The sequence below is a fragment of the Kitasatospora sp. NBC_01246 genome, assembly GCF_036226505.1.
In the GTDB taxonomy this organism is placed as follows: Bacteria; Actinomycetota; Actinomycetes; order Streptomycetales; family Streptomycetaceae; genus Kitasatospora.
On the sequence record NZ_CP108484.1, the window covers coordinates 572631 to 799113 of the forward strand.

Below are 226483 nucleotides of genomic sequence, written 5' to 3' on the forward strand. Positions count from 1 at the left end.
CACCAGAGGTCATATTCCACCCGGTTCGGTCAATATTTACTTTCCCGGATTCCCTCTGCATAGTGGCGCCTCGAAACAGTGGTGGATCGAGCCGAGAGGGCTTTCTTGTCTCAGATCAACGAGGTTGCCGCCCGCGAGGTGGAGCTTGAGCGGGTGCACGTCTCCGCCCTGGGCGACCTGTTCGACCAGCGGCTGGCCGGGGTGCGGGAGCAGCTGGCGCGCGTCCTCGCGGCGCCGTCCGACGGGGCGGGCGAGGTGTACGAGAGGGACTTGGCGGCCGGACAACTGGCGCGCGAGGTACGACGGTTGGAAGGGGCCGAGGACGGGCTGGCCTTCGGCCGGATCGACCTGGCGGACGGGACCGTCCTGCGGATCGGGCGGCTGGGGCTGCAACGGGACTCCGACGAGCTGCCGGTACTGGTGGACTGGCGGGCCGAGGCCGCACGGCCGTTCTACGAGGCGACGCCGGTGCACCCGATGGGGCTGCGGCGACGGCGCCATCTGCGGCTGACGGGCCGGACAGTGGTGGGGGTGAGCGACGAACTGCTCGACGGCTCCGCACCGACCGAGCAGGACGTGGTCGGTGACGGTCCGTTGGCGGCGGCGCTCCAGGCCAGGCGGACCGGCCGGATGGGGGCGGCGGTCGCCACGCTCCAGGTCGAGCAGGACGCGATCGTCCGGTCGCCGCACCGCGGGGTGACGGTGGTGCAGGGCGGTCCGGGCACCGGGAAGACGGTGGTGGCGCTGCACCGGGCCGCGTACGTGCTGTACGCGTTCCCGAGGGCGGCCGAGCGCGGTGTGCTCGTGCTGGGGCCGAACGCGCGGTTCCTCGACTACATCTCCCAGGTGCTGCCCTCGCTCGGCGAGAACGACGTCGTCCTGGCGACGTGCGAGGAACTGGCGGGCGTCGCACCGGGCGCGGCGGACCCCTTCGAGGTGGCGCGCCTCAAGGGGAGTTCCGTACTCGCCGACGCGCTGGCCGCCGTGGTCCGGTCCCGGCAGGCCCCGGGCGGCGACTTCGAGGTCCGGGTCGGCCGGGAGTGGATCCGGCTCCCGGAGGCGGAGGTCGTCCGGGCCCGGGAGTCGGCGCGGAGCAACGGTATCGCGCACAACCCGGCGCGCCGGCTGTTCAAGGAGCTGCTGGTCGACGCCCTCGTCGACGAGCTGGCCCGCAGCGGCGCCGAGGTGCTGGAGGAGATCGACGCCCAGGTCGCCGAGCTGACCGGACTCGACCTCGACCGGGCCGCCGCGGCGGACCTGCGCCGCCTCGGTCTCGACGACGCGCCGGCCACCGGGGCCGACGAGTTCGACGCCGACGCCGTCCGCGCCGACCTGCTGGACGACGCCTCGCTCGACCGGGCCGTCGAAGACCTGTGGCCCCGGCTCACGCCGGGCCAGGTGGTCCACGCCCTGCTGGCGGAGGGCGACGATCCGGCCGGGCACCTGCAGGGGTTCACGGACGGGCAGTTGGCCCTGCTGCGGCGCACGCCGGAGGCGCCCTGGACGGACGGCGACGTGCCGCTCCTCGACGAGGCGGCCGGCCTGGTCGACGGCCCGCCGGAGCAGACGTTCGGGCACGTCGTCGTCGACGAGGCGCAGGAACTCACCGCCATGCAGTGGCGGATGATCGTGCGCCGCTGCCCGGGCCGGTCGATGACCCTGGTCGGGGACTTCGCCCAGGCGGGCCCGGCGACGGTGGCCCGGGACTGGAAGGAGGCGCTCGGCCCGGACCTCGGACGGCGCTACGACCTGCGCACCCTGACCGTCAGCTACCGGACCACCCAGGAGATCCTCGCCGTCACCGAGGACCTGCTCGCCCGGATCGCCCCGGACCGCACACCGATCCGCTCGATCCGGCACGGCGAGGTGCCGCGCACCCTCGCCGCGGACCGCGCGTCGCTCGTCACCGCCCTCCTGCGGGAGCTGCGCGAGCAAGGCGCCGCGCACCCCGGCGAGTTGATCGGGGTGATCTGCGCCGACGACCGGACGGCGCAGCTCGCGGCCGCGGGCGTCGAACGGCACGCCCGGCTGGTGCCGGCCTCACAGGCGCGCGGGCTGGAGTTCGACACCGCCGTCGTGTTCGACCCGGACGGCATCACCGCCGCCCGCCCCGGCGGCGAACGCGACCTGTACGTCGCCCTCACCCGCGCCACCAAGCGCCTGTGCACCCTCGCCGCGGAGGCCACCGGCTGACACGGCCCGGCCCCGGCCGTCACCCGACGGCCGGGGCCCGCCACCGCAGCCGTCAGACCACCCGACCGGAATCGTCGAGCCAGGACGGGGCAGGTCCGGGCAGGGAGCACGGGCCCCCGCTGGTCCCTGCCGTCGGACCGATCAGCGGGCGAAGGTGGCGGCCCTGGCGGCGCGTTGGGCGAAGACGGTCTCGCGGCGGTCCGCCGTCTGTCGGAGTGCATCCCTGCGGTCCCGCTTCGAAAGCCGGTCCAGGTACGTGTGGCCGTCGAGGTGGTCGCTCTCGTGCTGCAGGCACCGGGCGAAGTAGCCGGTCCCCTCGATGACGAGCGGCTTGCCGTCCTGGTCGAACCCGCGCACGACGGCGTGGTCGGTGCGGGGGACGGCCATGGCGGCACCGGGCACGGAGAGGCAGCCCTCCACGTCGTCGACCAGTCGGCGGTCGCCCGGCTCCGGCAACTCCAGGACCGGGTTGAGGATGTGGCCGACGTGCCGGATCCCGTCGTCGTCCGGGCAGTCGTAGACGAAGAGCCGCAGGTCGACGTCGACCTGGTTGGCGGCCAGGCCGGCGCCTTCGGCCACGTGCATGGTGAGGAACATGTCGTCGATCAGTGCCGACAGTTCGGGCGTGCCGAACTCGGTGACCTCCCGGCACGGGCGGTGCAGGATCTCCTCGCCCGCCTCCGTGACCCGGCGGACCGAGCCGCGTTCCGCCTCGGGTGACAGCGCCGGGTAGGAGTCCACCGGTCTGCCCTGGACCCGGACCCGCCGGTCGACGGGACCGGGCCGCTCGTGACGAACGGACATGCTGTCTCCCCCACTCACCCTCCGGCCCACCCTGCGATGGACCGCTTGCCAATCACTTTGCAAAGTAGCAGACTTTGCAAAGTGACTGAAGAAGACGTCAAGACCCCACCCGGTCGGTCCCGGCAGGCCGAGGACCGGCTGCCCGCGCACGAGGTCCGCACGGCGCTGCTGGAGCTGCTCGCCGAAGTCGGCACCGTCACGGCGACCGAGGCGGCGACGCTGCTGGGGCACAGCTCCGGGCTCTGCTCGTTCCACCTGCGGCAGCTCGCCCGGCACGGACTCATCGAGGAAGCGCCGCACACCGGGGGCCGCGCACGGCCCTGGCGTCTGCGGCAGGAGGCTCCGGAGGCCGGTGCTCCCCCGGCGGAGGAATTCGGCGACCTGGCCCGGGGACTGGAGGACGAGAGCTGGCGACGATGGCTCGGCCAACGCGAGCTGGCGCCCGCCGCATGGCGGCACGACGAGGCGTTCAGTGCCGTCGCCTACCTGACGCCCGAGGAGATGAGCGGGGTCGCGGCCGCGGTCCGGCAGGCGCTCGCCCCCTACCAGCACCGCGAACAGCGCCCCTTGGCCCGGCCCGAGGGCGCCCGGCCGGTGGCCCTCATCACCCGGCTGTTCCCCCTGCTCCCCGATCAGCCGGGCGACGAGGACCGGCGGGGCTGAGCGGCCGGCAACCGCCGGGCTCGGCATACTTGGCCAGACCCCGGAAGCACCCGCCCTCCCCCGCGGTGCGTGGGGGCCGCCGGTGCGGATCGCCGACCCCCGAGGAGAGCCGTGTCCACCACCCCGCAGCCGGCGCCGGACGGCACGCCGGAGGTGACCCCGGCCGCGAGCCGGGCCCGCTGGCGGCAGGTGCGCGACCACCTGAACCGCCACCGCTTCGAGCTGACCCGGGCGGCCGCGGCCGAGCACGCCGCCCGGCAGTTCGCTCCGGGCGGGCGGCTGCTGGCGCGCGAGCACTGGATTCCCGAGGCGCCCGTACCCCTGGAGCGGGTGCGGCTCCGGTGGCAGGAGCGGACCCCGGCCGCCCCCGTCGACGGCCGCGGCCCGGAACTGGACGCCACCCGCGCCCGGCGCGACGACGGCACCCCGTACCCCTGCTACGCCGACGCCGTCCGCGACCTGGCCAGGCCGAAACTGTTCGAGGACCGGAGTTGCTACCGGCTCCTGGCGGTGGCGCCGGACGCGGCCGCGCCCACGCTGACCTTCGGCCGCGGCACCTACTTCGACGTCATCAACGTCTGCGAGGCCGCCGCTCACGAGTACGCCGCCGCCGCGCTGGCCGCGCCCGGCCGGCCCGTGCCGGCCGGCGGCGCCACACCGCTGCGGGCCGCCCTCGGTGATCCCACCGATCTCGACCGGCGGCCGGTCATGACCGCCGTGAGCACCCTGGTCATCCGCCACGACCGGCGGACCGGCGCGGCCGAGTTCGTCCTGCACTGGCGCGACCCGGCCAAGGTCGCCAGCGGCGGCGGCCTCTTCCAGGTCATGCCCGTGGGCATGTTCCAGGCCTCCCACGACGCGCCGTGGAACGAGGCCAACGACTTCGACCTGTGGCGCGCGGTCGTGCGCGAGCTCAGCGAGGAACTGCTCGGCGGCAGCGAGGACTACGGCAGCGGCGCGGCCCCTCTCGACTACGACGCGTGGCCGTTCAACCGGACCCTGACCGAGGCCCGCGCGGCCGGCACGCTCCGGGTCTCCTGGCTGGGCCTGGGCATGGACCCGCTCACCTTCGTCACCGACCTGCTGACCGTCGCGGTGTTCGACGCCGAGCTGTTCGACACGGTGTTCGCGCGGATCGTCTCCACCAACGACGAGGGGCACCGCGTACGGCTGGACGACGGCACCGGGCACGCGATGGGGATCCCGTTCACCGCCCAACAGGTCGAGCGCCTCACCACCGGCGAGCCGATGCAGCCGGCGGGTGCGGAACTGCTCCACCTCGCCTGGCTGCACCGGAAGACGCTCCTGAACGAGCCCGCGTGACCCCGTGACCCGCGACCCCGTGACCTCATGACCCCCTGGCCGCGTGATCGAGGGGCCCGGTTCCGTCGGCGGTGAGACGGGCCGTCGCAGCGGCCCGAGGCCCCCGGTTGCCCTGCGGGCGATCGTGGGCTTTAATAAATGAACAGGCATTTATTAATGAGGGGGTAGCGATGGCCGGACGTCCCCGAGGCGTGGACGACGTGGTGATCCTGCGCGCGACGGCCGAGGTGATCGGCCGGGTGGGCCCCGCCGGGCTGACGCTGGCCGCCGTGGCCCGCGAGGTCGGGCTGGTGCCCGGCACCCTCGTGCAGCGGTTCGGCTCCAAGCACGGCCTGCTGGTGGCGCTCGCCGAGCAGTCCGTCAAGGACGCGGACGCGTTGCACGGCCGGGTGCGGGAGGCGCACCCATCGGTCCTCGGGGCGCTGGCCGCGCTGGTCGTCGAGTCGATGGCTCCGATGGCCACGCCGGAGAGCTTCGCCAACCACCTGGCTTTCCTGTGCACGGATCTCACGGACCCGCAGCTCTACGAGCCCGCCCTGGCCGCCCACCGGGCCCAGGAACGGGTGATCCGGGCACTGCTGGCGGAGGCCGTCGCCGCCGGCGAACTCCGGGCCGGGACGGACGTCGCGGCGGTGGCCGGGTCCGTCCAGGCGGTCACCGCCGGCGTGGGCCTCGTCTGGGCGCTCGACCGCCGGGGCACCCTCGCGCAGCGGCTGCGCCGGGAGCTCGACGCCCTCCTGGCCCCGCACCACCCACCCCGGCACCGCCACGACCTGGAGGAAGCATGACGAACGACACCCGGCCGCTGGCGGGGAAGGTGGCGCTGGTCGCCGGCGGGACCAGGGGCGGCGGACGGGGCATCGCCGTCGAGCTCGGGGCGGCCGGCGCGACGGTGTACGTCACCGGCCGCAGCAGCACGGCCGGGCGCTCCGACCTGGACCGTCCGGAGACCGTCGAGGAGACCGCCGAGCGGATCACCGCCGCCGGCGGCGTCGGAGTCCCCGTCCGCACCGACCACAGCCGCCCAGAGGAGGTCCGCGCCCTGGTCGACCGGATCGCGGCCGAACAGGACGGCCGGCTCGACGTCCTGGTCAACTCCGTATGGGGCGGGGACCAGCTGACGGACTGGACGCACCCGCTGTGGGAGCAGGACCTCGACACCGGCCTCCGGCTGCTGCGGCGGGCGGTGGAGACCCATGTGATCACCAGCCGCTTCGCACTGCCGCTGATGGTCGCGCGCCGGAGCGGTCTGGTCGTGGAGGTCACCGACGGCAACACCGCCCGCTACCGCGGCTCGTTCTTCTACGACCTCGCGAAGTCCGCGGTGATCCGCCTCGCCGTCGCGCAGGCCGCCGAGCTGAAGGCGCACGACGTCGCGGCCGTCGCGATCACGCCGGGCTTCCTGCGCTCGGAGGCCGTGCTGGAGCACTTCGGGGTCACCGAGGCCAACTGGCGCGACGGCGTCGCCCAGGACCCGAACTTCGCCCACTCGGAAACCCCCGCCTACCTGGGACGGGCAGTCGCCGCGCTGGCCGCCGACCCCGCCGTCATGGCCAAGACCGGCCGGGCGCTCGCCACCTGGGGCCTCTACCGGGAGTACGGGTTCACCGACGCCGACGGCACGCGACCGGACTTCGCCGCCCACTGGGCCGACTCCCTGGAGGCGGAGTTCGGGCCGCTGGGAGATCCGCTCTGACCGTCGCTCCGACCGGCCCGCCCTCCCGACCCGCCGCTGGGCGCCCGCTCGAACCGAGCGGGCGCCCTTCGGCGTCCCCGGGGCGGACACGGCGCCCGCGCGCCCGCCCGGCACCACGGCACGCCCCCAGTTGAACATGTTCAAACCCGTGCGCCATGATGATCCCGAGCGGGAGCCCCCGACCCCGACCGAGGGGTTCGGGCCACCCCGCCGTGCCCCGCCCTGCCCCGGCGCACCCGCGCTCGCCGGCAGCGGAAGAAAGGACCGTCCACCGTGCCGACTCCTTGGCAGACCCGGCTGAGCGCCTCCGCGGTCGCCCTGATGTGGGGCTACGAGGGCCTCTGGTGCAAGATCTTCCCCGGCCGCGCCGACCAGCGCGCCATCGTGGCGGGCCTGCCGCTCCTGCCCGGGAGCGCCGTGACGCCGCTGCTGATCATCATCGGCCTGGCCGAGCTGGCCCTCGGCGCCTGGGTGCTCAGCGGACGCCGGGCCAGGCCGGCCGCGATCGTCCAGACCCTGCTGGTCGTCGGGTTCAACACCGGCGGCCTGCTGTTCGGCGCCGACCGCATCCCCGAACCGGGCCGCCTCGTCGTCCAGGACATCGCCTTCCTGGCCCTCGTCTGGACCCTCCCCGCCGCCCGGCGCGACCGCATCCGCCCGATCGCGGTCGCCGCATGAGCACCGCCACGCCCTGGACCGAAGGCCGACTGCTCAGCCTCCAGACCCGCCGCCCGCGCGTCCTGTTCGGCCGGATGTACGAGGACCCGGCCGTCGAACTCGGCGCGTTCCCGGCACCGGGCGCCCGCGTGCTCTGCATCGCCTCGGCCGGCGACACCGCCGCCGCACTGGCCGCCGCCGGGCACGAGGTCACCGCCATCGACCTCAACCCCGCCCAGCTCGCCTACGCCCGCGGCCGGCTCACCACCGGCGCGCCCGCGACCACCGGCTCCGCGGAACACCTGCTCGCCGCGGGCCGGGCGGCGGCCGCCGCCGTCCTCCCGGCCTGGCGACCCGCCGCCCTGGAACGCTTCCTGCGCCTGGACGACCCCGCCGCCCAGGCCCGCCACTGGCGCCACCGGCTCGACGGACCCGGCCTGCGCCTGCTGCTCGCCGCCGCCCTGCGCCCCGCCGGCACGCTCGCCACCGCCGTGCGGCCCGCCTTCCGGGACGTCCTGCCCCACCGCTTCGACACCGCCCTGCGGGCCCGGCTGGCCCGCGGGGTCGCCCGCCACCCCAACGCCGACAACCCCTACGCCTGGCGCCTGCTCCTCGGCCGCGAACTGCCCGGGCCGCCCGTCACCCCCGCCGAACCGGCCGCGGCCCCCGTCCGGCTGCTCGCCGGCGACGTCCTCGACCACCTCGAACGCTCCCCCGCCGGCCACTACGACGCCGTCACCCTCTCCAACGTCCTGGACGGCCCCGGCCCGGCCTTCACCCGGCGCCTGCGCGCCGCCGTCCAGCACGCCGTCCGCCCCGGTGGAACCGCCGTCCTGCGCAGCATCCGCGAACCGGGCCCCGCCGGCCCGGGCGCCGCCGCCGAGGACCGCTCCCTGCTCTGGGGCGTCATCCGGGTGCTCCGGCTCTGAGGGCCCCCGGTTCCGAGGACCACTCAGCTCCGAAGACCACCCGGCTCCGAAGGCCACCCGGCTCTCAAGGCCCCGGCCCTGAAAGCCCCGGCTCAGAAAGCCCCGGCCCTCAAGGCCGCCGGTTCCGAGGACCACCCACCGCTTCGCGCCCACCACCGGAGTCGACCGTGCGACACCTGCTCCAACGCCACCCCTTCCCGATGCGCACCCACTTCGCGCACTCCCTCGTCCTCACCTACGCCCTCCCGCCGCACCTCCTCGTGCCCCTCGTGCCGCCCGGCCTCGCCCTCGACACCTACACCGACCCCACCGGCACCGAACACGGCTTCGTCGCCGCCGCCGTCGTCGACACCCGCGCGCTGCGCCCGGCCGGCCTGCCCGCCCGCCTCGGCCGCGACTTCATCCTCACCGGCTACCGGATCTTCACCCGGTTCCCCACCCCGGGCGGGCGCACCATGCGCGGACTGCGGATCCTGCGCTCCGACACCGACAACCGGCTGATGGCCGCCGGCGGCAACCTCTTCTCCCGCTACCACTACCGTTCCGCCAGGATCGGCGCCCGGGTACTCGGCGACACCCTGGAGTTCAAGGTCCTCAGCACCGACGGCCGCGCCGACCTGCATGTGCGCGCCGACCTCGCGAGCAGCCCCGCACTCCTACCGCCCGGCAGTCCGTTCGCCGACGCCCGGGCCGCGCGCCGGTTCGCCGGACCGCTGCCCTACACCTTCGAGTACGAGCCGGAAACCCGCTCCATGATCGTCGTCAAGGCCACCCGCACCCACTGGGACCCCGTCCCGGTGGCGGTCGAGGTCCCCCGGCTGACCTTCTTCGACCACGGCCCCTTCACCGGCAGCCGCCCCGTCCTCGCCAACGCCTTCCACGTCGCCGACGTCGACTACGGCTGGGAGGCCGGCCACCGCCGTGCCCTCGACGGAGCCCGCCGATGAACGCCCGGCCCGCCCGGCCCGCCGGGCCCGCGCGGCGCCCCTCGGGTGTCCGCGAGGTGATCCGCTACAACTGGCCGATGTACGCCGCCGGCGCCGTCACCGCCGCCACCGGCTGGGCGCTGGCCCGTCACCTCCCCGCCCGGCCCGCCGCCCTCGCCCGCGCCGCCTCGGCCGGCGCCGCCGCGCTCCTCACCACCAGCACCCTGGCCACCTGGCACGTCTACGACCGCTCCGAACTCCACTCCTACGACTGGCTGTCCGACCTGCTCCCCGACGGCCCGGGCGACCACCTGGTCGTCTGCACCGGACTCGACGAGGCCAGCCGCCCGGTCGCCGCCCGGTACCCCACCGCCCGCCAGCTCGTCGCCGACCTCTACGACCCGGCCCTGACCACCGAGGGCTCGATCCGGCGCGCCCGTCGCCACGCCCCGCCCGCCCCCGGCACCGTCTCCGCCCGCCCCGACGCCCTGCCCGCCGCCACCGGCTCCCTCGACACCGTACTCACCGTCCTCGCCGCCCACGAACTGCGTCGGCCCGCCGACCGCACGGCACTGTTCACCGAGGCCGTCCGCACCCTGCGGCCCGGCGGCACCCTGCTGCTGGTGGAGCACCTGCGCGACCTCGCCAACACCGCCGCCTACGGCCCGGGCGCCTGGCACTTCCAGCCGCGCGCCACCTGGCTGCGGCACGCCGCCGAGGCCGGACTGCACCCGGCCGCCGAACGCCGGATCGCCACACTGATCACCGCCTTCGCCTTCCGGAGTCCCGCCGCATGACCGAACTGTTCACCCTGGAAGCCCAGTTGAGGTTGGTCGGCGCGGCCCTGGTCGGCATGGGCCTGTTCCACGCCGTCCTGCCGCGCATCGTGCAGTGGCCGGCCGACCTGTCCGGCGCCAGCCTGCTGACCCGCCAGGTCTCCTACGTCCACCTCTTCTTCATCGCGCTGACCTGCGCGCTGCTCGGCCTGATGCCGCTCTGCCTGGCCCCCGACCTCCTCGCCGGCACCCGCCTGGGCACCGCCCTGCTGGCCGGGCAGACGCTCTTCTGGGGCCTGCGCTGGCTGTTCGAGTTCGCCGTCTTCTCCCCCAGGCTCTGGCGCGGCGACCCCCTGCGGACCGCCGCGCACATCGGCCTCTCGGTCCTCTGGACCTGGGTCGCCGCGGTCTTCGCGCTCGCCCTCTGGAGGGTCCTCTAGGGTCCGTGCCGAAGCCCCGGCGGGCGGTTCCCGCGCCGACGACCGCCCGGCGGAACCGCCTGTGACGGGACCGTCGTCCGGTCCCGCCCGAGTCGCGCGCGGAACGGGCCGGCCCCGGGCCCATTACCTGCGACCGCGCCTCGTAGGCCGATCCGCGGTGGAGCACTCGCCCGTCGCGCTATTCCTTGACGGCTCCTCCGGTGAGGCCGCGGACGAAGAGGCGTTGGAGGAGGACGAAGCCGATGACGACGGGGACGGCGGCGAGGACGGAGCCGGCCATCAGGAGGTCCCAGCGGGGGTCGAACCGGTTCTGGAAGCGGGCGAGTCCGACGGGCAGGGTGCGGAGTACGCCGGGCGGAAGGGCCCGCCGCGGCGGCGTCCGGGCGGGCCGGTGGTGGCCGGTCCGGCGGTGCCGGCTCGCGGGGCACGGGATGAAGGTATTCGATATACGAAACCACCCCACGGCGCCTTCGGACGCCAACCGCGACACAGTGCCACCGGGCCGTTCGTCACCGGAGAGATATCGCATACGATGAACGAATGAGTCAGAAGAGCTGGGCTGAGCCGATACCGCCCGTGAAGAGCAAGGCCGACCTCGTCTACGGCAGCCTGCACGACGCCATCGCCCGGGGCGACCTGCGCCCCGGCCAGCGCATTAACATGGACGAGCTGGCCCGCAACCTCGGCGTGAGCAAGATCCCCATCCGCGAGGCCGTCAAGCGCCTGGAGGCCGACGGCCTGGTCGTCTCCCGCGTGCACGCCGGTGTCACCGTCGCCGAGATCGACAAGACCGAGATGCGCGGGGTCTTCCTCGCCCGGGAGGCGATCGAGGGGCTGGTCGCCCGGCTGGCGGCCGAGCGGGTCACCGACGCCCTGCTGGCCGACCTCGACGCAGCCCAGCACGCTATGCGCGCCGCCCTGGCCACCGGGGCGGTCGACCGGCTGCCCGAGCACAACTCCGAGTTCCACCGCGCACTGGCCCGGGCCGGCGGCTACCGCGTCCTCGGCGAGCTCACCGAGCAGCTCCTGCTGACCATCCGCCGGCACCGGATCACCGCCCCGATGGACCTCCACAACTGGAAGGCCGTCATCGAGGAGCACGACACGATCATCGCCGCGCTGCGCAGCGGGGACCCGGAGGCGGCCGAGCGGGCCGCGCGGGCCCACATCGGCTCGCAGGCCGACCACGAGGTGGCCGAGGAGGACTGAACGGCCCCGGACGGACGGCGGCGCCGCCCTGCCACCCCGCCGCGCTCGGCGGGGTGGCAGGGCGGGGCCGGGTCGTCGTCGGTCAGCGGGCGCTGCCGAGGTCGCGGTCCTCCTCGCCGCCCCGGAGCATCAGGGTGGTCTCCTCCAAGCGGCGGAACCGGCCGTCGGGGGCGAACTCGGCGAACACGTACACCTCCATGCGCACGGTGGAGCCGTCGGTCTTGGTGACGTCGACCACGTGGCGGTCGGCGTAGCGGTCCCCCTGGACCAGCTCGTCGAGGACCTCGACGCGGCCGCTCGCGACGACCTCGCGCAGGTGGGCGATGTGGGCGGTGAACTCCGCCCGGTCCGCCCAGCTGCCGTCGGTGCGCTGGCGGTAGTCCGGGGCGAAGTGCCGGTCGACGGCCTCGGCCAGGTCGAGCCCGGGGGTGAAGAGCAGGTCGGTGAGCGCGGTGGCGATGTCGGTCCGCGTGGCGGTGGTCATGACGGGTCCCCTTGGGCGTCGGAGTTACGCGTGAGCGTCGGAGTGAAGAGACTTTGCGTGCGTCGAGCACGCATCTGAACAGTACCCCATGGTGCGTGCGTTGCGCACGCTATTCTTGGACGCATGCCGAACGACGTGGGACACGAGATCGCCGACGCACTTGCCGTCGTCCTCCGACGCAGCTCTCGCACACACCTCTACGAGCTCCTGACCAGCGGCCTGGACGGGGCGCTGGACGCCGTCACCTACCCCGTCCTCAGCGCGCTCGCCCGCACCGGGCCGTGCAGCGCCGCCAGACTCGCCGAGGAGATCGGCCTCGACCGCTCGGGCGTCACCCGCCGCGCCAGCCGCCTCGAAGAGGCCGGCCTGCTGCGCCGCGTCCCCGACCCCGACGACGGGCGCGCGACGCTGCTGACCCTCACCGACGCCGGAGAGCGCGTCATCCGGACCACGCGCGAGCGCCTCGCCGCCCACATCGAGGCCTCGCTGGCCGACTGGCCCGCCGACGAGGCCCGGGCCTTCGCCCGCGGCTTCCACCGCTTCGTCACGGGCAGCCTGCTCCGACCGGCGTGACGCGGCCGCGACGAGGACGTGGCCCGGCCAGCCGGCCGGCCGGAGTCCGCCGACCGGCCGGGGCACGGGCCGAGGTGCGGCTAGCGCCGCATCAGACAACCTTCGCCCTGTTCAGACCGACAGTCACGCGACTACGACTTTTGTTAGGACCTCTTACCCCGGTCAACCGGCGAGCGACCGGTCCTTTTGCCGCTGGACGGGGCCTTGGTGATGCACCCGTCCACCGAGATCTCGCCGAGCCCGAGGCCGATCATGCGGTCGTAGGCTTCCAGGGCGAGGGCGTGCACGGCCTGCGAAATCCCATGCTCGGCCCACTCTTTGACGCGTCGGCGGATGGTGCGGCCGGAGCATCCGGGGGTGGAGATGCGCTCGTAGCCCGAGCCGTGGACCAGAGCGAGGACCACATGCTCGAAGACCGTACGGTCAGGCACCCTGCGCCTGTGGCAGCCCAACGGATGGCCGGCCGCGAACTCTTCCCGTGCAGGCAGAAGGGCGGCGAACTGAGCCCACAACGGTTCGAGCAGGCTGGATGGCAGCGCGGGCACAGCCCGTCTCTTCCTGATCACTGCGGCTGTCGTGATGACGCCGGGATCGTGTTGAGGATGAGTGCGGCGGACGCGCGGGTCTCGCGGCAGGGGCGGTCAGCGCACCGGGGCCTCGTTCTTACAGCCCGAGTGCCCGCGCGGCATGGTTACGGCACCTCGTGCGGAGCGCCGGGAGCGCCGCCACCAGAGCGTGGTGGCGAGGGCGGTCAGCGCGACCACGGCGAGGGCCGGACCGCCGACGGTGAGAATCTGCTGGAGAGAGGTTGCTGCGCTGTAGCCGATGCCGGCTTCGGCGGCGGCCCACAGGACCGCTGCGGTGGCGCTGTAGGGGGCGATGCGGCGGTAGGGCAGGCGGGCGGCGCCGGCCAGGTGGGGGGTGAGGGTACGGACCATGGGCAGGAAGCGGCCGAGGAAGACGGACCGGCCGGCGTGGCGGGTCATGAGCGTCTCGGCCTGCTGCCAGGCTCCCGCGGGGATACGGCGGCCGAGGCCGCCGGTGCGCAGGCGCTCGCCCAGAAGATGGCCGCTCCAGTGGGCAAGGCGGTCGCCCGCGACGGCCGCGGCGGTGGCGGCCACGATCACCGGCAGGAGGTGCACGGCGCCGGTGCGGGCCATGGCCCCGGCCGTCAGCAGCAGGGCGAGGGTGGGGGCGAACGTGCCCAGCAGAAGCACGGATTCGGCGAAGACAACCAGGGCCAGGATCGTGTAGACGGCGGCCGGCGGCAGGTGGGCGACGGCGTCGGTGAGGTGGTTCACTGCTCGGCGCCTGGCAGGAGGGGCAGCGGGTGCGACGGCGCGGCGGCCTCCACAGTGGGGCGGCGCAGCTCCCAGACGTGGGCGGGTGGCAGGTTGGCGAAGACCGTCCACCGGCCGGTGGCGTAGCGGCGCTGGTAGGCACCCACGACCTGGTCGACGGCGGCGTGGCGGCGGGCTTCGTCGCGGGGGGCGAGCAGGGTGCGGGCGCGGCGGGTGCCGAGATAGGCGAAGTAGGTGAGGGTGCCACCGGGGTGCAGCAGGTCCAGGTAGCGGGCCATGACGCGGTCGACCAGGTCGGGGGTGAAGTTGGTCAGCGGCAGGCCGGAGACGATGACGTCGTAGCGCCGGCCGGTGTCGAGTTCTTCGACGTACGCCTGGTGGACTTCCGCGCGGACGTGCCGGACGACCGGGGCCGGGTGGTGGTCGACGAGGCGGCGCAGGCGTTCGGTGAAGCGCGGGTTGGCTTCGACCACGTCGAGGTGGCTGCCGCGCGGGAGGCGGGAGAGCAGGGCGCGGGTGACGGCCCCGGTGCCGGCGCCCGCCTCCAGGACGGACAGCGGGCGGGAGCCGCAGGTGGCCACCGGGTCGGTCAGGGTACGGGCCAGGGCCCGGCTGCTGGGCGCGACGGCGCCGGTGGTGCGCAGGTCCCGGGCGGCTTCGCGCAGGAACGTCCAGCTTTCGGCGGCCTGCCGGGCGGCGTTCCGGGGGATCTGGGGAGAGGGGGTCCTGTGGTCCATGCTTTCGACGGTAGGAATCCGGGACGCCCTTCGGACCTGCCGTTGTGCGACGGTCCTCCCCGACGAAAGTAGGGGGTGGGCGTCGCATTTCGTACCGCCCCCGCGGGCGGCGGGCTGCCTACCATGGCGAGGGTGAAGTGGTGGAGGAGCCCGCGATGGGCCGCGGTGGGCCGGGCGGCGTTCCTGGCGTTCCTGGTGTGGACGGCCTACCAGAACGGCACCGCGACGGCCGGGACCCGGTTCGGGGTTCCGGTGCTGGTCGCGGCTGCGGTGTGCGCGGTCGTCCTGGCGGTGCCCCGGTGGCGCCTGTCGGTGGCGCCGGTGGTCGTCACGGTCGCCACCGCCTGGTGGGGATGGGTCGTCGACCCGTTCCTGGCCGTCGTCCTGTTCGACCTGGCGGTGGCCCGTCGTACCCGCACCGCCCTGGTGTGTGCGGCGCTCGCGCTGGCGGGCAACCTGCTCGGGGTGCAGGCCGGGTCGATCTGGACGGACCGGCGGTGGGCGGCGACGCTGACGGCGCTGCTGTTCGGCCTGGTGGTCGGGCTGTGGCAGGGCAACCGCCGCCGCCTGCTGCGGACCCTGGCCGACCAGGTCGACCACCTGCGGGTGGAGGCCCGGCTGCGCGAGGACGCCGCCCGTGCCGCCGAACGCTCGCGGATCGCCGCCGAGATGCACGACGTCCTCGCCCACCGCCTGAGCCTGATCGCCCTGCACACCGGCGTCCTGGCCACCCGCTCCCCCGATCTGCCGCCCCGGGTCGCCGAGCGCCTCGCCCTGCTGCGCTCCACTTCCGTCGAGGCCCTGTCCGACCTGCGCGAGGTGCTCGGCGCGCTGCGCGGGCCCGCTTCCGAGGACGGCCCCGACCCGCTGGAGCCCGCGCTCAAGGACGTCCGTGACCTGGTCGACCAGGCACGTGCCGCCGGGCAGGACGTCACCCTGACCGTGGACGGCGACCCGTCGCAGGCGCCGACCACGCACCGCCTGGCCGCGTACCGGATCGTCCGGGAGGGGCTGACCAACGCCCGCAAGCACGCGGACGGCGGGCGGGTGGCCGTCCGGGTCGGCTACCGGCCGCCCGCGACCCTTGTCGAGGTCACCAACGACACCGGTTTCCCGGGCCCCGGTGCCTCGACCGGCTCCGGCTACGGCCTGGTCGGCCTGCGCGAGCGTGTCACCGCGCTCGGCGGCCACCTCGACGCCGGCCCGGCGGGCGCGGGAGCCTGGCGCCTGGTGGCCCGGCTGCCCCACCCCACCTCCTCCGACCGGAACGGGAAGCGCCCGTGATCCACGCGATGATCGTCGACGACGACGCCCTGGTCCGCCTGGGCCTGACCGACCTGCTCGACGGTGACCTCGGCATCGAGGTCGTCGCTCAGGCCGCCGACGGGCTCCAGGCCATCGAGAAGGCCACCGCGCACCGCGTCGACGTGGCGCTGGTAGACGTCCGGATGCCCCGGATGGACGGCATCACCGCCACCGCCCGGCTGCGCGCTCTGCCCCACCCGCCCAGGGTGATCACCCTGACCACCTTCGACCTCGACGAGTACGTCTACAACGCCCTCGCCGCCGGGGCCGACGGCTTCCTGCTCAAGGACACCGACCCCGCCGAGATCCTGCGCGCCGTCCACCTCGTCGCCGCCGGTTCCGCGATGCTCCACCCCAACGCGGCCCGGCGCCTGATCGACCGCTACCACGCCACCAACCGACCCCACACCATCGCCGCACGGGCCCAACTCGACAAACTCACCCCCCGCGAACGCGACGTCCTGGCCCTGCTCGCCGAGGGCGCCCCCAACGCCGACATCGCCACCCGCCTCGCCATGCGTGAGAGCACCGTCAAAGCCCACGTCAGCCGCATCCTCGCCGCGCTGGAGGTCACCAACCGCGTCCAGGCCGCCCTCCTGGCCCGAGACGCCGGACTCACTTCCTGACCAAGCCGGAGGCAGGAACCACCGAGCGTGAGGACGGCCGAGCCGACGCCGAGTGGTGCCCGCTCCAGCCATCGCCGCCTATCGCCGGTCGGTCTTGGTGGTCTCGGCGGAAGACCTCCGGGGGTAGACGCAAAGTCAGGTCATGTGCGGGGGCTGGGTCACAGGTCCGGGCCAGTGAGGTGGAGGCCCTACTTGGCGCTGGGGCGGTGAACGGGCCGGGCGGCTACTTCGGTGACTGCCTGGACACCTTGACGACTGCCTGCGTGGCACCTTCGGCTACGCAGCCCCCGCGACTCTGCTCAGGCGAGACGCCGCGACCGCGCGCGAGTATCAATCCGCTATCCCGCGCCCTGACGACGGATGGCCTAGCCGTACGACCCGTTCGCCGAGGCCCTCGACGTCCTGGCGGAGGGCGGCATGCACGTCACCCTGGCGTGATCCGGGATTCCGCGAAAGGCGCCTTTGCGATAGAGGTGCGCCTCACTCCCTGAACAGCGGGAGAGTTCACCGAGACAGTGTCGGCGACCAGAGCCCGACGGCTGTCCCGCCGCGAAGATGCTGCTCGTAGGTCACGACCTTGCCGTGGATGACGTCGAGGCTCGCGATCAGGGCGTCGATCCTGGCGCGTACGGCGCGCTCGTGTTCGCGCAGCAGGGCGAGGCGGTCCGGCTCGTTGCCGGGGCCCGACCGGACCAGTTCCGCGAACCTCTTGATCGTGGCGATGGGCATGTCCGAGTCGCGGAGCCGACGGCACAGTACGAGCCAGTCCACGTCCGCCTGTTCGTAGATCCGCTGCCCGCCGCCGGTGCGCGGGATCTCGCGCAGGAACAGGCCTTCGCGCTCGAAGAACCGCAGCGCGTGCACGCTCATTCCGGTCAGCTCGGCGACTCTTCCGATGGGCAGGCCACCCGCGTCTTCTCTCATCGCAGCACCGTACCTTGACCTAGCGCGCGGTCTAGGTCTTAGCGTCCTGAGCATGATCACAAAGCAGCTCGGGACCGGTACCGGATTCGGTGCCCACAGCACGGCCGGCGATGTTCTCGCCGGGATCGACCTGACCGGCACGACCGCGCTGGTCACGGGTGGCTACTCGGGCCTCGGTCTGGAGGCCACGCGGGCGCTCGCCCGGGCCGGAGCACACGTCGTCGTCCCCGCCCGCCGCCCCACCACCGCAGAACGCGCTCTGCGCGACATCCCCGGGACGGAGGTGCACGCACTCGATCTGGCCGACCTGGAGAGCGTCCGGGTCTTCTGCGACGGCTTCCTGGAGACCGGCCGTCCGCTCGGCATCCTCATCAACGGCGCGGGCGTGATGGCCTGCCCGGAGACACGGGTCGGCCCGGAGTGGGAGGCACACTTCGCGGTCAACCACCTCGGCCACTTCGCGCTGGCCCAGCGTCTTCGCCCGGCCCTGGTCGCCGGAGGGGCCCGGGTGGTGTCCGTCGCCTCGTCCGGGCACTTCCTGTCCGACATCCGCTGGGACGACCTGCACTTCCGCACCGGCTACGACCGCTGGCTGGCCTACGCCCAGTCCAAGACCGCCAACGCGCTGTTCGCCCTGCACCTCGACCGCCTCGGTACGGATGTGGGCGTGCACGCCTTCGCGGTGCACCCCGGAAGCATCCTCACGCCATTGCAGCGTCACATCCCTCGCGAGGAATGGCTCACGCAGGGGTGGGTGACCCCGGACGGCGAGCCGGCCGACGGTTTCAAAACCCCGGAGCAAGGCGCGGCGACAGCCGTATGGGCGGCAACGTCACCTCTGCTCGACGACCACGGAGGGGCCTACTGCCAGGACTGCGATATCGCGGAACCGGCTGCCACCGACGACATGCTCATCGGCGGAGTCAAACCCTGGGCCACCGACCCCGACGCGGCATTCCGGCTCTGGGAACTCTCCAGCAGGCTCACCGGGCTGAACGCATTCCGATGAAAGCGAACCGCCTCCGATGAGGTCTCGGCACTGAAGCCTCAAGAGGAGCTCCGCACAGACTCGGCAGCGGGCACTGGTCCGCCCGTCAGCAAAGGCAGGCATGGGCCGGCCCGAGAGCGAGAGAGAACCTCTCGCCGCCGAGCAGCTCGCCGTCCACGGAGACGAGCGTGCCGCGGCAACGGACGTGGACGGCTGTGAGCTGGGGCCAGGCGGTGCGGGCGCGGGCGGAGCGCCGTCGGCCGGCATGGCGGCTCGGGTGGCACCGGGAGGGAGTGGACCCGGGCGAGGAGGGCCGCCGCGCCCGGGTCCACTGCCGACGACCCGGCCGGGGACCGGCGGTGTCGACCGGGCCCGACCGGGCGAGTCGTACCGGGCCGGAGCGGCCCGCGCCCGTAGGGTCCCGAACGATGGCCGGCAACGAACCCGACTTCGACGCGATCGCGGACGAGCTCCACACCCTCGCCCCGCAGGACTTCACAACGGCCCGGAACCGGCACGCGGACGCCCTGAAGAAGACCGACCCGCAGCTCGCCAAGCAGGTCCGTGCGCTGCGCCGCCCCACCCAGGCCGCCTGGGCCGCCAACCTCCTCGCTCACCGGCACGGCGACCTGGTCGGGCAGCTGCTGGACCTCGGGCAGGCGCTGCGCGACGCCCAGGAGCACCTCGCCGGGGAGCAGTTGCGCACGCTCACCGAGCAGCGGCGGCAGCTGGTGCGGGCGCTGACGGGGCAGGCCGAGCGCGACGCGGCGGAGGCCGGACACCCGCTCGGCGCCGACGCCGTCGCCGAGGTGGACCGGACGCTGGGCGCCGCGCTGGCGGACCCGGACGCCGCCCGCGCCCTCGCGGCGGGGCGGCTGACGGCTCCGCTGGACCCGGTGCTGTGGCCGGGCGCCGGGAAGCCGGGGAGCCGGAAGCCGGGGACCGGGGCCGCGACGAAGAAGGCCGCCGGGACGTCCCCCGCGTCGGCGCGCGACTCGCGCCCCACGAAGGCACAGGCCGCGGCCGAACGGCGGCGCCGGCGCGAACAGGAACAGGCCCGCAAGGCCTTGGCCGGCGCGGAACAGGCCGCGGACAAAGCCGACACCCGGGCCGCGGAGGCCTCTCGGGCCCTCGACGAGGCGGAGTCGGCCCGCCGACGGGCGGAGACCGAAGCCGAGCAGGCCCGGGCCGCGCTCGCCGAGGCGCAGGACCGCGAAGCCCTCGCCCGGGAGCGCCTCACGCGCGCCGAGAAGCAGGCGCGATCCGCCGAAGACGCGGCGCGCACCGCCGACGACCGGGCCGCCAAGGCCCACGAAGGCGTCCAGGAGGCGGCCGAGCGCCTGCGGGTGTCGCAGAGCGACGACGACCAACAGCCGGGCTGAGCGCCGCCGGTCACCCTGCGCCCCACAGGCGGGCACCCGGCGGAGCCGGTCCTCCCGGAGCGGGGCCGCGAACGGATCAGCGGCAGATCCGGTAGCCGTCGCCCCCCGGGGCCGCTGCCGCCCACCGCCGGGGCGGGTGACCACGACGTCGCCCTCCTCGTACGAGAGCCGATCGCCCGCCGCGACCAACACCGGCCGGTCCGGTCCGACCCGGAAGCCGGAGTATGGAAGTCGGAGTGCGGCAGCATCCGGGAGACGGGCGTGGCACCGTCGAGCAGCATTCGCAGGTGCGGAGCGTCCCGCCGGGGGCCGCTGCCGCCGCGACGGGGTCGGAGACCGCCCGACCGTCGGCGGTGCCCCACCACGCGGGAACTCGGTGGCAGGTCGATCAGTGGTCGTGTTGACTTCCGGCGTGAGTCACGTGGCCAACATCATGATCTCCGTCGAGTTCACCGACCGGCCGGCCGTCGAAGCGCTGAGCCAGTGGTTGCGGACGTCCGCCCCACGACGCGGCTACGAACCGGGCGCCGTCGGGTGGGTCGGGTCGCTGAACGAGACGACCGGGAGCGACACGCGCTGGGGCGGCGGCAAGTACCCGGAGTGCGAGGTCTTCGCCGGTGCGCTCAACCACGCGGACCTCGCCGGACTGGTCGCCCGTGTCGAGCGCGTCCCGTGGGTCCACCCGGAGTCGGTGCAGCTGTTCGTGATGGACCAGGAGCAGTCCTACTTCCGGGTCTGGATGTTCCACGGCCCGAGGCTGCGGCAGATCGCCCCCGAAGGCAGGGAGGACGACATCTACCCCGACGGGGGGCCGTCCGACATCCACACGCGGTTCGCGCTCGCCGACGACGCCGAGTTCCTCCGCGACCTGGTGGTCGCCGCCGTCAACTGGGCACCCGGCCGGGATGTCTCGCGCGAGGCGGTGCTCTCCGACCCGCGCAACGCCCACTACGTGGACGGCTGGCCCGGTCGGGGCGACCTGGGCATCGTGGCACTCTCGACCGGGGAGGCCACCGGGTGGCAGCCGCTCCCGGTCGGCGCCGCGTGGCTGCGGTACCTCCCGGCGGAGGACCCCGGCTACGGCTTCGTCGACCCGGCCGTGCCGGAGCTGAGCATCGGCATCACCGCCGCCCAGCGTGGCCGGGGCATCGGAACCCTGCTGATCAGGCGTCTGCTGCGGACCGCCGCCGAGGCCGGCGTCGAACGCGTCTCGCTGAGCGTCGAGCGGGACAACCCCGCCCTCCGGCTGTACGAGCGCGAGGGCTTCCGCGTGCACGACCCGCGCGAGGGCGAGGACGCGCTGACCATGGTCACCCGCCTCCGCCGGGACTCCTGACCGGGTGGCCGCCCGGCCGTCGGGGCACGGGAGGCGGGCCGGACGGCCAGGAGTCCCGGCCGACGGCCGGTGCTCCTGCCCGAAAGGGAAGGCGGCGGAGGGGGCTGTCCCCCGGGCGGGTCCGGGGGTGTGCTGTCGTGATCTTCGGCCGCCGGGTTCCTAGCGTGGTCACATGACAGCTCATCACCTTCCCTTCGGTCCGGCCGCCGTGGCACCGCCGGTCGCCCGCCGGGCCACGGCGGCGGGCCTCGCCCTCGCCGCCTGCCTGACGGTGGCGTCCGCCGTGACCGCCCCCGCCGCCGGGGCGGCGTCCGCCTCCGCCGACAGCGCCGCCTCCACCCCCCGGGGCCTGGAGCGCTACTACCACCAGCCCCTCGACTGGAGCAGCTGCGTCCAGGGCCCGGACGACCAGGTCGGCGCGGGCCTGGAGGAGGCGGGCGCGACCTGCGCCGACGTCACCGTGCCACTCGACTACGCCGACCCCCGGGGCCGTACGATCACCGTCGCGATCTCCCGGATCAAGGCCACCGACACCCGCCACCGGATCGGCCCACTGCTGCTCAACGACGGCGGCCCGGGCGGCCAGACCCTCGGGAGCCCGCCGCGCGTCCACACGGCGCTCAAGGAGACCGCCGGCCGCTACGACATCATCGGCATGGACCCGCGCTTCGTCGGCCGCAGCACCCCGCTGGACTGCGGCTGGCCGGTCGGCACCAACCTCGTCTCGGCCGGGCTCGGCCGGGCGAGCTTCGACCGGCAGGTCGCCCTCCAGAAGGACCTCGCCGCCAAGTGCCGGGCGGCGGCCGGACCGCTGCTGCCGCACGCCGGCACGCGCAACACGGCCCGCGACATGGACGTCATCCGCGGTGCGCTCGGCGAGCGGAGGATCTCCTACCTGGGGGTCTCGTACGGGACGTACCTGGGCACGGTCTACACCCAGATGTTCCCCGGCCGCTACGACCGGGTGGTACTCGACGGGGCGCTCGACCCGCGCACCTACGGGCCGGTGCTGCTCCCCCACCTGCTGGCGGAGAACGAGCAGGCGCTCGCCGACTGGGCGGCCTGGACGGCGGACCGCCACGACACCTACCGGCTCGGCCGGACCGCCGACGAGGTGACGGCGGGCATCCGGCGGCTCGTCGAGGCGTCGGCGCGCGCCCCGCTGACCGTCGGCAGCGGCACCGACACCTTCCGACTGGACGACACCCGGGTGCCGTTCCTGCTGTTCGCCGGACTCGCGGACGACACCGACGCCGCACGCGCGAGCCTGGCCGAGCAGATCGCGGTGCTCGCCGAGGCGGCGGCGGGGCGGCCGGCCCTGCCGTCGGCGGCCTTCACCGCCATCCTGCGGTTCGCGTTCACCGGGGAGGCGTCGCCCACCGGCAGCTCCCAGCAGGCGGTCATGTGCGCGGACGCCTCGGCGCCGCGCGACCCCGAGGCGTACTGGCGGGAGATCGAGCGCAGCCGGGTCGAGCACCCGCTGTTCGGCCCGCTGGTCCACAACATCAACCCGTGCGCCTTCTGGGACCGCCCGCGCGAGGCCCGCACCGAGGTGCGACGCGACGCCGAGGTGCTGATAGTCGCCGCCACCGGCGACCCGCGCACCACCTACCGGGACAGCGTCGCGCTGCACGGGCTGCTGCCCGCCTCCCGGCTGCTGACCTTGGAGGGTGCCAACCGGCACGCCCTGTACGGCCTGTACGGCAACGCCTGCGTGGACGACACGGTCAACGCCTACCTGGCGGGGGGCCGGCTGCCGAAGGGCGACCGGACCTGCGCGAAGTAGCGCTCCGCTCCGGCCGTCCCCGCCCCGGGACGGCCGGAGCCGGGCGCGGGTCGGCCCCGCTCCGCGGCGCCCTCACTCCTCGCCGAGGACCATCCACTTCTCCGGCTTCTCCATCGGCACGAACCCGGCCTTGGCGTAGACCTCGTGGGCGTCCGCCGTGGCCAGCATGACGCGGCGCAGCCCGTACGGGGCGAGGTGGTCGCGGACGGCGGCGGCCAGGGCCGTCCCGAGCCCTCTGCCGCGGGCCGAGGGCTCGATGTACACGTCGCAGAGCCAGGCGAAGGTGGTCCGGTCGGTGACCACCCGCGCGTAGCCGAGCTGGGTGCCCGCAGCCCGGTCGTAGACGCCGAAGTTGAGGGAGGCGGCGATCGCGGAGTCCTGCTTCTCCCGGGGGCGGCCGCGTGCCCAGTAGGCGTCCTGGGACAGCCACCGGTGGATCAGTTCGGTATCGAGGCGTGCCGGGTCCGTCGAGATCTCGTAGCCGTCGGAGAGGTCATTCGTCATACCGGAATCCAACCAGGCCGGGCCCCCACCGATCCAGGTGCGGGCCCGGTGGCCGGGCGTCCGGCCACCGCTGCGCGGGCGCGCGTCAGAGGGTGATGGTCTTGTACTCGGTGTAGGTGCCGAGGCCGACGGCGCCGAACTCGCGGCCGATGCCGCTGGCCTTGAAGCCGCCGAAGGGGCCGTCGAAGCCGACACCGGCCCCGTTCACGGTCACCGTGCCGGTCCGGATCCGGCGGGCGACCGCCAGGGCGTGCTCCTCGTCGGCGGACCAGACGCCGCCCGACAGGCCGTACTCGGAGTCGTTGGCGATGCGGACGGCGTCGTCCTCGTCCTCGTAGGGGATGACCACCAGGACGGGGCCGAAGATCTCCTCCTGGGCGATGCGCATGGCGTTGTCCACGTCGGCGAAGAGGGTGGGGGTCACGTAGTTGCCGCCCTCCAGCCCCGCCGGGACCTCGGGGCCGCCGGTGACGAGGCGGGCGCCCTCCTCGATGCCGATCGCGATGTACCGGCGGACGCGCTCCTGCTGGTCGGGGCGGATCATCGGTCCGATGAAGGTGTCCGGGTCCGCCGGGTCACCGACCTTCAGGGACTCGACGAGCACCTTGAGTTCCGCGACCACCTCCTCGTAGCGGCTGCGCGGGGCCAGGACGCGGGTCTGGGCGATGCAGGACTCGCCGTTGTTGAGCAGGGAGGAGAACTTCAGCCCCTGCACCGCCCGGTGGATGTCGGCGTCGGCCAGGATGACGGCCGCGGACTTGCCGCCCAGCTCCAGGCTGACCCGCTTGAGCTGCTCCCCCGCGATCGCGGCGATGCGCCGGCCGGCCGGGGTCGAGCCGGTGAAGGCGATCTTGTCGACCTCGGGGTGGGAGATCAGGTACTCGCTGGTCTCGCGGTCGGCGGGCAGCACGCTGATCACCCCGGCGGGCAGCCCCACCTGGGCCAGCAGGTCGGCGAGGAGGCCCATGCTGAGCGAGTTCTCCGGCGAGACCTTCAGGACCACCGAGTTGCCGGCGAGCAGCGCCGGGATGATCTTCGTGGTCGCGGAGGAGAAGGGCGAGTTCCACGGGATCACGGCGGCCACCACGCCGACGGCCTCACGACGGACCACGCTTCGCACCGGCGAGGCCGGGTCGGAGGGCGGCAGGGTCTCCTCCCACCCGAACTCCTCCGCCGCCTTCAGGTAGGCGTTGGCCTGGCGGGTCAGGCCCGGCTGGCCGGCCCGGGTGAACCAGCCCGCGGAGCCGTTCTCGGCGGCGATCAGGGCAGCGATCCGCTCCGCCTGCCGCTCGCGCAGCGCGTTGAAGCGCCGCAGCACCGCCACGCGCTCCAGCGGCGGGGTGTCGCGCCAGGTGCCCTCGACGAACGCGGCCCGGGCCGCCGCCACCGCACGGTCGACGTCCGCCCGCCGGGCCTGCGCGGCGCGGCCGATCACCGTCCGGTCGTGCGGGGACCGGATGTCGAGCAGGGCGGCCTCACTCGGCTCGGTCCAGGCGCCTGCGATGAAGAGCCGGTCATAGACGATCACGCTTCCACTCCTTCGATATCTGTCACTCGACAGTAGCATTTACTCGCTGATTCAACTCGCTGTCGTTGCATTTGATGGCGGGGTGGCGCCGCGGTCCGTCCGATCGCCGAGGTCCGATGCCGCGCGGACCGGGGGCCTCGCCCCGTCACGACGGTTGCGCACGGCGTCGGCGCGCGGCATCAGTCATTCGACTGCGGACCCGGAGACGCCCGGAGGGGCGCGGCGCGGCCGCCGCCCCGACCGTCAACTGACTGATGTGCCGGCCCGCCGGGAACGGAAGAGTGCGGTGTGCCGGGCAGGACGGACACCCGCCCCGTCCGGGGACACATCCGCGTCACACGGAAGGCTCGACATGATCGACAGGCGTAGCTTCAACAGGGCCCTGGGACTGGGTGCCGGTGCGGCCGCGGTCTCGATGGCCAACCTGCCGGGCACGGCCACCGCCGCGCCCGTCCCCGGCGGCCCCGGCGCGGCCCCGGTCGTGCCCACGATCACCCCGGGCACGCACACGTCCTTCCCGCGGCTGAAGCAGGCCGAGGCCGGGCTGCTGAACGTGGGATACGCCGAACTCGGCCCCGCGCACGGACCGGTGGTGCTCTGCCTGCACGGCTGGCCGTACGACATCCACAGCTACGTCGACGTCGCCCCGCTCCTGGCCGGCCTCGGGTACCGCGTGATCGTCCCCTTTCTGCGCGGGCACGGCACCACCCGGTTCCTGTCGCCCCGGACCTTCCGCAACGGCCAGCAGTCCGCCATCGCGATGGACGTCATCGCCCTGCTGGACACCCTCCGGATCGACCGCGCCGTGGTGGCCGGGTTCGACTGGGGGTCCCGGACCGGGGACGTCCTCGCGGCCCTGTGGCCCGAACGGGTCAAGGCCCTGGTGTCGGTGAGCGGCTACCTCATCACCAACCGCCAGGCGCAGCTGGACCCGATCGCGCCGGCCGGCGAGCACACCTGGTGGTACCAGTACTACTTCGCCACCGAACGCGGCAGGAAGGCCATGGAGGACAAGGGCCTGCGCCACGATCTGACCCGCTTCGTCTGGCAGCAGGTCTCCCCCACCTGGAAGTTCGACGACGCGACCTTCGAGCGCACGGAGGCCGCCTTCGAGAACCCCGACTACGCCGCGGTCGTGATCCACAACTACCGCTGGCGGCTCAGCGTCGCCGACGGCGAGCGCCGCTACGACCGCTACGAGGACCGGCTGGCCCTGAAGCCGACCATCGGGGTGCCGACGATCACCCTCGACCCCGCGCTGGACCCGTTCACCGCTCCCGGCGACGGCGCCTCGTACCGGGCCATGTTCACCGGGAAGTACGAGCACCGGACGCTCGGCGGCATCGGCCACAACCTGCCCCAGGAGGCGCCGACCGCGTTCGCCCAGGCCGTCGTGGACGTGGACCACTTCTGACGGCGCGCCGCCGGGAGGGGGCCGGCCCCCTCCCGGCGCAGGTCCCCGCGCTACTGACACAGCGACGAGGTGGTTGCGAGCCGAAGCTGCACACCGCCGCTAGACTCCCCCCCGTGAGAGCTGACGCCGCGCGGAACATCGAAGCCGTCCTGACGACGGGAGCGCGGATGCTGGCCGCCGACCCGGGCGCGAGCATCGCGAGCATCGCCGCCGAGGCCGGGGTGGACCGGCGGACCGTCTACCGGCGCTTCAGCTCCCGCGAGGAACTCCTCACCGCGATCCACTCCGCCCGCCTGGACGCCGTCGAGCGGGCCATCGCCGACGCCCGTCTGCGCGAGGCCCCCGTCGCCGTGGCCCTGCACCGCTACGTGGAGAACGTCATCGAGGTCAACCGCGCCTGGCCGGTGGACCTGGCCCGGATGCTCGCCGACGAGGAGACCCGCAGGCGCCGCGACAGCTCCGTCGCCGAGGTCGGGGACTTCCTCCGACGCGCCGTCACCGAAGGGCTGCTGCGCCCCGGCCTCCCCGAGGGCTGGGTCGCCGCCCTGCTGCCCCAGCTCGTGCACCTGGTGACACGTCAGGCGCCCGACCTGGCCGCCGGACCGGCGGCCGACCTGGTGGTCGACACCCTGCTGCGGGGGGCCGGCGCGCCGTGACGCGCCCGGCCCGGCGCGGCGGCCCGCCCCCCGCGACCGGCCCCGACCGATCGCCCACACACGGTGCTATGCTCGACGGCGGAAAACCCATCTGACGGAAAGCGTGGAGCAGACATGGCGGGTGACGACGACATCTCCGGGTGAGACCCGGTCCTGAAGCCGTCGGCGGGCATCGGTGCCCCGGGCCAACGGCTTCGTTCGTCGTTCCCTTCCCCCTGTCTGCTCGCAGGCCGAGGTGTCTCCGCCTGCCCATCCTCCGGGTTGTCCTCATGTCCGATGCGTCCATCGTCTGCTCCCAGCTCTCCTTCTCCTGGCCCGACGACACCCCCGTCTTCCAGGACCTCTCCTTCGCCCTCGGCACCGGCCGCACCGGCCTGGTCGCTCCCAACGGCGCGGGCAAGAGCACGCTGCTCAAGCTCATCGCCGGTCAACTGACGCCCACCACAGGATCGTTGACCGTCAGCGGCACACCCGGCTACCTGCCGCAGGACCTCCCGCTGACGGCGGACCTCGCGGTCGCCGACGTCCTCGGCGTCGCCGGGGTGATCCGCGCCATCGACGCGGTGGAGTCCGGTGACGTGGCCGAGGAGCACTTCACCGCCATCGGCGACGACTGGGACGTCGAGGAGCGCAGCCTCGCCCAGCTCGAACGTCTCGGCCTGGCCGGCGTCGGCCTGGACCGGCGGCTCGGCACCCTCAGCGGCGGCCAGATCGTCCAGCTCGGCCTCGCGGCGCAACTGCTCAAGCGGCCCGACGTGCTGCTGCTCGACGAACCCACCAACAACCTCGACCTCGCCGCCCGCCACCGGCTCCACGGCGTCCTGGAGGACTTCTCCGGCTGCCTGCTGCTGGTCAGCCACGACCGTGCGCTGCTCGACCGGATGGACCGGATCGCCGAGCTCGACTCCGGCGAACTGCGGCTGTTCGGCGGCAACTTCACCACCTACGAGCAGGCCGCGGAGGCCGGGCGCGAGGTCGCGGCCAAGAACATCCGCAATGCCGAACAGGAACTCAAGCGGGAGAAGCGGGAGTTGCAGCAGGCCCGGGAGCGCGCCGACCGCCGGGCGAGCAACGCCGGCCGCAACCTCAAGAACGCCGGTCTGCCCCGCATCTTCGCCGGGACCATGAAGCGCGGCGCCCAGGAGTCCGCAGGACGCGCCGGCCAGGTCCACGCGGCCCGCCTCGGCGAGGCCAGGGCCCGGCTCGACGAGGCCGAGCGCGCCCTGCGCGACGACCAGCGCCTGACCCTGGACCTGTCCGGCACCCGGGTGCCGAGCGGGCGCGACCTCTTCGTCGGCGAGAACCTCCAGATGCTGCGCGGCGGCACGCCCCTGTTCGCTGGTGGCGGCGTCGATCTGACCGTCCGCGGGCCCGAGCGGATCGCCCTGCTCGGACAGAACGGAACCGGCAAGACCACCCTCCTGCGCCTGCTGGTCGGGGACCTCGCCCCCGACGGCGGACGGCTCAGGCGCTCGGACGGCCGGGTCGCCTACCTCTCCCAGCGGCTGGACCTGTTGGACCCGGACCGCAGTGTGGCGGACAACTTCGCGGTGGCCGCGCCGGAGCTGCCGGCGCCCGAGCGGATGAACGTGCTCGCCCGCTTCCTCTTCCGCGGCGCCCGCGCCCACCTCCCGGTCGGGGTGCTCTCGGGCGGCGAGCGGCTGCGCGCCACCCTGGCCTGTGTGCTGTGCGGCGACCCCGCGCCCCAGTTGCTCCTCCTCGACGAGCCGACCAACAACCTCGACCTGGTGAGCGTCGGACAGCTCGAAAGCGCCCTCACCTCCTACCAGGGCGCCTTCGTCGTGGTCAGCCACGACGAGCGCTTCCTGGCCGGCATCGGGGTGGACCGGTGGCTGCGGCTGGCCGGCGGCACGCTGGAGGAGGTGGCCGCGCCCGAGGCGTGAGCCCCGTTCAGGTCCGGCCGGCGCGGAGGGACGGCGCCGGCCGGACCCGCGAGGGCCGCACGGCTGCGCCGCGCCCGCCCGGTCGCTGCCCCTGATTTCGCCCTCGCCCCCGTGATGGCGTACAGTCGGGTTCACCGACGCGGGGTGGAGCAGCTCGGTAGCTCGCTGGGCTCATAACCCAGAGGTCGCAGGTTCAAATCCTGTCCCCGCTACGACGAAGGCCCGGGGTCGGCGCACACTGTGCGCCGACCCCGGGCCTTGTTCGTTCACCCGGCCTGCCGGTCCGACCGGCAGGCCGCTCCGGCTTCCCGCCCGCCCCCGGCGACCGGCCGGCGCCTCACCCCACCGGTCGGTGCGGGCGGCTGCCGGCCGGCCGCGGGCCGGGGTCGTCGTCCGTGGCGAGTTCGGGTTCCAGGCCCTCCGGGAGCCTCGGCGTGCGGAGGCCGCTCTCCCGCCGCCAGGCCTCGAACGCCCAGGCGGTCGAAGCGACCAGCGCGAACCCGAGCAGCCAGCCGCCGAGGACGTCGCTGACCCAGTGCACGCCGAGGGCGATCCTGGTCAGACCCGTCCCGAGCACGGTCACCACGGCGATCGCCCAGGCCGCCGGGCGGGCCCGCCGGGGCACGACCGGCAGGAGCACCAGCAGCAGGATCGCGCACGAGGCCATGGCGGTCATGGCGTGCCCCGACGGGAAGGAGAAGCCCGGCGCGTGGGCGACGGGATCGGGCAGCCGGGGCCGGACCCGGGCCACCGTGACCTTGACCAGCAGGCCGGTCAGACCGGCGGCCAGCTCGGTGAGGGCCGCCCACAGGGCCAGCCGCCAGGCCCGCCGCCACAGCAGCCAGCCGACGGTGGCCGCCACCAGCAGGCGCATCGTGACCGGGTCCCAGACCCAGTTGCTCAGTACCCGCGTGCTCTCCAGCAGGAGCGGGTGGTGCCGGACGGCTTCGTTCAGGTGCACCGCCGCGCCGGCGTCCAGCTCGCGCAGCGGTTCCCAGCCGGCCTCGATCAGCACCAGCAGGACGGCGGTCGGCACCGCCGCCACGGCGAACGCCAGGACGGCCCCGAGCAGGCGCTCCCCGAAGCGCCGGTCGGCCCGGCGCTGGGAGAAGCGGCGCCGGGTGAGCCAGCGCCGGGAGAGCCGGCGCAGCGCGGGGACCCGGGTACGGGCGGGGCTTCGGTGCGGCCTCCGGTCAGCTGTCATCGTGGCTCGTCTACCCACGACCTGCGGAATCATCCTCGGGGTCGGGCAGCACCGGCTCCTCGACGCCCGCCCGGTCGGCCTCCAGCTGCGCGGCGAAGGCGATCCCGAGGAAGAGCGCGATCGCGGTCAGGTAGGCCCACATCAGGAGCGAGATGATCACGCTCAGCGGCCCGTACACCGCGTCGATCGAGTTGCTCAGCCGCAGGTACAGGCCGAGCAGGGCGGTCAGGCCGACCCACAGCACCAGGTACACGGCGGCGCCGAAGGCGAGCCAGGTGTGGCCGGGCTGTCGGCGGCGCGGTGCCCGGTGGAAGATGACGCTCGCGGACAGCAGGGCGAGCACGATGCCGGCCGGCCACCGCAGGACCGCCCAGACGAGAGCCTCCCGATGGGTCCCCGGCCCGCCCGCCTCGACGACCGCCGCGGCGATCTCCCGGCCCGCCACCAGCAGGACGAAGCCGAGGCCGAGCGGTAGACCGGCCAGCACGGCCATCAGCAGTCCGCGCGCGTACTTGCGGTGGAAGGGCCGGTCGCGTTCGATGCCGTAGATCCGGTTGGCCCCGCGCTCGATCTGGCACATCGCGGTGGCGACGTTGACGAGGGAGAACACGGCGCCGCCCCACAGGGCGACGCTCCCGCCGTCCCCCGCGCGCTCGCGGCCGCTCCGCAGGACCTGGTCGACCAGGTCGGAACTCGGGCCCGCGGTGAGCCGGGCGATGGTCAGCTCGGTCACCCGGCCGAGCCACTGGGTGTGCAGGACGGACGAGAGGCCGACCACCGCGATCGCGAACGGGACGAGGGCGAGCACGGTCTGGAAGGCGAGGGCCCGGGCGTGGCTGAAGCCGTCGGCGTAGCGGAAGCGCAGGAAGGCGTCCCTGAGCAGCTGCCACCGGCCGTACGCGCGCAGTGTCGTGACGGCCTCGTCGGCGGAGAGCTCCTCGGGCTCGCGGCCGCGGTGGCCGACGCGGGTGGCGGTTCCCACTCAGCTGCTCCGTTCGGCCGGGACGGGATCGGCTCCGACCTGGTGGGACCCGTCGACCGCAGCCCCGTCGACCGCAGCCCCGTCACCCGCGGCTCCGTCGCCCGGGGGCCCGCCCGCCGCAGCTCCGCCGACCCCAGCCCCGCCGACCGCAGCTCCGTTGACCGGGGGCCCGCCGGCCGTCGGCGTGTGGACCAGCAGGGCGCCGGGCCGGACGGCCAGCCGCAGGGTGCGGCCGGCCGGCAGGCACTCCCCGTCGAGCTCCCGCGGCTGGTCCCGGTCGGCGGTGAGGTGGATCCGGCGCGCCTGGAAGTGTTCGAACGGCGCCGAACCGCCCCCCGCGCCGGTCCGCCCGGTGAGCAGCCGCGCTGCCGCCGCCGGCCAGCCGGCGAGGCCGCGCGGGTGGACCAGGACGAGGTCGAGCAGGCCGTCGTCCGGCCGGGCGCCCGGCAGCAGCCGGATCCCGCCCTGGAGCGCACCGACGTTGCCGATCACGGCCATCGCGGCCCGCCGGTGGAGCGGGCGCGCGTCGTCCAGGGTGACGGTGAGCCGCATCCGGCGGTCGCCGAGGTGGCGGAGCAGCGGGGGAAGGTAGGCGGGCCAGCCCCAGCGGCTCTTCGCGCGGCGGCTGGTGCCGGCCATCGCCGCGGCGTCCAGGCCGATGCCCGCCATGGCGCTGACCACCGTGGCGGTGATGCCGTCGCCGTCGGCCAGAGCGAGGTCGATCCGGCGGGGCCCGCCGGCGAGGGCGTCCGCCAGCGCCCGCGCCGGGTCCGCCGGCAGGCCGAGGTTGCGGGCGAGCAGGTTCCCGGTGCCGCAGGGGGCGATGGCCAGCGCGACGCCCGTACCGGCGAGGGCGTGCGAGCACGCCGTCACGGTGCCGTCGCCGCCGCAGGCCACCACCAGGTCGGCCCCGGCGGCGACCGCGGCCGCCGCGGCGCCCCGGCCGGGGTCGGCCTCGCTGGTGGCGGTTCTGGTCGGCGCCGCCCAGCCGTGGCCGGCGAGGACGCGGTCGATCCGGTCGAGGGTGTCCTCGTCGACCAGGACGGGGTTGAAGACCACCACCGCCCGGCCGGCGGACGGGTGATCGGGTACGGCTGCCACGGTGGTCTCCCTGGGGTCGGAGAGGAAAGCCCGCCACATGATCCAGAGCACGGCGCCGCCGTTCACCAGCCCGGCCAGCACGTCGGTCGGGTGGTGCATGCCGCGGTACAGCCGGCTGAACCCGACCAGCACCGGCAGCAGCGCCGCCAGGGCGCACAGCGGCAGCCGGAGCGGCCCCCGCAGGCGCAGGACGGCGAGGACGGCCAGTGCGCCGTACAGCGCGACCGCCGCGCCGACGTGGCCGGACGGGAAGCTGGAGGTCGGCGGTGCGCCGTCGAGACGGGGCGCGGTCGGCCGGGGCCGGTCCACGCACAGGGTGACCAGCAGGAAGACCGCGGACTGGGCGGCGACGGAGCCGCCGAGGAAGGCAGCCTCGCGCCACCGCCGGGCGCCCAGCAGCAGCGCGAGCACGGCGGCGCCCGCCACGGCGATCACGGCCCCGGTGCTCGCGAGGACCGAGAGCCACGCGGTGACGGTGTCGAGGACGGGTACCCGGCCGGCGGCGAGCCGGTCGGTCAGCGCGTTCTCCCCCGGCCGCCAGAGGTGCAGCGGCGGGTGGGTGATCGTGAGACCGGCCAGCACCATGAGCACCGTCTGGGCGAGCAGAGCCGGTGCGATCGTTCGGAGCGGACGCCTTACCCCTGTGGTCACGCCCCTCGTCTGCCCGGACACCGCCGTTTCATGGCCGGGCCGGCGCATCCCGTCCGGACGGCGCCCTCCGGACGCCCGCGCCGCCTGCCGGTCCGGGCCCGCCGTCAGAGGTCGAGCACGGTCCGCCCGTCCCGGCGCCGCCGTCAGAGGTCGAGGTCGAGCAGGGCGTTGGCGACGACCTCGGTGAGGGCGGGGTGGATCCAGTACGGGGTGCCGGCCAGGGTGGGGACGTCGATGCCGAGGCTCATCGCGACGACCAGGGGCTGGATCAGGGTGGACGCCTGCGGGCCGAGGATGTGGGCGCCCAGCAGGCGGCCGGTCCCCGGGTCCGCGATCACCTTGCAGAAGCCCGCGGTGTCCTCCAGCGCCCATCCGTAGGCGACGTCCGCGTACCGGCGGGTGGCGGTCGTGTAGTCGAGGCCGGCGTCGCGGCACTCCCGCTCGGTCCGGCCCACCTGGGCGATCTGGGGGCGGGTGAATACCGCGGCGGGGACGGCGTCGTAGCTGGTGGCGATCAGGTCGTCGGGGTGCAGCAGATTGTGCGCGACCACCTGCGCCTCCCGGTTGGCGACGTGCTTGAGCGGCACGGGGGTGCACACGTCACCGAGGGCGAAGACGCCCGGCGCGGTGGTCCGCTGGTGGGCGTCCACCACCACGCGGCCGTCCTCCCGCAGGGCGATGCCGGCCCGGTCGGCGTCGATGGTGTCGCTGTTGGGCGTCCGGCCGACCGCCACCAGCAGGGCGTCGGCCTCGACCGCGGAGCCGTCGTCCAGGCGCAGCCGCAGCCGGCCCGGTTCACCCTCCAGTCCGGTCAGCTCGACACCGGTGCGCACGTCGAACGCGGAGCGGGCCAGTCGGGTGTAGGCGCGGGACACCGACTCGTCCTGCGGGGCGAGCAGGGTCTCCTGCTTCTCGATGATCGTGATCCGGCTGCCGGCCGCGTGGAAGACGTGCGCCAGCTCGGCGGCGATGTAGCCGCCGCCGAGGACGGCCAGGTGCCGCGGCGGCGTCGGGCGCCGCATGATCGTGTCGGAGGTCTCGTAGGGCAGCCCGCTGTCGCGTACCGGCGGCGGGACCACCGGGCGGCTGCCGACCGCCACCACGACCCGGTCCGCGGTGATGTGCACCTCTCTCCCGTCGCCCTCCACCACCAGCGTCCGTTCGCCGGTGAAGCGCGCCCGGCCGCGGTGGACGGTGACGAAGTCGGAGCCGCGCCGGCCCTGCTCCCCCTCCGCGGCCTGCCCGTCGAGGCGCCCGAAGACGCGGTCGCGTACCCGTGGCCACCGCAGGACGCCCGGTGCGGCGTCCACGTCGAAGCGGCCGGCCTCCCGCACGGTGTCCGCGACGTCGGCCGTGTGGGCGAGCATCTTGCTGGGGATGCAGCCCCGGTTCAGACAGGTCCCGCCGAACGGCCCCTCCTCGACGACGGCGACGTCGAGGCCGCCGAAGCGGTCGTCGATCACCGTGTTGCCGGAGCCCGCGCCCAGGACGACAAGATCGTGGTGTGGCATGTCCGGAGGCTACCCCCGCGCGCCGCCCCGACACCGGAGTGCGGAGGGACCGCCCTTCGGGTCGCGGACGGGGCAGCCGCGCGCCGGCCGGACCGGGCGGGTGAATCCCGGACCGGATCGGGCCATGCGGGTCCGGTCACCGGGTAGGCGCTGGAGGCCGCGCGGACGCGCCGAACCGTCCCCGGCGACCTCACCGACCCCGACCGGCCCCCTGGGAGGACACCCGTGACACCCCCCGACAAGCACCCCGCGACCCGCCACCAGTCGCTGGCCGACCCCGTCGCCGCACGGGCGGGCTGGGACGCCGTGGACGTCCGGGCCGTGGACACCGCCCGGCTGCTCGCGGCCGACGCCGTGCAGCGCACCGGGAACGGCCACCCCGGGACGGCGATGAGCCTGGCGCCACTGGCCCACCTGCTGTTCCAGAACGTCCTGCGCCACGACCCTGGTGACGACCAGTGGCTGGGCCGCGACCGCTTCGTACTGTCCTGCGGACACACCAGCCTCACCCTGTACGTCCAGCTGTACCTCACCGGCTACGGCCTGGAGCTCTCCGACCTGGAAGCCCTGCGGACCTGGGGTTCCGCCACCCCCGGCCACCCCGAGTACCGGCACACCCGGGGCGTGGAGATCACCACCGGCCCGCTCGGCCAGGGGCTGGGCGCGGCCGTCGGCATGGCGATGGCGGCCCGCCGGGAACGCGGCCTGCTCGACCCGGACGCCCCGGACGGCGAGAGCCCCTTCGACCACCACGTCTACGTCCTCGCCTCGGACGGCGACCTCATGGAGGGCGTCACCGCGGAGGCGAGTTCGCTGGCCGGCCACCAGCGGCTGGGCAACCTGACCATGGTGTACGACCAGAACCACATCTCGATCGAGGACGACACCGACGTCTCGTTCAGCGAGGACGTCGCCGCCCGCTACCGCGCCTACGGCTGGCACGTGCAGACCGTCGACTGGACCCGCACCGGCCGCTACGTCGAGGACGTCGACGCCGTCCTCGACGCGCTCCGGGCCGCCCGCGCGGAGACCACCCGGCCCTCGCTGCTGGTGCTGCGGACGGTCATCGGCTGGCCCGCCCCCAACCTCCAGAACTCCGGCAAGGCCCACGGTTCCGCGCTCGGCGACGAGGAGGTCGCCGCCACCAAGGAACTGCTCGGCTTCGACCCCGCGCGCAGCTTCACCGTCGAGGACGACGTCCTCACCCGCACCCGCCGGGCACGCGAGCGCGGCCGTGAACTCCACGAGGCCTGGACCCCGCGCTACGAGCGCTGGCGCGACGAGCACCCCGAGCGCGCGGCACTGCTGGACCGGCTGACGGAGCGCCGGCTGCCGGACGGCTGGGCCGACCACCTGCCGGCCTTCCCCGCGGACCGGGAGGGGCTGGCCACCCGCGCCGCCTCGGGCCGGGTGCTCACCGCGCTCGCACCGGTCCTGCCCGAGCTGTGGGGCGGCTCGGCCGACCTCGCCGGGAGCAACAACACCACCATGGACGGCGAGCCCTCCTTCCTGCCCGAGGGCGTGGAGACCGCGGAGTGGAAGGGCGGCCCGTACGGCCGCACCCTGCACTTCGGGATCCGGGAGCACGCCATGGGGGCCATCCTCAACGGGATCGCCCTGCAGAGCCTGACCCGCCCCTACGGCGGCACCTTCCTGACCTTCAGCGACTACATGCGGCCCGCGGTGCGACTGGCCGCGCTGATGGAGCTCCCGACCGTCTACGTCTGGACGCACGACTCGATCGGCCTCGGCGAGGACGGCCCCACCCACCAGCCGGTGGAGCACCTCGCGGCGCTGCGCGCGATCCCCGGCCTCGACGTGGTGCGCCCCTGCGACGCCAACGAGACGGCCGCCTGCTGGCACGCGCTGCTGGAGCACCACGACCGGCCGACCGGCCTCGTCCTCACCCGGCAGAAGGTGCCCGTCCTCGACCGCGGGACCGGCGGGTGCGCACCGGCGGACGGCGCCGCCCGCGGCGGCTACGTGCTCCGCGACCCGGCCGACGGCGCCCCGCCCCGGGTCCTGCTGCTGGCCACCGGCTCCGAGGTGCACCTCGCGCTGGCGGCGCAGGAGCAGCTCGCCGGTGAGGGCGTGGCGAGCCGGGTGGTGTCGCTGCCGTGCCTGGAGTGGTTCGCCGCGCAGCCGCGCGAGTACCGCGACGGCGTCCTGCCGCCCGCGGTGGCGGCGCGGGTGAGCGTGGAGGCGGGCGTGGCGCTCGGCTGGCGCGAGCTGGTCGGCCCGCACGGCCGGATCGTCAGCCTCGACCACTTCGGCGCCTCCGCCGACTACCGGCGCCTGTACAGCGAGTTCGGGCTCACCGCCGAGGCCGTGGCCGGGGCCGCGCGGGAGAGCCTCGCGGCGGCCGGCTGACGCCGGGTCCGCCCCGGTGCGCCCGCCCGCCGTGGGCGGCCGCACCGGGAGCGGGGGCGTCAGCCGGTCCACCGCCGGTGCCGGGCGCGCCAGGCCAGCGACGGCCCCGCTCCGGTGTCCGCCGCCGTGATCAGCAGCCCGCCGCACATCGACAGGTTCTTCAGGAAGTGGATGCGCTGCCGGGCACGCTCCTCCTCGTCCTTGACCTCCCAGAACCGGTGGCCGGCCAGGGTGACCGGGACGAGGGTCGCCGCCAGCGCGAGCGCGGCGGGCCGGGTGAGACGGCCGGACGCCAGCAGCGCGCCGGCCACCACCTGGACCCCGGCGTTGAGCCGGATCGCCGTTTCGGGCCGGCGCGGAACGGCCGGGACGTGCTCGGCGAGCGGGTCGACCACCGGTTCGGCGGCGGCCTCCAGCCGGGCGGGGTTCAGTAGGGCGTCGGCGCCTCCGTAGAGGAACATCGACGCCAGCATCGGTCGTGCACAGGCTCGCAAGATGGACATACCCGGCGTCTTTCCGGTCCCCCGCCGGCCAATCCCCGTAGCGCGGGCGTTCCCGACGGGCGGCCCGGGGCTCGGCGGGGGCACCTCGGGCTCGTTCGGGTGGGCCGGCCCGTCCGGGCGACAACAAACCGGCGAGGGCCGGTTGACCCGTCGGCAATCGGGCAGACGCACGGCGCGGGGGAAGAGCTCACAGAGCCCAAGGAGCGCGGCATGATCGTCCTCGGAATCATCCTTCTCGTCATCGGTCTCCTCACCGGCCTCGGCATCCTGTGGACGATCGGAGCGGTCCTCGTCGTCGTGGGACTGATCCTGTGGATCCTGGGAGCGGTCGGGCACGCCGTCGGCGGACGCAAGCACTACTGGTGACGGAGCCCGTCGACCGACCGGGCACAGCGCCGTCCCGGGGCCGCCGGAGGTGCCGGCCGCCTCCCCGGCCCCAGGGCAGTCACGGGGCGGGCAGCCGAGCACCCTGCCCGCCCCATCCTCGACGCCGCCACCGGCATGGTCGCCCAGCGCAACGCGCTGCGCGGCCTGGCCGCCACCGGCGCCGGCCCCGCCCAGCTCCTCGCCTGGCTGAACAGCGTGACGCACCACCTGACCGACAACGTGACCGCCACCGCCGTCTGCGCGCTCTACAAGCCGCCCACGTGCTGCGCCGGGCGAGGGCGGGCCACCTGCCGCCGCTCCTGCTGCGTGACGGCCAGGCCCGCAAACTGCCCGCGGTCGCCGGCATCCTGCTCGGTGCGACCAGGCCGAGTACGAGGAGGGCGAGATCCAGCTGAAGACCGGCGACCCCCTCATGCTGTACACCGACGGCCTGATCGAACGGCGGGACCGCTCGCTCCAGGCTCCCTCGACGACCTGCACACCGGCGCCGAGGCGCCGGAGCGCTCGGACGACCCGGCCGAGCTGGAGCGGCGGCTCGACCACCTGCTGCGGTACAGCAACGCGGACACCGACGACGACACCTGCCTGATCGGCATCAAGGTCCGCTGAGCGGCGGTCCGTGACGTAAGCCGACAGCGACATCGGCGGGCGGGCCCCGGCGGACCCTCAGGCCGGGCCGCACAGCCGCCCGGCGGTGTCGCGCGGGTGCGGGTCCCGCTCGCCCGGCGGGTGGAAACAGGCGATCACCGTCTTCCCCTCCTGCTGGCGGCGGATCTCCCACTCGTCGGCGAGGGCGTCCACGATCGCCATCCCCCGCCCGTTGAGCGCGTCGGTGCCCGCGCTGCGCGGCTCCGGCACCGCGGTGCTCCCGTCGTGGACGGACACGTGCAGGCACCGGCCGTCCCACACCAGCACCAGCTCGGCGCTGCTGTGGGCATGGATGTGGGCGTTGGTCAGCAGCTCTGAGACGGTGAGCAGGACGGCGTCCACGGTCTCGGGCGCGTCCCGCGTCCACGCGAGCGAGCGCAGGTGGTTCCGAGTCCACCGCCGCCCCGCCCGGACACCGCCCGCTATGGGGAATGAACGGGCCCATCCCGTGGCCCTCACCAACGCGTCGCCCATGGCCCGATCCTCCGTCCCTCTTCAGTCCGTATCCAGCGCCTGCCCCCAAAACCCGCCCCCACGCACCCGAGGCACGGACCCGCGGCCCGGCGGTGATCCTGCCCGGGGGCTGTCGGCGCCGGGCGCCCTCCTGCGCCGCGGCGGGGCGCAGGAGGGCGCCCGGCCGGACCGGCACGCCCGGCCGCCGCCGACGACGACGACGGACGAACGGCTTCCGGCCGCGGACAATGGCCATTGTCCGCGGCCGAACTGCGGTTCCGCCCGTTCCTGTTGTGGACAACGTGAGCTCTCGCGAAGGTGGAGAGCCCGGCGGGACACCTCGACCGGGAACGAGCCCCGGAGATCGCGCACGGCTCCGGCGGCATGAGTGGAGGAAGCATGATGCGAAAGACTCTCGGCCGCTTCGCCGTGGTCACCGCGGCGATGGCCCTCGGCCTGGGCAGCGTCGTCACGACGGCCACCGCCCGCCCCGCGACACCTGCCTGCGGGAGCGCCCTCAACACCATCGACGACATCGCCGCCCAGGCCGAGCAGGCCATCAGCTACCGGGACAAGGGCAACGCCGCCGTCGGCCTCACGGACGCCGCCCAGCTGTCCTACGCGGCTCCGTGCTTCACCGAGGAGCTGCAGGACCTCCTCCGGGGGGCCGCGTCGCGGTTCAACGATGCGGCCGACACCCTGTACTACGACAACTGGGACGACGCCTACGCCAGTGCGGCCGCCGGGCGGGGACTGATCTGGCAGGCCCAGGACGCGAACCACTGACTGCGCGCCGTGGGAGCGGTAGCCGACGACGACTGACCTCCGCCAGGACGGGCCGGAAGGCTGCCCGCTCGGCCGACCGCGGCACCGTCGTCGGCCGGTTGAGCGGGCCCCGGAAGAGGCTGGACAGCGGGACAGCGGGCCCGCCGGAGGCTCGGGGAGGGCGGGTCGGCCCACGCCGTGACCGTCCGGTGGGCTGTCGCCGCCGGCCGTGTGCCGACGTGGTCGGGGGTCAGCGCGCGTCGGGCTCCGGCGTCGACGTGGCGCGGAGTTCCTCGTCGACGTCGCCCGCCTGGCGAAGGCCCGCCTGGTAGGCCGGCTCCCAGGCCGCCAGGTCGCCCAGGTCCGGGCCGAAAGCGCTGACCGAGGCCGGATCGGGACCGATGGTCACGACGCGCGCCGCTCCCACGGCCGCCAGCTGCTGGTCGAGCAGCTCCCGGGGGAACAGGTGGGCCATCGGCTCGACCACGACCAGCGTGCGGGCTCCCACGGCGAGGTCGGCGTTGGGCCCCGCGCGCAGCGCACCGTCCATGTACCGCCGGCCGTCGACGGCGACGGGCGGCGCGACCCCGGGGAAGGCGCTGCTCGCCGCCACCGCGTGCACCAGCGGCACACCGCTGTCGCGGTCCCACACCACGGGCTCACCGGAGGTCGTGTCCACGGCGGTGATCAGCAGTCGGCGCTCGGGCCAGGTGTCCGCGCCGATCAGCGCGGCGCGTCCTGCTATCAGCGCCTCCTCGGCGTGGGGGTCGGCGCCGTCGAGCGCGAGGCGGCCGACGCGGCGGCGGGCCTCGTCGGGCTCCAGGCCGCGGTCGCCGAGCACGGCGAACACCTCGCCCGTCCGCCCGGGGTCCGCCGTGACCCGGTGCTCCGGCCGGCGGGCCGCCGTCGCGAGCCGCTCCAGGTCCTGGCCGGTGGCGAGCAGCGCCGCGACGATCGCGCCGGACGATGTCCCGACGATCACGTCGGCTCCGCCCAGTTCCACACCGCGCAGGCGCAGCCCGTGGGCCAGCCCTGCCATCCAGGCGGTGCCGACGTGGCCCCCGGGACCCAGGACGAGTGCTCGGTCGAAGGTGTGCAAGGTGATCTCCCCTCATTAGTGAAACAGTCGTACCATATACTCGCTGATGCTGTCTCAACTTCGAGAAACCGAGCGGAGATCCACTGTGGGGCGACCCGCCGACCCCGCCCGTCGGGAGCGCACGCTGGCACGGGCGACCGACTACGTGCTGGCGCACGGCCTGACCGGACTCAGCCTGCGGCCGATGGCCGCGGCCCTCGACACCAGCCCGCGGATGCTGCTCTACGACTTCGGCAGCAAACAGGAGTTGGTCGCGGCGGTCCTCGCCGAGGCGCGGCGCCGAGGTGCCGCGCGCCTGACCGGGCACGTTCCGCCGACGACGGGCACCGCCCAGGAGCGGCTGCGCGGCATCTGGGCGTGGATCAGCGCGGAGGAACGTGCCCCGTTCGTCCGGCTGTTCTTCGAGGTGCACGCCGACGGGCTGGTTCACCCCGAGGCCTACCCCGAGCAGGGCGAGGCGATCACGGACTGGTTCGACACGCTCGGCGCCACCTTCCGTGACGTCTCCAGCGGCCCCGACGACACCGTGACGCCCACGTTGATCATGGCCGTCGTCCGGGGCCTGCTGTTCGACCTCACCACCACCGGCGACCGCGACCGCACGAATCGCGCGCTGGACCGCTTCGCGGAACTGCTGGACCGCTGAACGGCCCTGGCGGGCCTTCGGTCCTGGCCGGTGTCGGAGCGTGCCTCCCTGTCGGAGGGCCGTGGCACACTGCGGCACATGTCTCTCAGCGCCCTCAGCCTCGACCAGTGGCGGTCGTTCGACCTGCCGACCGCACGCCGCGTCGCCCACGGGGCGGCGGAGCTGGTGGGCGGCCGGGTGACCGCGCTGGGGACCGTCGAGCACCTCGGCGCCCCGCTGCACCGCGTCCGGATCGAACGGGATGACCAGGAGTTCGCGCTGATCCCCGGCGGCCGGGTGACGCTCGGGTTCGACCTCGACGCCTGGCGGCCGACGCCCGAGCAGACCGCCGACTACGCGGCGAGCCTGGAGCACGGCTTCGGCTACGGCGCCGACCTCCGGGAGCACCTCGCCCAGGTGCTCAGCCCGCGTCGGACCGTCACCCTGGCCACCGTGCTGATGGCCGTGGAGGACGAGGAGCTGGCCGAGGCCTACGGCGACCTGCCGGCCGTCCTCGCGGCCCGCGGGCTGCGGATGCCGAGCCCGGACGAGTGGGAGCACGCCTGCGGGGCCGGCGCCACCACGCTCTTCCGCTGGGGCGACGACTGCCCGCTCGACCGCCTCCCCCACGGAGACCCGGACGGGCCGCAGAGCCGGCCGAACGCCTTCGGGCTGCGCATCGCCTACGACACCTACCGCACCGAGGTGAGCAGCAACACCGCGTCCGTCCACGGCGGGGACGGCGGCGAGTCGGTGTGCGGCGGGTACGGCTTCCTGCTGGGGTGGCTCCCGCTGGCCACGGCCAACCGGAACCCCTTCATGGCCGAGTTCGTGCACGGCCCGGACGGCGACGGTCTCTGCGAGGACTTCTCGACCCGTCCCGTCCTCCCGCTCTGAGGGCCGGATTGCCCGGGGTCCGGTGCCGAAGCTTCTTCGGCACCGGACCCGACACCAACCTCAGGCACACACCTCAGGCACGACAGCGCAGGCACGCACCTCAGGCACGACAGCGCAGCATCACCAGCGGCGGCTTGGCCAGGAGGTCCGCCCAGAACTCCGCGCCGAACTCGCGGAGGCCGGCTTCGGACACCTGGATCGGCACCCACTCCAGGTCACGGAATCCGGCCGCCCGCAGGCACTCCTCGTAGACCTCGCGACGCGGAACGGTGCTGACGATGCTGATCGGCCGCGGGTCGAGGAGCGCCGTGACCCGCACCCGCGGACCGGTCCCGGCCTCCTCACCGATCGGCTCGCAGCGGAACCCGTACCGCTCCAGGGACGGACAGTCGAACGCGTAGTCGGGCCGCTGGGCGAACACGAAGAACTCGCCGCCGGGCACCAGGTTCCGGTGGATGTTGCGGCACATCCGCTCCAGCTGCTCCACGGATTCCGCGTAGTTGAGACACTGCACGGCCAGCGCGAGGTCGAACCGCCGGTCCAGCGGCGCCAGCTCGGCGACGTCGCCGACCTCGTAGCGCACGTCCAGCGGCTCACGCCGTTCCATGTCCCGCGCGGCGGCGATCATCTCGACGGAGATGTCGACGCCGAACACCTCGGAGGCGCCGCGCCGCTTGAACTCCCTGCTGTAGAAGCCGGTGCCGCACGCCAGGTCGAGGACCGACCTGCCCTTCACGTCCCCGACCATGCCGAGGAAGCTCGGCACCTCCCCGTAACGCATCAGCGGCAGGGACTTGAAACCCTCGAACGCCTCGCCGATCCCGTCGTACTGCTGCACGCTCACGTGCCGCCCCCTTTATGTCCTTCGCCCGTGCTTCGTCCGGTACGCGGCCACTCCGGCTCGCCGGACGCGGCGGGTGGAGGCCCGCCCGGGCCGTGGCGACGAGTCTCCTCCGCGCGGTGCGACGGCCGTACTGGCGGATGACACAAAGAAGTCGGCCGGGTGACGCGCGGGCACCGGCGTCCCGACACGACGTCACAGCTCGTTCAGGGGCGGCCGTTCGGGGCCGCCGTGCCCCCGTAGCCGGCCCGGACCCGTTCGAGGTACCGGTCGGCGCTCCCGTGGGGGTGGTCCTCGGCGCCGTGGCGGCGCAGGTAGATCCGACCGCCGGCGTGCAGGCGCAGCGTGGTGGTCGCCCAGCGGGGTGGCCCGGCCGGGTCGCGGCCGGCGCCGGTGAGGGAGGTGGCGCCGAGCACGGGCACGGTGTCGGGGAACATCGCGGTGGCGTCGGCGGCCGAGGCGGCGGGTGGGTGGCCGGTGCGGTTGGCGCTGCTGACGTAGCGGATCGGGTGGTCCTCCAGGACGGGCAGCAGGGGTGTCCAGCGGGCGCCGAACAGCAGGGTCCAGCCGTCCCGACTGGCCGGGGGCAGCCAGTCGGGGAGCGTGGCGCCGGGGCGGAGCGGCACGAGCAGGGTGACGCGTTCCTCGGTGAGCAGGCGGCGGGCCGCCCACCGCGCACCCCGATCCCCGCCCGGCCGGACCGCGCGGCGTTCGTACCCTCGTCGGCTGGGAGCAGCCGGCGACCCACTCTGGCGAGCCGGTCGGGCGGCGAGGGGCCGGCCGAGGCGACCGGGGTTCCGCCCGGCCCGCATCGAATCTCTCAACTCCCTTGCGACACAGTCTCCTTCGCGCGGCGGACGCGGGTACCTCCGGAGACCGCGGACCGGATCCTCAGTCAGGACGACGCGGGACGGCTCTCCGACCCCCGCCGCCCCGCCCGGACGGACCCCCGGCGGCCGCGGTACGACCGACGGAGTGCGACGGGGCACGATGGGGGCGCGTGGAAGCAGTGGGCGGGCGTCGCTCTGGTCAGCGGTCCCGACGCGCCTGCACCCTGGTGCGGGAGACGGGCACCGGGCCGTCGGAGGAGGGGTCCATGGGAACGCGGGCGCACGAGTCGGACCGTCGCTGGGAGAGGGCCGTGGTCATCGGCGGCGGGTACGCCGGTCTCGTCACGGCGCGGGTGCTGACCGACTGCTTCCGCGAGGTCGTCCTCCTGGAGCGGGACGAGGTGGACGAGCACACCGGCGTCCACCCGCACGCCCCGCAGGGCCACCACGCGCACGCCATGCTGGCCAGGGGCGCGGAGGTGCTGGAGACGCTCTTCCCGGGCCTGCGCGAGGAACTGCGCGAACTCGGCGCCCCGGTCTACGACTACGGGGAGCGGATGAGCTTCCTGCAACCGGCCGGCTTCGCCCCGCGGCACCCGACGGGCGTGCTGATCCAGTCGTTCACCCGGGACGAGCTGGAACGCCGGCTGCGGCGCCGGGTGCTGGCCCTGCCCGGTGTGAGGCTGCTGGCCCCGGCACGCTGCGAGGGCCTGCTCGCGGAGCGTCCCGGGGCCGTGACCGGGGTGGTGTACCGGGTGGCCGGCGCCGAGGAGCCGGCCACCCTGGCGGCGGACCTGGTGGTCGACGCCTCCGGGCGCGCCGGCGGGCTGGACGGCCGGCTCGACGCCCTGGGCGTGCGGGTGCCCGCGCCGCGTGTGGTGAAGGCGAAGATCACCTACACCTCGATGGTCTTCGCCAGGCCGGAGCGGGACCGCCCGGACTTCGACGCCGCCTACCAGATGACCTTCGCGCCGGGCATCCCGCGCGGCGGCGTCATCCTGGCCGTCGAGCGGAACCGCTGGACGTGCTCGCTGTTCGGCTTCGACGACCAGGTGCCGCCGACCGACGACCAGGGGTACCTCGACTTCGCCCGGAGCCTGGCGAACCCCCTGCTGGCCGAGCTGATCGAGCGCCGCACCCGTCCGGGGCCGACCCGCCGGTACGTCAATCCCAACAACCAGTGGAGCCAGTACCACCGGGTCAGGGACTGGCCCGAGCGCCTGCTCGCCGTCGGCGACTCGGTCTGCGTGTTCAACCCGGTGTACGGGCAGGGGCTCACCGTGGCGGCGCTGGAGGCCCGGCTCCTGCAGCGGATGCTGGCCGCCCGCCGGGCCGGGGGCGAGGGACTGGACGGACTGGGCCGCCGGTTCCAGCGCCGGCTGGCCCGCGTGCTGCTGGTGCCCTGGACGCTGTCGAGCAACTCGGACCTGATGTGGAACCCGGACGAGCGGCCGCTGCCGGCCCGGGTGGCCCACTGGTACAACTCCCAGGTCTTCACGGTGGCGGTGCACGACCCGGAGGTGTGGTCCCGGTTCGTCCGGGTCGCCAACATGGTCGCGCCGCCCACCCTGCTCTTCCAGCCCTCCGTCCTGCGGAAGGTCGTCGGCGCGGCGCTGCGTCGCCGCCGTGCCGCGCCGCCGGCCCCCACCACGCCGACGGCCCGCACGGCCCGCACCGACGGCCACCCGGTGCCCGGGCCGGCGACGGAAGCGCCGTCCTCGACCATGCCATCGCGGTAGGGCTTCACCCCAGGGAGGGACGCATGACCGACACCACGGATCGGAACAGCGGCGTGGAAGGGGGCGTCGGGGTCACCGCGCTGCTGGTCGCCGCCGCACGGGCGATCGAGACCCACCGCCGGGACAGCCTGGCCCAGGACGCCTTCGCGGAGCACTTCGTGCGCGCCGCCCCGGCCTCCGCGGGCTGGCCGGTCCGGGGGCGGGAGGCCCCGGGCGGGGACGCGAACCCGCTCTGGGGGCGGTTCGCCCGCTACTTCGGTCTGCGAACGAGGGTCCTCGACGACTTCCTGCTCCGCTCGGTCCGCGCCGACGCCCGCCAAGTGGTGCTGCTCGGAGCCGGGTTGGACGCACGGGCGTTCCGGCTGGACTGGCCGCCCGGCTGCGTGGTCTTCGAGATCGACCGGCCCGGGGTGCTGGCGTTCAAGCACCGGGTCCTCGACGGGCTGTCCGCCGTCCCGAGGGCGGCGCGCGTACCCGTCCCGGCCGATCTGCGCGCCGACTGGGTCGGGGCGCTGACCGGCGCGGGCTTCGACCCGGCCGCCCCGAGCGTCTGGCTGGCCGAGGGGCTGCTGTTCTACCTGCCCAGCGCCGTCGAGTCGCACCTCGTCGGCGCGGTGGACCGGTTGAGCACCGGCGGCAGCGCCCTGGCGTACGAGGCCAAGCTCGAACCGGACCTGCTGCGGTACCGAGACAGCCCGCTCTACACCGCGACGAGGGAGCAGATCGGGATCGACCTGCTCACCCTGTTCAACCTCGAACCCCGGCCCGACTCGGCGGGCGCCCTGGCGGACCGGGGCTGGACCACCTCCGTCAGCACCCCCTTCGAGTTCACCCACCGGCACGGCCGCGGCCCGCTGCCCGAGCAGAACGACGCGCTGGCGGGCAACCGCTGGGTGTTCGCGCACAAGCCCCGGCGCTGACCTGCCCACCGGGCCGGGCCTCCGGGCCGGTGCTCGGACCGGAGCACCGGCCCCGGGCACCGGGCCCGACCGCGGGTCACGCGCCCGGGCCCGGGCCCGGCTCCCGCTCCTCTCGCGCCGGTCGACGAGGACGGTCCGGACCGCGGGCCCGACGAGGCGGTCGCCCACCCGCGCGCCGAGCGTGCCCGGCCGCCAGGTCGCACCGACTCCCAGCCCGCGCAGCGGCTCCTGGGCGGCCGACAGGACGACGACGGTGGACAGGGCCCGGAAGAGCACGTCCTGCCACGGGCCCGGGGGCGCCCTCGGGCAGGGGCCAGGAGACAGCTGCGGACCACACTCGGCACTCCCCCGGGGTGGGTGACCACTCGTCCGTCCAGGATCGGGCCTGCCGGGGGATCCGGACAGCCTTCCGCGAGATGTCCCGAATAGAGGGCTCATCACACCAAGGCCGGTCAGCGTCGGTTCCCGGCACCCGCTGAACGGCTGCCGCGCCCGAGCGGGCCCCGGGCACCGGCGACCCCCCGGGGCGACGGGGCGGCGACCGCCGCCGGTGCGTCGCGGGCGGGTGCGGGCCGCGCCCCTGGCATGCTGCTGAGCGCGGCTTCGGCTTCGTCCGGCCCCACCCGACCGGGCCTCACGACCGGCCTCCCGACCGGTGAGCCGGCCGGTGGGCCTCCCGGTGGGCAGCGGCAGCGGGCGCCCTGGGGCCTGGGAGACCGGAACGGCGGAGAGGAACGGAAGGGGTGCGCGCATGGACCCGGTGACGAAGGCGCTCAACGAACTGCACCGGCGGATCAGCGGGCTGACGGACGGCGAAGTCGCCTCCTACATCCCGCAGCTCGCCCAGGCCGACCCCGACGACTTCGGGATCGCCCTCACCAGCATGGGCGGCCGCCGCTACCAGGCGGGCAAGGCCGACACCGAGTTCACCATCCAGTCGGTCTCCAAGCCCTTCGTCTACGCACTGGCCCTCACCGACCTCGGGCCCGACGAGATGCTCCGACGGGTCGGCGCCGAGCCCAGCGGCGAGGCCTTCAACGCCATCAGCCTGGAGCCGGTCACCGGGCGCCCGGCCAACCCGATGGTCAACGCCGGCGCGATCGCCACCACCGCCCTGGTCGCGGCGGCCGACCCCGAGGCGCGGTCCGCCCGGATCCTGGACTGCCTGTCCGCGTTCGCCGGCCGCCGACTGGGCTACGACGAGGAGGTGTACGCCTCCGAGGCCGCCAGCGGCGACCGCAACCGCGCGCTCGCCTACCTGATGCGCTCGGCCGGCTCGTTGACCGACGACCCGTACGCCGTGACGGCCACCTACTTCCGCCAGTGCTCCGTCCTGGTCACCGCGGCCGACCTCGCGGTGATGGCCGCGACCCTGGCCAACGGCGGCCGCAACCCGGTCACCGGCGAGCGGGTCGTGGAGCGGAGCGTGGCGGTGCGGACCCTGGCCGTCATGGCCACCTGCGGGATGTACGACGGCGCCGGGGAGTGGCTGCTGAACGTCGGGCTGCCGGCCAAGAGCGGGGTGGCCGGCGGGCTGATCGCGGCCAGCCCGGGCCGGTTCGGGGTCGCGGTCTACAGCCCGCCGCTGGACCGGGAGGGCAACTCCGTGCGGGGCGTGGCCGCGCTCACCGCGATGTCCGAGCGGCTCACCCTCCACCTCATGCACGCACCGGTGCACCTGACGGCCACCGTCACCGACACCGGGCACGGCGCGCGCTCCTCCCGCACCCGCAGCCCGGAGCAGACCGCGCTGCTCAACCGCAGCCGGCAGCGCATCATCGCCGTCGGCGCCCAGGGCGAGCTGGAGTTCACCGAGACCGAGCAGCTGCTGGGCGCCGTCGAGGGGGCCGTCCCCGCGACACCCGGCTGGCTGGTGCTGGACCTGATGGCCGTCACCGGCATCCGCCCCGGCTCCGCCGCGATGCTCGCCGCCGGTCTGGCGGACATCGCCCAGCGGGGCCACCGGATCGTCGTCGCCGCCCAGGAGCCGTTCCTGGCCGCGGCCGACGGGCACCCCGACTGGCAGGCCTTCACCAGCCGCGACGACGCGGTGGCCTGGTGCGAGGACCGGCTCCTGGCCGGCGAAGCGCCCCTCGCACCGTCCGCCCCGAGCTGACCTCGTCGGGGCGTGCTGCCGGGCTGCCCGGTGCGACCAGAACGCACGGAGCCCGGTCACCGCCGACGACGATCGGGGCGACCGGGCTCCATCGGGCCCGCCGGGGGGACCGGCCCGCGGTCAGGACTCCTTGACCACCACGGTCTTGGCCGCTTTGTCGTGGAAGCACTGCTGGAGCGGCTTGTCCCAGAGCAGCGACAACACGTTCACCAGCGAGAACACCGAGCCGACGCAGTAGACCGCCTGGGGCAGGCCGTAGACCGCGCTGCGGGTCCACAGCTCGTTGTCGCTCGGGCGGCCGCCGTGCGTCGCCGAGACCACCCGCAGCTTCATCGCCTTCTTGCCGACGGTCTGCTGGCCCTGGCTGAGCATCATCGCCGCCTCGTAGGCGAAGACGATCAGCGCGCCGATGACGGCGGCCAGGATCGAACCCGCCACGGTCGTGAAGGCCAGCTGGAGCACGATCAACGGGATCAGCAGCACGCCCAGGTCGATCAGACGGGCCAGGAAGCGGTCGGCCGGGGTGGCCAGGGTCCGGCTCCCGGGCGGCGGCGGTCCGTACGGACCCGCCGGGCCGACCCACGGCGGGAGCTGGCCGCCGCCCTGCGGGTAGCCCTGCGCGGGCGGCGGGTAGCCGGGAGCGCCCTGGGCGTAGCCGGGCGGCGGGTAGGCGGCGCCGGGCTGCGGGTCGTAGGGGCCCTGCGGGGCCCCGTAGCCCGGCTGCGCCGGCGGCGGCTGCTTGCCGTACGGGTTCTCGTCCGACGGGTAGCCGTAGCCGGGGGGTGGGTTCGTCATCGTCCTGCTCGTTTCGTCGTGGCTTGTCCTTCGGGTCTAGTGGCTCCGACGATCGTTTAGGAAGACCCTGGGGCCAACCGTTACGTGAATACCCCGGACCTGCCCCCTCGTCACCCGCCGACCGGCACCCTCGTTCCCGGCCGGACACGTCCGCCGGTACCGGGTCCCGGGCGATGGGGAGTTCGGCGTCTCGCCACCCCCCGGCTACGCGGAGTGGTGCCCGGCGGCCTCCGCGCCGGCCGGGTGACGGGGTGGGCGCAGGTCCTGGGCGAGCAGGGCCGCGCCCAGTGCCGCGGCCCGGCGGCCGAGGGCGGAGGCGACGACGCGGGGTGGGTCCGGGGAGGTCAGGCGCTCGGACAGGGCTTTCCGGAGCGGGTCGAGGTAGGTCCGCCCGGCGAGGGACAGGGGGCCGCCGATGACGATCCGTTCGGGGGCGCTGTCGCCGACCGCGGCGGTCAGGACCTCGGCGAGGCCTTCGACGGCCTCCTGCCAGATGGCGGCGGCCGTCCCGTCGCCCGCCGCGGCCCGGGCCTGGACGTCTCTGGCGGTCACGCGCGCCTCGCCGGTGGCGAGGCGGTAGCGGCGGGCGATCGCGGCGGCCGAGGCGATCGTCTCCAGACAGCCGCTCCCGCCGCAGGGGCAGGGGTCGCCGCCCGGGCGGACCACGACGTGGCCGAGTTCGCCGTCGCCGCCCGGCGCGTACCCGTCGAGCACCATCGAGGCGGCGATGCCGGTGCCGACCGGGACGTAGAGGAAGGAGCGGCACGAGCGGCCGGCGCCGAGCCGGGCCTCGGCCAGGCCACCGGTGCGGACGTCGTGGCCGAAGGCCACCGGAACGTCGAGTTCCTCGGCCAGCCAGCGCCGGACGGGGATCTCGCGCCAGCCGAGGTGGGCGGCGAAGACGGAGGTGCCGGTCGCCTCACCGACCAGGCCGGGCACCGCGATGCCGGCCGCCGACGGCGCGTGGTGCCGGGCGAGGTCGGCGGCGTACTCCAGGACGGTCTCCAGCACGGCGTCCGGTCCGCGGTCGGCACGGGTCGGCCGCCGGCCGCTGTGCACGAGCGAGCCGTCCGGCGCCATCGCGACGGCCCGGATCTGCGCGACGCCGACCTCCAGCCCGATCACCACGGCGCTCGGGACCTCGGCGCGGTGGGTCACGGGATTCTCCGCAGCCGTGATCTCCACCTGCTCTCCGTGATCGAATATGATAACTGCCTAGCCAATCCAATCACAGAGATGCACGATCTCTGGCGGTTCGGTCACTGCGCCCGCGATAGGCTTCACCTGCCGACACGACATGTAAGGGAGAGACCATGGGGACGCACGAGAGGTGGACGCGTCTGCTGGAGATCCTGGGCGACCGGGGCCGGCTGGAGGTCGGCGAGGCCGTCGAGCTGCTGAGCGTCTCCGCGGCGACCGTGCGTCGTGACATGGACGAGCTCGCGAACCAGCAGCTGCTGGTGCGCACCCGCGGCGGCGCGGTGCTGAGCGGTGTCGCGTACGACCTGCCGCTGCGCTACAAGACCGCCCGGCAGGCGAACGAGAAGCTCAGGATCGCCAAGGCCGCGGCCGCGCTCATCCCGCCGGGGGCGGTGGTCGGCCTCAACGGCGGCACCACCACGTCGGAGGTCGCCCGGGAGCTCGCGACCCGGCCCGACTTCGCCGAACACAGCAACGGAACCGCGCTGACCGTCGTCACCAACGCGATCAACATCGCCAACGAGCTGGCCGTGCGCCCGTACGTGAAGACGGTGGTCACCGGCGGAGTGGCCCGCCCGAACTCCTACGAGCTGACCGGGCCGCTGGCCACCATGGTGCTCCAGGGCCTCGCGCTCGACTACGCCATCCTCGGCGTCAACGCCGTGGACGCCAAGAACGGCGCCGCCACCCACGACGAGGGCGAGGCCAGCGCCAACCGCGCCATGGCCGAGCGGGCGGACAAGGTGATCATCGTCGCGGACGCCACCAAGATCGGCCGCCGCGCCTTCGCGCAGGTCTGCGCGGTCAGCGAGTTCACGGTGCTGATCACCGACAAGGACGCCCCGGAGGAGATCGTCGAGCAGCTGATCGCCCAGGGCGTGGACGTGCACTCGGTCTGACCTCCCCGGCACCGCGACGTTCGAAGGGGCCCGGCAGCTGCCGGGCCCCTTCGCGTGCGACCGCCTCAGGACTTCGCGCGGAGCGTCGGCAGATGGCCCGCCCCGGCGACCCAGACGCCCTTCTGCATCACGGCGACGACGTCGTGGGCGGCGTCCAGCACCACCAGGTCGGCCTGCTTGCCGCTCTCCAGCGAGCCGACGGAGTCGCCCAGCCCCAGCAGTCGGGCGGGCACCGCGGAGAGCGACCGCGAGGCCTGCTCGGGAGTGAACCCGTCGACCGTCACCGCCCGCTTGAACGCCCGGTCGAGGGTCAGCGTGGAGCCGGCGATGGAGCTGCCGTCGGCGAGTTCCGCGACACCGGCACGGACCCGGATGTCCAGCGGGCCCAGCCGGTAGGCGCCGTCGCCCATGCCCGCGGCGCTCATCGCGTCGGTGACCAGCGCGATCCGCCCGGCGCCGACCGCGCGGTGGACGAGGCCGACCACCGCGGGGTGCACGTGCACGCCGTCGTTGATGAGCTCGACGGTGACCCGGTCGTCCTCCAGCAGCGCGCCGACCGGCCCCGGGTCCCGGTGGCCGAGGGCGGGCATGCCGTTGAAGAGGTGGGTGGCCACGGTGGCCCCGGCGTCGATGGCGGCGCGGACCGTGCGGTAGTCCGCGGCCGAGTGGCCGACCGCCGCGACGACCCCCGCGTCCACCAGGGTCCGGACGGCGTCGAGTCCCCCGGGCAGCTCCGGCGCGAGGGTGACCATGCGGGCGTGGCCCTTGGCGGCGTCCAGCAGCCGGCGCAGCGGTTCGGGGGCGGGGTCGCGCAGCAGGGCGGGGGCGTGGGCGCCGCACCGGCCGCGGGCGATGAACGGACCCTCGAAGTGGACCCCGGCCAGTACGCCGTCCTGGGTGAGTTCGGCGAGTACGGCGGCCTGGTGGCAGAGCTCGTCCAGCTCGGCGGTGACGGTGCTGGCGACGGTGGTGGTGGTCCCGTGCAGGCGGTGGAACCGCGCGGCGGCCATCACCTCCTCGCCGTCGGCGGAGGTGTACGAGGCGCCGCCGCCGCCGTGGACGTGCAGGTCGACGAAGCCGGGCACGACCAGGTGGCCGGTCAGATCCACGTCACCGGGTTCGGGAGTGCCCCCGAACCCGGTGATCAGGGCTCCTTCGACCGTGAGGCGTCCGCCGTCGACGGTGCCGGTGGCGGTCACCAGGCGAGCCCCGGACAGGGAGGTGCGGGTGGCGGTCATGCGGTGCCCGCCGGGCCGTGGGCAGCGTTCGCGTGGTCCATGGAGCCTCTCTTGCGGCGAGGAGCAGGGCGGCCCCGGGAGGGCGCTGGGCGCGGCAGATCTGCACTCTTGTGCAGCACTCGCGGGCTCTGCGATCAGATCACATCATTGTGGATGAGCCGAAAGTTGCACGCAAGGGCTCCCGGGGGACGGGACGGGCGGACTGCCGACGGGCAGCGCAGTCGCCGGCGGTCCACCCGGAGGCGTCCGCAGGTCCCGGGTGGCGGGCCTGGTCTGCGAGGTGTCCGACGGGAGCAGCGCCGCGCCGCACCTCCGCTGGGCCGCCGCCACCGACGAGGGCGGCCGGGGCATCTTCCTGATCGCCCAGCTCGCCCACCGCTGGGGCACCCGGTACACGCCGAGCGGCAAGGTCATCTGGTCCGAGCAGCCGCTCCCCGGCGACGGCTCCCCGGCGGCGGGCTGACGCCGCCCGCGCGCCCGACGGCGGCGGGCCCACGGACCACACCCCGCCGCCGCGGGAGCGACGGGGGCCCGAGGGCGACGGGGCCGACGGGGGCGCGCAGCGTCCGGCAGTCAGGGCCGACGGGGGCGCGCAGCGTCCGGCGGTCAGGGCCGGCAGGATCCGCACCGGGGCGGCTCCGTCCGCGGGGCGGGGACGAACAGGCCGAACACCGTGTCGGCGACCACCCCGAAGTCGCCTACCCCCAAGGCTTTCCGGTCGCCGCCGGGCGCCCGCGGACCGACGGCGGGGTCCAGCAGGGCGGGGGCGGGCGCTTCGACGACCGGCGACGGATGGACGTCGGTCACGGCCGGCCCCCCTCGCCCGTGCGGACGCCGGAGGACCGGGCCGCTCCCCCGGGCTCGCTCCACTCCGCGAGCTGGACGTCGATGCCGTTGGGGTCGAGCACCCCGAACGTCCACGCGCCCCACGGCTGCAGGGTCAGCGGCGCGGTCACCTTCACCCCTGCCGCTACCAGGCGGGCCGCCTCCTCCGCGATGCCGGTGACGGTGAACGACACGTAGCCGTCGAGCGGCGGGTTCGGTGCCACCGCGAAGTCCGACAGGACCAGGGTGATGTCGGTGGCGGCGTCGTCCCGTTCGAGCTGGACGAAGCCGTCCGTGCGCAGGACTTCACGGAATCCGAGGTGCTCGGTGAAGAAACGGCTGGAGGCGGCCGGGTCACCGACCACCAGCGCCACGGTGGTGGACGTGATGTTCATGCCGTCCAGCCTGGTCGCCGTGCCGGGAGCGAACAACGGCGATTCTCGCAACGATCGTTAACCCCCGGCTTCACGATCCGGTCGGGCCGAGCGGCCCCGCCGCGGAAGGCGTGCCGCGGACGGCGTGAGGCGGACGGCGTGACGCGGAAGGCGTGCCGCGGACCCCAGGAAGGCGTCCCGCCGTTCGCCGAGTACGTCGCCCGGTTCTCGGCGCCCCGAGGCGCTCCGGGCATCCGGCGGACCACCCGCCCGACCGGTCCGCCGGGCGGACCCTAGAAGGCGAACACGCCGAGGTCGCGGACGGTGGCGGCGAGGGCGCGGATGGCGTCGTCCTCCGCCTCCGTGCGCCACACGAGGGCGAAGGAGAGCGGGGCGAGGTCGGTGATCGGCAGCCAGCGGACGTCGGGCATGCCCCAGTACCGGGTGACGTGGCTGGGGAAGGGCTGGACGATGTCGCCCATGGCGACCAGGTCGATCAGTTCGGAGGAGTGCGTCACCTGGTACGCGCGCTCGATCGGGCGGCCCTTGGGGGTGGTGAAGGGCAGGTACCCCTCCTCCCAGTAGTCCAGTCCGATCCGGCCGCTGCCCTGCGGGAAGTCGGCGAGGTTTTCGAGCCGGACCGACGACCGGCCGCCGAGCGGGTGGTCCGCCGCCACGGCGAGGATGCGCGGGTCGGTGAACAGGGTGGGGCCGACGGTCAGATCGGGCTCCTCGACGGGGAGCCAGGCGACGAAGACGTCGCATTCGCCGTCGCGCAGCTTGCCGAACGGGTCGTCCAGGACCGATAGCCGGACCTGCAGCTCCCACTGGGGGTGGCGCTTGCGGAACGTCTTCCAGTACACGTGCAGGTCGCCGACGTTGAACGGCATCATCAGGACCCGCAGCCGCCCGCTCACCCCCTGGGCGGCCATCCGCGCGCGCTCCAGCGAGTCCTGGAGGCCCTGGTAGCACGGCCGCAGGTCGTCCCGCAGCTGCCGGCCGACCTCGGTCAGCCGCACCGTCCGGCTGGTGCGCTCGAACAGCATCGCCCCGACGCTGCGCTCCTGCTTCCTGATCGCCTGGCTGACCCGGGCCGGGGAGATGTGCAGCCGCTCGGCGGTCCGGCCGAAGTGCAGTTCCTCGGCCAGCGCCAGAAAGATCTCGATGTCCCGCAGCTCCACCAGCGTCCCCCGATGTTCCCCGTGCCGATCTTCCGATCGCCGCGAAGTCTACGGCGCCCGCCCCCTGGCCGGTATGACGGGCGGTCGCCGCCGGGGGGCCTCGGACCGACGGTTCCGGCACCGGGCGGACGCGCCGTCGCGGCCCCGCCCGGCGACGACGACGCGGGGCCGCTTGGCGTGATTGATTGTGATTCGTCAGGCCGATTTCCGAGCATGGGCGCGCAGTGCAGCTGACTCGTCACGGGGTGTATCGCAATGACACGTCAAGGGTCGATAGTGGGTGTCGCATTGACAACGGTCTGGCAACAGGGCTGGACCGGCTCGAACGGCTGATGAACACTGAGCCATCAGAAGACGCCACAAGATGATTCGTTCCTGCTAGATTTGCGCATATTCGCGCAGCAAGTCGCAGTCTCTCCGTCGGTCGAGCAGGTCTGACGACGGTCCTCCCAGAAGCCCGGATGCGACGTTCCGTGGCTCGAAGAACACGTCCGGCACCCGGCATCGCCCCCGGGGCCAGAGGAGGTCTCCCATGAAGAACCGCGCGCTCACGCTCCTGTCCGCCTGTACGGTCGGCGCGCTCGCCCTCACCGCCTGCGGCAGCAGCGGCGGCGACAGCGCGTCAGCGGACGGCACGGTCACCCTCAAGCTGGTGGCGGCCGACTACGGGGACAAGGCGAGCAACAGCTCCAAGGCCTACTGGGACGACGTCGCCCAGCGCTTCCAGGCCGCCAACCCCAAGATCAGGATCGATGTCCAGGTCGTGAACTGGAACGACATCGACAAGCAGGTCAAGACGATGATCCAGAGCGGCAACGAGCCCGACATCCTGCAGACCGGCGGGTACGCCGACAAGGTCACGGACGACCTGCTCTACAAGGCCGACGACGTCATCTCGATGGCCACCAAGGCCAACCTCATCTCCACCTTCGCCTCGGCCGGCGAGGTCAACGGCGTCCAGTACGGCATACCGTTCGTCTCCTCGGCCCGCGCGTTCTTCTACAACAAGGCCCTGTTCACCCAGGCCGGCATCACCGAGGCCCCCAAGAGCTGGGACGACGTCAAGAAGGACGCCGAGCTGATCAAGGCCAAGGTCCCCGGCGTCACCCCGTACGCGCTCCCCCTCGGCCCGGAGGAGGCCCAGGGCGAGAGCGCGATGTGGGAGTTCGGCAACGGCGGTGCCATCACTGACGATTCGGGCAACTACACGCTCAACAGCGCGGCCAACGTCGACACCTTCAAGTGGCTGAGGACCAACCTGGTCGACCCCGGCCTGACCTACGCCAACCCGGCCACCACCGACCGCAAGACCGCCTTCGCGGACTTCGCCGCGGGCAAGGCCGCCATGCTCAACGGCCACCCGTCCCTGATCCAGATGGCCGCCGACGGCAAGGTCGACTACGGCGTCGCACCGATCCCCGGCAAGGGCGGCGCGCTCAAGTCCACCCTCGGCGTGGCCGACTGGACGATGGCCTTCAAGAAGAACGGCCACAAGGAGCAGATCAAGCAGTTCCTGGACTTCGCGTACTCCAAGGAGAACACGCTGAAGTTCGACGAGCTCTACAACCTCATGCCCGTCACCCAGGACACCCTGACCGAGATGACGGCCAGCGGCAAGCACAAGGACCTGGAGCCGTTCTTCGCGCTGCTCCCGCAGGCCAAGTTCTACCCGCTCGGCAAGACCAGCTGGGACACCGTCTCCGCCGAGATGAAGAAGACCATCGGCACCGCCGTCAAGGAGGACCCGGCCAAGGTGCTGGGCGACCTGCAGAAGAAGGCCGAAGCCGCGGCCGCCGACACCAAGTAGGCGCCCCGGCCCCCCGACCGCGGGGGCGGCGGACCGCCCTGACTCAGCGCCGCCGCCCCCGCACCACCACCGTCCCGCTCCGTGCGGCACCCAGGCCGCACGCGCACGGAAGGCGCCTCCGGTGTCCCTCAACCCCTCCCGCACCAAGGCGGCCGGGCCGGCCCCCAGCCCGAAGGCCTCCCGCCGACGCGGCCTCGACCGCCTCGGCCCGCTCCCCTGGATCGGCCCCGCCGTCCTGCTGATCATCGCCGTCGTCCTGTGGCCCGTCTACGAGATGGTCCACACCTCGTTCCAGCGGATCAGCACCAGCGGCTTCGTCCGCGGCTCGGCCGGCTTCGACAAGTACCGCAAGCTCTTCGACGAGACCGATCTCGGACACGTCCTGACCGCCACCGTCGTCTGGACCGTGGTCGTCGTCAGCATCACCATGGTCGCCTCACTGGCCCTCGCCCAGCTGTTCAACCAGCAGTTCCCCGGCCGCCGCCTCACCCGCTGGGCGCTGATCGCGCCCTGGGCGGCGTCCGTCCTGATGACCGCCATCGGCTTCAAGTGGATGCTCAACCAGACCGCCGGCGTCCTCAACACCGCGATGGTCGACCTCGGGATCATCGACGGCCCCAAGGACTGGCTCGGCGACCCGTCCACCGCCTGGCCGTGGATGATGTTCGTGGCGATCTTCGTCTCGCTCCCCTTCACCACCTACACCCTGCTCGCCGGTCTGCAGACCGTGCCCGCGGAGCTCTACGAGGCGGCGGAGGTCGACGGCGCCGGCACCTGGCGCACCTACCGCCTGATCACCCTGCCGCTGCTGCGCCCGGCCTTCCTCGTCGGTGTCGTCATCAACCTGATCAACGTCTTCAACTCCTTCCCCATCATCTGGGGCATGACGCAGGGCGGGCCGAGCAGCGACACCGCCACCACCACCGTCTTCATGTACCAGCTGAAGAACACCGACATCGGCGAGAGCGCGGCCATGTCCGTCGTCAACTTCGCCCTGGTCGTCGTCATGGTGCTGCTCTTCCTCAAGGTCAGCCGCTGGAACGAGGAGGAGAACCGATGACCCAGCAGACCCTCACCGAGCCCCGTACCGCGCAGCGCCGGCGCCGGCCCGCCGCCCCGGCCGCGCCGCCGGCCGGCCGGCGCTTGCGCCCCCGGACCATGGTCGTCGCGGCCACCGCCTGGCTGCTGGCCGCCGTCTTCCTGCTGCCCTACGCGCAGATGGTGATCACCGCGCTGCGCCCGGCCGACGAGCTGCGCGACAACACCTACCTCCCGGAGCACTTCGCCTGGTCCAACTTCGTCGACGTCTGGCGCGAGTCCAACCTCGGCTCGAACCTGCGCGTCACCCTGCTCGTGGCCGGCGGGTCCACCGTGCTGGTCCTGCTGGTGGCGCTGCCCGCCGCGTACTACACGGCCCGGATGACCTTCCGCGGACGCAAGCTCTTCCTGCTGCTCGTGCTGGTCACCCAGATGTTCCAGCCGACGTCGCTCCTGGTGGGCCTCTACCGCGAGTTCTACCAGCTGGACATGCTCAACTCGGTCTGGACGCTGATCCTCTGCAACGCCGCCTTCAACCTGGCGTTCGCGATCTGGATCCTCAGCGCCTACATCGGCTCCATCCCGGTGGCGCTGGAGGAGGCGGCCATGATCGACGGTCTGAGCCGGTTCAGGGCGCTCCTGCGCGTCACGCTCCCGCTCGCGCTGCCCGGGGTCGTCACCGCCGTGATCTTCACCTTCATCGCGGCCTGGAACGAGTTCGTCATGGGCCTGACCCTGTCCACCGTGCCCGACAGCCAGCCGCTCACCGTCGGCATCAACAGCTTCGTCGGCAACTACACCGTGCAGTGGAACTTCCTGTTCGCCGGGTCGATCGTCGCCATCCTCCCGGTCGTGGTGCTATTCGCCTTCATCGAGCGCCAGGTCGTCTCCGGATTGACCGCCGGATCCGTGAAGTAGCCCGCCGGCCCGCACCCGCCGACCGTCGAGGACCGGCGGTCGGCAGGCCGCTGTGACCACCCCCCGAGCACCAGGGAGCCCACCGTGCCCGAGAGCAGTACGAGAGCCCGTCACCCCGTCGCATCGGAGGCGCGCGATGGCTGAGCACGCCCGGCCCGACGAGTGCGTCATCGCCCTGGACGTGGGCGGCACCGGGATGAAGGGGGCGCTGGTCGACCGGCGGTCGGGCGTCCTGCTCACCGAGCGGCGCCGCACGCCCCGGGCGGCCGGGCCCGAGGCCGTCGTCGACGCCGTCACGGCGGCCCTGCGGTCCCTCGCCGGCCAGGCCGCGGACCTCGGACTCACCGTCCGCCAGGCCGGGGTGGTCGTCCCCGGCATCGTCGACGCCGAGCGGGCCGTGGCCGTCTACGCCGCCAACCTCGGCTGGCGCGACCTGCCGCTGGCCGCCCTGCTCGAAGAACGCACCGGACTGCCGGTCACGCTGGGCCACGACGTACGGGCCGGCGGCCTGGCGGAGGTCCGGCTGGGCGCCGCGCGGGGCGCCCGGGACGCGCTGTTCGTCGCGATCGGCACCGGCATCTCGGCCGCGATCGTCCACGACGGCCGGCTGCTGACCGCCGGCGGCTACGCGGGCGAGCTCGGCCACCTCGTCGTCGAACCGGACGGCCGGCCGTGCCCCTGCGGCGCCCGGGGCTGCCTGGAGACCATCGCCTCCGCGGCGGGCATCGCCGCGGCCTACAGCGCCCGCACCGGCCGGCCCGTCCACGGCGCCGCCGAGGTCGCCGCCCTGCTCGCCGAGGGGGACGAGGCCGCACTGGCCGTCTGGCAGCGCGCCGTCCACGGGCTGGCGACCGCGCTCACCACCGCCGTGACGCTGCTCGCCCCCGAGGTCGTCGTCCTCGGCGGCGGGCTCGCCGAGTCGGACGGCCTGCTGCTGGACCCGCTGCGGGCCGGCCTCGACCGGAGACTGACGTTCCACCGGCGCCCCCGCCTGGTGGCCGCCGCGCTGGGCGACGAGGCGGGCTGCCTCGGCGCCGGGCTGCACGCCTGGGACACGGTGGACCGGCTGGGAACAGCGCTGGGCGCTCCCGACCGTCACTGACCGGGCCGCCGTACCGGCACCCCTCCGACCCCCCGCCCCGCCCCTGCCCGCGCCGCTCGTCCGGCAGGACCCGGCGCGGCCTCGCGGGGTCCGCGGGCGCGCGCCCGGACCTCAGGTGAATCTGCGATCAATACTGTCGCAAAACCTCACTCTTGACTCATGGACAATCACGCCCTCCGAGGCGGCGAACGGCATCGTTCGGCGATCGCTCCCCGCTCCACGCCCGGGCGATCGCCCCAGCTCACGCGCCATGCAACGGTGTTGATCCGATGGACGGGCGGTCGAGAGCGGATCGCGAGAGAACTTCAGCATGCGCACTTCAAAGTCGGCATCAGGCCGCACCACCCTGGTATCAAATGCTTGAAGATGCTTAAATGTGCATCATCTAGCTCAGCTTTCATCAGATGATCTTGAAAGGGGTCAGCAATGACGCACGTAGAGGCAGAGATCGCCGACCAGCCGCAGTGCTGGGCGCGCGCGGCGGCACTGGCCGCGGCCGGCCACCCCGCCCTGCCCGGCGCGGGCGAGCGGGTCGCCGTCGTCGGGTGCGGGACGTCGTACTTCATGGGCCAGGCGTACGCCGCCCTGCGCGAGTCCGGCGGCCAGGGCGTGACCGACGCGTTCGCCGCGTCCGAGTTCCCGACCGGCCGCTCCTACGACCGCGTGATCGCACTCACCCGCTCCGGCACCACGACCGAGGTACTGGAACTGCTCGACGGCCTGCGCGGAAAGGTCCGGACCAGTGCGATCACGGCGGATCCGAACACGCCCGTCATGTCGGCCGCGGACGACGTCGTCGTCCTGGACTTCGCCGACGAGCGGTCCGTCGTGCAGACGCGCTTCGCCACCACCGCGCTGACGTTCCTGCGCGCGCACCTGGGCCTGCACACCGAGGCGGTGGAGGAGGACGCCCGCCGCGCCCTGGCGGAGCCCCTGCCGGCCGGCCTGGTCGAGTGCGGCCAGTTCACCTTCCTGGGGCGCGGCTGGACGGTCGGCCTGGCCAACGAGGCCGCGCTGAAGATGCGCGAGGCGGCCCTCGCCTGGACCGAGTCGTACCCGGCCATGGAGTACCGCCACGGCCCGATCAGCATCGCCGCGCCGTCCACCGCCACCTGGATGCTCGGCGACGCCCCGGTCGGCCTCGCCGAGCAGGTCGACTCGACCGGTGCCCGCTGGATCGAGGGCCGGCTCGACCCGCTGGCCGAGCTGGTCCGCGTGCACCGCCTCGCCGTCGCCGTCGCGGCGGCCAAGGGCCTCGACCCCGACCAGCCGCGCAACCTGACGCGCTCCGTGATCCTCGCCGACGCGTGACCCCCACCGTCCAGGTCACCGCTTCCGGGCGCACCGCAGCGGCAGGGAGGCAGCCGTCGTGATCGTGACCGTCACGCCCAACCCGGCGCTCGACATCACCTACACCCTCGCCGCGCTGCGGCCGCACGAGAGCCACCGCGTGGAGACCGTCCACGAGCAGGCCGGTGGCAAGGGCGTCAACGTGGCCCGGGTGCTGCACGCCCTGGGGCGGCGGACCACGGCGGTCCTGCCGCTCGGCGGGGCCGCGGGCAACGCCGTCAAGGCCGACCTCGACCGGTCGGGGATCGTCCATCTGACGATCCCGCTCACCGGCGCGGCGACCCGGCGGACGATCGCCGTCGTGCACGACGGCGACGCCACGATGCTCAACGAACCCGGGCCGGAACTGTCCGCGCTCCAGTGGACCGCGCTCCGCGCGGGGGTGGCGAGCCTGGTGCCGGCCGCCCGGGCCCTGGTGCTGTCAGGCAGCCTGCCCCGGGGCGTTCCGCCGGGCGGCTACGCCGAGTTGGTGCGGCTCGCCCGCGACCGGGGCGTCCCGGTGATCCTCGACGCCGCCGGCCCGGCGCTCACCGAAGCCCTCGACGCCCGGCCGACGATCATCAAACCGAACGTCGCCGAACTGCGGGAGGTCACCGGGACGGACGATCCGCCGACGGCCGCCCGGGCGCTCGTGCGGGCGGGCGCCGGAACGGTCGTCGCCTCCCTCGGACCGGACGGGCTGCTGGCCGTCGACCCGGCCGGAGCCTGGCGGGCCTTCCTCCCGGCGGACGCCGGCATCAGCGGCAACCCCACCGGAGCCGGGGACTCCGTGGTGGCCGCCCTCGCCGTCGGCCTCGCCGAACGCGCCCCGCTGCCGGTCGCGCTGACCCGGGCCGTCGCGCTGTCGGCCGCCACCGTCCAGGCCCGCTACGCCGGCATGTTCGACCGCGACGGCTACCGGCGTCTGCTCCCCCAGGTCCAGGTCGTCCCGGCCTGACCACCCACCCTCACCCCGAGAAGAGTCCGCCATGCCTCTCAGCACCACGGGCGAACTGGTCGCCGAAGCCGCCGCGCGGCGCGGCGCCGTCGCCGCGTTCAACGTCATCACCCTGGAACACATCGAGGCCGTCGTCGCCGCCGCCGAGGCCACCGGGGAGCCGGTCATCCTCCAGGTGAGCGAGAACGCCGTGAAGTTCCACGGCGGCCGCCCGCACCCGATAGCCGCGGCCGCCGTCAGCGCCGCGCGCCGCAGCGGCGCCCGGGTGGCACTGCACCTCGACCACGTGAAGAGCGAGGCGCTGCTGCGCGAGGCCGCGGACTGCGGATTCAGCTCCGCCATGTTCGACGCCGCGCACCTGTCCTACGGGGAGAACGTCGCCGCCACCCGCCGGGCCGCCGACTGGGCCCACGCCAACGGCCTCTGGCTGGAGGCCGAACTCGGCGAGGTGGGCGGCAAGGACGGCACCGGGCCGCTGAGCGCCCACGCCCCCGGGGCCCGCACCGATCCCGACGAGGCCCGGCGCTTCGTGGCCGAGACCGGCATCGACGCGCTCGCCGTCGCCGTCGGCAGCTCGCACGCCATGACCACCCGCGACGCGACGATCGACCACACCCTGCTCGCCGCGCTGCACCACGCCCTGGACCTCCCCCTCGTCCTGCACGGCTCCTCCGGCGTCAGCGACCCGGAACTCCAGCGCGCGATCCGGGTCGGCATCAGCAAGGTCAACATCGGCACCGCCCTGAGCATCGCCATGACCGGCGCGATCCGGTCCCACCTGCACGGCGACCCCAACGGCGTGGACCCGCGCCACTACCTCGCGGCCGGCCGCGAGGCCGTCACCGACACCACCGCCCAGCTCCTGACGACCGTCGGCGCGGCGGACCGGGGCGGCGTCCCGGTCTCCAGCGGCTGACGGACGGCGGCCGGCCCGGCCCGTGGACGGCGGGAGGGCGCGGGAGGGCGCACCGGACAGGGCCGCGACGGCCGGACAGGCCGTCGCGGCCCCTCGGCGTGCTTCCCCGCCCCGGCCTCCTCAGGCGCCCGCGTCCACCCGGCGCTCCGGCGCGCTCGTCGGGTCGAGGAAGATGCCCTCCAGGGTCAGATACGCCCCGCCCTGGGCCGCGTTGGAGAGCCCGAGGGTGGAGGCGGCCACCACGACGCGCTCGGCGGTGGGCCTGATCCGGCGCTCGTCGAGCACCCGCTGCACGGCGTCGACCAGATAGCGGCCGAAGACCGCGAAGTACCCGCCGAGGACGATCCTCGGCGGGTTCAGCACGTCCACCAGGATGCCCAGCCCGAGGGCCAGGTCGTCCGCGATCAGGGCCAGCGCAGCCAGCGTCCGCTGCTCGCCCCGGTCCGCCCGCGCCAGCAGCTCGTCCAGGCGCTGCGCGAGGTCGACCGACCGGTCGTGCACCCGGTCGGTGCGATCGGCAGCCGCGTCCAGGAAGGCCTGCAGGCCCACCGCGGTCTCCCAGCAGCCCGTCCGGCCGCAGGCGCAGGGGCGCTCCCGGCGGTCGACGTGCATGTGCCCGATCTCGGAGCCGCGCAGCAGCTTGCCGCCGGAGAGGCTGGCGCCGCCGACGCCGATCCCGCCGGTGACGTAGACCAGTTCACGGACGTCGTCGGCGGCCGCGCGGAGGTACTCGGCCAGCGCCCCGGACTCGGCGTCGTTCGCGAGCAGGACGGGCGGGGCGGCCGGGCCGAGCCGCGCGCGCAGTTCGGCGGCGGCCGGCACGTCGCGCCAGCCGAAGTTGGTGGCCACCAGGACGGTGCCCGAGCCGGCGTCGACCTCGCCCTGGGTGACCAGGGTGACGCCCGCCGCGCTCATCCCCCGGGCGCCGATCTCGCGCAGACAGGCGCGGACCATCCCCGCGACCTCGTGCAGCGTCTCCTGCGGGCTCAGCTCCGGCAGGTCGATCCCGCGCCGCCGCTCGTGGACGACGGTGCCGCTCAGATCCACCGCCAGCACGGTGATGTGATCGACGCCCAGCTCGGCGCCGACCCCGCAGACCCAGCGCCCGTCGAGCGTGACCATGCGGTGCGGGCGGCCCACCGCGCCCGCCCGGTCCAGCTCGCCCTCGCGGGCCAGGCCGCGCTGGATCAGCTCGGTGACCAGCACCGAGACGGTGGCCTTCGGCAGCCCGGCGACGGCGGCGATCCGGGTGCGCGACTGCTCGCCGCTCTCCCTCAGCAGGCGCAGCACCAGGCCCAGGTTGTTGCGGCGCATGGACCCCTTGTCGGCGGCGTCGGGGTAGCCCGCCATGATGCCGGCGGCCCCGGTGGTGCCACTGCCCCGTGCTTCCTGCACTGTCTCTCCTGTTCCCGAGGGTGCCGACGGCGCCCATGGTAGTTGTCGCGGCGATCGGAATAACGGCCTTGCCGGCGCTGGACCTTGACAATACCCACCTTAGTTCAGACACTAGCCGAACTAACAAGCCCGAGGGTGCGGCCTTCCCCCCAGGCCCCCTCCACCGCTTGTCCCCTGGAGAGGAATCACACGATGGGCAGAACCTCGACCACCACCCGGGTCCTCGGCACCGCCACCGTGGCGGTGCTGGCCCTGACCGCCACCGCCTGCGGCAGCGGCTCCGAGAGCACGGCCGGCGGCTCGTCCGGCAGCTTCGCCTACTGGTCGATGTGGCGGGCCGACGAGGCCCAGGCCAAGGTGATCAAGGCGGCGATCGACCAGTTCCAGACCGACACCGGCATCAAGGTCGACATCACCTGGGCCGGACGCGACGTCAAGAAGAAGATCGGCCCGGCGATCGCCACCAACCAGGCCCCCGACCTGTGGGACCAGGGCGCCGACGGCGTCTACGGGGCGACCGCCCAGGCCGGCCAGGCGCTCGACCTGTCCGACGTCCTCGGCATGGAGGTGCCCGGCGAGGGCAGGAAGGTGTCCGACGTCGTCCCCGCGAAGTACCTGGACGCCCTGCCCAAGGACCCGGACGGCAGGAACCACTACGTGATCCCGTACGAGATCTCCTCGGGCGCCCTCTTCTACAACACGGCCGACCCCGACATCGCCGCCGCCATGCCGAGCCCGCCGGCGAGCTGGGCCGACTTCCTCAAGGTCTGCGACGCGCTCAAGGCCAAGGGCCGGGCCTGTCTGGCCTCCGACGGCGAACTCGCCTGGGAGAACGGCCTGATCCTGGACTACCTGCTGTCCGCCGGCGGGGTCGGCTTCAGCGCGCTGAGCTCCGACCCGTCCGGCGCGAGCTGGGACGCCCCGGCCGTGCTCACCGCCGCCAGGCAGACCGAGCAACTGGTGAGGGGCGGCCACCTGATCAGCGGCTACGACGCCACCAAGTTCCCCGCCCAGGAGACCAATTGGGCCGCCGGCAAGGCCGCGTTCTACCCGGACGGCAGCTGGGTCACCGACGAGGTGGCCAAGCAGCTCCCCGCGGACTGGGAGATGGGCGCGATGCTGCCGCCCGGCGCCGTCAACGCGGACTCGATGATGTTCGGCTTCGCGATACCGAAGAAGGCCAAGCACTCCGCCGCGGCCAAGAGGTTCATCGCCTACTTCCTGCAGAAGAAGACCCTCGCCGGGATCTCCACCGAGGCCGGGAACATCACGCCGCGCTCCGACATCCCCGCCCCGGCCGCGCTCACCGACATCCAGAAGGCGCTGGACGCCGCGCCCGTCCGCCTCACCTACGACGGCGTGGCCGGCGACTACCCCACCAAGGTCTTCAACCAGAACTTCCTCGACCTCTGGCACGGCAAGACCTCCGCCGAGCAGTTCGTCGCGAAGATGAAGTCCGACCAGGCCTCCTTCTGGAAGAGCCAGGGCTGAGGCGACGATGGCCACCGCACTCCAGGACCCGCCCGCCGTGCGCGGCGGCGGGCGCGCGCAGCCGGTGAACGCCGGCACCTCACCGCTGGAACGCCAGCACCGGCGCATCTTCTGGCCGTTCGTCGGCCCCGCGCTGCTCGTCTACGGCGTGCTGTTCCTGGTCCCGATCGGCTACGCCGCCTGGACCAGCCTCTACAAGTGGGACGGCATGGGCGCCAAGCACTGGCGCGGCCTGCGGAACTACCGGATCCTCTTCGAGGACGCGGCGTTCCGGACCTCCCTGGTCAACACGCTGGAGATCCTCTTCGTCGGCGGCGCGATCACCTTCGCGATCAGCCTGGCGCTCACCCTGGTCCTGCGCGAGATGCGGGCCCGGCTGTTCGCCCGCTCGGTGCTCTTCTTCCCGTGCCTGGTGAACGCGATGGTGTTCGGCATCGCGGCCGGCTTCCTGTTCTCCCCCGACGGCCCGGTCAACACCGTGCTGCACTGGCTCGGCGCCGCGACCCCGCCCAAGTGGCTCGCCACCGACAACCTCTTCCCGATGATCGTCGCCACCCTGGTCTGGACGGCCACCGGCTACTACACCGCGATCATCATGGCGGCGGTCGACCAGATCCCCGAATACCTCTACGAGGCGGCCGAGTTGGACGGCGCCAGCGCCTTCCGCCGGTTCCGGCACATCACCCTGCCGCTCGCCTGGGACGTGATCTCGGTCTGCGCCGTGCTCTGGACGGTCAGCTCGGTGAAGATCTTCGAACTGATCCTGATGTACGGCGGCAGCAACTCCAGCCAGCCCCCGGTCGACACCTGGAACACCGCGATGTACGTCTACGCCGAGGCGTTCCCGCAGACCTCGGCGCCGCAGCTCGGCATGGCCACCGCCGCCGCCCTGGTCAGCCTGGTGATGGTCGGGGTGATCACGCTGGCGCTGCGCCGGCTGATGCGCCGCGCCGCCGTCGAATACTGACCCCCTCAGAAAGGCAACTCCCGTGCGTACCAAGCACAGAGCCGCGGGGCCTGCGATGCGGATCGCCAGAGGCGTGGTGTGGGTCGTCGTCGCCGTCGACCTGCTGCTCATCCTGTGGGTCTTCCTGACCTCGCTGCGCGGCAGCACCGACATCTTCGCCCACCCCTTCGGCCTGCCCACCGACCCGCACCCGGACAACTACGGGCGCGCGCTGGACGACGGCGGCTTCGGCCGGGCCGCGCTCAACAGCGTGCTCGTCGCCGCGCTCTCCTCGGTGGCCGCCGTCGCCCTGGCCGCACCCGCCGCCTACATGCTGGCGCGGCGCCGCACCCGCACCTCCTCGGTGCTGACCATGACCTTCGCCATGGGACTCGGCGTCCCCGGGCAGGTCCTGGTCGTGCCGCTCTTCATCGGCCTGGCCCAGGTGAACCTGACGGACAGCCTGCTCGGCCTCGGCCTGGTCTACGTGGGCCTGGCGATGCCGTTCACCGTCTACCTGCTGACCGGCTTCTTCAGCGGGGTCCCGGCCGTCCTGGAGGAGGCCGCCACCCTCGACGGGGCCGGGCCGCTGCGGACCTTCCTCCAGGTGATCGTCCCGGTCGCCCGGGGCGGACTCATCACCGCCTTCCTGCTCCAGGTCATCGGGGCCTGGAACGAGACCCTCTTCGCCCTGGTGCTCAACCACGGCGAGGACAAGATCACGCTGCCGGTCGCGCTGGCGAACTTCGTCGCCACCGAGCAGCTCAACGGAATGGACTGGGGGACCATGTTCGCCGGCGTCTGCCTCATCCTCGCACCGATGCTCGCCCTCTTCTCCTGGCTGGGCACCCGGATCATCCAGGGCATGACGGTGGGGATCGGCAAATGACCTCCACCCTGCGCACCGGCCTGCTGCGGATCGAGGGCGCGGCCGACCCGGCCGCCGGCTGCCTCCCGATCCTGCGCGGACTGCCCGCCCGCACCGCCGACGACGCCGGGGCCACCGACCCCGAGATGCGCCGCAACCTCGGCTACGGCCGCCCGCACACCCTGCTGCCCTACACCCGGCAGGACCGCTACGACCGCTCCCGCACCACGCGTGAACTGCCCACCGTCGTCCTGGAGAACGAGCACCTCACCGCCACCTTCCTGCCCGGCTACGGCGGCCGGCTCTGGTCCCTGGTGCACCGCCCCTCCGGCCGCGAACTGCTGCACCGCAACCCCGTCCTGCAGCCCGCCAACCTCGCCCTGCGGGACGCCTGGATCGCCGGCGGGGTGGAGTGGAACCTCGGCACCACCGGGCACTGGCCGCTCACCTGCGAGCCGCTGCACGCCGTCCGGACCACCACCGCGGACGGCACGCCGGTGCTGCGGATGTACGAGTTCGAACGGCTGCGGCGGCTGGTGCTGCAGATCGACGCCTGGCTGCCGGCCGGCTCGCCGGTGCTGTACGTCCACGTCTGCGTCCAGAACCCGAACGACGCCGAGGTCCCGGTCTACTGGTGGTCCAACATCGCCGTCCCCGAGACCGGGCAAACCAGGGTGGTCGGCCCCGCCGACCACGCCTTCCACTTCGACTACACCGCCGACCTGCGGCACGTCCCGTTCCCCGAGTACGACGGGGCCGACCGCAGCTACCCCGGCCGGCTGCCCCGCGCGGCGGACTACTTCCTGGACATCCCGGACGCCGAGCGCCGGTGGATCACCGCCCTGGACGGCACCGGCGCCGGCCTGGTGCAGGCCTCGACCGACCGGCTGCGCGGCCGCAAGCTCTTCCACTGGGGCACCGCCACCGGCGGCGCGCACTGGCAGGAGTGGCTCTCCGGTCCCGACGCGCCCTACCTGGAGATCCAGGCCGGCCTGGCCAGGACCCAGCTGGAGCACCTGCCGATGCCGGCCGGCGAGAGCTGGTCCTGGGTCGAGGCCTACGGGCTGCTGGAAGTCGACCCGGCCGCCGCGCACGGCGACTGGGGGACGGCCCGCTCGGCGGCCGCGGCCGCGCTGGCCACCCTCGTCCCGCCCGGCCGCCTGGAGGACGCGCTGTCCCGGGTGGCGGAGTTCGGCGAACCGACGGAACTGCTCGGCGAGGGGTCCGGCTGGGGAGCGCTGGAGATCGCGGCCGGCGCCCTGCCCGCCTCGGCCGCCCGGCCGTTCGGTGACGCGCAGGCCGAACAGCGGCCGTGGGCCGAGCTGCTGGCCACCGGCCGGCTGCCGCTCTGCGACCCGCCGGCCGCCCCGGTCACCGGAGGCCACTGGCGCGAACGGCTGGAGGCCGCCGAGCCGGACTGGCACGTGCTCCACCAGCTCGCTCTCGTGTACCTGTCCGAGGGCGAGGACGACGCCGCCCGCACCGCCTGGAAGCGCTCCGTCGCCGAACGGCCGACCCCGTGGGCGCTGCGCGCCCTGGCGTTCCTCACCGAGGCCCCCGAGGAGTCGGCCGACCTGCTGGCCCACGCGGTCCGGCTGCGCCCGGACCTCCTGGAGCTCACCGTCGAGTTCCTCGACGCCCTGGCCGCGGCCGGCCGCCACCGGCAGGCCCTGGCCGTCGTCGAAGGCCTGACCGGGAGCGCCCGCCGGCACGGCCGGATCCGCCTCGCCGAGGCGAGGGCGGCGCACGCCCTGGGCGACCAGGACCGGGTGCGCCGGCTGCTCGCCGAGGGCATCCAGGTCGACAACATGCGCGAGGGCGAGGACTCGTTGGACACCCTCTGGCTCGCCGTCCACCCCGGGACGCCGGTCCCGCCGGTCTACGACTTCCGGATGTCGCAGACCTGACCCCCCGACCTCCGCCCCGCCCCGGCGGGGCGGAGCCGCGGCGGCCCTCCCTCCGCCGCCGCGGCCGCGGACCGACCCCGGGTCCGCGCACCGCAGTACGCCCCCACCCCCGAAGGAGTGCTCGTGCCATCCCTTCCCAGAACCCTCGTGGCCACCCTCACGGCCGCCACCCTCACCCTGGCCGGCGGCGCCCTCACGGCCCCACCCGCGTCGGCGGCCCCCGCCGTCACCGGCTACACCGTCAGCGTCGGCTCCACCGGCCGCTACCCCACCCCGACCGACACCACGGCGGCCCCGTACACCGACAAGGACGGCACCTTCTACTTCCAGCAGTCCGCGGCGCTGTACGGGGCCACCGACCCGCGTGAGTGGGAGTTCTTCACCGGCGCGGACTTCGACTCCGCCACCAGGTCCGCCGCGATCAGCGACGCGGTGAACCCCGCCAACCCGCAGGACGCGAACAACAACACGACCTGGCGCTGCAACAACAGCCCCACCGGCCGGGAGTCGAGCTTCGCGCCGAGCGGCTCCGGCTACGCCCAGAAGAACTACTGCGACCTCACCGGGGTCTGGGTCGACCCGGACACCGGTGACTGGTACGGCCTGGTGCACAACGAGTTCACCCCGCAGCCCTTCGGGGACGGCCTGCACTTCGACGCGATCGACTACACGGTCTCGACCGACCAGGGCCGGACGTGGACCATCAGGAACCACGTCATCACCTCGCCGTACAGCACCGTACGCGGTGACACCGCCGCCTTCCCGAACCAGACCTACGACTACGGCGACGGCGACCCGCGGCTCTTCGTGGACACCGCCTCCGGCTACTTCTACGTCTACTACGGCTCGCGGATCGTCGACAAGGGCGGCAGCTGGAAGGCGTTCTACGAACACGTCGCCCGGGCACCGATGTCCGCCAAGATGGCGCCCGACTCCTGGCAGAAGTGGTACGACGGCGCGTGGTCGCAGCCCGGCGTCGGCGGCCGGGAGAGCAACATGGTCCCGGTCGACGCGGCCAGCAGCACGGGGTACACCCCCGTCGCCAAGGAGTACGACCCGGCGAACACCGGCACCGCGGCCCAGCAGATCGCCGCCGGGAAGATGCCGCCGACCTCGCCGCTCTTCGTCATGGACATCACCTACAACGCCTACCTCGGCCTGTACATCGGTGAGCCCCAGGCGGTCAACCAGGACGGCACCTCGCCGCAGTACCTCTACGCGACCGACGACCTCGCGACCCAGAAGTGGTTCCCGATCGGCGACACCGGCAGCTACCACACCGCCTCGTGGTACCGCTGGTTCGTCGACAGCGCGAACCGGACGAACTCGACGATCGTCGGCAAGAACTTCCGTGCCTACTGCGCGTTCGGCTGCTCGGCGGGCGCCTCCGGCGAGTACGTCAACCTCGGCATCACCTCCTCGGCCCCCGCGCCCGCGCCCGTCGACCCGGCCAAGACCTACCGGATCGCCAACGGAACCGGCCGGGTGCTCGCCCAGGTCTCCGGCAGCCAGGCGACCACCTCGACGGCCGCCGCCGGCGGATCGGGCCTGGAGTCGTGGAGCTTCGCCCCCACCGGCGACGGCGCCTACCGGGTCGTCAACTCCGCCACCGGCGGCCTGCTGGGTGTCGGCTCCACCGGCAAGGCCGACCGCGCCTGGGGGACGGCGCCGACCGTCACCGCGGCCGGACCGGGCGGGCCCGCCGTCGGCCAGCAGTGGTTCGTCATCCCCGGCAAGACCGCCGCGGGTGCATCGACCGGCGCCTTCCGGCTGGTCAACCGCTACAGCGGACTGGTGCTCGGCATGACGTCCGCCGCCGGCGCGCTGACCGGCACCACGCCCACCCGCAGCTGGACCGACACCACCGGCAACCCCGTCGGCGGCGGCGCCACCGCGGCCGACCAGGTGCTGACCCTGACCGCCACCGGTGACGCCGGCGGCTCACTCGACGGGATCCACACGCTCACCACCGGAGGCAAGGCGCTCGACGTCCCCGACCACTCCAAGACCCAGGGCACCCAGCTCGTCACCTGGACCGCCAACGGCGGCACCAACCAGAGCTGGACCTTCGCCCGGCAGTCCGACGGCAGCTACCGGCTCACCAACCGCGAGTCCGCGCTCTGCCTGGACGACAGCGGCGGCTCCACCGCGGCCGGCAACCCGATCATCCAGTGGGCCTGCACGGGCGCGACCAACCAGCGCTGGATCCTCACCGCGGTGAGCGGCGGCTACACCGTCGCCTCGAAGGCGAGCGGCCTGCTCCTCACCACCGCCGGCACCGCCAACGGCGCCCTGGTGACCCAGCAGCCGGACACCGGGTCGGCCCGGCAGATCTGGTCCGTCAACTAGGACTGGTCCGCCGGGGCTCCGGCCCCGCGGGCGGCAGCCTGCGGGGCCGGAGCCGGACCGGCGTCCGCACACCGGCGAGGACGACGGCGGTGCCCACCCCCACGCGTGCACCAGGAGGCCCACGACATGATTCAGGACACCCGGCCGCCGGCGGCCCTCCTGGCGGAACAGCGCCGCCGGCTGATCCACACCAGTGTGCGGGAGCACGGCACCGCCGTCACCGACCAGCTCGCCCACGAGTTCGGCGTCTCCGCCGCCACCGTCCGGCGTGACCTGTGCGCGCTCGCCGAGCAGGGCCTGCTGCACCGGACCCGCGGTGGAGCCGTCCGCTCCGAGGCCGCCCGGGGCGGGGACGGACGCCGGGTTCCGCCGGACACCGGCCCGCTGCCGAACCTCGACGTGATCGCCCGGGCCGCCGCCGCGCTGGTCCGGCCGGGCGACGTCGTCGGCCTCGGCGCCGGCCCGGCGACCTACGCCGTCGCCCGGCACCTGACCACCGTGGACCACCTGGCGGTCGTCACCAACTCCCTCCGGATCGCCCGGGTCTTCACCCACCCCGCCGGTCCGCCCGGGGTGGCCCCGACCGCCGCCGTCACGCTCACCGGCGGCCTCCGGACGGCCTCCGGCGCCCTGGTGGGCCCGATCGCCGACCAGGCCGTCCGCTCGACCCGGCTGGACCTGCTCCTCCTCGACTGCCGCGGGATCACCCGCCGGGGCGACCTGACCCTCGCCGACCTCACCGAGGCGGCCACCCAGCGGGCCTTCCTGCACGCCGCCCGCCGGGTGGTGCTGGTCGCCGACCGCTCCAGGTGGAGCAGCGGCGGGCTGGCCGTCTTCGGCACCCTGGACCAGGTCGACGTCCTGGTCACCGGCACCGACCTGCCCGCCGCCCAGCGGGCGGCCGCCGCCAGACGGGTGGGCACGCTGCTCGTGGTCGACGCCGCCGGAGGCGCGTCCGCCGTCCGGCGCTGAGCGGAAGGCACCGGGGCGCGGAACGCGGGGCACCGGCCCGGCTCCCCCCTCGGGAGCCGGGCCGGTGCCGCCGGGTCGGGGCGGTCGGGACACTCAGGCGACGAGCTTGATCACCGCCTCGGCCGCGGCCTTGCCCGCCGCGGAGACGATCGCCTTCACCAGGTCGCCCAGGGCTCCCGTGACGCCGGCCGCGAGGGTGTCGGTGCCGTCCAGGGTGGCCTTGAAGGTGCCGTTGAGGATGCCGTCCCACTTGGCGGTGATCTGGGGGTTGTTGCCGACGAAGGTGAAGTCGTCGTTGCGGTCCGGGGTGCCGAAGGGCAGTCCGGCGACGGTCCCCTCGGTGTGGCCGGAGCGCTGGAAGGTGAACACCGTGCCGTCCGGCGTCATGACGGCGGCCGAGATGGTGTAGTCGATGTTGTCGAAGCCGCTGTCATGGGCGTGCGTCGTGAACGAGTAGAACCCGTCCTGCCGCATCACGACGTGCGCCGAGCCTCCGACGGCGATGTCGGTCGTGACGTCCTGGTCGAAGTTCTTGCTCGAGGTGTCGTACCAGAAGTGGTCCCGGACGGAGGCGTCGCCGCCGACGAACCACAGCTCCATGCTCCCGGGGATCCGCGAGACGGCCGCGACCCCACTGGTGATCGAGGCGCTGCCGGCCGGGGCCAGTTCGAAGCCCTGCCAGGCGCCGCCCTCGTACCAGTACCGGTCCTGCACCGACCCGTTGGGCCCGACGAAGAAGACCTCCATGCTCCCGGGGATCCGCGAGACCGCCGCGACGCCGGTGTGGGTGGAGGCGCTGCCGGCCGGGGCCAGCTCGAAGCCCTGCCAGGCGCCGCCCTCGTACCAGTACCGGTCCTGCACCGACCCGTTGGGCCCGACGAAGAAGACCTCCATGCTCCCGGGGATCCGGGAGACGGCCGCGATGCCACCGGTGGGGGCGGCGCTGCCGGGGCCCGAGAGTTCGAAGCCCTGCCAGGCGGCGCCCTCGTACCAGTACCGGTCCTGGACGGAGCCGTTGGCGCCGACGAAGAAGACCTCCATGCTGCCCGGGATCCGCGAGACGGCCGCGATGCCACCGGTGGGCGCGGCGCTGCCGGGGCCCGAGAGCTCGAAGCCCTGCCAGGCGGCGCCCTCGTACCAGTACCGGTCCTGGACGGAGCCGTTGGCGCCGACGAAGAAGACCTCCATGCTGCCCGGGATCCGCGAGACGGCCGCGATGCCACCGGTGGGCGCGGCGCTGCCGGGGCCCGAGAGCTCGAAGCCCTGCCAGGCGGCGCCCTCGTACCAGTACCGGTCCTGGACGGAGCCGTTGGCGCCGACGAAGAAGACCTCCATGCTGCCCGGGATCCGCGAGACCGCCGCGATGCCACCGGTGGGCGCGGCGCTGCCGGGGCCCGACAGCTCGAAGCCCTGCCAGGCGCCGCCCTCGTACCAGTACCGGTCCTGCACCGACCCGTTGGCGCCGACGAAGAAGACCTCCATGCTGCCCGGGATACGCGAGACCGCCGCGATGCCACCGTTGACGGAGGCGCTGCCGGCCGGCGCCAGCTCGTAGCGCCGCCACGGCGACCCGTCGTACCAGTACGCGCCCTGGACCGAGCCGTCCTGGGCGACCCACCAGAGCTCCATGCTCCCGGGGATCCGGGAGACCGCGGCGACCCTGCTCGACACCGACGCGCTGCCGGCCGAGGAGAGCGTGAATTGGTTCCAACTCATCTGGGACCTCCCGTAGTTCGCTGCAGAAGCGACGGACCGGAAGGCTCCCGGCCCGCTCCGAGCGGGGCGCTCTCCGGTCTCCCGGGCCGAGCACCCCACCGCGTGCTCCCACGGTAGGAATCCGCCGGGGCGAGGGCATGAGGCCGTGGTCCTGCCTGTGTCCCGGGACCAGTGCACCACCCGGGCCCGCACCGCCCTGGGACACCGGCCCGGGCCCACCAGGGCCGCCGGGCCGCGGTCCTGACGGTCAGTGGTAGTAGCCCGCGACCACCGCCCGCACCTCGTCGTACAGGGCCGGGCCCTCCTGCGGGACGGGCGGCCGGCCGCTGCCCGGCCGGATGCCCAGGAGCTGATCGTTCGACAGGGCGAACACGACCCGCCGCAGCCCCGCCTGCTGGACGGCCGCCTCGCACATGGAACACGGCTGGCAGCTGGTGTACATCGTGGTCGCCGCCGCCGTGGCCGCGTCCAACTCCCGTGCGGCCCAGCGCGCCAGCTTCAGTTCGGGGTGCGCGGTGATGTCCCGCTCGGTGCGGGTCGTGTTCCGCTCCTCCGCGAGCACCGCGCCGTCCGGGCCGGCCAGCAGCGATCCGAACGGCGGGTTGCCGCTCGCGCGGGCCTCGGCCGCGAGCGCGATCGCCCGCCGGAGAAGGGTGTGGTCGTCGGGGACGGTCATGACTGCTCCGTAGGGGTGAGAGGGGGCTGGATGTGCGCGGCCACGGCGGCGAGTGCCTGCCAGGCCGCCTGCGGACGGCGGGTCTCGCGCGGGTCGCCGTGGTAGGGGTCGAGGACGACGGTGTCGGCGCCCAGCAGCCGGAGCCGGTCGAGGTCGGCCATGACCTGCTCGATCGTGCCCTCGCCGGCGAGCCGCTCCGGTCCGGTGACCGGCTCCGCGGTGAGCCGGAGCGCGATCCGGGGCGCGAAGGCGGGGACGGGGCGCCGCTCTTCGGCGGCGAGCTCCCCCAGCCGGGCCACGGATCCGCGCAGCATCGGCAGGGTGCAGCGCAGCGGGTGCCAGGCGTCCGCGAACCGCACCGCGCGGCGCAGGCCCGCCTCGCTGTTGCCGCCGACCCAGAGCGGGATGCGCGCGGTCCCGTAGGAGGCGGTGTCCGCCCAGGCCGCCCTGAGGTCCACCAGGTGGGCGTCGGTCAGCCGCCCCCGCCGCTCGAACGGGACCCCGAGGGCGGCGAACTCCTGCCGGGCCCAGCCCACCCCCACGCCGAGGACCAGCCGGCCGCCGCTCAGATCGTTCAGGTTGGCCGCCATCCGGGCGACGAGCAGCGGGTGCCGGTACGGGGCGATGAGGACGGTCGTGCCGAGCCGGACCCGGCCGGTGACACCGGCCAGCCAGGACAGCGTGGTGAACGGCTCGTAGAAGGGGGCGGGGTAGCGCTCGGCGACATCGGGCGTGACGGCCACGTGGTCCGAGACCATCAGCAGGTCGAAGCCCAGGTCTTCCACCGTCCGGGCCCAGTCGCGCAGGACTCCCGGGTCGGTGCCCGGGCCGAAGTTGGGGACGTTGATTCCGATCTTCACACCGCACAGGCTAGCCAGGCCGGACCGGCCGTCAGAAGGGATTCCTGCCTGTTCAGGGGGGCTCCAGCCGTGGATTCACCGGTAATCTGAGGAGATGACCGAGACTCTCGACGCGACGGACTGGGCCATCCTGACCGAGCTCCAGCAGGACGGCCGGCTGCCCTTCACGGAGCTGGCCCGCCGGGTGAACCTGAGCGCGTCGGCGACGACGGAACGGGTCCGGCGACTGGAGACGGCCGGGGTGATCACCGGTTACCGCGCCGAGGTGGACCTGGAGCGGACGGGGCATCCGGTGCTGGCGGTCGTCCGGCTGAAGTACCCGGGGCCGGGGACGCGGCACGAGCCGCTGCGCCGGCTGGTCGGCGAGCGTCCGGAGATCCTGGAGTGCCTGCGCACCACCGGGGACGACTGCTACGTCCTGAAGGTGGCGACCACGTCGATGGGCCATCTGGAGGAGGTCGTTGACGCGCTGGCCCAGCTGGGGAGCACGACCACCAACCTCGTCCTGAGCCGGACGCTGCCGTTCCGCGGCCCGCGCGTACCGCGCGCGGACGGCGGGCCGCTCTGAGTGGTCACGGCCGAGGGGGCGCGGTGGACGGCGCCGAGCACCGTCCACCGCGCCCGCGGGGCTCGGGTGGCACGGGTCAGGGCTCGTAGCGCCTTGCCCAGGTGTCAGCCGTTGACGAAGATCTCGGCCCGGTACCGGCGGGACGGGTCGTCGGTGAGGGTCAGGCCGAGCGAGGTGTCCTGCCCGGCGGGCAGGTCGAGCGGCACCGTGGTGGTGTACCAGGAGACCCCCGGGGTGGTGTCGGTGGCGGGCAGCCGGGTGGGGGTCCAGTCATCGGTCGGGTAGCCCGGCAGCTGTAGCCCCGCCCGCTCGCCGTGCAGCCCGCCGACGGCCAGCGGGCCCCGTACGGGGTCGACGGGGGTCTCGCCGCCGAGGTTCCCCTGGAGCCGCCAGGTCACGGCGCCGGGCGGGATCACGCATCCGAACCTCCAGGTTCTCGACCGGCCGGAACATCCCCACCGAGCGGGCGGCGCCCGTAGCAGTCCGGTGACACGGAATGATCCATTCCGTCGACTGTTCGTACTACCTTCGATCATGCACAGCACCGCCGCAGCCCGGCCCCCACCAGGGAGGGAGCGGACAACGTGCCCGTCCTCACCCTTACTTGCACGGGAGAACCCGCATGTCCCTCAAGACGACCCGCCGCGCGTCCGCCGTCCGCTCGCTGGCCGGCACGGTCCTGACCACCGCCCTGCTGGTGTCCGCCGCGACGGCCTGCTCCTCCTCCCCCGGCACCGCCGCCGGCACCGCCGCGCCGACCACCGCCGCGACGGGGGCGCCCGGCGCGACCGGGACGCCCGCACCGACCGGTACCCCCGGCTCGACCGGCACCGCCGCGCCGAGCACCGCACCGAGCACCGCGCCCGGCACCGCGAAGCCGACCACCACGCCCACCGCGCGCCCGACCACCCCGCCGGCCGTACCGCCCAAGGCGACGTCGCCCGGCCACACCCAGACCCTGGTGGACGGCAGCACCGCCGAGATCCAGGACCTCGGCAACCAGAACTACCGCGCCAAGATCGTCAGCCGCGGCTCGGTCCTGGCCACGCTGGAGACGAACAACAGCGACACCGGGCTGGACGCCAACGACATGTTCGTCGTGCTCTCGATGGACGGCCAGGTCCACTCCTGGATGGGCGGCGCGCAGCAGGGGCCGGGCACCTTCAAGCTCGCGGGCGGCTGGACGGCGAAGGTCACCAAGGTCGGCGAGCTGCACTACCGCGCGCAGATCCTCGGCATGGGGAACGAGGAGGTCGGCACCCTGGAGGCCAACCAGCAGGACGACGGCGCCGTCGCCAACGGCGTGTACATCGTGCTCAGCACCGGCGGCCGGATCAGCGCCCACATGTGAGCCGCGCCCGGGCCGGCCCGCCGTCGGCGCCCGGCCCTACCCGAGGTCCCGGCCGCAGCGCAGGTTCCACCGCCCCGCGCGCCCGGACAGTTCGGTGACCGACAGCGGACGGACGTCGAGCCGCCAGAAGGCCGCCGGGGGCAGGCCGAGCGCGTGCACCACCGCGGCCCGGACCACCGCGGGCTCGGCCACCACCAGCACCCGGCCGGCGTCCCCGGCCCGCCCGTCCAACCAACCGCCGACCCGGGTGACCAGGGCGGCGACCGACTCCCCGCCGTGCGGCGCCGCGGCCGGGTCCGACATCCAGACGGCGAGCGCCGCCGGGTCGGTGGCGGCGACCTCGTCGAGGCTCCGGCCCCGCCAGGCCCCGACGTCCAGGTCGGCCAGGTGCGGAGTCGGCTCGGCGCCGAGGCCGAGCGCCTCGGCCGTCCGGCGGCAGCGCGGCGCGGGCGAGGTGAAGGCCCGGGCCGGTGCCGGCAGGGCGCAGGCCGCGGTACGGGCGGCGGCCAGGGCCGCCTCGTCCGGCGGGCCGTCGTCGCCGAAGCGGGCCGAGCGCAGCTCGGACCCGATCACCGGTGCGACCAACATCACCCGTACCGTCACCCGACGTCCTCCCTGCCCGGAACCGCACTGTTGCACGCATACGGACGGAAGCTCGCTAGCGCGCTCGCGCCGGTCCGCGCGCCCATCACCCCCGCAACGCCCTTGGCGGCGCTCCCGCGACACGGTACCGTCCCTGCGACAACTGAAGACGACGGTGTGTGGAAGACCGGTGAGAAGCCGGCACGGTCGCGCCACTGTGAATCCGGAGCCTGGAGTACGTACGGGCCCCGGCGAGTCAGACCCGCCCCCGTCGTCCGTGCTCCACCGAACGGGACGCGTGTTCCCAAAGGAGGTCGGCCATGGCTCACCCCATCGCCCCCGCTGCCAGTGCCACACCGGCCATCACCCCCATCTCGGTCAGGGCGATCCTGCCCTGGGCCGTCTTCTTCGGCATCCTGCTGATGGCACTGCTCTACTTCGTCGGCGCCGAACAGGGTGCCACCTCCCTCATCTCCGGCGAGGACGTGCACGAATGGGTGCACGACGGTCGCCACCTGCTCGGTTTCCCCTGCCACTGACCGAGGGGAACCGAACCGTGAACTCAGCGACCGTCAGATCCCTGCTCGTCCGCGGCATGCTGGCCGGCCTCGCCGCCGGTCTGCTCGCCCTGCTCGTCGCCTACCTGCTCGGCGAGCCCCGGGTGGACGCCGCCATCGCCTACGAGGAGGCGCACGCCGCCCACGGCGCCGACCACGGCATGGAGGTGGAGATCGTCAGCCGTGCCCTGCAGTCCACCGCCGGGCTGGCGACCGGTGTCCTCGTCTACGGCGTGTCCTTCGGCGGGACAGCCGCCCTCGCCTACAGCTTCGCCCTCGGCCGGGTCGGCCGCTTCACCCCGCGGGCGACCGCGGCCCTGCTGTCCGGGGTCGCGCTGCTCGCCGTGTACGTGGTGCCGTTCCTCAAGTACCCGGCCAACCCGCCGTCGGTGGGCGACCCGGAGACGATCGGCCAACGCACCACGCTGTACTTCCTGATGATGGCGCTCAGTGTGCTGTTGGCGGTCGCCGCGGTGATCGTCGGCAAGCGGCTCGCACCGCGCCTGGGCAACTGGTACGCCACCGTCGTCGGCGTGCTGGGCTTCGGGGTGGCCGTCGGCCTCGCCTACGTCCTCCTGCCCGGGATCAACGAGGTGCCCGAGGACTTCTCGGCCACCCTGCTCTGGCAGTTCCGGATCTCGGCGCTCGCCATCCAGCTCACCCTCTGGGCCACCTTCGGCCTGGTCTTCGGCCACCTCGCCGAACGGCTCCTCGCCCCGAAGCCCGCGACCACCGCGGCGCCCCGGGAGACCGCGCAGAAGGCCGCCGCGTCCGCGCTCTGACCAGCACCGGCACGGCGACCCGCACGACCGGGGCCGGCGGGGACGACCTTCCGTCGTCCCTGCCGGCCCGGTTCGCATTCGATGGCAATGCGCCCGTCCCACCACTGAGTTGACGCGCCGAGGGCTTCAGTCGGGGGGCCGGTCATGACCGCGGGCGGGTGAGGTCCGGTTCGTCGTCCCACCGCACCGGTGTGGCGGTGCCCGCGAGCCAGTCACGGCGCAGGACGGCGTACCCGACGCTGTCGTGAGCCGGGCCGTCGCCCGCGGGCCAGGCCTCCCGGTAGTGCGCCTCCTTGACGTAGCCGCAGCGCAGGAACGTGCGACGCATGGCCAGGTTGTCCCGGCGGGTGGTTCCCTCGACACGGCTCACCTGCGGGAACTCGTCGAACAGATAGCGCGTCAGCCAGTCCAGTGCCCGGCTGCCGAGACCCTGGCCGCGGTGCGGTGCGGCGAGCCTCAGGTCGAACACCGGGGTCTCGTCGCCCAGGTCCTCCAGGCGGATCAGGCCGACGTCCCGGCCGTCGGCGGTGATCCAGAACGTCCGGGTCCGCGGGCCGTCGAACAGGCCGTCCGCCACCCACCGGCGAGCCTGGTCGGCGTGGACCCGGGCGGTGCTGTGGAACGGCCACTCGTGGCCGCCGAGGAAGGCGACCAGCGCGTCCGTCTCGGCGGGCCGGTCGGGCAGGGAACGTCGGTAGGTGATCTCCACCGGGGCACCCTACGCGCGGGAGGCGCCGGGCTCCCAGGCGTTTTCGACGGGACAGCGGCCCGTCCGGCCTCACCGGCGGCCGGACTCCGGTCCGACAGCCGGGCGGGCGGTCAGCACGCGGGTGGTGCTGCCGTCGTCCTCCTGGATGTCCCGGACGTGTGCGAAGCCGATCCTGGTCAGCAGGGTCAGCGAGGCGCTGTTCGGCGCGGCCACCGTGGCGTGCACCTCGGGCAGCCCGAGGGTGCCGAAGCCGTGGCCCACGAGGGCCCGGGCCAACTCCGTGCCCAGGCCGGACCCCCACGCCGCCGGAGCCAGCGCGTAGACGATCTCGTGGCCCCCGACCGCGTCGGTCGGCTTGATCTCGGCGTGCCCGATCAACGCGCCGTCCCGGCGGACGGCCCAGACGTCGAAGAGGTCCTGCGCGTAGACCTTGGTGAAGATCCGCCCGAACAGGGCCCGGTCCTCCTCCTCGGAGGCGGGGCCGTCGCCCATCCACCGCGACACCCGCGCGTCCTGGAACAGGGCCACGAAGGCCTCCTCGTCCTCGGGGACGTAGCGGTCCAGGAGCAGCCGCTCGGTGCGCAGGATCGGGGTCTGCCTCATGGACGGCGACGCTACCCACCGGACGCCGCACCCGACAAACCACTTTCCCGGGCAGGTGAACCGGTGGGCGGGTCGGGCCGTAGGCCGTGCTGACCCTGCCTTCCCCCGGGGCGGACCCACCGCCGTGGACCACGCGGCCTGACGGGCCCTCCGGGGCTTCCGGGGCCTCCAGGCGGTCAGAACGGGGCCGGCAATCGGCGTGAGGGGCTCACCAGGATCTTGCGTCCCCGTCCGGCCTCGAAGCCGGCGGCTTAGGCGCACCCCGGCTTCCGCGCCGTAGCGGGCCGCTCGCTGCCGCGGGCCCCGGGTGCACCCTCTAGGCTCGGTGGGTCGGAGATCAAGGAAGAGGGCGACACGTGGGCGGCTGGGACAGGGCACTGGACGCGGCCGGGGTGGCCGACCCCGGGCTGCGCGACGACTACGGCCGGCAGCGCCGGCAGGTGACGCGGTACAAGCCGGAGGCCGTCCTGGCCGCCCGGCTCCTGCTGCCCGCCCGGCTCGTGCCGCACGTCATCGCGGCCACCGCCTACATGCACCGCACCGACACCCTGCTCGACAGCGGCCCGCTGGACGGCCGGAAGGCGGCGTACGCGCGCTGGGAACGGGAGGTCGCCGACAGCCTCGCCGCCGGCCGGACCGACGACCCCGAGCTGCGGCCGCTGCTGAACACCGTCGCCGCGCACCCAGCCCTGCGCGACCGCGCGCTGGAGCACCTCGCCGGAGCCGTCGCCGACCTCGACTTCACCGGCTTCGCCACCGAGGCCGACTACCAGCGCTACCTGGACGCCTACTCGTTGCCCGCGTTCATGGTCGTCGCCACCCTGCTCGGCCCGGACGGCGACCAGAGCGCCTACCGCAGCGCCTGCCGCACCTTCATCGACGCCAGCCAGCGGCTGGACTTCGTCAGCGACCTCGCCGAGGACCTCGCCGACGGCCGTCTGACGATCCCCGAGCAGACCCTGGCCCGGCACGGGGTGACCCGCGCCGATCTGGAGCGGGGCGAGAGCCTCCCGGCCGTCCGGACGCTGGTCACCGAACAGCTCGACCTGGTCGACCGCACCCTCGCCGAGGGCCCCGCCCTGATCGCCCTCGTCCCGCCAGCCCACCGGCCGATGGTCCGCTGCACGATCGGCCTGGACGAACTGACCAGCGCCGCCGCCCGCGCCGACGTCCCGGCCCTGCTGCGCCGTTCGGCCGGACCGCCCAGGCCCGCCGCCCTCCGCCTGCTCGGCCGCGAGTACCTCCGGGCCCGCCGAGTGCGCGGCTGAGCGGTACCCGACCTGCCCACCACGCCAGCGGGCATTACTGCTTGACAGGGTGCGTAATACTGTAACGCGCACGGGCCCGAGCGCCGGCGGCGCCGGACCGACGGGCCCCTCCCAGCGAGCTCGGAGCACGACATGCACCCCTTCCTCGACCAGCCGGGGCCGCTGGCCTTCGCACACCGGGGCGGTGACCTCGGCCGTCCGGAGAACTCGCTCGCGGCCTTCGAGGCCGCCGTGGCCCTCGGGTACCGCTACCTCGAAACGGATGTGCACGCCACCGCCGACGGCGTCCTGGTGGCCTTCCACGACTCCCGCCTGGACCGCGTCACCGACCGCACCGGCGCGGTGGCCGACCTGCCCTGGGAGACCGTCAGGCAGGCCCGGATCGGCGGCACCGAACCGGTACCGCTGCTGGAGGACCTGCTCGGCGCGTTCCCGGAGGCCCGCTTCAACGTCGACGTCAAGGCGATGCCGGCCGTCGGACCGCTGGTCGGGGCGGTCCGCCGGACGAACTCCTGGGACCGGGTCTGCGTCGGCGGCTTCTCCGACAGCCGCCTCTCGGCCGTCCGCGCCGCCGCCGGCCCCCGGCTGGCCACCTCGCTCGGCCCCCGCGAGGTGGCCCGGCTGCGGCTGCGCTCGCTGGCCGGGCCGCTGCTGCGGGGCCCCGGGGCGCCGTTCGCCGGGGTGTGCGCGCAGGTGCCGGAGCGGCACCGGGGCGTGCCGGTCGTCGACCGCGCCTTCGTCCGCGCCGCCCACCGGCTCGGCCTGCCGGTGCACGTCTGGACGGTGGACGACCCCACACGGATCGGGGCTCTCCTCGACCTCGGGGTGGATGGCATCATGGCCGATCGCATCGACGTCCTGCGGGACGTCCTCGGCGAGCGCGGCTGCTGGACCGACGGCAGCACCGGCTCCAGCACGGTGACAGGAGCCTCATGAGCACCACGGCCCACCTTCCGGACCGCCAGGCGGTCACCACCGACGACCGGGCCCTGCGCCGGATGCAGTTCGGCTGGTACATCAACGACTGGGCGAACGCCGCCTTCTCGGCCACCGTCCTGACGGTGTTCCTCGGGCCGTACCTGACCTCGGTGGCCAAGAACGCCGCCGACGCGGCCGGCGACGTGCACCCGCTCGGCCTCTCGATCCGCGCCGGATCGTTCTTCCCCTACACGGTCTCCTTCTCCGTGCTGATCTCGGTGGCGGCGATGCTGCTGACCGGGACGGTCGCGGACCGCACCGGGCGGCACAAGGAGCTGATGTGCGGCGCCGCCTACGTCGGCGCGGTCGCCACGATGGGGATGTTCTTCCTCGACGGCGACCGCTACCTGCTCGGCGGCGCGCTGCTGGTGGTCGCCAACATCGCGTACGCGGTGTCGGTCGCGCTCTCCTACGCCTACCTGCCGGCCCTGGCCACCCCCGACGAACGCGACACCGTCTCCTCCAAGGGCTGGGCGTACGGCTACGCCGGCGGCGGCCTGCTGCTGGTCGCCAACCTCGCGCTGTTCGAGGGCCACGACGCGCTCGGCCTGTCCTCCGGCACCGCCGTGCGGATCTGCCTGGCCTCGGCCGGCCTGTGGTGGGCGCTGTTCACCATCGTCCCGATGCTGCGGCTGCCGTCCCGGGCCGGCGCGGCGCCCGAGCGCGCCGCGGCCGCACCCGACAACCGGCCCACCGCCGGGAGCCTGCGCGAACTCGCCCGCACGCTGCGCGGCATGCGCGAGCACCCGCTCACCCTGCTCTACCTGGGCGCCTTCCTCTGCTACAACGACGGCATCCAGACCGTCGTCTCCCAGGCCTCGCTCTACGGCAGCGAGGAGCTCGGCATGGACCAGACCTCATTGGTCGCCGCCGTGCTCCTGGTCCAGATCGTCGCGATCGGCGGTGCGCTGCTGCTCGGCCGGATCGCCCGCCGGTACGGTGCCAAGCGGACCGTCCTCGGCTCGCTGGTCGGCTGGGTGGTCACCCTCGCCCTCGGATACGTCATGCCCGCCCACCAGCCCGCCTGGTTCTTCGTCCTGGCGTGCATGATCGGCCTGGTGCTCGGCGGCAGCCAGGCACTCTCCCGCTCGCTGTTCTCCCACCTCATACCGGCGGGCCGGGAGGCGGAGTACTTCAGCCTCTACAAGGTCAGCGACCGCGGCACCAGCTGGATGGGCCCGCTGGTCTTCGGCCTCGCCTACCAGATCACCGGCAGCTACCGCTCGGCGATCATCTCGCTGCTGGTGTTCTTCGTGATCGGCTTCGCCCTGCTGACGAAGGTCCCGCTCCGCCGCGCCATCGAGGCGGTCGGCAACCCCGTCCCCGAGCGGCTGTGACGGTCCGGACCCGGGCGGCAGGCCTGCTGCCGCCCGGGTCCGGACCACCGGGTCCTCACGAACCCGCGGTGGCCGCCTCCAGCGTGGTCGCCATGACCGGGCTGGTGAAGGTGTTCGTGGCGTCCCCCGAGGACGGGTGGTAGGAGCCCCACTTCAGGTAGTTGCGGGTGCCGTCCCAGGTGGTGCCCTTGAAGGTGCCCGAGCCGGTGGTGAACGTCTGCTTCACGCCGTCGAACCAGAAGTCGATGGTGCCGTCGGTGCGGCCGAGACGGATCTTCAGCGCGTAGGAGTGCCACTGGTCGTTGGCGGTCGGCGCGGTCCACAGCTGGTGCGCGACGTGCTCGGTGTCCCACTCCTGGAGGCGGATCCGCCCGGTCGTCGCGTCGATCTCGATCGGGTGGTTCGCCGTGCCGGTGCTCGGCGAGCACTTCAGCTGGAAGACGTACCGGCTGTTCGCGTCCTTGATGTCCACCTTGGACGACCAGCCGAGGTAGAAGGTGTCCCCCTCCTTCAGGTCGGGGCCGAGCGTCTCGCAGCGCTCTTCGCCCGCGGCCTGGAAGGCCCGCCACACACTGCCCTTCGCCGCGTCCTTGACGACGCCGAAGTTGCCCGCCGCGCACTGGACTCCGGTGAACGAGGACGGGCCCTTGGCGGTGCTCGGGGTCCAGAGGACCTTGCCCGCCGCGGCGGCCGGGCTGCTGGCGGCGGCCGAGCCGCAGGAGAGCGCGAGCACGGTGAGGGCCGCAGCGCCGACGGCGGTCTTGCGGTGCTGGGACAGAAGGGACATGCCTCTCCCGGGTGGATGAGTGGCGGAGAACGGAGGCCGTCCGGCCGTGGGGGCGGCCCGGACGCATGGAGCGATCCGACCATCTGACCACCTGACGGACCGTTGTCCAAGCGGTCCGGCCGGTCGTGGCCCTTTCGGGCAGGTCCGCCGCCTGCCGGGGCCACTGCGGCGCGCCCGTCCGCGCGGGCGCGCCGCAGTGGCCCGCCCGCTACCGGGCGTGCGGCGGTGCCCCGCCCCCGTCCCCGGCGCCCGCGTCGTAGGACGAGGTGCCCTCGTCCAGCAGCGGCTCCTGGGTCTTCAGGTGCGCGGGGGCCAGGGCCCGCAGCACGTGGTAGCCGGTGATGACGACCAGGGTGCCCAGCGCGATGCCGCTCAGGCTGAAGGTGTCGGTGAACTTCATGGTGACGTTGCCGATGCCGATGATGATGCCCGCGGCGGCCGGCACCAGGTTCAGCGGATTCCGCAGGTCCACCCCCGCGTTGGTCCAGATCTGCGCGCCGAGCAGCCCGATCATGCCGTACAGGATGACGGTGATGCCGCCGAGCACCCCACCGGGGATCGCGGCCACCACGGCGCCGAACTTCGGGCAGATGCCGAACAGCAGCGCGAAGCCGGCCGCGGCCCAGTAGGCGGCGGTGGAGTAGACGCGGGTGGCGGCCATGACGCCGATGTTCTCCGAGTACGTGGTGTTCGGCGGGCCGCCGAGCACGGTGGAGAGCATCGAGCCGACGCCGTCCGCGGAGATCGCGGTACCCAGCTTGTCGTCCAGGTTCCGGCCGGTCATCTCGCCCACCGCCTTGACGTGCCCCGCGTTCTCCGCGACCAGCGCGATCACCACGGGCAGCGCCACCAGGATCGCCGACCACTGGAAGGTCGGGCCGTGGAAGTCGGGCAGGCCGACCCAGTCCGCCCGGCCGACGCCAGAGAGGTCCAGGCGCCAGTGGTCCGTCAGGTGCCCGCTCGCGTCCGCCGAGTGGATCCGCCCGAAGACCCGGTCGAACAGCCAGGAGATCCCGTACCCGAAGACCAGCCCGAGGAAGATCGCCACGCGCGACCAGAACCCGCGCAGGCAGACCACGGCCAGCCCGGTGAACAGCATCACCAGCAGCGCCGTCCACTGGTCCTGGGGCCAGTACGTCGAGGCGGTGACGGGCGCGAGGTTGAAGCCGATCAGCATGACGACGGCGCCGGTGACGATCGGCGGCATCGCGGCGTGGATGATCCGCGCCCCGAACCGCTGGACGGCGAGGCCCACCAGGAACAGCGCCCCGCCCACCACGAACACCGCGCCGGTGACCGTCGCGCTGGTGCCGCCCTGCGCCCGGATCACCGCGGCCACGCCGACGAAGGACAGCGAGCAGCCGAGGTAGCTGGGCACCCGACCGCGGGTCGCCAGCAGGAAGATGACGGTAGAGACGCCGGACATCATGATCGCCAGATTGGGGTCGAGCCCCATCAGCACGGGGGCCACGAAGCTCGCACCGAACATGGCCACCACGTGCTGGGCGCCGAGCCCCGCCGTCCGGGGCCAGGAGAGCCGTTCGTCCGGAGCGACGACCGCTCCCGGTGCGGGCGTACGCCCGTCACCGTGCAGCTTCCAGCGCACGCCGAGATCCATGTGGGGGGTTCGCTTTCTCTGTACTTCCGGGGGATTGTCGCCACCATTGTCCCGGCCACCGCCCGCCCCGGCCGTCACCGCCCCTCCCCCCGACCTGCGCCCCCGCCCCCGCCCCCGCGGCGTGGCGGCCCTACCCGGAGGTGATCCGGCGGCCGCTGGTCTCGTCCGGGCGGACGCGCACCCACAGGTCGCGGCCGCCGCCGGCCCAGGGGGTGCTCCCCGGCAGCTCCTTGAGCCGGGCGATCTCGTCGGGGTCCTCGACGTACTGGGCCCGGCCGAGGATCAGCACGCTCCAGCCCCGGCTGAGGCTCTCGTCGATGTGGTCCACCTGGAACGAGACGGGCGAGCCGTCGGCCGGGGCCGAAGTGCCGTGCGCGGACGTGTGGTAGACGATCGTGCGGGCGTCCACGGTGTAGTTGACCGGGAAGACCGCCGGCGCCGGCCGGGTGGGCAGGCCGATCCGGCCGATGCCGTGGGTGCCGACGCGGTCCCAGCACTCGGGTTCGGTCAGGTGCAGGAGCAGCGGGCGCGTGCCGGCGCCGCCCTGCCCCGGCGGGGCGTCGGCGCGGCCGGACAGCAGCTCGCCGTAGGTGGTGCGCAGCACGGCGGCGATCCTGACGAAGGCGGCCGGGTCGAAGGCGGGGCCGGCCTCCATCAGGTGCCGGAGGTAGGGGGGCGCCATCGCGGTCTGCCGGGCCAGCGCCTCCTCGGTCAGCCCGAGCTGGCGACGGCGGTCATCGATCCGCCGGGCGACGAGGGCCGGATCCACCCGCTGGGCGGCGTCAGGTCCGGGGTTCTGGTCCACATCGACTCCTCGGTGCCAGGGGTCACGCTCCGTGGTCATCAGCGACCTGGTCGCCCCCTCGGGCGTGGGTGCCGGGCGGTTCCCCGCCCGGCCTTCCCCTCCAGCGTTGCCCCGACGGCGGGTGGCCGCCATAGGGGCCGCCCGGCCCGGCTGGCGTGGCGCGCCCGAATCACTGATGGTGGCAGGGGGAGTGCGACAGCTGTCGGAGGCGTGCGATGGACCAGGAGCTCGACCGGCGGAGCCGGCCCGTCACGGGCTGCCACGGCCGCGGCGGGTCCGTCGGAGCCCTCCTCGGACGGGTGGGCCGGGGGGCGGATGGCTCCGCACCCGGCCCCCGTGCGGAGCCATGAGCCTCCCGGCCGTCGACTACCGCGCGGTGTTCCAGGCCCTGCCCGGCATGGTCGCCCTCCTCACCCCGGACCTGGTGTACGTCGATGTCAACGAGGACTTCGTACGGATGTCCGGCCGTACCCGCGAGCAGCTCGTCGGCCGGTACCTCTTCGACGTCTTCCCCGACAATCCGAACGATCCGGACGCCACCGGCAGCCGCAACCTAGGGGTCTCCCTGCAGCGGGTCCTGGCGAGCGGCGAACGCGACACCATGGCCCTCCAGCGCTACGACGTCCAGTCCGCCGGCAGCGCCGGCGAGTGGGAGGAGCGCTACTGGAGCCCGGTCAACGCTCCCGTCCTGACCCCGGGCGGCGACGTGGTGCTGCTCGTCCACCGGGTGGAGGAGATCACCGAACTCATCCGGGCCCACGGTCTGCCCGAGGGCAACCGCGCCCGCGTCCTGGAGGCGGAGCTCTACACCCGCGCGCGCGAACTGCAGGAGGTCAACGAACGCCTGCGCGAGGCCCACGACCGCGAACGTGAGGTCGCGCTCGCGCTCCAGGAGGCCATGCTCCCGGGCCCCCGACCGCTTGAGCACCACCTCGCCGCGGTCCGCTACCGGCCCGCCGTCGGGGCGCTGAACGTGTGCGGCGACTGGTACGACCTCGTCGAGCTGCCGGGCAACCGCGTGGCGGTCGCCGTCGGCGACGTGGTGGGCCACGGCCTCACCGCGGCGGGCGTCATGGGCCAGCTCCGCAGCGCCCTCAGCGCGGCCTCCCGGGTCGCCGTCGGGCCCGCCCAGGCGCTGGAGGTCCTGGGCCTCTACGCCCGCTTCGTCGACGGCGCCGAATCCACCACCGTCGCCACGGCCTTCATCGACTGCGACGCCCACACCGTCACCTACAGCAGCGCGGGCCACCCGCCGCCCGTCCTGCTGCACGGCGAGGGCACCGTCGAGTTCCTCGACCGGGCCACCGACCCGCCGCTCGGCGCCCGCCCCGAGCACCAGGCCCGGCCCCAGGCCGTCGCCGGCTTCACCCACGGCGACACGCTCGTCCTCTACACCGACGGCCTCGTCGAACGGCGGCGCGAGGACATCGACACCGGCCTGAACCGGCTCGCCGACGCGCTCATCCGCCACCGCCGGTTCGATCCCGACGCCCTCGCCGACCTCGTCCTCACCGAGCTGCTCCCGCCCGGCGGCGCGACCGACGACACAGCGCTCGTCATCGTCCGCCTCTGACCCCCGGCCGGCGGGGTGGCGGCCTGTTCGGCCATCGGCCCGGTGAACTCCCCGCCCCGGTGGCCACCCTGGGCGACACCCTGACCACCTGGAAGACCACCACCCATGTCGCGGGCCAGTACAACGCCGCCTACGACCTCTGGTACGCGGACACGGCCGGCGGGTGCGGTCCGACCACCTCGCACGAGCTGATGATCTGGCTCGACCGGCAGGGCGGCCCCGTCCCGCTCGGCACCGCCACCCAGCAGGTCACCCTCGGCGGCCGGACGTACCAGGTCTACCAGTACCAGAACGCCACCAACGGCAAGCAGGTCATCAGCTACCTGCTCCCCGGTTCGAGCAACTACGCCTACGCCCTGGACCTGCGCGCGATCACCGCCGACGCCGTGGTGCGCGGCTACGTCCCCGCCGACGGGCAGCTCTGCTCCGTACAGGCGGGCTTCGAGATCTGGAACGGCGGCGCCGGGCTGGCCACCAAGTCTGACCCGGCCGGGCCACGCTCGGCCCGGGGCGGCTCACCGCGAGCCGGATCGGCCCGGGGCGGCCATGATCGGAGCAGGGCCGCCGACGCCTGCTTCCCTCCCCCGGGGAGCGGGCCGGCGCTCCTCCGCAGGTGGGCGGCCGGGAGCGCGGCCGCGGTCGGACAGGAGGACCGGATGGGCCAGGACCAGGCGCGTCCCGTGCGGCGCGCGACCCCCGAGGAGCGGGCGGCGGCCGGTCGGGCGGCACGCCGGACGACACCGCGTTCCGCCCACGCCGAGTACCGGCCGGGCCCGGAGCGGCCCGACCCGCTCACGATCCTGGCGGCCCAGTCGGCGCTGCGCGTGCCGGAGCTGGTGCCGATCCGGTACGCCCGGATGGCCGAGTCCCCGTTCCGTTTCTACCGGGGCGCGGCCGCGGTCATGGCGTCCGACCTCGCGGGCACCCCCGACTCGGGCATCCGGGTCCAGCTCTGCGGCGACGCCCACATGCTGAACTTCCGGCTGCTCGCCTCGCCGGAGCGGCGGCTGGTCTTCGACATCAACGACTTCGACGAGACGCTGCCCGGCCCGTGGGAATGGGACGTGAAGCGGCTGGCGTCGAGCCTGGTGATCGCGGGCCGGGCGAACGGCTTCGACGGGGCGCAGCGCGCGGACATCGTCGCCACGGCGGTCCGCTCGTACCGGGAGGCGATGCGGCGGTTCGCGGGGATGCGCAACCTGGACGTCTGGTACGCCCAGCTGGACTCGCAGCGGCTGCGGGAGCTGGCGGTGGGCCGGGTCTCCAAACGGGCCCGCCGGGGGCTCGACGAGGCGATGTCGAAGGCCCGCACCCGCGACAGCCTCCAGGCCTTCGGCAGGCTCACCGAGGTGACGGACGGCCTGGTCCGCATCGCCGCCGACCCGCCGCTGCTCGTCCCGATCGCCGACCTCCTGCCGGAGGTGGAGCGGACCGCGCTGATGGAGCTGTTCCACGGCCTGGTGCGGCGTTACGCGAGCACCATGCCCGCCGACCGGCGCACCCTGCTCTCGGCTTTCCGGCTGGTGGACGCGGCCCGCAAGGTCGTCGGTGTCGGCAGCGTCGGCACGCGGTGCTGGATCTTCCTGCTGCTCGGCCGGGACGGCGAGGACCCGCTGTTCCTCCAGGCCAAGGAGGCCGGCGAATCGGTGCTGGCGCCGTACGTCGGCGCGAGCCGGTACGACAACCAGGGCGAGCGGGTGGTCTCCGGTCAGCGGCTGATGCAGGCCACCAGCGACATCTTCCTGGGCTGGGAGCGGGTCGAGGGCATCGACGGCAGGCGGCGGGACTTCTACATCCGTCAGCTCCGCGACTGGAAGGGCATCGTCGTGGCCGAGCGGATGGTGCCGCGCGGCATGCGGGCCTTCGGCGAACTGTGCGGCGCCACGCTGGCCCGGGCGCACGCCCGGTCGGGCGACCGCATCGCCATCGCCGCCTACCTGGGGAAGCGGGACGCCTTCGACCGGGCCCTGGTGGAGTTCGCCGAGGCGTACGCGGACCGGAACGAGCGGGACCACCGGGCGCTGGTCGAGGCGGTCGCGGCGGGCCGGCTCCCGGCCGAGGCCGGCTGAGCCGTCGCGGGCCGCCGGGTCGCGCCGCCCGGGGCCCGCTGATCAGCCCTCGGCCGACCGCGAACGGCCCTCGGCCCGGAGCCCCTCCCCGATGACGCGCAGGAGCGCCTCCCGGTCCACCGCGACCGGTTCGGGGCCCGGCCGGGCGGGATCACCGACCCGGTGGACCGGCATCCGGGCCCGGACGAGGGTCCGGCCGTCACCCGTCGGGGGGAGCTGGACGATCTCCAGCTCGGCCGCGACGACCTCCTCTCCCTCCCGCCCGGGCCGTAGTCCGACACAGAGGTGGAAATCGAGCGACTCGTCGTCGGCGATGTCGACGGGGTACTCGGTGACCCCGGGCCCGACGGGCTGCCCGCGCTCCGACAGGTCCTCGAACTGCGGGGAGACCTGCTTGAGGTAACGCACCCCGCCACCGTCGTACGTGGTGATCCGCAGGGCGAGGTCGCGCAGCCCGGCCCGGCGGGTCCGGTCCACCAGGGAGGCCAGCTCCCGGTGGAGGCCCGGTGTCCCCGTGGGCGACGCGGGGGCGGGCACGATGTCGAGGGTGCCTCCCAACGCGGAGGTGACGGACCGGACCTGGGCCACCGACCACCGCTCGCCGATGCCCCGGGCGTGGCACGGGAAGCGGCCCGCGCAGGAGGCGAGGGCGGCGGCCAGGTCGTCGGCGCTCTCGGCCGCCGCCTCCAGGTCGGTCAGCAGGATCGCGGTGCGCGCCGCGTCGGCGTGGCCGGCGAACAGGCGGTCGGCCAGCCGGATCCAGCGGCCGAACGCCGCCGCGCCGACCGGCTCCAGCCCGGCCAGCGCCGCCCGCGCCCCGGCCTTGGCGGCCGCGGTCGCCCGGACCAGCCGCTGGGTGTCGGGGTAGAGCATCCGCGCGTACGCCGACCCCGCGACGACGGCGAAGGAGGCGTCCTCGTCCAGGCCGTCGATGACGGCCGCGACCGCCGCCCCGACCGCCCGGAAGTCCGCCTCGGGCAGCTCCGGCGACAGTCCGACCAGGAGGACGAGCGCGCGGGGCACGCCGGCCGCCGCACGGTCGGCGGCCCCGCTCGGGCCGGTCACCGTCAGGATCGTGTGCGCCTCCGTGGCGCCCGGGGCGAGGAACTCGTTGCGGTGCAGCTCCAGCCCGAGACCGCCGGAGTGCACCACGGCGGGAACAGCGGCCGGAACGGCGGGCGTCCGCGGCTCCGGCGCGGACGGGCGGCGGCCGACCGCCCGGAGCCGCGCCACGACGGCTCCCGCATCGGCCGGGCGGTCCGCCGGATCCTTGGCGAGCAGCTCCGCGACCAGCTCGTCGAGCTCGTCGGGGACCTCCGGCCGCAGCGGGGCGATACGCGGGGCCGGGGTCTGGAGGTGCTGGACCATCAGGGTCCAGAGGCCGCCGCGCGCCGGGAACGGCGGCCGTCCGGTGAGCAGCGCGAAGAGCACACAGCCCAGCGCGTAGAGATCGGCCCGTCCGTCGACCCGGGGACTGCGCCACTGCTCGGGGGCCATGTACTCGGGCGTGCCCATCACGCTGCCCTCCCGGGTGAGACCCGAGTCGGCCCGGACGTACCCGGCGAGTCCGAAGTCGCACACCTTGAGCGTGCCGTCGGGGAGCAGCATGAGGTTGGCGGGTTTGACGTCCCGGTGGACGATGCCCAGCCGGTGCGCGTAGGACAGGGCGCCCGCGAGTTGCGCGGTCAGCTCCACCGCCTCGTCGACGGGCAGCCCCGACGGCCGCCCGTGCAGGACCTCCCCGAGGTCGCGGCCCCGGAGCAGTTCCATCACCAGGTAGAGCCGGCCGCCCTGTTCGCCGCTGTCGAAGATCTGGGTGATGCCCGGGTGCTGGAACCGCGCGGTGACCTGCGCCTCGCGATGGAACCGCTGCGCGGCCACCGCGCCGACCGCCGACTGCGGGGCGAGGAACTTGATCGCGACCCCGCGGTCCAGCCGGGGATCGTGGGCCCGCCAGACCTCGCCCATCCCGCCGCGCCCGAGCAGTACCTCCAACCGGTACCGGTCGGCGATCCGCGTCCCCACAGCGTTCAAGGCGCCTCGCAATCCCCCGTGTCGCACGGCCCCCGCCGCTTCCGCCACTCTACGAGACCGGTCCGACGGCTGTGCATTCCACGGGGCCCCGCGTCCGGGCCGTCCCGACCGGCGGCCGACCGGCGGCGGCGCCCGCGCGGGTAGCATCCGAGCCGAGGCCGTCCGGCCACGACCGGTAGCCCAGCAGTGCGCCACCTCCGACACCGTCCGCTCCGTCGCCGCCGCCCGGCGGCGCCCCGCTCGACACCGCCCAGGGACCGACATGGCCTCCCCCTTCGCCGATCCGGCGTTCTACCGCGACCGCTACCCCGCCTACGCCGCCCTGCGCGAGGCCGCACCGGTCCTGCGCATCCCGATGGAGGGCGGCGGCCCCGGCACCGCGACCGTCGTCACCGGCTACCACGCGGCCCGCCAGGCCCTCACCGCCCCGCTGTCGAAGGACACCGGCGCGTACTTCGCCGACAAGCCGTCCAAGCGGTCCCTGCACCCGGCCGTCGCCCGCACCATGCTCGCCACCGATCCCCCGGAGCACACCCGGCTCCGCCGCCTGGTCACCAGGGCGTTCACCACCGCCGTGGTCGACGGACTCCGCCCGTACGTCCGCTCACTCGCCGAGGAACTCGTCGACCGCTGGGCACCCGGTAGCGAGGTCGACCTCGTCGAGGACCTCGCCGGGCCCCTCCCGGTCACCGTCATCTGCCAACTCCTGGGCGTCCCGCCGGAGGACCGCCCGGCCGTCCGCGGCTGGTCCACCGACCTGTTCGCCACCGGCGACCACGAGCGGATCGACTCGGCCTCGCACGCGCTGGCCGACTACCTGGCGGAGCTGATCGCTACCAAGCGGTCCGGGCCGGACGGTTCGCTGCTCTCCGAACTGATCGCGGTCCGCGACAGCGACGCCGGCCGCCTCGGCGAGGAGGAGTTGCTGTCGCTGGCCGTGCTGCTGCTGGTGGCCGGGCACGAGACCACCACCGCGGCGATCGGCAACGCCGTCCTCGCGCTGCTCCGGCACCCGGACGACCTGCGACGCCTCGTGGCCGACCCGCACCGCATCCCGGCCGCGGTCGACGAACTGCTGCGCTACGACGCGCCGGTGAGCATCGCGACCTGGCGCTGGGCCCCCGAGGCGGTGCGCCTGGGCGACAGCGAGGTCCCCGCCGGCTCCCCGGTGTTCGTCTGCCCCGGCGCGGCCAACCGCGACCCCGCGCGGTTCGCCGACCCCGACCGGCTCGACCTCGACCGGCCCGACGCGGCCGGCCACCTGGCCTTCGGGCACGGGATCCACCGCTGCGTCGGCGCACCGCTCGCCCACGCCGAGATCGAGGTCGTCCTGCGGGTCCTCCTGGAGCGATTCCCGACCCTGCGGCTGGCCGTCCCGCCCGACCGACTCACCTGGCGCCACTCCCGGCTGGTGCGCGGCCTCGTCGCCCTGCCGGTCCGCCTGTAGGCGCCGCCGCCGCGCTGTCCGCCGCTGCGGTGTCCCGGGGCGCACGGCACCGCGCACGCCGGGGCACCGGCGCGGGGCCGGGAAGTCGCGAACGCTCTGTGTTCATCCCAAGGTGGGGTTTGGCTCAACTCCCCTGCCCGGTAGGACCGATAGCCCTGGTGGCGAAGGTTCCGCCGCCGGCGGGCCCGCCACCACCGAAGGGGAGACGACCATGGTGCGTAGGACGCACGTGCTGGGAGCCGGACTGCTGGCGGTCGCGCTGGCGGCGGGCACGGGGTGGGTCGCGCAGGCGAACGACGACGGCGCCGCCGGGCAGGAGCGCCAGGCATCGGTGAAGGCCGTCGACGCCATCGACGGCTACCAGGTGGTCAAGCTGGGCAACGCCAACGTCGGCAACTTCCAGCGCCGGACGGTCAATTGCCCCGCCGGCAAGCGGGCGATCGGCGGTGGCGCGGAGGCCCAGGGCAACGAGGCGGTCCTGGTCGGCAGCTTCCCGACGGACGGCGCCAACGGCTGGGTAGGCATCGGCCGCCAGCCCGGCAGCAGCAGCGTGGGCATCAGCGTCTACGTGATCTGCGCGAACGGCTGACCTGCGGCACCCGACAGCTGGACCGGCCGACCGGCCGGTCCGCTGCGGCACGTGGCTCCGGCCCCCGGGAATCGTCCCGGGGGCCGGAGCCTCGTCGTCGGTGCCGGCCGGTACACCGGCGGGCGTCAGCCACGGGGCACCCGTCCGTCGGACCGCCGGGGATGAACCCCGTTGCGAGCCCGGGGCGTTGGGAGTTCGCCGTCAGTCGCCGGACGGCGGAGCCGGGGCCGCCTTCAGTCCGTCCAGGGTGAGGTCGAGGAGGCGTTCGGCCTGCTCGCGCTGGTCCGGTCCGGCGGAGGTGAGGGCGATCCCGGCGAGCGCGGCGAACATGTCGCTCGCGCTGATGTCGGACCGGATCGTTCCGGCCGCGCGGGCGGCGTCCATCAGGGCAACGAGGGCGCCCTGGATCAGCTCGCGGCTGTCGGCATAGGGATTGCCGCCCGAAGCGACGACCGCCCGCAGGGCGTCGGCCATGCCGAACTTGGCGGTGGCGTAGTCGATGAAGCGGCGGGTCCACGCGCGCAGGGCCTCGGCGGGCGGCATGGTCGCCAGGAGCCCGGGGACGGCGTCGCAGAGCCGGGCCACCTCGTTGCGGTAGGCCGCCTCGACCAGCGCCTCCCTGGTCGGGAAGTTGCGGTACAGGGTGCCGGTTCCGACACCCGCCTCGGCGGCGATTCGCTCGAAGGTCGCGTCGAGCCCCTCCTCGGTGAACATGCGCACGGCGGTGGCCAGGATCCTGTCCCGGTTCCGCTGCGCGTCGGCCCTCAGCGGGCGCCCTGAAGCTCGGGTCATCGGCGGCCCTCTCCCTCCTCCGTTGCTAAGTGGAGGCTCCTCCGCTTAGTCTGAGCGAAGTGGCGGACCCTCCACTTTCAACTCTAGGGCACGGCCCGGCCTGCCCCCACTCACCTGTTCCGGAAGGACGGCCCCGTATGTCGGGAATCGAAGGCAAGGTCGTGGCGATCACTGGCGCCGGCAGCGGCATCGGCGAGGCGACCGCACTCCTGCTGGCCGCGCGCGGCGCGAAGGTCGTCCTCGGGGCACGCCGCACGGAGCGCCTGGAGGCCCTGGCCGCCCGTATCGAACAGGCCGGCGGCGAGGCCGCCTGGATCCGCACGGACGTGACGCGGCAGGGCGACCTCACCGGCCTCGTCCGGCTGGCCCGCGACCGGTACGGCAGGCTCGACGTCCTCGTCGGCAACGCCGGGGTCGGGCTGATCTCCCGCCTGGACGACCTGCGCGTCGAGGACTGGGAGCAGATGATCGACGTCAACCTCAAGGGCGTCCTGTACGGGATCGCCGCGGCCCTGCCGGTCTTCCGGGAGCAGGGCTCCGGACACTTCGTCAACACCGTGTCCACCGCCGGCCTGCGCATCGTGCCGCTCCAGTCGGTGTACGCGGCGACGAAGAACGCCGTACGGACCGTCTCGGAGGGCCTGCGCCAGGAGGCCGGCGACAGCCTGCGCGTCACCGTCGTCTCCCCCGGCGCCGTCCGCACGGACTTCGCGGAGCACATGGACCCGTCGGTGAAGCCGCAGGTCGACAAGCTGATGGAGATCGCCCTCCCGCCGGACGCGGTGGCCCGCGCCATCGCCTTCGCCATCGAGCAGCCGGACGGGGTCGATGTGGGCGACATCGTCGTCCGCCCCACCGCCCAGGGGTAGGTCCGCGCAACCGGTGCGGCCGGCCCGGTCGGGGCCCGGGAAACACCTCGCCGACCGGCGCGAGCGGCGCACCGGTCGGCGAGGGGGGTGGATCAGGCCTGCGAGCGGCGGCGCGAGGCGACGACCGCGCCGGCGCCCAGGAGGACGGCCGCGCCGGCGGCGGCGGTGAGCTCCCCGAGCGGAGCGGTCGAGCCGGTGGCGGCCAGCGTGCCGGTACCGGTGCCCCGGACGGCCGCGGTGGGGACGGTGGCCGAGGTGGCTGTCGTGGCCGTCGTGGCCGTCGTACCGGAGGTGACCGCGGCGGGAACCACCGCGGGGACCGGCTGGGTGGTGCCGGACGTGCTCTGCACCGCCCCGGTGGCGGCCTTCGCGGCAGCCTCGTCCTTGGCACGAGCCGTGAACCGGCCCTCGGCCAGGAAGGCCCGGACGTCCGCGGCGGTGCCTTCGAGCGCGGCGAGGCCGGCCTTCCGGACCTCGGGCGTCCCGGTCTCGACGATCTGGGAGACGCGGATCCGGTCGTCGCTCTCCCGCAGCGGCTCCAGCTGCGCCTTCAGGAAGCGCTCGACGTCCGCCGCGCTGCCGGCGAGCGCCTTCTCGGCCGCCTCCCGGACGTGACGGCCGGTACCCGCGTCGTCGAGGATCCGCCGGACCTCGGCGCGGTTCTCGTCCTCGGCCCGGGCGACGAACTGGCCGACCTTGAGGAAGGCACGGACGTCGTCGATGGTGCCGTCGAGCGCGGCGCCGGCGGCGGCCCGCACCGCCGGGCCACCGACGGCCATGATCTGGCCGAGCAGGACCCGGTCGTCGTCCTCACCGGCCTTCTTGAGGTCTGTCTTGAGGAACCGCTCGACATCCGCGGCGCTCCCCGCGAGCGCCTTCCGGGCGCCCTCGCGCACACCCGGCCCACTCTTCGGGTCGTCGAGGATCCGCTGCACCTCGGCGCGATTCTCGTCCTCGGCCCGCGCCTCGTACTGGCCGTGGTTCAGGAAGGCGCGGTACGCCTCGATGTCGTCCAGGGGGAACACGGCGTTGGCGGCCTTCTGCACGACCGGACCGCCGGCGCTCATGATCCGCGAGATCGCGATCCGCGCGTCGTCCCGGCGGATGCGGTCCACCTGCGACGCGAGGAAGCGCGCCCGGTCCTCGGGGGTGCCCGCGAGGGCCGCCGCCGCGTGCTCGCGCAGGTACTCGCTCGGCGCCGTGAGCAGGTAGCTGTTCGGGTAGACGAGCAGCTTCTCGATCGCCGCCCGGTTCTCGTCGTCCGTCTTCGTCCCCGCCGGGTCCGTCTGCTCCTGCCCCGCGGGGGCGCTGTCGGCGAACGCCGGGGTGCTGCCCAGGGCGACGGGCGCGGCGGCCGTGGCGAGGAGGACGGCGGTAGCGAGCGAACGACGGATCTTCAACGGTCACCTCAGGATCTGAAGACGGACGACCCCGACGCGGCTGCGCGGTGGTCGGCCGGGTGATCGTATCGCGACACCACCCCTCACACGCGAACACATTTCCGTCACGTCCCGGTCCTTGGGTCTCGGACGACCCGGGCCGCGCGCACCGACCGCCTCCGCTCCGGCAGCTGACGCAGGGGGAGGCCCGGAGCGGCCGTGGACCGGTTCTCCGGGTCTCCCCGCCAGATCAGGACGTGCCGGTCCCGGCCGCGGGGGCGTTCGCCGGAAGATCTCCTGTCCGGCCGCGGGAGGAGGCAGCAGCGCCTGGCCGCTCCGCCCGGGAGCCGGACGACTCCGGCGAACTTGGTGTCCGGCCGCTGTCACATCTTCCCGCCGCCGTCCGTCGAAGCAGCAGTGACCGTGTGAAAGCCCCGAGGAGGCAGTTATGGAAACGCGATCGATCACGGCAGAGGTCCCGATGGCGCCGCGGATGACCGAGGACCCGGCGCAGCTCGTGCCCGAGCTGGCGGAGGTGTCGGCCGCGCTGTTCAGGGCCACCGGCAACGGTTCGGTGCCGCGCTCCACCATCAGCCTGGTCCAGCTGCGGGCCGGCCAGATCGTCGGCAGCACCTACCTGACCGTGCTGCACACCGGCTTCCTGCGCAAGGCCGGGGAGTCCGAGGAGCGCATCACCTCGGTGGCGTCCTGGGCGGACTCGCCGTACTTCACCGGTGCGGAGCGGGCCGCGCTGGCGCTGGTGGAGGCGGTGCTCCAGCCGTCCGTCCACGGCGAGCGGGTCTCCGACGAGCTGTACGGCCGGGCGACCGAGCACTACGACGCCCGGGCGCTCGCCACCCTGATGTTCGCGATCGGCCAGGTGAACTTCTTCATCGCGGTGGCGCTCATCGCCAAGCCGGTACCCGGGCGGTCGTTCACCGACCCGTGGCAGTAGGCCCCACCGGGGCGCCCGGCCACGCGTGCGGCGTGGATCCGGGCGCCCTGCCCCGCCGTTCACCGCGCAAGCGCCGCCCGGGTGGTCGTGCGGCCCGGCGCCGGGCCGCACGGGCGTGCCCCACCCGGCGCCGGGGCGCCGACGCCGATACTGCGGCCATGACGGTTCACCGCGGACAGCTCGCACGACGCCCCCTGCTCAGGGCCGCCGCCCTGGCGTTCGCCACGGCCTGCGGCGCGGGCGCCATCGTCGGCGCGGCGGGGCCGCGTCCGCCCCGGTCGCCCGGCGCGGAGACCGCGACCACAGGCGGGGCCCCGGGCGAGAGCACGGACGAGGCCACGAGCGTCCTCTCCGGGCCGCAGGAGTACGTGGACGCCAGGGCGGCGGCCATGGCGCTGACCTTCGACGACGGCCCCGGCCCCTACGCCACGGCCGAACTCCTCACCGTCCTCCGGCAGTACGGTGTCACCGCGACCTTCTTCATGATCGGCGCCAACGTCGAGAAGTACCCCCGTCTGGCCCGCCGAGTCGCCGAGGAGGGCCACGTCCTGGGCAACCACACCTGGTCCCATCCCCGCCTCGACGATCTGTCCGAGCCGCAGATCCGGGCGGAGATCGAGCGCACCACCGAGCTCGTCGTCGGCGTCACCGGCCGACGGCCGACGCTGTTCCGGGCCCCCGGCGGCCACTTCACCCCGGCCACCATGGCCGTCTGCGCGGACCTCGGACTGCGGCCGGTCTCCTGGTCGGTGGACCCGGAGGACTGGTCGAACCCCGGTGCCGACGTCATCGTGGACCGGGTGCTCGCCGAGGCCCGGACCGGTTCGATCGTCCTCAACCACGACGGCTGCCTCACCCCCGAGTTCCTGCCCGCCCGGGGCGGGCCGGCCGACCGCTCGCAGACCGTCGCCGCCGTCCGGCACTACCTGCCCCGGCTCGTCGACGCCGGGTACCGGTTCACCGTCCCGACTGCCTGACCGGCGGCCGTCACCCGGACTCCGCCGTGGGCGGGACGACGCGCACGTCGCTCGACCGCACGAAGGCGAGCCGGTGGTCGAAGCGGATCGCGTAGTAGGTGTCGCGGCCGACCACCAGGATCCGGCTGTCGGGCGTGTCGGTACGGATCGTCCGCTGCTGGAAGAAGTCGGCCGGCCGGGGTGACTCGTCCGCCGCGACGTACACCTGGCCCGCCGGGAGGGTGGCCCGCAGGGCGACCACCGGCGGCGGGTCGACGGCCGGGTGGTCGGTGTAGGCGGAGGCCTCCGGATAGGCGCGGCCGTACACCGGGACCGAGGCCGGTCCGGGGCGCGGGGTGAGCAGCGTGCGGCCGGCCGATCCCACGCGGCGGGTGCTCAGGCCCGCGGGATCGGGGAACCAGCACTTCTGCCCGTCGTACCAGATCGCCGTCCAGTCGCCCTCGCGCCCGGCCACCACGTAGCGGGCGCCGGTGACGGCGGTGTCGCTCCAGTCGTCGGGCCTGGTGGACCCGTCGTTGACGAGCGGCGCGTCGGCGGCCGGCCGGGTGCGCAGCAGGACGGCGTTGCGCGCCTGCAGCTCCCGGGCCTGCGGCGGCAGCGGCCCGGTCGCCACGAGCGGCGCGACGACGGCCACCGTGTCACCCGGCCGCGGCGGACCGTCGGCCGGCCCGGGCGGCGCCCCCAGCAGTTCGAAGTAGTGCTCCCAGTCCCAGTACGGGCCCGGGTCCCAGTGCATGTCGGACACCGCCGCCTGGGTCGGCGCCGGGACTTCGTCGTGGCCGATGACGTGCTCGCGGTCCAGCGGCACGGCGAACCGGGCCGCGAGGTGGCGCACCAGCTCCGCGGAGGACCGGTACAACTGCTCGGAGTACCAGGTGGGCCGGTCGGTGGGGAGCGCGAAGCCCTCGTGCTCGATCCCGATGCTGTGCATGTTAACGGTCTTGTTGCCGGAGTGCCAGGCGATGTCGTGCGTGGCCACCAGCTGGGTGACGTGGCCGTCGGAGGCACGGACGAGGTAGTGCGCGCTGGCCTGGGCCCGGGGGTCCTGGAAGTACTCGATCGCCCCGTCGAAGCCGCCCTCGGTGTCGTGCAGCACGAGGGTGCGGATCCGCAGGCCGTCGGCGGGGCGGTCGGCCGGGTTGTAGTTCCCCCATGACGTCGGGTCCGCGGCGTCGGCCAGGGCGTACGCGGCGGGCACGAAGTCGCACCCGAGCTCGTCCGGGCACTCGGCGACCGGCCCGTCGGCCCGGCGCGAAGGCCGCGCCGAAGGCTGCTCGGCGGGCCGGTGCGGCCGGGCGGCGGGCGGCACGAGGTCCGGTTCGGCGGCGAGCCTCACCCGCGCCCCCTCGGAGGTGGTCCGCTCCGCGCCCACGCGCAGGGTCTCGAAGACCCGGTCCGCGAACCGACGGCCCGGCTCGTCCTCACCCGCCCCGCGCCCGAAGCGCGTCACCGCTTCGTACCAGCCGCCGGCACCGTCGCGGACCGGTCCCGGCAGCGCGTTCCGGTATCCCGCCAACAGGGCCGCGCCGCCGCGGAGGTTCTGCAGCGTGTCCCGCTTCACCTCCTCGGCCGGGCGGTGGATCAGGGCGGCCGCCGCACGGAGCGTGTGGAGCGCCGGGGAGTCCGTGACCCGCGGTTTCGCGGCGCCCGCCGCGCCGCGCCGGGCCGGGTGGTCGGCGTTGACGGCGTTGACGGCGTTGACGGCGGCGACGTCGACGTCGGTCAGCCCCAGCACGCCGTGGTTCCCGGTGGTACTCGGCCTGCCCTGGTGGGACTCCCAGCGGCTCTCCTGGTAGGCGAGTGCCAGGAGTACTCCGACCGGCACGCCGAACTCCCGTGCAGCCGAGGTGAATTGCCGCTGCAGGAGGCGCTCCCGCGCGGGCCCGCCGTCGGCGCGGGCGGCGGCCGGACAGACCACGCAGGCCGCGGTGGCCAGGGCGGTCAGCACGGCCGCGCCCCGGCGCCGGGCCGGGCCGCCGGAGCGCGAAGGACGGCCCGGTGGCGCCGGGGCGGCGGACCCTGCCGTGGCCGCCCACCGGCCGGTCGCGATCGCCACCAGCCGCCGGGGGAAGGAGTCGTGGCCCATCGGGCTCAGAGGACCCGGACGCTGTACAGCTCGCCGACGATCTCCTCACCCGGGGTGACGGTCCCGGTCCGACGGGTGCAGTCCGGCCGGTCGTGCAACTCGATGTCGTGACCGGTGAGATTGCGCACGGCGTACGCGGGCGGACCGGGCGACACGAGGGTGCGGCACTCGCCGGGGCGCAGGCCGCTCTCCACGGTCTCCGCCTCGGCCGCTCCGTCCGGCGCGCCGGTGGGGTGCTGCCAGACGAGGGTGCCGGCGACCGCGTCGGCGGAGTCCTGTTCCCTGCTCGCCGGTGCGGTGTCCCAGGGCTGCGGGTGCTCGACGGGGCGGACGGCGGAGGCCCGGTCGCGGTAGGCGCCGCCGGGCACGAGCGTGGCCGGGGCGAAGAGTTCGGGCACGGTGACCAGGGTGTAGCCGGCCCCGCGCAGACGGCGGACGAGCTCGGGCACCACGGCGAGCGTCTCGCGCTGGTTCTCGGTGTCGTGCATCAGGATGACCGACCCCGGTCGCACACCGGCCTCGACCCGGGCGAGGACCTGCGCCGGATCGTGGTGGTCCCAGTCCCGCGTGTCGATGTCCCACAGCACCAGCGGGTGCCCGAACCTGCGGACCTCGGCGCTGAAGGAGCCGTACGGCGGTCGCACCAACTCCGGCCGCTCACCGAGTACTTCGGCGATCGCCTGCTCGCCGCCCGCCAGTTCGGCGCGCACCTGCGCGGGCGTCGACGCCCCGAGACGCGGATGGGTCAGGCTGTGGTTGCCGATCACATGGCCCTCCGCCGCCTCACGCCTCAACCGGTCGGGCCACCACCGCACTTGATCCCCGACGGCGAAGAACGTCGCCTTCACCCGGGCGGCGGCCAGATCGTCGAGCAGCTCCGCCGTCGCCGCGGAGGGCCCGTCGTCGAAGGTCAGCGCCACACAGGCCAGGCGCTCGCAGTCCGGCCCCGCCGGCGCCGAACCGCCGGTCGGCGCGTGCGTCGCGGGTGTCGCGGACACCGGCCCCGGCGCCAGCAGCGCCGCACACACCCCCAGGACCACCGGCCACATCCGCACACCTCGTCGCATGCGCTCACCGTAGCCAGCACCACTCGCGCAGCGGCGCAGCGCGGACGAACCGCCATCCGATCGGCTCAACCACCGGAGCCGCCCCGCAGGGGGTGCGTCGCGGCATGGGCCGGCTCTCCGTCGACCGGCTCGGGGCGAGTGACCCGACAGGCGTGCGGGCGGCCCTCCCGGGCGGCCCCGGTCCGCGGCCGCCCGTTCGGGCCACCAGCCCGTGGCTGCGGGGCCGCGGCCCGCTACTCCTCGGGGTCGGCGACGTTCAGCGTCAGCTCCGCGGTGTGGAGTTGCCCGGCGGTCTGGAACTGCAGGAAGACCCGCCAGTTCCCGGGCGCCCCGAGCAGGGCCATGAAGGTCAGCGTCGGACCGCCGTGCTCGCCGTCGACCCGGTCCGTCGGGTGGAGGTGGGCCAGCGCCCGGTCGCCCTGGTGGAAGGCGGTGAGGTGGGCGTAGCTGTCCAGGTACGGCTGGAGGTCGGTGACCGGTTGGCCGTCCCGGCTGATGGTGGCGGTCAGCCGGTGCGCACCGGCCATCGGCTCGCTCCGGAGGTCGACGGTGTAGCCGTCCACGGTGGTGCCGCCCGCCGGAGCGGGCAACGGCACCGTCGAGGCCGCGCCGGGCACGGTCACGGTGCGGCTGAGCACGAGTTCGCCGGCGCGCGGGCCGGTGTTCGGCAGGAACGACGTGTACAGCCGCCAGTCGCCGGGGGCGAGGGCGGACAGGTCGGCGGTCCAGGTGCCGTCGGCGGCCATCGTCGGGTGCAGGTGCTGGAAGCCGGTGAGGTCGGAGCGGATCGCGTAGAAGTGCAGCTTCTTGGTCTGGTGCTCGGCGAAGTCGGTGACCGGCCCGCCGTCCGGGCCGGTGATGGTGAACGAGCAGGCCGTCGCCCGGCCGGCGGGCAGCTCCGCGCTCCTGAGGTCCAGGCGGTAGCCGTCCTGTTCGGCGGCGAGGCCCCGTGCGGGCGCGGGCGTCCCGGGCACCCCCGGCATCGCCGCGGGCCCGGCGGTCATCGCTCCGTGGTCCATCCCGGACATCCCGGAGGCCGCCGAGGCCCCCGAGGTGCCCGCGCTCCCGGACGCCACCGCCGGCCCGGACCGCGCGGAGGGGCCGCACGCGACGAGCCCGACGAGCCCGGCGACCAGCAGTGCGGGCACGCAGGACGCCAGTGCCCAACCAGGGGAGAACGAACGAACGGCAGCGGACATCGGCGGGTCCTTCCGGGTGAGCGCGCCGGGACGGCGCTTGGACGAGCAGGTGCCGGGCGGGTTCGGTCGGGCCCGGGTGGCAGAGACCGGGAGTCCCGGGCCGCGGTCCGCGCCGCCGACGGTGCGGCCTCTCACGGGGCGCTCCCTCCTCCTCTCGGGCCGACGGCACGGTGCCGTGCGAGCCGAGGGAACCGGCCGCACCGAACAGGAGACCGGCGAGGGGCGCCGGGATAACCAAAAGTTCGGATCGGGCGCGGAGACCGGCCGGGACGGGCGGGCAGGCTCGTAGGGCCGCGCGGCGCGAGGCCCCCGACAGCACTGCGGGCCGTACCCGCCGATCGGCGGGTACGGCCCGGGTCCCGGACTGCTCGTCTCCGGGAAGGTGCTACGCGCCCCGCCCCGACCGGGCCGTGGCGCGGACGCCGAAGTGGACGTAGCGGCTGCCGTCGGCGAGGGCGTAGAACACCACCGGTATCCACGCGTCCTTCTCGTTGCGGCGACCGGCGTAGACCGTCTTCGCCGGGGTGGCCGAGACCGGGGTCAGGTACCAGGTCAGCGGGTCGAAGGTGCCCGCCAGGCCGTCCGCGCCCTCGTACGTGAGACGCAGGGTGCCGGGGCCGGCGTCGCCGTCGGCGATGGTCATCAGGAAGCCCTCGCGCCGGTAGCTGCCGAGGAACGGTCCCGTCTCCACGGCCACGGGTTCGGCGGCCGGTGCGAACCCGGGCATGGCGACGCCGGCGAGTTCGGCGCAGAGTTCGCGGCAGAGCGTCTCGAAGACCTTGGGCGCGGCGCCGCCGCCGTTGGTCAGCAGGGCGACTGCGAGACCCTTCTCCGGGATGGCGCGCAGGTACGCGAGCTGGCCGAAGGTGCTGCCGTCGTGGCCGAAGCCGCGTGCGCCGTCCCACTCGAACAGGCCCCAGCCGAGGCCCCAGTGGGCGCCGAGGAACCACTGGTCGGGCATCTCGACCTCGCGGGTCAGCATCGCGTCGACCACGGCGGCCGGAAACACCCGCGTGCCGTCCGGCGCCCTGCCGCCGTCCACGAAGACGCGGGCGAACCGGACCACGTCGGCGGCGGTCGCGCTGATCCCGCCGTACGGGCCGGCCGAGCGCGGCAGCATGTTCCAGAGCGGGGTGGGGACCGGGGTCTCCCCCGGGTCGCCCATGTGCCCCATGGCGGCGCGGAAGCGCAGCACCTCCTCGGGCAGGGTCATGGTGTGCTCCAGCCCGAGCGGGGTGAGGAGCAGCTCCCTGAGTGCCTCGTCCCACGTCCCGCCGGTGACCACCTCGACGATCCGGCCGAGGACGTTGTACGCGGTGCTGGAGTAGGACATGGTGACGCCGGGCGGGTTGGTCAGACCGACCGTCCGCACGCCCTCGACGTACCGGGCCAGGCAGTCGTCGCCGCGCCCGGTGTCGTCGACGTGGTCGCCCTCGATGCCGCTGGTGTGGTTGAGCAGCTGGCGCGGCGTGATCGTCCGGGCGGCCCCGGCGTCGGCGAGCGCGAAGTCCGGCAGGACGTCCGCGACCGGTGCGTCGAGGTCCAGCTTCCCGGCGTCGGCGAGCAGGACCACCAGGGCGGCGGTGTAGCCCTTGCTGACGGAACCGATCTGGAACACGGAGTCCGGCGTCACCGCGACGCCGGTACCGGTGTGCAGGATGCCGGCCGCCACCTCGTGGATCTCGCCGTCGGCGAGCACGGCCAGGGCGGCGCCGGGGATCTGGTGGGCGGCCAGGAGCTCGCCGAGCCGGGCCTGCCAGCGGGCGGTGTCGAACGCCGGGGCGGTTTCCGCCACGCCCAGCGCGCGGTTGACCGTCCGGGTCACGTCGCGGTCGGTCGCTTCGAGGATCCTGGCCACCTCCTGGTCGACGAGCTTCGACACGTCTCGGCGCAGGTTTTCCGACATGCTCTCTCCCTCGTGGTCACGGTGGCTCAGCGCGCGGGGTAGGCGGCGTCGGCGGCTAACCCGCGTTCCCGGCGCGGCGGCCGACGAGGCCGGTCAGCGCGCCGACCGTCGTGCGCGGCGCCTGCCGCAGGTCGCGGTCCGGGTGAAGCACCGTGCGGAACGCGGCCCAGGTGAGCGCCCCCAGGACGAAGCCGTAGGCGGAGACCAGCCCGTGGCCGTTCTCCTGGGCGAACCACATCGCCAGCCCGAGCGCGGGCACGCCGAAGGCGAGCAGCCGGTTGATGCGGACCGCCTTGCCGTCCGCGGCCCCGTCGTCCTCGCCACCGGCCCGGCCGAGGCGCTGGTCGGCCCCGCCGTGCAGCAGCAGGGCCGCGGCCAGCGTCGCGCCGAGGAAGTAGGTGGCGCCCGAGCTGCCGGCGAAGTTGCGCGGGTCGGTGCTGTGCGAGGTCTGGCCCCACAGCTTGTCGATCTGCTCGGGCAGCAGGATGCCCGCGGCGAACAGGCCGAGCGTCAGCGGCGCGCCCCAGAACCAGTCGGCGAAGGCCGCGACGACGGCGAGGGTGGCGATGTTCCAGGCCGCGCCGCCGATGCCGCCGTTCTGCATGAAGACCGAGGTGACCACGCGCCACCAGCCGGACTTCGCCGGGTCGGCGTCGAACGCTCCCATCGCCCCCGACCAGCAGAGCTGGAGGGCCACGCCACCGAGCGCGATCGCGGTCAGCGCGACCGCCGCCCAGGGGATCCGCCGCGCGGTCAGCGTGTTCTGGCCGACCAGGGCGAGACCGCCCTTGAACATCAGCACCATCAGTGCCGCCGTGGTCACGTTGAACAGAACGATGTCCATCGTCACCACCCCCCTCCGAGCCGTGTGCGATTTACTGATCATGACAGTAGCGCGGCCCAGGCCATTTTCAAACACTGTTTGAAACCGCTTGGCCCCGCGCAGCACTGACCGGCGTCGACGGGCCCTGCGGGACACCCGGTGGCGGCCCGGGCAAGGGACCATCCGTTGCCCGGGCCGCCGCAGTCGCCGCCGAGGTCACCCCTCGATCGCGTCCGGGATCCACGAGCCGTGCAGCCCGGCGCTCACCCGCTGCGGCAGGTGGACGGTGGCGATCCGGTCCAGGCCGGAGGCGTCCAGGACCAGCAGCTGGGACGCGTCCTGCTTGAGGTCGGACACGACCGTCAGCAGGTAGCCGTCGTCCTCGCGGGTGGCACCGCCGGCGGGCACGAAGACCGCCTCGCTCGGCAGCCGGGCGTCGCCGACCTGGTGGATCCGCCGGGCACCGGTGGTGCGGTCGTACTTGACGACGCCGTAGCCGCCGAAGCCCTGCTCGTCGGGGAAGGAGATGGCGTACTGGTAGCGGTTCTCGGCGCCGAGGTACCGCTCGTTGAGGGTCGGGAACTCCACCGCGAGGTCGTCGATGATCTGCTCGTCGACCGTACCGGCGGCGAGGTCGACCACCCAGCGGCGGGTGAGCGAGCGGGCGACCGGCTCGGTGCCGCGCCCGGGCGCGCCCACCCACCAGTTCCAGGAGAGCCGGAAGCCCTCGCGGTCCACCGTGGGGCCCTCCAGGACGACGCGGCCCCGGCCGTCCTCGTAGGCGTTGCCGACGTGCAGCATGTTGCCCGGCTCGATGGAGAACCAGCGGACGTGGCGGGCCCCGTCGGCGCCGCGCGGCATGATGCCGATGCGGGAGAGCTGGGTGTCGCTCCAGCTGTAGGGGATGCCGGAGTGCTCGGCGGGGTCGAAGGTGACGTTGCCCTCGACGAAGACCACATGGCCGCTGGTGAGCGCGAAGTCGTGCTTGAGCGCGGCACTCGCGCCCGGGACCTCGGCGGTGTGGACGATCTCGCCCTTGGCGTCGGCGACGTGGTACGTCAGGAACGGCGGGAACGGCGAGGAGCTGAAGAAGTGGAGTTCCCCGGTGACCGGGTCCTCCTTGGGGTGCGCGGTCATCGCGGAGGTCAGCTTGCCGCCGAAGTCGTAGGCGCCCACGGTGTCGAGCTCCGGGGTGAGTTCGAAGGGCAGGTTGGCCTCGCAGAGCGCGAGGAGGCGCCCGGCGTGCTCGATGACGTGGGTGCCGGCGGCGCTGGCGGTCAGGTCCGGGCCGTGCTCCGTCATGTAGGGGGCACCGTCCAGGGCGGGGGTGCGCACCCAGCGGTTGCGGTACCACTCGGCGCGGCCGTCCCGCAGCCGGATGCCGTGCACCATGCCGCTGCCCTTGAACCAGTGGGTGGGGGTGACGCCGGGCTTGGGGTTGTGGCCGTTGCGGAGCAGCCGGCCGGTCAGCTCGGGCGGCAGGTGGCCCTCCACGGTCAGGCCGGTGGCGGTGACCTCGTCGACGACGGGGGCGAAGTGACCGGTCAGGTAGGGCTTCTCGGTGCTCATGGCGGGGTTCCTTCTCGGTGGTGACGGGTGGTCGGGGGTGTGGCGGTCGGGGGGGTGTGGTGGACGGGGGGTGTGGTCCTCGGGTCAGCGGCCGGTCAGCGGGAACGGGACGGCCGTCGCCGCCGGCGCTCGGACCGGGCGGCGGGCCAGGTACCCGGCGAGCGCCGCGCTGACGACGAGGACGAGGGCGGAGACGAGGAAGGCGGCCCGGTACCCGCTGGTGAGGGCTGCCGCGTGCGACGCGTGGCCGGCGGCGCCGGCGGTGACCGAACCGGCCAGGGTGGCCAGGGCGGCGAGGCCGATCGCGCCGCCGACCTGTCGGGTGGTGTTGACCAGGCCGCCGGCCAGGCCCGCGTCCTGCGGCGGGACACCGTCGACGGCGAGCGCGGTGAGCTGGACGAAGGCGACGCTCAGACCGAGGCCGACCAGGACGCTCGGGCCGAGGATGTCGGCGAGGTAGCTTCCGTCCGCACTGATCCGTGAGAGCCACAGCAGTCCGGCGGCCTCGGTGAGCAGCGCTGCGGTGACGGTCGCGGTGGCGCCGAGCCGCCGGGCGATCCGGGGCGCCAGCGACGCACCGATCATATTGGCTGCCGCGAGCGGGAGTTGGCCCGCGCCGGTGGCCAGTGGCCCGGATCCGAGCACCTGTTGCTGGTAGAGCGGCAGGAAGAAGAACAGCGCGATCCACACGGATCCCAGCAGCGCCATCAGCAGGTTGCCCGCGGCGACCCGGCCGGTGGTGAGCAGTCGGCGCGGCACCAGCGCGTCGGGGCGGCCGCGTTCGATCACGACGAAGGCCGCGAACAGCGCCGCGGCCGCGCCGAGCGCGCCCAGCACCCGGGTGTCCGTCCACCCGGTGCCGCGTGCGGTGGTCAGGCCCCAGACGAGGCAGGTCAGCGAGAGGGTGACGGTGGCGGTGCCCAGCAGGTCGAACCGCCCGGACCGCGTGCCGGTCTCCGGCGGCACGAGCACCGCCACGGCGGCCAGGACCAGCGCCGTGCCGAGCGCGACCGAGTGGAAGATCCAGGGCCAGCCCCAGGCCTGGGTGAGGACACCGCCCAGCAGGACACCGCCCGCTCCCCCCGCGCCGGAGACCGCGCCCCACACGCCCAGCGCCCGGCCGCGCCCGGGTCCGGAGGGGAACTGACCCATCACCAGGGCGAGCGCGGCCGGCGCGATCGCGGCGGCGGCGAGGCCCTGCGCCGCGCGGGCGGCGATCAGTACGCCCGGGGTGGTGGCCAGGCCGGCCGCCAGCGAGGCCGCCACGAACAGCCCGAGGCCGGACATCAGCACCCGGCGGCGGCCGAGGAGGTCGCCCGCCCGGCCGCCGGCCAGGAGCAGCGCCCCGAAGGCCAGGCCGTAGGCGTTGACCACCCAGGTGGTCCCGCCCTCCGACAGGCCGACGCCGGTGCGGATCTGCGGGAGGGCCACGTTCACGATCGAGGTGGCGAGCATGACGGTGAACTGGGCCGCCGCGAGCGCCGCGAGGGCGGCTCCCGGCCGGGTGGCCCGGGGTCCGGCCCGGTCGGTGTGCGTGTGTGCATCGGTCATGGGCACAGACTCGTGCGGAGCGTTGTCCACTCTCCAGGGCCGGCGGGGACGGGGACTGTTCACTCCTGTCCACCGCTGTCCACCCGGGCCGAGCCGCGGCCGGGCCCGACCCGGGGGGCACAGGGGCGCAGGCGGGGGTGCGCCCTGCGCGGGGACGCGGTAACGCGCGGGCGCGGGGATGGCGTCGGACACCGCGACGGACGGCGGGTATCCGCCAAGCTGTCCAGCCCCGGCGGCGGTTTCCGGTCCTGATGGCGGGCCCCCGCGGTGGCGCCCGCGCCGCACCTCCCGCCCGCGCCGCCCCGTCCGGAGCACCGCCGCCGCTCCGGCGCGCGGCCGGAGCCGCCGGCCGAGGGGGGCGCCGACGTGCCTGTTCGCGGCGAATCCCGTGATTCCGGTCCGGGCGGGCGACGGTGCGGGGGCACGGAGCGGACCCGGGTGGGGCGGTCCGGCCGGAGGATGGCCGATTCCCTTCGGTGCGGGCCGATGTGATGGTGATTCAACTCTGGAATCCGTGCGGTTGCGTTCGATTGTGTTTACTGTTGGCGCATCGGGCTGCGGGTGTTCGGAACCCCCGCTGCAGTGCCGCAGCGGAGCCCCCGTCATGACCTTCCAGGATGACCGAACCGTCGGCGGTTCCAGCCCTGAGACGAACCCAGACCTGAGCGAACAGCGCCACCTTGTTCGAGCGAAATCAAACAGACTCGCACAGAGGAGATGTCGCATGTCCACCCCTCATATCTCACCGAGGACGGCGACCACGGCCCTGGTGACCGTCGTCCTACCCTGCTTCAACGAGGAATCGGTGCTCCGCGCGACCCACGCCCGGCTGACCCGCGCGCTGCGGCCGGGCCGCCGCGTGACGTACGAGATCGTCTACGTCGACGACGGCAGCACCGACGGCACCTGGTCGCTGCTGGAGGAGTTCGCGGCCGCCTCCGACGGCGTCCGGGCCCTGCGGCTGAGCCGGAACTTCGGCCACCAGGCCGGCTGCCTGGCAGGGCTGCGGGAGGCGGCCGGGGACGCGGTCGTGCTCATCGACGCGGACCTCCAGGACCCGCCCGAGCTCATCCCCGAACTGGTCTCCCGCTGGTGGGACGGCTGGTCGGTGGTCTCGGCCCGGCGCACCGGCCGGCTGGGCGAGGGGGTCGCCAAGCGGGCCTCGGCGTTCGCCTACTACCGCCTGCTGCAGGGCATCTCCGGCCATCCGGTGGCCCTGGACACCGGTGACTTCCGGCTGCTCGACCGCGCCGTGGTCGACCTGCTCGACGGCATGGCCGACCACGAGCTCTTCCTGCGCGGGGCGGTCAGCTGGACCGGCCTGCCGGAGACCTCGGTCGAGTACCGCCGCGACCCGCGGGCCTCGGGCGAGTCCAAGTACACGCTGCGCAAGATGCTCGAACTCTCCCGTCGCGGCATCATCTCCGGTTCGGCCGTGCCGGTCCGGGCGACCACCGCGGTCGGCCTCACCGCGATGACCTCCGGCGCCGGTCTCGGCCTGCTCCGGCGCGACCCGAGGACCGCGTGGTCGGCCTTCGCCTTCGGAGCCCAGGCGATCGCCCTCGGCATCCTCGGCGAGTACGTGAACGCCACGCTGCGGCACGTCCAGGACCGCCCGCCCTACGTCGTCCGGGAACGCATCGACCCCGTGCCGAGGGCCCACCTGCCCGCGGCGGCGGCCGTCTCGGGGGTGGCCCGATGACCACCACCGTCGACACCACGCCCGCCCCGGCGGCGCTCGGCCCCGAGGAGCCGGTCGACACCGTGATCGTCGGCGCCGGCTTCACCGGCCTGTCCGCCGCGCTGGAGCTCGCCGCCCGGGGGCACCGCGTCCGCGTCCTGGAGGCGGAGGACGAAGTCGGCGGCCTCGCGGCCTCGTTCGACGTCGGCGGCCGCGACCTGGAGCGCTTCTACCACCACTGGTTCTCCTCCGACACCGACATCCTGCGGCTCTGCGAGGAGCTGGGCATCGCCGACGCCGTGGAGCCGCACCTGACCCGTACCGGCCTGTACTACGCCAACTCCATCTTCAAGCTCTCCAAGCCGATCGACGTGCTGCGGTTCACCCCGCTCGCCCTCGGCGACCGGATCCGGCTCGGGCTGCTGGCCCTGCGCGCCGGCCGGGTGCGCAACTGGCGGGAGCTGGAGCACCGCACGGCCGAGGAGTGGCTGATCTCGCTGGGCGGCCGCCGGGTCTACGAGGTGGTCTGGCGCCCGCTGCTGGAGGGCAAGTTCGGCGCCCACGCGTCGCAGGTCGGCGCCACCTGGATGTGGACCAAGCTGCACCTGCGCGGCGGCAGCCGCACCAAGTCCGGCAGCGAGACGCTGTACTACCTGCGGGGCGGCAGCAAGGCGCTGCTCTCCGCCCTGGTCGACCGCCTGACCGCGCTCGGGGTGGACCTGCGCACCGGCGTCCCGGTCGACGCCCTGCACGCGGACGGGCGCGGCCTGACCGCGGTGTCGGCCGGCGGCCGGCTGCACCCGGCCCGCCAGGTGCTGGTCACCACCGCCCCCGAACAGACCGCCCGCCTGCTGGCGACGCCCGGGGCCGACCATCCGGCCGTCCCGGCGCTGACCAGGCAGCTGCGGCAGATCCGGTACCTGGCCAACGTCTGCCTGGTGCTGGAGAACAACCGGCGGCTCTCCGACACCTACTGGCTGAACGTCAACGACCCGGCCTTCCCGTACGTCGGGGTCATCGAGCACACCAACATGGACGACCCCGGGCGCTACGGCGGCCGCCACGTCGTCTACCTGTCCAAGTACCTGCCCGCCGACGCGGAGCTCTACCGGATGAGCGACCGGGAGGTCTTCGAGTACAGCCTGCCGCACCTGCGGCGGATGTTCCCCGGCTTCGACCGGAGCTGGGTCGAGGGCTACCACGTCTGGCGCGCCGAGTACGCCCAGCCGGTCGTCACCCCCGGCTACACCCGCACCATGCCGCCGCTGCGGACCCGCGTCCCCGGTCTCTACCTCGCCGGGATGGCCCAGGTCTTCCCCGAGGACCGGGGCACCAACTACGCCGTCCGCGGCGGGCGGCAGGCCGCCCTCCTGATGGCCGAACACCTCCAACACGCCGTCCGCGAGCGGCCGCAGCCCTCACCGGAACGCGGCCGGCGCCAGGAGACGAACCCGAACACCGACGGAGCAGCCCATGAGTGACCTCATCACCTTCGACGAGTGCGCCACCCTCGGGATCGAGCGGATCCACGAGCTGTACGGCGCGCACGTCAGCCGCAGCCAGGTCGCGCTGATCGGCTCCTTCGGCTTCGGCCGCGACCTGGTGGACCACGCCGAGGGCGCCTGGATCCACCTGGTCGGCGGGCGGCGGATCCTGGACTTCACCGGCGGCGTCGGCGTCCTGAACCACGGCCACAACCACCCCCGGATCCTCGCCGTCCGCGACCGCTTCCGGCAGGAGGGCCGGATGGAGGTGCACAAGAACTACTTCTCCCCGTACGTGGCCGCGCTCGGCCACAACCTGGCCGCCCTGCTGCCCGGTGACCTGAACGTGAGCTACTTCCCCAACTCCGGTGCGGAGGCGGTGGAGGGCGCCGTCAAGCTCGCCTACAAGTACCACGGCGGGCGGCGCGGGACGGTGCTGCACACCGACATCGCCTTCCACGGCAAGCTCCTGGGCGCCGGCAGCCTGACCGCCTCCCCGGAGATCCACTTCCCGTTCCCGGAGATCCCCGGCACCGACTCCTTCGCCTTCGGCGACCTGGACTCCTTCACCGCGGCCCTGGACCGGCACCGCGGGTCCGACGGCGGCTGCGACGTCTACGCGGTGGTCCTGGAGCCGTTCAGCGCGTCCAGCCTGCGCGAGTGCTCCCCGGAGTTCCTGCGCGAGGTGCGCCGGATCTGCACCGAACTCGACGTCGTGCTGGTCTTCGACGAGGTCTACACGGGCTGGGGCCGGACCGGGGAGCTGTTCCACTTCATGCACCACCCCGGCCTGGTGCCGGACGTCCTGGCGATGTCCAAGTCCTTCGGCGGCGGCAAGGCGTCGATCTCCTGCTACGTCGCACGCGAGCCGGTGTTCCGCAAGGCCTACGACAACCTCGCCGACGCGACCCTGCACAGCACCACGTACTACGGCTTCGGCGAGGAGACCGCCACCGCCCTGGAGGCCGTCGCGGTCGCCGTCGACGAGGACTTCCCCGGCCGGGCCGGCCGGATAGGCGCCCAACTGGGCGCCGGACTGTCCGAGTTGGTCGAGCGCCACCCCCGGCTGGTGGCCGGCACCCGCGGCCGGGGCGCCCTGCACGGCCTCCTCCTGCGCGGCGGGCCGCAGATCCCCGACCGGATCCGGGCCGCACTGCCCGGCTCCTTCGCCAAGGACCCCCGGGCGCTGCCCAAACTGCTCACCGCGGCGGTGATCGCCGCGCTCTACCGCGACCACGGCGTGCTGACCTACTACGGCTCCAACCGGGAGATCGCCCTGATCGCCTCGCCCCCACTGGTCGCGGGGCCGGAGGAGGTCGACCTCTTCCTGACCGCCCTGGACCAGGTCCTCGCCCAGGGCGCGAGCCGCCTGCTGGCGGGATTCGTCAAGGAGAAGGTGACCGCCTGATGGACCGGACCACCGCCCCGACCACCGCCCCGACCACCGGCCCTGCCCGGCGCCCCGAACCGCTCCGGGGCTCCGAAACGCGGTGGGGCCCCGAACCGCGACGGGGCTCCGACCGGCACGTCGACCGCGCGCTGCGGGCCAGTGCCCTGCCCGCGTACTGGGCGCGCCACTACGCCTGCCTGCGGGATCCGGCCGCCGGCGCGGCGGCCGAGCGGCACGTCCGGGGCAGCGTCGCGCTCCTCCCGCTGCCCTACCGGCTCGGGTACGCCGCCGCCCTGCGCGCCCTGCCCGCGCTGTTCCGCTGCGCGACCGGCCACAGCCTCCGACTGGCGCCGGCGAGCGCCGACCGTACCGGGATGGCGCGGCTCGGCCGCCTCCCCGGGGTGGCCGAGGTCATCCGGGCGAGCACCGCACTGGCCCTGTACGGCGCCCTCGACGGACACCCCGGCGGGCCCGGCGCCCCCGGTTCCGCTGTCCGGCGCGCCCCCCGGGTGGCCGCCCCGTGACGGCCGCCCTGCCGGGCCTCCCCCTCCCCCGCACGGTCCACGACGCCGACGTCCTGGTGATCGGCTCCGGTGCCGGCGGCGGCACCGTCGCCCGGGACCTCGCGGAGGCGGGTCACCACGTCACCGTGATCGAGGAGGGCCCCCGGGTCGGCACCGCGGAACTCGCCGCCGCCACACCGGCCGAGAACATGCGCAGGCTCTACCGCCAGGGCGGTCTGACACCGGTCTTCGGCCGGCCGACCATCGCGTACGGCGAGGGCCGGTGCGTCGGCGGGACGACGGTGGTCAACGGCGGGCTGCTGTGGGAGCCGCCCGCCGCCCTGCTCAACCGCTGGGCCGCCGTCTCGGGCGTCTCCGGCTACCGGGCGGCCGACCTCTCGCCCCACCTGCGGCGGATCACCGAGCGGCTGCGGGTCGGCCCCCAGTTGCCGGACGGCGGCGACCGCGACTCCGTGCTGCTCGCGATCGGGGCCGACCGGCTGGGCTGGCGCTGGCAGCACGCCCACCGCGCCCTGCACGGCTGCCGCCGGAGCAACCGCTGCACCACCGGCTGCACCACCGGCGCGAAGCAGAGCATGGCGCTGACGTACCTGCCGCAGGCCGAGGCGCTCGGCGCCCGGCTCGTCGCCGGTACCCGGGCGCTGCGGATCCGCCACGACGGACGCGAGGTCCACGGCGTCCTCACCGTCGACGAGGACGGCCGGCGGGCGTACCACCGGGCCCGGACGGTGTTCCTCGCCGCGGGGCCGATCGGCACCCCCGCCCTGCTGCAGCGCAGCGGGATCCACCCCCGCCTGGCCGGCCGCGAGCTGGCCCTGCACGTCAACCTGCGGACGGTGGCCCGCTTCGACGAACCGGTGTCCGCCCTCGACGGGACCATCTTCACCACCCAGGTCCAGGAGTTCAGCGACCGCGGCACGCTCGTCATGCCGTCCAACCTGAGCCCCGGCAGCCTGGCCGCCGCCATCGCCGGGCACGCCCCCGAGCTGGTCGAACGCGTCCTCGGCGGGCTCGACCGGACGGCCGTCTACACCACCCAGGTCAGGCTGCGCGGTCGGGCCCGGGTCACGGCCACCCCGCTCGGCGGGGTCCTCCTGCGGCACGGCATGACCGACGAGGACCACCGCGCCCTGCGCACCGCCTTCCACGACACCGCGCGGCTGCTGCTGGCCGCCGGCGCCGTGGAACTGCTCCCCCCGGTCGCCGCCGCCGCGCCGCTGCGCGACCTGGCCGCGGTGGAGGCCTTCTGCGCCGGGGTCGGGCCCGGCGACTGGCAGTTGGTGTCCGTCCACTCGATGGCCTCCTGCCGGATGGGCCGACCGGACCGGGGCGGTGTGTGCGACGCACTCGGCCGCCCGCACGGCTTCCGGAACCTGTACGTCAGCGACGCCGCCGTCCTCCCGGGCGTCACCGGCATCAGCCCACAGGGAACGATCATGGCCTTCGCCCACGAGATCGCCGCCCGCTTCCTGAACGGCCCGCCCGCGGTCTGACCCACCGCCCGACCCGGTCCCGACTGCCGGGCCGGCCCCCGCCCTCACCGGCCGGGGGCCGGCCCGGCAGCTCCCGTCCCGTACCGTCCCACCCACCGGAGACCCGTGTGCACACCCTCCCCACCCCGCCCGGCACGGCCGTGCGGCCCGACCGGGCGTTCAGCACCCCGGCGGTCGTCGCGTCCTGCGTCGGATTCGTCCTCATCGGCGCCCTCCAGTCCCTCTACGGACCGGCCCTGCCCGCGCTCCGGCAGGAGTTCGGGCTCTCCCCCTCGGGCGCCGGACTCGCCCTGAGCGCCCACTTCATCGGTGGAGTCACCGGCGTCCTCGCCTTCGACCGGGCCTTCGGCCGGATCGGCAACCGCGCCCTGCTCCGCGCCTCCTACGCCCTGATGGCACTCGGGAGCGTCGCCTTCGCGTTCTCCCCGAGCTGGCCGCTCGCCCTGCTCGGCGCCCTGGTCACCGGCCTCGGCTTCGGCGGCCTCGACTACGGCCTCAACCAGCTCTTCGCCACCGGCTTCGGCCGGCGCAGCCCGGCCATGCTCAACATCCTCAACGCCCACTTCGGCATCGGCGCGATCGCCGGCCCCGCCCTGATCGGCCTGCTCGGCGCCGACCGCTACCCCGCTGTCTTCACGGGCTGCGCCGTCCTGGCCGCCGCACTGCTGATCCCGCTCACGGGAGTGCGCGACCGGACCACCGGGACGGACCACGACCCGGCCGAGCAGACCACCGACCGGTCCACGGGCCCACGCGGGCGCCGGACCGCCGCCCTGCTCACCGCGTTCGTGGTCCTCTACGTCCTGCACGTCGCGGTGGAGGCCGGCGTCGGCGGCTGGGAGCCCACCCACCTGGAGACCGTCGGCTACAGCGCCGCACTCGCCGCCTCCGCGACCTCCGTCTACTGGCTGATGCTCACCCTGGGCCGCTTCCTGGTCGCGCCGCTGACCCTGCGCTGGCGGGAGCCGACCATCATCGCCGTCAGCTGCGCCGGCATGGCGCTCTGCCTGCTGGCGGCTGTGGTGCCGGGCCTCGCCCCGTACGCGTACGGGGGCGTGGGCCTGTTCATCGCGCCCATCTTCCCCACCGGGCTGCCGTGGCTGCGGCGCGCCGTACCGGCCGCGCGGCGGGCCGGCGCGCTGGTGATCGCCGCGTCCATGGTCGGCGGGGTGGCGGCCGGACCGGCGCTGGGCAGGACCATCGAGCTCTTCGAGGTCCGGATGGTGCCGGTCGTCCTGTTCGTCCTGGCCGCGATCTGCCTGGCCGCCACCTGGTGGCTGACCCGGGCGACCGGGAAGGCCTCCGACCGGAGCGCTACCGGATCGTCGTCCTGACGGCGGGTGACAGGACCCGGCGGGGTCCTGTCACCCGGACTCGCGGCGGCCTACAGCAGGGCCTCCGAACCGTGCGGCTCCACGAACCCGACGACCTGCCGCGGCCGGTCGAAGCTCGTGACGCCGTTCCCGATCAGCCGCACCGAGGCCGGCCGGCCCTGGCGCCTCGATCAGCATGCGGGTCGCTCCCCCGCCCCGGTCGCCGTCCCGTGCCTGCCGGTCGACCCGTCCGCGCATGGCGGCCCGGCCGCGCCCGCGCCCTCGGAGCAGCCGCTACCCGGCCGTCGCTTCGGCGGCGGACGTGCCCGTGCCCCGGTCCGCGACCCGGGCCCGGCGGATTCCCCAGCCCACGAGCAGCGCGGCCACGGCGGTCAGCACGAGACCGGCGCAGCCGACCGCGTCCAGGAACTCCGCGCTCCGGTGGGCGTCCCGGTCCGGGGCGGCGAGGTCACCGGTGACGAGCGCCGCGAGGACGGTGCCGCCGACCGCGACGCCGACCGCGGCGGCGACCTCACCGGCGCTGTCCACCAGCGCCGCACCGACCGTCGTCCGGTTCCGGGGGAGGCCGCGCATCACGTTGGTCCCGGCGACGACACCGACCACGCGCATGCCGGCCGCGGCGAGGGCGAGCGCGACGGCGACCCACGGGTACCCGAAGCGGCCCAGCAGCCCGTAGACGGCCAGTCCGCACACCACCGCTCCGGCGCTCAGCCAGGCGGCCCGGTCGAGACCGACGCGCTTGATCAGCGGGCCGACGAGGGCACCGCCGGCGATGAGGACGACGACCTGCGGCAGCATCCCGAGCGCCGCCCGCGCCGGCGTCCAGCCCAGGTCGAGCTGCAGGTGCAGCGTCACCAGGTAGCCGAGCCCGGCGGTCGCGAGCCCGGCCGCGCCCTTGAAGGCCAGGCCGCTCGACACCAGTGGGCGGGCGACCAGCCCGAGGTCGAGGAGCGGGTGGCGGGCCGACCGCTCGCGGACCACGAAGAGGACCGCCGCCGCGGCCGCCACCGCCGAGGTCAGCCACGGAAGGGGCGAGCGGGCGCCCAGCTCGACGAAGAGCGTCGGTGCGACCAGCGCCAGCACGACCGTCGCCGTGCCGAGCAGCGCGCCGGCGGCGTCGACCGGGTCGCGGTGCAGGTCGTCCGCCCGGTCCGCCGGGATGCCGCGCCGGATGCCGAGGTACGCGAGCGCGGCGATCGGCACGTTGACCAGCAGCAGGGTCTGCCACGGGGCGAAGGCGAGGACGAGACCGCCCGCCGTGGGTCCGATCGCGAGCCCGACCAGCCCCACCGTCGAGATGAGCGTCGTCGCACGGACGCGCAGGCCGTCCTCACCGAACAGACGGAACGCCAGGGCGAGCGAGCCCGGCGTCGTCATCGCGGCCGCGATCCCCATCGCCGAGCGGACGGCGATCAGCTGCTCCACCGTGGTGACGAACGCGGTGGCCAGGCTCGCCGCACCGAGCAGCACCAGCCCGACCAGCATGACCCTGCGCCGGCCGACCCGGTCGGCCAGCGCCCCGAGGGCGAGCATGAGCCCGCCGAACACCACGGCGTACGCACTGGTGACCCACTGCAGGGCCGTCGCCGAGGCGGACAGCTCGCGCCCGATGGTGGGCAGGGCGACGTTGAGGACCGAGTTGTCGAGCATCTCGAAGAGGAACACGGCGGAGAGCCCGGCGAGGGCGGTCCAGGCCTCGCGGAGGGAGCGCGGCGAGCGGGAACGTTCGGCGGGGGCAGCGAGGCTCTCGACGGCTTCACGGGGACGGCGGGTGGGCACGGCGCACTCCTTCGAGGTGAAGAAGTGGCGGCTCGTCGGAGACCGCTTATGCGCGCGAGTGGCTCGCGTTTTTACTCCCGGTGCCGCCACCGTAGCACGCGGCCCGGCGCACCCGGCACGCTCGTCCGGCGCCCCCGGGAGGCGGTCGGTCAGGTCAGCGCGAGCAGGCTGACGGCGGCACCCCCGACCGCCGGGAGAGCCGGCCGGTCCGGGGCACCGTCGGGACGTCCCGGGCGGGGCGCCCGCGTGTCACGTGACCGTCGGCTGCGGGCTCATCGCACGCTCGTACAGCGCCTCCCGTGCCCGCTTGAGCAGTTCGGCGGCCTTCTTCCGTGACGCCTCCTCCGCCTTGTCGAGCGCGCTCGGGTAGTCCACGGACATCTCCGAGCCCGCGCTGTAGTCGACGGTGACCGTCAGACGTAGATTGCCGTCGCAGAAGGCCGACCTGAAGCCCAGTTGGTCGACCGGCCCCGGGATCGTGTCGGTGAGCGGGTGCCGGACCGACGACTGGTAGCCCTCCTGGCCGAGCCCCCCGCCGTCGGTCGTCTCGAACTTCCGGGTCTCGGTCGGCTTCGGTCCGCCGAGCGGGGACTTCGCGATGTCCGCCTCGACCTCCAGCCAGTGGCAGCCGCGGGCCGCCTCGAAGACCGTCGCGTCGACGCTCACCCGCCAGTCCTCGGTCGCCGGACCGCCGTCGTAGCCGCAGCTGAGCGACTTGGACGGGTCGCTCGCGATCCCGGCGCTCGTCACCGGTATGGAACTCCTCAGCTGCCCCGGCAGGCCGGGATCGCCCAGCACGGCGCAGAGGTCGCCGACCGTGCGGTACCAACCGATTTGCTTCGCCTTGCTTTCACCACTGCCGCCCCCGCCGCCACACGCGCTGAGGAGAACGAGGCCGGCGGCCACCAGGGCGGCCGCGCCGGTACGGGAGACTGGGTTTCGACTCGTCATCGCGCCAGGTTAGAGCCCCCGTCGGAGTCGCGGGCCGGAAAGCGTCAGCAGCACCCGTACCGGCTCCCATCGACTCTCCAGCCCTGCGCCCGGGCCGAACAGCGGCGGGCGCCCTCGACGGGAGGGCGCCCGCCGGGCGGCTCAGACGATCCGGAACGCCAGGGCGTTGTCGGCGGACAGCTTCAGGGTGTAGATCCACTCCGTCCCGTAGACCTCGTCCTGGTAGGTGGTCCGGACGGCGTCCAGGTAGTAGCCCCAGCGCTCGTCCTGGAGCACCGACCAGCCCGCGTCATTGGTGTGGATAAGGAACTTGAGCCCCTCCTTCTGGTTCTCGACACACCCGTTGACGGTGACTTCGGCGTTGGGGTACCTCACCGGATCGGAGACGGTCAGGCAGTCGGAGTTCGGCCAGGTGGTGAGGTAGACGGACGGCCCCTCACCCCGGCAGATGTTCCAGTAGGTGGCCCCTCCCCAGTCGTCGGTCAGCAGTTCGGCCTGGTAGCGGCGGAACGGCCGGTCCGGGTCGAAGACCTTGTAGGGGTGGGTGGAGAGGTAGGTCGGACCGTACGTCCTGATGGGCTGCGGGAAGCTGCCCCGGGGGTCCGGCGGTTTGCCCCAGTCGGTGTAGGGGCTCTGGAGCCGGACCGGGGTCGGATCGCACATCGTGCCGTAAGGACCCGGGAGGGGACCGGCCGCCGAGGCCTGCGGGGCGGCGGACAGCAGCAGCGTGCCGACGAAGGCGAGCACCAGTACGGCGCGGGTGGGGCGGGCCGCCGTACTCACGGGCAGGTCAGCTGGCGCCGGGCCAGCTCCTGGACGCTGCCGGGGACGACGGGGCTGTCGCAGGCGATGGTGCCCTGGATCTCGACGTCGAACGTCACGTAGGACCCCGTGCCGCCGGTCATGGTGTTCACCCAGACGCCGGTGTTCGCACCGGTCCGGGCACACTGGTAGCGGACGAACTCGCCCTCGACCTTGTGGGTGCCCTTGAACAGCCCGTACTCACCGGGGCGGTTGAAGTTCATGGTGACCGTCCGCGACCAGGTACTGGTGCTGGCCTTGGTCTTCTGCACCGAGAAGCCGACTTTGGCCGAGACCTTGGCGAACAGGACGCTCGCCTGCGCGGTGATCTCCACCGAGGTGTTGTAGGTGGTGCTGACGCTGTCGACCTCGGAGAGCGTCTCCGTGGAACTGCCAGTGGTGCCGGGCGCGATGGAGATGCCGGTCCAATGCGTGATCTTGGGGGTGACCCGAGCGGTGGCGACGTCCTGCCAGATCGTCTCCAGGTTCGGGTTGCAGGCGTCGGACGGCGGCCGGGGCAGCGGGTCGGCGTGCGCCGCACCCGCGGCGATGCCACCGAGCCCGGCGATCGTCACGGTCAAGGTGGCCAATGTGCCCAGACGCCGGCGAAGGTGACGCCGCGGGACGGTTTCCACAGGGATCCTCCTGATGGTCGGTCTGCCGGGCCCTGACGGTGCGCACCCGGCTCGGCGCAGGATTCTTCCTCGCGTACGAATGACATTTCCATCCCAGGAAGTTGGGATGTCCATGACCCCGGGCAGCGTCCTGGCCGAGCGGTTCCGATCCTGGGCGGTGGCCGCCGGCGATCAGCTCCGGCGCAACGCCCTGAAGCAGCGATTGGCCCGAGATCACGTGGGGAGCACGCTCAGCGGGCCACCGTGGAGGGGGTGACGTTCGGCTTCGGGGGGATGGTCATCGGGGGGAGGGTGATCACCGGGCCGATCGGGTGGCAGCCGTCCCAGCTGGGGAGTTGGAGGGGCGGGCAACTGGTCGGGGGCTTCGGGAGGGTCGGGGTGGGTCGCGGGCCGGGGCTCCACGCGGCGGGCGGGTTCTCCTGGTCCAGGGTCGGCGACGGGGCGGGCACGCGGGTCGGCGCCGGCTTCGGGGCGGCCGCGGTCTTCGAGGGGCGCGGCGGTGCGGCGACCGTGGACCGGGCCGGCGCCGGGGCTGCCGGAGGCTCGGTGGGCACGGGCGTCCCGACCGGCGGCGGCGTGCTCGTGGCGGCGAGGACGACCTCCGCCGGCGGGGCGGGCTCCGAGGGCGTGGGGCTCGCCGAAGCGGTCGGGCTCGGCGAGGTGTCGGCCGAGGCGCCGGAACCCACCGAGGACCCGGCCGGGACCGTATCGTGCGACCCCCGCAGCGCCGGGCCCCCGGCACCGGCCAGGCCCAGGACACACACCCCGGCGGCTATTCCGCCGACGAGCTTCCGCCGGTTCACCGGCTTCGCGTCCCGCTCGTCCCTCTCGCCCTGCATTTCCGGCCCCACCTCTGTCTGATACAGCGTCTGAACTGCGCGGATCGTAGCAGCGGGCCCCGCAGCCGGAGAGGACCGGGACGGTGCCCCCAGACGAGGGCCTCCCGCGCGGTTTGCCGGATCGGCAACAGAACTGGCCCACCCGGTGGGCGGCGGGCGAGCGTGGGGGCATGACCGACGACATCGCAGCAACCTCGCCCACGGGCGAGTACCTCGGGGACCCCGCCGTGCGGGCCGAGTGGGACGGCCGGTACGCCGACCGGCGGCAACTGTGGAGCGGCCGCCCGAACGGCGCGCTCGTGGCCGAGGTCGAAGGGCTCGCCCCCGGGCGGGTGCTGGACGTCGGCTGCGGCGAGGGCGCGGACGCCGTCTGGCTGGCGCGCAGAGGGTGGGACGTGACCGCGCTGGAGGTCTCCGGCGTGGCGCTGGAGCGGGCGGCCGGGCACGCCCGGGACGCCGGCGTCACCGTTCGCTGGGTGCACGCGGAACTGGTGGGGGCGGCGCTCCCGCCGGCCTCCTTCGACCTGGTCTCCGCGCAGTACCCGGCCCTGCTGCGCACCCCCGGCGCCGCGGCCGAGCGGGCGCTGCTCGCGGCCGTCGCGCCCGGCGGCGTGCTCCTGCTCGTGCACCACGCGGGCATGGACACCCGGGAGGCACAGGCGGGCGAGTTCGACCCCGCCGACTACGTCTGGCCCGCGATGGTCACCGCGCTCCTCGACGAGGACTGGCAGGTCGAGGTGGACGAGCAGCGCCCGCGCGTGGCACCGGAGGGCGGCGCCGGCGCCCACCACACCGACGACCTGGTGCTCCGCGCCCGCCGACTGCGCTGAGCCCTCCCGACGCGAGCGCTCCCGGCCGTGGCACGACCGGCGGGAGGGGGACGCCCGCGTCGCGGCGTCTGTGCCGGGGCGACCACCCGGTCACCCGGTGCCACGGGTCCTTCGTGTGCGATATTTCGTGGTGGCGAGATTCGTCCGGCAAGGAGGCGGGAGACCATGGTGAGCTGCTGCTCCGCCAAGATCTCGCCGGGAGGCCTTGCCTCCATCCCTTTTCTACAACGTCCTTTTCAGGCAAGGCCGTTGGTTCCCTCCACCGGCCTCCGCCTGAAAGGATGTCGGTATGACCTACCACCCCGCGGAGACCCGCTACACGTCCATGTCCTACCGGCGGGCCGGCCGCAGCGGTGTGCTGCTCCCCGCCGTGTCGCTCGGCCTGTGGCACAACTTCGGTGACACCCAGCCGCTGGAGGTGCAGCGCGCGGTGCTGCGCCGGGCCTTCGACCGCGGTGTCACGCACTTCGACCTGGCGAACAACTACGGCCCGCCGTACGGCAGCGCGGAGCGCAACTTCGGCCTTCTCTTCGCCCAGGACTTCAAGCCGTACCGGGACGAGCTGTTCATCGCGTCGAAGGCGGGCTACGACATGTGGCCGGGCCCGTACGGCGTCGGCGGGTCGCGCAAGTACCTGCTGGCGAGCCTGGACCAGTCGCTGGAGCGGATGGGTCTGGACTACGTCGACGTCTTCTACTCGCACCGCTACGATCCCGCGACGCCGCTGGAGGAGACGATGGGGGCGCTCGACCGGGCGGTGCGCTCCGGCCGGGCCCTGTACGCGGCGGTCTCCAACTACCCCGCCGCGCAGCACCGCGAGGCCGTGGAGATCCTGCGCGACCTGGGCACCCCGATGCTGATGAACCAGGTCCGGTACTCGATCCTGGACCGCGCCGCCGCCGAGGACGGCCTGCTGGACGCGGTCGGCGAGACGCGGACCAGTCTGATCGCGTTCTCCCCGCTGGCGCAGGGCCTGCTGACGGACCGCTACCTGTCCGGGGAGGTGCCGGCCGGTTCGCGGATGTCGGTCGGCCGCTTCCTCCGCGCGGAGGCGCTGACCGGGGAGAAGCTGGAGCAGCTGCGCGCGCTGAACAAGCTCGCCGAGCGGCGCGGCCAGACCCTGGCCCAGCTGGCGCTGTCCTGGGTGCTGCGCGACGAGCGGGTGGTCTCGGTGATCATCGGCGCGTCCAGCACCGCCCAGCTCGACCAGAACCTCGACGCGCTCGACGGCGGTCCGTTGACCGCCGAGGAGCTCGCCGAGATCGACCGGCTCAGTCGCTGACGCCCGCCTCCGGCCGCCCGCGGTGCCGGGCGGCCGGCCGCCGGCGGCGGCGCCGGGTGACCGCCGCGGCGGTGCCGACGGCGGCAAGGAGGATCAGGGCGCCGGCGAGCAGCCACGGCACCTGGGTGAAGTCGTCGGAGCCGGTGGCGGTGACGCCGTTCGCGGTGGCGGTGACGGTGACGTCGCCCCAGCCGGTGGGGGCGCCGGACCAGGCCTCGGTGACCTCGACCTGTTGCCCCGGGAGCAACTCGGCCGGCACGTTGGCCAGTTGCCGGGTGGTGGGACCGCCCGCGAACACCCCGCCGACGTGCAGGTCGGCGCGGGGGTCGAGCTTCACGTTCCCGGTGTTGTGCAGGGTGTAGGAGACGGTCGAGTCGGTGCGGCCGGTCCAGGGCACCTGCGGGTTGTGCGCGGCGAACCGGACGTTCTCGACGGCGAGCGCCGGCCGCTCCGCGCCGTCGACGCGCAGGTAGATCCGGGCGCCGACGCCGCGCTGGATGCCGATGAAGGAGCCGGCCGCGGTCGGCACGCGATCGTCGACGGCGACCAGGGCGCCCACGTGGTCCCCGGGCGAGGCGTCGGCGGGCACGGTCAGGGTGAGGCCGACCGGCAGGGCGGAGCGGGCCGGGACGGTGACGACGTCCTGCTCCGGCTTCCCCCAGGCCCCGACGTCGTGCTGGGCCTCCTCGCGGCCGCGCACCGCCAGACCGCCGTCGCGCTCGGTGTTGTAGGCGTCGGCGACGTAGAGGTGCAGGGTCAGCGGGCCGTCGGTGGTGTTGGTGACGACGGCGCGGTCGGTGAAGGTCGCGCCGGGCTGCGCCGAGAGCTGGAACGCCGCGCGCGGTGTGATCACCGAGTCCGCCGGCTTGACCGACCATTCGCCGTTGTCGGCGGCGTGGGCCTGGGTGGGGAGGAGGGCCAGCAGGCCGAGGAGGAGAACGGTGACGACGGGTGCTCTGCGCATGGCGGACCAGCTTTCGGGGTGCCGCGGGCCGGACGCCTCAGGCGTCCGGCCCGCGAGCACGGTCACAGGAGGGTGAGGGTGAGCGTTCCGGAGTAGTTGCCGACGGGGGTGAACTTCGCGATGTCCAGGGACACGGCGGCCCCCGCGGTGAACTCGCCACCGGTCAGCGCGGCGTCGGTGACGGACGCCAGGGTGGCGCCGGCCTTGCCGATGGTCCCGGGGCTGCCCGCCTGGCAGGAGCTCGGGCTGTCGGCCTTGGTGGCGCAGCTGGGGGTCCAGCTCAGCCGTTCGGCGTCGATCCTGCCGCGCGGCCCGGTGAAGTCGGTGACCTTGCCGGTGAGGGACCAGCCGGCGGTGCCGCCGCGGAAGTCCTTCACGGTCACGGTGTTCAGGGAGCCGGTCGAGGGCGCGCCCGAGCCGAAGGCCACCGCCGGGAGGCGGACGGCGTCGGTCGCGGCGGCCATCGAGAGCACGCCGGCGTCGACCGAGGTGCTGATCTGCTGGTCCACCGTGCCGGGGGTGCCGGTACCGGGGTCGGTCGGGTGGGTGGGGTCGGTGGGGTCGGTCGGGTGGGTCGGGTCGGTCGGAGCGCCGGCGACGGCGACCTTCCAGTCCTGGCCGGGGCTGCCGTCGCAGTCCGACTGCACCAGCTTGGCACCGGCCGCCAGGGATCCGCCCTGGAGGTCCAGGCACTTGTTGCTGTGCTTCACGATGATGCGGACCGGACCCTCGGCCGGGCCCTCGAAGCGCCAGCGCTGGTTGTTGCCCGAGCCGCAGTCGTACTGCTTGACCTCGGCGCCGTCGGCGGTCGAGTTGTCCGCCACGTCGAGGCACTTGCCGCTGTGCTGGGCGAGCACCCGGACGTAGCCGTTGTCGTTGTTGGTGAACCGCCACTCGCTGTTCAGTCCGCCGTCACAGGCGCCCTGGACCACCGGCACGTTGTTGTCGGAGAGGCTGTCGCTCACGCTCGCGCAGAGGCCGCCGGCCTTGTTGGTGAGCGTGTTGAGGGGGTCGCCGCCGGAGCCGGCCACCCGGCCGGTCGCCGTGTCGATCGAGACCTCGGGGTACCACGGCAGGTCCATCGTGGTGGCGGTCGGGAACTGCAGCGGCAGCCAGACGTAGGTGGAGTCGTTGACCCGCTTCGGGTCGGCCCCCTTGCCCGCCCACCGGTCGCCCAGGTAGAGGAAGGAGGTGGTCTCACTGCCCTCGACCGGCAGCACGAACGCCGTCTGCGAGCCGTGGCCGTAGTTGTCGCCGGCGTCCTTCATCTCCGTCCACGGCCCGGTCGGGCTCGGGGCGGTGGCGTACTTCTGCTGGTTCGGGTCCCAGTAGCTGGTACCGGAGGTCAGCATGAAGTACGTGTCCCCGCGCTTGAACATCGCCGGCGACTCGCGGTGCTGGCCCGGCCAGGGGTTCGCCGGGACGCCCGTCACCTGGGTGTAGTCCTCGGTGAGCTGATAGATCATCAGGTCGGCGTTGTTGTTCGCCGAGGAGATCATGTACGCGTTGCCCGTGCCCGGGTCCTCGAAGGCGGTGATGTCCCGCGACATGTACTCGTTGCCCTGGGCGTCCTTCGGACGGAACGAGCCCTTCCACTGGTACTGGCCGTCCACCGTCGAGGAGACCGCAACGGCTGCCCGGGCCTCGCCGTAGGAGTCGTCGGCCTCCTTGTGCATCCACATCACGAACTGCTTCGTCTTGGCGTTGTACAGGACCTTCGGACGCTCGATCAGGGCGTCCTTCAGCTCCGGGTCGGTCTCCTGGGTGAGGACGTGGCCCCGGGGCTCCCAGGTCTTCAGGTCCGTGGAGCGGTACGCCGACACGTAGCGGAACTTGTTGTCCTCGCCGCGGTCCTCGCCGAACCAGTAGTAGTGGGCGTCGACCTTGATCACGCCACCACCGTGTGCCTGCACCCCCGCTCCGGTGGTGTCCGGGAACTGGGTGCCTGCGGTGGCGGTGACCGGCGCGGCCTGGGCCGGTGACGGCCCCGCGATCACAGCCAGGAGCAGGCCGAGAAGGCCTGCGAGAACGGATCCCACTCTTTTCATACGGGTTCCTCGACGTCGTCCGCGCTCGTCCTGACCTCCGGGTCCAGCCACCGGAGCTCCGTTCACTACTGAACAGAAACAAACGTGATTACGCGGAATTCAACAGATGGGGGACCCTCAGGCTTGCCGAGCGCGCCCAACAAGTCAACACGTCGAAACATTACTGATACCTGGCGGCCATACTTCGGTGACTCCGGCGGCAGCGATCACCAGCGATCACCAGCTCTCGCCGGCCGTGTCCGCCCCTGGCATCGCGGCAGCTCAGTCGCGGGGAACGGACCCGTCCACCGGCACGGCGTCGGCACCGGTGAGTGCCGCGCGGGTGGTGCCGAGCTTCTTCAGGACACTGGCGACGTGGTGTTCGACCGTGCGCGGTGAGAGGAACAGCGCGGCGGCGATGTCGTTGTTGCTGGCCCCTTCGGCGAGCAGCCCGGCGACCTGCCGCTCACGCGGCGAGAGCGCGCCGCCGTAGCCGGCCCGGCCGCGGGGATTGCTGCGGCCCCCACCGGCCGGCCGGCCCCTGGCCCCCGCCGTGTTCCGTCTCCGCCATGCCGTACTCCCGGCGCCGCTGACCGCCCCACCGGGTCGGTGACGACGGTCGGGCCGCTGAACACCTCCAAAGTACAGCCGCCGCCGGACGCGGTCGCTCCTACTCCGTCAGGGGACGGCGACCGGCTCGGGGGCCTCGTTCCTACGCCGTCAGGGGACGGCGACCAGCTCGGGGGCCTCGTTCCAGAACGAGGGGCGCGGCATCTCGACGACCTGGCACCCGGCCTCCTCCAGCCTGCGGACCGCCGCGCCAGCCTCCGCGTCGTCGAGGGAGAACACGAAGGGGCCGGGGATCAGCACGGTGGTGCACAGACCCTCCTCGACGGCGCGGGTCAGATCGGCCAGCGCCGTCAGGTCGTCGGTCGAGCGCCGGCCGTTGTCCATGAAGACGGTCGCGTCGCCCAGCCCGGATTCGGCGGAGTAGCGGGCGAGGATCCGCCAGTAGTCCAGCAGGTACACCGTGTCGTACGGGTAGCAGCGCAGGTAGATGGCGGTGGAGCGGCTCGCGACCGGCCGGATGCGGTTGGTCATCTGTTCTTCCCTCTCGGACGTCGCCCGCTCACTGCGCGGGCGGTACTCCTGGATCCAGCAAAGGTCGGGGGCGGGGGCGGGGTCCAGCGACGAGGCCACCCAACTTCCCTCGAATGCGCCGAACCGTAGGTACCCGCCCCCGGAGTCATGGGTAGTCGGGGGCGTCCCGGGCCCGCGGGTCCGTACGTCCGTGACCGGGTGCGCGGGGGCGGCGGAGCCGCCTCGTCCCGCGTCGGATCACGATCGGGTAACAGGGCGGGACCGCGGCGCCGATCCCGACTCCAAGGTTCACAACGCCTCCGGGAGCGGCGGGCTCGCGGGCCGTCCGCGACCGCCGCCGGTCGACCTCACCGAGGACCCTCATGTCACCTTCCCTCGCCTCACTCACCGACGCGGAGCTCGGCGAGCTCCTGCTCTCCGGCTCCGCCCGGCGGACCGCCACCCGGGAGCTGACGCGCCGCTACGGCGACCTGGTGCTCGCCTACGCGGGCACGCTGTGCGCGACCCCCCGGGAGGCGCACGGCCTCGCGGCGGAGGTCCTCGACCGGGCGCTCGACGCCTCGCACCGGGACCGGCTCCCCGGTGGCTCGTGGAGCTTCCTGCTGCTCGGCGAGGCGCGCCTGGTCGCCGCCGGGTGGGCCGCCGCGGGGCGGGGTGACGACCTGTCACCGGGCTTCCTCGGCTGGCTGTCGGTGCGCCGGGCGCCGCAGCAGGACCCCCGTGACGTCGTGGCCACCGTCGAGGGGACGAGTCCCCTGCTGGCTGCGCTGGGGCAGCTCCCGGACCTCCCCGCCATGGAGCTGTGGCGGGCCCTCGCGGCGGACCCGGCCACGGTCCCGGCTCCCCCGCCGGCGGCCCGCCGGAGGCTCGCCGACGCGTACATCCGGGCGCACGCCCTCGGGGCGCCCGAGCGGCAGTGCCGGCACCTCGCGGCCCTGCTGGGGGAGACGGCCGCCACCGACGCGCCGACTCCCGTCGAACTCGCCGCCCATCTGCCGCTCTGCGACCGCTGTCACCGGGCGATGACCGACCTGCGGGCCGTCCACCGCTGGGAGGCCGGTCACCTGAGCGAGGGCCTGCTGGCCCGGTTCCGCCCGGTGTCCGCCGATCACCGGGCGGCCACCGCCCCGGTGGGCCCCGGGCCGGACCACGTGCGGGTGGCGCCCCGGGAGGAACCGTCGGTGGAGATCGTCATCGGCCCCGCCCACCGCCGGCCCGGACCGAACCGCCGCCTCGCCCGCCGGCGCCTCGCGATCGGCGCCGCGGGCATCGGCACGGTCGCGCTGGCCTTCGGGCTGGCGATGGCCGAACCGCCGTCGAGCCGGGTCACCGGGTCGCCGACGCCCGACGGGACCTCGGCCACCGTCCTGGACACGATCGCGCCGGACCCGACGGGTCCGAGTGCCGCACCGGTGCCCCCGGCCCGCGAGTCGCCGTCGGCCCGGCCCACCGCGACACCGACCCCGAGCAGGTCCAGGACCGTACCGGCGACGCCCTCGTCCGCCCCAGCGCTCGCTCCCCCGACGACCGTCCCCGGGCCGACGGCGGGCCGGCCGACGACCGCCGGCGCACCGGCCCCGGTGAGCACGCCCAGCACACCGGCCGAGGCACCGACGCCACCGGTCGCCCCGGCCCCGACCGCCTCGCCGTCCGCCCCGACGCCACCGCCCACCCGGCCGCTCCGACGGGGCGACAGCGGGCCGGAGGTGACGGCACTGCAGCGACTGCTGATCAGGGCCGGGTGCACTCCGGAGCCGGGGTTCGTGCAGGGGCGCTTCGACGTCGTCACCGAGCGCATGCTGACCGGATTCCAGCAGGCCGCCGGCATCCGCGGCGAGGAGCGCAGCCTCTCCGTCTTCGGCGACCGGACGAGGGCCGCCCTCGAACAGCCGGGCGCCGGGCCCCGGTGCCGGCCCGGGCCGGAGGCCCGGGGCTGACGGCCGGTGGCCCGGGGCTGACGGCCGGTGGCCCGGGGCCCGGCGGCACCGCTCACCGCCGCCTGCGCCGGCCGGTCCCCCGGTGACGGCGGCGGACCACCCCGCCGACGCACGCGAGGGCGGTGAACGCGGTCGCGCCGCCGATCCACGCGGCGGCGGGCGAGGGCTCCGCGGCCGGGCCGGCCGTCGTCCCGCCGGAGACGGGCAGCGCGGCCTCCGCCTCGGCCCGGGTCATCGCGTCGTCCGGCTCCGGCGACGGCTGCGAGGTGGGGGCCGCCGTCTCGCCGGTGGGCGTCGGGCTCGGAGTCGCCGTCGGAGCGGCGGTGGCCGAGGGCTTCGGCGAGGCCGTCGGAGCGGGTGCGGACGCGGCCGGTGTGCCGGTGGCGGACTGCGACGGCGGTGGCGTGGTCCGCGCCGCCGGGGAGGGCGGCGCGGCGGGAGCGCCCGCGGTCACGTCCGTGATCGAGACGTCGTCGACGTACAGGACGGCGTCGGGGCCGCCGACGGAGTGCGCCACCTTCTTCTCCGGCCGCCAGGTCGGGCGGTAGATCCCGATCCGGAAGTGCGGTGCCTCCCCTCGGTGGTAGTTGTTCTCCCCGGTGTGCGATCCGACCTGCACGCCGTCCCGGACCACCACGATGGAACCGGGCGACGACGGGGTCGACCAGGTGATGTCGACGACCCACCGGTTCCAGTGGCCGAACTGCACCGTCCCGAGCGGGACGACCGTCTCCCGGACCTCCGCCCCCTCCAGCCAGTGCACCTTCAACAGCCAGGCCTGGCCGTTCAGCGAGAGTGCGACGACGGGCTTCACCCCGTCGTTGTCGTCCCCCTGCGTGCTGAACCACTGGGCGACGATGGTGCCGAAGTCCTCACGGGGCCAGTCGTTCGGCAGGTAGTTGCCGAAGGAGAAGCGATGACTTCCCGCACCGAGGTTCTTCATCACCAGCTCGGTCTTGAACGAGCGCCCGTCGTTGGGCACGTTGAACCGCGCGGCCCGTCCCGAGCCGCCGGCCGGCGCGGGAACGGCGGAGACCCGGCCGAAGCCGTTGAGCGCCATGTAGGGCCAGCCGTCGGAGGATTCGAAATCGTAGGCCACCGACGCGGCGGCGGCCTCCGGCGCACCGACGAGGCCGACGGCCACCAGGGCCGTGAGCACGGCACCGGCCAGATTCGGACGAGATAGCACGATGATTCCTGTCCTGTCAGGGCGTTCGACGTTGTCCGTCCCGGGGACGGCTAGGGGCCGTCCCCGGGCGGGCCTCCCCGTGGGCGGGTACGGCACGGCCGGGCCGGCGGCGCGCGCGGGAGGGCGCCGCCGGCCCGGGTTCCACGGCGTCACACCGTGGATGCCGCGACCGCGCCGCTAGCCGTGCCGGGCCGCCCGGCGGCGGCGCAGGAGCACCAGGACACCGGTGCCCGCGGCGAGGGTGGCGACGCCGGCCCCGGTGATCAGCGCCTGGTGGTCACCGCCGCCCGTCTGGGCCAGGTTCCGCTCCACGGCGTCCGCCGTGGTCCTCGCCTGGACGACCGCCGCCGGCTGGATCCTCAGCGGCGCGATGGTCGGGTTGTCGATGGGCACCGGCAGCGGCAGCGGGCCGTCGCCCACCGGGTCGGCGGACGCGGACGGCGCGGACAGCACGGGCGCCGGGGCGGAGGACGAGGTGGACGGCGTCGTGGGGGACGGCGTCGTGGGGCGGGCCGTCACCGCGGGAGTGGTGGCCGGCGGGGTGGTGACGGTCGGCACGGCGACGGTGGGTGTGGGCGAGGGCGCGTGGGTGGTGGCCGGGGCGGTGACGGTCGGCGTGGGCGTGGGCAAGGGCGTGTGGGTGGTGGCCGGGGCGGTGGGCGCCGCACTGCTGGGCGCCGGGGTGGCCGTCCGCGACGGCGTGACCGCGGGAGCGGTGGGCGGCGCGGTGACCGTGGGCGACGCCGTGGCGAGGCGCGACGCCGTCGCGGTGGGCGACGGCACCCGGGTGGGGGACGGCGTGGCGACCGTCGCCGGGGCCTTGATCCGGAATCCCGCGCACCCCACCCCGCAGGCACAGCCGTAACTGCCGCGGTCCACCGGCTGCCCGGTCGCGTCGTCGAGCTGCGAGGCGAAGAGCACCGGAGCCACGCCGGCCCTGCCGACCGGCGCCTGGGCGGAGAAGGAGACCCGGACCTTGAGGGCGAGGGACTTGCCCTTCCGGACCGCCACGAGCGCGTCGTCCGCGACGTTGTCGCCGTCCCTGCCGCCGAGCACCACCAGCACGCCGTCGTCCACGCCCTCGCTGCCCGGGGCCTGTGAGCCCCTGAGCCAGTCGGTGCGCCCCGGCAGCTGGTACTCGACCCTGAGGTCGGCCGTGCGGAGGTCACCGGTCACGTTCTTGAACTTCAGCAGCGGGAAGGCCACGAAGTCGTGCGCCGACGGGTTCGCGATCGTGTAGCCGAACTCCTCTGCCGCACCGCCGACTTCGAAGTCCTTCGGGACACCGGACACCGACGGCTCCAGTCCTCGTTGCAGCGAGCCGTCGAGGCGCGGGGCGGAGGCCGACGGTCCTGCCGGGGAGGCGCTCGCCGAGGCCGCTCCGGGCGACGGCGTGCCGGGCGCTGCCGTATCGGCGGCGCCCGCTGTCGCGAGCGGGAGCGTGGAGAGGACGAGGGTGGTGGTACCGGCGAGGATCAGACTGCGGCGGGTGGACAAGTGATCACCTTCTGGCGAGCGCGGAGGAACCTGACACCGTGTCGATGTCTGCCGGTATGGAGACGGGGGCCGCGAACCCGTCCCGCGGGTATGCCGATCCGTTACCTCGCACCCGGCCCGGGTGCCTCCGCCCGCCGGTGATCAGGCCTTGGACAGCCGGCCCGGGCGGGTGCGCGGCTGCGCGGTGTTCTCCTCGACCCAGGCGCGCAGCATGCTCAGCGGGACGGCAGCGCTGCGGCCCAGCTCGGTGAGCGCGTACTCCACGTGCAGCGGTACCGCCGGGTAGACGGTCCGGGTCAGCAGTGCGGCGTCCTCCAGCCGGCGCAGGGTCTGGGTGAGCACCTTGGGGCTGACCCCCTGGAGGCGCCGCTGCAGCTCGCCGAAGCGCTGCGGCCCCTGGCCGAGGGCCCCGATCGCCAGCGCCGACCACTTGTTCGCCAGCAGGTCGAGCATGGCCCGGCAGGGGCACTGCGCCGCGTAGACGTCATGCCGGTCGTGCTGTCCGGTCACGCATTCCGACACCCTGAACCACTCCTCACCAGGACACTTCCCATCGGGAAGCAGTAGACCTTGCGGGTAACTATATGCCGCTGGATAGCGTCGAGGACATCAGCAGGGCGGGCCCACCGAGGGCCTCCCGCCGTTCTCTTCCTACGGAGTCGATCATGTCCGTGAACTCGATGCGCGCGGTGACGCAGGACCGCTTCGGCGGCCCGGAGGTACTGAAGGTCGAGCGGGTGCCGCGCCCCGAACCGCTGCCGACGGAGGTACTGGTCCGGGTCCGGGCCGCCGGCGTCAACCCGGTGGACTGGAAGACCCGCGCCGGCGGCGGGATGGCCGGGGTGCTGGGCGAACCCCCCTTCGTCCTCGGCTGGGACGTGTCCGGCGTGGTGGAGGAGGTCGGCTTCGGGGTGAGCACGCTGCGGCCCGGCGACGAGGTCTACGGGATGCCGTGGTTCCCCCGGGCCGCCGGCGGCTACGCGGAGTTCGTCACCGCGCCGGCCCGCCAGTTCGCCCGCAAGCCCGCGACGCTGAGCCACGTCCAGGCCGCGGCCGTCCCGCTGGCGGCCCTCACCGCCTGGCAGGCCCTGGTGGACACCGCCGGGGTCCGGCCCGGTCAGCGGGTCCTGGTCCACGCCGCCGCCGGCGGGGTCGGGCATTTCGCGGTGCAGATCGCCAAGCACCTGGGCGCCGAGGTGATCGGCACCGCCCGCGGCGGACGGCACGAGTGGCTGACCAAGCTGGGAGCGGACCGGCTCGTCGACTACACCACCACCCGGTTCGAGGACGTCGTGACCGACGTCGACGTGGTCCTCGACCTGATCGGTGACGAGCACGAGGGCACCAGCACGCGCTCGTTGCGGACGCTGCGCCCCGGCGGCCTGCTGGTCGCCGTCCCCTCCGGGGTCTCCGCCGAGCTGCACGCCGCCGCGGCGAAGCTCGGGGTCCGCAGCAGTGCCTTCCTGGTCGAGCCCGACGGCACGGGCCTGACCCTGCTCGCCGAACTCGTCGACGGCGGCGCGCTGGCCGTCGAGGTCGAGCAGGTCTTCGGCCTGGCGGAGGCCGCCCTGGCCCACGCCCACGGCGAGACCGGCCGCACCCGCGGCAAGCTCGTCCTGGACCTCAGCTCCTGAGCCGTCGCCGTTCCCGCCGTCCACCGACCCCCCTTTCCGAGGAGCACCCGCGATGTTCTACGAGATCCGCCACTACGTCACCAAGCCCGGCCGACGGGAGGAGTGGCTGCGCTTCATGGAGCGGACCGTCATCCCCTTCCAGAGCTCGAAGGGCATGGTGATCACCGCGTCCTTCGTCGACGAGGAGCACCCCGACGGCTACGTCTGGATCCGCCGCTTCGAGGACGAGGCGCACCGCGTCGAGGCGTACGCGGCCGTCTACGAGAGCGACCGCTGGGTCGCCGAACTCGGCCCGGCCGTGGCCGACCTGCTGTTCCTCGACAAGTCCGTGGTCACCCGGGTCGTGCCGACGCCCCGGTCGCTGCTGCGCTGACGGATGTCCCCCGGGCGTGCTGCCCGAACGCCCGGGGGACGGTCACAGCTGGAACGCCACCTTGCCGTTGCACGCGGCGTCCGCGCCGCACGACTGGGGGTAGAGGCGGAACAGGTCCTCGGCGGCCCCGGTGCCCGCGGCGCCGACGAGCTGACCGGACTGGCGCTGCTGGAGGCCCGTCCCGCCGCCGGGCAGGCTCACCGTCTGCCAGACCTGGCCGGGGCCGCTGCCGCACGGGTGCTGCACGACCTGCGCGGCGGCGCCACCGGTCGAGTCGAGGCAGCCGCCGTTCCCGGCACTGATCACGGAGTACCCGGTGCCCGACGGCTGGGGCCGCAGGTACCAGCTCTGGGTGTTCCCGGCGGCACAGGCGTCGCGGTACGGCAGTTCTTCGTCGACCGTGTCGACGTCCTCGGCGTCCACGCAGCTGTTCAGTGCCGGCAGCCGCAGCCGCACCACCCGGTCCCCCGGCGCGGGGGCCGGGTCGTCGGCGTCGGTGTAGACCCCGGCCGACAGGCCGCCGCCCGTGCCCTTCGGCGCCTTCGACGCCGTGGACTTCGCGGCCGGCGCGGAGGCCTGGGCGGTGGCGCTCGTCCGGCCCGCCGCGGACGGGGTGCCGGCGGTAGCGGGACCGGGAAGCGGGGAGGCCGGGGTCGGCGTCGGGCCGGCCGGCGTCTGAGTCGGGGCGGAGTCGGCGGTCGGCGGTGCCTCGGCGGAGGCGGTGCCGAGCGGGGCGGCCGCCCCGATCCGCGCCTGCGGCGGCGAGGACGCGCCCGGCCGGGAGCCGGCCGGGCCGGAGCCGGTGGCGATGGTGACCAGCACCGCGGTCGCCGCGACCCCGGCCACCGCCGCACCGATCGCCGCCTTCGCCCCGACCCCGACCCCGTGCCCGGCCCCGTGCCCGACGGCGGCCAGGGTGCCGCCGCCGGCGCCCAGCGGGTGACCGCCGTCCCACAGGACGAAGAGGCCGAGCCCCACCGCCCGCAGGCGCCCGTTGACGTCCCGCATCTCGGCCAGGCACGAGCGGCAGTCGGCGCACTCGTCGAGATGGCGGGCCAACCTCTTGGTGGTCCGCTTCGACGGGCGCTGGGCCAGGCCCGCGATCTCCTGGGAGTGCGCCGCGCAGTCGGGGGACGCGGCGCGGCGGACGTGCGCCACCAGGTAGGCCTCCCGCAGCCCCTCACGGGCGCGGAAGGCCAGCGAGGAGACGCCACTGGGGGTGAGACCGAGCAGCGGTGCGATCTCCTCCGGCGGCCGCTGTTCGATGACGGTGTGCCAGAGCACCGTGCGCCAGCGCTCCGGCAGCGACCGGTACGCCTCGGCGACCAACTGCCGCTCGGCGGTGGCCGCGAAGAGCTCGTCGGGCGAGAGCACCTGCTCCTGCCGATCGGCCCAGTCGCCGAAGTCCGAGGTGAGCAGGGTGCGGCGGTCGGCCGTCGACCAGGCCATCGCCGTGTTGCGGACCACGGCCAGCAGGTACGGGCGCCAGTTCTCGTCCGGCCCCGCCCCCGTCCGCACCGCCGCGAGGGTCCGGGCGAAGGCCTCGCTCGCCAGGTCCTCCGCGCTCTCGGCGCGGCCGGTGACGATCCGCGCGTAGTGCAGGGCAGCCCGGTGGTGGCGCTCGTAGAGTTCCGCGACCACCCGGTCGTCGCCGCCCCGCAGCCGCGCCGTCAGCCGGGCGTCGCTCTCGGCGGCCGGGTCGTCCGCGCCGGGCTTTCCCGCTGTGCCGGGTTCGGACGTCGGCGGCTGGTCCGCGAGTGCGGCGAGCGGGCGTGAGCGGCGTGGCATGAGGGTCCCTTCGGGGTGAGCACGGCAGTTCCCGGCGCCGGGGAGGGGCGGCCCCCGGGGCCTGTCTCGCTCCCGGTCGGCCGCCGGGACGCGGCGACCGAGCGGGTGCGTGCGAAGTCGGTTACGGAGTCGGATCGGTCATGGGCGCGCGTCTGCGCCGGCGGGTACCGCGCGCGACAGTGGACCCGCCCACGGGGGCTCGGCACAGCGCGCCGCAGTCGAAGCAGTAGCCCAAGGGCGAGGGCCGGTGGGCCGCCGAAGCCCCGGGCGAGAGCGTCCGCGATCACCGGACAGCCCAAAGCGGAATCGTATACCTGACGCTCCTTCGGAGCCACAACACCCAACCAGGGGGGTCAAACTACCGAAAGGTCGAGAGAAATCGTATACCTGATACCTCTTCGGAACTACGCCACCCACCCCCGGCGGACCTATGTCACCGCGCATCCGTGGCGGTGGGGCTGCCCGCCGGAGGCTCCGGAGTCGACGAGGGCGTGCCGACCGGACCGGGCGGGGCCGACGACGGTACCACCACCGGCGGCACGGACGGGCTCGCCGGCCCCGGGGCGGTCGGCAGCGTGGGCGGCGGCTCCGAGGCCGGCCGGCGCGTCCCGCTGGGAGTCGGCCCGGGCGTGGTCCGGCCCGCCCGGGGCTCGGCCGGGCCACCGGACGCCGGACCGCCGGACGCGGAGCCGGTGGGTGCCCCGGGCCTGGACGCCTGCGGCCCCGTGGCCACCGGGGCCGCGGAGGCCTGCCCGGTCGCGGACGCCTTCGGGCTGCCGGGCCCGGTCGGCCCCGCACCCGCGAGCCCCTTCGTCGGCCCCGCCGTACCGCGCCCCGCCGTCCCGCTCTCCCCCGTGCCGCCGCCCGCCGTGCTCCTAGCCGCAGGAACGGCCGGATGCGCCGTCGGGCCGGGCGAGGCCTCCGAGGTGGTGGCACCGGGCACCGAGGCCGTACCCGGCCCGGGTGCCTCCTGGCCCTCCTGCTGGATGGCCACGGTACCGCCGACCAGGGCGGCGGCCGAGAGCGCCAGGCTCCACCACAGGACGCGGCGCGAGCGCCGGCCCGGGCCGGCGACCGGGGCCGGCGACAAGGCCGGCCGTTCGGCGCGGGCCACGGTGCGGACTCGTTCGAGGACGACCGTGGGTTCGTCGTCGCCCCCGTACGTCGCCCCCGGCTGCGGCGGGCGACCCCCGACGGAACAGGAGGGACAGGACGGTGCAGGTGCCCCGGGCGGCGGGGAGGACGGCCCGTCCGGGCCGCCCTGCCGGGCGGCCAGGTACCGGCAGGTCCGGACCGCGACGGCGACGGCGCGGGCGCGGCGGACGTCCGCGGAGTCGTCCTGGGGAACGGTCCCGGCGGCGGCCGCCGAGGACGGCAGCTCCCGCTGTCCGGCGGCCCGCACCACGGCCCGCAGGATCTCCCGCCGGCACTCCTCGGGCAGTGACGGCAGCGCGTCCGCGGCCGCCCGTTCACCTGGCCGGGGCAGCCGGTCGTGGGGCTCGAAGGCGGTCCAGGGCGCTGAGGGCTCTCTCACTGTTCTCCTTGCGTGCGGCTCGGCAGGCGACCGTCCACCTGCGCCGGTCGTGAGGGGTGGAGCGCCGTCGCCCCCGACCGTCCCGCGGGTTTACCCAAGCGTTACCGCCGGCTTTCGGACCGGGCGACCGGGCGCGACCGGTCCGGATCCGGGCTCGCCCGGTGAACCCCCAGCTGGGCCGCGGGGCTTGCCACCCGGCTGCCCGTCCCGTCCGCCCCGCCACCGGTCGCACGTCACAAGCTGGTCTCGACCCCGCCGCACCCTTGACGTGGTTTCCGAAACAGAGGTGTCATATCCCCATCGCGTTCGGAAGTGTTTGTTTCTGGCAGTCTACGTTCGATTGACTGGCCAAGGCGGGGCTTCCGGCCTCAAACCACCACCCGGTCGGCGCACCGCCGCACTCCACCGCTCGCATTCCACCAGCAAGTGCACCACTGCCCGACTCCCTCGCACCCGTTCCGTCCCTGCGGCTGGTGCGCCCTCGAAGGAGCCCCCCATGTTCCGTCCCACCAGCCGCGCCGCCGCCGCAGCCGGCCTTCTCCTCACCCTGGGCCTGGCCACCGCCTGTTCGACCGGTCAGGAGTCCGTGAAGTCGGGCGACGCCTCGGTGGCGCCGGTCTCCGGGAAGATCTCGATCACCTACCTGCAGAAGCAGGGCGACCAGGAGTACTTCGTCGGGGAGGCGGCGGGCGCGAAGGCGAAGGCCGCGGAGCTGGGGGTCGACCTGAAGGTCGTCAATCTCGGCAACGACGCGAACAAGACCATCAGCGAGGTGCAGTCCGCGGTCGCGCAGAAGACCAATGGTGTGATCATCGTGGTGCCGGACCCGGCGGTGGGGCCGCAGGTCGTGCAGACCGCGCGGGACGCCAAGGTGGCGCTGCTGACCTCGGACGACCAGATCTGCGCCAGCGGTCCGGACCCGGCGGCGTGCTCGAAGGACGACCTGGTGTCGCGGATCGGGTTCTCCGGGCTGCAGATGGGCGGCGAGGTCGGCAAGCGGGCCGGTGAGGAGTTCAAGAAGGCCGGGTGGAACCCGGCGGAGACCCGGGTGATCTCGGCGTGGAAGCAGGACGTGACGGTCTGTGGTGACCGGGTGAAGGGCGCGAAGGAGGCGTTCGCGGCCGCGGTGCCGGGGGTGCAGAACATCGACGTGGCGACGGACAACACGCCGACGGGCGCGCAGGACAAGATCGCGGCGACGGTGACGGCCAACCCGGGTGTGAAGAACTGGGTGCTGTGGGGCTGCAACGACGAGAACGTGCAGGGCGGGGTGACGGCGCTGCAGAACGCGGGCGTCTCCGCGGACCACGTGGTCGGGGTGGGTCTGGGCGCGTACCTGGCGTGCAAGGACTGGAGCGGCGGCAAGCCGACCGGGATGAAGGCCGCGCTGTTCATCAACGGCAAGGACGTCGGCGCGCTGGCCGTGCAGACCATGTACGACAAGCTCAAGAACAGCAAGGACTTCCCGAAGGAGGCCTTCGCGCCCACCACCATGGTCGACGCCACGACCTGGCAGAGCGCCGGAGTCACCTGCAGCTGACCCCGTTCGGGCCGCGTCCCCCGGCCTGCCACGGCGTTCCCCGGCCCGGCTCCTGCACCGCCGGGCCGGGGAACGCCCCGCCGGCCGGACCGCCCGAAGCTCCTCCCCACCCGGTCCGCCACCGACCGCGTCCCACCGGCCGCGGACCTTCCCGACCTCCCGCACGACCTCAAGGTGACCCCGATGAGCCCAGCCCCTGCCGTGAACCCGGAACCCCGCCCGCCCTCTGCCCAGCCCGCCGCCGGGAGCGTCGGTGTCCATCAGGTCACCAAGCGGTTCGGTGCCGTCCAGGCCCTCGGTGGCGTGACCCTCGACTTCCCGGCCGGTCAGGTGACCGCGTTGATGGGGGAGAACGGGGCGGGCAAGTCGACCCTGCTGAAGATCCTGACCGGTGACCACCAGCCGACCGAGGGCCACGTCGTCCTCGACGGCCGCCCGCTGGCCCTGTCCTCGCCGACCGACGCCCGCCGCGCCGGGATCCGGATCATCCCCCAGGAACCCGAGATCATCCCGCACGTCTCGGTCGCCGAGAACGTCTACGCCGGCTCCCTGCCCCGCAAGGCCGGCCGCCGCCTGGACCGCGCCGAACTGCGCCGGCGCATCACCACCGACCTGTCGCGCCTCGGCTTCGCCGGCGTCCTGGACCCCGACCTGCTCGGCTCCCAGCTGACCCCCGCCCAGCGCCAACTCGTCGAGATCCTGCGCGCCCTGACCGGCGACGCCAAGGTCATCGCCTTCGACGAACCCACCTCCTCGCTCTCCGAGCACGAGGTCGACGCCCTGTTCGCCCTCATCCGCCGCCTGCGCGACCAGGGCGTCGCCGTCATCTACGTCTCCCACCGCATGCAGGAGATCTTCCAACTCGCCGACCGCATCGCCGTCCTGCGCGACGGCGCCCTCGCCGGCGTCCAGGACGCCGCGACCACCACCGAGGGCGAACTCGTCCGCCTCATGGTCGGCCGCGACCTCAGCAGCATGTTCTCCCGCCAGGACGTCGCCACCGACCGCGTCGTCCTCGACGTCCGCGGCGTCACCACCGACGCCGTCCACGACATCACCCTGCGCGTCCACGCCGGCGAAGTCCTCGGCCTCGCCGGCCTGATCGGCGCCGGACGCTCCGAACTCGCCCTCGCCCTCGCCGGCGACCTGCCCATCCACTCCGGCACCGTCACCCTCGACGGCGAGCGCCTGCCCTCCGGCAACCCCGGCGCCGTCATCCGCGCCGGCCTCGGCCTGGCCCCCGAGGAACGCAAGGCCCAGGCCCTGTTCCTGCAGCGCTCCATCCGCGACAACACCTCCCTCGTCGTCCTGGAACGCCTGCGCCGCCTGCGCTTCGTGCGCCGCGGCGCCGAACGCGAACTCGCCCAGGACTACACCGACCGCCTGCGCGTGCGCACCCCCTCCATCGAGCACGAGGTCCGCAAACTCTCCGGCGGCAACCAGCAGAAGGTCGTCCTCGCCCGCTGGCTCGCCCGCAAGCCCAAGGTCCTCATCCTCGACGAACCCACCCGCGGCATCGACGTCGGCGCCAAGGCCGAGATCTACCAGATCATCGCCGACCTCGCCCAGGAAGGCATCGCCGTCCTGGTCATCTCCTCCGAACTCCCCGAAGTCCTCGGCCTCGCCGACCGGATCGTCGTCATGCAGAACGGCCGCATCACCGGCGAACTCCCCCGCGCCCGGGCCACCGAGGAAGCCATCCTCGCCCTCGCCATGGCCGACGACATCACCCACGACAAGCCGACCACCGCCCCCACGACGACGACCGCCCCTGGAGCCCGCGCATGAGCACCACCACCGCCCGGCCGACCGCCGAGAACGGCGCACCACACCGGCCCACCAAGAACCGCGCCTCGCTCCTGGCCTCCATCGGCGGTCAGAACCTGAGCCTGATCGGCGCCCTCGTCCTGGTGCTGGCCCTGTTCGGCATCCTGAACGACAACTTCCTCAGCATCACCAACATGCAGGTCATCGCCGAGGCCGCCACCATCACCGGCCTCCTCGCCGTCGTCCAGACCGTCGTCATCATCTGCGGCGGCCTCGACATCTCCGTCGGCTCCCAGGTCGGCATCGCCTCCGTCGTCTCCGCCATGGCCTTCACCTCCGCCGGCTCCAACGCCCTCGCCGGCATCGCCGCCGCCATCGGCATCGGCATCGCCGTCGGCATCCTCAACGGCGTCATCATCGTCTACGGCCGCGTCAACCCCACCATCGCCACCCTCGCCGGCCTCGCCGCCTACAAGGGCATCGCCCAACTCGTCTCCAACGGCCGCGCCCAGGGCTACGTCCTCAACAACGACCTCTTCGTCTTCCTCGGACGCGGCAAGATCGCCGGCCTGCCCGTCATGGTCTGGCTCCTCATCGTCGTCGCCACCACCGTCCACCTCCTCCTCAAGTACACCGACATCGGCCGCAACATCTACGCCATCGGCGGCAACGACACCGCCGCCCGCCTCGCCGGCATCAACATCAACAAATACCTCGTCTCCGTCTACGCCCTCATCGGCATCGTCGCCGCCGTCGCCGGCATCCTCCTCACCGCCCGCACCGGCTCCGGCCAGCCCACCTCCGGCAGCGAAGGCCTCGAACTCAAGGCCATCACCGCCGCCGCCCTCGGCGGCTGCGCCCTCAAGGGCGGCAAGGGCGGCATCGGCGGCACCCTCCTCGCCGTCGCCCTCCTCGGCTGCCTCGAGAACGGCCTCACCGTCGAAGGCATCAACTCCTTCTGGCAGAACGTCGCCCAGGGCGCCCTCCTCGTCGCCGCCGTCGTCATCCAGCAGCGCCGCAACGGCGAACGCGCCATCGGCCTCCCCGCCTAGACACCGGGCCCAGGCCTCCGGACCGATCGGCCCGGAGGCCGTGCCGGGTCAGCGACTTCCGCACCCGCCCGGCCGGCGGCGCCCGTTCGACGAACGGACCGCTCCGGTCGCGCCCGTGGGGAACGGCGAGGGCCGCCGAGGGTCGGCCCGCTCGCCACAGACTGCCGGTGGTACCCGACTGGACCGGGTGCCACCGGCGGTTCCGTACCGGCCGCGTGGCCTCCGACTCACCACCGGGCCCGTCCCGGAACCGCGTTCGACGGAGCCGTCCTCGACGGGACCGTCTCGATGGAGCCGTATCCGATCCGCCCGAGGGAGCTGACCACAGTATGGTGATGCCCGATCAGGGGCTGCTCGCCCAGCAGCGCCGCGCCCTCATCCTGGAGGCGGTCCGGCGCGACGGCGCCGTGCGGGTGTCCGACCTGTCCGTCGCGTTCGGAGTCTCCGACATGACGATCCGGCGCGACCTCGACGCCCTGGCGCGGTCCGGGGCGGTGGAGAAGGTGCACGGCGGCGCGGTCACCGCCGGCACCGCCCAGGAGCTCGGCTTCGAGGTGAAGTCCACCCTCGAATCGGCGGCCAAGGCCACCATCGCCGAGGCGACCGCCGCCCTGGTCGAACCCGGCACGGTGGTGGCCCTCAGCGGCGGTTCCACCACGCACGCCGTGGCGACCCAGCTGCTGAACGTCCCGGACCTGACCATCCTCACCAACTCGCTGCCGATCGAACGCCTGGTGCGCGGCGCCACGGACACCGCCCAGCGGCCGCCCGTCGTGCTCCTGACCGGCGGCAGTGCGACGCCCTCGGAGGCCCTCGTCGGGCCCATCACCGACCAGGCCATCGCCTCGCTCCACGTCGATCTGCTGATCCTCGGCACCCACGGGGTCACCGAGAACGAGGGGCTCACCAGCCCCAATCTCGCGGAGGCCCAGGCCAACCGGATGTTCATCTCGCGCGCCCGCCGCGTCGCGGTGGCGGCGGACCACACCAAGTGGGGCGTCACGGGGCTCAGCACCTTCGCCGACCTGGACCAGATCGGCTGGTTCGTCACCGACGACGGGATGCCGCCGCAGGCCCGTGCCGTCCTCGCGGAGCGGGTCGGCAAGCTGATCATCACCACCCCCGGCGCCGCCCCGGAGAACGACGGCAGGAAGCCGGGCCCGCTCCCGCGGGGGCCGCGGCCGCCGGAGTGACCGCCGCGGAGCGGCGGTGGCACGGCCGGTCGGCCCTCGGGACCGGGTCGGTCCTCGGGACCGGGTCGGTCCTCGGGACCGGGTCGCCCCTCGGGAACGGGTCAGTCCTTGGGGACGGGCGCGACGACGAGTTCGCCGACCGTGTCTTCCAGCACCGCGCGGGCCTGGCCGGAGATCCCGTCGTCGGTCACGAAGCAGTCCACGTCGGCCAGGGTGGCGAAGGAACTCAGCGCCACCACACCCCACTTGGTGTGGTCCGCGACCACCGCCACCCGGCGCGCGGCGGCCACCAGGGCCCGGTTGGTCTCGGCCTCGGCGAGGTTGGGGGTGGTGAGCCCGGCCTGCTCGGAGACCCCGTGCGTGCCGAGGATCAGCAGGTCCATGTGGAGGCTGCGGACCGCCTGGTCGGCCAGCGGCCCGACCAGCGCCGCCGAGCGGGTCGGGCTGCCGCCGGTGACCAGCAGGGTCGGCGCCGCGTCGCCCAGCTCCCGGCGGGCGGTGCGCAGCAGCTCGGCGACGGGCAGGGAGTTGGTGACGACGGTCAGGCGGGGGACGGTGAGCAGTCGCGAGGCGACGGCGAAGGACGTGGTGCCGGCGGAGAGCGCGACGACGGTGCCGGGCTCGACCAGGGCGGCGGCCGCGTCCGCGAGGGCCGCCTTGGCCGCGGACTCCCGGGTGGACTTGGCCTCGAAGCCGGGTTCGTCGGTGGTCGCGGTCGGTCCGGTCACCGCGACGGCGCCGCCGTGGACCTTCTCCACTCCGCCGCTGCGGGCGAGCGCGTCGAGGTCCCGGCGGATGGTCATGTCCGAGACGCCGAGCTCCTCGACCAGGTCGGCGACCCGGACGGCGCCGTCCCTGCGGACGTACTCCAGGATGAGCGCCCGACGCTGCTGCGCCAGCATGCCCTGATCCGCCACGACGCTCCCCGTTCCGGTCCCTGTCCCGCCCACGGCCGCGCGCGGCGCGCCTGTGCGCCGTCGGCCGGGTCTGCCGGCCACCAACGTAGCGCAGGGGAGAACAGGATCGAACGGCGGAGCGCCTCCTTCCGGTCGTGTCCGGGGGCTCGCCCGCCCGCCGCTGGTGGAACGTGTTGACCTGGCCGTCCTCGGCCCGCTGCTGCGGCGAACCGCGGCCCGGGCACGTCCTGGGGCGGCCGCCGGGCGCGCCCGGCGCGGTCCGCGCGCCCCCTCGGGCACCGTCGCGACCCGCGAAACCGCCTGGACCCGCCCGCTTCCCCGGCGTCCGCCCGGCCCCGCGGCACCGGCCTCTCGGGCCCCGCGTGTCCGTCCTGGCGCGGCCGCCGCCCGCCGTGCCAGGCTCGCCGTAGGTTCCCGATTCACCACCGTTGCTTTTTGCTCATTTATGTTTGATTATGTGGTGCCACAGTCCGTTGGCGGAGCGAGGCACTCGCCGCCCGGGACCCCCGCCGAGAGGAAGCCGTGATCAGGACGACCAGCAAGCTCGCCGACGGGCGCGAGCTGATCTATTTCGACAGCGACGTGCCCGCCCACCGCGGCACCGCGGACCTCCGCCCCCTGGAGGCCCCGGCCAACCGCTCGGAGATCCGCCGCGACGCGGTGACCGGCGCCTGGGTGACCGTCGCCGCCCACCGCCAGGCCCGGACGTACCAGCCGCCGGCCGACGAATGTCCGCTCTGCCCGTCCCGCGACGGCCGGTTCAGCGAGATCCCCGACGCCGACTACCAGGTCGCCGTCTTCGAGAACCGCTTCCCCTCGCTCGCCGCGGACAGCCCCGCCCCCGAGGGCGCCGCCGGCGACCCGCTGCGCACCGCCCTGGCCGGCACCGGTCGCTGCGAGGTCGTCTGCTTCACCTCCGACCACCAGTCGTCCTTCGCCGCCCTGGACGAGGCGCACGCCCGGCTGGTCCTGGACGCCTGGACCGACCGCACCGCCGAACTCTCCGCGCTGCCGGGCGTCGAGCAGGTCTACTGCTTCGAGAACCGCGGCGCCGAGATCGGCGTCACGCTCGCCCACCCGCACGGCCAGATCTACGCCTTCCCCTTCGCCACCCCGCGCACCGCCCGGATGGTGGAGCAGGCCGCGAAGCACCGGGCCGCCACCGGCCGCAACCTCTTCGAGGACCTGCTCGACGCCGAGCGCGGCGACCCCCGGCGCACCGTCCTCACCGGCCGGCACTGGACCGCCTTCGTGCCGTTCGCCGCCCGCTGGCCCTACGAGGTGCACCTCTACCCCAACCGCCGGGTCGGCGACCTCACCCGGCTCACCGAGGCCGAGCGCGCCGAGTTCCCCGGTGTCTACCTGGAGCTGCTGCGCCGCTTCGACCGGCTGTTCACCGCACCCGGCGCCGACGGGCCCGCCGCGCCGACCCCGTACATCTCCGCCTGGCACCAGGCCCCCGCCACCAACGGCGCGGAGCTCGCCCTGCACCTGGAGCTGTTCACCATCCGGCGGACCGCCGACAAGCTGAAGTACCTGGCCGGCGTGGAGTCCGGCATGGACGCCTTCGTCAACGACGTGTCGCCCGAGACGGCCGCCGAGCGACTGCGCGAGGTGGCGTCATGAGCGCCGCCCGCAGGTACCTGGTCACGGGTGGCGCCGGCTATGTCGGCAGCGTGGTCGCCGCCCACCTGCTGGAGGCGGGACACCGGGTGACCGTCCTGGACGACCTCTCCACCGGCTTCCGCGAGGGTGTGCCGGCCGGCGCCGAGTTCGTGCGGGGGCGCATCCAGGAGGCGGGCGAGGTCCTCGACGCCTCCTTCGACGGGGTGCTGCACTTCGCGGCCTCCTCGCAGGTCGGCGAGTCGGTCGCGGACCCGGAGAAGTACTGGCGCAACAACGTGGCCGGCTCGCTGGAGCTGATCAGCGCGATGCGCGCGGCGGGCGTGCGCAAGCTGGTGTTCTCCTCCACCGCCGCCACCTACGGCGAGCCGGAGTCGGTGCCGATCGCCGAGACCGCCCGCACCGCGCCCACCAGCACCTACGGCGCCACCAAGCTGGCCGTCGACCACCTGATCACCAGCGAGGCCGTCGCGCACGGCCTGGCCGCCGTCTCGCTGCGCTACTTCAACGTGGCCGGCGCGTACGGCGCCTACGGCGAGCGGCACGACCCCGAGTCGCACCTGATCCCGCTGGTCTTCCAGGCCGCGCTCGGGCAGCGCCCGCACATCGCGGTCTACGGCGACGACTACCCGACCGAGGACGGCACCTGCGTCCGCGACTACATCCACGTCGCGGACCTCGCCGACGCCCACCTGCTGGCGCTGGACGCCGCCGAAGCGGGCGAGCACCTGATCTGCAACCTCGGCAACGGCAGCGGCTTCTCGGTCCGCGAGGTCATCGAGTCGGTCAAGCGCGTCACCGGCCGCGAGATCCCGGTGGTCACCGCCGAGCGCCGGGCCGGCGACCCCGCCGTCCTGGTGGCCTCCGCCGAGCGCGCCCACCAGAGGCTTGGCTGGACCCCCAAGCGCCCCAACCTCGACGACATCGTCGCCGACGCCTGGAACTTCACCCTGGAGCACCCCGCATGACCACCTTCCGGACGCTGTTCTCCGCCGACCCCGAGGGCACCTGGGCCGCCCCCGGCCGGGTCAACCTGATCGGCGAGCACACCGACTACAACGACGGCTTCGTCCTTCCCGTCGCCCTCCCCCACACCACCCGCGTCCAGGCCCGCCGCCGCGACGACAGCCTGCTGCGCCTGCACAGCACCCGGGGCGGCGACGAGATCACCACCCTCGACCTCGACAAGCTGGAGCCCGGGACCACCACCGGCTGGACCGCGTACCCCGCGGCCGTCGTCTGGGCCCTTCGCGACGCGGGCCACGCCGTCGCCGGCGCCGATCTGCTGATCGACAGCGACGTCCCCGAGGGCGCCGGCCTCTCCTCGTCCGCCGCCCTGCAGTGCGCCGTCGCCACCGCCTACAACGACCTGTACCACCTCGGCCTGGACGGGATGCAGCTCGCCCTGCTCGCCCAGCGCGCCGAGAACGCCTACGTCGGCGTCCCCTGCGGGATCATGGACCAGACCGCCTCCCTGTGCTGCCGCGCGGGCCACGCGCTCCTCCTCGACACCCGCGACCTCACCAGCCGCCAGGTGCCGCTCGACCTCGAAGGCGCCGGCCTGCGGCTGCTCGTGATCGACACCCGGGTCAAGCACGACCTCGCCGACGGCGCCTACGCGAAGCTGCGGGCCGGCTGCGAGCGGGCCGCCGAGCTGCTCGGCCTCGCCGCCCTGCGCGACCTCACGGCCGACGCCCTGCCCGCGGCCCTCGACCGGCTGCCGGCCGAACTGCGGCCGCTGGTCCGCCACGTGGTCACCGAGGACGACCGGGTACGGCAGGCCACCGCCCTGCTCGACGCCGGCGACCTGGCCGGCATCGGCGCGGTCCTCACCGCCGGGCACGCCTCGCTCCGCGACGACTACGCGGTCTCCTGCCCCGAGACCGACCTCGCCGCGGACACCGCCGTGGCCGCCGGCGCCCTCGGCGCCCGGATGACCGGCGGCGGCTTCGGGGGCTCGGTCATCGCGCTCGTCCACCAGGACGACGCCGACCGCGTCACCGCCGCCGTCACCGCGGCCTTCGCGGCCGCCGGCCACGCCCTGCCGCGAAGCTTCGCGGCCACTCCCGCCGACGGCGCCCGCCGCATCGCCTGACGGGCGTCGACGGGCGGCCGTCGACGTGCCCCGGTCCGCCCGTGTCGTGCCCCGGGCGGGCCCGGGCACGACCATGTCCGCGGCTGCGGTCCCCGGCCCGTTCAGGGGCGGGGACGTTCAGGGGCGGGGGCGGGTGGCGGTGTCGAGGTAGAAGGCGTCGATGGTCTGGACGGCCTGCTCGAACTCGTCCAGGTTGACGGGCTTGGCCACGTACGCGTTGGCGTGGCTGCTGTAGGCGCCGGTGACGTCGTCCGGGGCGGTGGAGGTGGTGAGCACGACCACCGGGATGGTCCGCAGGTCGTCGTCGTTCTTCAGGACCTTCAGCAGGTCGCGCCCGTTCATCCGGGGCATGTTGAGGTCGAGGACGATGAGGTCGGGACGCACGCTGTCCGGGGCGCGCAGGTATTCGAGGGCGGCGACGCCGTCGGTGACCTGGACCAGGTTGCGCTCCCCGCGCTCGGAGAGGGCTTCCTCGATGAGCATCGCGTCGGCGGCGTCGTCCTCCACGAGCAGGACATCGAAGGGGCGGGCGGTGGTCATCATCGGGTGCTCCGCGGGTTCTCGGTCGGGTGGTGGAAAAGCCCCGGCCAGCGCCGGCGGGCACCTTGACGGGTCATGCCGCAGGCGGCGCCGATCTGCGGGTAGCCGGCACCCGCGCGCGCGGCGTCGCCGGCCGCCTCCCGCTGGAGCCGTTCGGTGGCCTGCCGGAGGTGGTCGAGTACGTGGAGCAGGCTCAGCGCCTGGGCGGTGTCGCTCACCGCGGGAGCGGCGGGGACCGCCGTCAGCCGCCCGGCCAGCCGCCGGGCGAGGTCTCCCATCGCGGCGTCCGCGATCGCGGCCGCCTCCTGCGAGGTGGTACGCAGTACGAAGTTCTTGCCGGGCATGACAGGCACTCTAGGCCCAGAACCAACCCACGACAACAACCGTTGTCGTCCGCCCTCTAGAGTGGCCTCGCCGCATCCGATCGAAGGCATCGGGCAGAGCGAGGAGTTGACACGATGACCGGCGACGACAGTGACCGGAGGTCCGGCGGGGGCCTTGCCACATGGACGACCCGGCGGTGGCTCCGGGTGGGAGTCACCGCGTCCCTGGTGGTCCTCACCCTGCTCGGAGTGGCGGGGGCGTGGGTACTGTCCCGCACCCAGTCGATCAGCACCGACCTGGTGGACGTGCGCTCCCCCGCGCTCGCCAGCGCGTTCCGCCTGGAGTCGGCCCTGCTCAACCAGGAGACCGGGATCCGTGGCTACGGCCTCACCGGCACCCCGGAGTTCATGGCGCCCTACCAGCAGGGGCTCGCCGAGCAGCGGACGGAGACCGCACAGCTGACGGAACTGCTCCACGACGACCCCTCCGGCCTCGCCGACCTGAAGGCCGTGCAGGACGCCGTGACGAGCTGGCAGGAGCGGATCGCCCGGCCGATCGCCGCCACGCCACCCGGCACGCCCTCGCCGCTCGCGGCCGGCAGCGCCCTGGAGGGCAAGAACGCCTTCGACGACGTACGGGCCGCCCTGAGCGGCCAGGAGGACCGGCTGCGCGAGGACCGCGACGCCGCGCGGAGCGACCTCGCCGCCATGATGCGGCTGCGGAACTGGGTGTTCGGCGCCGTCGCCGTGCTGATCGCCGCCCTCGCCGCCCTGGTGTTCGAGGGGCTGCGCCGGGGCATCACCGAGCCGCTGGACCAACTCGTCGCGGACGCCCGCACCATCGGCGGCGGCGACTTCGACCACCCCATCACCCCGACCGGCCCCGCCGACCTCCGGCACCTGAGCGGCGAGATCGACTCCATGCGCCGGCGCCTGGTGCGGGAACTGGCCTTCACCGAGGAGGCCCGGCTGCGCCTGGACGAGCAGGCGGCGGACCTCCAGCGGTCCAACACCGAGCTGGAGCAGTTCGCCTACGTCGCCTCCCACGACCTCCAGGAGCCGCTGCGCAAGGTCTCCAGCTTCACCCAGCTCCTCCAGCGCCGCTACGGGGGCCGGCTCGACGCCAAGGCCGACCAGTACATCGCCTTCGCGGTCGACGGTGCGAACCGCATGCAGGTCCTCATCAACGACCTCCTCGACTTCTCCCGGGTGGGCCGGCTCCACCACGCCCACCAGGAGGTCGACCTGGACCAGGTGCTGGAACAGACCCTGGCCGCGCTGAGCGTGGGCATCGAGGAGGCCGACGCGAAGATCACCCACGATCCGCTGCCGACCCTGGTCGCCGACCCCACCCAGATGGGGATGCTCTGGCAGAACCTGATCGGCAACGCGGTCAAGTTCCGCCGCCCCGGCGTGGCGCCGGAGATCCACGTCTCGGCCGTCCGGGAGGACGCGCTCTGGCACTTCGCGGTGACCGACAACGGCATCGGCATCGCACCGGAGTTCGCCGAGAAGGTGTTCGTGATCTTCCAGCGGCTGCACACCAAGGACGCCTACTCCGGCAGCGGCATCGGGCTGGCGATGTGCAAGAAGATCGTCGAGTTCCACGGCGGCACCATCGCCATCGACCCCGACCACCGCGAGGGCGCCCGCATCACCTTCACCCTGGCACCCGAACCGCCGCAGCGCCCCGGCCCGCCGACCGGCGAGACCGCGGCCCGATCCGACACGGAGCAGGCACGATGAGCACGGCCGTGGCAGCCACCCCCGGCGCCGCCCCCGACGAACCGCTGTACCGCGTCCTCCTCATCGAGGACGACCAGGGCGACGCCCTGCTCGTGGAGGAGCTCCTCCACGACACCGGGCTGCGGTTCGAACTCACCACCCGGCCCACCCTCGCCGAGGCCCGCGCCGCCCTCGCCGCCCACCCGGCCGACTGCATCCTCCTCGACCTGCACCTGCCCGACGCCACGGGCACCGCCGCGGTCACCGCCGTCCGCGCCGTCGCCCCCCACACGGCAGTGATCGTCCTCACCGGCTTGGCGGAGGCCCAGGCGGGCACCGAGGCGATGGCCGCCGGCGCCCAGGACTACCTCGTCAAGGGCAAGGTCGAGGCGGACCTGCTGCACCGCACCGTGCGCTACGCCGTGTACCGCAGCCAGACCGAGCGCGCCAGCATCGAGGCCCAGGCCGCCCGCCTGCGGGCCGAGGAGAACGCCCGCCTGGAGCGGGGGCTGCTGCCCCCGCCGATCCTCGGCACCTCCACGGTCACGGTGACCGCCCGCTACCTGCCCGGAGCCACCACGGCCCTGCTCGGCGGGGACTTCCTCGACGTCGTGGAGGGCGACGACGGACTGCTGCACGCCGTCGTCGGCGACGTCAGCGGACACGGCCCCGACGCCGCCGCACTCGGCGTGCTGCTGCGGATCGCCTGGCGCTCCCTGGTACTCGGCGGACACCGCGGCGAGAGCCTGCTCCACCTGATGGAGCGCATCCTGATCGCCGAACGCGGCAACCAGGTGCTCTTCGCCACCTGCACGCTCCTCACGCTCGACCAGAACGCCACCACGGCCACCCTCCACCTGGCCGGCCACCACGAGCCCCTGCTCACCACGGCGCACGGCACCCGTGAGCTGACCGCCGCCCACGGCATCGCCCTGGGCATCGCCCCCGGACTGGGCAGCTGGACCCCGACCGTCATCCCCCTCCCGGCCGACGGCGCGCTCACCCTCTACACCGACGGCCTCACCGAGGGGCACGACGGGACGACGAAGGGACGGCTCGGCGTCGACGGCCTGCTCCGACTGATCGGCACCCTGCCCCCGGCCGACCCGGCCGCCCACGTCGACCTCCTCATCAAGGAGACCCACGCCCTCAACGCCGGCCGCCACACCGACGACCTCGCCGTCCTCCGCCTCGACTGGGGCAGCCGCCCCCCGTCGGACTGACCGGCCGGGGGCCGCCGGGGCGCGCCCCGGCGGCCGGAGCCGGGGTCAGGCGCGGTGGTACTGGACCGGGGCGGGGAGGGGGGCGCCGAGGGTGATGGCGGCGTGGCGGGGCCAGTAGGGGTCGCGCAGGAGTTCGCGGCCGAGCAGGACGGCGTCGGCCCGGCCGGCGGCCAGGATCTCCTCGGCCTGGGCGGGGTCGGTGATCAGGCCGACGGCCGCCACCGGCATGCCGGTCCCGTTGCGCACCGCCTCGGCGAAGGGCACCTGGTAGCCGGGGCCGGCGGTGATCCTGGCGTCGGGGGCGATGCCTCCGGTGGAGATGTCCATCAGGTCCACGCCACGGGCCTGGAGCTCCTTGGCGAACCGGACGGTGTCCTCCGACGTCCAGCCCTCGCGGTCGTCCTGCGGGTCCTCGGTGAGCCAGTCGGTCGCGGAGATCCGGAAGAAGAGCGGCAGGTCCTGCGGCCACACCGCCCGGACGGCGTCGACGACCTCCAGCGCGAAGCGGATCCGTCCCTCGAAGGAGCCACCGTAGGCGTCGGTGCGGTGGTTGCTGTGGGGCGAGAGGAACTGGTGGATCAGGTAGCCGTGGGCACCGTGGATCTCGGCGACCTGGAAGCCGGCGTCGAGCGCCCGGCGGGCGGCGTCGGCGAACTGCCGTACGACATCACCGATCTGCTCCTCCGTCAGCTCCTCCGGCGTGGTGTGCGCCGACGAGAAGGGCACGGCGCTCGGGCCGACCGGCGTCCAGCCGTGGGCCTCGTCCGGGCCGATGGCGCGGCCGCGGTCGACCCAGGTGCGCTCGGTGGAGGCCTTGCGGCCGGCGTGGGCGAGCTGGATCGCGGCAACCGTGCCCTGCGCCTTCAGGAAGGCGGTGATCCGCCGGAACGCCTCGACCTGGGTGTCGTTCCAGATGCCGAGGTCGTACGGGCTGATGCGGCCCTCCGGGCTGACGGCGGTGGCCTCGGTGACGATCAGCCCCGTGCCGCCGGTGGCGCGGGCCGCGAGGTGGGTGAAGTGCCAGTCCGTCGGGACACCGGCCCCGTCGCCGTCCGGCACGGCGCTGTACTGGCACATCGCCGCCATCCAGACACGGTTGGGGACGGTCAGCGACCTCAGGGTGTACGGGGTGAAGAGAGTGGTGCTCATGTCGGGTCTCCTGAATGAGGCGGCGGCGCCATCCATATACTTGCAGTCACGCCCTACTGCGTACGACAATAGTTGCACACGCCTCATTACGGCAAGGGGCGACCTTCGCCGCCCCGGAGCGCCCCGCGGACAGCCGGACCGGCCCGGTCGCCCGCGCTACGGGAGGAGCGCCTGGATGCCCAGGACGGCGGCGCCCCGGGCCCACTCCTCCCACGTAAGCGGACGCAGGGTCAGCGGGCACTTCGCCGCCGCCTTGAAGCAGTGCGCGGCGTACGCCTCCCTGATGTGGATCCCGAAGAGGTCGTAGGTGTCGAGCCCTTCACCGGTGACGACGACGCGCTCGGGCCCGAGGAGGCTCACCAAGGTGGCGATGCCGACCCCGATGGCCCGGCCGGCCGTGGCGAAGGCCTCCCGGGCGGCCCGGTCGCCGGCCCGGGCGAGCTGGACGACGTCGTCGAAGTCGAGGTCCGCGCGGCCGGTCGCACCGCGGGCCGAGGCGAGGATGGCGCCGCCGGCCGCGAAGACCTCGACGCAGCCGACCCCGCCGCAGTGGCAGGGCGGGCCGTCCGGGTCGATGCTGATGTGCCCCAGCTCGCCGGCGACCCCGTAGGCCCCGGTGACCAGTTGGCCGTTGACGACCAGCCCGGAACCGACCCCCGAACCGATCGTGACCAGCGCGAAGTTCTCCGTCCCGATCCCCTCGCCGAACCAGTGCTCGGCGGCGGTCAGGGCCTTGACGTCGTTCTCCACCGTGACGCTCAGCCCGGTCGCCCTCGCCAGTTCGTCCGCCAGTGGGACGTCGCGCCAGCCGGGAAGGACGGAGTACCGGACGAGGCCGGCCGACCGGTCCACGTCACCGGAGACCGCGACCCCGAGGCGCCTCGTACGCTCCCGGAACACCGGGTCGGCGTCGAGGAGTTCCTCGACGAGTTCACCCAGCAGCCCGCAGACGGCCTCCGGGCTGCGGTCCTCGCCCAGCCGACGGCCGCCGGTGACCCGCAGACCGGCCCGCAGGTCGCAGACCACGCCGAACAGGGCCTCGCCGCTGATCTTGATTCCGACGAAGAACTCCCGGTCCACCGTGACGGCCAACGGGTTGACCGGGCGGCCGGCCCCGGGCGCGGTACGCTCCGGGGGGAGTTCGTGCAGATAGCCGTCGACGATGAGCGGCCTCGCAGCCTTGGTGACGGCGGTCGAGGACAGGCCCGTACGACGGGCCAGTTCGACCCTGCTGAGCGGACTCCCGGCCAGCAGGAGGGCGAGGACGGCGGTCTCGGCCGGGGCCGTGACCAGCGGCTGCGCGTGATTCGGGAACACCACCGCAACGTACTCGCAAATAATTTACTTTGTCCAGTATTAAAGTACGCGGCCGGGGTCGTTCCGGTGCCGGGCCCGCTCACCGCCGTGAAGGCCCGACCGCGCCGGCTACGGCGTGGCGGGCCCGACGGCCGGGCGGCCCAGCACCCGCGTCCCGGCACCGGGCCACGGGTCAGGCGGTCAGCACCCCCGAGCCGAGCAGGCCGAGGAGGATCACGCCGATGGCGATCCGATAGGCGACGAAGGCGTTGAAGGAGTGCTTGGCGACGTACTTCAGCAGCCAGGCGATCGAGCCGTAGGCGACCACGAAGGAGACCGCGGTGCCGACGACCAGCGGCGTCGTGCTGACCCCGGCGCCCAGGGCGTCCTTCAGCTCGTACAGGCCGGCGCCGGTGAGGGCGGGGATGCCGAGGAAGAAGGAGAGCCTGGTCGCGGCCACCCGTTCGAGGTCGAGCATCAGGCCCGCGGACATCGTCGCGCCGGAGCGCGAGAAGCCGGGGAACAGCAGCGCGAGGATCTGCGCCGAGCCGACGATCATCGCGTCCTTGAAGCCGGTGTCGTCCTCGCCGCGCTTGTGGCGGCCCATCTGGTCGGCCGCCCACATCACGCCGCTGCCGACGATCAGGGAGCCGGCCACCACCCAGAGCGAGGCCAGCGGGCCCTTGATCAGGGGCTTGGCGGCCAGGCCGACCACGACGATCGGAACCGTCGCGAAGATGACCCACCAGGCGAACTTGTAGTCGTGGTGGTACCGCTCCTCGCGGTTCACCAGGCCGCGGCCCCAGGCGGAGACGATCCGCACGATGTCCTTGAGGAAGTAGAGCAGCACGGCCGCGATGGCGCCGACCTGGATGACGGCGGTGAAACCGACGACGGAGGCGTCGTCGACCGGGATGCCCATCAGCCCCTCGGTGATCTTCAGATGGCCGGTGGAGGAGATCGGCAGGAACTCGGTCACCCCCTCCACGACTCCCAGGACAACGGCCTGTCCGACGGTGATCGCGCTCACGTGCACCTTCCCAGTGGTGTCGGCACTCTCCCGGGGGCCGAGGTGCGGCGCTCCGGGCCATCGCATACGACGACAGGAATGTAGACGTAAGCGGCGGCGCCGTCCAACCGGCTCGGACGCTCGATCGGCTGGCGCCCCGCACCGGACCCGTTGACGTAGTTAGTGATTACCCACTAACTTGCCCGCATGGTCAGGATGAGCGCAGAGGACAGGCGCGAGAGCGTGATCCGCGCGGCGATCGCCGAGTTCGCGCGGCGCGGATACCACGGCACCTCCACGGAGGCGATCGCCAAGCGGGTCGGCGTCTCGCAGCCCTACCTGTTCCGGCTCTTCCCGAGCAAGAAAGCGATCTTCGTCGCCGCCTCGCTCCGCTGCATCGAGGACACCGGCCGGGTGTTCGAGGAGGCCGCGAAGGGGCTGGCGGGCAAGGAAGCCATGCGCGCCATGGCGAGGGCGTACATGCGGCTGATCGCGGACGACCCCGAGAAGCTCCAGATGCAGATGCAGACCTACATCGCCGTGGCCTCCGTCGAGGCGGACGGGGACAGCGGGTTCGGCGAGACCGTCCGGGCCGCCTGGACGCGGCTCTGGGACGCCGTGAACCTCCCGCTGGAGGCCGACGGCGACGAGACCACGAGGTTCCTGGCCTACGGCATGCTCATCAACACCCTGATGGCCATGGGGTTCCCGGCCGGACACCGGGTCTGGGAGGGCATCCGCCTCGACCAGGTCGTAGTCCCGCCGGAGGCGTAGGCGCGGGCGTAGGCGCGGCCGGATCCGCCGGGGCGGCTCGCGCCGCCGCGGCGTCCGGGGTCTCTCACGGGCCGCAAAGTTAGTAAGCGACAACTACATCCAGAGCACGCATCAACCGCTGGGGGGAAGCAATGTCACAGCAGCAGACGGCACGCCGAGGGGGTGTCACCTGGGCCCTCGTGATCACCGGTACCGCCGGATTCATGTCGGCCCTCGACAACCTGGTGGTCACCACCGCCCTGCCCGCCATCCGCGAGGACCTCGGAGGAGGGCTGGACAGCCTGGAGTGGATCGTGAGCGCGTACACGCTCACCTTCGCGGTCCTGCTGATGTTCGGCGCCGCGCTCGGTGACCGGTTCGGCCGCAGGCGGCTCTTCCTCGCCGGTATGACCGTCTTCACGGTCGCCTCCGCCGCCGCGGCCCTCGCGCCCGGCATCGACTCCCTGATCGCGGCACGCGCCGTCCAGGGCGTCGGCGCGGCCGTCATGATGCCGCTGACCCTGACCCTGCTCAGCGCCGCGGTGCCCCCCGAGAAGCGCGGGATGGCCTACGGCATCCTCGGGGCCATCAACGGACTCGGGGTCGCCCTGGGCCCGCTCATCGGCGGCAGCCTCACCGAACACGTCTCCTGGCACTGGATCTTCTGGCTGAACGTCCCGCTGGGCCTCGCCGTCCTGCCGCTCGCCCGCCTCCGCCTCGCCGAGTCCCACGGCGACGGCGCCACGCTCGACATCCCCGGCACCCTCCTCGTCAGCGGCGGCCTCTTCGGGATCGTGTACGGCATGGTGCGCGCCCCCTCCGACGGCTGGACCGACTCCTCCGTACTGACCGGCCTGGTCGCGGGCACCGCGCTGCTGGCCGCCTTCGTGGTGCACGGCATCCGCGCCAGGAACCCCATGCTCCCCATGCGGCTCTTCCGGTCCCGGGCCTTCTCCGCGATCAACGCTGCGAGCCTGCTGATGTTCCTGGGCATGTTCGGCTCGATCTTCCTGATCAGCCAGTACATGCAGGGCGTCCTCGGCTACTCGCCGACCGAGGCCGGGCTGCGGATGCTGCCCTGGACCGGCATGCCGATGCTCGTCTCCCCCTTCGCCGGCATCCTCTCCGACCGGTTCGGCGGCCGTCCGGTGGTGGCGGCCGGCCTGTTCCTCCAGGCCGCGGGCCTCGGCTACATCGCGGCCGTGGCCACCCCGCACACCTCGTACGCCGCCCAGCTGCCGGCTCTGATCATCAGCGGCGTCGGCATGGCCCTGTTCTTCGCACCCGCCTCCAACCTGGTCATGTCCAGCGTCCGCCCGCAGGAACAGGGCATCGCCTCGGGGGCCAACAGCGCGCTTCGCCAGGTGGGCGGGGCGCTCGGCGTGGCCGTCATGTCGTCGGTCTTCTCCGCCCAGGGCGGCTACGAGAGCGCGCAGCGCTTCGTCGACGGCCTGTACCCGGCGGTCGTGCTCGGCTCCGTGACGGTGGCACTCGCCGGTGTGGCGGCCCTGCTGCTCCCGGCCCGGCGCCCCACCGCGGGGGGCAAGGGCACGGACCCGGGCGCCGCGAACCAGGCGCCGGTCCTGGAGCCCACCGCGCTCTGAGCAGCGCGTCCCTGAACACCGCGTCAGCGGCAGCACCGCGCCGGCGGGAGTACCTCGCGGACCGGTCGCCCCGGGGTCAGCCCCCGGCGGCGACCGGTCCGGCCGAGCGGTGCTCCTGCGGGCTGACGCCGTGCACCCGCTTGAAGGCGGTGGAGAGGGCGAACGGGCTGCCGTAGCCGACCCGGTGGGCGACGGAGCCGAGCGTGGCGGCCGGGTCGTGCAGCAGGTCGGCGGCCAGCGCCAGCCGCCGGCGGGTGAGGTAGGACATCGGCGGTTCGCCGACCAGCTCGGCGAACCGGCGGGCCAGCGCGGCCCGGGAGACGCCGACCTCGGCGGCCAGGCCCGCCACCGTCCAGGGGTGGGCGAGGTCGCCGTGCAGCAGCCGCAGCGCGTGACCGACCAGCGGGTCGGTGTGGGCGCGGTACCAGGCCGGGGCGTCGGACTCGGGCCGGGCCAGCCAGCTGCGCAGGGTGGCGATCAGCAACAGGTCCAACAGCCGGTCCAGTACCGCGTCCTGCCCCGGCAGGTCCTTGCCGATCTCCTCGCCGAGCAGGTCGATCAGCGGGGAGTGCCAGGAGTCCGCGGTCACCACCAGGAGCGGGGGCAGCGCCTCCAGCAGGCCCCGGCTGACCTCGCCGCGCAGCTGGTACGTCCCGCTGAGCAGCACGTCCGGGCCGTCGGTGGCATCGCCCCAGGTGCGGGTACCGAGCGCCATCGTCTCGCACAGCCCGTCGCCGGCCGGGGTGCTGGAGCTCTGGTCGGGGTGGATCACCACCCGGGGCGGGGTGGTGGGGGTGTCGGCGAGCACGTACGCGTCCGGGCCCCGGGCGATCGCCACGTCCCCGGTGGCGAGCCGGACGGCGGCGCCGTGGTCGGGCAGCACCCAGGCGGTGCCGCGCACGGGTGTGATCAGGGTGAGCGGTGCCCGGTCCTCGACCCGGATCGCCCAGGGCGGGGTGAGGACCGAGCGGATCAGGAAGGCGCCCCGGGCCCTCGGCCCCGCCAGGAGTCCGGCCAGTGCGTCCATGGCGCCCGAGTGTAGACGCCGGGTGTGGACGCCCGCGTATGCGGTCGAGTGGCTCGGCGATGGTGCGGGCACCCGCCGGGGCGGTTGACTCGGGGGTGTCGGACAGCGGGCGTTCACTACGGGGAGTGTGTGGGATGGCGGGATTCAGAAGTGCGGTACTGCTGGCGGCGACCCTGGCCATGGGACTGAGCGCGGGTCTGTTCTTCGCCTTCTCCTGCTCCGTCATGCCGGGGCTCGGCAAGGCCGACGACCGGACCTTCGTGGAGACCATGCAGCGGATCAACGTGGCCATCCTGAACGGCTGGTTCATGCTGGTCTTCCTCGGCGCGCTCGCGCTCACCGTGCTCGCCGTGGTGCTGCAGTTCCGCGGCGGCGACCGGCGGCTGCTGCCCTGGCTGATCGCGGCGGCGGTGCTCTACACGGTGGTGCTGGTGGTCACGGGCGCGGTGAACGTCCCGCTCAACGATCAGCTGGCGGCGGCCGGTTCGCTCGACCGAATCCCGGACCTGGCGGCCGTGCGGGAGACCTTCGAGAGCAGCTGGGTGGGCTGGAACACCGTGCGGACGGTCGCCGCGACGGCCGGCTTCGGCTGCCTGCTGGCCGCCCTGGTGACCGGCGCGCGAAGCGCGCTCTGACGGTGCGCGGGGCCGGGCACCCGGCCGACGGCGAAGCCCCGGACCGGGTCCGGGGCTTCGCCGTCGGCCGGCGGGCCGCGACGCCGGACCACGCGGGGCCGGCGGGAGGCGGCCGGCCGCGCCCGAAACCCCGGCGGGGCACGCATGGAGCACCGCCCGGTGGGCATCCGCGCAGGGACCCGGAACGCCCGGGAGCTGCAACGGAGCGAGAGGAGCCCGCCGTGAGCGACCCCCGCACGGCGCCCAAGGTGCCCGACCTGCCGCCCGCCGAGGGCACGGAGGCACCCGACATCCCCGCGGCCGGTGGCGAGGAGGGCCGGACCCCGGCCGGAGGGCCGACCGCCGACCGGAACGGCTCGGCCGCGGAGACCACCAGGGCCGAGAACGAGGACGAGCCGCCGGACTGACCGGCGGCGCGGACGGAGCCCGAAGAGCGCGGGCGCTCCCCCCGGAGCGCCCGCGCCCGCGTATGCGCCCGTGCCCGTGGGCGCACGCCGGAGCACCGCCCGACCGGCTCGGGCTGTCGTGCACCGGAGCCGCCCCCGACCTCGCGGAGCCTGCGGACTCCGGCAACGTCTGCCGGTCCCAGGAGCACCGCGACGTCGCCATCCCGACCGTCGGTGGCCCGAAGGCCGTCGTCGAGCAGAGCCCGCTGAGCCGGGGCCGCTCGAACGAGGGCCAGATCGGCAGCCGACCGGTCACCTTCACGGCGGGCCGGCAGGGCTGGTGGAACCACACCAGCCTCAACGCGCAGTAGCCGGCGCCCTCCGCCGCGCCGCCACCGCGACGGGCCCGGGGGCCCGTCGCGGTGGCGGCAGGGGGGGTAAACGACTGGTTCCGGGACGCACCGTTCCGCGATCATGGAGCGGACACCCCCTGCCGACGAGGAGACCCACCCCATGGCCGCGCCCGCCGACCCCACGGTCCTCCACCCGCTGCCCGAGCACCCGAGGGTGGTGCTGCTCAAACCGCTGGTGAAGTCCCCGCTGATCGAGGTCGGGGAGTACTCGTACTACGACGACCCGGACGACCCGACCGCCTTCGAGACGCGCAACGTGCTGTACCACTACGGGCCGGAGAAGCTGGTGATCGGCAAGTTCTGCGCGCTGGGCACGGGCGTGCGCTTCCTCATGAACGGCGCGAACCACCGGATGGACGGCCCGTCCACCTTCCCCTTCCCCACCATGGGCGGCTCCTGGGCCGACCACTTCGACCTGCTCACCAGGCTGCCGAACCGGGGCGACACCGTGGTCGGCAACGACGTCTGGTTCGGCCACGGCGCCACGGTGATGCCCGGGGTGCGGATCGGCCACGGCGCGATCGTCGCCGCCGGCGCCGTGGTCACCGGCGACGTGCCCGACTACGGCGTCGTCGGCGGCAACCCGGCCCGTCTCATCCGCACCCGCTACGGCGCCGAGGACGTCGCCCGCCTGCTGGCGGTGGCCTGGTGGGACTGGCCCCCGGCGCACATCACCGAGCACGTGCGGACGATCATGGCGGGCGGCATCGCCGATCTGGAGGCCGCCGCGCCGCCCGGCGGTTCCTGATCCGGAGCCGGACGCTAGTCCACGGCCCGGCGGGCGACCAGGTTCCCGATCGCCGCGTAGACGATCGCCGGGATGCCGTAGTCGAGCAGGATCTGGACGGTCTGGCTGGAGACGGTGAAGAGCCCGCGCGACCAGGCGGCGAGCCAGTCGGCCGCGGAGTGGAACCAGCCGACGACGGTGTTTCCCTGATTGGCGCTGAGCAGATCCAGGATGATCCAGACGACGAGAATGCCTGCAACGATGTGGGCCGCTGCTCTGATGGCCGAATTCATTCCTCTCATGGCCACCGCTTAGCCCGTGGCGGCTGCGGCAAACCGGCCGAGGCCCGGTCAATTCCCTTGACCCTCAGGGCTGTTGTCCTGGCGAAGGTGCGTCCGGGGCCCGGGATGGACCGTCCGGACCAGCCGCCGCCCCAGCACCAGGTAGCCGAGCAGCGCGCCGAGGGTGTTGAGGATGACGTCGTCGATGTCGAAGGCCCGCCCGGTGATGAGCGCGCCCTGGACCAGTTCGACCAGCACCATGACCGCCGCCGTCCTGATCAGCACCCGGAACAGTCCGCGGGCCCTCGGCCACAGCACCGGTAGCAGCAGCCCGAACGGCACCCCGAGCAGCACGTTCCCGCCCACCTGGCGCAGCGCGTCCAGCGTGACGGCGTGCAGCAGGTAGTGCCGCAGCGAGTCGCCGGGGCGCAGGTTGCTGTGCACCCGGCCCACGGCCCCGGGCTCGGGCACCAGCGTGATGCGGGCCAGGAGGACGGCGAAGCCGACCATCGCGAGGAAGGCGGCGAGGAGGATGAGCCACCGGCCGACCGCCCTGGCCCAGGACCGCCGCTCGGGCGCCCGCTCCTGCACACCGTCCGACTCACCGATCGGCGGTTCCCCGTGGTCGGGCGGCGCCGGACGGCCGCGACGTCGCAGCCGTGCCGCCAGGGCCCACCGGGTACCGCCCCGGGGTCCGTCCCCGGCTTCCGTGTCGACCAGCTCTTTCGTCACGACTCCCCCGCCCGCTCAGGTGGTGCGCGACCGCCCGCCTACCCGCGCCGCGCCACCTCATGCCGCGTGTCCTCCTGCCGTGCGCGGGGCCGCCGGATCGGTGGCCGCCCCGGCGACCGCGCCACGGGTGCGATGCTTGAGTTCGCCCGGTGGTGTGCACGGTCCGCGGAAAGCGGGGCAGGTTCCTGGGGAACGGTCGGAGCGGTCGGTTCGAGCGAAAGGTGGCCGGGGTGGACGGCGGAAGCGTGTTCTGGTGGGTGGCCGGCGGGATCGTCGCGGTCACCGTGGTGGTGGCGGTCGTCCTGGTGGTCAAACTGGTCCGGGCCCGGAGACTGCTGGGCTCGGCCGGCATCCCGATGTCGAAGAAGGTGCTCTTCTGGGCGTCCATCGCCTATCTGATCAGCCCGGTGGACCTGCTGCCCGACCCGATCCTGCTGGATGACATCGGCTTCCTGCTCGTGGCCCTGCGCTCGTTGAACAAGGCCGGGCTCCGGGCGGGTGTCGGCCCCGCGGTCCGCAGCGCGGCCGGTTACGCGGCCGCGCGGCCGAGGCAGCGGCCGGAGGGTCCGACGTAGCACCCGGGCGGAACCGGTCGGGCGGGCACTCAGCCCGCGCGGGGCCTCAGCAGGTCCTGGACGAGGGTGTCCACCAGGGCGGCGGAGACGCGCGACCCCGTCAGGGCGCAGTAGACGACCGGGCCGACGAGGCCGTCGACGACGGCGTCGGGGTCGAGTCCGGGCGAGAACGCGCCCGCGTCGATCCCGCGGACGACCAGGTCGCGCTCCCGACCGCGGCGAGGGCCGAGGTAGCGCTCCTGGAGGCGCTCGGCCGTCCTGGGATCATGCTGCGCCTGGGCGAGCAGCGCGAGCAGGACCCGGCCGGCCGGGTCGACGGCGAGGAACTCCGCGAACCGGGCCAGGTAGGCGCGGACGGTCTCCGCCGTGGGCGCCTCCTCGGTCGGGACGGGGAGCTGCTTCTCGGTGTCCTCGATGAGCGTGTCGAGCAGGATCTCGACCTTGGAGGGCCACCAGCGGTAGATCGTCTGCTTGGCGACCCCGGCGCGGCGCGCGATCGCCTCGATGGTGAGCGCGCCGAACCCGTGCTCGACCAGCAGGTCGTCCGCGGCGTGGAGCACGGCCTGACGTGCGGTCTCGTCGCGCCGGTTGCCGGAGTGGGGTCTGCGGGGCGCGGAGCTCGTGGCGGGCATGCGGGACACAGTACCGGGACCGGCCCGAATCCTGTTGTCTAGACGCAACGACTCGTCTAGGTTGAGTCCCCCAACCATCAGGGAGCGCCTGTGTCCGCCACACCCACCGCATCCGCCCGCCGGGCCCTCGTCGTCGGAGCCTCCCGGGGCCTGGGGCTCGTCCTCGCCGACGAACTCGCCCGACGCGACTGGCAGGTGATCGCCACCACCCGCCGGGACAGCGCCGGACTGCGGGCGATCGCCGACGCCCGGAACGGCCGGCTGCGGATCGAGTCGTTGGAGATGACCAGCCCGCGAGAGCTGTCCGCCCTGCGCGAGCGCCTGGACGGCCGCCGGCTCGACCTGCTCTTCGTCAACGCCGCGATCAACCTGAGCAACCGGCCGATCGACGAGGTCCCGACCCACGAGTTCACGGAGGTGATGATCACCAACGCGCTGAGCCCCCTGCGCGCCCTCGCCGCCCTCCACGACCTCGTCGTACCCGGCGGCACGGTCGCCGTCATGTCCTCCGACCAGGGCAGCATCACCCGGAACACCGAGGAGGGCTACGAGCTCTACAAGGCCAGCAAGGCCGCCCTGAACCAGCTGATGCGCAGCTACGCCACCCGCCAGGCCGGCGACGGCCGGACCAAGCTGCTCATCGACCCCGGCCACAACCGGACGGAACTCGGCGGCTTCGACGCGCCGCTCGACCCCCGGGAGAGCATCCCCGCCGTCGTCGACGTCCTCGAAGCCCAGGCCGGCACCCCCGGCCTCCAGTTCCTGGACCTCCACGGCGAAGCCGTCCCCTGGTAGCCCCCGGGGTCCACCCCGTCCCGCCCGGCGAGGGCCGCCGGGCGGGACGCGGTGGGGGGCGGCGCGGGCCGGGAGGGTGCCCGGTCAGTGGAGGACGTCGAGGATCTGCTTCTGGAGGCCGTTGGAGTAGACCTCGTGCTCGACGAGCTGCAGCTTCTGCGCGTCCTTGTCCGTGGTGCTGAACAGGCGCTTGCCGGCGCCGAGCAGCAGCGGGTAGACGAGCAGGTGGTAGCGGTCGATCAGGCCGGCGTCGGAGAGGCCGTGGTTCAGGGTGGCGCTGCCGTGGACGATGATCGGGCCGCCCTCGGTCTCCTTGAGCGCGGCGACCTCGTCCAGCGAGCGCAGGATGCTGGTCTCGCCCCAGTTCGTGACCAGCTTGTCCGCGGTGAGCGTGGTCGAGACGACGTACTTCGGCATCGTCCGGTAGCGGGCGAACTCCGCCATGTCCGGCCAGACGGGGCTGAAGGCCTCGTAGCTGGTGCGGCCCAGCAGGATGGCGGTGGACTCCTCCTGCTCGCGCCCCTTGATCTCGAAGGCCTCGGGGAGGAACTCGACGTCCTTGAAGGTCCATCCGGAGTTGCGGTAGCCGGGCTCGCCGCCCGGCGCCTCGACGACTCCGTCGAGGGAGACGAACGCGGTGCTGATGAGAGTGCGCATGGTGGTCCTCGGTGTCGTTCTCGGGTGCGGTCGGGATATCCGGGCGGCGGTCAGCCGAGTACTCGTACGAGCCACCGCTGCCAGGCGTCCTCGGCTCCGTCGGTGTCCGCTCCGAACAGGTGGTGGAACATCAACGCCGTTCCGGCGCCGTGGTGGAAGGTGTAGAGGCCGTCCGCCGTGCGCAGCCCGAAGCGTTCGTCGTCGGCCCAGACCACCTCGCCGTCCAGCGGCGGCAGGCCGGCCGGCTCGGCCTGCGCCCGGGCGCCGACGGTCACCGGGGTGGGCAGCGACAGGGCGCCGGCGAGGGCCGCCCGGACGTCCTGCGCCGTCCGCCGGCCGGTCGGCGCCGCGGCGAACACCGGGACGGCCGTGCGGGCGGCGAAGTGGGTCAGGTACTGGGCCAGCGTGCCCAGGTGGAAGGGCCAGCCGCGGCGCAGCGCGTCGTACTCGTCCTGCCAGTCGTCGCCGAGGAGGCCGCTGTGGACGACGCGCAGGACGGTGGCGGCGCCGCCACGGCCTTCGATGAGGTACTCGAAGGCCATGAAGCGGCCGTCCTCGCCGGGTGACGTGCGGGTGGCCAGCCGCTTGCCGGGTTCGTAGGCGGTGACCAGGGCCTCCTCCCGGTGGCCGCCGGTCTCCATGGCCGCCGTGCCGCCCTCACGCGGTTCCACCTCGTTGCGGCCCATGAACCAGGAGTCGATCCCCGGGCCGGTGGCGATCGCCTCCCAGACCTGTTCGGGGCTCGCCGGCAGCGTGGTCTCCAGCTCGATCTCGAACGGGTGCGTCATCGTCGGTCCTCCTCCGCCGCTTCGGAGTTCGTCGCCGGGGGCGCCCCGGTGGCGCCCGGCGGCCCGGCCGGGTCGGGGATCTGGTGCAGCCCGACGACCACCCGGTGGGTCCGGCCGCCCGGCGCGCTCTCGTCGTGATAGCGGCCGACGAGGGCGGCCACGGTCCGGGACAGCTCCTCGGCGAAGGCCGCCCGGTCGGCCGCCGAGGCGAACCGCACCTCCGCGTCGATGCCGAAGGAGGCGACCCGCCGGCCGGCCCGGGAGGCGCCGGTCAGCAGTTGCCCGACCTCCTGGACCAGCCGTGACCCCAGGGCCAGCAGCCAACGGGCCGAGAGCTGGTCGGGCGAGCGGACCGGGTCCGGGCGCACGGCGGCCAGGGCGAGCGGGGAGATCACGTAGGAGGCGGCGGTGGCGCGGTACACCCGTTCGGTGACGTTGCCCTTACGCCGTTCCTCGGCGAGTTCGACGAGCCCGTGACGCTCCAGCTCCTTCAGGTGGTAGTTGACCTTCTGCCGGGGCAGCCCGAGGCGGCCGGCCAGCATGGTGGCCGAGCCGGGCTCGGCCAGGGCGGCGAGGATCCGGGACCGGATCGGGTCCAGGGAAGCCTCGGCCGCGGCGGGCTCTTCGATCACAGCGACGTCCAGCACCCCTCCAGAATGCTTCCGACAGGATTCTTTGTCAAGACAAGGGAATCTGTCGGTGAGCGGCTGCGAGCAAGGTCCCGGGGCTCTCGTGACCGCCGGGGGCCGGACACGCGACCGCCGTCCGGCCCGCGCCGGAGCGCGGGCCGGACGGCGGTTCGCCGGCAGGCTCAGTACGGCCGAGCTCGTACGGCCGCTCAGGACGACAGGCCGTGCGCTCGGGCCTCGGCGGTGCTCTTCAGGTCGCGCAGCCAGGATTCGAGGCCCTGCGCGAGGATCTCGGTCGCGGCGGGCACGTTCGCATCGACCTGGGGCCCGGTGTGGGTCTCCTCGGTGCGCACCAGGACACCGCCCCTGACCTTGACGAAGCTCCACACATGGACGCCGTCGATGTGCAGGCCCGCACCGATCGCGGGGCCGGTCCAGCGGATGCAGGAGTCGCGCTTGAGCTGCTCGACGGTCGAGGTGATCACCAGGTTGGTGGCGGGGGTCGAGGGATTCGGGGGCACCGGCGTCGTCCACCGGAAGGCCGAACCCCTGCGGAGCGGGCCGTCGTCGAGGCGGTCCGCCGTCGTCGAGGCGGTCCGCCGTCGTGACGGGGGGCTGCCAGGCCGGCCAGCGCTCCACGTCGGTCTGCAGCGTCCAGACGACGCCCAGCGGCGCGTGGATCATGGTCTCGGTCCGGTGGCGGACGAGTGCGTCGGGGTCGACGCCCTTCCCGCCGCAGGTCAGGGACGCACCGGGCCGGGAGCCGGGCCCGGTGGCGGCCCCGGCGGGCAGGGCGGCCGCGCCGAGCAGGCCGACGACGAGCGGGACGGTGCACAGGGCGGCACGGAGGCCGGTGCTGCGAATGCCGGACATGGGGTTCCCCTTGATCGGTCGTAGGCGGACATGGCCCATCGGGTGCGCGGCGGGCGTCGGGCCCGGCGCGGCGGGCGGTGTTCGGTGGGGCACGTCACCGGCCGGGGCAGCGCTGTTTCCGGGCCCGGTGGAGGGTGGCGAGGAGGGCGGCGGACGCCGCCACGATCAGCCCGGCGAACCCGGGGTGCATGTCCTTGGACAGGCTCTGCGCCCCGTCGGGCCGGACCAGCCACACCACCAGTGGGGCGGCGTACGCGGCGGCGAGCAGGAAGACCGCCCGCCGCACCGCCCGGTCACGGACGGACCGGAGGGCGCCGACGAGGGCGAGCACCACCGGGAGGACGGCGAGCAGCGCGAACTGGCCCACCACCAGCAGCGGAACCGCCCAGGCGGCGACCGTCACCGACCTCGGGACGGGCCGGTCTCCACGCCGACCTCCACGCCGACCTTCGTGCCGGTCTTCTTGCCGGTCTTCGCGGGCGTGGGGCGACTGGACCGTGGCGGCCATGAGGGTCTCCTTGGATCGGCGGAGTGCACGGCGGCACCACGCATGCCAGGCTGAGATAGATAGATGCTCACGTGTTCGTTAGAAGTTGTAACGCAGAACGACCCTGAGGGTCAATAGTGTTAGTGATAGCTTCTAACAAAACCTTGACCATCTAGCTCGCTTGAGCGGGATCACACCCGGCGTGGGAGCAGGCACTCCGGGCAAGCGCTTGGTACTGCTGTCGGACACACCGAAGAGAGGACCGCGGCCATGACCACACCCGACGACACCGAGCAGCCGGACGAGGAGACCCGCGAGCGGTCCGCCGAGGAGCGCTCGATCGTGGCCCCCACCCCGGCGGACGTCCGCGCCAAGGCGGAGGACGGCGACGACGAGGAGCCCGAGCCGCCGGCGGCGGACACCCAGGCGCCCTGACAGGGGCTCAGACCGGGGCGCGCGCCCCACTTCGCACCAGGGGGTGGGCGCCCCGGGCAGCCGGCGCGTCCGGTTCCCAGCCCCGGACCACAGGAGTCAGGAGTTGTTCATGGTTGACCACAGCAGGGGTGACGACGTCTACCAGCCCGTCGGCGGCGACGACGAGCAGGAGGACGCGACGCCGCTCGACCTCCAGGACGCACTGGACGAGCGCACGTACGACGACATCCTCGACGAGGGGTACTCACCGCCGGAGAAGCCGCTCGGCGTGACCGGCGCGGGAACCACCCCGGCGGAACAGCGCGAGGGCGAGAGCCTCGACGCCCGGCTGGCCCGGGAGCTGCCCGACGTCGCCGACGGCGAGGGCGACGGCATCGGCGACCTGCCGGGCGGGGAGGGCGAGCTGCTGGACGCCGAGGCCGGCGACCGTCGGGCGGGACGGCTCGTCGCACCGGACGAGGGGGCTCACGCGCACACCACCAAGGGTATGTTCGCCTCCGACGTCGGCATCGACGGCGGCGCCGCGGGCGCCGAGGAGGCGGCCATGCACATCGTGCCCGACGAGGAGTGAGCACGCTGGGCAGCGGGATCGAACACGGCCCGTCATACCTCTCCCGTCGGGGTTTGAGCAGGTGAGCGGCTGTCCACACACCAGGTAGGGCGTCGTCGTGCCTCCGAGCGGGGCCCAGTAGGCGGCGGCGCCCGCAGGCCCGTCACCGCACGCGGAGCACCGGCCCGGCGCGGACGCCGGCGGGCCGCCGACGGGGGCGAGAGAGGACAGCCGCCATGGCCCGACCCGTGTGGACCGGAGTCCTGACCTTCGGCCTGGTCACCGTGCCCGTCTCCCTGTACACCGCGACGCAGTCCCACGACGTGCGCTTCCACCAGCTGCAGCGCGGCACCTCGGACCGCGTCCGCAACAAGCGGGTCAACGAGCGCACCGGCAGGGAGGTCGACTTCGGCGAGATCGTGAAGGGCTACCCGGTCGCCGAGGGCGAGTACGTCGTCGTGGAGCCGGACGAGCTGGAGCAGATCTCCCCCGGCCGCTCACGCACCATCGACATCGCCGGCTTCGTCGACCTCGCCGAGGTGGACCCGATCTTCTTCGACAAGACCTACTACCTCGGCCCCAAGGGCAAGGAGTACCAGAAGGTCTACGCCCTCCTCGTGGAGTCCCTCGACCACGCGGGCAAGGTCGGACTGGCGATGTTCGCGATGCGCGGCAAGGAGTACCTGACCGCCATCCGCTCCGAGAACGGCCTGCTGGAACTGCACACCATGCACTTCGCCGACGAGGTCCGCGACCCGCGCCGGGAGATCGACGACCTCCCCGAGAAGGTCGAGCTGTCCACCCAGGAGATCAAGACCGCCGAGCAGCTCATCGGCATGCTCGCCGTCGACTGGGACCCGGGCGAGTGGCACGACACCTACGAGGACCAGGTCAAACAGCTCATCGAGGACAAGCTCGCCGGCCGCGAGATCGCCGTGTCCAGCGGCCCGGCCCCCGAGGCCACCAACGTCATCGACCTCATGGACGCCCTGCGCCGCAGCCTCGACAGCGCCGGCAAGGGCGACTCCGCGGAGGCGACGAAGAAGTCCTCCCGGAGCACCGCGTCCTCCGGTAAGGAACGGGCACCCGCGAAGACCGGTGGAAAGAAGACCGGTGGAAAGAAGAGCACCGCCTCCGGCGGCTCCACCTCGAAGCCCGCCGGCGCGGCCGAGGCGTCGGAGCTGTCCGAGCTCACCAAGGCCGGGCTCTACAAGCTGGCCACCGAGCTGGACATCCCCCACCGTTCCACCATGAACCGTGAGGAGTTGCAGGAGGCCGTCGGCAAGGCGCGGTCCGGCCGCCGGCTCAAGGCGGTCTCCTGACGCCCTCGGGCGGTACCACGGCCGTCCCGGCCCGGCCGCCCCCGCGCGCGGGCCGTCCCCTTACTCAGACCACCACCGCGCTCAGACCGCGTCGAACCAGGAGAACGCCGCGATCCGCCAGCCCTCCGGGGTCCGGACGAACTGGATGGTCTTGGTGCCGCCGCCCTCGAAGGGCTCGCCGTCCAGGATCCCGGACTTGCGGTACTCGCCGAACCGTGAAGCGATGTCGCCCGCTATCTCGGTGCGTTCGGAGACCTCCCACTCGGAGAACTCGACCAGCCGGCCCTCGGTCAGCAGCCGCTCGCGGGGCTCGACGAACTCCTCCACGGTGTACACCGTGAACGCCGGACCGGTCAGGACGATCACGCCGCCCGGGATCATCAGCCGGCGGACCCGGGCGACATCGGCGGCCCGGCCCTCCCGGTTGTCGAAGGACCCGAAGAACTCGGCGGTCAGCGTGTCGATCTCAGCCTTGGACATGGCGCGACGCTAGCACCGGCGGGCCGCCGCGCACCGCCGGTTACGGCAGGCCGCCACCGCTCGGGGCGCCCGGGCTCGCGGCGGGTCTGTATCCGGTGGTCCGGACAGGGCCTCCGGACCACCGGGACCGCGCGATTGAGTGCGCCCGATCCGGGCAGGCGACCTCCATGGCGACTGTCCACGAGGAGACCGAACAGAGCTACGACGGAGCCCCGAGCCGGGCGCTGGCCCCCGACGGGCTGCCGGGCGTGGCCGAGATCGCAGCCGGCACCGCGGAGATCCTGGACGCGGTCTACTACGACACGCCCGACCTGCGGCTCCTGCGCGGCGGCATCACCGTGCGCAGGCGGACCGGCGGGCACGACGCGGGCTGGCACCTCAAGATCCCGCACCCCGACGGGCACCGCACCGAGCTGCGGCTTCCACTCGAAGCGGGGACGGCCCGCCGGCCCCCGGAGGAGCTGGTGACCCGCACCCGCGGCGCCGCCCGGGGCAGCCGGCTGGCGCCGGTCGCCCACCTGCGCACCCGCCGGGACCGGACCCTGCTGCTCGACGCCGGACACCGCACCCTGGCCGAACTGGCCCAGGACGAGGTGTCCGCCCAGATCCTCGACCCGGGTCGGCTCCTAGACGAGGGCCAGAACCTCGATGAGGGCCAGAACCTCGACGGAAGCCGCCTCCGGGGCCCGCAGGCGGCGGCCCGGTCCGACGGGTCCGGGCCGCGCACCGAACTCGTCACCTGGACCGAGACCGAGGTGGAACTGGTCGACGGCGGGCCCGACCTCCTCGACGCGGTCGATCGCCGGCTGCGCGAGGACGGACTCCGCCGGACGGCCGCGCCGTCCAAGCTCGGCCGGCTGCTGGCCGACCGCCTGCCGCCGGACCGGCGGCCCACCGCGCCGCCCGCCGGGTCGGTCGGCGCCGTCCTCACCGCCTACCTGCGGGAGCAGACGGCGACGCTCCACGACCTCGACCCGGCCGTCCGCCTGGACCGGCCCGACTCGGTGCACCGGATGCGGGTGAGCGTCCGCCGGCTGCGCAGCGCGCTCACCGCGCACCGCCGCCTGCTGGACCGCGCCACCACCGACCACCTCGCCGAGGAACTGCGCTGGCTCGGGAAGGTGCTGGGGAAGGCCCGGGACGCCGAAGTCCTCGGCGAACGGCTCGGCACCCAGGCGGGGGACCTGCCGCCGGTGGCCCGGCCCGGGGAGGTCGCCGAGCGGATCTCCGCCTGGTTCGACCACCGCTACGCCCGCGCCCACCGCGCCGCCGTCCACACGATGGACGGGCGCCGGTACTACGCGCTGCTCGACGCCCTCGACGAATTCGCCGCGGCGCCGCCCCTGCGGGCACGCGCCGAGCGGGGCGCCGGGCAGGCCCGCCGCGCGCTGAAGCGCGAGCAGCGGCGTACCGGGCGACGGCTGCGCGGCGCGCTGGACCTGCCCGCCGGTACCGACCGTGACCAGGCGCTGCACCGCGCCCGCAAGGCGGCCAAGCGCGCCCGCTACACCGCGGAGAGCCTGTCGCCGCTGGCCGGTACGGCCGGCCGACGCTTCGGCAAGCGCATGAAGCGGATCCAGAAGGCCCTCGGCGCCCATCAGGACGGCGTCGTCGCCGAACAGGCCCTCCTCCCGGTGGCGGCCGCCGCGGGCGACGCCGGCCAGCCCACCTTCGGCTACGGCCTGCTGTACGCCCTCCAACGCGCCGGGACCGGAGAGCAACTCGCCACCGCCCGCCGCACCTGGCACAAGCTCCGGCACTGACCGGCCATCCGGGCCTGTCCCCCGGTCCGGCCTGGTCGCGTTCGCACAGCTGGTCCGGAAGGCCCGGGCCCCCGTGGAGCATGACCACGGGCGGCGTCCGAGTCGTGTCGCCCAGCGCTGTCCAGCGGATTCGCGCCCCGTCCGTCGTGGACGTCAGGCCCCCTGTCTCCATCAAGGTCACCGTGGAGAACCTACCGCCGACGCTGACGTCCTGCCGGACGCCCGGGAGCAGGCTGGAGGACGCCCCGGCGGGGCTTCCCCGAGGCTCTCCGGGCCTGCGGGGCCGGGCCCCTCAGGCGCGGGCGGTCAGGGCGGCGAGGCCGTCCACCACGTGGTGGAGCGAGCCGTGGCGGCGGTGGAAGACACGCTGCCGTTCGGCTCCGGTGCCGGTGGCGAGGACGGCGCCGAGGAGTGCGCGGGCCTCGGCGAGGTCACCGTGGGCCTCCAGGCCGGGGGTGCCGCGGCGCAGCAGCAGGTGGAGCAGCTGGATCATCGGGCGGGACGTTCCGGACGGGTCGACGCCCGTCCCCCGCAGGCCGTGCAGGGCGGCCTGCCGGTGGGCCGCGGCCAGCTGGGCGTCGGTGACGTCCGGTGCCGGCGCGTCCCGCTCGGCCTCGTACAGCAGCGAGCTCGCGAGGCCGCGCAGCAGCACGGCGAACAACAGGGTGGCGTCGAGGTCGGCGTTGACGTCGGCGACCCGGATCTCCAGGGTCGGCAGGTGCTCCGACGGACGCGCATACCAGTAGATCATCCGCCGGTCCAGGACGGTGCCGTCGGTGACCAGCCGGTCGGCCAGCGCGTCGTAGCCCCGCTCGTCGAGCACCGGCGCGGGGCCGACGGTGGGCCACCGCCCGTATTGCAGGGCGCGCCAGCTGGCGCAGTTGCGGTCCCGGCCGTCGGCGAAGGGGGAGTTGACCATGAGCGCCTGGAGCACCGGCAGCCACGGGCGCAGGCGGTGGCTCAGCCGGAGCGCCTCGGCCCGGTCGAAGGTGCCGAGGTGCACGTGGAGGCCGCTCAGCTCGCCTCCGCCGGCGCCGGTCGCGAGCGGGCCGACGCGCCGGGCGATCTCCCGGTACCGGGGGGCGTCGGTGATCGGCAGCGGGTGGCGGGTGAGCAGCGCCGTGGCCGACGCCACCAGCAGGCAGTCGTGCCGGGCCGCGGCGGCCGCCACCGCTTGCCGGCCGGCCGCCAGTTGCGCGCGGAGGTCGGCGGAGGTCGACGCCGGGTCGGTACGGATCTCCAGCTGGCTCGCGAAGAACTCACCCTGCACGCGCGGGCCCAGGACCGGCCGCGCGTCGGCGATGACCTCGGCCGCCCGGGGCGCGGCGGCCCGGCTGCGGGTGTCGGCCAGCAGGAACTCCTCCTCGACACCGAAGGTGAGCGGGGAGTCCCCGGGGACGGAGCCGGTCATCGCCATCGGTCTCTCCAGTCGCAAAGAGGGCCAGTAGGAACAGGAGGAGGGCCAGCAGGAAGGAGGCCAGTCGGAGTCGGTCAGGAGACGGGGCCACGAGGCAGGACGAGGGCCACGCACGATCGCCGGCTCGTGGAGCCGGCCACCTGCCGTGCTCAGAGAACCTGCCCAGGCAGGGGCGGGCCATGCCGCCCGGCCGGGAGGGAACCTGTCCGGAAGCAGGGCTTCCCGCACGCGCCGCGGCCGCCGGCACCAGCGGGGCGGCCGCAGCGGTTGAGGGAGCCGGTCCGGGGCAGGCGCGCCGCATGGAACCCGCGCCCGAGCCCACCCACCCGTCCGACGGCCCCGAGACCCCTCCCCCGCCCGGGCCGACCGGCCGCTCCGGACCGGACACCGGCCCCGAGCCGGCCGGACCGGACAGCGCCCCCGCCGCCCCGCGGAGCCCGTCCGATCTGCCCCGCCGCTCGTGGCGGGCCGTCGTGCGCCGCACCGGCGGGGAGTTCCTCGCGGACGAGCTCCCCGACCGGGCGGCGGCGCTCACCTACTACGGGGTGCTGGCGATCTTCCCCGCCCTGCTCGTCCTGGTGGCGATGCTGGGTGTGATCGGCCGCTCCGCGACCGACGCGATCCTCGACAACCTCCAGCACCTCACACCGGGCCCGGCCCGGGACATCCTGCGCAACGCCGTCGACCAGCTCAGGGACAACAGCGGCCCGAGCTCGGTCCTCGCCGTGCTGGGCCTGGTGGCCGCGCTCTGGGCGGCCTCCGGGTACGTCGGCGCCTTCATCCGCGCCGCCAACGCCGTCTACGACATCGCCGAGGGGCGCCCGCTCTGGAAGGTCACGCCGCTGCGGTTGGGGCTGACCCTCCTCCTCATGGTGCTGCTCGCCGCGAGCGCCGTCATCGTGGTCTTCACCGGGCCGATCGCGGACCGGGTCGGCCGCGCGCTCGGGCTGGGCAGCACCGCGCTACGGGTGTGGTCCTACGCCAAGTGGCCCGTCCTGGTGGTGCTGGTGATCCTGATGATCGCGGTCCTGTACTGGGCCGCGCCCAACGTCCGCGGCCGCGGCTTCCGCTGGGTCACCCCCGGCAGCGTCCTGTCGGTGCTGATCTGGCTGGCCGCCTCGGCGGGCTTCGCCGTGTACGTCGCCAACTTCTCGTCCTACAACCGGACGTACGGCACCCTCGCCGGCGTGATCGTCTTCCTGGTCTGGCTCTGGCTGTCCAATCTCGCGATCCTGCTCGGCCTGGAGTTCGATGCCGAGCTCTCCCGTCAGCGGGCCATCGCCGGTGGCTTCCCCAAGGACCGGGAGCCCTACGTCACCCCGCGTGACACCAGCACCTGGCCCGAGGAGAAGGAGGAGGAGGCGCCCCCGGAGGACGGGGGACAACGGTAGGCCGAGCGGGCCGGCGAGGTGTGGGCGGCGCTGATCCGGGCAGCCGCCCGGCATGCTGTTGATCAGACCGCCGGGCGTCTATCCGCCCCAGGGCGACACCGAACTGCTCATCTCCAGCCTGCGCCGCGAGCCGCTGGGCCCCACCAGCCGGGTACTCGACGTCGGGACCGGCACGGGGGCGGTGGCACTGGCCGCCGCCGGGTCCGGCGCCCGGGTCACCGCCGTGGACCTGTCGGGCCGCGCCGTCGCGGCCGCCTGGCTGAACACCCGGCTGCACCGGCGTCGCGTCCGGCTGCGCCGCGGGGACCTGCTGCGTCCTGTCGCCGGGCAACGGTTCGACCTCATCACCGCCAATCCGCCGTACGTGCCGGTCGACGACGCCGCGGACGCTCCGGGGCGCGGGCCGGCCCTGGCCTGGGACGCGGGGCGGGACGGGCGACTGGTGCTGGACCGGATCTGCCGCGAGGCGCCCCGCCTGCTCGCTCCCGGCGGGGTGCTCCTGATCGTGCAGTCCTCCCTGGCGGACGTCCCGGCGACGCTGACCGCGCTGCGGCGGTCCGGGCTGCGCGCCTCGGTGGCCGCGCGGCGGCGCCAGGCGTTCGGCCCGGTGATGACGGCGCGCGCCGGCCTGTTCGAACGGCTGGGGCTGATCGCGCCCGGCGAACGCGCGGAGGACCTGGCGGTGGTGCGCGGTGTTCGGCAGCGGTGAGCCGCGCGCGGCCGACTTCACCCGGGTGACGATCGTGGCGGGCGGGCCGCTGCTGGTCGAGGGCCCCGTCGAGGTGACACTGCCGGACGGCACCGTGCGGCGCTCGGAGCGGCCGGTGGTGGCGCTCTGCGCCTGCCGGCGGAGCCGCCGCTACCCGTTCTGCGACACCAGCCACCGACGGCGGCGCGCTCCCCGGCCGGACTCGGTCCCGGCCGGGGAGCGCGCCGCCGGGGAGGGCTCGCTCGGGGAGGGCTCAGCCGCGGGAGGGGGCCGCGCCGACGCCGCCGGGCAGGGGTGAGTCGGGCAGGGGTGAGCGCAGTGAGCTGCGGCCGGCCCGCCAGTGGTCGAGCAGATGGGCGGCGAACCGGTCGTCGACCGCCGCGGCGGCGGCCACCCCGAAGGCGATGTCGGCCGCCAACCCGGGCTCGGCGGAGACCAGTTCCTCGACCACGCCACGCCGCACCAGTTGCTCGTGGACGGCGTCCGCCTCGATGTGCTCGCGGTAGAAGAGCGTGCCGTCCGGCCCCGCGCCGAGCCGCTCCAGCGCGGTGGCGAGCCGGGCCGAGCCGGGCGAGGAGGTGACCTCCAGGGCCGCGAAGTGGCCGACCCCCGCGCCGCGCAGCGCCCGGTGCAGGCCGAAGAGCATCATCAGGTTGACCACGGCCAGCGCGGGTGCGGGGACCAGGTCGATGTAGTGGCCGTACTCGGGGTCGAGGCCCAAGTCGGCCATCATCCGCGCGAACAGCAGCGCGTGCGCGCGGTCCGGGCGCCCGGCGCCGTACTCGTCGTAGGCGATCGCCATCAGGACCGCCTGCGCCGGACCGTGCACCCGGGGCACCAGCCACAGCTGCGGGTCGGCCTCCTTGAGGTGGTAGACCGAGCGGTGCACCAGGTACTCACGGGCCTGCCAGCGCTCGCCCTCGGCGAGCAGGAAGTGCGAGGGCCCGGAGCCGTCCGGCGGCTCGGTCAGCAGGCTCTCCAGCGCCTCCGGCAGCGGCCGTACGGGCTCCACCTCGGCGCGCACAGCCGCCAGGAAGGCCCGCTCCAGGTCGCGGCGGAGGGCGAGCAGGCCGGGATCCCACTCCCACTCGGGGTCGACGCCCGGCAGGCCCCGGTCGTGGAGTTCGTAGCAGAGGTGGAGGGCGAGCTGGTGGTCCTCGCCCCACGGGTCGGTGAGCGGGCCCGGTTCGGTCAGGAGCCGCCCCGCAGCGGGCGGTCCGGCGGTGACGAGGTCGAGCACCGCCTCGGAGAGCGGGCCGCGGGACCGCGGCAGGGCGTTCACCGTCCGCTCCGGTGGCCCTCGGCGCACAGGCGCAGCACGGCGAAGGACGCCGCGAGGATCAGCGCCCAGCCGCCGGTGAACGCCCAGAAGACCGTCGCCGGGGCGGGCAGCAACCCGACCGCCAGCAGGGCGAGCGAGGCCAGTCCCAGGCCCAGCACCGTGCGCGGGCGTACCCCGCGCACCATCTCCCAGCCCCGGCTGCGCAGCCCGAGCCCGAGCCGTCGCACCAGAGCCACCAGTTCGCGACCGTGGCTGCCCGTACCGCCGGTGCCGCCGTCGACTCCGGCCAACGCCACCTGGTCCCGCCGCTCCATCGCGTCTGTCTCCTCGCGTAGCCGTTCATGTCCGCCGGTGCGGGTGCCCGCGATGCGGGCCGGCTAACCTGCGGATCGTGGCCTGCCGTGGATCACCACGACGCGGTCAGTGGCCGAAGAGGTGCCGGATCCGGCCGCCCCGTCCGGGCTCGGCGGGCCGCTCCTCCTCCTGCGGCTGTTCGGGCGCGACGGCTCGCGGGTCGCGCGCGTAGGTCTGCGGCTCGGGCGGGTAGGCCTGCTGCTCCTGGGTGAGGGCCTGCGGGTCGGGCGGGTAGGCCTGCTGCTCCTGGGTGAGGGCCTGCGGGTCGAGCGCGTAGGTCTGGGGCTCGGGTCGGCCGGCCGGGTCGGCCGGTCGGCGGGGGTCGTCGCGCTGGACGGGCGTCGCGGGCGCGACCGGCCGCGACGGGACGGGTTCGACCGGAGCGGGGTAGCCCTCCGGGCGGCCCCTGCGGTGGGCGCCGAGCCGCACCGGGCGGGTCCGCCGGGCGAGGACGATCAGGGCCAGTCCGAGGCAGAAGAGCAGGGCGAGCGCCACCCCGGCGAGGAAGATCGCCAGGCTGTTGAGCGTCACCAGGTCGGATCCGAGGACGGAGACCTGGTAGTCGGGCCCGCCGTTGAGGTTGTCCGCGATCAGCAGGCCGGTGAACGCGCCGGCGGCGGCCATCAGCAGAGGTCCGAGCAGCAGCATGTCGGGAGTCCCTTCGGTCCGTTCGGCCCCCGGTGCCCTCCCCTCGCTGGGCCTCGTCTACCCGACCGACCGCGGCCCTAACATGCCCCCGCCCCCGGCCCTGCCCGATCGGGCAGGGCCGGGGGCGGGGGCGGTCGGATCAGACTCTCCGCCGCGACGCCTGCTCGGCGGCGTCGCCATCCCCGTCCTCGGAGCGGTCACCGCCGTCGCGCGGGACCTGGCGGGCCCGATCGATGTGCTCGGTGTTCTTCTCGTCCACCTCGTCCTTGAGGTGGGAGAGGTCCTCGGACTTCCGGTGGGCCCGCTCGCGGTCGAACTCCTTCATGGGTCTGCCCTCCTGTGTCGCCGGCGGCCCGTGCCCGGGCGGCTTCGCCGGGCCGCGGGTCAGTCGGGCCAGGTGCCGGTCAGGCGGCGGGTGCCGACCGCGCCGCCGCGGTCCACCGCGGCCTTCACGAGGGCGAACAGCGCTCCCTGCAGGGCGGCCGCGGTCAGCACCTCCCGCCAGGTGCGCTCCTGGTCGGTGGCCTCCGGCGCGTCCTCCTCGTGTCCGAGGAGCGCCCACAGGCGCCGGAACAGGGCCCCCGCGATCAGCCCGCCGAGAACGCCGAACAGGAGCCCGAGCGGCTTGTAGAGGATCTTGATCATCGCAGTCTCCCCGGATCGCACGACCGCCGTCGGCCGTCGGCCGTTCCATGCTGTGCGTCTGTCCGTCGGCGGGCCGGCCAATCCACCGGTGGCGGCCCGCCGGCCGGGAATCAGATGGCGAGCAGGTCGGTGAGGTCGTCGGCGTGCTCCTCCTCCTCTTCGAGGATGGACTCGATGAGGCGGCGGGTGGTCGGGTCGTGGTCCCCGAGCCAGCGGGCGATCTCCTGGTAGGTGGAGATGACGATGCGTTCGGCCAGCAGGTTGTGCTCCAGCATCGCCGTGAGGTCCTTCTCGTCCGGCGTGGTGTAGTCGGTGTGGGCACGACTGGCGAGGGTGCTGGGGTCGAAGTCGGGCTCGCCGCCGAGCTGCGCGATGCGTCCGGCGGCCCGCAGCGCGTGCTGCATCTCCTCGGCGGCGTGCTCGGTGAACTCGGCCGCCACCTGGGCCCGGTCGATGCCGCTGGCCGAGATGGCGTGCCGCGTGTAGCGCAGCCAGCAGACCACCTCGGTGGCGACCACGTCGTTCAGAACGGCGATCACCTTCTCGGTGTCGAGGCCGTAGGTGCTGGTCACCGCGCCCTCGGCCATCTTCTTCCGGGCCTCGTCCCGGATCCGGCTCACGTCGATGACGAAGTCGTCGCCTGCCACAGTGCACTCCCAAGGGGTCGGGGGGAAGGACGGTCCGGGCCACGTCTTCCCCCGGACGGGCGAGGACATTCCCACCCGTTCCGGACACCACCGGTTCGCAGCAAGGCCGCGGCAAAGCCCGGCACGGAGAGCGGCGGGCCGCGCCCCGTGCCAGGCCCGAGGTCTACCAGCGGTACCAGCGGCCCCGGCCGCCCGAACTGCTCGCGCCGCGCGCGACGAAGCCGAGCAGCCAGATGACCAACACCGCGAGGGCCACCCACCAGAGGGCCTTCAGGGCGAATCCGGCTCCGAAGAGGATCAGGACCAGCAGCAGGACGAGCAGCAGAGGAACCATCCCGAACAGCCTCCAAGGTCGGTGTCACCAGCGGTGGCAGGCGTCTTCCCCCGGTTCGGAGTTCCACGCCCCCGCGTTCAGAGCGGCGACGGCCCGCCGGATCCGGCGCCGCCCCCGGCGAGCACCTCGGCGCTGACCAGGCGGTGCCAGCCGTCCAGCGTGCGGGCCTGGTCGGTGGCGCGTGCGATGAGCCGGTCCAGGTCGTCGCGGCCGAGGCGGGGCTCCTCGTCGGCGATGGCGCGCAGCGCGCGCCAGAGGGCGGTCTTGCCCGCGACCCCGGTGCGCATCATCTCCAGCTCGACCAGGTCGGACAGCGGGGCGCGGTGGACCAGGGTGCCGTTGGGCTTGAGCCGCCCGATGCGTTCGCCGGCGATGCCCAGCCAGGTGCGGTAGTGCCGTACCGGCACGCCCAGCCGGTTCATGATGCGGACGAGTTCGTCGCGGTCCTCCTCGACCTGCCGGGCCAGCTCGCGCAGTTCGGCGGCGCGCCGGCTGTCGGCATGGGAGTCGGCCATCCGGCGCGCGAGTGCGGCGCCGCCGAACGCTCCGGTGAGGTGGTCGTTCAGGTAGACGCCCAGGGGCTGGGCCAGGAGTTGAGGTGACCTCACGTGACCTCCAGGGGCGAGGGTCTGTCGGGTCGGCGCTCGCGTGCCTCGCGACCGCGTCGCGGGCGCCCGGGCCGAACGGCGGTACTCCTCCCATGGTGCCCCTCGCTGCGGGGCTCCGCCCGGCGGGCGGGCCGGGCCGGGGGCGCGGTGGCCGCCCGGACCGGGCGGGGGTTCAGAGCCGCTCCTCCATCCGAATGGCCTCGCGGAGCGCCAGGTGGGCCTCGCCCTCGTGGCCCTCGTTCTGTTCGAGCAGGGCGGCGGCGATCGCGTCGAGCTTGCGCTGGATGGCGTGTTCGGCGCGGCGCTCGGCGTTCTTGAGCAGCGCCAGCAGGAGCAGGGTGATCGCGGTCATGGTGTCGCCGACGAGGATCTGCCACTCCGTCGACAGTCCGGCCGCGTGGACCGCGACGAAGGCGGCCACCAGCAGGACGCAGAACACGGAGAACGCCGGGGAGCTGGTGAGGTTGGAGGCGGCCTCGGCGAGCCGCTCGAACCGCCCGCGTGCACCGTCGCTCCGGGCGGCGGGGTGTGAGAGGGTCATGCCCCTCTGCCTATCACCCGCCGTGCGCGGACACGGGCGACGGCACGCGGGCCCACCCGTCGCCCGGCCACCGTCCCGGGCTCACCGAAGCGGGCGGGCGGGACGGCTCGGGCCGAGGGACGCGCCGGGGGACGCCACGAGCGCCGCGGCGCCGTGCCCCGCGCGCCCGTCCCGGACGCAGGCGCGCCCGATTCCGGCACTCGCGCCGGTCACCACCACGACCCGTTCGGTGCGCCTCGATGCAGTCATGACCGTCGCCTGTCCGGCGCCGCGCAGGTCAAACGCGCCCGGCCCGGTCGCGTTCGGCCCGGGGCCGCCGTAGCGTCGGCGGCGGAGCGAACCGTGACGGACAGGAGGCGCCCGATGGCACCGACAGCGCTGTTCGACGTCGATGGCACCCTCCTCGACACGAACTACCTGCACACCCTCGCCTGGGCCGAGGCGCTGGCGCAGTACGGGCACACCCCGGCGATGGCGCGCATCCACGCGTCGATCGGCATGGGGGGCGACCAGCTGCTCGACCACGTCCTCGGCCGGGACCGGGACCGGTCCGGGGACGGTGACCTGAGCGCGGCCCACCAGGCGCTCTACGCCCGCTTCTGGCCCGTGCTGCGGCCCTTCGACGGGGCGGCCGCGCTGTTGCGCGCGGTCGCCGCCCGGGGGTGGACGGTGGTGCTGGCGAGTTCGGCCTCCGGGCGGGACCTCGCGGTGATGCGCGAAGTCCTCGACGCGGACGACGTGGTGGCCGCCGTCACCGGTGCGGACGACGTCGACGCGAGCAAGCCCGCCCCCGACCTCGTCCGGGCGGCGCTCGACAAGGCCGGCGCGCGGCCCGAGGAGGCGGTCTTCGTCGGGGACACCCCGTGGGACGTGCAGGCCGCGGCGACCGCCGAGGTGCCGTGCGTCGCCGTCCTGTCCGGCGGCTGGAGCGAACGGGACCTGCGGGCCGCCGGAGCGCTGGAGGTCCATGAGGACGTGGCGGCGCTGCTGGCGGGGCTGGCGGACAGCGCGCTCGGCCGGGGGCGCTGACGGACCGGTCCGTCAGCGCCCCCGGCGCGGTGCGGGCTGTCAGCGCGGGAGGGCCGGCAGGACCTCGCGGCGGTAGTGGTCGAAGAAGGCCTCGTTGTCGGGGCCGATCTGGCCGACGTAGACCTCGTCGAAGCCCGCGTCGACGTAGGACCGCAGCGTCGCGACGTGCTCGTCCACATCGTTGCCGCAGGTCACCGCCTCGGCCACCATCTCGGGGGTGACCAGTTCGCTGGCCTGCTCGAAGTGGGCCGGGGTGGGGAGGAGTTGGGCGAGCTCGCCCGGCAGCAGTTCGGTCGGCCAGAGCCGGTGCACCAGGTCGACGGCCTTGTCCCGGTCGTCGTTCCAGCAGACCTTCACGCCGCCGATCACCGGCTTGCCGGCGCCGCCGTCCGCACGGAACGCGCCGACCAGGTCGCGGTCGGGGGTCATGGTGACGAAGCCGTCCCCGATCCGGCCCGCGAGGGCGGCGGCGTTCGGCCCGAAGCCGGAGACGTAGACCGGCGGTGCCTCGGCGGGGACGGTGTAGAGGCGGGCGTTGTCGACGGTGTAGTGCCGGCCGCGGTGGGACACCTGCTCGCCGGTGAACAGCTTGCGCATCACCTCCAGGGCCTCCTCCAGCATCTCGGCCCGTTCGTCGAACGAGGGCCAACGATCCCCGTGCACGTGCTCGTTGAGCGCCTCGCCGGTACCGACACCCAGCGTGAAGCGCCCGCCCAGCAGGACGGCGGAGGTGGCGGCGGCCTGCGCCGTGACCGCCGGGTGCAGGCGGACCGTCGGACACGTCACGAGGGTGGTGACCGGCAGGTCGACGGTCTGCGAGAGGGCGCCGATCACCGACCAGACGAACGGACTGCTGCCCTGGGCGTCGTTCCACGGGTGGAAGTGGTCGGAGACGGCCAGCCGGGTGAAGCCGGCCTCGGCCGCGAGCCGGGCCTGGTCGAGCAGTTGGGCCGGGGTGAACTCCTCGCAGGAGAGGAAGTAGCCGTACTCGGTCATGGGTCTACCTGTCCTTCCGGGTGACGGTGGCGGCACGGACCGGCGATGCCCGGGCCCCGGCGCCGTGGTTCGGGGCGCCGTGGTTCGGGGCGCCGGGGCCCGGGCATCGGGGCGGGTCAGCCGTGTCGCATGTCGTCCGGGTCCGCCGGCAGGGGCGGTGCGCCCTCACCGGTCATCCGCGCCTGGGGCCGCTCGCGCGGCGGCGCGTCGCCGAGTGCCGTGGGCCCGCCGGAGCCCTGACCTCCGGTGCCCTGACCGCCGGTGCCCTGGCCGCCGGTGCCCTCGGGGGAGAGCCGGCCGCGCCAGCCTCCGCTCTCGCGGCCCTGTTCCTCGATGAAGCCCTTGAACCGCTTCAGATCGCCCTTGACCTGCCGGTCCAGGACACCGAGCAGGTCACCGGCCTTCTCGGCCATGCCCTTCGGGTGGAAGTCCATGGCCAGGCTCACCCGGGTGTGGGAGTCGTCGAGGCGCTGGAAGGTCACGACTCCCATCTGCTGGACGTCACCGCCGACGGTGCGCCAGGAGATCCGCTCGTCGGGGAGTTGGTCGACGATCTCGGTGTCGAATTCGCGGCGCGCACCCGCGACCTTCGTCGTCCAGTGCGAGTGCCGGTCGTCGGTCTGGCGGACCTCCTCCACGCCCTCCATGAAACGCGGGAAGTCCTCGAACTGCGTCCACTGGTTGTAGGCGCTGTGCAGCGGGACGTCCACGTCGATGGACTCCTTCACCTTGCTCACAACGGTCTCCTTCCGAATCGACAGGATCGGGCATTCCGTACACCGGCGCGCCTGCCCCGATCGCGGGCGCTCAATCAGGAGGTCACCCGGGCGGTCCCGGGGCCGGCTCCGGCGTGCCGGTCACGCGGCCTGCGGGGAGCGGACGGGGCCGAGCAGGTCGGCGCGCTCCGTCTCCGACAGACCGCCCCAGACACCGTACGGCTCACGCACCTCCAAGGCGTGCCGGAGGCACTCTTCGCGAACGGGGCAGCCCCGGCATATCCGCTTCGCCTGCTCCTCCCGGTCGTCGTGTGCCTGGCCGCGTTCACCGAACGGGTGGAAGAACAACGCGGTGTCGACGGAGCGGCACGCGGCGGCGAGCTGCCAGTTCCAACGGTGGTCGAAGGCGCCGGGCAGGCGCGAGATGTTGGTCAAGGGGTTCTCACCTCGGCTGGACGTGACCGGGAAGGGTCGGGAGTACGGGTGGCGAGGGGCCGGGCCGCCGGACGGCCTCGGCTGTGCGGGCGTGTGCCCGCTCCCGCCGATCCCACGCGTTCCGGGGCGCCCCGGAACGGTCGCCGGTCGGCGCTCACCCGTCAGCGGTCCGCCGGCACGGCGCCGTCGGACGCCAGGCTCGCCCGCCTCCTCATGATCGCGTGGCCGGCGAGCGCCCCGCCGTAGATGGTGTAGCCCACGCCGATCAGCCAGGACTGCACCACCAGGACCGCGCCGACCGTCCCGTACGAGACCGCGTTGGAGACCAGCAGCGGGGCGAGGACCAGCCGGGAGAAGTACCGCAGCCCGGTCAGGGCGGCCATGGTGGCCAGCGCGCCGGGGAGCAGCCACAGCCAGGGGACGCGTGCGCCGAGCAGCAGGCGCTGCAGCCACCAGAACAGCAGGACGCCGCCGAGCACGGTGGCGGCCAGGCGCAGCGCGGGCTGGGCCGCGCTGCCCTGCCACGGGCTGCCGCTCCAGGCGGCGATGAGGATGTAGGCGGTCAGTCCGGCCAAGCCGAGGGCCTGGCGCCAGACGGCGTGCCAGGGGCCGCGTTCGAGCTGCCAGATGCGCTCGTAGACGGTCTGGACGGAGGCCATCAGGGAGATGCCGAAGACCGTCAGGGCGGCGAGGCCGAAGCCGGTGGTGGTGCTGAGGATCTGGCCGCGGGAGGCGAACAGGCCGCGGGTGGCCTGCGCGCCGCGGCCGGTCAGGCCCAGGCCGTCGGTGATCCACTGGCTGATTCCACTGTTCCGGGTGGGCGGGGCTGCGGCGATCACGATCAGCAGCGGCACCAGCGTGACGAAGAACAGCGCGGCGAAGGCCATCGAGCGCTGCAGGAGTTCCACCGAGCGGCCCTGCTTCCAGACCTCCAGGGCGACCGAGGCGGCGCTGCGGCGCCCGGGCGCCACGGTCGCGCCCGCTGTGCCCGCCGTGCCCGGGGTCGCGTCCCGGTCCCGGTCCCGGTCCTCAGCCATGGTGGCCTCCACGCCGTCGTCCCCGTCCTCGCGCCTACCACGCGCAGGCTGTCGCAGACAGGGACGGCCGGCGCAATCAGCGGGTGGGCCCGGCCCAGATCCCGGCGTCGGGCTCGGTGTGGCGGTGGGCGATGGCGTCGGCGGCGATCCGGGCGGCCTGGACGCCGTCGGTGTCCAGCCGGCCGTGGCGGGCGGCGGCGGCGAGGAGGAGCAGGCACTCGCCGAGGGCGTCGAGCTGGAACTGCCGGTTGACGTGGTTGCCCGCCACGTCGAAGCCGCCCGGGTAGCCCGGCAGGTCCAGGGTGCGCCGGTCCGGGATGGCGGTGCCGGTGGTGGTGTACGCGGGGGCGAGGTCGTAGCCGTACTCCCCCGCGGCAACGTCGGCGGTGAGGGCGTCGCGGACCAGGACCAGCCCGGACAGGTCGTCCCAGGTAGATCTCGGCGGCCGTCACCAGGGCGCCGCCCGACATCAGCAGCGACAGGGACCGCTCGAAGCGGCCGTGGCGTACGTCGTCCACCGCGCGGGGCACGAGCCCGGGCAGCTGCCGTGCAGCCGGGGCCTTGGTCATCGCGCTCACTCCTTGCCGCTGCCGGGCAGGAACTCCTGGATCTTCGCCTTGAGGCCCTGCTTGACCATGGACCCGCGGTCGCTGTCGCCCTTGAGGACCGCCGAGGCGGCGGCGGTGATCTGGTCGAGCGAGGCGTGCGGCGGGATCGGCGGCACGGCCGGGTCGGTACGGAAGTCGATGACGTACGGCCGCTCCGAGGCGAGCGCCTGGCGCCACACCGGCTCGACGTCCTCGGGCTTCTCCACCCGGGTGCCGTAGAGGCCCAGCTGGACGGCGAAGTCGGCGTACCGCACGTCCGGCAGGTGCTGGGAGGGCTCGAACTGCGGGGCCCCCTGCATGGCCCGCATCTCCCAGGTGACCTGGTTGAGGTCCTGGTTGTTGAGGACGGCGACGATCAGCCGCGGGTCCGACCACTGCTGGTAGTACTTCGCGACGGTGATCAGTTCGGCGAGGCCGTTCATCTGCATCGCGCCGTCCCCGACGATGGCGATGGCGGGGCGGTCCGGGTGGGCGAACTTCGCCCCGATCAGGTACGGGACCCCGGGGCCCATGGTGGCGAGGGTGCCCGACAGGGACCCGCGCATCGTCCCGCGCATCCGCAGGTGGCGGGCGTACCAGTTGGCGGCGGACCCGGAGTCCGCGGCGATCATGGCGTTCTCCGGCAGCAGGGCGTCGAGGGCGTGCACCACGTGCTCGGGGTTGAGCGGGTCGGCGGAGACGGCGGCGCGCCGCTCCATGACCTCCCACCAGCGGGCGGTGTTCTCCTCGACCGTCTCCCGCCAGGACCGGTCCGTCTTCTGGTCCAGCAGGGGGATGAGGCGCTTGAGGGTCTCCGTCGCGTCGCCCACCACGTTCAGCTCGAACGGGTAGCGCAGGCCCACCATCGACGGGTCGACGTCGATCTGCACGGCCCTGGCCTTGCCGAACTCGGGGAGGAACTGGGTGTACGGGAAGCTGGAGCCGATCACCAGCAGGGTGTCGCAGTCGCGCATCAGCTCGTAGGACGGCCGCGTCCCCAGCAGGCCGATCGAGCCGGTCACGTAGGGCAGCGTGTCCGGCAGCACGTCCTTGCCGAGGAGCGCCTTCGCCACCCCGGCGCCGAGGATCCCGGCGACCTGCTCGACCTCGGCGCGCGCCCGCCGCGCACCCTGGCCGACCAGGACGGCCACCTTCTCGCCGGCGTTGAGGATCTCGGCGCAGCGGGCGAGGTCCGCGTCCGACGGCACCGGCGCGTACCGGCCGACGCCGAGGCTGGAGGGCACCATCTTGAAGGCGTGGGCCGGCGGCTGGTAGTCGAGCTCCTGGACGTCGGCCGGGACGATCACGGCGGTGACGGTGCGGCTGGTGGCGGCGATGCGCATCGCCCGGTCCAGCACGTTGGGCAGTTGTTCGGGGACGGTGACCATCTCGCAGTAGGCGGAGGCGACGTCCTTGTAGAGCGAGAGGAGGTCGACCTCCTGCTGGTAGGAGCCGCCCATCGCGCTGCGGTCGGTCTGGCCCACGATCGCGACGACCGGGACGTGGTCGAGCTTGGCGTCGTAGAGGCCGTTCAGCAGGTGGATCGCGCCCGGGCCGGAGGTCGCGGCGCACACGCCCGTCCGGCCGGAGAACTTGGCGTACCCGACGGCCTCGAAGGCGGCCATCTCCTCGTGCCGCGCCTGCACGAACTGCGGCTTGTCGTCGGCCCTGCCCCAGGCGGCGAGCAGGCCGTTGATGCCGTCACCGGGATAGGCGAAGACGTGCTCGACGTCCCACTGCCGCAAACGTTCGAGGATGTAGTCCGAGACCTTCATCTGTTGGGCTCCGTTCGCAGCTCGACTCGCCGGCGGGGGGACCGGGAGAAACTCCCCGCGCTCTCGTCTGACCCGTCGGGGCCGGCCGAAACCCGGCCGGTGGAGGCCGCGGCCGCGGTGCCCGGACGCAGTCGCTCCTGGCCCGTGAGCGCAGCCCGGCGGGTTTCCGCCGCCCGCCCGGGCCGGGCCGCCGCTCCCGGTGGCGCCCCTGCTTGGCCGTCGCCAGACTGGGCAGACGGGTGCGGCGCCGGTCCCGCCGAGGGCACACCGGCCGCCGATACCCGTTCGCCGCTGCGCCGCCCCGTCGGCGCCCGGCCCAGACCGCCGCAGGGGACCCGCCGATGACCGCAGACCACGACCGACCGGCCCGGGGGCGTGACGAGACTCCGGAAGAGCGTGCCGACCGCCTGTGGAACGAGATGCTGCAGGAGGTGCGGGTCTGCCAGACGGGCGCCCAGATCCTCTTCGGCTTCCTTCTCGCCACCGCCTTCACCCCCCGCTTCGCGACACTGCCGGACTTCGACAAGCACCTCTACGTGGCCACCGTCCTGCTCGGCGCCTTCGCCACCGGCACGCTCATCGCCCCCGTGGCGTTCCACCGCTTCATGTCCGGCCACGGCATGAAGCCCGAGCTCATCCACGTCGCCGGGCGGCTCATCGGCCTCGGCCTGGTGCTGCTCGCCCTCACCATCTCGTCCGCGCTGCTGCTGCTCCTGCGCACCGCCACCGACAGCTCACCGGCGGCCTGGGTGCTCAGCGGCGCGGCGCTGGCGTGGTTCTGCGTCTGCTGGCTCGTCCTCCCCCGTTCGGTGCTGCGCCGTCACGCCCACCGGAGGGACCGGGACCGCTGAGCCTCCGCCGGGCCGGGGCCCGGACGCGCGCCGCCCGGTTTGCGCTCCCGTCCATCGGGCAGCCGCACCGCCGACCCAGGCCGGGCGCCCGGAGAGCGGCGGCCCGGCCCCTTCCAGGACGGAGAGCGTGCCATGACGATCAACCCCGGACCTCCCGAGCACCGCCCTCACGCGCCCCTCGTCTCCGGGACCCCGAATCCGGGGCCGCCGGTGGAGCACGGGCGCGATGCCAAGGACGCCGCGCTGGACGCCGCCCGGGCTCCTGACCCGAACGGAGCGCTGACCACCGACCAGGGCGTGCGGGTCGACGACACCGACAACTCGCTGACGGTCGGCGATCGCGGGCCCACCCTGCTGGAGGACTTCCAGCTGCGGGAGAAGCTCACCCACTTCGACCACGAGCGGATCCCCGAGCGGGTGGTGCACGCCCGCGGGGCGGGCGCCTACGGATTCTTCGAACCCTACGCATCGCTCGCCGAGTTCACCTGCGCCGACTTCCTCCAGGAGGCCGGCCGGCGCACTCCGGTCTTCGTCCGGTTCTCGACCGTCCAGGGCCCGCGCGGCTCCGCCGACACCGTGCGCGACGTCCGCGGCTTCGCCACCAAGTTCTACACCCGCCACGGCAACTACGACCTGGTCGGCAACAACATGCCGGTGTTCTTCATCCAGGACGCCGCCAAGTTCCCCGACTTCGTGCACGCCGTGAAGCCGGAGGCCCCGAACGAGATCCCCACCGGCGCCTCCGCCCACGACACCTTCTGGGACTTCTGTTCGCTCCAGCCCGAGTCCACCCACATGCTCATGTGGGCGATGTCCGACCGGGCCATCCCCCGCAGCTACCGGATGATGCAGGGCTTCGGCGTCCACACCTTCCGCCTGGTGAACGCCGACGGTCGCGGGACGTTCGTGAAGTTCCACTGGCGGCCGCTGCTCGGAACGCACTCCCAGGTCTGGGACGAGGCCCAGCTCACCGCCGGACGCGACCCGGACTTCCACCGCCGCGACCTGTGGGAGGCGATCGCGGACGGCGACTTCCCGGAGTACGAGCTCGGCGTCCAACTGATACCGGAGCAGGACGAGTTCGCGTTCCCCTTCGATCTGCTCGATCCGACGAAGCTGGTGCCGGAGGAGCTCGTGCCGGTCCGGCCGGTCGGGCGGATGGTCCTGAACCGCAATCCGGAGAACTTCTTCGCCGAGACCGAGCAGGTCGCCTTCCACACCGCCAACATCGTCCCCGGTATCGACTTCACCAACGACCCGCTGCTCCAGGGCCGCAACTTCTCCTACCTCGACACCCAGCTCATCCGCCTGGGCGGCCCCAACTTCTCGCAGCTGCCGGTCAACCGGCCGCTGGCCGACGTCCGGGTCAACCACCGCGACGGCCACGGCCAGCAGACCATCCACCCCGGTCACGGCTACTCGCCCAACTCCGTGGGAGGCGGCTGCCCGTTCACCATGGGCGGCGGCCGGCTGCCGGAGGGGGTCTTCCAGCACTACCAGGAGCGGGTCGACGGCCGGACGATCCGGCGCCGCAGCCCCAGCTTCGCCGACCACTACAGCCAGGCCACCCTGTTCTGGCGCAGCATGACCGGCTGGGAGCAGGAACACATCACCGCCGCCTTCGCGTTCGAGCTGGGCAAGGTGGTCGACGAGGAGGTGCGGCGGCGCACCGTCGGCAACCTCGTGCACGTCGACCCCGTCCTGGCCGCGGAGGTCGCCCGGCGGATCGGCGTGCCCGAGCCGGAGCCGGCGGAGCTGGACGCCCCGGCGCAGGAGGACGCCGGCGCGGCCGGGCCGCTGGTCTCCCCCGCGCTGAGCCTGGAGCACCTGCGCGGCTCCGGCATCCGCACCCGCAAGGTCGCCGTGCTGGTCGGCCCCGGCGCGGACGCCGACCAGGTGCGGGCCGCGCACGAGCACCTGGGTGCACTCGGCGCCACGGTGGAGACCCTCGCCGCACACGGCGGCGAACTGCCCGCACGGGACGGCGGCCGCCTCGTGGTGGACCGCCCGCTGCCCACCACCGCGTCCGTCCTCTACGACGCCGTGGTGGTACCGGACGGCACCGGCGTCCTCTACGACGCCGTGATCGTGCCGGGCGGCACCGGACCCGACCTCACCGCCGATCCGGACGCCGTACGGTTCGTCACCGAGGCGCTGCGGCACGGCAAGCCGGTGGCGGTCCTCGGATCGGGCGCCGGGCTCGTCCGCGCGGCCGGGGCCGGCGATCCGACCGACCTGGCCGGGGTCGCCGTCCGCGGCCCCGGGGAGCGGGCCGACGAGGACTTCTGGGACGGCTTCGCCCGCCTGCTGGAGCGGCACCGCTTCCCGGAGCGCTGACCGCCCGGTCATGACGCGCCGTTGGCGGCCCCGTCGAGGGCCGCCAACGGCGCGTCGGGGCCCGGGGGTACGGCCGGGTCCCGGCGGACGCGGGTCGGCCCGTGTGATCGCCGGAGAGCCGGGCAGACGCGGGGGCGTCCCGTTCCGGCGTAGGAGGAGAGTGTCATGGCCGACTCGGTGAAGGCGTCCGCGAAGAGGTCGCAACAGCCACCGCAGACCGGGGACTCGCCCGGGGGCGAGGTCATCGAGACGGACGTGCCGGCCAGACTCGACCGGCTGCCGTGGTCCCGCTGGCACTGGCGGATCGTGATCGGCCTGGGGACCGTCTGGATCCTCGACGGTCTGGAGGTCACGATCGTCGGCAACATGGCGGCCCGGCTCGCCGAGCAGGGCAGCGGCGTCAGCATCTCGACGACCCAGGTGACCACCGTCGCGGCCGCCGTGTACGTGGCGGGTGCGTGCAGCGGCGCCCTGTTCTTCGGCTGGCTGACGGACCGGCTGGGGCGCAAGAAGCTCTTCATGCTCACCCTGGCCGTCTACCTGGTGGCCACCGCCGTCACGGCGTTCTCCTGGAGCGCCTGGTTCTTCTTCCTCTGCCGCTTCTTCACCGGCTTCGGCATCGGCGGCGAGTACGCGGCGATCAACTCCGCGATCGACGAGCTGATCCCGGCCCGGGTGCGCGGCCGGATCGACCTGATCATCAACGGCAGCTTCTGGATCGGCGCGGCGCTCGGCGCCTTCGCCTCGATCGCGCTGTTGAACACCGCGCTGTTCGCCACCGACGTCGGGTGGCGGCTCGCCTTCGCCATCGGCGTGGTGCTGGGCCTGGTGATCCTGCTGGTGCGCCGGCACGTCCCGGAGAGCCCGCGCTGGCTGTTCACCCACGGGCGCGCCGCGGAGGCGGAGGAGGTGGTGGCCGAGGCCGAACGGATCGTGGAGGAGGAGACCGGCCGCGCCCTGCCGCCGGTCGAGGGGGACCCGATCCGCATCCGCGAGCGCGGACCGCTCGGCTTCATCACGATCGCCCGTACGGTGGTGGGCAGTTACCCGCGCCGCACGGTACTGGGCCTCGCGCTCTTCATCGGCCAGGCCTTCCTCTACAACTCGGTGACGTTCGGCTACGCGGTCATCCTCACCAAGTACTTCGAGGTGCCGGAGGGCGACACCGGCTACTACTTCGCGGTGATCGCGGTCGGCAACTTCCTGGGCCCGCTGCTGCTCGGCCACTTCTTCGACTCGGTCGGCCGCAAACCGATGATCGCCGGCACCTACATCGGCTCCGGCCTGCTGCTGTTCGGCACCGCCGCCCTCTTCCAACAGGGCTCGCTGTCCGCGGTCAGCATGACGGCCTGCTGGACGGCGGTGCTCTTCCTGGCCTCCGCCGGGGCGAGTTCGGCCTACCTGACCGTCAGCGAGATCTTCCCGCTGGAGACCCGGGCGATGTGCATCGCCTTCTTCTACGCCGTCGGCACGGCGGTGGGCGGCATCAGCGGGCCGCTGCTGTTCAACGGGCTGGTGAGCAGCGGCAAGGTGTCCGACACGACCCTCGCGTTCTGCATCGGCGCCGCCCTGATGACCGTCGCCGGGCTGGTCGAGGCCGCGATCGGGGTCCGGGCCGAACGGCGCAGCCTGGAGTCGCTGGCCGCGCCGCTCAGCACCGTCGGCGCGGCGAAGAGCACCTAGGGGCGGTTGCGAGGCCGCGGACCCGGCGGGACTTCTCAAACGCCCTCTGCGCCCGGGCGGGCCGTCAGATCACGGCCGGCGCGGGCGCCTTGGCTGCCGTGGCCGCCGTGGCCGCTCCGCCGGGCGACACCGGGCGCTCGGCTCGGCGAACGCCCGGTCGAGGATCGTGCTCCGGCCCCCACTCCCCTCGTGGTGGGGGCCGGAGCGGGCCTCAGTCGCGCCGACGAGAGAGAGCATGCCAATGGGGACGGCCGGACGGCCATGCATTAGCCTCTGAGCCTAATAGTCAACAACGCGGCAGGTCAGGATGGCTGCGGGGAGCCGGAGGAAGGTTCGTGATCGCACTGAGGTTCGGGGTCGCGGACCTCGCGAGGACCCGGTTCGTCATATCCCCGCTCGACCATCTGCTGGCCGGTTCGGCCCGGTTGGGCGTTCACCAGGGCAACGGGTCGCGCAGCGAACGCTGGTGGCGGGACGCCCGCCGCCACGTGCCCCACCGGGCCGTGCGCTTCCTCGAAGTGGTCAACGCGAGCCCGATCGGCATCCCCGACTTCATGGTGGCGGACCTCGACGCCGTCCGCCGCCAGCTGACCGACGAGCTCGACGCGCTCCTCTCCGTCCCGCAGCAGACTGTGGAGGAGGGTGTCGCGATCTTCGGCGACCGCCTGGGACTCCCGGCCGCCCTGGCCCGGTTGCGCGACGACGGCAGCCGGGGCCTGCGCGAGGTCAGCGACGGCGCCTGGGCGCTGTTCCAGGCCTGCCTCGCCCCGGACTGGCCCGACATCCGCCGCGCCCTGGAGGCCGACATCGCCGTCCGGGCCCGCACCGCCGCCCGCTCCGGGATCGGCGAAATGCTCGGCACGCTCCACCCGAAGGCCGTCTGGCGGGACGAAGGGGTGCTGGAGTGCACCCTCGGCGAGCTGGAGGGTTCCTTCGAACTCGGCGGCCGGGGCCTGGAACTGCGGCCCAACTACTTCGTCCAGCGGAGCATCAGCCTGCTGGCCGAGCCGGACCGCCAGAGCCTGCTGCTGCACCCGATCGCCCTTCCGGCCGCCGAGCCCGCGGCCCGGACCCCGGCCGCCGACGGCCTCGCCGCCGTGCTCGGCCCCGCCCGGGCCCGCGTCCTGCGCGCCATCGCCGGCAGCGCCTGCTCCACCACCGAGCTCGCCCAGCGGCTAGGCGTCACCCCGCCCTCCGCCTCCGCCCATGCCACCGCCCTGCGCGCGGCCGGCCTGATCGCCACCCAGCGCGAGGGCAAGCAGGTCCGCCACGCCCTCACCGACGTCGGCCACGACCTCCTCCTCGACAACCCGCCTCCCCCGCCGCAGGCCTGAGCACCGGCCGGTGTCCGCACCAGGTCCCGGCTGGAACCTCCGCGACGCATCCACGCGGCGGTCCCGGCACCCGCCTGCCGCGTGATCGCCTACCGGCGGGTCCGGGTCCGGAGCACGCGGCGCTGCCACGACACAGCCGTCCCCGCCCGGGTCAGCCGCCGCGGACGCGCTGGCCGAGCGGGGACGGCACTTCGAGCCAGACCAGTTTCCCGCGGCCCGCGGGCAGCGAACCCCAGGCCCTAGCGAGCCGGCCCACGATGCGCAGGCCGTGCCCCCCGGGCCGCCCCGGGACGATGGCCGGCCGGACCCGCGGCGGCACCGGGCTGGCGTCCACGACCTCGACCCGCAGCCGCTCGCCGTTCCAGCTCAGCCGCAGCTCCCGGGGGCCGCCCGGGGCGTGCAGACAGGCGTTGGTGACGAGTTCCGAGACCATCAGCAGGACGTCCTCGGTCACCGCACGCTGCTCCTCGTCGTCGGCGGGCAGCCAGTGCCACTCCTCCAGGATCCGGCGGCTGAACTCGCGGCAGCGCCGCACCGCGCCCTCGCCGCCGTCGAGCAGGAGACGCTCGGAGTACTCGGGTACGGGCCCCCGGCCGGGGGGTATCGGAACGCCGGACCGGTCGGGAACGGGGCCACTCGGGGAGCGGTTCATCCCGGCCTCCCCGAGGAGTCGCGGAAGCCCGGGGAGTCGCGGAGGCTTGGGGAGTCGCGGAGGCCCGGGGCGGGCGGCCCGGCGACGATCCGCCCGGTGCCGTCGGCCGTCGTGCGGCCGGCGCCGTCCACCCGGCCGGGACCGGGGGCGGCGTGCCGGACCCGCTCCCCCGCCCCTCGGGTGGGCTGCTCGGCTGGCCTCCGCATGGCTGGCTCCCGGTCGGGTCCGGACGGCGGCGGCCGTCCCGACCATCGTGGCGCGTGGCACGGGCGAGCGCGCGGACGCCGGTCGACGACCGGTCGTCGGGAACCGGCCGAACCGACGCCCCGGGGGCGGCGGGCACCCTTCTCACCTGCGCCTCGGGCATGGTTCGCGCCTGCCCGGCTCCGGCCCGGTCACACCTGCCGGGCGTTGCGACACTCCCCGCCCGCGACGAATCCGGCACCACCGGGCCCGCGACGGACCCTTCGGCACCGGGTTCCGCGACGAACCCGGCACCACCGGGTGTGGAACCGGGCGAACCGGGCAGACGCCGGTCGGGGCGAGCGACGCCCGAGTCCACGAGAGAGCCGGACTCCACGAGAGGGAGTGAGCGACACGATGGGTGCCGACGACAAGCTGCGCAACGCCGGTGAGAAGGTCGAGGGCAAGATCAAGGAGGCCGCCGGCAAGGCGACCGGTGACCGCACCATCGAGGCGAAGGGCCGGGGCGAGCAGGCCAAGAGCGACCTGAAGCAGGCCGTGGAGAAGGTCAAGGACGCCGGGAAGCACTGACCCGGACCCCACCCGGCCCGGCGACCGCCCCCCTGGCGGTCGCCGGGCCCGCCCGGTTCCGGGCGCCTGCTCCGGACCGGAAACCCGACGGACGAGCAGGCCCCCGCAGGAAAGGCGGCCCTCGCGCATGGACACCCGCGGACCGGCCCGGCGGCCCCGGCCGCCCGCAGTCAGGCGGCCTCGGGTCCGCACACCGCCGGCCCGGCCGTCACCGAAGGGCGACGGCGTCCCGCCGGGCCTGCGGAAGGCCGCCGGCTACACCTGGCGGCTGCTGCTGATCGGCGTAGCCGCCTACCTGGTCGTCATGCTGCTGGCCCGCCTCGAACTGCCGGTCGTCGCGGTCTTCCTGGCGCTGGTCATCACCTCCGTGCTGCGGCCCGCCGTCGACCTGCTGGCCCGGGCACTCCCCCGCCCGCTCGCCGTCCTGCTGGCCTTCCTGCTGGCGATCGCCCTGGTCACCGGCGTCCTGACACTGATCGGCACGACCGTCGCCGGCGAGTGGAACAGGCTGAACACCGAGCTGCACGGCGGTCTGGCCCGGCTCGACGACTGGCTCTCCGGTGCCCCCTTCCACCTGCGGCAGGGCGCCGTCACCGACTTCCGGGCGAAACTCGGCGACTTCGTGGACGCCCACCGCTCGACGCTGATCAGTGCCGCCATCAGCAGCGCCGGCCGGGTCGTCGAACTGGTCACCGCGGCCGCCCTCGCGGTGTTCTGCTCCGTGTTCTTCCTGCACTCCGGCGACCGGATGTGGGCCTGGGCGGAGCGCCAGCTGCCCGTCCGCGCCCGGCCCGTGTGGGGCCGGGCGGGCCGCACCGCGTGGCGCACCTTCGCCGGGTACACCCGGGGCGTCCTGATCGTCGCGGCGACCAACGCCGTCCTGGTCGGCATCGCCCTGACCGTGCTGCAGGTGCCGCTGGCACTGCCGCTGGTCGTCCTGGAGTTCGTCGCCGCCCTCATCCCGCTGATCGGCTCCCCGATCGCGCTGGCCGTCGCCGCACTGGTCGCGCTGGCCGCGCGCGGCCCGGTGGTGGCCCTGCTGGTGCTCGGGCTGATCGTGGTGATCGGCCAGATCGAGGGCCATCTGCTGCATCCGCTGGTGCTGGGCTGGTCGGTGCGGATCCATCCGGTGGTGATCGCCCTGTCGGTGACGGGCGGCGCCGTGCTGGGCGGGGTGCTGGGCGCGGTGGTCGCGGTACCGGCGGTGTCGGTGGCCTGGGCGGTGATCAGCGAGCTCCGGACCCCAGGGCCGACGCCTCCGGAACCCGACCACCCGCCACCCCGCCACTGAGGCCCGGCGGCGGCCGCCTGACGGCCGTCGGCCGCGCCCCCGGACCGCGTCAGCCCGCCGGGCTGTCGGCCGGGGCGTCGGCCCAGGAGGCCAGGATGCGCAGCGCGTCGTGGCTCGGCGAGCCGGGTTCGGCGGACCGGACGACGAGCTGCTGGTCGGTGTCGGTGGTGCTGGCGAGGGTGTCCCAGTCGAGGGTGAGGTCGCCGACCACGGGGTGGTGCAGCACCTTCGTGCCGACGCCGCGGAGGGCGACGTGGTGGGCGGCCCACCAGGTGGCGGGGCCGGGCACCCGGGTGCCCGGCCCCGCCACCGGTCGGAGGAGCAGGCCGGGTGGCGGGCGCTTAGCGGGCCGATGCCCGGAAGGCGTCCAGCGCCGCGTCGAGCGCCCGGTCGGCGGGTACGGCGACGTCGGGGACGACCCCGACACCCTCCCAGTTGGTGCCGGTCACCGGGCTGATGGTCCGGGCGGTCGGCACGGTCACCATGATGTGCTCGGTGACCGGGTACCGGGCCGTGGGGTGGGCGCCGCCCCGCGTGGTCTCGCCGATCAGGGTGGCCCGGCCGTGCGCCTGGAGGGTGTAGGCGACGTCCTCGCCCCCGGAGAAGGTGACGGCGCTGGTGAGCACGTACACCGGGCGGTCGAGGTAGCGGGGCGCGGGCAGGTGGGCGGACGTCCAGAACTGCCGCGTCGCCCCGGAGGCGCGGTCGTAGATGTCGTTGAGGTGGACCTGGTCGTCGGGGAAGAAGTAGCTGCACCACATGGCGGCCCCCTCGGGCGCGCCGCCGCGGCACGCGCGGAGGTCCAGGACGAGGGCGCGGCTGCCGGCGGCCAGTTGCAGCGCGGCGCCGACCACGGCCGCGCCGCCCTCGGCGTCCGGTATGAGACGGACGTCGACGTACGCGACGCCGTCGTCCAACTGCTCGACCCGGCGCACGCCCTGGTTCGCGGCCCGGAGCATCGCGAGGAACGCGGCCCGCCCGGCGTCCTCGTCCGCAGGCTCCAGCGACTGGGGCTCGTCCACCCAGAGCAGCCGCAGGTGCTTGTCCGGGCAGACCTCCTGGAGGTCGGCGGTCACCGCCTCGCACAGCGCCGGCCCGTCCAGGCCGTCGTACGCACCGGCCTGGAGCCGACGCCGGATCGCGGCGTCGATGGACTCGGTCTTCTCGGCGAAGACGTACCCGGTGGCGATCCGCCCCAGGGCCTGCTCGATGATCTGTTCGTTGTTAGGCATCGCGGGCGATGCTAGAGCCTGGCCGGGACATGATCAACGGTTTTTCGCCGGTGCGGGACACCGGCCGGGTCCGCCCGACCGCCCGTCGGAGGGCCTCGCCCCGCGCCTCCCGCCCCGGTCCGCCGCCGGGCCCGGCAGGTCAGTCGCGGTAGGCCGCCGTGGCGAGCTGGACGAACGAGCGGATCAGCGGGTTCGCGTCGCCCTCCCGCCAGGCCGCCACCACCCGGCTCGGCGCCATGTCGGCCAGCGGGACCACGGCCAGGTCCCCGGGCGGCCGGTGGCCGAGCGGCGCCATGCCGACGGTGCCGTTCCAGAGCACGGCCTGCAGGCACTCCTGGACGGCGCGCACCACGGGGCCCTCGCGCGGCTCGCCGCCGTTCCAGTACGAGCGCCAGAGGGGGTCGGTGCCGTCCGGGAACTGGAACCAGCGCCGGCCGGCCAGGTCGGCCAGCTCCAGGCGGTCGCGCCGCGCCAGCGGATCGTCGGCGCGCAGCACCGCGCCCACCCGGTCCGCGCGCAGCTCGTGCACCGTCAGGCCGGCGCCGTCGAAGGGGCCGCGGGTCAGCGCGACGTCGACCAGTCCGGCGCGCAGTCCGCAGGTCGGATCGGTCAGGTCGGTCTCGCGGATCCGGATCTCGACCTCCGGGTGCCGCCGGCCGTAGGCGGCGGCCAGCCGCCGCGCTCCCCGGTCGAAGCTGTCGGCGAGGATGCCGACGGTGATGGTCGCGGCGCCCGACGCCGCGGCCACCCGCAGCCGGATCTGCTCGGCCCGGTCGAGCAGCGTCCGCGCCTCGTCCAGGAGCACGGCGCCGGCCGGGGCGAGCGAGACGCCCGCGGCGGAGCGGTACAGCAGCACGGCGCCGAGGTCGGTCTCCAGCTGCTTGATCGCCCGGCTCAGCGGCGGCTGGCTCATGTGCAGTCGGGCGGCGGCCCGGCCGAAATGGAGTTCCTCGGCGACGGCGACGAAGTAGCGCAGCGTGCGTAGCTCCATGGTGCAACGATACCGGCGCGGTATCGGCGGCCCGGAACGGGTCTTGGACGGCCGCCGCGCCCCGGCGGTGGAATCGGGGCATGACGAACGAACCGAGGACCGGCGAACGGCCGGCGGAGCCCGTGGTGTCGGTGGTCGGCCCGGGCGAGGGCGAGACGATCCTCCTGGGCAGTACCCGACTGCGCATCCTGGAGGACGGCAGCACCACCGGGCACCGGCTCGGGATCGCCGAGTCCGTGCTCGCGCCGCACACCCCCGGACCGCCGCAGCACCGTCACTCCCAGCACGACGAGGGTTTCTACGTCGTCTCCGGCACGGTGCGGTTCACCGTCGGGGAGCGGGAGCACGACGCGACGCCGGGCACCCTGGTGATGGTCCCGCCCGGCGCCCCGCACACCTTCGCCAATCCGACCGACCAACCGGCCGTCATGCTCAGCACGTTCACGCCGGACCTCTACGTGCAGTACTTCCGCGACCTCCAGGACATGATGGCCGGCGGCGGGGCGCTGACCCCGCGGGCCCACCTCGGGGTGATGAGCCGCTACGCCACCGAGCCCGCGACCGACCTCACCTGACCGCCGGGCGGGCGCCGGCCGTGACCCCGCGGGCGCCCGCCCCCACCACGCACACACTTCTGGAGGGGAACCGTGAACACCGCCTACTGGGCCGCCGCCGGCCTGCTCGCCCTCTTCTACCTCTACGGGGGCGGGCTGAAGCTGCTCCGGAGCCGGGAGCGGCTCCGCCCGATGATGGCGTGGGTGGACAGCACGCCGATGGCGGCCGTCCGGGCCATCGGGGCGGTCGAGGTGCTCGGCGCGGTCGGGCTGGTCCTGCCCCCGCTGACCGGGGTCGCGCCGTGGCTGGGCCTGGCCGCGGCCGTCGGGTTCGTGCTCCTGCAGACCGCCGCCACCGCCGTGCACCTGCGCCTCGGCGACCGCCGGGTCGCGCTCAACCTCACGCTCCTGGCCGTCGCGGGGGTGACCGCCTGCCTGGCGACGACCTGGCGGTGAGTGCCGGCATGCGCCCGGGCCGTCCGACCCGGCGGACCCGCGGCCGCTACGGCGTGGCCGACGGGCTGCCGGGAGCGGCCGTCCGGCCCGGGCGCATGCCGGCCTTGAGGTCGCTCATCGCCGCCCGCGCCACCTGGTCCACGGGGTCCTTCTCGCCGAAGCCGTAGTCGACCGCGCCGTCCCGGTTGCCCGCCGCGGCGAACAGCCAGCGCGGCCCGTACTTCGTCGCGCCCAGCCAGACCTCGAAGTCCTCCCCCGCGTAGGAGAACCGGACGGCGTCGGTGCCGTTCACCACCACGATCGAGCCGTCCAGGCGGTCGGCGAGTTCGTGCAGCGGTGTACGCCCCGGCACCTGGGTGCTCTCCGACTGGACGGCGAGCACCGAGGACAGCGGCCCGGTGATGACGGGCCCGTCCTGGGTGGTGAACCGGAAGCCGGGCTGCCCCGCGATGTCGATGGACCCGCCCTCCATCGAGCTGCCGAAGGCGAACGGACCGACCGCGAAGGTGCCCGGCTTCACCCCGTGCCAGCCGTCCGACAGCAGCACTGCCACCACCTCGTTCGCATTGACGTGCAGGCCCATGACGGATGTCCCTTCTCGGTGGCGCGCCCGGTTCCGCCCGGCCGCGCCGACGGCCCGGCCAGGTCCTGCACCTGGCCGTCGTTCTCGAACCGCTCGGATCGATCACCTCGATCCTCGGCCACGTGATCCGGCTCTGTCTCGCACATCGGCCGGTGGGCGCCCTCGTGGCGCCCACCGGAGGCCGGGGCGGTCGGGACGGCGTCGTACCGCCGCGTCCGGCGGGCGGGGCAGCGCGGAGACGTCGGGACGGCGCGCTACGGCCTCTGCGCCGCCCGTCCGGACCGGCACCGGGCGCAGTAGGATGGAGGGTTCCCGACCGCGCAGTCCGACGGGGGTGGCGATCGTGCAACACGCCGAACGAGACCTGATGACCCTGGGCGAGACCATCGAGCCGCTCGCCGAGATCGCCCCGGCCTCCGTCGCGACCCGGGCCCGTGCCCTGGTGGCCGCGCACGCCCTGGACGAGGCGGACTGCCGGCTGCTGCTGGAGGCCCTGGGGCTGGCGGCCGAGCCGGCCGGCCCCGGTACGCGGACCTGCGTGCGCTGCGGGCGCGCGTACGAGCACCCCGGCGTCCGGCGGCGGGACAGCTTCTGCTCCGGCCACTGCTACCGGGAGGCCGGCGGAGCCCCGGGCGAAGCCGCGGCCCCTGACCCGCCGTCCGGGACAACCGGGGGCGCCGATGGTGGGGCGCCCCGTACGAACTCTGCCCCGACGACCTCACCGCCGAGCTGAACGGCGCGGCCGACCCGGAGCGGCTCACCGCTCTCCTCAAGCGGTACAGGGCCCTGAACGGTAGTGCCGTGACGGCGGGAGACGGAGAGACCGCCGGCCCCGGTCGGGTGGCGCGGCGGTGTCTTCGAGGCTGTTCGGTCAGGCGAGAGCCGCGCGGGCCAGCGCGCACAGCCCGTCCCGGTCGTCCATCACCTCCGCCGGGACGCTGTAGTACGCCCGCACCACCACCTCGCGGCCGGCCGCGAGGTAGGTGAACGGCATGGACCCCGCCTCCTCGTAGGAGGGGCGGGCCGCGCCGTCGACACGGAGGTAGAGGGTGTCCATCACCATCGCGAACTGGCTGCCGCGGCTGCGCAGTGCCCAGCCGCCGAAGTAGCGGTGGAGGGTGACCTCGCCGAGCGGCGCCAGCTGGTCGGCGACGTGTTCGGCGAGGCTGCGGGAACCGCTCACGCGGGGAGGAAGAACCCGGTGATGTCGGCGAGCCGGCCGTCGCGGTGGAGCGCGGTGCTCACGCCCGCCATGGCGGGCTCGCCCTGCTCGCCGAGCTGGGTCCACCGGGCGAGCGAGCGGTCGTGGTGTTCGAGCACCTCGTCGATGCGGAACCGGTGACCGGGGAAGGCCCCGGCGAACCCGGCCATGTAGCCGGCCAGCCCGGCCAGCCCGGCGACCTCGGTGCCCGGGTCCCGGTAGGCGACGTCCTCGACCGCCACCTCGCCGAGCGCGGCGAGCCGCTCGCCGGCGTCCGCCGACCAGCACGCGGCGTAGTCCATCCAGAGCTGCTGTGAGTCACTCATCGCTGTCCGTCTCTCTCGTAGCCGATCGACGCCATCGCGCCGTCGGTGATCGTGCGCAGTTTGGTGACGGGGGTCGCGGCCCGGACCAGTACCAGCAGGCCCTGGTAGAGCGCCAGCAGCTGGGCCGCCGACACCTCGACGTCGAGGTCCGCGGACAACAGGTCCAGCGCCCGGGCGCGCGTCAGGGCCTCGGCGAAGCCCGACTCGATCGTCTCCAGCCCCCGGTGGACCGCGTCGGCGGCCTGCGGGACGGTGAAGCACTCCACGGCGGTGTTGGTCAGCAGGCACCCCGGGTCGGGATCGGGGCCGGTCTCGAACGTCGAGGTGAAGAACGACCGGATACCCGCCACCGGGTCCGCCGGCTCCAGGAGGTGCTCCCGGACCCGGCCCCGCACCACCTGGTCGTTGTAGGCGTCCAGCGCCGCGCGGAACAGGCCGTCCTTGTTCTCGAACACCCGGTACAGGCTGCCCGGATGCAGCCCGGTCGCCTCCTCGATGTCCCGCACCGAGGCCCCCTGGTAGCCGCGGCGACGGAACAGCCCCATCGCACGGGCCAGGACCTCGCCCCGGTCCCAGAGCTGCTTGCGCCCCACCCGCGACCCCCTTAGTTGAACGATCGCTCACAAAAATAGCACGCCGTCGGCCGGGGCCGTGCCGCCGTCGAGCGCCGGGGCCGGGCCGCCCTCGCCCTCGCCCTCGCCGGAACGGACTCGCCTGCGCTCGCCGAGGTCCAGGAGGTGCTCGCCGCCCGTTCCCCGGTCTAGGCGCCGGTCAGCCGGGACCGGGCGGTGTTGCGGATGCGCCTGGTCCGGCCGCCCTCGGCGAGGACGGCCAGGGCGATCACCGCCGAGGACTCCTCGGCGGTGCGCAGCTGGAGCCAGTCGGAGGCGGCGAGCAGGGCGTCCGCCTCCCACGGTTCGTCCAGCGTCACGGCCCGCAGCAGCGTCCACTCCCGCAGCCGTCGGGCGGCGGAGGCGTCCGCCGCCACCGGGCCGGTCATCTCCAGGCACCAGGCCGGGTAGCCCGGGTCCGTGAGCAGTTCGGCGGCCCGGCGGCCGAGGTACTCGCGGACGGCGTCGCTCGCCGTCGCCGGGTCCGGCCCGGTGAGCACCCGGGTGACAAGGGCGGCCGCGTCCTCCGGGGCGACCTCCGCGAAGGCCCTGCGACAGTCCGCCGACCCTGCGTACCCGGCCGTGTCCCGGTCCTGCCCGCCGCCCGGTGCCGCGTCGCCCATGCTGCTGCCCCTTTCGGACGGCGCCGGACGCACCGGCCCGGCCCCCACGGCGAGCGGGCCCGCCGCGCCCACGACCGTCGCGGACGCCCGCCCCCGTAAGCCTCGACTCGTACGTACCCCCGCCGACCGGGTCGAACCCGCAGGGCGCCCCGCCCTCCGGGCCCGTCAACGGGGGGTGGGCCGGGCGCATGGCGGTGGAGGCTGCCGCTGCCCCGGAGTGATCCGGGTGACGGCGGGTAGTCGCCAGGCATGCTGACCGGCTGCGGCCGTGGCTGCCCCTGCTGATCGCGCTCTCCGCCAACTCGCCCCTGTGGCACGGCGCCGACACCGGATTCGCGTCCTGGCGCACCGTCGTCTTCGGACACTGGCCGGTCAGCGGACCGCCCCCGTCCTTCCGGGACACCCACGACTACGACCGCCGCACCTCGCACCTCGTCGGGGAGGGGCTCATCCGTGACAGCGGACAGCTCTACTGGCACATCAGGCTCTCCGAGCGGTACCCCACCGTCGAGGTCCGCGCCATGGACGTCCAGCTCCGCCCGGACGAGGCGGTGATGCTCGCGGGCCTGCTCCGCGCCCTCGCCACCCGGCTGCTCGACGACGACCGGGCGCGGCCGCCCGCGCCCGCCGTCACCCCCGAAGTACTCGCGGCAGCCGTCTGGCACAGCGCCCGGCACGACTGCACCGGGACGGTCCTCGACCCGCTCTCCGGGCACCTCGCGCCCGCCGCGCGCGCGGTGGCCGCGCTGCTGGACTACCTGGCCCCGGTGCTGACCGCCACCGACGACGGGCACCACGTCACGCCGGTGCTGGAACGGCTGCTCCGCGAGGGCAACGGGGCCGTGCGGCAGCGGCGCACGCTGCGCCGACACGGCAGGGCGGAGTTCGTCGCGACGATCGCCGACGAGACCACGGGGGCCTGAGCGAGACCACCGGGGCCTGAGCACCGATCAGTGCCACCGGCCCGGCGTGTCACCCGCGCCGGGCCGGGTAGCCGAGCCGGTGGGAGGAACCGCCCGTCCGGCGCCGGGTACCTCCCCCGCGCAAGGCGCCGCCGAGCGGAGGTGACTCCGATGGACGCGAAGCGGACGGCACGCCGGGTGCTCCACGACTACGGCGAGACCTATGCCCACCAGGCCGGCATCCGCCTGGCCGACACCCCGGCGCCGCTGTACCAGGTGCTGGTGCTCTGCGTCCTGTGCGCGGCCCCGATCCGGACCGAGACGGCGGTCGCCGCCGCCCGCGAGCTGTTCGCGGCCGGGCTGCGGACGCCCCGGGCGATGGTGCGTGCCACGTGGCAGGACCGCGTGGACGCGCTGGGCCGCGCCCACTACCGCAGGTACGACGAGAGCACGGCCACGGCTCTCGGCGACGGCGCGCAGCTCGTCCTCGACCGCTGGCACGGGGATCTGCGGGCGCTGCGCCGGGAGGCCGGCGGAGACGTCGAACGGCTGCGGGGGCTGCTGCGGGAGGTGCCCAGGATCGGCCCGACCGCCGCCGACATCTTCTGCCGCGAGACCCAGGGCGTCTGGCCGGAACTCCGGCCCTTCTTCGACACGCGGGCCCGGCGGAGCGCCTCCACCCTGGGCCTCCCCCGCAGCCCCGGGGCACTGGCCGGCCTCGTCGCGCCGCGCGACCTCGTCCGGCTCGCGGACGGCCTGGTGCGTGCCGGCCGCGCGCCGGGGGCGGTGGAGCGGCTGCGGGCCGGCTGAGCGGCACCCGGACCCGCGTCAGGGCCGCCGGGGGCCGGGCGGGGCCGGCACCTCGGCCCACACCGTCTTCCCGTCACGCTCCGGCCGGTAGCCCCAGGCACGGGCGAGCCGGTCGACCACCCGCAGCCCGTGCCCGCCGGGCGCGCCCCGGTCGGCGGGCGGGCGCAGCCGTGGCGGCTCCCGGCCGGCGTCGCCGACCTCGATCCGCAGCCGGCTGCCGTCCCAGGCGAGACGCAGCTCGTACGGGCCTCCGGGGGCGTGCACGCACGCGTTGGTGACCAGTTCGGAGACCATCAGCACGACGTCCTCGGCCGCGGCCAGCTGCTCGTCGTCGGCCGCCGGCAGCCACTGCCAGTCGGTCAGTGCGCGGCGGCAGAAGTCGCGGGAGCGCGGTACCGCGCCGGCTCGCTCCGCCAGGAACAGCCGCCTGGTCTGCTGCGCACGGGGTTCGGTGGTGTGGTCGATCGTCCTCATCGCCTCTTCGGCCTCTGCGTCGAGCGGGCAGCCGGGGGGACCGGCGCCGGCGGTCGGCCCGGTCGGTACGGCCGCGGTGTCGTCCATGACCCGCGCCTGCCCCGCTCCGTGGCCGCTACACGGGCCCCGCGCCGGTTGCCCGGAACGGACGGCGATCGCACCGCGGGGTGCCGCCGCCGGCCCGACGGTGGCCGGGTCGGCGGCGGCACCCCGCGGGCGGCGGAGGTCAGCCCGCCCGGGCGATCTTCGCGTTGACCTTGATGACGTCCTTCTCCTTCAGCGTGCCGAAGGCCCCGACCGCGCCCGACGGCACAGCTGCCGACCCGCCCGGCGGACCGCACCCCCGGGTCCGCTCGGCGACCCCCCGATCACCGTCCGGCACCATCGCCGGAATCAGCCCGCGTAGATCTGGCTTCTCACGCCCGGTAGCGGTTCACTGGGAGTCACCAGGGCAGGAACGGAGGCCCGGCCATGGGATGTCCCCACACACTCGGGTTCCACACCGAGGTCCGCGAGCGCTACGCCGCCGCCGGGGCGGAAGTCACCCGGCTGGTCCGGGCGGTGCCCGAGGACCGGTGGACGGCGCCCACCCCCTGCCACGACTGGGACGTGCGCACCCTGCTGAACCACCTCACGGCCCAGCACCTGTGGGTCTGCCAGGCGGTCGCCGGCTACACCCCGGCGCAGATCGGCCACCGGTTCGAGGGCGACGTCCTGGGCCGCAACCCGGTCGGGGTCTGGACGATGGCCCTCGGCAGCGCCGTCCGCGCCCTCGACCGACCGGGCGCGCCGGACCAGTTGGCGCACGTACCGTACGGGCTGCGCGATGTCGGCGGCTACGCCCGCGAGCTGACCGCCGAGACCGTCGTGCACGGCTGGGACCTCGCCCGGGCGCTGGGCCGGGACGGCCGGATACCCGAGGCTGCGGCCCGGTACGCACTCGCCGAGTTCCGGAGCTGCCACGATCTCGCCGGCACCGGCCAGTTCGCCCCCGCCCGCAGCCCGGCAGCGGGCGCCGACGTCCAGGACCAGCTGATCGCCCTCACCGGGCGGGACGCGTCCTGGTCGGCCCAGCGACTCTGACCGGGGGCGCCGCCCTTCGGGGGGCCGGCGGTGCGGAGCAGGGCGCCGGACCGGCCGACGTCCCACTCCGCGCAGCTCAGCCCTGCGGGACCGCGCAGCCGTCCGGTCCGCACACCTCTCCCGCCTCGGCACCGGCCGTCGGCAGGAGGACGACCCGGCTCTCCCAGGCCTGCTCCAGCGCGGCGGTGAAGGTCGCCGGCGGCTGGGCGCCGGACACCCCCAGCCGGCGGTCGAAGACGAAGAACGGCACTCCGGTGGCGCCCATCGCCGTCGCCGTCGCCTCGTCCTCGCGCACGGCCTCCGCGTACGCGTCGGGGTCGGCCAGCACGCGGGCCGCCTCCCCGGCGTCCAGCCCGGCCTCGACGGCCAGCTCCACCAGGCGGCCCGGGGCGAACGCGGAGCGCTCGTCGGCGAAGTTGGCCCGGTACAGCAGGTCCAGCAGTCGGGCCTGGCGACCGTGCTCCTCGGCGAAGTGCAGCATGCGGTGCATGTCGAAGGAGTTCGCCGCGTCGCGCCCCTCGGTGCGGTAGTCCAGCCCCTCCTCGCGGGCACTGGCGGCGATGCGCTGCTCGGCCGCCTCGGCCTGGTCCAGCCCGAGGCCGTACTTGGCGGCGATCAGCGGGACCACCGGGCGCGCCTCGGCGGGCGACCGGGAGTCGAGTTCGAAGGAGCGGTGGACGATCTCCACGTCCTGCCGGTGGGGGAACCGTTCGAGGGCCTTCTCGAACCGTGCCTTGCCGATGTAGCACCACGGGCAGTTGATGTCGCTCCAGATCTCGACGCGCACGGCGCTGCTCCTGTCCTCAGCCGGGCGGGTCCTTCCCGCACCGCCCGACCTCCAACATGCGTGATGAGGTAAATATTTCCCGCAGTGAAATGTTCACCCCGCCGCCCGCAGGCCAGTAGGCCCGCGACCGCCTCGGCGGCCCGGTCGGCCGCCCCGGTGGGGCCCGCCGTAGGGTGCTGGACAGCCGGCCGTGCCCGACGGCCCGACCCCGGGAGCATCCCGCCATGAACCTGCCCTCCACCGGCCGTCGCGTGCTGGTCAGCGGGGCCTCCCGGGGCCTGGGCCGCGCGGTGGCCCAGGCATTCGCCGCCAACGGCGACCGGGTGGCCGTGCACTACGGCACCCGCGCGGACGACGCCGCCGAGACGCTCGCCTCGCTCGACGGCTCGGGCCACGCGCTCGTCCACGGTGACCTCGCCGACCCGGGGGAGGCCGCCCGGGTCGCCGACGCGGCGGTGCGGGCGCTGGGCGGCATCGACGTGCTGGTGAACAACGCGGCCGTCAATCTGCGCCACCCGCTGCCCGAGACGCCGTACGACGAGTGGGTCGACAGCTGGCAGCGGCACGTCTCGGTCAACCTGCTCGGCACGGCCTACCTGAGCCACCGGGCCGCCCACGCGATGATCGAGCGGGGCGGCGGCGGACGCATCGTCAACATCGGCTCCCGGGGCGCCTTCCGGGGCGAGCCGGACCACCCGGCGTACGGGGCGACGAAGGCCGCCGTGCACGCCCTGGGTCAGTCGCTCGCCGTCTCCCTCGCCCCGCACGGCATCGCCGTCGCCTCCGTCGCCCCGGGCTTCTTCGAGACGGAGCGGGTGGCCCCGCGGCTGAACGGCCCGGAGGGGGAGGCGATCCGCGCGCAGAGCCCGTTCGGCCGGGTCGCCACCGCCGCCGAGGTCGCGGCCGCGGTGCTCTGGCTCGCCTCCCCCGCCGCCGAGTGGTCCTCCGGCACCATCCTCGACCTCAACGGAGCCTCCCACCTGCGGACCTGACCGGACCTGCTGACGCCGGCGCGGCCGCCGGAGCGCCCGGGAACAGATCCGCACACGACGGAACCGTTGCGCCGCGCCCGAGCGGGCAGAAGGGCCTCGATGCCCGGGCCGACCCGGCGCGGGCCCGTCGAGGAGGTCCAGCGATGCGGTGGCCGACGAACGGTCGACGGCACGAACCCGAGAGACGGCACACGGAACGGAGCGACGAATCCGACGAGCAGCGCACGGAAGGGACGGAAGGGACCGAGCGGAAGGCGGCGGCGCCCCGCCGCACCCCGGACGCCCGGTCGCGGCCCCGCAGGGTCCCCTGGTACGTCGGTCTGCCGGTCACCCTGGCGGTGATCCTCGCGGTCTTCCTGGCCGCCGCCAAGCTGGACCTGCTGCCCGGACTGCCCAATCCCTTCGCCGAGCGCCAGATCGACCGGAGCCAGCCCGCCGTCCTCAAGTCCATCCAGGACATGAGCCGTTACACGGCGGCCGGCGGCAACTTCCAGGTCATCGTCGACCTGGACCAGGACGCGAAGTTCCTCCCGTCCCAGATCCTCGGCAAACGCACCCTGTACGTGGCCGCGGGCACCGTCGACGCGTACGTGGACCTGGGCGAGCTGGCGAACGGCGCGGTGACGGTCTCCGACGACCGGCGCTCGGCCACCGTCACGCTGCCGCACGCCCGCCTCGCCGACCCGGCGCTGGACGTGAAGCGCTCCTACGTGTTCTCCCAGCAGCGCGGGCTCTTCGACCGGCTCGGGGACTTCTTCTCCGGCAACCCCGGCGACCAGCAGAAGCTGGAGATCCTGGCGACCGACAAGATCAAGGCGGCCGCCGAGCAGACCGCGCTCACCGCGACGGCGGAGAAGAACACCCGGGCGATGCTGCAGAACCTGCTCACCTCGCTCGGCTTCACCACCGTGACCGTCACCGTCGTCCGCTGACGGCGGGCCGGCCGGGGGCTTTCGGGGTACCGCCGAAAGCCCCCGGCCGGCCGGTCAGACGGTGGCCAGGCCGAGGCCGTGGAAGGTCACCCGGTAGGGGCCGATGTCCTCCGCCTCGCTGCCCAGCAGCAGGTCACCGGGGGTGGCGACGCCCGCCGCGCGCGCGGTCGCCACGAGGGTCCCGGCCAGGGCCCGGCCGTCCGGCTCCCCCGGGCCTCCCGCGTCGAGGCGCCACCTGGGTTCGTGGTCGTCCGCCCAGGTCTCCCGTGTGCCGGGGTGCTCGGCGACGGTGCCCCAGCCCGCCGCGGCCGGGTCGGCGTCGTGGTCGGCGAAGGACGCCAGCATCAGCCGGCTGTCCGCGTCGATGTCGAACAGGCGCGGCGCCCCGCCGCCCGTCCGGCCGTAGAGCCGCATGACCTTGGCGATGCCGAGCGCGGCGAACTCGGCCGGCAGCGTGGTGAGGAACGCGGCGAGCGCTCCGGTCACCGTCTCCCAACTCCGCGCCGACCAGCGGCCGGGCAGGCTCATTCCGGCGGTGGACGGGGCCCGGCGGGTGCCGAGGAAGCCGCCGATGGCGTTCTCCTCACCGTGGCCGAGGCCGAGGTACCAGTCCTCCAGCGGAGCGGTGGGCCGCAGGACGAGCTCCGGCCCCCGGCGGCCCGCCCGCAGTTCGAGCGTGTCGTGCGGACCGCGCCACCGCAGGAACGGCGCGCCCCAGGCCGGGGTCGGGCCGTAGTAGGGCCCCAGCGAGCCGTACGAGCCGATCACCGACGCCTCGCCGAGTTCGTCGGTCAGTTCGGTCCGCGCCCGGCCGAAGGCCAGCACGTGGCCGGCGGCGTCGGGGCCGCCCCGCCCGGCCGGCACGGCCAGTTCGAGATGGGCCCGCCCCTCGGCGTAGCGGCGCTCGGACGGCCCGACCGGGCGCAGCCGCGGTCCGTCGGGTGACGCCCCGTCGGCGGGCCCGGCCCGGCGCAGGCCGAGGCCGTCGACGAGGGCCCGGGCGCCGTCCTCGGTCCAGCCGCCGGTCCGCGCCGCGAGGAGCCGGCGGGCCAGGTCGGCGAGCGGTTCGTCCACGGGAGTGAAGTGTTCTTCGAGCACGGGGAGATTCTGCCCCGGCGGGGCGGCGGGCCGGCCCGCCGCCCGGCCCCCTCGGACGGGTCAGGCCGCTCGGACCGGCTCGGGCAGCGGGAAGCTCCGGCGCATCAGGGCGTCGAAGGCCGCGTCGGGGAGCAGCCGCTTGGCGAGCATGGTGGAGCGGGCCAGGGCGCCGACGGCGTAGCGGGCGCGGGGGCGCGCGGCGGTGGCGGCCCGGACCACGACCCGGGTGGCGGCCTCGGCTGGCACGGCGCCGTTGCGGCGGGTGAAGGTGCGGCCGCCGTACATCTCCGCGAGGCGGCTGCGGAACCCCGCGTACGGGTCGGCCGGGTCGGCCTCGCCGTGCATGGTGGCCACCGCCGTCGCGGCGAACCCGGTGATGGTCGGGCCGGGCTGGACGACCACCACCTCGACGCCGAAGGGGGCGACCTCCAGGCGCAGCGAGTCGCTGATCGCCTCCACCGCGTGCTTGCTGGCGTGGTAGAAGGCGCCGCCGGGCGGGGAGAAGCGGCCGGCCATGGAGGAGATGTTGACGATGCGTCCGCGCCCGGCGCGGCGCATGCCGGGCAGGACCAGCTGGGCCATCCGCACCAGCCCGAAGACGTTGGTGTCGAACTGGGCGCGGATCTCCTCCCGGCCGGCGGTCTCGACCGGCAGGTGGAGGCCGTACGCGGCGTTGTTGACCAGTAGGTCGACCTGGCCGTGCGCGGTCTCGACGGCGGCGACCGCGGCGGCCATCGAGGCCTCGTCGGTGACGTCGAGCGCCAGCGTGGTGATGCCGAGGCCGGCGAGGTCGGCGAGGGTCTCGGGGCGCCGGGCGGTGGCGTGGACCCGGTGGCCGAGCCGGTGGAGGGCGAGCGCGGTCTCCCGGCCGAGGCCGGAGGAGCAGCCGGTGATCAGCACGGTCCGTGCGGCGTCGGTCATGGCGAGACCTTTCGGTGCAGGAGGTCCCAGACGGCGGCTTCGGCGCGGTCGAGGTCCTCGGCGGGGAGGGTGGGCAGGCCGCCCGGGCGGCGGAGCTTGACGAGGCCGGTGAAGGCCCCGAGCGCGAGGGCGACGAGCTGGGCGGCGTCGCCTTCGCGGATCTCGCCGGCCCGCTGGCCGCGTTCGATGAAGTCGGCGGCGACGCGGTCGATCTCCTCGGCGAGGGCGCGGCTCTCGGGGGCGAGGAAGGTGTCGTGCTGCTGGTGTTCGAGGAAGACGAAGGCGTCCGGGTACGCGCCGGCGTAGCGGGTGAAGCCGCGCCAGAAGCGGCCGAACTCCGCCCGGATGTCACCGGCCGGTCCCCCTTCGGCGAGCGCGCCGGCGAGGTGGTCGAGCAGGGCGCGCTTGGCGTGCTGGAAGGCCGCGTTGCCGAGCGCCTCCTTGCTGGGGAAGTAGCGGTAGATGCTGCCCACGCCCACGCCGGCGCGCTGGGCGACGGCGGGCATCTGGGTGCCCTCGTAGGTGCGTTCGGCGAAGAGCGCGAGGGCGGTGTCGATCAGCAGGCGGTCGAGGTCGGGCTTCCTGGGTGCCACGGAATGAATATTCATTCCTCTCCTGGGCCCTGTCAATCCCCTCCCCCGCCCGCTCGGCCCCTTCCCCGCCCGACGAGACCCCGGCCCCGGAACCTTCCTAAGCTGGAACGGCCCTGCTGGACTACCGCTGGAAGGTGGGATCGACCGTGCAGCCGACCGAGATCAACGAGGTCCTGAACCGGCCGCTCAGCCAGGAGCTCCTGGCCCGGGCGCTGACCCGGCTGGCCTATGTCGCCAAGGACGGCACGCCCCGGGTGGTACCGATCGGGTTCGTCTGGAACGGCTCGGAGATCGTGATGTGCACGGTCAAGAACGCCCCGAAGCTGGCGTCCCTGCGCCGGAACCCGGCGGTCGCGCTGACCATGGACACCGAGGCGCACCCGCCGAAGATCCTGCTCGTCCGCGGCCGGGCCGAGCTCGACGTCGTCGAGGGCATCCCGGACGAGTACCTGCGCGGGAACGGCGCCTACGAGATGACGCCCGAGCAGCGGGCCGCGTGGGAGGCCGAGGTCCGCTCGCTCTACGACGGCATGGTGCGGATCGTCGTCACCCCGACCTGGGCGAAGCTGATCGACTTCGAGACGACCCTGCCGAGCGCGGTGGAGGAGCTGATCCGCCGGCGGGACGAGCGCGACCGGACCTGACCCCGCCGCCGGATCACCCGCTCGCACCACTCGGGGTGACAGACCGGACACCTTCCGCCATCGACACTGCTCAGGGGCGGTATCGTGGCCGCGCCCAGCACGTGTGAAGGAGATCGGCATGGCAACTGGCAAGGTCAAATGGTTCAACGCGGAGAAGGGCTTCGGCTTCATCGCCCAGGACGACGGCGGCCCGGACGTCTTCGTGCACTTCTCCGCCATCCAGACCACCGGCTTCAAGGAGCTCTACGAGAACGACGTGGTCGAGTACGACGTCACCCAGGGACCCAAGGGCCCCCAGGCGGAGAACGTCGTCAAGGTCTGAACGGAGCTGAACCACCGTGCCGGCACCCCGCCCAGGGATGCCGGCATCAGCCCGCCCCCGGCCCGCTCCCGGCCCGCTCCCGGCCCGCTCCCAACCCCGCCTCCCGGCCCGCTCGTGGCGGAAAGGCTGCCGAGCCGGTTTCAAACGGCGTTCGAAACCCCGCGGTGATCGTTAGACTGCCGGGGGTGAAGCTGACCGCAGACCGGATCATCGACGCCGGAATGGCCGTGTTCGCCGAGTCCGGCTACCACGGCCTCTCCATGCGGCGGGTGGCGGAGCGGCTCGACGCGCACGCCGGAAGCCTCTACTACCACGTGCCCAACAAGGCCGCGCTACTGCAGCTGATGGCCGACCGGGTGGCCCGCCAGGCGTACGACGCGGGCACCGAGGCACTCGCCGCACTGGACGCCTCCAGCGGCTGGCAGGCCCGGGTGACGGCGCAGACCGTCGCCCTGCGGCGGAGCATCCGGCAGCACCCCGGCGGGGCGATCATGTTCGCCGACAGCCCGAAGACGCTCAGCCCCGGCGCGCTGTCCGTGATGGAACGGCTGCTCGACACCCTCGCGGCGGCGGGCGTCCCGGCGGAGCAGTGCGGCACCGCCGCCGACACCGTGCTCAGCCACGTGACCGGCTACGTCCTCCAGGAGCAGAGCGAACCGCCGGTCGTACCACCCGACCCGGAGGCCGTCGCCGCCCTGCACCGGCGCTTTCCCCGCACCGTCGCCGCGGCCGCCCACGACCAGGACGGGCAGTTCGCCCGCAGCCTGGAGCTGATCTGCGCCGGTATCGCCACGCTGCTCCCGCCCGCCGAACGGCCCTGACCGCCCGAGGTGACGGGCCCTCAGACGGCGCCGGACGGCTCCGGCAGCGGGACGTCCCAGGCGAGCAGGCGCAGCAGGTCCTCGTCCACCCGCGGCCGGGCGCCGTCCGGACGAGCCTGCGGGGCGGCCGAGGGCGGGCCGGCCGTCAGACGGGCGCTGGCGGCCGTGTTCTGCTCGGTCCTGGGCCTGCGGTGGCGCTCGAAGCGGGCCAGGGCCGCCGCGGCTCCGGGGGTGTCGCGCAGCGCCTTGGCCAGGACGACGGCGTCCTCCAGGGCCATCGAGGCGCCCTGGCCGGTGGCCGGCGAGGCGGCGTGCGCGGCGTCCCCGATCAGGACGGCGCGCCGGGTCCGCCAGCGCGCCCCCGGTGCGACGTGGAGCGCGTTGGTGACCATCAGCCGGTCGCCCGTCCTGGCGACGATCCCCGCGGCCGGGGTCCGGTCCGCGCCCAGCAGCGGCGCCAGCCACTCCCGCCACTGCGCGGGAGTGGTGCCGGCGACCTCCACCGGGGACGCGGCGGGCCCGGGCACCCGGGCGAACCAGTAGGTCTCGCCGCCGGACGAGACCAGGTACCCGAACGCGGCGCCGCTGCCCCGGACCATGGTGATCCGCTCCGGCCCGGAGGACGGCGCGGCGGCGGTGCTGTACCCGTAGAAGACGCGCTGGCCCGCGTACTCGGCCGCGGGCGCGGCCGGGTCCAGCCAGGCCCGGACGGCGGAGTGCGTGCCGTCCGCGCCCACCAGGAGGTCGCCGGTGGCACCGGTGCCGTCGGCGAAGTGCGCGGTGATGTCGGCGTCGGTCTCGGTGACGGAGGTGAGCCGGGCCCCGTGCCGGACCTCGATGCCGCGCCGTCGCGCCTCGGCCCGCAGCGCCGCGGCCAGCTCGGCGCGGCGCAGGCAGCGGTAGCGGGTCAGCCGGTGGCCGGGCTCGCCCAGCGGGACGGCGGCCAGTTCGGCGCCGCTCGCGTCGAGCACGGTCATGGTGGTGATCGGGAAGCCGAGGGCCGCGACGGCCTCGGCCGCGTCGATCTCGGCGAGGGCGCGCATCCCGTTGGAGGCGAGGGTCAGGAAGGCCCCGATGTCCTCGCCCGTGTCGGGGTGCGCCTCGTGGACGGTGACGTGGAACCCCGCCTTGTGCAGCGCCAGCGCGGCGGCCGTTCCGGCGATGCCGCCACCGATGATCCGCATGGTCGTCAACCGAGCTTCCCCTCCCGTGCTTTCCCGCCGCTCCGGCGGCCGACCCGGACTCGCGGGGGGAGCGGAGCGGCCACGGGACCATCCTGCCAGTCGCCGGGGCGGGCGGGGGCAGTAGCCACCGGGCCCCGGGTGCGGGCGGCGCACGGACCTCCCGGCCCGTGCGCCGCGCGGTGGTCAGGCCGGGCGGGTCTGCGCCCAGGTGTGGAGGCGGTGGGCGCTGTCCCCGAGGCGGGTGGCGTACAGCGTGGCGGCCGGGCCGCCGGCCAGGTCCTCGGAGGTGGTGGTGACGCCGACGACCGTACCGGTGCCGGTCCTGGTGTCGAACGTCGCGAAGTGCGGTCCGCCGCTCGCCCCGTGGCCCATGTCGCAGGGCTCGCCCCACAGCAGGGGGGCCGCGGTGCCGGGCCGGGCCGGTCCGGCGCAGTGGATCATGCGGGATCCGGCGTACTTGGCGCCGGGGTCGTTGAGCCGGTCCTTCGGGTAGCCGAAGGTGTGGACGAACTCGCCGTCGACCGGCCGGGTGAACGCGATCCGCTGACTTCCCGTGACGTCCGCGATCCGTCGGCCGTCGGCGGAACGGTGCGCGACCAGCACGCCCGTGTCGTAGCCGGCCACCGCGAGATCGGCCGAGGTCGTGCCGCCCGGGTCGGCGTCCCAACGGGAGGAGGTGGCCGCGCTCCTGATGACGAAGCCGCCGAGCGGCTTCGTCCCGTTGCGGTAGCCGGGCACGAAGTAGAGGTTGTGGTGCCAGGTGTCCTCGGCGGCCGGGGCGCCGACGCCCCGCAGGCAGTGCGCCGCCGTGATGACGGTGCTGCGGTTGGCGCCGTTGACGACCGTTGCCGTACAACTGCCGTCGTAGCCGTCGCTGAAGGTGAAGAAGAGCCGGCCGACGCTCCTGTTCACCGCGCCGCCGTGCGTCCAGACGCCCCCGGGGTCCGGCGTGTCCGCGGGCAGCGGCCGGGGGTCGTCGGCCGTGTCGTCGTCCTCGGGCACGGGGGTGATCTCGGGGACCATGGCACCGGCCAGCTTCATCCGCTCCGGCGTCCAGTAGGTGTCGATCCGGCCGCGCTCCTGATCGGTGGTGGCGCCGGCGTGCGCGGTGACGGACTCCTGACCGGCGGGCGCCGCGGCCAGGGCCGTGTTCGGCAGCAGCACGACGGCCGCGACGGTACTCAGCAGGAGGGCTCCCGCGGCGACGAACGTGCGGGGAAACGCCCGGGGGAGGGTGCGGTGGACGGCGCGGTCAACGGCCGGCACGGCTCGGGTGCGCGACCGGCTGTGGGTCCGGCCGTCGGGGCGACTGGTTCGACCATGGGTTATCGACATGTCCGGCACGCTACGGACGGGTCGTCAGACCCCTGTCAGGAAAGGGTCTCATCCCTTCATCGATACCGTCAGGTTCCGGTAAAGGCGTTACGTCCCCGTATCGGCGCGGGCCGCCACGCGCGCCCCGTGCGCCGCTCCGCGGAACCGGCCCCTCTCCGGTGCGGCACTAGGACAGGACCTGACCCAGATGGCTCCTACCTTGGTTCTCGGCAACGGAGAACGAACGACGAAGGCGGACACCATGACCGACACCACCACCACCGCGACCACGCCCGAGCAGCCCGCGGCGGCCGCAGCCGGCGGGGAGCGGGCGGAGCTGCTGGAGGCGCTGGGCAAGCAGCGGCACTTCCTCCGCTTCACCACCCGTGACCTCACCGACGAGCAGGCAGGGCGCCGGACCACCGTCAGCGAGCTCTGCCTGGGCGGTCTGATCAAGCACGTCGCGAGCGTCGAGCGCGCCTGGACGGCCTTCATCCTGGAAGGGCCCTCGGCGATGGGCGACTTCACCACCATGACCGAGGCCGACTGGGAGCGGCGGAACAACGACTTCCGGCTGCTGCCCGGCGAGACGCTGGCCGGCGTGCTGGAGGACTACGCCGAGGCGGCCCGCCGCACGGACGAGCTGGTCGCCGTCCTGCCCGACCTGGACGCCTCGCAGCCGCTGCCGAAGGCTCCCTGGTTCGAGGCCTCCGCACGCTGGTCGGCGCGTCGCGTCCTGCTGCACCTGATCGCCGAGACCGCGCAGCACGCCGGTCACGCGGACATCCTCCGCGAGGCCCTGGACGGCTCCAAGAGCATGGGCTGACGGGCGCCCCGGCGGGCCCGGAAACGCCGGTGTCCCCCGCGTCTCGACGCGGGGGACACCGTGCGGCCCCGGGGACCGGTCAGCGCTTGACCGCGACTCCGGCGTAGGCGGGGGCCGCCTCCTGCCAGCGCGGCGGGAGCTCCGCCTGCGGCCGCCAGAGCGGCAGTTGGACCAGGCCGGGGTCGACCAGCTCGAAGTCGCCGAAGAACTCCCGGACCTCCTCCTGGGCCCGCAGGACCAGCGGCGAGCTCGCGCGGCTGTAGACCTCGGTGGTCTCGGCGGCCGCCCGGGCGGTCATGAAGTCCTGGGTGCCGTGCGAGAGGATCAGCATGCTGCCCGGCGCCAGCGCGTCCCGCAGCCGCGCCACCGTCTCGGCGGCGCCCTCCTCGTCGCGGACGAAGTGCAGCACCGCCACCAGCATCAGCGCCACCGGCCGGGAGAGGTCGAGCGCCTCCTTCAGGCCCGGATCCCCCAGTATCGCCTCCGGGTCCCGCAGGTCCGCGTGCAGGACGCTGGTGTGACCGGCCGGGTGGTAGGCCAGCAGGGCACGGGCGTGCGTGAGCACGATCGGGTCGTTGTCGACGTAGACCACCCGGGCGTCCGGAGCCACCCGGTGGGCGACCTCCGCGGTACTGCCCACGGCCGGGATCCCGGTACCGATGTCCAGGAACTGGCGGACACCCCGGCCGACGGCGAACTCCACCGCGCGCCCGAGGAACTCACGGTTGATCCGGGCCCCGAGCCGGGCGTCGGGCATGGCCGCGATGACCTTCTCGGCGGCCTCCCGGTCGGCCGGGAAGTTGTCCTTCCCGCCGAGGTAGTAGTCGTACATCCGGGCCGGGTGCGGGGTGCCGGTGTTCAGCTCCGCCGGCGGCTGCCACTCCCCCGCCGCCACCGGCCCCGACCAGCCGGTCATCGCATCGTCCCGCATGAAATCCCCACTCGTCCTGACAGCAAGTCATCTCATCCTAAGCACACCGGGAATCCACCACCCCGCCCCGGCCGCGCGACCGGCCCGGCGGCCCCGGTCGCCCGCACGGTGCTCACGGCCCTGACGCGCGCCCGCGTCAGGGCCGTTCGGCTTGGAGACCGAGAGCCTGTCGACGGTGTGTCGACTCATGGCACGCTCCTTCGTCCCGGCCGGGAAACCCGGTATCGGCGCAGGCGGGAATCGAGGGTGGCGCCGGGCACGCCGGGGCCGAGCGGACACCTGACAAGCAATCAGAACTAAACGGATTTCAACGTCATGTGAAATGTCACATGACTTGGCATCCTCCCGTCAAGAGCTCCGTCACGCCGAGATCAACCTGTGACTCAACGCGGCGTGCAAGGGGTTCTCCCGCGCCGCTTCCCGCCGAGTGACCGTCACGGACGAGTCCGTGCAAGGCACTTGAGGACGGCCAGCACGTGTGCTTCTCTTTGCTGCGTTGCTTTCTGTTGAGACTTTCGAACAGAAACGAACGGCAGCGGGCTGCCGATCCCCCACCCCCCTCGCGCACCCTGGAGCGCCCATGCGGATACCCCTGCCCCGAGCCGTGCCCCGGGCACTGAGCCGTGCGCTGCCCCGTGCCCTCGTCGCACTGTCCCTCGCGGCGACCGGGCTCGGCACCGTCGTCCTCGGGACGGCCGCCCCCGCGGCGGCCCTGGACAACGGACTCGCCCTCACCCCGCCGATGGGCTGGAACTCCTGGAACACCCTGGGCACCGGAGTGACCCAGGAGGAGGTCCTCCAGACCATCGACTTCATGGCCGCCAACGGGCTGGTCCAGGCCGGCTACGACACCGTCACCATCGACGACGGCTGGTCGCTCGGCCACCGCGACGGCCAGACCACCGACCTGGTGAAGACCGCGTACGGGGCGATGCAGCTCTACGACGCCAACCGCAACCCCACCAGCGGGACGGACGGCACCGGATTCGACCTGACCACCGGCCACCTCGTCCCCGATCCGGCCCGCTACCCCGCGCACACCGTCAACGGGCAGACCCTGAACGGGATCCAGTACCTGTCCTGGTACGCCCACAGCAAGGGCATGAAGTTCGGCCTCTACGCCACGGACACCTACACGACCTGCCAGGGCCGGCCCGGCAGCCTGGGGCACGAGTCCACCGACGCCGCCGACTTCGTCGCCTGGGGCGTGGACTTCGTCAAGTACGACGACTGCCCCTACGGACCGCAGATCATCGGGCCCGACGGCCACAACTACTGGACCCAGGGCGAGGGGAGGGAGCTGACCCGGTCCATCTACGCCCGGGTGCGCGACTTCCAGCAGGCGCTCGACGCCGCCTCCCGGGCCCGGGGCCGCCCGCGGGTGGCCCTCAGCGTCTCCGCGCAGCCGGTGCACAGCGGGGTCCCCTACCTGCTCGCCGGCGACGACCCGGCCCGCACCGACCCGGTGGTGGTCGCGGCGGGCACCCCCGCGTTCGAGGCCCCCGGCTACGCCCCGACCGGGGTCTGGTGCGGACAGGTGGCCAACCTCTGCCGGATCGGCGGCGACCGCGGTCCGGACCTGGAGGGCGTGCTCTACAACGGCCAGCTGCAGACCGCCCTGAAGTACCCGGGCAACGTGCGGCCGGGCAGCTGGAACGACCTGGACATGATGTTCGCCGGCTGGCAGAACCCGTACGGCGTGTACGGCGTCACCGACACCTGCCCCTGCCACAAGCCGATGTCCGTGACCGAGTCGCGCAGCGAGATGTCGATCCTCGCCATGCTGGCGTCCCCGCTCATCTCCGGCGCGGACCTGCGCACCGCCGCGGACTCCCGGCACACCCGGGACGGCCTCACCTGGTCCACCGGCATCACCGCCGAGCAGCTCGCCGTCTACAAGAACGCCGATGTCATCGCGATCGACCAGGACCGGCTGACCAGGCCCGCCACCCTGGTCGGCGCCCCGCCCGCCGGCAGCACCGCCCCGATCGTCCTCAAGCGGCAGCTCGCCGACGGCGACACCGCCGTCCTGCTCGTCAACCAGGACCCGGCGGGCTACCGGAACGTCTCCACCACGCTCGCCGAACTCGGCCTGACCGGCCCCGGCTACTCGGCCAAGGACCTCTGGACCGGCGCCACCGGCAACGTGACCGGCGCGCTCGGCGCCCAGGTCGAGCCGCACGGCGTCGTCCTGTACCGCCTCAAGCCGCTGCCGGGCACCGGGCCGGCCGCGGTCATCGGCGACGGCCGCTACCACGGCATCAGCGCCGGCGGCACCGGAGGCCAGGCCCTGGAGGTCCAGGGCACCTGCAGCGCCCCCGACGGCTCCCCCACCGACATCAACACCTGGTGGAGCTGGCACACCTCCGAGCAGTGGAACTTCGCGCCGAACCCGGACGGCACGGTGCGCATCACCGACAACTGCTACACCGACACGCAGCGCCACGGCACGCTGACCGGCGCCGCCGTCGCCGGTCAGCCCGCCCGGGTCCGGAACGCCTGGGACCCGGCCGACCCGGCCCAGAAGTGGCGCGTCGTCCAGAGCACCGCGACCGGCGCGCTGACCATCACCAACGTCGCCACCGGTCTCGTCCTCTCCGCGCCGCAGACCGCGGCGACCTCCCCGGTCGTGACCGGCCCGCCCGACGGATCGTTGGTCGGGCAGTCCTGGAGCCTGCTCTCCTGACGCGCCGTCCGCCGGAAACTCCCCCGTCTCCCGGCTCCGGCGCAGCGCCGGAGCCGGGGCCCCGTCCCACCCGACACCCCTTCTCTGGAGGACCTTTGCGCTCCCCCGGCACCGCACCACCGCGCCGCGCCGCACGGTCGCGTCGCACGGAACTGTCGCGCCGCATGGCCTCGGCGCTGACCGCCCTGGCCCTGTTCACCGGTGGCGGCGCCCTCGCCGTCGGCCTCGAACTCGCCACCGCACCACCGGCGCTGGCCCTGGACAACGGCCTCAATCTGACGCCGCAGATGGGCTTCAACAACTGGAACTCCACGCACTGCGGCGCCCAGTTCGACGAAGCCATGATCAAGGGCATCGCCGACCTCTTCGTCAGCAAGGGCCTGAAGGCGGCCGGCTACCAGTACGTCAACCTCGACGACTGCTGGGCGCAGCCGCAGCGCGACGGCGCGGGCGACCTCGTCCCCGACCCGGTCCGCTTCCCGCACGGCATCAAGGCGCTCGCCGACTACGTCCACGCCAAGGGGCTCAAGTTCGGCCTCTACTCCAGCGCGGGCGACCACACCTGCGACGTCAACGGCTTCCCCGGCGGGCTCGGCCACGAGCAGCAGGACGCCCGGCTCTGGGCCTCCTGGGGAGTGGACTACCTCAAGTACGACAACTGCCACAACCAGGGCGTCGACGCCCGGACCCGCTACCGGGCGATGGGGGACGCGCTGAAGGCGACCGGCCGCCCGATCCTCTACAGCATCTGCGAGTGGGGCAGCACCGGCCCGTGGGAGTGGGCCCCGCCGGTCGGCAACTCCTGGCGCACCACCGGCGACATCGACGACACCTGGGACAGCATGATCGCCATCGCCCAGGCCAACCAGGGCCTGGCCGACTACGCCAAGCCCGGCGCCTTCAACGACCCCGACATGCTGGAGGTCGGCAACGGCGGCATGACCGCGACGGAGTACCGCACCCACTTCAGCCTCTGGGCCGAGATGGCCGCGCCCCTGATGATCGGCACCGATCTGCGCACCGCCGCCCCGGAGACCCTGGCCATACTGACCAACACCGATGTGATCGCGGTCGACCAGGACCCGCTCGGCCGGCAGGGCTCGGTGGTCTCCAGCGAGAACGGTCTGGTGGTGATGTCCAAGCCCCTGGCGGACGGCGGCCGGGCGGTCACCCTGACCAACGAGGGCTCCTACGACGCCACCATCACCGTGACCGCACGGACCCTCGGCATCGCCGGGGCGAACTCCTACAAGGTCAAGGACCTCTGGTCGAAGAAGTCCAGCACCGGCGACGGGACCGTCAGCGCCGTCGTGCCGGGGCACGGAACCGCGATGTTCCGGGTCACCCCGGGCTCGCCCGTCCCCCCGCCCACCGGGGTCACCCAGCTGAGCGACCTCCCGTTCGGCACCGCCACCAACCAGTGGGGACCGGTCGAGCGGGACCGCAGCAACGGCGACATCCAGCCCGCTGACGGCCACACCCTCACCATCCGCGGCGCCGCGTACGCCAAGGGCCTGGGGGTGCACGCGCCCAGCGAGGTCGGCGTCCACCTCGGGGGTGCCTGCCGGAACCTGGTCACCGACGTCGGGATCGACGACGAGACCTACGGCAACGGCTCGGTCAGGTTCCAGATCTTCAGGGACGCCGCCCTGGCCGCCGACAGCGGGCCGATGACCGGCAAGGACCCCGCCAGACACCTCACCGCCGACCTCACCGGCGCCACCACCGTCCGTCTGGTGGTCACCGACGCCGGCGACGGCACCAGCTACGACCACGCCGACTGGGCGGGCCCGCGGCTCGCCTGCGGCAGCGGCCCGGCCGCCGGTGCCCACCAGCTCTCCGACCTCGCCTGGGCGTCCGCCGGCAACAGCTGGGGCCCGGTCGAGAAGGACATGAGCAACGGCGAGAACCAGGCCCGGGACGGACGGACCATCACCATCGCGGGCACCACGTACGCCAAGGGCCTGGGCGTCAACGCGCTCAGCCAGGTGGTCTACTTCCTCGGCGGCTCCTGCACCTCGCTCAGCACCGACGTGGGGGTGGACGCCGAGGCGAGCGGCCGCGCGAGCGTCTCGTTCGAGATCTACAAGGACGCCGTCAAGGTGGCCGACAGCGGCCTGATGACCGTGACGTCGGCCCCCAGGCACCTCACCGCCGACCTGACGGGCGCCGAGGAACTGCGGCTCGTGGTCACCGACGGCGGCGACGGCACCATCAGCGACCACGCCGACTGGGCGGGCCCCGTCCTCAGCTGCTGACCACCCGCACGGCTCGAAGGCGCGGCGCCGGACCTGGTCCGGCGCCGCGCCCGGGCCGTTCCCCCGCCGGGAGCACCGGCCGACCCCGTGCCGGGAGCGCCGGGGCGGGCGTCACGGGAGCCGGTCGGGGTCGGAGGCCGGCAGGTCGGACGGCTGCCACTCGATCATCATGATGGTGGCGTCGTCGGTCAGCGTGCTGTCCTGGTTCTCCAGCAGGGCGTGGATGAGACGGCGCAGCGCCTCGGGGGCCGCCTCGCCGGCCGCGGTCGCGCGGATGACGAAGTCGGCGAAGCGCTCCAGCCCGAACATCTCGTGGTTGGTGCCCTTGGCCTCGATGACGCCGTCGGTGTAGAGGAGGATCCGGTCGCCCGGCCGGAGCGAGAAGGTGTGCACGGCGCGCGGACCGCCCGACAGACCCGACAGCCCCAGCGGCGGCTCGGCGGTACGGGTCAGGGCGTCCGCGACGACCTCGTGGCCCCGGATCAGCAGCGGGGGCGGGTGGCCGCAGTTGGACCAGTGCAGGGTGCCGGTGGCGAGGTCGAGCCGGGCGAAGATGCCGGTGGCGAAGCGGTCCGGGAACCAGCGCTGCAGGGCGTCGTCGATGGTGTCGACGAGGTCCGGGAGGTCGGCGCCGTTGCGACGGGCGTTGCGGCAGGCCGCCAGGGCGACCGCGGCGGTCAGACCGGAGGCGAGGTCGTGCCCCATCGCGTCCAGCACGGCGGCGTGCAGGACGCCGGCGGCCAGCGAGTGGTCGAAGGCGTCACCGCCGAGGTCGTAGGCGGGCTCCAGGACGGCGGTCGAGATGACCTGGCCGTTGCAGACGGTCCGCAGGGGGAGGAAGGCCCGCAGCATCTCGGCCGGCAGGCTCATCGTCTCCACCCGCGTCCCCCGGGCGTAGCTGTCGCTGGTGTCGCGCTTAGAGGTGATCACCATCGCCAGCATCGCGGCGAGGAGCCGGCAGCGGCGCACCGCGGCGTTGTCGAGCGCGGCGGCCCGCACGCCCAGGACGCCGAGCCGCTCGGCGCCGTCGACCAGCGGGAACCAGGCGAGCAGCTTGCCGTCGTCGCTCTCCGCCACCCGCAGCCCCCCGGTGCGGTACGTCCAGCCGGCCAGCGTGCCCTCGATCGGGAGGGCGGCACCGCCGCCGAGGGCGAACAGGTGGTTCTGCTGGATGTCGGCCAGGTACACGGTGCTCACTCCGATGCCGAGGGTCTGGGCGTACTGCTGGGCCAGCACCGGGACGTCGGCCGGGTCGAGCGTGCGTCGCGTGGTGAGGAACTGTTCCATCAGCTGCTCACCCAGGTTGAGCGGCAGGGTCTCGTCGGTCATCGCTCCAGCCGAGCCGGGCCGGACCGCGCCGTCCAGCCGACGCGGAGGGAACGGGCCGGAGTCACCCGCACGTGGGCCGCGCGGTCGGCCGGACGGTGGACCGGGACCGTCCCCGGCACGCCGGGGGCGAGCCGGGGACGGTCAGGCGGGGTGCCCCGCGTCGATGTCGGTGACGTCGCGGAAGGTGAGCGGCGCTCGGTCCGCGGTGGTCCGGGTGTCGACGGGGTCGAGGAGGAAGCCGGTGTGGTCGCCGCCGTCGGTCCGGGCGTGGACGCGGCCGGCGAAGTGGGCCGCCGCGTCCGCCAGGACGGGCGCCCCGCCCGGTCCCGGCGTCCAGCGGACGTCCGCGAACTTGTCGGTGTCGTCGCCGGTGCGCCCGCCGAACAGCTCGGCGAGGTCGTGGCGGTGCCGGGGCAGGAGGTGGACCACCAGGAACTCCGCGCGCGACGCGACGGCGTGGGTGTGGTTCGCCTTGGAGATCCACACCGCGAAGCGCACCGGCCGGATCGAGCACTGACCGGCGAAGCCGACCAGGCACCCGGCGCGCTCCCGGCCGGCGGCCGCGGT

The 226483-nt window shown here is 74.1% G+C and carries 217 protein-coding genes, 1 tRNA gene and 11 pseudogenes (1 of these 229 running past the window's edge); 119 read left to right on the top strand and 110 right to left on the bottom strand.

The window, feature by feature from the left end:
• Positions 1-105: 105 nt before the first annotated feature.
• Entirely contained in the window at positions 106-2193 is a 2088-nt protein-coding gene (locus OG618_RS02505; protein ID WP_329485458.1) for a HelD family protein, read from the top strand.
• 141 nt (positions 2194-2334) lie between these two features.
• Here the strand turns inward: OG618_RS02505 and def are convergent, their stop codons facing one another.
• Positions 2335-2997 carry a peptide deformylase gene (def, locus tag OG618_RS02510; protein ID WP_329485459.1) on the bottom strand — a complete coding sequence of 221 codons (663 nt, stop codon included), beginning with the start codon at positions 2995-2997 and terminating at the stop codon, positions 2335-2337.
• Positions 2998-3078: 81 nt separating this feature from the next.
• Here def and OG618_RS02515 point away from each other — a divergent pair, with 81 nt between their 5' ends.
• The 10 genes from OG618_RS02515 to OG618_RS02560 all read left to right on the top strand — a co-directional run bounded on the left by OG618_RS02515 (position 3079) and on the right by OG618_RS02560 (position 11616).
• Positions 3079-3660: a winged helix-turn-helix domain-containing protein gene (locus tag OG618_RS02515; protein ID WP_329485460.1), complete on the top strand. Its 582-nt coding sequence runs from the start codon at positions 3079-3081 to the stop codon at positions 3658-3660.
• Positions 3661-3771: 111 nt separating this feature from the next.
• On the top strand, positions 3772-4983 hold the full coding sequence (locus OG618_RS02520) for an XRE family transcriptional regulator (protein ID WP_329485461.1): 1212 nt from the start codon (positions 3772-3774) through the stop codon (positions 4981-4983).
• Between the two features lie 170 nt (positions 4984-5153).
• Positions 5154-5771, top strand: coding sequence for a TetR/AcrR family transcriptional regulator (locus tag OG618_RS02525; protein WP_329485462.1), 618 nt, complete (start codon positions 5154-5156; stop codon positions 5769-5771).
• On the top strand, positions 5768-6679 hold the full coding sequence (locus tag OG618_RS02530; protein WP_329485463.1) for an SDR family oxidoreductase: 912 nt from the start codon (positions 5768-5770) through the stop codon (positions 6677-6679). The genes OG618_RS02525 and OG618_RS02530 overlap by 4 nt, the downstream gene beginning before the upstream one ends.
• A gap of 273 nt (positions 6680-6952) precedes the next feature.
• On the top strand, positions 6953-7357 hold the full coding sequence (locus OG618_RS02535; protein ID WP_329485464.1) for a DoxX-like family protein: 405 nt from the start codon (positions 6953-6955) through the stop codon (positions 7355-7357).
• On the top strand, positions 7354-8265 hold the full coding sequence (locus tag OG618_RS02540) for a DUF3419 family protein (protein ID WP_329485465.1): 912 nt from the start codon (positions 7354-7356) through the stop codon (positions 8263-8265). Before OG618_RS02535 ends, OG618_RS02540 begins: the two co-directional genes overlap by 4 nt.
• Before the next feature lie 167 nt (positions 8266-8432).
• Positions 8433-9212 (top strand): DUF2071 domain-containing protein, encoded by a 780-nt coding sequence (locus OG618_RS02545; RefSeq protein ID WP_329485466.1) that lies wholly within the window; start codon positions 8433-8435, stop codon positions 9210-9212.
• On the top strand, positions 9209-9988 hold the full coding sequence (locus OG618_RS02550; protein WP_329485467.1) for a class I SAM-dependent methyltransferase: 780 nt from the start codon (positions 9209-9211) through the stop codon (positions 9986-9988). The genes OG618_RS02545 and OG618_RS02550 overlap by 4 nt, the downstream gene beginning before the upstream one ends.
• Positions 9985-10407 carry a hypothetical protein gene (locus tag OG618_RS02555; protein WP_329485468.1) on the top strand — a complete coding sequence of 141 codons (423 nt, stop codon included), beginning with the start codon at positions 9985-9987 and terminating at the stop codon, positions 10405-10407. Before OG618_RS02550 ends, OG618_RS02555 begins: the two co-directional genes overlap by 4 nt.
• 540 nt (positions 10408-10947) lie before the next feature.
• Entirely contained in the window at positions 10948-11616 is a 669-nt protein-coding gene (locus OG618_RS02560) for a GntR family transcriptional regulator (RefSeq protein ID WP_329485469.1), read from the top strand.
• Positions 11617-11698: 82 nt separating this feature from the next.
• On the opposite strand, the gene OG618_RS02565 is transcribed toward OG618_RS02560, so the two are convergent.
• On the bottom strand, positions 11699-12100 hold the full coding sequence (locus tag OG618_RS02565; protein ID WP_329485470.1) for a nuclear transport factor 2 family protein: 402 nt from the start codon (positions 12098-12100) through the stop codon (positions 11699-11701).
• A gap of 123 nt (positions 12101-12223) precedes the next feature.
• Here OG618_RS02565 and OG618_RS02570 point away from each other — a divergent pair, with 123 nt between their 5' ends.
• Positions 12224-12673 (top strand): MarR family winged helix-turn-helix transcriptional regulator, encoded by a 450-nt coding sequence (locus OG618_RS02570; protein ID WP_329485471.1) that lies wholly within the window; start codon positions 12224-12226, stop codon positions 12671-12673.
• 149 nt (positions 12674-12822) lie between these two features.
• Here the strand turns inward: OG618_RS02570 and OG618_RS02575 are convergent.
• The 3 genes and pseudogenes from OG618_RS02575 to OG618_RS02585 form a co-directional block, all read right to left on the bottom strand.
• Positions 12823-13218, bottom strand: a pseudogene (locus OG618_RS02575) (transposase); the annotation flags it as partial.
• A gap of 96 nt (positions 13219-13314) precedes the next feature.
• Entirely contained in the window at positions 13315-13974 is a 660-nt protein-coding gene (locus OG618_RS02580; RefSeq protein ID WP_329485472.1) for a DedA family protein, read from the bottom strand.
• Positions 13971-14711: a class I SAM-dependent methyltransferase gene (locus tag OG618_RS02585; protein WP_329485473.1), complete on the bottom strand. Its 741-nt coding sequence runs from the start codon at positions 14709-14711 to the stop codon at positions 13971-13973. The genes OG618_RS02580 and OG618_RS02585 overlap by 4 nt, the downstream gene beginning before the upstream one ends.
• Before the next feature lie 123 nt (positions 14712-14834).
• Here OG618_RS02585 and OG618_RS02590 point away from each other — a divergent pair, with 123 nt between their 5' ends.
• From OG618_RS02590 to OG618_RS02600, 3 genes and pseudogenes are all read left to right on the top strand, one after another.
• The gene (locus tag OG618_RS02590) at positions 14835-15995 is read left to right on the top strand and encodes a sensor histidine kinase (protein ID WP_442906745.1); all 1161 of its coding nucleotides are present in this window, start codon (positions 14835-14837) and stop codon (positions 15993-15995) included.
• Positions 15992-16642, top strand: coding sequence for a response regulator transcription factor (locus tag OG618_RS02595; protein WP_329485475.1), 651 nt, complete (start codon positions 15992-15994; stop codon positions 16640-16642). The genes OG618_RS02590 and OG618_RS02595 overlap by 4 nt, the downstream gene beginning before the upstream one ends.
• A 203-nt stretch (positions 16643-16845) precedes the next feature.
• Positions 16846-17080: pseudogene (locus OG618_RS02600) on the top strand (barstar family protein); the annotation flags it as partial.
• Between the two features lie 66 nt (positions 17081-17146).
• On the opposite strand, the gene OG618_RS02605 reads toward OG618_RS02600, so the two are convergent.
• Positions 17147-17566: a MerR family transcriptional regulator gene (locus tag OG618_RS02605; RefSeq protein WP_329485476.1), complete on the bottom strand. Its 420-nt coding sequence runs from the start codon at positions 17564-17566 to the stop codon at positions 17147-17149.
• A 52-nt stretch (positions 17567-17618) separates the two neighbouring features.
• Between OG618_RS02605 and OG618_RS02610 the strand changes: the two genes are divergently transcribed.
• The 4 genes from OG618_RS02610 to OG618_RS02625 all read left to right on the top strand — a co-directional run bounded on the left by OG618_RS02610 (position 17619) and on the right by OG618_RS02625 (position 23058).
• Positions 17619-18575: an SDR family NAD(P)-dependent oxidoreductase gene (locus tag OG618_RS02610; protein WP_329485477.1), complete on the top strand. Its 957-nt coding sequence runs from the start codon at positions 17619-17621 to the stop codon at positions 18573-18575.
• Between the two features lie 407 nt (positions 18576-18982).
• Entirely contained in the window at positions 18983-19936 is a 954-nt protein-coding gene (locus OG618_RS02615; protein WP_329485478.1) for a hypothetical protein, read from the top strand.
• A 412-nt stretch (positions 19937-20348) separates the two neighbouring features.
• Positions 20349-21272, top strand: coding sequence for a GNAT family N-acetyltransferase (locus OG618_RS02620; RefSeq protein ID WP_329485479.1), 924 nt, complete (start codon positions 20349-20351; stop codon positions 21270-21272).
• Between the two features lie 172 nt (positions 21273-21444).
• Entirely contained in the window at positions 21445-23058 is a 1614-nt protein-coding gene (locus tag OG618_RS02625) for an alpha/beta fold hydrolase (RefSeq protein ID WP_329485480.1), read from the top strand.
• A 72-nt stretch (positions 23059-23130) separates the two neighbouring features.
• On the opposite strand, the gene OG618_RS02630 is transcribed toward OG618_RS02625, so the two are convergent.
• The gene (locus tag OG618_RS02630) at positions 23131-23562 is read right to left on the bottom strand and encodes a GNAT family N-acetyltransferase (RefSeq protein WP_329485481.1); all 432 of its coding nucleotides are present in this window, start codon (positions 23560-23562) and stop codon (positions 23131-23133) included.
• Between the two features lie 85 nt (positions 23563-23647).
• Entirely contained in the window at positions 23648-25090 is a 1443-nt protein-coding gene (locus OG618_RS02635) for an aldehyde dehydrogenase (protein ID WP_329485483.1), read from the bottom strand.
• 352 nt (positions 25091-25442) lie between these two features.
• Between OG618_RS02635 and OG618_RS02640 the strand changes: the two genes are divergently transcribed.
• The 4 genes from OG618_RS02640 to OG618_RS02655 all read left to right on the top strand — a co-directional run bounded on the left by OG618_RS02640 (position 25443) and on the right by OG618_RS02655 (position 29276).
• A complete protein-coding gene (locus tag OG618_RS02640) occupies positions 25443-26504 on the top strand; it encodes an alpha/beta fold hydrolase (RefSeq protein WP_329485484.1) in 1062 nt (353 codons plus the stop codon).
• A gap of 167 nt (positions 26505-26671) precedes the next feature.
• Complete coding sequence (locus tag OG618_RS02645; protein ID WP_329491987.1) at positions 26672-27160, top strand: TetR/AcrR family transcriptional regulator; 489 nt, start codon at positions 26672-26674, stop codon at positions 27158-27160.
• Positions 27161-27429: 269 nt separating this feature from the next.
• Positions 27430-29064 (top strand): ABC-F family ATP-binding cassette domain-containing protein, encoded by a 1635-nt coding sequence (locus tag OG618_RS02650; RefSeq protein WP_329485485.1) that lies wholly within the window; start codon positions 27430-27432, stop codon positions 29062-29064.
• A 138-nt stretch (positions 29065-29202) separates the two neighbouring features.
• Positions 29203-29276: transfer RNA gene (locus OG618_RS02655), tRNA-Met, on the top strand.
• 125 nt (positions 29277-29401) lie between these two features.
• Here the strand turns inward: OG618_RS02655 and OG618_RS02660 are convergent.
• The 4 genes from OG618_RS02660 to OG618_RS02675 form a co-directional block, all read right to left on the bottom strand.
• The gene (locus OG618_RS02660; RefSeq protein ID WP_329485486.1) at positions 29402-30268 is read right to left on the bottom strand and encodes a phosphatase PAP2 family protein; all 867 of its coding nucleotides are present in this window, start codon (positions 30266-30268) and stop codon (positions 29402-29404) included.
• Between the two features lie 10 nt (positions 30269-30278).
• On the bottom strand, positions 30279-31250 hold the full coding sequence (locus OG618_RS02665; RefSeq protein WP_329485487.1) for a YihY/virulence factor BrkB family protein: 972 nt from the start codon (positions 31248-31250) through the stop codon (positions 30279-30281).
• Positions 31251-33002: a diacylglycerol kinase family protein gene (locus tag OG618_RS02670; RefSeq protein ID WP_329485488.1), complete on the bottom strand. Its 1752-nt coding sequence runs from the start codon at positions 33000-33002 to the stop codon at positions 31251-31253.
• A 143-nt stretch (positions 33003-33145) separates the two neighbouring features.
• Positions 33146-34513: a mycothione reductase gene (locus tag OG618_RS02675; protein ID WP_329485489.1), complete on the bottom strand. Its 1368-nt coding sequence runs from the start codon at positions 34511-34513 to the stop codon at positions 33146-33148.
• A gap of 225 nt (positions 34514-34738) precedes the next feature.
• On the opposite strand from OG618_RS02675, the gene tkt reads away from it, so the two are divergent.
• Entirely contained in the window at positions 34739-36883 is a 2145-nt protein-coding gene (gene tkt / locus OG618_RS02680) for a transketolase (RefSeq protein ID WP_329485490.1), read from the top strand.
• A gap of 59 nt (positions 36884-36942) precedes the next feature.
• Here the strand turns inward: tkt and OG618_RS02685 are convergent, their stop codons facing one another.
• Positions 36943-37386, bottom strand: a complete 444-nt coding sequence (locus OG618_RS02685; RefSeq protein WP_329485491.1) for a DoxX family protein — start codon at positions 37384-37386, stop codon at positions 36943-36945.
• Between the two features lie 210 nt (positions 37387-37596).
• Between OG618_RS02685 and OG618_RS02690 the strand changes: the two genes are divergently transcribed.
• Complete coding sequence (locus tag OG618_RS02690; protein WP_329485492.1) at positions 37597-37752, top strand: DUF6131 family protein; 156 nt, start codon at positions 37597-37599, stop codon at positions 37750-37752.
• 117 nt (positions 37753-37869) lie between these two features.
• Positions 37870-38382: pseudogene (locus tag OG618_RS02695) on the top strand (PP2C family protein-serine/threonine phosphatase); the annotation flags it as partial.
• Between the two features lie 57 nt (positions 38383-38439).
• Here the strand turns inward: OG618_RS02695 and OG618_RS02700 are convergent.
• Positions 38440-38895: an ATP-binding protein gene (locus OG618_RS02700; protein WP_329485493.1), complete on the bottom strand. Its 456-nt coding sequence runs from the start codon at positions 38893-38895 to the stop codon at positions 38440-38442.
• 378 nt (positions 38896-39273) lie between these two features.
• Between OG618_RS02700 and OG618_RS02705 the strand changes: the two genes are divergently transcribed.
• Positions 39274-39660 carry a hypothetical protein gene (locus tag OG618_RS02705; RefSeq protein ID WP_329485494.1) on the top strand — a complete coding sequence of 129 codons (387 nt, stop codon included), beginning with the start codon at positions 39274-39276 and terminating at the stop codon, positions 39658-39660.
• 229 nt (positions 39661-39889) lie between these two features.
• Here the strand turns inward: OG618_RS02705 and OG618_RS02710 are convergent, their stop codons facing one another.
• Complete coding sequence (locus tag OG618_RS02710; protein ID WP_329485495.1) at positions 39890-40738, bottom strand: patatin-like phospholipase family protein; 849 nt, start codon at positions 40736-40738, stop codon at positions 39890-39892.
• Positions 40739-40823: 85 nt separating this feature from the next.
• On the opposite strand from OG618_RS02710, the gene OG618_RS02715 reads away from it, so the two are divergent.
• Positions 40824-41384 (top strand): TetR/AcrR family transcriptional regulator, encoded by a 561-nt coding sequence (locus OG618_RS02715; protein ID WP_329485496.1) that lies wholly within the window; start codon positions 40824-40826, stop codon positions 41382-41384.
• A 78-nt stretch (positions 41385-41462) separates the two neighbouring features.
• Positions 41463-42260, top strand: a complete 798-nt coding sequence (locus OG618_RS02720; RefSeq protein WP_329485497.1) for a hypothetical protein — start codon at positions 41463-41465, stop codon at positions 42258-42260.
• Between the two features lie 100 nt (positions 42261-42360).
• Here the strand turns inward: OG618_RS02720 and OG618_RS02725 are convergent, their stop codons facing one another.
• Complete coding sequence (locus OG618_RS02725; protein ID WP_329485498.1) at positions 42361-43104, bottom strand: class I SAM-dependent methyltransferase; 744 nt, start codon at positions 43102-43104, stop codon at positions 42361-42363.
• A 203-nt stretch (positions 43105-43307) separates the two neighbouring features.
• Complete coding sequence (locus tag OG618_RS02730) at positions 43308-43727, bottom strand: hypothetical protein (RefSeq protein WP_329485499.1); 420 nt, start codon at positions 43725-43727, stop codon at positions 43308-43310.
• Between the two features lie 470 nt (positions 43728-44197).
• Here OG618_RS02730 and OG618_RS02735 point away from each other — a divergent pair, with 470 nt between their 5' ends.
• The 3 genes from OG618_RS02735 to glsA all read left to right on the top strand — a co-directional run bounded on the left by OG618_RS02735 (position 44198) and on the right by glsA (position 48706).
• Positions 44198-45670 (top strand): FAD-dependent oxidoreductase, encoded by a 1473-nt coding sequence (locus tag OG618_RS02735; RefSeq protein ID WP_329485500.1) that lies wholly within the window; start codon positions 44198-44200, stop codon positions 45668-45670.
• 23 nt (positions 45671-45693) lie between these two features.
• A complete protein-coding gene (locus OG618_RS02740; protein ID WP_329485501.1) occupies positions 45694-46590 on the top strand; it encodes a class I SAM-dependent methyltransferase in 897 nt (298 codons plus the stop codon).
• 751 nt (positions 46591-47341) lie between these two features.
• Positions 47342-48706 (top strand): glutaminase A, encoded by a 1365-nt coding sequence (gene glsA / locus OG618_RS02745; protein ID WP_329485502.1) that lies wholly within the window; start codon positions 47342-47344, stop codon positions 48704-48706.
• A 120-nt stretch (positions 48707-48826) separates the two neighbouring features.
• Here the strand turns inward: glsA and OG618_RS02750 are convergent, their stop codons facing one another.
• The gene (locus tag OG618_RS02750) at positions 48827-49501 is read right to left on the bottom strand and encodes an RDD family protein (RefSeq protein WP_329485503.1); all 675 of its coding nucleotides are present in this window, start codon (positions 49499-49501) and stop codon (positions 48827-48829) included.
• Between the two features lie 204 nt (positions 49502-49705).
• Entirely contained in the window at positions 49706-50659 is a 954-nt protein-coding gene (locus OG618_RS02755; RefSeq protein ID WP_329485504.1) for an ROK family protein, read from the bottom strand.
• A 155-nt stretch (positions 50660-50814) separates the two neighbouring features.
• Here OG618_RS02755 and OG618_RS02760 point away from each other — a divergent pair, with 155 nt between their 5' ends.
• Positions 50815-51600: a DeoR/GlpR family DNA-binding transcription regulator gene (locus OG618_RS02760; RefSeq protein ID WP_329485505.1), complete on the top strand. Its 786-nt coding sequence runs from the start codon at positions 50815-50817 to the stop codon at positions 51598-51600.
• 65 nt (positions 51601-51665) lie between these two features.
• On the opposite strand, the gene nagA is transcribed toward OG618_RS02760, so the two are convergent.
• Entirely contained in the window at positions 51666-52838 is a 1173-nt protein-coding gene (gene nagA, locus OG618_RS02765) for an N-acetylglucosamine-6-phosphate deacetylase (RefSeq protein ID WP_329485506.1), read from the bottom strand.
• Positions 52839-53070: 232 nt separating this feature from the next.
• Between nagA and OG618_RS02770 the strand changes: the two are divergent.
• Positions 53071-53301, top strand: a pseudogene (locus tag OG618_RS02770) (ATP-binding protein); the annotation flags it as partial.
• A 340-nt stretch (positions 53302-53641) separates the two neighbouring features.
• On the opposite strand, the gene OG618_RS02775 reads toward OG618_RS02770, so the two are convergent.
• A complete protein-coding gene (locus tag OG618_RS02775) occupies positions 53642-54058 on the bottom strand; it encodes a VOC family protein (protein WP_329485508.1) in 417 nt (138 codons plus the stop codon).
• Between the two features lie 272 nt (positions 54059-54330).
• A complete protein-coding gene (locus OG618_RS02780; protein WP_329485510.1) occupies positions 54331-55218 on the bottom strand; it encodes a LysR family transcriptional regulator in 888 nt (295 codons plus the stop codon).
• 532 nt (positions 55219-55750) lie between these two features.
• Between OG618_RS02780 and OG618_RS02785 the strand changes: the two genes are divergently transcribed.
• From OG618_RS02785 to OG618_RS02815, 7 genes are all read left to right on the top strand, one after another.
• Positions 55751-57025 carry an extracellular solute-binding protein gene (locus OG618_RS02785; RefSeq protein ID WP_329485511.1) on the top strand — a complete coding sequence of 425 codons (1275 nt, stop codon included), beginning with the start codon at positions 55751-55753 and terminating at the stop codon, positions 57023-57025.
• Between the two features lie 121 nt (positions 57026-57146).
• On the top strand, positions 57147-58085 hold the full coding sequence (locus OG618_RS02790; RefSeq protein WP_329485512.1) for a carbohydrate ABC transporter permease: 939 nt from the start codon (positions 57147-57149) through the stop codon (positions 58083-58085).
• A complete protein-coding gene (locus OG618_RS02795) occupies positions 58082-58981 on the top strand; it encodes a carbohydrate ABC transporter permease (protein WP_329485513.1) in 900 nt (299 codons plus the stop codon). The genes OG618_RS02790 and OG618_RS02795 overlap by 4 nt, the downstream gene beginning before the upstream one ends.
• A gap of 136 nt (positions 58982-59117) precedes the next feature.
• Positions 59118-60083 (top strand): ROK family protein, encoded by a 966-nt coding sequence (locus tag OG618_RS02800; RefSeq protein ID WP_329485514.1) that lies wholly within the window; start codon positions 59118-59120, stop codon positions 60081-60083.
• 426 nt (positions 60084-60509) lie between these two features.
• Positions 60510-61394 (top strand): SIS domain-containing protein, encoded by an 885-nt coding sequence (locus tag OG618_RS02805; RefSeq protein WP_329485515.1) that lies wholly within the window; start codon positions 60510-60512, stop codon positions 61392-61394.
• A 58-nt stretch (positions 61395-61452) separates the two neighbouring features.
• A complete protein-coding gene (locus tag OG618_RS02810) occupies positions 61453-62370 on the top strand; it encodes a 1-phosphofructokinase family hexose kinase (protein ID WP_329485516.1) in 918 nt (305 codons plus the stop codon).
• Between the two features lie 31 nt (positions 62371-62401).
• On the top strand, positions 62402-63286 hold the full coding sequence (locus OG618_RS02815) for a class II fructose-bisphosphate aldolase (protein ID WP_329485517.1): 885 nt from the start codon (positions 62402-62404) through the stop codon (positions 63284-63286).
• A 120-nt stretch (positions 63287-63406) separates the two neighbouring features.
• Here OG618_RS02815 and OG618_RS02820 read toward each other — a convergent pair whose 3' ends face one another.
• Positions 63407-64681, bottom strand: a complete 1275-nt coding sequence (locus tag OG618_RS02820; RefSeq protein ID WP_329485518.1) for an ROK family protein — start codon at positions 64679-64681, stop codon at positions 63407-63409.
• 192 nt (positions 64682-64873) lie between these two features.
• On the opposite strand from OG618_RS02820, the gene OG618_RS02825 reads away from it, so the two are divergent.
• The 6 genes from OG618_RS02825 to OG618_RS02850 all read left to right on the top strand — a co-directional run bounded on the left by OG618_RS02825 (position 64874) and on the right by OG618_RS02850 (position 73214).
• The gene (locus tag OG618_RS02825; protein ID WP_329485519.1) at positions 64874-66172 is read left to right on the top strand and encodes an ABC transporter substrate-binding protein; all 1299 of its coding nucleotides are present in this window, start codon (positions 64874-64876) and stop codon (positions 66170-66172) included.
• 7 nt (positions 66173-66179) lie between these two features.
• Positions 66180-67139, top strand: coding sequence for a carbohydrate ABC transporter permease (locus tag OG618_RS02830; protein WP_329485520.1), 960 nt, complete (start codon positions 66180-66182; stop codon positions 67137-67139).
• Between the two features lie 55 nt (positions 67140-67194).
• Positions 67195-68007 (top strand): carbohydrate ABC transporter permease, encoded by an 813-nt coding sequence (locus OG618_RS02835; protein WP_329485521.1) that lies wholly within the window; start codon positions 67195-67197, stop codon positions 68005-68007.
• Complete coding sequence (locus OG618_RS02840; RefSeq protein ID WP_329485522.1) at positions 68004-69893, top strand: DUF5107 domain-containing protein; 1890 nt, start codon at positions 68004-68006, stop codon at positions 69891-69893. Before OG618_RS02835 ends, OG618_RS02840 begins: the two co-directional genes overlap by 4 nt.
• 123 nt (positions 69894-70016) lie before the next feature.
• Positions 70017-72242: an RICIN domain-containing protein gene (locus OG618_RS02845; protein ID WP_329485523.1), complete on the top strand. Its 2226-nt coding sequence runs from the start codon at positions 70017-70019 to the stop codon at positions 72240-72242.
• A 126-nt stretch (positions 72243-72368) separates the two neighbouring features.
• Entirely contained in the window at positions 72369-73214 is an 846-nt protein-coding gene (locus OG618_RS02850) for a DeoR/GlpR family DNA-binding transcription regulator (protein ID WP_329485524.1), read from the top strand.
• Positions 73215-73307: 93 nt separating this feature from the next.
• Here OG618_RS02850 and OG618_RS02855 read toward each other — a convergent pair whose 3' ends face one another.
• From OG618_RS02855 to OG618_RS02865, 3 genes are all read right to left on the bottom strand, one after another.
• The gene (locus tag OG618_RS02855; RefSeq protein WP_329485525.1) at positions 73308-74930 is read right to left on the bottom strand and encodes a hypothetical protein; all 1623 of its coding nucleotides are present in this window, start codon (positions 74928-74930) and stop codon (positions 73308-73310) included.
• Positions 74931-75177: 247 nt separating this feature from the next.
• The gene (locus OG618_RS02860; RefSeq protein WP_329485527.1) at positions 75178-75606 is read right to left on the bottom strand and encodes a nucleoside deaminase; all 429 of its coding nucleotides are present in this window, start codon (positions 75604-75606) and stop codon (positions 75178-75180) included.
• Positions 75603-76466, bottom strand: a complete 864-nt coding sequence (locus OG618_RS02865) for an LLM class flavin-dependent oxidoreductase (protein ID WP_329485528.1) — start codon at positions 76464-76466, stop codon at positions 75603-75605. The genes OG618_RS02860 and OG618_RS02865 overlap by 4 nt, the downstream gene beginning before the upstream one ends.
• Before the next feature lie 94 nt (positions 76467-76560).
• On the opposite strand from OG618_RS02865, the gene OG618_RS02870 reads away from it, so the two are divergent.
• Entirely contained in the window at positions 76561-77034 is a 474-nt protein-coding gene (locus OG618_RS02870) for an Lrp/AsnC family transcriptional regulator (protein ID WP_329485529.1), read from the top strand.
• A 104-nt stretch (positions 77035-77138) separates the two neighbouring features.
• On the opposite strand, the gene OG618_RS02875 is transcribed toward OG618_RS02870, so the two are convergent.
• Positions 77139-77450, bottom strand: coding sequence for a beta galactosidase jelly roll domain-containing protein (locus OG618_RS02875; protein ID WP_329485530.1), 312 nt, complete (start codon positions 77448-77450; stop codon positions 77139-77141).
• A gap of 206 nt (positions 77451-77656) precedes the next feature.
• Between OG618_RS02875 and OG618_RS02880 the strand changes: the two genes are divergently transcribed.
• Entirely contained in the window at positions 77657-78385 is a 729-nt protein-coding gene (locus tag OG618_RS02880) for a hypothetical protein (RefSeq protein WP_329485531.1), read from the top strand.
• Between the two features lie 36 nt (positions 78386-78421).
• Here OG618_RS02880 and OG618_RS02885 read toward each other — a convergent pair whose 3' ends face one another.
• Positions 78422-78973, bottom strand: a complete 552-nt coding sequence (locus OG618_RS02885) for a histidine phosphatase family protein (protein ID WP_442906750.1) — start codon at positions 78971-78973, stop codon at positions 78422-78424.
• 314 nt (positions 78974-79287) lie between these two features.
• Here OG618_RS02885 and OG618_RS02890 point away from each other — a divergent pair, with 314 nt between their 5' ends.
• Positions 79288-79506: a CbtB domain-containing protein gene (locus OG618_RS02890; protein WP_329485533.1), complete on the top strand. Its 219-nt coding sequence runs from the start codon at positions 79288-79290 to the stop codon at positions 79504-79506.
• A 17-nt stretch (positions 79507-79523) separates the two neighbouring features.
• Positions 79524-80306 carry a CbtA family protein gene (locus OG618_RS02895; protein ID WP_329485534.1) on the top strand — a complete coding sequence of 261 codons (783 nt, stop codon included), beginning with the start codon at positions 79524-79526 and terminating at the stop codon, positions 80304-80306.
• 142 nt (positions 80307-80448) lie between these two features.
• Here OG618_RS02895 and OG618_RS02900 read toward each other — a convergent pair whose 3' ends face one another.
• The gene (locus tag OG618_RS02900) at positions 80449-81015 is read right to left on the bottom strand and encodes a GNAT family N-acetyltransferase (protein ID WP_329485535.1); all 567 of its coding nucleotides are present in this window, start codon (positions 81013-81015) and stop codon (positions 80449-80451) included.
• 69 nt (positions 81016-81084) lie between these two features.
• On the bottom strand, positions 81085-81618 hold the full coding sequence (locus tag OG618_RS02905) for a GNAT family N-acetyltransferase (protein WP_329485537.1): 534 nt from the start codon (positions 81616-81618) through the stop codon (positions 81085-81087).
• A gap of 356 nt (positions 81619-81974) precedes the next feature.
• On the opposite strand from OG618_RS02905, the gene OG618_RS02910 reads away from it, so the two are divergent.
• The 3 genes from OG618_RS02910 (at position 81975) to OG618_RS02920 (ending at position 85201) form a co-directional block, all read left to right on the top strand.
• Positions 81975-82886: a phytoene/squalene synthase family protein gene (locus OG618_RS02910; RefSeq protein ID WP_329485538.1), complete on the top strand. Its 912-nt coding sequence runs from the start codon at positions 81975-81977 to the stop codon at positions 82884-82886.
• A 132-nt stretch (positions 82887-83018) separates the two neighbouring features.
• Complete coding sequence (locus OG618_RS02915; RefSeq protein WP_329485539.1) at positions 83019-83822, top strand: glycerophosphodiester phosphodiesterase; 804 nt, start codon at positions 83019-83021, stop codon at positions 83820-83822.
• Positions 83819-85201 carry an MFS transporter gene (locus tag OG618_RS02920; protein ID WP_329485540.1) on the top strand — a complete coding sequence of 461 codons (1383 nt, stop codon included), beginning with the start codon at positions 83819-83821 and terminating at the stop codon, positions 85199-85201. The genes OG618_RS02915 and OG618_RS02920 overlap by 4 nt, the downstream gene beginning before the upstream one ends.
• A gap of 55 nt (positions 85202-85256) precedes the next feature.
• Here OG618_RS02920 and OG618_RS02925 read toward each other — a convergent pair whose 3' ends face one another.
• From OG618_RS02925 to OG618_RS02935, 3 genes are all read right to left on the bottom strand, one after another.
• Entirely contained in the window at positions 85257-85988 is a 732-nt protein-coding gene (locus OG618_RS02925; RefSeq protein ID WP_329485541.1) for a heparin lyase I family protein, read from the bottom strand.
• 208 nt (positions 85989-86196) lie between these two features.
• Positions 86197-87606, bottom strand: coding sequence for a uracil-xanthine permease family protein (locus OG618_RS02930; RefSeq protein WP_329485542.1), 1410 nt, complete (start codon positions 87604-87606; stop codon positions 86197-86199).
• A 130-nt stretch (positions 87607-87736) separates the two neighbouring features.
• Entirely contained in the window at positions 87737-88411 is a 675-nt protein-coding gene (locus OG618_RS02935) for a helix-turn-helix domain-containing protein (RefSeq protein WP_329485543.1), read from the bottom strand.
• Between the two features lie 346 nt (positions 88412-88757).
• Between OG618_RS02935 and OG618_RS02940 the strand changes: the two genes are divergently transcribed.
• The 3 genes and pseudogenes from OG618_RS02940 (at position 88758) to OG618_RS02950 (ending at position 92053) form a co-directional block, all read left to right on the top strand.
• Entirely contained in the window at positions 88758-89984 is a 1227-nt protein-coding gene (locus tag OG618_RS02940) for a PP2C family protein-serine/threonine phosphatase (RefSeq protein ID WP_329485544.1), read from the top strand.
• A gap of 59 nt (positions 89985-90043) precedes the next feature.
• A pseudogene (locus OG618_RS02945) lies at positions 90044-90442 on the top strand (GH12 family glycosyl hydrolase domain-containing protein); the annotation flags it as partial.
• A gap of 198 nt (positions 90443-90640) precedes the next feature.
• Positions 90641-92053, top strand: a complete 1413-nt coding sequence (locus OG618_RS02950) for a DUF2252 domain-containing protein (RefSeq protein ID WP_329491988.1) — start codon at positions 90641-90643, stop codon at positions 92051-92053.
• A gap of 42 nt (positions 92054-92095) precedes the next feature.
• Here OG618_RS02950 and OG618_RS02955 read toward each other — a convergent pair whose 3' ends face one another.
• Positions 92096-94078: a serine/threonine-protein kinase gene (locus tag OG618_RS02955; RefSeq protein WP_329491989.1), complete on the bottom strand. Its 1983-nt coding sequence runs from the start codon at positions 94076-94078 to the stop codon at positions 92096-92098.
• Positions 94079-94349: 271 nt separating this feature from the next.
• Between OG618_RS02955 and OG618_RS02960 the strand changes: the two genes are divergently transcribed.
• Both OG618_RS02960 and OG618_RS02965 read left to right on the top strand, forming a co-directional pair.
• Positions 94350-95534, top strand: coding sequence for a cytochrome P450 family protein (locus OG618_RS02960; protein WP_329485545.1), 1185 nt, complete (start codon positions 94350-94352; stop codon positions 95532-95534).
• Positions 95535-95745: 211 nt separating this feature from the next.
• Complete coding sequence (locus OG618_RS02965) at positions 95746-96123, top strand: hypothetical protein (RefSeq protein ID WP_329485546.1); 378 nt, start codon at positions 95746-95748, stop codon at positions 96121-96123.
• A gap of 201 nt (positions 96124-96324) precedes the next feature.
• On the opposite strand, the gene OG618_RS02970 is transcribed toward OG618_RS02965, so the two are convergent.
• Positions 96325-96915 carry a TetR/AcrR family transcriptional regulator gene (locus OG618_RS02970; protein WP_329485547.1) on the bottom strand — a complete coding sequence of 197 codons (591 nt, stop codon included), beginning with the start codon at positions 96913-96915 and terminating at the stop codon, positions 96325-96327.
• A gap of 137 nt (positions 96916-97052) precedes the next feature.
• On the opposite strand from OG618_RS02970, the gene OG618_RS02975 reads away from it, so the two are divergent.
• The gene (locus OG618_RS02975) at positions 97053-97784 is read left to right on the top strand and encodes an SDR family oxidoreductase (RefSeq protein ID WP_329485548.1); all 732 of its coding nucleotides are present in this window, start codon (positions 97053-97055) and stop codon (positions 97782-97784) included.
• 92 nt (positions 97785-97876) lie between these two features.
• Here OG618_RS02975 and OG618_RS02980 read toward each other — a convergent pair whose 3' ends face one another.
• A complete protein-coding gene (locus tag OG618_RS02980) occupies positions 97877-99184 on the bottom strand; it encodes an ALF repeat-containing protein (protein WP_329485549.1) in 1308 nt (435 codons plus the stop codon).
• Between the two features lie 427 nt (positions 99185-99611).
• On the opposite strand from OG618_RS02980, the gene OG618_RS02985 reads away from it, so the two are divergent.
• The gene (locus OG618_RS02985; RefSeq protein ID WP_329485550.1) at positions 99612-100118 is read left to right on the top strand and encodes a carboxymuconolactone decarboxylase family protein; all 507 of its coding nucleotides are present in this window, start codon (positions 99612-99614) and stop codon (positions 100116-100118) included.
• 158 nt (positions 100119-100276) lie between these two features.
• Positions 100277-101095 (top strand): polysaccharide deacetylase family protein, encoded by an 819-nt coding sequence (locus OG618_RS02990; protein ID WP_329485551.1) that lies wholly within the window; start codon positions 100277-100279, stop codon positions 101093-101095.
• 10 nt (positions 101096-101105) lie between these two features.
• On the opposite strand, the gene OG618_RS02995 is transcribed toward OG618_RS02990, so the two are convergent.
• The 7 genes from OG618_RS02995 to OG618_RS03025 all read right to left on the bottom strand — a co-directional run bounded on the left by OG618_RS02995 (position 101106) and on the right by OG618_RS03025 (position 111296).
• Complete coding sequence (locus OG618_RS02995) at positions 101106-103181, bottom strand: N-acetylmuramoyl-L-alanine amidase (RefSeq protein ID WP_329485552.1); 2076 nt, start codon at positions 103179-103181, stop codon at positions 101106-101108.
• A 5-nt stretch (positions 103182-103186) separates the two neighbouring features.
• On the bottom strand, positions 103187-104248 hold the full coding sequence (locus tag OG618_RS03000) for a polysaccharide deacetylase family protein (protein ID WP_329485553.1): 1062 nt from the start codon (positions 104246-104248) through the stop codon (positions 103187-103189).
• A gap of 233 nt (positions 104249-104481) precedes the next feature.
• A complete protein-coding gene (locus OG618_RS03005; RefSeq protein WP_329485554.1) occupies positions 104482-105447 on the bottom strand; it encodes a hypothetical protein in 966 nt (321 codons plus the stop codon).
• Positions 105448-105832: 385 nt separating this feature from the next.
• Positions 105833-107353 carry a serine hydrolase domain-containing protein gene (locus tag OG618_RS03010; RefSeq protein WP_329485556.1) on the bottom strand — a complete coding sequence of 507 codons (1521 nt, stop codon included), beginning with the start codon at positions 107351-107353 and terminating at the stop codon, positions 105833-105835.
• Positions 107354-107408: 55 nt separating this feature from the next.
• On the bottom strand, positions 107409-108197 hold the full coding sequence (locus tag OG618_RS03015; RefSeq protein ID WP_329485557.1) for a hypothetical protein: 789 nt from the start codon (positions 108195-108197) through the stop codon (positions 107409-107411).
• Between the two features lie 195 nt (positions 108198-108392).
• Positions 108393-109745, bottom strand: a complete 1353-nt coding sequence (locus tag OG618_RS03020; protein WP_329485559.1) for a carotenoid oxygenase family protein — start codon at positions 109743-109745, stop codon at positions 108393-108395.
• A gap of 84 nt (positions 109746-109829) precedes the next feature.
• Positions 109830-111296, bottom strand: coding sequence for an MFS transporter (locus OG618_RS03025; protein WP_329485560.1), 1467 nt, complete (start codon positions 111294-111296; stop codon positions 109830-109832).
• Positions 111297-112020: 724 nt separating this feature from the next.
• On the opposite strand from OG618_RS03025, the gene OG618_RS03030 reads away from it, so the two are divergent.
• The 6 genes from OG618_RS03030 to OG618_RS03055 all read left to right on the top strand — a co-directional run bounded on the left by OG618_RS03030 (position 112021) and on the right by OG618_RS03055 (position 119202).
• The gene (locus OG618_RS03030) at positions 112021-112998 is read left to right on the top strand and encodes a glycosyltransferase family 2 protein (RefSeq protein WP_329485561.1); all 978 of its coding nucleotides are present in this window, start codon (positions 112021-112023) and stop codon (positions 112996-112998) included.
• On the top strand, positions 112995-114458 hold the full coding sequence (locus OG618_RS03035) for an NAD(P)/FAD-dependent oxidoreductase (RefSeq protein WP_329485562.1): 1464 nt from the start codon (positions 112995-112997) through the stop codon (positions 114456-114458). Before OG618_RS03030 ends, OG618_RS03035 begins: the two co-directional genes overlap by 4 nt.
• Complete coding sequence (locus tag OG618_RS03040) at positions 114451-115869, top strand: aspartate aminotransferase family protein (RefSeq protein WP_329485563.1); 1419 nt, start codon at positions 114451-114453, stop codon at positions 115867-115869. Before OG618_RS03035 ends, OG618_RS03040 begins: the two co-directional genes overlap by 8 nt.
• A complete protein-coding gene (locus OG618_RS03045) occupies positions 115869-116375 on the top strand; it encodes a hypothetical protein (RefSeq protein WP_329485564.1) in 507 nt (168 codons plus the stop codon). Before OG618_RS03040 ends, OG618_RS03045 begins: the two co-directional genes overlap by 1 nt.
• On the top strand, positions 116372-117868 hold the full coding sequence (locus OG618_RS03050) for a GMC family oxidoreductase (RefSeq protein ID WP_329485565.1): 1497 nt from the start codon (positions 116372-116374) through the stop codon (positions 117866-117868). The genes OG618_RS03045 and OG618_RS03050 overlap by 4 nt, the downstream gene beginning before the upstream one ends.
• Before the next feature lie 107 nt (positions 117869-117975).
• Positions 117976-119202: an MFS transporter gene (locus tag OG618_RS03055; protein ID WP_329485566.1), complete on the top strand. Its 1227-nt coding sequence runs from the start codon at positions 117976-117978 to the stop codon at positions 119200-119202.
• 273 nt (positions 119203-119475) lie between these two features.
• Here OG618_RS03055 and OG618_RS03060 read toward each other — a convergent pair whose 3' ends face one another.
• The 5 genes from OG618_RS03060 to OG618_RS03080 form a co-directional block, all read right to left on the bottom strand.
• Positions 119476-120981: an MFS transporter gene (locus OG618_RS03060; RefSeq protein WP_329485567.1), complete on the bottom strand. Its 1506-nt coding sequence runs from the start codon at positions 120979-120981 to the stop codon at positions 119476-119478.
• 249 nt (positions 120982-121230) lie between these two features.
• Positions 121231-121932: a hypothetical protein gene (locus OG618_RS03065; protein ID WP_329485569.1), complete on the bottom strand. Its 702-nt coding sequence runs from the start codon at positions 121930-121932 to the stop codon at positions 121231-121233.
• A 141-nt stretch (positions 121933-122073) separates the two neighbouring features.
• Positions 122074-122715 (bottom strand): hypothetical protein, encoded by a 642-nt coding sequence (locus OG618_RS03070; protein ID WP_329485571.1) that lies wholly within the window; start codon positions 122713-122715, stop codon positions 122074-122076.
• Positions 122712-123314: a hypothetical protein gene (locus tag OG618_RS03075; RefSeq protein ID WP_329485573.1), complete on the bottom strand. Its 603-nt coding sequence runs from the start codon at positions 123312-123314 to the stop codon at positions 122712-122714. The genes OG618_RS03070 and OG618_RS03075 overlap by 4 nt, the downstream gene beginning before the upstream one ends.
• A 284-nt stretch (positions 123315-123598) precedes the next feature.
• The gene (locus OG618_RS03080; RefSeq protein ID WP_329485574.1) at positions 123599-123922 is read right to left on the bottom strand and encodes a hypothetical protein; all 324 of its coding nucleotides are present in this window, start codon (positions 123920-123922) and stop codon (positions 123599-123601) included.
• Positions 123923-124377: 455 nt separating this feature from the next.
• Here OG618_RS03080 and OG618_RS03085 point away from each other — a divergent pair, with 455 nt between their 5' ends.
• The gene (locus OG618_RS03085; RefSeq protein WP_329485575.1) at positions 124378-125037 is read left to right on the top strand and encodes a class I SAM-dependent methyltransferase; all 660 of its coding nucleotides are present in this window, start codon (positions 124378-124380) and stop codon (positions 125035-125037) included.
• Between the two features lie 289 nt (positions 125038-125326).
• A complete protein-coding gene (locus tag OG618_RS03090; RefSeq protein ID WP_329485576.1) occupies positions 125327-126319 on the top strand; it encodes an aldo/keto reductase in 993 nt (330 codons plus the stop codon).
• On the opposite strand, the gene OG618_RS03095 is transcribed toward OG618_RS03090, so the two are convergent.
• The 5 genes and pseudogenes from OG618_RS03095 to OG618_RS03115 form a co-directional block, all read right to left on the bottom strand.
• Positions 126309-127283 carry a DUF916 domain-containing protein gene (locus OG618_RS03095; protein WP_329485577.1) on the bottom strand — a complete coding sequence of 325 codons (975 nt, stop codon included), beginning with the start codon at positions 127281-127283 and terminating at the stop codon, positions 126309-126311. The two genes, OG618_RS03090 and OG618_RS03095, sit on opposite strands and share 11 nt — an antisense overlap.
• 62 nt (positions 127284-127345) lie before the next feature.
• Positions 127346-127861, bottom strand: a pseudogene (locus OG618_RS03100) (WxL domain-containing protein); the annotation flags it as partial.
• A gap of 27 nt (positions 127862-127888) precedes the next feature.
• Positions 127889-129331, bottom strand: a pseudogene (locus OG618_RS03105) (RICIN domain-containing protein); the annotation flags it as partial.
• A gap of 261 nt (positions 129332-129592) precedes the next feature.
• Complete coding sequence (locus tag OG618_RS37975; RefSeq protein WP_442906924.1) at positions 129593-129958, bottom strand: helix-turn-helix domain-containing protein; 366 nt, start codon at positions 129956-129958, stop codon at positions 129593-129595.
• Between the two features lie 72 nt (positions 129959-130030).
• Positions 130031-130411, bottom strand: coding sequence for a hypothetical protein (locus OG618_RS03115; RefSeq protein ID WP_329485578.1), 381 nt, complete (start codon positions 130409-130411; stop codon positions 130031-130033).
• A gap of 362 nt (positions 130412-130773) precedes the next feature.
• Here OG618_RS03115 and OG618_RS03120 point away from each other — a divergent pair, with 362 nt between their 5' ends.
• Positions 130774-132348, top strand: a complete 1575-nt coding sequence (locus OG618_RS03120) for a peptidoglycan-binding domain-containing protein (protein WP_329485579.1) — start codon at positions 130774-130776, stop codon at positions 132346-132348.
• 52 nt (positions 132349-132400) lie between these two features.
• On the opposite strand, the gene OG618_RS03125 is transcribed toward OG618_RS03120, so the two are convergent.
• The 3 genes from OG618_RS03125 to OG618_RS03135 form a co-directional block, all read right to left on the bottom strand.
• Positions 132401-133537, bottom strand: coding sequence for a heparin lyase I family protein (locus OG618_RS03125; RefSeq protein ID WP_329485581.1), 1137 nt, complete (start codon positions 133535-133537; stop codon positions 132401-132403).
• 177 nt (positions 133538-133714) lie between these two features.
• Complete coding sequence (locus OG618_RS03130; protein ID WP_329485582.1) at positions 133715-135034, bottom strand: LPXTG cell wall anchor domain-containing protein; 1320 nt, start codon at positions 135032-135034, stop codon at positions 133715-133717.
• A gap of 141 nt (positions 135035-135175) precedes the next feature.
• The gene (locus OG618_RS03135) at positions 135176-135544 is read right to left on the bottom strand and encodes a winged helix-turn-helix transcriptional regulator (RefSeq protein WP_442906754.1); all 369 of its coding nucleotides are present in this window, start codon (positions 135542-135544) and stop codon (positions 135176-135178) included.
• Between the two features lie 155 nt (positions 135545-135699).
• Between OG618_RS03135 and OG618_RS03140 the strand changes: the two genes are divergently transcribed.
• Together OG618_RS03140 and OG618_RS03145 are read left to right on the top strand one after the other, a co-directional pair.
• Entirely contained in the window at positions 135700-136668 is a 969-nt protein-coding gene (locus tag OG618_RS03140) for an NADP-dependent oxidoreductase (RefSeq protein WP_329485583.1), read from the top strand.
• 52 nt (positions 136669-136720) lie between these two features.
• Positions 136721-137041, top strand: coding sequence for an NIPSNAP family protein (locus OG618_RS03145; protein ID WP_329485584.1), 321 nt, complete (start codon positions 136721-136723; stop codon positions 137039-137041).
• Positions 137042-137083: 42 nt separating this feature from the next.
• On the opposite strand, the gene OG618_RS03150 is transcribed toward OG618_RS03145, so the two are convergent.
• Positions 137084-138829 carry a sigma-70 family RNA polymerase sigma factor gene (locus OG618_RS03150; protein ID WP_329485585.1) on the bottom strand — a complete coding sequence of 582 codons (1746 nt, stop codon included), beginning with the start codon at positions 138827-138829 and terminating at the stop codon, positions 137084-137086.
• Positions 138830-139262: 433 nt separating this feature from the next.
• Positions 139263-140363 (bottom strand): hypothetical protein, encoded by a 1101-nt coding sequence (locus OG618_RS03155; protein WP_329485586.1) that lies wholly within the window; start codon positions 140361-140363, stop codon positions 139263-139265.
• 496 nt (positions 140364-140859) lie between these two features.
• On the opposite strand from OG618_RS03155, the gene OG618_RS03160 reads away from it, so the two are divergent.
• From OG618_RS03160 to OG618_RS03175, 4 genes are all read left to right on the top strand, one after another.
• Positions 140860-141903: a substrate-binding domain-containing protein gene (locus OG618_RS03160; protein ID WP_329485587.1), complete on the top strand. Its 1044-nt coding sequence runs from the start codon at positions 140860-140862 to the stop codon at positions 141901-141903.
• 183 nt (positions 141904-142086) lie between these two features.
• Entirely contained in the window at positions 142087-143691 is a 1605-nt protein-coding gene (locus tag OG618_RS03165) for a sugar ABC transporter ATP-binding protein (protein ID WP_329485588.1), read from the top strand.
• Positions 143688-144722, top strand: a complete 1035-nt coding sequence (locus OG618_RS03170) for an ABC transporter permease (protein ID WP_329485589.1) — start codon at positions 143688-143690, stop codon at positions 144720-144722. The genes OG618_RS03165 and OG618_RS03170 overlap by 4 nt, the downstream gene beginning before the upstream one ends.
• 335 nt (positions 144723-145057) lie before the next feature.
• Complete coding sequence (locus OG618_RS03175; RefSeq protein WP_329485590.1) at positions 145058-145915, top strand: DeoR/GlpR family DNA-binding transcription regulator; 858 nt, start codon at positions 145058-145060, stop codon at positions 145913-145915.
• Between the two features lie 101 nt (positions 145916-146016).
• Here the strand turns inward: OG618_RS03175 and OG618_RS03180 are convergent, their stop codons facing one another.
• The gene (locus OG618_RS03180; RefSeq protein ID WP_329491991.1) at positions 146017-146817 is read right to left on the bottom strand and encodes a DeoR/GlpR family DNA-binding transcription regulator; all 801 of its coding nucleotides are present in this window, start codon (positions 146815-146817) and stop codon (positions 146017-146019) included.
• A 537-nt stretch (positions 146818-147354) separates the two neighbouring features.
• On the opposite strand from OG618_RS03180, the gene galT reads away from it, so the two are divergent.
• From galT to galK, 3 genes are read left to right on the top strand one after another with little or no spacing between them, the layout of a single operon-like run.
• Positions 147355-148458, top strand: coding sequence for a galactose-1-phosphate uridylyltransferase (gene galT / locus OG618_RS03185; RefSeq protein WP_329485591.1), 1104 nt, complete (start codon positions 147355-147357; stop codon positions 148456-148458).
• The gene (gene galE / locus OG618_RS03190) at positions 148455-149423 is read left to right on the top strand and encodes a UDP-glucose 4-epimerase GalE (RefSeq protein WP_329485592.1); all 969 of its coding nucleotides are present in this window, start codon (positions 148455-148457) and stop codon (positions 149421-149423) included. The genes galT and galE overlap by 4 nt, the downstream gene beginning before the upstream one ends.
• On the top strand, positions 149420-150550 hold the full coding sequence (gene galK, locus OG618_RS03195) for a galactokinase (protein WP_329485593.1): 1131 nt from the start codon (positions 149420-149422) through the stop codon (positions 150548-150550). Before galE ends, galK begins: the two co-directional genes overlap by 4 nt.
• A 117-nt stretch (positions 150551-150667) precedes the next feature.
• On the opposite strand, the gene OG618_RS03200 is transcribed toward galK, so the two are convergent.
• Positions 150668-151093 (bottom strand): response regulator, encoded by a 426-nt coding sequence (locus OG618_RS03200; RefSeq protein ID WP_329485594.1) that lies wholly within the window; start codon positions 151091-151093, stop codon positions 150668-150670.
• On the bottom strand, positions 151090-151434 hold the full coding sequence (locus OG618_RS03205; RefSeq protein ID WP_329485595.1) for a hypothetical protein: 345 nt from the start codon (positions 151432-151434) through the stop codon (positions 151090-151092). The genes OG618_RS03200 and OG618_RS03205 overlap by 4 nt, the downstream gene beginning before the upstream one ends.
• 114 nt (positions 151435-151548) lie before the next feature.
• Here OG618_RS03205 and OG618_RS03210 point away from each other — a divergent pair, with 114 nt between their 5' ends.
• Together OG618_RS03210 and OG618_RS03215 are read left to right on the top strand one after the other, a co-directional pair.
• Complete coding sequence (locus OG618_RS03210; RefSeq protein WP_329485596.1) at positions 151549-153159, top strand: sensor histidine kinase; 1611 nt, start codon at positions 151549-151551, stop codon at positions 153157-153159.
• Entirely contained in the window at positions 153156-154361 is a 1206-nt protein-coding gene (locus OG618_RS03215) for a PP2C family protein-serine/threonine phosphatase (protein ID WP_329485598.1), read from the top strand. Before OG618_RS03210 ends, OG618_RS03215 begins: the two co-directional genes overlap by 4 nt.
• 45 nt (positions 154362-154406) lie before the next feature.
• Here OG618_RS03215 and OG618_RS03220 read toward each other — a convergent pair whose 3' ends face one another.
• From OG618_RS03220 to OG618_RS03230, 3 genes are all read right to left on the bottom strand, one after another.
• On the bottom strand, positions 154407-155510 hold the full coding sequence (locus OG618_RS03220; protein ID WP_329485599.1) for an NADH:flavin oxidoreductase/NADH oxidase: 1104 nt from the start codon (positions 155508-155510) through the stop codon (positions 154407-154409).
• Positions 155511-155666: 156 nt separating this feature from the next.
• Positions 155667-156827 carry an ROK family transcriptional regulator gene (locus OG618_RS03225; RefSeq protein WP_329485600.1) on the bottom strand — a complete coding sequence of 387 codons (1161 nt, stop codon included), beginning with the start codon at positions 156825-156827 and terminating at the stop codon, positions 155667-155669.
• Positions 156828-156999: 172 nt separating this feature from the next.
• A complete protein-coding gene (locus OG618_RS03230) occupies positions 157000-157836 on the bottom strand; it encodes an undecaprenyl-diphosphate phosphatase (RefSeq protein ID WP_329485601.1) in 837 nt (278 codons plus the stop codon).
• Positions 157837-158022: 186 nt separating this feature from the next.
• Here OG618_RS03230 and OG618_RS03235 point away from each other — a divergent pair, with 186 nt between their 5' ends.
• The gene (locus tag OG618_RS03235) at positions 158023-158589 is read left to right on the top strand and encodes a TetR/AcrR family transcriptional regulator (protein WP_329485602.1); all 567 of its coding nucleotides are present in this window, start codon (positions 158023-158025) and stop codon (positions 158587-158589) included.
• 131 nt (positions 158590-158720) lie between these two features.
• Positions 158721-160172, top strand: coding sequence for a DHA2 family efflux MFS transporter permease subunit (locus OG618_RS03240; protein ID WP_329485603.1), 1452 nt, complete (start codon positions 158721-158723; stop codon positions 160170-160172).
• Positions 160173-160248: 76 nt separating this feature from the next.
• On the opposite strand, the gene OG618_RS03245 is transcribed toward OG618_RS03240, so the two are convergent.
• Entirely contained in the window at positions 160249-161199 is a 951-nt protein-coding gene (locus tag OG618_RS03245; RefSeq protein ID WP_329485604.1) for an AraC family transcriptional regulator, read from the bottom strand.
• Between the two features lie 134 nt (positions 161200-161333).
• Between OG618_RS03245 and OG618_RS03250 the strand changes: the two genes are divergently transcribed.
• From OG618_RS03250 to OG618_RS03265, 4 genes are all read left to right on the top strand, one after another.
• Positions 161334-161834, top strand: coding sequence for an anthrone oxygenase family protein (locus OG618_RS03250; protein ID WP_329485605.1), 501 nt, complete (start codon positions 161334-161336; stop codon positions 161832-161834).
• A gap of 221 nt (positions 161835-162055) precedes the next feature.
• Positions 162056-162241: a hypothetical protein gene (locus tag OG618_RS03255; protein ID WP_329485606.1), complete on the top strand. Its 186-nt coding sequence runs from the start codon at positions 162056-162058 to the stop codon at positions 162239-162241.
• A 62-nt stretch (positions 162242-162303) separates the two neighbouring features.
• Positions 162304-162591, top strand: coding sequence for a hypothetical protein (locus OG618_RS03260; RefSeq protein WP_329485607.1), 288 nt, complete (start codon positions 162304-162306; stop codon positions 162589-162591).
• Positions 162592-162733: 142 nt separating this feature from the next.
• Complete coding sequence (locus tag OG618_RS03265; RefSeq protein ID WP_329485608.1) at positions 162734-163381, top strand: CatB-related O-acetyltransferase; 648 nt, start codon at positions 162734-162736, stop codon at positions 163379-163381.
• Between the two features lie 14 nt (positions 163382-163395).
• Here OG618_RS03265 and OG618_RS03270 read toward each other — a convergent pair whose 3' ends face one another.
• Both OG618_RS03270 and OG618_RS03275 read right to left on the bottom strand, forming a co-directional pair.
• Entirely contained in the window at positions 163396-163662 is a 267-nt protein-coding gene (locus OG618_RS03270; RefSeq protein ID WP_329485609.1) for a hypothetical protein, read from the bottom strand.
• 48 nt (positions 163663-163710) lie between these two features.
• Positions 163711-164373 (bottom strand): VanZ family protein, encoded by a 663-nt coding sequence (locus tag OG618_RS03275; protein WP_442906755.1) that lies wholly within the window; start codon positions 164371-164373, stop codon positions 163711-163713.
• Positions 164374-164603: 230 nt separating this feature from the next.
• Here OG618_RS03275 and OG618_RS03280 point away from each other — a divergent pair, with 230 nt between their 5' ends.
• Entirely contained in the window at positions 164604-164948 is a 345-nt protein-coding gene (locus OG618_RS03280) for a YkvA family protein (protein WP_329485610.1), read from the top strand.
• Between the two features lie 29 nt (positions 164949-164977).
• Here OG618_RS03280 and OG618_RS03285 read toward each other — a convergent pair whose 3' ends face one another.
• Positions 164978-165580 (bottom strand): TetR/AcrR family transcriptional regulator, encoded by a 603-nt coding sequence (locus OG618_RS03285; RefSeq protein ID WP_329485612.1) that lies wholly within the window; start codon positions 165578-165580, stop codon positions 164978-164980.
• A 90-nt stretch (positions 165581-165670) separates the two neighbouring features.
• Here OG618_RS03285 and OG618_RS03290 point away from each other — a divergent pair, with 90 nt between their 5' ends.
• On the top strand, positions 165671-166375 hold the full coding sequence (locus OG618_RS03290; protein ID WP_329485613.1) for an SDR family NAD(P)-dependent oxidoreductase: 705 nt from the start codon (positions 165671-165673) through the stop codon (positions 166373-166375).
• 84 nt (positions 166376-166459) lie between these two features.
• Here OG618_RS03290 and OG618_RS03295 read toward each other — a convergent pair whose 3' ends face one another.
• The 5 genes from OG618_RS03295 to OG618_RS03315 all read right to left on the bottom strand — a co-directional run bounded on the left by OG618_RS03295 (position 166460) and on the right by OG618_RS03315 (position 169725).
• Complete coding sequence (locus OG618_RS03295) at positions 166460-167032, bottom strand: dihydrofolate reductase family protein (protein ID WP_329485614.1); 573 nt, start codon at positions 167030-167032, stop codon at positions 166460-166462.
• A 50-nt stretch (positions 167033-167082) separates the two neighbouring features.
• Positions 167083-167820: an SRPBCC family protein gene (locus OG618_RS03300; protein WP_329485615.1), complete on the bottom strand. Its 738-nt coding sequence runs from the start codon at positions 167818-167820 to the stop codon at positions 167083-167085.
• Entirely contained in the window at positions 167817-168467 is a 651-nt protein-coding gene (locus OG618_RS03305) for an ArsR/SmtB family transcription factor (RefSeq protein WP_329485616.1), read from the bottom strand. The genes OG618_RS03300 and OG618_RS03305 overlap by 4 nt, the downstream gene beginning before the upstream one ends.
• 191 nt (positions 168468-168658) lie before the next feature.
• On the bottom strand, positions 168659-168970 hold the full coding sequence (locus OG618_RS37980; protein ID WP_442906756.1) for a hypothetical protein: 312 nt from the start codon (positions 168968-168970) through the stop codon (positions 168659-168661).
• Between the two features lie 446 nt (positions 168971-169416).
• Positions 169417-169725, bottom strand: a complete 309-nt coding sequence (locus tag OG618_RS03315; protein ID WP_329485617.1) for a hypothetical protein — start codon at positions 169723-169725, stop codon at positions 169417-169419.
• Positions 169726-170079: 354 nt separating this feature from the next.
• Between OG618_RS03315 and OG618_RS03320 the strand changes: the two genes are divergently transcribed.
• The 3 genes from OG618_RS03320 to ku all read left to right on the top strand — a co-directional run bounded on the left by OG618_RS03320 (position 170080) and on the right by ku (position 172116).
• On the top strand, positions 170080-170244 hold the full coding sequence (locus OG618_RS03320) for a hypothetical protein (protein ID WP_329485618.1): 165 nt from the start codon (positions 170080-170082) through the stop codon (positions 170242-170244).
• A gap of 109 nt (positions 170245-170353) precedes the next feature.
• Positions 170354-170815, top strand: coding sequence for a DUF5709 domain-containing protein (locus tag OG618_RS03325; protein ID WP_329485620.1), 462 nt, complete (start codon positions 170354-170356; stop codon positions 170813-170815).
• 215 nt (positions 170816-171030) lie between these two features.
• Entirely contained in the window at positions 171031-172116 is a 1086-nt protein-coding gene (gene ku, locus OG618_RS03330; protein ID WP_329485621.1) for a non-homologous end joining protein Ku, read from the top strand.
• A gap of 81 nt (positions 172117-172197) precedes the next feature.
• On the opposite strand, the gene OG618_RS03335 is transcribed toward ku, so the two are convergent.
• Complete coding sequence (locus OG618_RS03335; RefSeq protein WP_329485622.1) at positions 172198-172596, bottom strand: DUF4440 domain-containing protein; 399 nt, start codon at positions 172594-172596, stop codon at positions 172198-172200.
• Between the two features lie 167 nt (positions 172597-172763).
• On the opposite strand from OG618_RS03335, the gene OG618_RS03340 reads away from it, so the two are divergent.
• Positions 172764-174359 carry a CYTH and CHAD domain-containing protein gene (locus OG618_RS03340; RefSeq protein ID WP_329485623.1) on the top strand — a complete coding sequence of 532 codons (1596 nt, stop codon included), beginning with the start codon at positions 172764-172766 and terminating at the stop codon, positions 174357-174359.
• A gap of 292 nt (positions 174360-174651) precedes the next feature.
• Here the strand turns inward: OG618_RS03340 and OG618_RS03345 are convergent, their stop codons facing one another.
• Positions 174652-175776 (bottom strand): carboxylate-amine ligase, encoded by a 1125-nt coding sequence (locus OG618_RS03345; RefSeq protein WP_329485624.1) that lies wholly within the window; start codon positions 175774-175776, stop codon positions 174652-174654.
• A 299-nt stretch (positions 175777-176075) separates the two neighbouring features.
• Here OG618_RS03345 and OG618_RS03350 point away from each other — a divergent pair, with 299 nt between their 5' ends.
• Genes OG618_RS03350 through OG618_RS03360 form a run of 3 tightly spaced genes read left to right on the top strand, consistent with a single transcriptional unit; the run spans position 176076 to position 178174 of the window.
• Positions 176076-177167, top strand: coding sequence for a YihY/virulence factor BrkB family protein (locus tag OG618_RS03350; RefSeq protein WP_329485625.1), 1092 nt, complete (start codon positions 176076-176078; stop codon positions 177165-177167).
• A gap of 52 nt (positions 177168-177219) precedes the next feature.
• The gene (locus tag OG618_RS03355; RefSeq protein ID WP_329485626.1) at positions 177220-177876 is read left to right on the top strand and encodes a HemK2/MTQ2 family protein methyltransferase; all 657 of its coding nucleotides are present in this window, start codon (positions 177220-177222) and stop codon (positions 177874-177876) included.
• On the top strand, positions 177860-178174 hold the full coding sequence (locus tag OG618_RS03360) for a CDGSH iron-sulfur domain-containing protein (RefSeq protein WP_329485627.1): 315 nt from the start codon (positions 177860-177862) through the stop codon (positions 178172-178174). The genes OG618_RS03355 and OG618_RS03360 overlap by 17 nt, the downstream gene beginning before the upstream one ends.
• On the opposite strand, the gene OG618_RS03365 is transcribed toward OG618_RS03360, so the two are convergent.
• From OG618_RS03365 to OG618_RS03405, 9 genes are all read right to left on the bottom strand, one after another.
• Entirely contained in the window at positions 178130-179158 is a 1029-nt protein-coding gene (locus OG618_RS03365) for an iron-containing redox enzyme family protein (RefSeq protein WP_329485628.1), read from the bottom strand. The two genes, OG618_RS03360 and OG618_RS03365, sit on opposite strands and share 45 nt — an antisense overlap.
• Positions 179155-179472 carry a hypothetical protein gene (locus OG618_RS03370; RefSeq protein WP_329485629.1) on the bottom strand — a complete coding sequence of 106 codons (318 nt, stop codon included), beginning with the start codon at positions 179470-179472 and terminating at the stop codon, positions 179155-179157. The genes OG618_RS03365 and OG618_RS03370 overlap by 4 nt, the downstream gene beginning before the upstream one ends.
• Before the next feature lie 106 nt (positions 179473-179578).
• A complete protein-coding gene (locus tag OG618_RS03375) occupies positions 179579-180160 on the bottom strand; it encodes a hypothetical protein (RefSeq protein ID WP_329485630.1) in 582 nt (193 codons plus the stop codon).
• 139 nt (positions 180161-180299) lie between these two features.
• Positions 180300-180485: a hypothetical protein gene (locus OG618_RS03380; protein WP_329485632.1), complete on the bottom strand. Its 186-nt coding sequence runs from the start codon at positions 180483-180485 to the stop codon at positions 180300-180302.
• A 59-nt stretch (positions 180486-180544) separates the two neighbouring features.
• The gene (locus OG618_RS03385) at positions 180545-180805 is read right to left on the bottom strand and encodes a DUF4235 domain-containing protein (RefSeq protein WP_329485633.1); all 261 of its coding nucleotides are present in this window, start codon (positions 180803-180805) and stop codon (positions 180545-180547) included.
• 110 nt (positions 180806-180915) lie between these two features.
• Positions 180916-181392, bottom strand: coding sequence for a ferritin-like domain-containing protein (locus tag OG618_RS03390; RefSeq protein ID WP_329491993.1), 477 nt, complete (start codon positions 181390-181392; stop codon positions 180916-180918).
• Positions 181393-181615: 223 nt separating this feature from the next.
• On the bottom strand, positions 181616-181786 hold the full coding sequence (locus OG618_RS03395; RefSeq protein WP_329485634.1) for a hydrophobic protein: 171 nt from the start codon (positions 181784-181786) through the stop codon (positions 181616-181618).
• A gap of 77 nt (positions 181787-181863) precedes the next feature.
• Entirely contained in the window at positions 181864-182394 is a 531-nt protein-coding gene (locus OG618_RS03400) for a hypothetical protein (RefSeq protein ID WP_329485635.1), read from the bottom strand.
• Between the two features lie 172 nt (positions 182395-182566).
• On the bottom strand, positions 182567-182935 hold the full coding sequence (locus OG618_RS03405; protein ID WP_329485636.1) for a low affinity iron permease family protein: 369 nt from the start codon (positions 182933-182935) through the stop codon (positions 182567-182569).
• Between the two features lie 363 nt (positions 182936-183298).
• Between OG618_RS03405 and OG618_RS03410 the strand changes: the two genes are divergently transcribed.
• Positions 183299-183964 carry an HAD family hydrolase gene (locus OG618_RS03410; protein ID WP_329485637.1) on the top strand — a complete coding sequence of 222 codons (666 nt, stop codon included), beginning with the start codon at positions 183299-183301 and terminating at the stop codon, positions 183962-183964.
• A 39-nt stretch (positions 183965-184003) separates the two neighbouring features.
• Here OG618_RS03410 and OG618_RS03415 read toward each other — a convergent pair whose 3' ends face one another.
• The 6 genes and pseudogenes from OG618_RS03415 to OG618_RS03440 form a co-directional block, all read right to left on the bottom strand.
• A complete protein-coding gene (locus OG618_RS03415) occupies positions 184004-184960 on the bottom strand; it encodes a TIGR03557 family F420-dependent LLM class oxidoreductase (RefSeq protein ID WP_329485638.1) in 957 nt (318 codons plus the stop codon).
• Positions 184961-185238: 278 nt separating this feature from the next.
• Positions 185239-185697 (bottom strand): annotated as a pseudogene (locus OG618_RS03420) (SRPBCC family protein); the annotation flags it as partial.
• A 120-nt stretch (positions 185698-185817) separates the two neighbouring features.
• Entirely contained in the window at positions 185818-186111 is a 294-nt protein-coding gene (locus OG618_RS03425) for a WhiB family transcriptional regulator (RefSeq protein ID WP_329485639.1), read from the bottom strand.
• Positions 186112-186272: 161 nt separating this feature from the next.
• Positions 186273-187148 (bottom strand): ribonuclease BN, encoded by an 876-nt coding sequence (locus OG618_RS03430; protein ID WP_329485640.1) that lies wholly within the window; start codon positions 187146-187148, stop codon positions 186273-186275.
• Positions 187149-187224: 76 nt separating this feature from the next.
• On the bottom strand, positions 187225-187416 hold the full coding sequence (locus tag OG618_RS03435; RefSeq protein WP_329485641.1) for a hypothetical protein: 192 nt from the start codon (positions 187414-187416) through the stop codon (positions 187225-187227).
• A 306-nt stretch (positions 187417-187722) separates the two neighbouring features.
• Positions 187723-189510: a thiamine pyrophosphate-requiring protein gene (locus OG618_RS03440; protein WP_329485642.1), complete on the bottom strand. Its 1788-nt coding sequence runs from the start codon at positions 189508-189510 to the stop codon at positions 187723-187725.
• 341 nt (positions 189511-189851) lie between these two features.
• Between OG618_RS03440 and OG618_RS03445 the strand changes: the two genes are divergently transcribed.
• The 4 genes from OG618_RS03445 (at position 189852) to OG618_RS03460 (ending at position 195715) form a co-directional block, all read left to right on the top strand.
• A complete protein-coding gene (locus OG618_RS03445; RefSeq protein ID WP_329485643.1) occupies positions 189852-190361 on the top strand; it encodes a DUF6328 family protein in 510 nt (169 codons plus the stop codon).
• 132 nt (positions 190362-190493) lie between these two features.
• The gene (locus OG618_RS03450) at positions 190494-192698 is read left to right on the top strand and encodes a catalase (protein WP_329485644.1); all 2205 of its coding nucleotides are present in this window, start codon (positions 190494-190496) and stop codon (positions 192696-192698) included.
• A 165-nt stretch (positions 192699-192863) separates the two neighbouring features.
• Entirely contained in the window at positions 192864-194381 is a 1518-nt protein-coding gene (locus OG618_RS03455; RefSeq protein ID WP_329485645.1) for an MFS transporter, read from the top strand.
• 335 nt (positions 194382-194716) lie between these two features.
• Positions 194717-195715: an ArsR/SmtB family transcription factor gene (locus OG618_RS03460; protein WP_329485646.1), complete on the top strand. Its 999-nt coding sequence runs from the start codon at positions 194717-194719 to the stop codon at positions 195713-195715.
• A gap of 151 nt (positions 195716-195866) precedes the next feature.
• Here OG618_RS03460 and OG618_RS03465 read toward each other — a convergent pair whose 3' ends face one another.
• Entirely contained in the window at positions 195867-196367 is a 501-nt protein-coding gene (locus OG618_RS03465; protein WP_329485647.1) for an ATP-binding protein, read from the bottom strand.
• A 588-nt stretch (positions 196368-196955) separates the two neighbouring features.
• Between OG618_RS03465 and OG618_RS03470 the strand changes: the two genes are divergently transcribed.
• Both OG618_RS03470 and OG618_RS03475 read left to right on the top strand, forming a co-directional pair.
• On the top strand, positions 196956-197141 hold the full coding sequence (locus OG618_RS03470; RefSeq protein ID WP_329485648.1) for a CsbD family protein: 186 nt from the start codon (positions 196956-196958) through the stop codon (positions 197139-197141).
• A gap of 127 nt (positions 197142-197268) precedes the next feature.
• The gene (locus OG618_RS03475) at positions 197269-198432 is read left to right on the top strand and encodes an AI-2E family transporter (protein WP_329485649.1); all 1164 of its coding nucleotides are present in this window, start codon (positions 197269-197271) and stop codon (positions 198430-198432) included.
• A gap of 49 nt (positions 198433-198481) precedes the next feature.
• Here the strand turns inward: OG618_RS03475 and OG618_RS03480 are convergent.
• From OG618_RS03480 to OG618_RS03490, 3 genes and pseudogenes are all read right to left on the bottom strand, one after another.
• Positions 198482-198718: pseudogene (locus tag OG618_RS03480) on the bottom strand (MmyB family transcriptional regulator); the annotation flags it as partial.
• Positions 198719-198773: 55 nt separating this feature from the next.
• Entirely contained in the window at positions 198774-199664 is an 891-nt protein-coding gene (locus OG618_RS03485) for a S41 family peptidase (protein ID WP_329485650.1), read from the bottom strand.
• A 139-nt stretch (positions 199665-199803) separates the two neighbouring features.
• Positions 199804-200655 carry a LysR family transcriptional regulator gene (locus OG618_RS03490; protein WP_329485651.1) on the bottom strand — a complete coding sequence of 284 codons (852 nt, stop codon included), beginning with the start codon at positions 200653-200655 and terminating at the stop codon, positions 199804-199806.
• Between the two features lie 80 nt (positions 200656-200735).
• On the opposite strand from OG618_RS03490, the gene OG618_RS03495 reads away from it, so the two are divergent.
• A complete protein-coding gene (locus OG618_RS03495) occupies positions 200736-201230 on the top strand; it encodes a cupin domain-containing protein (RefSeq protein ID WP_329485652.1) in 495 nt (164 codons plus the stop codon).
• Between the two features lie 72 nt (positions 201231-201302).
• On the top strand, positions 201303-201665 hold the full coding sequence (locus tag OG618_RS03500) for a DoxX family protein (RefSeq protein ID WP_329485653.1): 363 nt from the start codon (positions 201303-201305) through the stop codon (positions 201663-201665).
• 46 nt (positions 201666-201711) lie between these two features.
• Here OG618_RS03500 and OG618_RS03505 read toward each other — a convergent pair whose 3' ends face one another.
• Positions 201712-202248, bottom strand: a complete 537-nt coding sequence (locus tag OG618_RS03505) for a hypothetical protein (protein ID WP_329485654.1) — start codon at positions 202246-202248, stop codon at positions 201712-201714.
• A 334-nt stretch (positions 202249-202582) separates the two neighbouring features.
• On the opposite strand from OG618_RS03505, the gene OG618_RS03510 reads away from it, so the two are divergent.
• Positions 202583-202981, top strand: a complete 399-nt coding sequence (locus OG618_RS03510; protein ID WP_329485655.1) for a hypothetical protein — start codon at positions 202583-202585, stop codon at positions 202979-202981.
• Positions 202982-203119: 138 nt separating this feature from the next.
• Here OG618_RS03510 and OG618_RS03515 read toward each other — a convergent pair whose 3' ends face one another.
• The 4 genes from OG618_RS03515 to OG618_RS03530 all read right to left on the bottom strand — a co-directional run bounded on the left by OG618_RS03515 (position 203120) and on the right by OG618_RS03530 (position 205009).
• Complete coding sequence (locus tag OG618_RS03515) at positions 203120-203431, bottom strand: TfoX/Sxy family protein (protein WP_329485656.1); 312 nt, start codon at positions 203429-203431, stop codon at positions 203120-203122.
• Positions 203428-203775 (bottom strand): nuclear transport factor 2 family protein, encoded by a 348-nt coding sequence (locus OG618_RS03520; protein ID WP_329485657.1) that lies wholly within the window; start codon positions 203773-203775, stop codon positions 203428-203430. Before OG618_RS03520 ends, OG618_RS03515 begins: the two co-directional genes overlap by 4 nt.
• A complete protein-coding gene (locus OG618_RS03525) occupies positions 203772-204368 on the bottom strand; it encodes a TetR/AcrR family transcriptional regulator (protein WP_329485659.1) in 597 nt (198 codons plus the stop codon). Before OG618_RS03525 ends, OG618_RS03520 begins: the two co-directional genes overlap by 4 nt.
• 167 nt (positions 204369-204535) lie before the next feature.
• Positions 204536-205009, bottom strand: coding sequence for a hypothetical protein (locus tag OG618_RS03530; protein WP_329485660.1), 474 nt, complete (start codon positions 205007-205009; stop codon positions 204536-204538).
• 260 nt (positions 205010-205269) lie between these two features.
• Here OG618_RS03530 and OG618_RS03535 point away from each other — a divergent pair, with 260 nt between their 5' ends.
• Both OG618_RS03535 and OG618_RS03540 read left to right on the top strand, forming a co-directional pair.
• Positions 205270-205932 carry a carboxylate-amine ligase gene (locus OG618_RS03535; protein ID WP_329491995.1) on the top strand — a complete coding sequence of 221 codons (663 nt, stop codon included), beginning with the start codon at positions 205270-205272 and terminating at the stop codon, positions 205930-205932.
• A gap of 150 nt (positions 205933-206082) precedes the next feature.
• Positions 206083-206721, top strand: a complete 639-nt coding sequence (locus OG618_RS03540) for an endonuclease (RefSeq protein WP_329485661.1) — start codon at positions 206083-206085, stop codon at positions 206719-206721.
• Between the two features lie 18 nt (positions 206722-206739).
• Here the strand turns inward: OG618_RS03540 and OG618_RS03545 are convergent, their stop codons facing one another.
• Positions 206740-207282, bottom strand: coding sequence for an ATP-binding protein (locus OG618_RS03545; RefSeq protein ID WP_329485662.1), 543 nt, complete (start codon positions 207280-207282; stop codon positions 206740-206742).
• A 139-nt stretch (positions 207283-207421) separates the two neighbouring features.
• Positions 207422-207580 carry a hypothetical protein gene (locus tag OG618_RS03550; RefSeq protein ID WP_329485663.1) on the bottom strand — a complete coding sequence of 53 codons (159 nt, stop codon included), beginning with the start codon at positions 207578-207580 and terminating at the stop codon, positions 207422-207424.
• Positions 207581-207666: 86 nt separating this feature from the next.
• On the opposite strand from OG618_RS03550, the gene OG618_RS03555 reads away from it, so the two are divergent.
• Positions 207667-208278: a TIGR03086 family metal-binding protein gene (locus OG618_RS03555; RefSeq protein ID WP_329485664.1), complete on the top strand. Its 612-nt coding sequence runs from the start codon at positions 207667-207669 to the stop codon at positions 208276-208278.
• A gap of 76 nt (positions 208279-208354) precedes the next feature.
• On the opposite strand, the gene OG618_RS03560 is transcribed toward OG618_RS03555, so the two are convergent.
• Positions 208355-209065, bottom strand: a complete 711-nt coding sequence (locus tag OG618_RS03560; protein ID WP_329485665.1) for a DsbA family oxidoreductase — start codon at positions 209063-209065, stop codon at positions 208355-208357.
• Positions 209066-209289: 224 nt separating this feature from the next.
• Between OG618_RS03560 and OG618_RS03565 the strand changes: the two genes are divergently transcribed.
• Together OG618_RS03565 and OG618_RS03570 are read left to right on the top strand one after the other, a co-directional pair.
• Complete coding sequence (locus OG618_RS03565) at positions 209290-210057, top strand: SDR family NAD(P)-dependent oxidoreductase (RefSeq protein ID WP_329485666.1); 768 nt, start codon at positions 209290-209292, stop codon at positions 210055-210057.
• Between the two features lie 332 nt (positions 210058-210389).
• A complete protein-coding gene (locus OG618_RS03570; RefSeq protein ID WP_442906925.1) occupies positions 210390-210989 on the top strand; it encodes a DUF4230 domain-containing protein in 600 nt (199 codons plus the stop codon).
• 54 nt (positions 210990-211043) lie between these two features.
• Here the strand turns inward: OG618_RS03570 and OG618_RS03575 are convergent, their stop codons facing one another.
• From OG618_RS03575 to OG618_RS03585, 3 genes are read right to left on the bottom strand one after another with little or no spacing between them, the layout of a single operon-like run.
• The gene (locus tag OG618_RS03575) at positions 211044-212087 is read right to left on the bottom strand and encodes a hypothetical protein (protein WP_329485668.1); all 1044 of its coding nucleotides are present in this window, start codon (positions 212085-212087) and stop codon (positions 211044-211046) included.
• A 60-nt stretch (positions 212088-212147) separates the two neighbouring features.
• Positions 212148-213008, bottom strand: coding sequence for an SDR family NAD(P)-dependent oxidoreductase (locus OG618_RS03580; protein WP_329485669.1), 861 nt, complete (start codon positions 213006-213008; stop codon positions 212148-212150).
• Complete coding sequence (locus OG618_RS03585; RefSeq protein ID WP_329485670.1) at positions 213005-213601, bottom strand: TetR/AcrR family transcriptional regulator; 597 nt, start codon at positions 213599-213601, stop codon at positions 213005-213007. The genes OG618_RS03580 and OG618_RS03585 overlap by 4 nt, the downstream gene beginning before the upstream one ends.
• 146 nt (positions 213602-213747) lie before the next feature.
• On the opposite strand from OG618_RS03585, the gene OG618_RS03590 reads away from it, so the two are divergent.
• The 3 genes from OG618_RS03590 to OG618_RS03600 all read left to right on the top strand — a co-directional run bounded on the left by OG618_RS03590 (position 213748) and on the right by OG618_RS03600 (position 215388).
• A complete protein-coding gene (locus OG618_RS03590; RefSeq protein ID WP_329485671.1) occupies positions 213748-214245 on the top strand; it encodes a pyridoxamine 5'-phosphate oxidase family protein in 498 nt (165 codons plus the stop codon).
• 118 nt (positions 214246-214363) lie between these two features.
• Complete coding sequence (locus OG618_RS03595; protein ID WP_329485672.1) at positions 214364-214567, top strand: cold-shock protein; 204 nt, start codon at positions 214364-214366, stop codon at positions 214565-214567.
• 185 nt (positions 214568-214752) lie between these two features.
• Entirely contained in the window at positions 214753-215388 is a 636-nt protein-coding gene (locus OG618_RS03600; protein ID WP_329485674.1) for a TetR/AcrR family transcriptional regulator, read from the top strand.
• Positions 215389-215408: 20 nt separating this feature from the next.
• Here the strand turns inward: OG618_RS03600 and OG618_RS03605 are convergent, their stop codons facing one another.
• On the bottom strand, positions 215409-216572 hold the full coding sequence (locus OG618_RS03605) for an FAD-dependent monooxygenase (protein ID WP_329491996.1): 1164 nt from the start codon (positions 216570-216572) through the stop codon (positions 215409-215411).
• A gap of 183 nt (positions 216573-216755) precedes the next feature.
• Positions 216756-217907, bottom strand: coding sequence for a trypsin-like serine peptidase (locus OG618_RS03610; RefSeq protein WP_329485675.1), 1152 nt, complete (start codon positions 217905-217907; stop codon positions 216756-216758).
• Positions 217908-218148: 241 nt separating this feature from the next.
• Between OG618_RS03610 and OG618_RS03615 the strand changes: the two genes are divergently transcribed.
• Positions 218149-218712 (top strand): DinB family protein, encoded by a 564-nt coding sequence (locus tag OG618_RS03615; protein WP_329485676.1) that lies wholly within the window; start codon positions 218149-218151, stop codon positions 218710-218712.
• 79 nt (positions 218713-218791) lie between these two features.
• Here OG618_RS03615 and OG618_RS03620 read toward each other — a convergent pair whose 3' ends face one another.
• Positions 218792-219643, bottom strand: coding sequence for an SAM-dependent methyltransferase (locus tag OG618_RS03620; RefSeq protein ID WP_329485677.1), 852 nt, complete (start codon positions 219641-219643; stop codon positions 218792-218794).
• Between the two features lie 580 nt (positions 219644-220223).
• Between OG618_RS03620 and OG618_RS03625 the strand changes: the two genes are divergently transcribed.
• The 3 genes and pseudogenes from OG618_RS03625 to OG618_RS37985 form a co-directional block, all read left to right on the top strand.
• Complete coding sequence (locus OG618_RS03625) at positions 220224-222329, top strand: alpha-galactosidase (RefSeq protein WP_329485678.1); 2106 nt, start codon at positions 220224-220226, stop codon at positions 222327-222329.
• 164 nt (positions 222330-222493) lie between these two features.
• Positions 222494-224134 (top strand): annotated as a pseudogene (locus OG618_RS03630) (NPCBM/NEW2 domain-containing protein); the annotation flags it as partial.
• Between the two features lie 36 nt (positions 224135-224170).
• Positions 224171-224587: pseudogene (locus OG618_RS37985) on the top strand (NPCBM/NEW2 domain-containing protein); the annotation flags it as partial.
• Positions 224588-224698: 111 nt separating this feature from the next.
• Here OG618_RS37985 and OG618_RS03635 read toward each other — a convergent pair.
• Positions 224699-225916: a PP2C family protein-serine/threonine phosphatase gene (locus OG618_RS03635; RefSeq protein ID WP_329485680.1), complete on the bottom strand. Its 1218-nt coding sequence runs from the start codon at positions 225914-225916 to the stop codon at positions 224699-224701.
• 141 nt (positions 225917-226057) lie between these two features.
• Positions 226058-226483, bottom strand: partial view of a flavin reductase family protein gene (locus tag OG618_RS03640; RefSeq protein WP_329485681.1) — the 3' portion only. The gene runs 54 nt beyond the window's last position; only the last 426 of its 480 coding nucleotides appear in the window; its start codon lies off the right edge, out of view; the stop codon is at positions 226058-226060.

Bases quoted from the DNA above. Each gene is read 5' to 3' on its own strand.
- OG618_RS03620 (WP_329485677.1), bottom strand. From the start codon at position 219,643: ATGCGGGACGATGCGATGACCGGCTGGTCGGGGCCGGTGGCGGCGGGG.
- OG618_RS03205 (WP_329485595.1), bottom strand. From the start codon at position 151,434: ATGCCCGGCAAGAACTTCGTACTGCGTACCACCTCGCAGGAGGCGGCC.
- OG618_RS03030 (WP_329485561.1), top strand. From the start codon at position 112,021: ATGTCCACCCCTCATATCTCACCGAGGACGGCGACCACGGCCCTGGTG.
- OG618_RS03465 (WP_329485647.1), bottom strand. From the start codon at position 196,367: ATGAACCGCTCCCCGAGTGGCCCCGTTCCCGACCGGTCCGGCGTTCCG.
- OG618_RS02870 (WP_329485529.1), top strand. From the start codon at position 76,561: ATGACCGAGACTCTCGACGCGACGGACTGGGCCATCCTGACCGAGCTC.
- OG618_RS03430 (WP_329485640.1), bottom strand. From the start codon at position 187,148: ATGGCTGAGGACCGGGACCGGGACCGGGACGCGACCCCGGGCACGGCG.
- glsA (WP_329485502.1), top strand. From the start codon at position 47,342: ATGGACCCGGTGACGAAGGCGCTCAACGAACTGCACCGGCGGATCAGC.
- OG618_RS02645 (WP_329491987.1), top strand. From the start codon at position 26,672: ATGCTGGCCGCCGACCCGGGCGCGAGCATCGCGAGCATCGCCGCCGAG.
- OG618_RS02815 (WP_329485517.1), top strand. From the start codon at position 62,402: ATGCCTCTCAGCACCACGGGCGAACTGGTCGCCGAAGCCGCCGCGCGG.
- OG618_RS02855 (WP_329485525.1), bottom strand. From the start codon at position 74,930: ATGAGTTGGAACCAATTCACGCTCTCCTCGGCCGGCAGCGCGTCGGTG.
- OG618_RS02590 (WP_442906745.1), top strand. From the start codon at position 14,835: ATGGCGAGGGTGAAGTGGTGGAGGAGCCCGCGATGGGCCGCGGTGGGC.
- OG618_RS02990 (WP_329485551.1), top strand. From the start codon at position 100,277: ATGACGGTTCACCGCGGACAGCTCGCACGACGCCCCCTGCTCAGGGCC.
- OG618_RS02660 (WP_329485486.1), bottom strand. From the start codon at position 30,268: ATGACAGCTGACCGGAGGCCGCACCGAAGCCCCGCCCGTACCCGGGTC.
- OG618_RS03150 (WP_329485585.1), bottom strand. From the start codon at position 138,829: ATGCCACGCCGCTCACGCCCGCTCGCCGCACTCGCGGACCAGCCGCCG.
- OG618_RS02995 (WP_329485552.1), bottom strand. From the start codon at position 103,181: ATGGGCCACGACTCCTTCCCCCGGCGGCTGGTGGCGATCGCGACCGGC.
- OG618_RS02615 (WP_329485478.1), top strand. From the start codon at position 18,983: ATGGCCGGCAACGAACCCGACTTCGACGCGATCGCGGACGAGCTCCAC.
- OG618_RS03350 (WP_329485625.1), top strand. From the start codon at position 176,076: ATGGAACCCGCGCCCGAGCCCACCCACCCGTCCGACGGCCCCGAGACC.
- OG618_RS03160 (WP_329485587.1), top strand. From the start codon at position 140,860: ATGTTCCGTCCCACCAGCCGCGCCGCCGCCGCAGCCGGCCTTCTCCTC.
- OG618_RS02560 (WP_329485469.1), top strand. From the start codon at position 10,948: ATGAGTCAGAAGAGCTGGGCTGAGCCGATACCGCCCGTGAAGAGCAAG.
- OG618_RS02720 (WP_329485497.1), top strand. From the start codon at position 41,463: ATGTCTCTCAGCGCCCTCAGCCTCGACCAGTGGCGGTCGTTCGACCTG.
- OG618_RS02610 (WP_329485477.1), top strand. From the start codon at position 17,619: ATGATCACAAAGCAGCTCGGGACCGGTACCGGATTCGGTGCCCACAGC.
- OG618_RS03610 (WP_329485675.1), bottom strand. From the start codon at position 217,907: ATGTCGATAACCCATGGTCGAACCAGTCGCCCCGACGGCCGGACCCAC.
- OG618_RS03545 (WP_329485662.1), bottom strand. From the start codon at position 207,282: ATGGACGACACCGCGGCCGTACCGACCGGGCCGACCGCCGGCGCCGGT.
- OG618_RS03635 (WP_329485680.1), bottom strand. From the start codon at position 225,916: ATGACCGACGAGACCCTGCCGCTCAACCTGGGTGAGCAGCTGATGGAA.
- OG618_RS03005 (WP_329485554.1), bottom strand. From the start codon at position 105,447: ATGTCCGCTGCCGTTCGTTCGTTCTCCCCTGGTTGGGCACTGGCGTCC.
- ku (WP_329485621.1), top strand. From the start codon at position 171,031: ATGGCCCGACCCGTGTGGACCGGAGTCCTGACCTTCGGCCTGGTCACC.
- OG618_RS03145 (WP_329485584.1), top strand. From the start codon at position 136,721: ATGTTCTACGAGATCCGCCACTACGTCACCAAGCCCGGCCGACGGGAG.
- OG618_RS02805 (WP_329485515.1), top strand. From the start codon at position 60,510: ATGACGCACGTAGAGGCAGAGATCGCCGACCAGCCGCAGTGCTGGGCG.
- OG618_RS02835 (WP_329485521.1), top strand. From the start codon at position 67,195: ATGCGGATCGCCAGAGGCGTGGTGTGGGTCGTCGTCGCCGTCGACCTG.
- OG618_RS03355 (WP_329485626.1), top strand. From the start codon at position 177,220: ATGCTGTTGATCAGACCGCCGGGCGTCTATCCGCCCCAGGGCGACACC.
- OG618_RS03215 (WP_329485598.1), top strand. From the start codon at position 153,156: ATGAGCACGGCCGTGGCAGCCACCCCCGGCGCCGCCCCCGACGAACCG.
- OG618_RS02740 (WP_329485501.1), top strand. From the start codon at position 45,694: ATGACCGACACCACGGATCGGAACAGCGGCGTGGAAGGGGGCGTCGGG.
- OG618_RS03440 (WP_329485642.1), bottom strand. From the start codon at position 189,510: ATGAAGGTCTCGGACTACATCCTCGAACGTTTGCGGCAGTGGGACGTC.
- OG618_RS02705 (WP_329485494.1), top strand. From the start codon at position 39,274: ATGATGCGAAAGACTCTCGGCCGCTTCGCCGTGGTCACCGCGGCGATG.
- OG618_RS03010 (WP_329485556.1), bottom strand. From the start codon at position 107,353: ATGTCGGAAAACCTGCGCCGAGACGTGTCGAAGCTCGTCGACCAGGAG.
- OG618_RS03165 (WP_329485588.1), top strand. From the start codon at position 142,087: ATGAGCCCAGCCCCTGCCGTGAACCCGGAACCCCGCCCGCCCTCTGCC.
- OG618_RS03505 (WP_329485654.1), bottom strand. From the start codon at position 202,248: ATGGGCCTGCACGTCAATGCGAACGAGGTGGTGGCAGTGCTGCTGTCG.
- OG618_RS03490 (WP_329485651.1), bottom strand. From the start codon at position 200,655: ATGGAGCTACGCACGCTGCGCTACTTCGTCGCCGTCGCCGAGGAACTC.
- OG618_RS02850 (WP_329485524.1), top strand. From the start codon at position 72,369: ATGATTCAGGACACCCGGCCGCCGGCGGCCCTCCTGGCGGAACAGCGC.
- OG618_RS03090 (WP_329485576.1), top strand. From the start codon at position 125,327: ATGACCTACCACCCCGCGGAGACCCGCTACACGTCCATGTCCTACCGG.
- OG618_RS03065 (WP_329485569.1), bottom strand. From the start codon at position 121,932: ATGACGAGTCGAAACCCAGTCTCCCGTACCGGCGCGGCCGCCCTGGTG.
- OG618_RS02625 (WP_329485480.1), top strand. From the start codon at position 21,445: ATGACAGCTCATCACCTTCCCTTCGGTCCGGCCGCCGTGGCACCGCCG.
- OG618_RS03115 (WP_329485578.1), bottom strand. From the start codon at position 130,411: ATGACCAACCGCATCCGGCCGGTCGCGAGCCGCTCCACCGCCATCTAC.
- OG618_RS03580 (WP_329485669.1), bottom strand. From the start codon at position 213,008: ATGACCGACGCCGCACGGACCGTGCTGATCACCGGCTGCTCCTCCGGC.
- OG618_RS03170 (WP_329485589.1), top strand. From the start codon at position 143,688: ATGAGCACCACCACCGCCCGGCCGACCGCCGAGAACGGCGCACCACAC.
- OG618_RS03025 (WP_329485560.1), bottom strand. From the start codon at position 111,296: ATGACCGATGCACACACGCACACCGACCGGGCCGGACCCCGGGCCACC.
- OG618_RS03565 (WP_329485666.1), top strand. From the start codon at position 209,290: ATGAACCTGCCCTCCACCGGCCGTCGCGTGCTGGTCAGCGGGGCCTCC.
- OG618_RS03340 (WP_329485623.1), top strand. From the start codon at position 172,764: ATGGCGACTGTCCACGAGGAGACCGAACAGAGCTACGACGGAGCCCCG.
- OG618_RS02930 (WP_329485542.1), bottom strand. From the start codon at position 87,606: ATGGATCTCGGCGTGCGCTGGAAGCTGCACGGTGACGGGCGTACGCCC.
- OG618_RS02555 (WP_329485468.1), top strand. From the start codon at position 9,985: ATGACCGAACTGTTCACCCTGGAAGCCCAGTTGAGGTTGGTCGGCGCG.
- OG618_RS03395 (WP_329485634.1), bottom strand. From the start codon at position 181,786: ATGGTTCCTCTGCTGCTCGTCCTGCTGCTGGTCCTGATCCTCTTCGGA.
- OG618_RS02550 (WP_329485467.1), top strand. From the start codon at position 9,209: ATGAACGCCCGGCCCGCCCGGCCCGCCGGGCCCGCGCGGCGCCCCTCG.
- OG618_RS02650 (WP_329485485.1), top strand. From the start codon at position 27,430: ATGTCCGATGCGTCCATCGTCTGCTCCCAGCTCTCCTTCTCCTGGCCC.
- OG618_RS02605 (WP_329485476.1), bottom strand. From the start codon at position 17,566: ATGAGAGAAGACGCGGGTGGCCTGCCCATCGGAAGAGTCGCCGAGCTG.
- OG618_RS03295 (WP_329485614.1), bottom strand. From the start codon at position 167,032: ATGCGCACTCTCATCAGCACCGCGTTCGTCTCCCTCGACGGAGTCGTC.
- OG618_RS02630 (WP_329485481.1), bottom strand. From the start codon at position 23,562: ATGACGAATGACCTCTCCGACGGCTACGAGATCTCGACGGACCCGGCA.
- OG618_RS02905 (WP_329485537.1), bottom strand. From the start codon at position 81,618: ATGAGGCAGACCCCGATCCTGCGCACCGAGCGGCTGCTCCTGGACCGC.
- OG618_RS02690 (WP_329485492.1), top strand. From the start codon at position 37,597: ATGATCGTCCTCGGAATCATCCTTCTCGTCATCGGTCTCCTCACCGGC.
- OG618_RS02760 (WP_329485505.1), top strand. From the start codon at position 50,815: ATGGGGACGCACGAGAGGTGGACGCGTCTGCTGGAGATCCTGGGCGAC.
- OG618_RS02530 (WP_329485463.1), top strand. From the start codon at position 5,768: ATGACGAACGACACCCGGCCGCTGGCGGGGAAGGTGGCGCTGGTCGCC.
- OG618_RS03320 (WP_329485618.1), top strand. From the start codon at position 170,080: ATGACCACACCCGACGACACCGAGCAGCCGGACGAGGAGACCCGCGAG.
- OG618_RS03285 (WP_329485612.1), bottom strand. From the start codon at position 165,580: ATGCCCGCCACGAGCTCCGCGCCCCGCAGACCCCACTCCGGCAACCGG.
- OG618_RS02735 (WP_329485500.1), top strand. From the start codon at position 44,198: ATGGGAACGCGGGCGCACGAGTCGGACCGTCGCTGGGAGAGGGCCGTG.
- OG618_RS02785 (WP_329485511.1), top strand. From the start codon at position 55,751: ATGAAGAACCGCGCGCTCACGCTCCTGTCCGCCTGTACGGTCGGCGCG.
- OG618_RS02950 (WP_329491988.1), top strand. From the start codon at position 90,641: ATGGGCCAGGACCAGGCGCGTCCCGTGCGGCGCGCGACCCCCGAGGAG.
- OG618_RS02860 (WP_329485527.1), bottom strand. From the start codon at position 75,606: ATGACCGTCCCCGACGACCACACCCTTCTCCGGCGGGCGATCGCGCTC.
- OG618_RS02970 (WP_329485547.1), bottom strand. From the start codon at position 96,915: ATGACCCGAGCTTCAGGGCGCCCGCTGAGGGCCGACGCGCAGCGGAAC.
- OG618_RS02675 (WP_329485489.1), bottom strand. From the start codon at position 34,513: ATGCCACACCACGATCTTGTCGTCCTGGGCGCGGGCTCCGGCAACACG.
- OG618_RS03200 (WP_329485594.1), bottom strand. From the start codon at position 151,093: ATGATGACCACCGCCCGCCCCTTCGATGTCCTGCTCGTGGAGGACGAC.
- OG618_RS03250 (WP_329485605.1), top strand. From the start codon at position 161,334: ATGGCGGGATTCAGAAGTGCGGTACTGCTGGCGGCGACCCTGGCCATG.
- OG618_RS03450 (WP_329485644.1), top strand. From the start codon at position 190,494: ATGACGATCAACCCCGGACCTCCCGAGCACCGCCCTCACGCGCCCCTC.
- OG618_RS02830 (WP_329485520.1), top strand. From the start codon at position 66,180: ATGGCCACCGCACTCCAGGACCCGCCCGCCGTGCGCGGCGGCGGGCGC.
- OG618_RS03390 (WP_329491993.1), bottom strand. From the start codon at position 181,392: ATGGCCGAGGGCGCGGTGACCAGCACCTACGGCCTCGACACCGAGAAG.
- OG618_RS03210 (WP_329485596.1), top strand. From the start codon at position 151,549: ATGACCGGCGACGACAGTGACCGGAGGTCCGGCGGGGGCCTTGCCACA.
- OG618_RS03415 (WP_329485638.1), bottom strand. From the start codon at position 184,960: ATGACCGAGTACGGCTACTTCCTCTCCTGCGAGGAGTTCACCCCGGCC.
- OG618_RS03410 (WP_329485637.1), top strand. From the start codon at position 183,299: ATGGCACCGACAGCGCTGTTCGACGTCGATGGCACCCTCCTCGACACG.
- OG618_RS02525 (WP_329485462.1), top strand. From the start codon at position 5,154: ATGGCCGGACGTCCCCGAGGCGTGGACGACGTGGTGATCCTGCGCGCG.
- OG618_RS02940 (WP_329485544.1), top strand. From the start codon at position 88,758: ATGAGCCTCCCGGCCGTCGACTACCGCGCGGTGTTCCAGGCCCTGCCC.
- OG618_RS03455 (WP_329485645.1), top strand. From the start codon at position 192,864: ATGGCCGACTCGGTGAAGGCGTCCGCGAAGAGGTCGCAACAGCCACCG.
- OG618_RS02700 (WP_329485493.1), bottom strand. From the start codon at position 38,895: ATGGGCGACGCGTTGGTGAGGGCCACGGGATGGGCCCGTTCATTCCCC.
- OG618_RS03095 (WP_329485577.1), bottom strand. From the start codon at position 127,283: ATGCGCAGAGCACCCGTCGTCACCGTTCTCCTCCTCGGCCTGCTGGCC.
- OG618_RS03265 (WP_329485608.1), top strand. From the start codon at position 162,734: ATGGCCGCGCCCGCCGACCCCACGGTCCTCCACCCGCTGCCCGAGCAC.
- OG618_RS02885 (WP_442906750.1), bottom strand. From the start codon at position 78,973: ATGTTGGTCGCACCGGTGATCGGGTCCGAGCTGCGCTCGGCCCGCTTC.
- galE (WP_329485592.1), top strand. From the start codon at position 148,455: ATGAGCGCCGCCCGCAGGTACCTGGTCACGGGTGGCGCCGGCTATGTC.
- OG618_RS03240 (WP_329485603.1), top strand. From the start codon at position 158,721: ATGTCACAGCAGCAGACGGCACGCCGAGGGGGTGTCACCTGGGCCCTC.
- nagA (WP_329485506.1), bottom strand. From the start codon at position 52,838: ATGACCGCCACCCGCACCTCCCTGTCCGGGGCTCGCCTGGTGACCGCC.
- OG618_RS03040 (WP_329485563.1), top strand. From the start codon at position 114,451: ATGAGTGACCTCATCACCTTCGACGAGTGCGCCACCCTCGGGATCGAG.
- OG618_RS02920 (WP_329485540.1), top strand. From the start codon at position 83,819: ATGAGCACCACGGCCCACCTTCCGGACCGCCAGGCGGTCACCACCGAC.
- OG618_RS03045 (WP_329485564.1), top strand. From the start codon at position 115,869: ATGGACCGGACCACCGCCCCGACCACCGCCCCGACCACCGGCCCTGCC.
- OG618_RS02825 (WP_329485519.1), top strand. From the start codon at position 64,874: ATGGGCAGAACCTCGACCACCACCCGGGTCCTCGGCACCGCCACCGTG.
- OG618_RS02775 (WP_329485508.1), bottom strand. From the start codon at position 54,058: ATGAACATCACGTCCACCACCGTGGCGCTGGTGGTCGGTGACCCGGCC.
- OG618_RS03270 (WP_329485609.1), bottom strand. From the start codon at position 163,662: ATGAGAGGAATGAATTCGGCCATCAGAGCAGCGGCCCACATCGTTGCA.
- OG618_RS02840 (WP_329485522.1), top strand. From the start codon at position 68,004: ATGACCTCCACCCTGCGCACCGGCCTGCTGCGGATCGAGGGCGCGGCC.
- OG618_RS02540 (WP_329485465.1), top strand. From the start codon at position 7,354: ATGAGCACCGCCACGCCCTGGACCGAAGGCCGACTGCTCAGCCTCCAG.
- OG618_RS03605 (WP_329491996.1), bottom strand. From the start codon at position 216,572: ATGCGGATCATCGGTGGCGGCATCGCCGGAACGGCCGCCGCGCTGGCG.
- OG618_RS03015 (WP_329485557.1), bottom strand. From the start codon at position 108,197: ATGGACATCGTTCTGTTCAACGTGACCACGGCGGCACTGATGGTGCTG.
- OG618_RS02925 (WP_329485541.1), bottom strand. From the start codon at position 85,988: ATGTCCCTTCTGTCCCAGCACCGCAAGACCGCCGTCGGCGCTGCGGCC.
- OG618_RS03540 (WP_329485661.1), top strand. From the start codon at position 206,083: ATGGACGCGAAGCGGACGGCACGCCGGGTGCTCCACGACTACGGCGAG.
- OG618_RS03375 (WP_329485630.1), bottom strand. From the start codon at position 180,160: ATGCTGCTGCTCGGACCTCTGCTGATGGCCGCCGCCGGCGCGTTCACC.
- OG618_RS03245 (WP_329485604.1), bottom strand. From the start codon at position 161,199: ATGGACGCACTGGCCGGACTCCTGGCGGGGCCGAGGGCCCGGGGCGCC.
- OG618_RS02890 (WP_329485533.1), top strand. From the start codon at position 79,288: ATGGCTCACCCCATCGCCCCCGCTGCCAGTGCCACACCGGCCATCACC.
- OG618_RS03405 (WP_329485636.1), bottom strand. From the start codon at position 182,935: ATGACCCTCTCACACCCCGCCGCCCGGAGCGACGGTGCACGCGGGCGG.
- OG618_RS03615 (WP_329485676.1), top strand. From the start codon at position 218,149: ATGACCGACACCACCACCACCGCGACCACGCCCGAGCAGCCCGCGGCG.
- galK (WP_329485593.1), top strand. From the start codon at position 149,420: ATGACCACCTTCCGGACGCTGTTCTCCGCCGACCCCGAGGGCACCTGG.
- OG618_RS02565 (WP_329485470.1), bottom strand. From the start codon at position 12,100: ATGACCACCGCCACGCGGACCGACATCGCCACCGCGCTCACCGACCTG.
- OG618_RS03370 (WP_329485629.1), bottom strand. From the start codon at position 179,472: ATGGAGCGGCGGGACCAGGTGGCGTTGGCCGGAGTCGACGGCGGCACC.
- OG618_RS03530 (WP_329485660.1), bottom strand. From the start codon at position 205,009: ATGGGCGACGCGGCACCGGGCGGCGGGCAGGACCGGGACACGGCCGGG.
- OG618_RS03550 (WP_329485663.1), bottom strand. From the start codon at position 207,580: ATGGTGCCGGACGGTGATCGGGGGGTCGCCGAGCGGACCCGGGGGTGC.
- OG618_RS03485 (WP_329485650.1), bottom strand. From the start codon at position 199,664: ATGCCTAACAACGAACAGATCATCGAGCAGGCCCTGGGGCGGATCGCC.
- OG618_RS03140 (WP_329485583.1), top strand. From the start codon at position 135,700: ATGTCCGTGAACTCGATGCGCGCGGTGACGCAGGACCGCTTCGGCGGC.
- OG618_RS02750 (WP_329485503.1), bottom strand. From the start codon at position 49,501: ATGACGAACCCACCCCCCGGCTACGGCTACCCGTCGGACGAGAACCCG.
- OG618_RS03625 (WP_329485678.1), top strand. From the start codon at position 220,224: ATGCGGATACCCCTGCCCCGAGCCGTGCCCCGGGCACTGAGCCGTGCG.
- OG618_RS02880 (WP_329485531.1), top strand. From the start codon at position 77,657: ATGTCCCTCAAGACGACCCGCCGCGCGTCCGCCGTCCGCTCGCTGGCC.
- OG618_RS02960 (WP_329485545.1), top strand. From the start codon at position 94,350: ATGGCCTCCCCCTTCGCCGATCCGGCGTTCTACCGCGACCGCTACCCC.
- OG618_RS03335 (WP_329485622.1), bottom strand. From the start codon at position 172,596: ATGTCCAAGGCTGAGATCGACACGCTGACCGCCGAGTTCTTCGGGTCC.
- OG618_RS03595 (WP_329485672.1), top strand. From the start codon at position 214,364: ATGGCAACTGGCAAGGTCAAATGGTTCAACGCGGAGAAGGGCTTCGGC.
- OG618_RS03325 (WP_329485620.1), top strand. From the start codon at position 170,354: ATGGTTGACCACAGCAGGGGTGACGACGTCTACCAGCCCGTCGGCGGC.
- OG618_RS03035 (WP_329485562.1), top strand. From the start codon at position 112,995: ATGACCACCACCGTCGACACCACGCCCGCCCCGGCGGCGCTCGGCCCC.
- OG618_RS02685 (WP_329485491.1), bottom strand. From the start codon at position 37,386: ATGTCCATCTTGCGAGCCTGTGCACGACCGATGCTGGCGTCGATGTTC.
- OG618_RS03520 (WP_329485657.1), bottom strand. From the start codon at position 203,775: ATGAGTGACTCACAGCAGCTCTGGATGGACTACGCCGCGTGCTGGTCG.
- OG618_RS03445 (WP_329485643.1), top strand. From the start codon at position 189,852: ATGACCGCAGACCACGACCGACCGGCCCGGGGGCGTGACGAGACTCCG.
- OG618_RS02795 (WP_329485513.1), top strand. From the start codon at position 58,082: ATGACCCAGCAGACCCTCACCGAGCCCCGTACCGCGCAGCGCCGGCGC.
- OG618_RS03120 (WP_329485579.1), top strand. From the start codon at position 130,774: ATGTCACCTTCCCTCGCCTCACTCACCGACGCGGAGCTCGGCGAGCTC.
- OG618_RS02640 (WP_329485484.1), top strand. From the start codon at position 25,443: ATGATCGACAGGCGTAGCTTCAACAGGGCCCTGGGACTGGGTGCCGGT.
- OG618_RS03380 (WP_329485632.1), bottom strand. From the start codon at position 180,485: ATGAAGGAGTTCGACCGCGAGCGGGCCCACCGGAAGTCCGAGGACCTC.
- OG618_RS03175 (WP_329485590.1), top strand. From the start codon at position 145,058: ATGCCCGATCAGGGGCTGCTCGCCCAGCAGCGCCGCGCCCTCATCCTG.
- OG618_RS02915 (WP_329485539.1), top strand. From the start codon at position 83,019: ATGCACCCCTTCCTCGACCAGCCGGGGCCGCTGGCCTTCGCACACCGG.
- OG618_RS02985 (WP_329485550.1), top strand. From the start codon at position 99,612: ATGGAAACGCGATCGATCACGGCAGAGGTCCCGATGGCGCCGCGGATG.
- OG618_RS03180 (WP_329491991.1), bottom strand. From the start codon at position 146,817: ATGCTGGCGCAGCAGCGTCGGGCGCTCATCCTGGAGTACGTCCGCAGG.
- OG618_RS03020 (WP_329485559.1), bottom strand. From the start codon at position 109,745: ATGAGCACCGAGAAGCCCTACCTGACCGGTCACTTCGCCCCCGTCGTC.
- OG618_RS03385 (WP_329485633.1), bottom strand. From the start codon at position 180,805: ATGATCAAGATCCTCTACAAGCCGCTCGGGCTCCTGTTCGGCGTTCTC.
- OG618_RS03085 (WP_329485575.1), top strand. From the start codon at position 124,378: ATGACCGACGACATCGCAGCAACCTCGCCCACGGGCGAGTACCTCGGG.
- OG618_RS03555 (WP_329485664.1), top strand. From the start codon at position 207,667: ATGGGATGTCCCCACACACTCGGGTTCCACACCGAGGTCCGCGAGCGC.
- OG618_RS03475 (WP_329485649.1), top strand. From the start codon at position 197,269: ATGGACACCCGCGGACCGGCCCGGCGGCCCCGGCCGCCCGCAGTCAGG.
- OG618_RS02570 (WP_329485471.1), top strand. From the start codon at position 12,224: ATGCCGAACGACGTGGGACACGAGATCGCCGACGCACTTGCCGTCGTC.
- OG618_RS02965 (WP_329485546.1), top strand. From the start codon at position 95,746: ATGGTGCGTAGGACGCACGTGCTGGGAGCCGGACTGCTGGCGGTCGCG.
- OG618_RS03300 (WP_329485615.1), bottom strand. From the start codon at position 167,820: ATGACGCACCCGTTCGAGATCGAGCTGGAGACCACGCTGCCGGCGAGC.
- OG618_RS03495 (WP_329485652.1), top strand. From the start codon at position 200,736: ATGACGAACGAACCGAGGACCGGCGAACGGCCGGCGGAGCCCGTGGTG.
- OG618_RS03260 (WP_329485607.1), top strand. From the start codon at position 162,304: ATGCGCCCGTGCCCGTGGGCGCACGCCGGAGCACCGCCCGACCGGCTC.
- OG618_RS02800 (WP_329485514.1), top strand. From the start codon at position 59,118: ATGGCTGAGCACGCCCGGCCCGACGAGTGCGTCATCGCCCTGGACGTG.
- OG618_RS03220 (WP_329485599.1), bottom strand. From the start codon at position 155,510: ATGAGCACCACTCTCTTCACCCCGTACACCCTGAGGTCGCTGACCGTC.
- OG618_RS03345 (WP_329485624.1), bottom strand. From the start codon at position 175,776: ATGGCGATGACCGGCTCCGTCCCCGGGGACTCCCCGCTCACCTTCGGT.
- OG618_RS03235 (WP_329485602.1), top strand. From the start codon at position 158,023: ATGGTCAGGATGAGCGCAGAGGACAGGCGCGAGAGCGTGATCCGCGCG.
- def (WP_329485459.1), bottom strand. From the start codon at position 2,997: ATGTCCGTTCGTCACGAGCGGCCCGGTCCCGTCGACCGGCGGGTCCGG.
- OG618_RS02585 (WP_329485473.1), bottom strand. From the start codon at position 14,711: ATGGACCACAGGACCCCCTCTCCCCAGATCCCCCGGAACGCCGCCCGG.
- OG618_RS02975 (WP_329485548.1), top strand. From the start codon at position 97,053: ATGTCGGGAATCGAAGGCAAGGTCGTGGCGATCACTGGCGCCGGCAGC.
- OG618_RS03000 (WP_329485553.1), bottom strand. From the start codon at position 104,248: ATGCGACGAGGTGTGCGGATGTGGCCGGTGGTCCTGGGGGTGTGTGCG.